Source organism: Flagellimonas sp. (genome assembly GCF_965222555.1).
GTDB lineage: Bacteria > Bacteroidota > Bacteroidia > Flavobacteriales > Flavobacteriaceae > Flagellimonas.
Genome location: NZ_CBDCUG010000004.1, coordinates 115,344 through 346,029 on the forward strand (window position 1 = coordinate 115,344; position 230,686 = coordinate 346,029).

Consider the following 230,686-nt stretch of genomic DNA (forward strand, 5'->3'; position numbering starts at 1 on the left):
AGTCAAAGGCTCCCATATCCTCGTCATCAATGACCACTGGAGGTTTCCCTCCTTTTGGGCTTGCAATATCCACCTCAAAGCCGTTGGCGGTAAAAATGTAATAGGCCCTGGCCAGCTCTGTAAGTTCATAACCTGTAGTTTTATCACTGTTTCCCATCATATCCACACTGGTCACCACCGCCAATATTTTGCCTCTCTGTGGAACAATGTTCTCAGATACGTACGGAAGGTCCTTTACCTGGGTCAGTTCCAGATTCTTATCAAATGGTGGAATCAAACTTTTGAGCCAAAACCAAAAGCATACCACAAAAACAATAACACTTACAATAAAAAGGGATGTCCATTTAAGCACCCGATATTTTTTAAACATGATCTATTTTTTAAAAGTTTGGGCTAAATAAGGGCTGGAAACCGACAAAAGCTGTCGAAATGATAATTCCGTCAGCATAAAAATCATTCAGTAATTAAAAAAACCTTCCATTAAAGGTTAATGGAAGGTTCAGAAGGTAATTTTTATATGTCGATTATTCTAAGCCCTCACCAAATTCTGTTGAATATTATCCGGAACCGCTTCAAAAGAAGAGAATACCGAATTAAAAGTGGCCTTGCCCTGAGTCAACGACCTCAGGTTTGTAGAATAACCATAAAGTTCAACCTCTGGGGTATTACATTTTAAAATCTGATAGCGGTCCGCATTGTCTATGCCAAGGATAACAGACCTTCGGGACTGTAGGTCGGTCATTACACTGCCTACCATTTCTTCGGGTACTTTTACCGTTAATTCTCGAATGGGTTCCAACAGTTTAGGTTTAGCATTTAGAAACGCCGCCTTAAAGGCATGCGCCCCTGCAATTTTAAAGGCAATATCATTCGAATCTACGGAATGCATCCTTCCATCGTAGACCATCACCCGCACATCCCGAATATATGAACCTGTGAGTGGACCCGATTCCATTACCTCTAAAATTCCCTTTTTAATGGAGGGCAAATAGCGAAGGTCAATTACCCCTCCCACTATACAGTTGTAGAAAACCAATTTACCGCCCCAGGGAAGCGCCACTTCTTCTTTACCCCTAATATTGAACCCCTCGGGTTCGGGCATTCCCTCATACCAGGGCTCTATTTTTAGGTGCACTTGGGCAAATTGCCCCGCCCCACCCGATTGTTTTTTATGACGATAATTGGCCGTTGAAGAACGTTTTATGGTTTCCCTGTACGCAATCTTTGGTTGTTCAAATTCTGCTTTTACCCCATAACCATTTTCAAGTATCCAACCAATGGTGGCCAAGTGCAGTTCACCCTGACAGCCCAAAATCTGTTGCTTCAGTTCTTTGGAATAGGTTACCACCACCGTTGGGTCCTGACTATGGATTTTCTTTAGGGCATCACTCAGTTTTTCTTCATCAGCTTGCTTTAACGCCACCACAGATTTACTGGTCCTGGGCTCAGGATAGGTTATAGGTCTTATGGTCACCTGATGCCCTTGTTGATAGAGTGTATCATTGGTTTCGGTATATTTTAATTTTAACGTAGCACCTATATCCCCTACCATAAGTTTTGAAACCGGTTCCCGTTTTTTTCCATCCATAATAAAGAGCTGGTGTAGGATTTCGGTCTCTCCGGTCCGAGAATTTACCAATTTGTCATTGGCAGTGACTACACCTGATTTCACTTTAAAGAACGTTAGCTGTCCCAGGTTGGGCATATGCACCGTTTTAAAAACGAACAAGGCCGTTGGAGCTTCTGTGGTACGCAAAACAGTTTTGTCCTCCACACTTTGTTCTGGTTTTAAATCTGCAGCAGCAGGAGCCACATTATCAATAAAGCCCATTAACCTGCCACTACCCATATCTTGAAGTGCCGATACACAGAAAACAGGGAAAAGCTCATGATTAAGCATACCCGCTTTAATACCCTGGCGCATTTCGTCCTCGCTCAGTGTTCCCTTCTCAAAAAACAGCTCCATCAAATCCTCATCGTTCTCCGCTGCCTTTTCTACCAGTTCATTGTGCAATTGGTCTGCAAGTACTTTTTGATCTTCTGGTATGGGTGATTTTTCGGGCTTTCCACCTTGTGGTGGAAATTTATAGAGTTTCATTTTCAACACATCAAGTATGCACTGGGCCCCATCAATCACCAGAGGGTATTGGATTTTAACCGCATTGTTCCCCACCAACTCCTTGATCTCCTTAAAGCTATCCTCAAAATTGGCATTCTTATGATCTATTTGGTTGACGACAAACAATGTGGGTTTGTTATAATGATCTATGTGGTTCCAGATAATCTGTGTACCTATTTCCACCCCATGCCGGGCGTTTATTACTGCAACTATGGTATCCGCCACCCTAATGGAAGAAAGCATTTCACCAATAAAATCATCTAGGCCCGGAGTATCAATGATGTTGATCTTGTAATTCCGCCATTCGGTGTGCAATGGGGTAGCAAAAACAGAAGCACCTCTTTGGTGCTCTATTTCATGATAATCCGATACTGTATTTTTACCTTCCACCGTACCCCGTCTGTTGAGCAGTCCTGCCTCAAAAAGCATGGTTTCAGCCAAGGTGGTCTTACCGCTGTTGTGGGCACCCACAAATACAATGTTCTTTATGTGTTTGTCATCATATACTTTCATAACCATAAGTGTTTAGCATATAAAAATCCCAATTTCTTTGTTTTTAAAACATGACATTTAGCACCTCTTTATCTGAAATAAAAGTGCTGCCGACTTAAACAGGAGTTAATGTGAAATTTGGGATTATTGGATTCATTATCAAGATAATAAATATCTGGTCATCGTGCAATCTGCATCATTTTATTAGCAGACCGTCTTAGTAGCTGAAAATAAAAATGATAAAATGCAACATCACAATTTACCCATAGCAATTATAGGTGCAGGTCCGATTGGTTTGGCCGCCGCTGCCCATTTGACCAAAAGAAAGATGCCGTTTATTCTCTTTGAAGCAGGTAGCTCCGTTGGGCGTAATTTCCAATCTTGGGGGCATGTTAGGGTGTTTTCACCTTGGAAATACAACATTGACAGTACCGCAGAGGAACTACTATCTGAAACGGATTGGATTTCTCCAGATAAAGAGCATCTACCTACTGGAAATGAACTTGTTGAAGAGTACTTTAAACCTTTATCGGAGCATCCGTTCATATCGCCCGGAATCCATTTAAATTCCAAAGTACTCTCTATTGGCAGAAAAGGGTTCGATAAAATGAAAACTTGGGGTCGTGAAGAAAAATCTTTTTCCATTAAAGTAGAAGAAAATGGAGAAATTAAATATTACGAAGCAAAGGCAGTAATAGACTCATCCGGTACATGGAACCAACCCAATCCCATTGGTTCCGGTGGTGTTTTTGCCGAAGGAGAACAAGAATTACAAAACCATATTTTTTATGGTATCCCCAATGTAAAGGGCGAAGCTCTTGAAAGATACAAAAACAAAAATGTGACGGTTGTTGGAGGGGGACATTCCGCTATTAATGCACTGTTGGATTTGGCAACTGTTCAAGAAGAATACCCGAAAACACAACTGAATTGGGTATTGCGAAAGGACAACATGCAAAAAGTCTACGGGGGAAAAGAAGATGACGCTTTGGAAGCCCGTGGAGCCCTTGGAATCCGTATCGAGAAATTGGTAGAGAGCGGAAAGTTGAATGTGTTCACTCCTTTCCAAATACTCAAATTGACCAAGAATGAAAAAGGGATTCAAATTGAAGGAGACCTAAATGGCAGCATGGAAACTATTGCCAATGTGGACGAAATCATAAGTAACACAGGGTCACGCCCAGATTTGGATATAATCAGGGAGGTTAGAATTGATTTGGATTCTTCGCTTGAATCCGTTTTTGATCTAGCAGAGCTTATCGACCCAAATATCCATAGTTGTGGAACGGTTAGGCCCCATGGCGAAAAGGAATTGCGTCACCCTGAAAAGGACTTCTACATAATTGGTTCCAAAAGTTATGGCCGCGCACCTACCTTTTTAATGGCCACCGGTTACGAACAGGTACGTTCCATTGTTGCCTATTTGGATGGAGATAAGGAAGCTGCCGAAAGAGTAGAATTGAATCTTCCACAAACGGGAGTATGTAGCTCCAATTTAGGTGAGGGAGTTGCCTGCTGTGGACCTGAAGAGGAAACTGCAGAAGTAGAAGGAAGCACATGCTGCAATTAATGCATCAATTTTTAAGTCATACGTCTTAAGTAATAGAAATCAAATACAATAACAGATAAATATAAAGTAATGAAAACAAGACAAGTAAAAGAAATCGTGGAAGTTCAAGATGGTGGATGCTGTGGTCCAGCTCCAAAAATGGAAACTACCGCTCCAACCTCATGTTGCGGTACCGACCAAGTACAGGAAGAAAAACCTGTAGCCAGCGGTGGATGTTGCGGATAGAAAATACCACATTAATCAATAAAACAAAAAGCTCCTCTTTTAGAGGGGCTTTAATTGGTAGTGGGGTAATGGCATTTGCAGGTCTTGGCGATGCAATATTGTACCCACTACTCCCAGTTTATGGCAAGGATATGGGATTCTCCGTATTTTTTATAGGGGTGCTATTGTCCATAAATAGATTTGTGCGGATACTGTCCAATACCTGGATTGCCACTATCATTATTAGATTGGGCATGAGAAAAGTACTGATTATTACCTCAATATTGGCAACTATCACCACATTCTTTTATGGGCTGAAACTTGGGGCAATCAGTTTTCTTATTGCCCGCATCCTATGGGGCTTGAGTTATTCGGGTTTAAAGATTTCCACACTAAATTATGCCGCCAACGCTAAAGAGAAATCGGGATTGGCCTTTGGGCTTTCAAAAAGCATTCAAACACTTGGGACATTTTTTGTTCTATGGTTTGGCCCGGTTCTTATTGCTCAACTTGGTGTTGGCAACGGTCTTATAACTGTTGCCTTTGTAAGTTCAATGGGTATTGGACTGGCCATTTTTCTGCCAAAAAATGAAAAGAAGCAAACGGAAAAGGTCCGTACAAGCAAAACCTTTTACCCGAGTACATTGAACCTACTTGTCTTTGTACTTTCCATTGCCATTGATGGTATTCTAGTGGTAGTTTTGGCCCAATTACTGGGGAATTCCTATTCCGAACCGGGAGGATTGTTGGCCGTGGTAGCTTTTTATTTATTGCTCAAACGCCTATTTGTGTTCTCCATATCCTTTCTTGGAGCTTATATTTCGCTTAAGATTTCTCCCAAGGTTCTTTTTAATGTTTCAGTGGTTCTTTGTGCCATGGCATTATTTCTAATAGCAATGGGTTTTGTGACCTTTGGAATCCTGCTCGCCTTTGTTTTCAATCCAATTATTGTAACATTTTCACCCATGGTAGCAATGCAACAGGAGCAAACAAAGGGCAATACCCTGCAAGCCATATCGAGCATAAGTACTTGGTGGGATTTTGGAGCCGCCCTGGGTGCGTTCATGGGACTCTTTTTAATAGAGACGATGAGCTCTGAGCCGCTATTTTTATTGCTTTCAGTATTTATTATAATTTTGTTTATCAATCATATTTTCAAAAATGCAAGGACAAATAGAACAGCTGTATAGACCTCTGTTTTTATATGTAAAAAAGAGAGTTAACAGTCAAGAGGATGCGGAGGATATCACCCAGGATGTTTTTTACAAGCTGTCCAAATCAAAAACGGATGCGGTCGATAATGTGAAGAGCTGGGTCTATACCATTGCAAAGAATACCATTACCGATTATTATAGAAAAAAAAGGCTGGCCACCAACGATTTGGAAGATACCGTGCCTGCAGAGGAATACAATGAGGAAAACGCAGCGGAGGAGCTGAGCAAGTGTGTCACCGTTTTTGTCCAAGAGCTTCCCGAAGAATACCGCTCTATCCTTACACTTTCAGAATTGGAGGAAATGTCCCAAAAAGAGATTGCCGAAAAGTTGGATATGAACTACGTTACGGTGAGGTCCAAAATCCAAAGAGGACGCAAAAAACTCAAAGAACTGTTCTCAAAGTGCTGTAGCATCAAACAGGGTGGAAAAGGGAGTATATTGGAATACCACCAAAACTCCACCTGTGATGAGGACAGTGGATGCTCCGGCTCATGACCTGATCTCATTGCCTACCTCCTTCCCTATCCATCTGCATCATTTATGATCTGATTCGTCTATTTGGGAAACAAAATCAGACTCTATGAAAGCGTCAAAATCCTATAGCAGCAGATACCAAAGAGAAAAAATCCAAGAGTATTTACAAAAGGGAGCCCTTGTCGTTGACGTGCGTTCCAAAAGAGAATGGGAGGCCGGTCATGTATCCGGCTCCCGTCATATCGAATTCTCTAAAATTCCCGGTCAATTGAAAGAACTTAAAAACCTGAATCTGCCAATCATCACGGTTTGCGTAAGTGGTATGAGGAGCGGTCAAGCCATGAACTATTTAAAGGAAAATGGATTGGACAGCATCAATGGTGGTAGCCGGCAAAACGTGGCTAATCTGGTGTCCTAAGATGATTCAATAAATCCCTTCAAAAAAAAATCGCCATTTGTGCATCATTTCCTTACCCCTTCGTCTATAACTGATGAACAAATTATTAATTAAAAAATTCCGAACATGAATTTAAGTTTTAAAAAAGTACTCTTTGGCACCATACTTTTGTTGATGGGTAACCTTGCTATTGCACAATCCACTTGCTCCACAGGAGATAAAGATGGAGAAAAATCCGCCAAAAGCTGTGAAAGTAAAGTGGCTGAGGCCGGTGAATCAACCTCAGGATGTTCCCCTACAGCTTGCAGGGGTGCAAAAACAAAGTTTGGTGAGGCAAAGGTGATCAGCAATTTAAGATTGGAATTGATTGATCTTAAAGCTGGGATGGAAAAGTCCGCTGTTTCTACTTTTGATTCAAGGTCTTATGATATTCACGGTATCATTGGGCAAACCGATGATGAAAGCCTGAACATCATTATCAAAGAGGTCAAGATTGTAGAAAAAGAAATTGCCCAAAAATTGAACAAAAGGCTCGCCGAGTTTCAATTACCTGATAGCAAGGCCAAGCAGATACAATACTTGAGCAACCGTATCAAAGGCCTAAGAGCGCTTCTATAGTATTATTTTTAATTTGTTTTGGACATAGAATCTCCAACATTCTTTTGTTGGGGGTTCATGTCTATGAACACCACCTTTCCTAAAAATGACTTTAAGAAAAATAATAAGCCTATCCATTGCCTTGAGCTTTTTGGTTTTATTGGTTACGGGCATATTGTCCTATTTTCAGGTGTACTCCCGTACCGTGGCAACCTTGCATACCGTTTTCGGAGGATTGTTCGTTATTGGGGTTGTAGCACATCTTAACAACAACTTTAGGTCCTTAAAACTGTACGGCAAGTTTAACCTTTTACTGCCCATTACTCTGGTTTTGGGTCTTTTGTTTTTTGCAGCCTTCTATCAACTAAAACCTTTTAAGTCCATGATGGATTTTGGGGCCAAACTAAAGGCAAGCTCCGGCAAGGAAGTCAATCTGTCCGAATATTTGGTGTTGGAAATGGGTCAAGAAAAAGATATTGGAATCACCATTGACCTTTTGCGGTCGGAACATTATTGGCATCCTCAAATGGCTGTTTGGACCGAAGATTCCGAAGGAAACTATCTGGAAACCATTTTTGTTTCAAAGGCTACCGCAAGAGGTCTGTTTTTTGGCGGCCGTAGCAAGGAAAACTTCAGGACTTTTGATGAAAAAAAAGATGCTGTCGGGGATTATAGAAGGGTAAATGCCCTACCGGTTTGGTCACATAAGAGAGGTGTGACCTATGCAGATGGAATGTATGTTCCAACAAACAAAAACCCTCTTCCTGATGCTATTACAGGTGAAACCTTGATTGATAACTTTAAGTTATTAACTTCGGTGAAACGTTCAGATTCCTTTGTTTTAAAGATGGAAATCAACGTGGCTTTCGATGACAACGAATACTATTCCGAATATGATTTTCCGGATGACGAAGTCTATCACAATGGAACAGGACAGTTAGGGCAGCCTTCCATAATTTTTGAGGCCCCAATCGATATGAACGATGGCAAAAAATACTACCTGATGGAATTGGTGGGACATGGACATCACTCCGGTCAAACCGGGGAAATATATTCGGATTTATCAACCTTGACCACGGCAAAACAAATAGTTGAGCGCATTGTGGTGGGTGTAAATCCAAACAAAGAACAGCAACAAATTGCTAGCACCAACAAATAACAACATGGATATTTTTGACAAATTACCAGAGAATTACCAACATAAATTCGCTCGAACCAATCCACATATGCTCAAAAATATGTTTGGGGCGACTGACCTTGCTCCTTTCTGGATCGCGGATATGGAATTTCCCATAGCAGAACCCATTTCACAAGAAATTAAGCGTATTGCCGACAGGGGAATCTATGCGTACGAATTTGATGCCCATAATGTATTTGCCTCCATTGTGGACTGGAATAAAAAACGAAACGATTTGGTTCTGGACCAAAAGAACTTTGTCCAAGTAACAGGGGTGCTTACTGGAATAGCGGTACTGATTCGGGAACTCACCCAAGCTGGGGATGGAATTCTTATTCAAACACCTGTTTTTCATCAATTCGCACAGCTTATTAAATCCGCAGGAAGGAAAATCGTTTCAAACCCTCTAAAAATAGTCGATGGCGCCTATAAAATGGACGTTGATGATATGGAGGAAAAGCTACAATCAGGAGCTGTAAAAATGATTTTGCTGTGCAATCCACATAATCCCGTAGGGCGTGTATGGACCAAGGACGAACTTAAAAAGATTTCTGACCTTGCCACAAAATATGGTGTCCCCTTGGTCAGCGATGAGATACATTCCGATATCATATTTGAAGGTCATAAGTTCCAGAGCATTGTTTCCATTGATCCAGAAAACCATATTGCTTTATTGGGTTCTCCAGCAAAAACCTTTGGCATGCAGAGCATTTCCAATGGCTATTTGTATATTCCCAATGAAACACTGAGGAAAAAAATCAAGGCCGTTGTGGGCTCCATGCATTTAAACCATGGCAATGCCGTGACCACCTTTGCCACCATTGCCGCTTTTAAGCATGGTGCGGAGTGGCTCGATGGCCTGATCGCATATCTGCAAAGTACTATAAATTGGATAGACCAGTTTTTAGCAGCAGAATTGCCGACAGTAAAAATGTCCCGGTGGAAGGAACGTATCAAATATGGCTCGATTTTAGGGAAACTGGCCTCACCCAAAAGGAACTGGACGGTCTTTTGACCCAAAAAGCGGGATTGGCCCTTACGCCCGGAATCTGGTTTGGAAGGGACGGTGAACTGTTTATGCGAATGAACATAGCTTCTCCCCTGTCCCGCATTCAAAAGGCCTTTAAAAGTTTAAAAACAAACCTCGATGAAGGTATATGATACCATAATCATCGGCGGTGGACAGGCGGGCCTTTCCGTGGCCTACTTCCTTAGAAGGCACAAGGTCGACTTTTTGATTCTGGACAACCAAAAAAGCTCCGGAGGTTCATGGTTACATACTTGGGACAGTCTACGGCTTTTCTCTCCAGTGCAATACAGTTCGTTATCTGGTTGGCCCATGCCACAAAGTGAGGATGAATATCCTCTAAAGGATGAACTGATACAATACCTTGAGGCCTACGAAAAACGATACGATTTTCCCATACACAGACCTGTGACGGTAAAAAGCGTGATCAAAGAAGGTGATTTGTTCAAAATTGAAACCGAAAATACAATTTATCATTCCAAAACCGTGGTCAGTGCCACAGGGACGCATGGAAATCCTTATGTGCCGGTTTATCCCGGACAAGATTTGTTCAAGGGCCAACAATTGCATTCGTCCCAATACGTAAATCCCGATGAGTTCTCCGGAAAGAAAGTCCTTGTTGTTGGAGGAGGAAATTCCGGGGCCCAAATTTTGGCAGAAGTCTCAAAGGTTGCAGAGACCGTTTGGGTAACCTTGGAAACCCCTTATTTTCTTCCTGAGGAAATTGATGGCAGATACCTGTTTGTTGAGGCCACGAACAAGTTTCTTGGTAAGAAGTCCACGGCGACGCCAAAAAAGGAAAACGGTAAAATCTCGTTGAGTAACATTGTACAGGTGGCGAGTGTGAAAGAAGCACTGCAAAGGGATGTGTACCAATCCAAAAAGCCCTTTTCTTCATTTTATGAACATGGTGTTACTTGGCCCGACGGAAGCAAGGAAGAATTTGACGCCGTAATCTGGTGTACGGGGTTCAAGGCCAATCTTAAACATTTGGATCCCTTGCAGCTTCCCCAAAACGGCCGGATTGCTGCAAAAAACACACGCTCCGTTCAAGAACCCAACCTATGGTTGGTGGGCTATGGCAGTTGGACAGGCTATGCCTCGGCCACCATCTACGGGGTTGGAAAAACAGCGCGACAAACCGGGTTGGAAATTGCCCAGACCTTGCAGATCGTATAGTACATCGCCCACTTAGAAGGAAAATGCATTTAAAGTAATAAAATCAATCTTTTCCGGGATTCTTTGGTAAAACCTCTTCAGGAAATGGGAAAAGAATAGTGGAATTTTTTTCTGAGGCGATATTGGAAAGCGTTTGATAGAGCCTCAGTTTAATGGCCGACGGAGACTGATCTATTTGCAGACCTGCCTCCAAAAGTTTGGCTGCGGCCTGTTCCTCCGCTTCTGCCAATATTATACGGGCCCTTCTGGAACGTTCTGCCTCAGCTTGGTTGGCCATCATTCGTTTCATGTTTTCGGGCAGTTGGATATCCTTTATTTTCACATCTATAATCTCAATGCCCCAATGATGGGTCTCGGTTTCCACGATGCTTTTGATGTTCTTACCCATTTCCTCCCTTTTGGACAAAATGGTATCCAACTCTACTTTACCACATACATCCCTAAGCGCTGCCTGAGAGAGTTGGGTAATCGCAAAATCATATTCCTCTACCTCCAAAACGGCTTTTTCAGGATTATTGATCTTAAAGAACACCACCCCATCAATGCTCGAAGGCACATTGTCCTCCGTCATGACCTCCTGGGATGAAATATTAATGGTAATAACACGAATATCCACCACTTGAATGGTCTCTACCAATGGAATGATCCATCGAAAACCCGGTTGAAGGGTTTTAACGTATTTTCCGAAACGGAACTTAAGCGCCCGCTTATACTCAAAAACGATTCGTATTCCCGCCAAGAGAATGACACCCAAGAAAATACCGAAGAACAATGGTGGGTTCATTTTTTTGTTTTTAGATTGTGAATACTGTTGGAAAATCCCTTATTAAGTTACGAAAAAAATGGGAGAATATTAGTTAAATAACTGTAAATCAATAGTACTGCAAGTTTAAAAAGGAACAAAGTTCAGTTGTGACCAGCCAGCTTTTGGAAACCAACGGAAACTTTGGCAGGTTATGAAGAGTGTTAAATCAAAAGAGCCTTTCCCTTTTTTACACCAAAATTTTTCGCATTTCCTCAATTAATAGTTCAATATCTGCCTCAGTGGTGCTCCAATTGCAAATTGCACACCTAATGGCATATCCACCACCATAGGTTGTTGGTGTCAGAAACACTTTTTTATTGGCATTGAGTTTTAGTAGAAAATGCTCTGTGCTTATATTTTGTGAGGCTGCGACCTTAAAACAAATTGTATTTAAATTGACCTTGGACAGCAATTCAAAATCATTGGATTCTTCTATAAAATCACCCAGCATTTTTGCCTGTCCACAATTCTGTTCTATAAATTTTTTGTGCCCGTTTTTTCCGTAGGTCAAAAGTGAGAACCATATGGGCAACGACCGCCATCTTCTACTGGCCTGTGGTGTTAAATTGATTAAACTGAAGTCCCCTAAGTCCTTAACATAGGGCGCATTGCCATTTTGAAAAACTTGCTGCTGTAGATCAATTCTCTTGGTGAACTGAAAAGCGGAATCATACGGAATATTCATCCATTTATGGGCATCTATGGTAATGGAATCGGCCAACTCCCAACCACTGACCAAATGCGAATAATTATCGGTACAAGCGGCCAACCCACCAAAAGCACCGTCCACATGATGCCAAAAATTATAATGTTCCTTCAGCTTTTCTATGGCCTTAAAATCGTCAAAAGCAGTAGTATTGACCGTGCCCGCGCTTGACAACACAATGGCCGGTTTCCCATTCAAGGATTCCAGTTTTTCTCCCAGGTCATTTACATCTGTACATTCAGAGTTGGGCAAGGTTTTTACTTTAATCAATGAATCTCTTCCTATTCCCAAAATTGAAAGTCCTTTGTACGAGCTGGAATGTGCATTTGCACTTAGCACATTTATTCTTTTGATGCCATACATACCATTTTTGGCAATATCAATACCCAATTGCAGACCGTACCATTGTCTTGCCACTGCCAAATTAAGCATGTTGGATACTGTAGCTCCGCTTACCAATGTCCCTGTAAAACTTTTGGGGAGTTTAAACAGTTCCAATAGCAATGCCATGGTGTTTTTTTCATGTTCGGAGGCTACCTGCGATGCCGGACTAACCTGATCATACACACTTGTGAGCCAATCCCCGGCTATTGCTGCAGGTGTGGCCCCACCAACAACGTAGCCAAAATATCTTGGCCCCGCTGTACCCGAAATATAGGGCTCATATTGATCTTTAAATAGTTTCAGGGCTTGGTCAAAACCCAACCCTTCTTCAGACAACCCTTGATCAACATCCTCTGTAAAAGGGATATTTGGAGGGATGGAATCTATCTTGTCAAGAAAAGAAAGGGCTTCTTTTAATGTGGTGTTCAATATCTGTTTGGTTGTCATTTGCCAGTTTTTTGCAAAAATATCCTATACCCATGACAAAGGTGTGTCATAGGTGTGTTGCCACTTAGTTTTTTGAAACCAACGGAAACATCCGCTGCAAACTGGGCATCCTGAGCCAAAGCGCCAGCCAGATCACTATTCCAAAAATTACGGGGAGCAACATGTTGAACATGGGATCCTGATTTATCATGTGGGTGGCAACTGCGCCGCCCAACCAGGCGGTGAGCAATACTGCTCCAATAATGGCCGTTCTGGGAATGGCATACAACAGTGTGCTCACAAACAGTGCTATGCCCAAACAGAGCACCGAAGATTCTGCGTAGCCCAATTTTACAGCTTCGGTGACCGCGTCTTCCGATTGGAAAATATTGCCAGCGGCCCCCATAAAAAACAATAGGACGATCAACCCCTGTAGAACGTACGAAGTCCATAAACGGGCCTTGGAAATTTTGTGGTCTGTTGTCATTTTTTGGTGTTTTAGAAGGTTGCGGTTCCCTACTAAAATACAAATAACCAGTCTATTACGCTCCAACTTTGTAAAGGCACGCCTACTTCTTTTCCCCCACGCGTTACATTCCCCACAAATTGTATATTTGGAGTATGAACGTCCGTCTTACCAAGGAACAGAAAATTAAGGTCTTAAATTCTGTTGATGTCTACTTTGTTATGCAGCAGATATTGCTGCGCGAAAACAAGATCCGCCGCAACCAAGAACATTTTTGGGTGGTGGGGCTCAATACCAAAAACAAGATCCTTTTTATAGAGCTGATCGGCCTTGGTGCGGTAAACCGGGTAAATGCCGACCCGCCCGATGTGTTCCGCATGGCCATTTACAAACTGGCCGTAAAGGTGATCTTGGTGCACAACCACCCCAGTGGCTCCGTGGATGCCTCGACAGGGGACCATGAGTTTACAGACCGTATGCTAAAGGTGGGCAAGCTGATCAATATTGAGGTTGTGGACCACCTGATCATTACCGAGGACGGTTATACCAGCTTTGCCGACAAGGGGATCATGGACGAACTACGAAAGTCTGGCCTGTTTGAGATCATGGGGCCCGAAAAAAAGGAGTTGGAACAATGGAAGATCGATACGGAAAAGAAAAGGGCCATTAAACAAAACAAACTGGAGATTGCCAAAAAGATGAAGGCCGACGGTGTTGATGCTGAAACTATTAAAAAGTATACGGGCTTGACGGATGCTGCGGTGAGGAGGTTGTAGAGGTTTGGTTCGCTTAGAAGGTACAGTTTGATTTGGAGGATGTGGATCATTGTTTTTTGTATTTTCTGTATAAGAACATGATTTCGGACTAGTGAGAATATTCAGCTCTAGTTATTGATACAAATACCATCATTTTTTAAACACAAGAGGTTTGACACCTAATAAACTCCTTATCACATTAACTTCTTTTAATATTTCCTCTTTATCTTCTGACCAGCTTTTATAGACCTTTTCGTACTCGATTCGTCCATCGGATTGCTTTGAAATCTTTGTTAATAGATCTTCTATATTCCTTGCGTTTGTAAATATGTCATAGGCTTGTTCAAGAGAGAAATCATAAAACCTTATTAAATCACGTATCATTTTGATTTTTTCGAATTCCTGCTGTTTGGTGAACTCCTCTATTCTTTTTGATTCTTCTAAAATTACTTCTTCCGCTTTGTCTCCCGAGACCTTCGAAATAATTTCCTCTAGATATCTTTTCAATGTTGTGTTTAAGTTTGAAAGCGTTTTTACCTGATTAGATAATGAACTTATTTGTTTTTTATCTTTTCTAGAATGTATCATGTCTCTAAATAACCCGGCCCATTGCTCTTTTAACCATGTTTCAATTTCATTATGATTCTCAAAATGAAATACTGGATTGTTTCTGGGTTGTTGTAATATTTCCTCAATTAAATAGAATACATTAATTGAATCTACATGGGCATATTCAACATCTGGGTTCTTCCGATTTCTTCTGAACGTTTCAAATTCTGCATTAACCGATTTTTCAACTAAAATATATGTGGGAATTTCTTTTTCAATAGCGGTTAAGTATTCTTTTTTTGTAATACTTTCATATCTGGTATGGAAGGTTTTAGGCAAGTCCTTTGGTTGATCACTTGATGGACTTCCATATCTTCCTCCAATTATAATTACAAAAATATCAGAGTTATTCACCTCATGATAACATGATTCATCTAATGGTGTATCAGGATTATATGCAATATTTCCTTTTTCGGACAAAATAGAATCATATCCCAACGATTGGACAAAATTCTCAATTGAGGCCCTAATATGTTTCATGTCATAGTACGTGGAGCTTACAAAAACTCTTGGCTTTGCCATGCGTAAACTTTTAAGTGTATTAGTAATTATAATTCATCCCGGAATTCTATATTGATAGAACCTTATCGCAAAGAATTAAGATTTATTTATAGCAATATACTTAATAAAATAATACAAAGTTTTCCTACTTTTAAGAAGCACGTTTTTTAATCTCCGCAAACAATTGTTGGTAGGTTGTTGCCTTAGCACTAAAGTGTTGTGCTGTGGCCCACCGAGGCCTTCACTTCTGTATTGGCTTTTTTAGCGGTAACATCAGAGTGCAATGATGAGGTTGCCGTAAAGGCGAATGTTATAAATTATGGTTTGGTAAATCAATTTATTGAATTATCCGTCTTTTTTTGGGCGGGAACAAAATTTCTTGTTTTTTAATGTACTTTTAGGCTAAATTCATCATCAAAAAAATGCCATGGTCATAAAACCATACCTGTTTATACTGGTTGCGTTTTTTACGCTGGCAAAATCTGCTGCACAAAACCCCGAAGACTATACTTTTTTTGATGACCTGATCGGACTAAAAACCACCAAATTACATAACGGCCTACATTATTATAATGCATTTAAAACTACGGAGGACAGGCATAATTTTTTTATGTCTCCCAGCTATATTGCAGGAAGCGTTGATTATGATGGTTCAAGCTTTTACAATGTAGACCTAAAGTATGATCTTTATAAAGATGTTCTGGTCAGTAAGGCCGAGGGCAACACCAATTTTGTGGATGTGCAACTGATCCCGGAAAAGGTTTCCAGTTTTACGGTACATGATCGGCATTTTATAAACACCCATTCCCTAAACCCAAAGAACAATGCCGTTGGCGGGTTTGTGGAGCTTGCGTTTTCGGGCAAACAGGTATCTTTCTTGATCAAAAGATGGAAAGATGCTTCCAAAACCATCGAGTATAGAACAGTGACCCATCTTTTCACGGAAAAATCCACTTATTATCTTTTTTATGATGGTATGATCCGTAAGGTCACATCGCCCAAATCGTTGGTAAAACACTTTCCAGAACATAAAAAGGCCATACGGTCATTTATCTCAAACCCCAGAAATAAATTGCCCAATGGTGCATCCAAGGAAGATGTTTTGATAAATATTATCGCGTATATAGATTCCCTATTGGCCACCAACATAAAATTGGACCAATAAATGAGAAAGCTATTCTTTATTTGGGCATTTGTGTTCGGTGCATCTTTTGTAAATGCTCAAAACACAGAGGGCATTACCATTTTCTTTGAGGACAAAACCCTTAAAGAGGTACTTCTTGAGCTCGAAGAAAAAACCAATTTGTCGTTCTTCTTTTCAGAGGAGTGGCTGGACAATACCAGAATCAACAAAAGATATACCAACAGATCATTGGAAGAAATTCTTACCGATCTGTTTGAAGGGCGCTCTCTTAACCATTTAATATTTGACCATAAAGTAATACTCACAAACAACAGTGTTATCCACAAAAAACTGCCCGCCAACTTTTTTGATGAAAACAAGACACAAGACGGAACGGAAAACGAAGCGGTCTTCTATAACCAGTACCAAAAAGAAAATGTGATTACCGTTGGCAAACAAGTTGAAGGTTCGTCAAAAGAAACGTATTCCCTTTCGGGCATTGTTACCAGTGATAACAATGGCGAGCCGCTTAAGGGGCTCAATGTTTTTGTGCAGGGACACAATGCGAGCACCACTACCGACAATAATGGGTATTATGAGCTTTTGGTACCATCTGGCCTGATTACCTTGAGGACCCATTTATTGGGGTTCAATGATGAGGTCAAGGACATATTGGTGTACGGGGATGGCTCCGTTGACATAAGTGTATCCGATTCGGCAGTGCAATTGGACGAAGTCGTTGTTGAATCCTCCATAAACGACAATGTAAGACAAGCCGAGGTAGGGGTTGTGGCGTTGGATGTTGCTGGTATAAAGAATATTCCGGTGGTCTTGGGAGAAAGGGATGTGCTCAAGGTCGCCATTTCGTTACCCGGAATCCAGACAACGGGAGAAGGCGCTGCCGGGTTCAATGTGCGTGGCGGACGGGCCGACCAAAACTTGTTTCTTTTGGATGATGCGGTCATTTATACCCCATCCCATTTTTTGGGCTTCTTTTCTGCGATCAATCCATTCGCTACAGGTTCGGTTGATATTTACAAAGCCAGCATTCCGGTAAAATATGGGGGTAGGTTATCCTCTGTTTTTGATATAAAAAGTAAAGAGCCCAATTATAAAAAGTTTTCGGGTGAAGGCTCCATTGGGCCCATAACAGGGAACCTAAGCTTGCAAATTCCACTGAAAAAAGAGAAATCTTCACTCACCGTAGCTGGTAGGGCAACATATTCCGATTGGATCTTGCGATCGTTGGATGAGGAAGACTTGAGCAATAGCCGTGCTTCTTTTTATGACGGGATCATAAAATACGACCATATCATAAATGATAAAAACAAACTGCAGGCGACTGGCTATTATAGCGATGATCGGTTCAGTATAACCTCAGACTCCATTTTTAGTTACAATAATGTGCTGGCATCCATAAAATGGTCCCATTTGTTCAACGATAAAAACAAGGGAGACCTTATTGTGACCAATAGTCAATATACCTACGGCATAGAATACGATGCCGAATCGAACGGAAATTTTGATTTCGATTACAAGATCAATGAGTCACAGGTTAAATTGAACATGAAGTACCTACACAGTAAAAAACACACGTTTGACTATGGTGTAAGCTCAAAATTATATCAAATTGAACCTGGAAACATTCAACCTCTGGGGTCTGAATCCATTGTTACACCCAGGCAGCTGGAAAAGGAAAAAGGACTTGAATCTGCCGTTTATTTTTCAGATCTGTTTGAGGTAAACGACAGACTTCTCTTAAATCTTGGGCTTCGATATTCCATTTTTTCCGCTTTAGGGCCAAGATTTCAAAATGTATATGCAGAAGGATTGCCCAAAAGTGAATCCTCATTGATCAACACTTTGGAATTTGACAACAATGAGGCCATCAAAACCTACGGAGGTCCAGAATTTAGATTGTCCATGCGATACTCCTTGGCTCAGGATATGTCCATTAAGGCCGGTTACAGCAGTACCATCCAATACATCCACCTATTGTCGAGCAACACTACCATTTCTCCTACCGATATATGGAAACTCTCTGATCTGAATACCAAACCACAGCGGGCAGGTCAGTTTTCGCTTGGATTGTTCAAAAACCTTGATGATGGTAATATTGAGCTTAGCCTGGAAGGATATTACAAAAGAATGGACGACATTTTGGACTATAAAGTTGGTGCAGAGCTGATATTGAATGAAAACATAGAACAACAATTGCTGCAAGGCGAAGGAAAGGCCTATGGAGCCGAGTTCCTGATCAAAAAGAAAAGGGGGAACCTGAGCGGATGGTTGGGGTACAGCTATTCAAGAGCCATGTTGAAGCTTAACAGTAATATTCCACAAGAACGCATTAACAATGGAGCGTTTTTCCCTGCAAATTATGACAAGCCCCACGATATAAGCCTGGTCATGAACTACAAACTCACCAAGCGTTACAGTCTTTCTACCAACTTTGTTTATCAAACAGGTAGGCCCATTACCTTTCCAGTGGGCAAATTTACCTTTGGAGGAAGCGAACAAGTGGCTTACAGCGATAGAAACCGATTTAGAATTCCCGATTATTACCGTTTGGATCTAGGTCTTAACATTGAAGGTAACCACAAGACCAAAAAACTTGCACATAGTTTTTGGAACATTTCGGTATACAATGTGTTGGGGAGAAATAACCCATACTCTGTGTTTTTTATCAATGATCAAGGAAACATAAAGGCCTATAAGACCTCAATATTTGCAATTCCTGTCCCAACAATAACCTATAATTTTAAATTTTGAGCTTACACAACACATATAGGATTATTGGAGCTGTTCTACTGCTTGTTTGCGGTAGTTGTAGAGAAGAGTTTGAAATAGACTCCGTAACGCAAGGTCTTGAACGCTCATTGGTGGTAGAGGCCACGATAACCAATGAGCTAAAACACCAGGAGATACGATTGTCACGTACCGTTGCATTGGATGCAACCGATCAGGAAATAGAGAACAATGCCACAGTAACGGTTGTTGGCAGTGATCAAAACAGCTTTACCTTTTCCCAAAATGAAGCGGGAATCTATGTATCGGATATTGCTTTCGGTGCCCAGCCCAATACCACATATAGTTTACAGGTGACAACGGCTAACGGTGAAAAATATAATTCTTCAGATGAAGGTCTATCCCCCTTTGTGGATATTGACAATCTTTATGCTGAATTAGTGGCGGGCGAAGATGGAAAGGAAAAGGTGCAAGTTTTTGTGGATGCGGATGGCTCAGAAAGCGGAGCAAAATATTTTAGATATGAGTACGAGGAAACCTATAAAATTGTAGCGCCATTTTATTCGGACAGTATTGCTACGCCCACATCCCCTACCGGTGACTTTTCAATACTGTTATCACCAAAAGATGAGCAACGTGAGGTTTGTTTCACCACTAGAAAATCGCTGGAGTTCATACAGACTGAGACAACGGGGTTGGAACAGAACATTATTTCGCGTTTCCCTATCAGGACCATTGAAACGGATGATAGCATTATAAGGACCCGATACAGTATTTTGGCCAGGCAGTTTACACAGAGCATAGAGGCATTTACATTTTATCAGATTTTGGACGAGTTGGGCAACAATGAAGATCTATTGTCTGAAAGACAACCTGGGTCTATTCCCGGAAACGTTGAAAGTGTTGATAGCAATACAAGTGTAATCGGCTTTTTTGAAGTGGCCTCCGTAGCTTCAAAAAGAATCTATTTTGACCATAAGGATTTTGGTATTGAATTTGTCCCATATTTCTTTGCTTGTGATCTACTTACCTTGGACAGTTCAAATTCATCGGATTGGGAGGAATTGAGGGCCAAACTTCTGTCATCAGAGTACATCTTTTTTACTCGAGATTTTATTGGCACGGATTGGTCAATTGCCAATCGGGAGTGCGGTGATTGTACAACTTTTTCTTCGAATACAAAACCAGATTTTTGGGAGGATTAGATATGAAGAAAATATATTTCATAGCAGTTTTTCTAATGTACAGCATTGCAAGTTTTGGTCAAGTGGTCAAAACTGAGGTAAATACAAGCGACTTTGCACTGGACAAAGAGAAGACAATTTTGCAGACCAATACCGACTTTTTGCTCGCTGGGGAATACCTCTACTATAAACTTTCTGTTTTTGCGGACAGTACATATAGCAACATCAGCAAGATTGGATATGTGGAGTTACTTGGCGCTGATTCAAAAGTTATTTTTCGACACAAGCTGAAAATAATAAACGGAAATGCTTCAGGTGATTTCTTTATTCCCAGTGAAATTAGAACCGGTCACTATAAGCTAATTGGTTATACGTACTGGACTCTGAACAATTTTCAAGGTCAATTTTATACCAAAGATGTTTTTATTGTAAACCCATTTTCTTCGGGCACTCAAAAGGTAAGGGATACCATTAATCCGATTGAAATTTTAAAAGGGGTTGCTTCCGATTCAATTACAAAGAGTGAAGGAGTTACCATTGCTACTTCAAAACACATTTTTGAAAGCAGAAAACCTGTCAATATCACCATAAAAGCTCCCGAAGACCTAAAGAATGTTGATTTTAGCCTATCTGTCAGAAAAGTGGATTCCATAAAAGTGGCTTACACAAACATGGAAAATGACGTTGCCATTGCACCCGATATGTTATTTATTCCTGAGCTAAGAGGAGAGCTGATAACAGGGAAAATTTCAAATGTAACAGGCAATGGCAAGCTGGAACGTAAAAGTGTTGCGCTTTCAATTCCAGGAAAGGACTATGTACTTAAGATTTCAGATACCGATAAAGAAGGCCGTTTTCTGTTTAATGTCAATGAAAACTATAGCAGTTCCATTGGCATTTTTCAAATATTGGACAGAAACAGGGATGAGTTTACCTTAGCATTGGATACAATCAATTACCTGAACTATGGTGCATTTAGCTTTAAAGAATTAAAAATTGACCCAGAATTAAGAACATACTTTGAGTACCGAAATATTCAAAATCAGGTCGACAATGCATATTACAAACAAAAACAGGATAGTGTAATTCCCCCTAATCCCAATACACCCTTCTACCATCCCATGGGCATAGAATATGTTTTAGATGATTATGCCAGATTTAAAACAGTCAGGGAAACATTTATTGAAATAATCTCTCATGCAGTTGTAAAAAAAGAAGGGGAAACATATCGTTTTCATATTCGTTATGGCAATGAATTGACACCTGACTACGACCTTATAAACTACACTCCCTTAATATTAATAGACGGTGTAATCATACAGAATCACAACGATTTGGCCAATTACGACCCCACTAACATTCGTAAAATAACACTTGTCACGGAGGAATATTTTTATGGGTCTAAATTGTATGGAGGAATCATAGATGTTACCACCCTTTTAGGAAATTACCTCCCAGAATATAAAGGAAAGTATTTATTGAACACCCCCCTTCAAAATCCTATATCCAAGAAAAAATATTATCAGCCAGATTATGGCAAACCAAATGTCAAAAAGCGAACACCAGATTATAGGAGGCAATTATTGTGGATTCCAAGCATAACATTTGCTAACGGAAAAACGAATTTCAGTACCTATACTTCTGACAATTTAGGCGTATACGAGATAAAACTACAAGGGTATACCCCTGGAGGGAAGTTAATTTCTACCACACACCATTTTAAAGTGGAATAATTACTGTCTTTATTTTTAGAAATCATAGATTCAAAATAACCTTCGCTTTTGGATTTCTGCGAACAACTTTTGGTACGTTGGAGCATCAACACTAAAGTGTTGTGCTGCACTTACCACATAGCCCACCAAAGCCTCTACTTCAGTATTGTTTTTTTTGGCTTTAACATCAGAGTGCAGTGAAGACGTTGCTTCGTACGGCAGACTTTCCAGTTTGGTCAATACCTGTTCGGTAATTTTATCAGAGATCGTAACCCCTTTTTGCTTTGCAATTTGGTCCACTTCGTGTACCAGGGCAATCACGGTGTTTCTTTTGTCGGTATCGGCAACTATAGCGCCTACGGGTTTGTCAAAATAGGTGGTTGCCGTGGCCGTTACCGATATAAAGACAAACTTTTCCCAGATCACCTTTTCAATCTGTGGGGTCAGGGTCACCTCTACCCCAGCCTCTTGGAACAGCTTTTCCAAGACCTCCAACCGGGCATCGGAAAGGCCTTCCACACCAAAAAACAGCTTTTTAATATTGCCCTGGTTTTCCACCACCCCCGGCCGTGACAATCGGGCAATAATGTATACACAGCCATCGCACACCAAATTGTTGGGCAACAGTTTTTGGATACGTTCCCTACAGTCCACCCCATTGAGGAGGGGCAAGATCACCGTTTGGGGGCCAATACAGGGTGCCAATTGTTGTATGGTCTGCTCCAGGTCATAACTTTTGGTAGCAACTATAATATAGTCTACCTCTCCAATTTGGGTTGCGTCGTCCGTGGCCAACTTGGGAATGGCCACAAACCGCTTATCACCCTCAATAATCTGTAATCCTGATTGTTGAATCTGCTTCAAATGTGCCCCACGGGCCAAAAAATGCACCTCCACAGCTTTGCTGCGTTCAAATTGTTTGGCGAGCAGGCCTCCAAAAAAGCCTCCCACCCCTCCTATTCCAGCAACAAGGATCTTGATGGCTGCCACGGTTACATTACCCTTGGGTTAGGGTAATTATCGGATTGGTCTTCCGTGGTGCGGTCCATGCAGATAAAATCTTTTTCCACCAGCAAGAACAGCTCATTGCCATTGTCCAAGGTCACTGTGTGCTCAAAACCTACCACTTCGTTCACGTTCCAATCTTTGCAGGTGGCTGCGGGCACAATCAAGGCAATGGTGTCGTCCACAAATTCGGCATCCATATGCGCCTTGGTATCCGATACCTTTACGGCATAGGTAAAGGTACGGCCGTTGAACTCGGTGGTTTCGGCAAAATGGCCTGTATTGCAAAAAGTTTCCACCTCGCTTCGTGTAAGTCGATATCGGACGGAATTCCCTTTGATTCTTATTTTCATAACGTCTTTCTAATTAAGCTGTTTCTGATTCCAGTACTTTCTTTTTCTTATAGCGTAACTTGCCCAGTTCTATACCAATGGAGGTTTTTGCCAACATGGTAAAAACGAAGGCCCCCATGGCCCAGATGCCCAAAGTTACCCAGATTTCAATCCAAGTGGGGGTATATTCCGCTATTTTTCCGTAGGGTCCAGGGATAAAGCCGGGAACGATTAGGCCGAATCCTTTTTCTATCCAAATGGCCACAAACAGAATAAAACAACAGAAATACAAGACCTTAAAGTTATTGCGAAGTTTATGGAATGTCAATAGTACGGTCGCCAAAATATTCAAGGGTATGGAGGTCCATATCCAAGGCAGCAGGGCCGATTTTCCTTCCAACCCAAAAAACAGGTAATAGGCACTTTCGCTGTGGTGCGTAGGGGCATAAAACTCCTTAAAGAGTTCTGAGATGAGCATTATCAAATTGATCTGCGCGGCCACGGTCACAATCATGGCTATTTTGCTAATGGTCTTGTCTTCTATTTTGAATTCTGAAAATTTTCGGATAGCGGCCAAAACTAAAATGATCAATGCGGGACCAGCGGCAAAGGCCGATGCCAAAAAGCGGGGACCTAAAAGGGCGTTGTTCCAAAACGGACGTGCCTGAAGTCCTTGGTACAAAAACGCGGTGACCAAGTGGATGGCCACTGCCCAAAGCACGGATATAATAGACCCGGGAATGTACACTTTGGATTTTGCCTCTTTTCCCTGATAATGTCGAAAGAGAATGTACAACGGAATGGTAATATTGATAAAGAGATAGCCATTGAGCACGATAACGTCCCAAGCCAACATGGAATTCGGGAAATTAAAGACCCCAATCCCCGGAATCATATGCCACAATACCGAAGGGCCTCCCATATCGGCCACCACAAAGGCCAAACACATGACAAGGGCAGCTACGGCCAATCCCTCCCCGATCAAGACCGCCTGTTTAAAATCGATGTCCTTTAGGACATAGGTGGGCATCACCAGCATTACGGCAGCGGCAGCCACCCCGACCAAAAAGGTAAAGTTGGAGATGTAGAGCCCCCAGCTTACACGATCGGTCATTCCGGTTACGCTCAGGCCTTCATCCAACTGAATGGAATAGCAATACATACCAATGAGCATGATCACGGTTAAAAATATCATCCAAATATGGTAGGTTTTGGATCCATGGGTGATGTAATCCAAACTATCTTTTACCATATGTCGAAATGCCCTAAATGTTCCCATTCATTTTGTTTTTGTTAAAGGTTGAAAACCTGTAAACTAGCCTAACGGCTGTCATGTCACGTAAAGTTTGTCATTCAGTACTTGATACGGAATCCACAATTTCCTATGGATTCCTGCTTTTGCAGGAATGACAAATAGTTATTATAAGCTTTATTCTTTTATTTAAAAATACATATTTAACATGCACATTATCAATCATTTAAACTTTATTCATTGCATTGTTAATCCATAAAATACCAGAACTTGGGTTCGGTTCCCAAGTCTTCCTTTAATCGAAATACCTGTTTGTTCTCCAACACCCATCGGATGGTGCTATCGGGGTCCAACAAGTTGCCAAAAATTCGGGCCCCGGTCGGACAAGCCTCTACACAAGCAGGGTCCTTCCCTGCCCTGGAACGCTGCACACAGAAGGTGCATTTTTCCATCACCCCTTTTTTACGCAATCGATTCCCCAAATAATGTTGGTTTTTGTTGATTTCATCCTCAGGCACTTCGGGTTTACTCCAGTTAAAGCGTCTGCCGTCGTATGGGCAGGCCGCCATGCAATATCTGCACCCAATGCACCAATCGTAATCCACCACCACTAGGCCATCTTCTTCACGCCACGTGGCCTGAACCGGGCAGACATTCACACAGGGAGGGTTGTCGCAATGAAAACACTGCGTTCCCATATAAAAATGCCCTTCCGCAGGTACTTCATGGTAATAATTGTCGTCCGCTTCGTTGAATTTAAAACCTTCACCATCCTTCATTTCATGAATGCGGATGTACTGCATCTGCGAATTGCGGTCCTGGTTGTTTTCCTCTACACAGGCACTCACACAATCCATATAGCCCTGGCATTTGGAAATATTGAAGGCATAACCAAAGAGCACATCTTTTGATGCATCCGTAGCGGACATTTTAATATTTTCCTTTTTCCGAAGTTGGTACGATCGTACCAAACGATCTACGGTAGCCTGTTTTTCTTCCTGGGTCATCAGTTTGTAGTTGCCCTTAAACTGTTCCTCCCAATCTATTTGTGCTTTCTCCTTGGTTTCTTCTCCAGCCGTTACGTTGCACGAAGTGTGTACGGCCCCTGCTCCCACCATCAGACTTGCGGTAAGCTTGCGAAAGGCGGTCCTTCTATCCATTTTCACATCGAACACCTGTTGAAAACCATCTTTACGGGTCTGCCCTACCATGGTTTCTTCCATGAGTTCTTGCTCCACAGCCGCATCAAACTCCTCGGCAGAAATAGTGTGTTCATCTTTTGGAGGTTCCACAGCATGGGAACCACAGCCGCCATTTGTTTTACCGCAGCCACAAGTTTGCTTTTTGTTGAGGCCTAAATCCAATTGAAACCATTTCTTTTTATCTCCCATGATATACTTTTTGAATGGCTATTTTCTTTCTTTTACTTTTTCCGTGTTGAACCTTGCTGGCCATTTTGAGGCGATCTGCGGTTCATGCGGATTATGGCAATTTACACAGGTAAATGCTGCCCTTGGTTTTGCCCAACCGCCAATATTCTTACCGTGGGCACCGCCTTTCCAATCTTCAAATTGGGCACTATGGCATTGTGCACATAATTGATAGCTCTGGTTAAAATCAACGGTATTTCCCGTTAAGCTATGCAGATTGTCCATATCACTGTTATTGTGACAGGTAGCACAGTTCATCGCATTTTCATTAGCGTGATTCACTTTGATATCCCAATGGGCCTTATGTTCCCAGAGGTCTTTTTGTTCCCAAGATTCCTTCTGTAACTGTTCCACGGATTTGGAATGGCATTCGGTACAGGTATACGACTTTATCTGACTTTTCCGCTCCGGAATCAAAAAAGTGTGTGCTCCCTCCGTTATTTCCACGGTTTTGATGTCACCCATATATGCTTCGGAAGAAATTCCAGGGTCCTGATAGTGTTTGCCCTCTTCCACTATTTTTTCTTTCAAACTATGGTATTCACCTTCTTTGTGCTTACATGAAAACATGCCACAGAGTATAACCAAACTAAAAACTATTCTAAGCATCTTCATTTTAAATTGGTGTTGGCCCTTACGAACAGTTCTACATTTTGTACTTCTTGCGCTTTAGGTACATGGCATTGTCTACAGTTGATACGTTCGGGATGGGTGGTCCAAAGTTCTTTTACCGCAGCTGGCCCTGCATGGCAAGAAAGACAGTTTTCCCGCATCTGCAATTGGTGAGGTATAGCAGGTGGACTGCCGGGCAAAGCATTGTTTACACCAACCTCGGGGGCAGGCTTTTTATAAAAATTGGTGGCCACAAAGGTTGATTGTGTCTGTTGCTCCACATGACATTGTTTGCAATTGACCATTTCAGGATGGGGCGTTACCGGCGCATAGGCACTGAACTTTTCCACAAAACCTCCATTTTGGTGGCACTGCAAACAAATATTGCCTCCCATACCCAGTTTTTCTTTCACCGGATGGGGAATACTGGGTGGTGCCCCGGGATATGCCCTGTTATCATAATAGGTATCAAGGGTCCTTTGATGGTCTTCATTCAAGGGCATGTTGAGATAATCCAAGGCATACCCAGACCGTTCAAAAACCTTTTTCTCCGAAGGAATAACGGGAATGTCGCTAGCCTCGTGAATAGGAATGTAAGCTTCCTCCAATCCTTGATAGTAGCTATAGGTCCAGTTTGCCAAAAACCCAATGAACAAAAGGGCAAAAACCAATAAGATTCCGACTCTTTTTTTCATTTTAGGCTTTTTCAACTTTTACGGCACATTTCTTATAGTCCGGTTCTTTGGAAATGGGACAGAAGGAATCCAAAGTGATGTCATTGATGAGCATGTTCTCATCAAAAAATGGCACAAACACCTGCATGGGTGCTGGTACTCCTCGTTCATTGACCGAAGCGGGCAAAGTAATTTCACCCCTTCGTGTTGTGAGTTTTACCTTGTCCCCAGTCCGAATCTGCATGCGTTTGGCATCATCAGGATGTAATTCCACATAGGCGTGAGGCATGGCTTGATGCAGCACCGGAATACGTCTTGTCATCGAGCCGGTGTGCCAGTGCTCCACTACCCTTCCGGTTCCCAGCCAATATGGGTATTCTGCATCTGGTTCTTCTGCTGCAGGCTCATAAGGGCGTTGCCAAATGATGGCCTTTCCATCCTTCTTTCCATAAAAATGGAAATCCTTTCCATTGGAACAAGCGGGGTCATATTTGGCATTGAAGCGCCACTTGGTCTCCTTCCCATCCACATACGGCCACATGGCACCTGATTGGGATTTTAGCACCTCAAGGGGAGCCATATTGTGTTTTTTGTTATCGTGATGTCTTCTGTATTCCGTATAGATTTCTTCAATATGGGTTTCGTCCTTATAATAGAACTGCTTTTCGTAACCCATACGTTTTGCCACTTCAATCAATTGCATGGTATCGCTCATAGCTTCCCCGGGTGGCTCCACCATTTGTTCAAAATATTGGGTACGGCGTTCAGAATTCCCATACATCCCTTCACGTTCCACCCACATCGCCGAAGGCAGAATCACATCTGCTATATCCGTTGTCGGGGTTGGATAAATGTCTGAAACCACGATAAAACGACCTTCCTTTTTTGCACCGTCCCGATATCTTTTCAGTTTAGGCATTGTCACCATGGGATTGGTAACCTGAATCCACATAAACCGAATATCACCTCGATCCAAAGCTCTGAACATTTCAACGGTATGATAGGTAGGTTTTGGGTCGATATTTTCAACTGGAACATCCCAAATTTCAGCAGCAAACTCCCGATGCTCTTTGTTCATGACCACACCATGGGGCAGTTTATGGGTCAATGTGCCCACTTCTCGTACTGTTCCACAGGCACTCGGTTGCCCAGTTAAGGAAAATGGACTGTTCCCAGGGCTTGAAATTTTCCCTGTAAGTAAGTGGATATTGTACACCAGATTGTTTATCCAAGTCCCTCGAGTGTGTTGATTCATTCCCATACACCAAAGCGACATCACTTTTTTATTGGGGTCGCCATAATGCGCTGCCATATATTTGATGTCCTTGACCGAAACTCCGGATAGTTTGGAAACTTTTTCAGGGGTATAATCCTCCAAAAATTTCTTGAAATCTTCTAGTGTTATGGGTTCTGGCTTATCCGTAAATTTATAGTTGTCTTCTAGGCCATATCCCATATTGGTCAGACCTTTTCTCAGATTACAATGCTCTTCCACAAAGGCCTTGTTCATCCACCCATTGTTGATAATCTCGTAGCAGATAGCATTTGCAACGGCCAAATCCGTCTGTGGATTAAAAATGATGGACTTGTCCGCGGCCATACTGGTTCTGGTGGTTCGGGTAGCAAAATCTATGATCTTTACACCTCTTTTTAATCGCTGATCCAATAGTCGAGAGAACAGGACCGGGTGCATCTCGGCCATATTATTGCCCCATAACACAAATGTATCTGCATAATCCATGTCCTCATAGCAACCCATGGGTTCATCAATGCCAAACGAGGTCAAAAACCCAGTAACCGCACTGGCCATGCATAAACGAGCGTTGGCTTCTACATTATTGGTGCCGATACATCCTTTAAAAAGTTTTGATGCGACATAACCATCGGGTATGGTCCACTGTCCAGAACCATAAATGGACACGGAGTCCTTGCCATGGTCTTTGATGGTTTCCTGCATTTTGGAAGCAACCAAATCCAAAGCTTCTTGCATAGAAGTTTCTACATATCTCCCATTTTTTTTGACTAATGGTTTTGTCAAGCGATCCTGTCCATACATCGCCATAATGGAATGGTAGCCTTTTACACAGCATAATCCTTTGTTCACAGGCGATTTTGGGTCACCTTTAACGGCAATGGCCTTTCCATTTTCAGTTCCGATAAGCACTCCACAGCCTACCCCACAAAAACGGCATGGAGCTTTCTTCCAATCCAGATTGGCGTCAGCTGGGATGCCTCGCTCCTGCTCCTCGGCAAAGATGATTCCCGGAAACATGCTGGCGGCAGCTGTCATAGCGGACAACATGGCCATTTTCTTAATAAAATCACGCCTGTTGGTGTGTACGGATTTATACATACTATGCTTTTTTTGGAGTGTCAAAGCCGGACACCATGGCCATTAGCTTTATATCACTTATTTGTTCTAGTTTTTGTTTTAATTCTTCTTCCTCTTGTTTTGAGGATGTTTCGGTGACCAATATCAGCACCTCTTCGTTTTCCGCAGGTACAACCTCACATTGTTCCATACTGGAGAGTTCATTCGCCAATGCTGTTTTCTTTCCTTCCGTTGGATGTACCAAATAACTTTTTATCGGCATGCTTACTGGTCTAGGTTGGTTTGAAACAATGTTGGTTTAATGGTAATCATAACCCAACCCCAATAATTGGAGTTGTCGTCAAAATTGTTCTTTAAGAATTCCATTCCTTCGGAAGCGAACAAATGGGAATACCCTGCTTTGATGTTGACATCCTTTTTAAAGTTATAATTGAGTACGAAATCTGCTTCTACTCCCAACTGTTTGGAATCGGTTGCTGCTAAATCCGCTGCAGCGGAAAAATTATGGATACGCCCACTGAGGGAGGTCTTTTCTCCCAATCCGATTACCGAGCCCACGTATACATCCAAAAGTCCCACATTGCTGGCGTGGTTGCCCACAAAAAAGTAGTCCATTAATCCGTTAAACTTATGGTTAGTGCCATAAAATGGTGTAAAAGCCTTGTTTTCACCATTGGAAGGTGCTCCATTATCATTACCACTCAATAGTTCACCCCCAAGAATCAAAGACCATTTGGGTTCCACTTTATAACTGGCTTCCAGGGCCAGCAAATATGCACTTAGATCATTATCGCCAATATCCTTCCCAAATTGATAATATAGGTTGGCCATCCACCCCAGTTTTTCTTCGGAACCCTTAAGATGTGTACCGACAGTCTGGCTAAATCGTGTCTCGTGGTTATCCGCATCAAAGGCATCAATAAATTGCAACCCATTGTTCAGGAAAAGAAAACTGGCGGATACCCCATCCCAATCCTGATGAAACCAGCCATATTGAAGACTCTTATAGGTATTGGTTGTAAGTATATTATTGAGGTTGGCTTCCCCATCTTGATTGAAGGCGGCCCCAACATGAAAACTTGATTTACCTTTTTTATATTTCATGACAGCCGCATCGTGACTACGGGCCTGTTGTGCCCATCCTACGCCGCCAAAAATGCGTTGGTCGTCATAACTTAGTAACTGTCTTCCCAATTTCAAGGAAAACTCAGGTGAAAACAACAATTCACCCCAAGCTTGATGAACGCCAAAACCATTACGGTCGGCTCGATTCAGTTGTGGAACATCTCCCCAAACCCTGATATCCTGAACACTCAAATAAAAATTTAAATATTCATTTTTATATGCAGCGTTCAATCGTGTACGCTGCGAGATGAATGCCGAAGGATCAGCATCATCAGGAAAAAGGGATTGAAAACCATGCCTGAACTCAAAACGAGGTCTAAGCTCTGCATCAACTTTAACCTGTGCATTAATTGCTATTGTACTAAGGAAAAAAAGGAACAGGTATATTCCGATAGGTTTCATTGGGTTGGAGGTTAGTTGTTGTGATGTGCTGTTTGAATTTACAACTTTTTTGTAGAAAAATTCCATCAAGGTCGAACTATTTAGGGTTTATAAATCGGATGGAAATTTCCGATTTAAAAGAGAGCCAAAACATGACAAACGTCATGTTTTATTGAATTGGTTTATGTATGTTTTGAATTAATCAACCATTTTGAGAGATTCAGGTTAGCTTTCAGAATACAATTAATCAAATCAAATGTTAGAGAAATTCCCGTTTGTGGGCATTCCTAAGAATATGCTTTTTATATTTATGAACTTTACTTCAAAACCAATGATCGTATGAGCAAGGCTGTTTATGTTGGTACCCTTGAACCGCACTCCGGAAAGTCGCTTTTCATTCTTGGGTTTATGAAATTGCTTTTGGGAAAGGTGCCAAAGGTGGGATATTTTAGGCCCATTATTGATGACACAAAAGATGGGGAAACAGACAATCATCTTGCTACCGTTCTGGACTATTTCCAATTGGATTCAACCCCTAAAGAAAGCTATGGGCTTTTAAAAAGTGAGGTCATCAATTTTTATAATTCGGATCAGGAAGGTGAAATTCTGGATGAAATCATCTCAAAGTACAAGCAAATTGAGGATTCACACGACTTTGTCTTGGTAGAAGGCAGTGATTTCACAAACGATGGAAAGGTCATAGAGTTCGACCTGAACATGGAAATCGCAAAAAACCTGAGTATTCCTGTTATTCTCGTTGATAATGCCCAAAGCAAAGGCCTAGAGGAATTTTGTGGAAATCTGGATGCAGCAGTCAAAGCCTATTCCCAAAAAGGAATTGACGTTATGGGGGTGATAGCAAACAAAGTACGACCTGAGAATTTAACTTTGGTCGAAACCACTTTGAAGAAAGGATTGGATGAAAGCGTCCAAATATTTACGGTGCCACGGGTTAAAAACCTATCGCACCCTACTTTAAAAGAAATTGTGGGAACCTTGAAGGGCAATGTTCTTTTTGGTCACGAACATCTCAATAACCAAACGGGCAGTTTTGGTGTGGGAGCTATGCAGCTGCATAATTACCTAAATCATTTAAAAGAGCGAAGTCTGGTTATAACACCCGGGGATAGATCTGATATCATACTTGGCGCCTTGCAAGCCCATAGATCAGAGAATTACCCCAATCTCTCAGGAATTATTCTTACCGCAGGGATAGTACCTGAACCTTCAATTTTGAAATTGTTGGAAGCTACGAGCGATCTACCCATTATTTCGGTACAGCAAGGAACTTTTGAAGCAACCAATCTGGTCGGGGGCATTAAATCCAGGATATATGCAGAAAGCAAACAGAAAATAGAAACATCCATTTCCCTTTTTGACCAATATGTAAAAGGTGAATCTTTATTGGAACGTCTGAGCGGGTTTGCCTCGAAAATCATGACTCCAAGAATGTTCCAGTACAATCTTGTACAACGAGCAAAAAAGCATAAAAAGCATATCGTTCTACCCGAAGGGGAAGATGAAAGAATCCTGAGAGCGGCGGTGGATTTGGTACATTCGGACATTGTGGAGATTACCCTGCTCGGAAATAAGAAGAAAATAGAATCCAAAGCATTCCGTATGGGGTTGGACCTTTCTTCAATCCATATTTTGGACCCTTTAGAAGCGGAAAATTTGGAAACATATGCGTCCACTTTTTACGAATTACGAAAACATAAAGGTGTCAATATGGATATGGCCAGGGATATGATGCACGATGTGTCCTATTTTGGGACCATGATGGTTCATTTGGGTGATGCAGATGGAATGGTCTCAGGAGCCGCCCATACTACCCAGCATACCATTAGGCCCGCCTTGCAATTTGTGAAGACCAAACCAGGTACCAATGTGGTTTCCTCGGTTTTCTTTATGTGTTTGGAGAACAGGGTCTGTGTTTTTGGTGACTGTGCCATAAATCCGAACCCTACTGCAGAACAATTGGCAGAAATAGCCCTTTCCTCGGCTGCATCCTCAGTAAATTTTGGCATAGAACCGAAGGTTGCCATGCTATCGTATTCTTCAGGCAGTTCGGGCAAAGGGGCTGATGTGGAAAAAGTGCGAGAAGCTACAGAATTGGTAAAAGCGCAAAATCCAGATTTGCAAATAGAAGGACCTATTCAATACGATGCCGCTGTGGATCCTTTGGTCGGACAGAGCAAAATGCCTGATTCAAAGGTAGCGGGACAGGCTTCTGTATTGATTTTCCCAGATCTCAATACGGGAAACAACACCTATAAGGCAGTACAACGAGAAACCGGGGCGCTGGCCATTGGTCCAATGCTTCAGGGTCTGAACAAACCTGTGAACGATCTGAGCAGAGGGTGCACGGTTGATGATGTCTTTAATACGGTGGTGGTCACTGCGATACAAGCACAAGAAAACTAAATCCTAGCATGAAAATCTTAGTCATCAATTCTGGCAGCTCTTCCATAAAATTTCAGGTGATACAAATGCCTGATGGAGAAACTTTATGCAAGGGACTTATCGAGCGTTTGGGGGAAGAAAATGGTAAAATCCACTATCAAAGTCAAAAAGATGACTTACATAAAACTGAACATTTCAAGGACCATTCGGCTGGATTGAATGCAGTTATTGAAATGCTGACCGACAAAGAAATCGGTGTTGTAGCGGACCATGCCGAGATTGATGCCGTGGGCCATCGGGTAGTCCATGGTGGTGATGCTTTTGATGCTCCGGTTCGAATAAGCTCCAACGTGCTCAGAACCATTAAACGTCTTTCTTCCTTAGCCCCACTTCATAACCCGGCAAATGCCATAGGTATTGAAACGGCCATGGAATTGTTTCCAAAGGCCGTGCAAGTCGCCGTTTTTGATACGGCCTTTCACCAAACGATTCCCCAAAAAGCCTATACCTATGCCATTCCCAAGGAGTTGACCGAAAAACACCATATCCGAGTTTATGGTTTCCATGGGACCAGTCATAAATATGTGTCGGAAAGAGCCATGGAATACTTAAATGGGAAGAGCACCAATATTATTAGTGTCCATCTTGGCAATGGTTGTAGCATTACGGCCATAAAGGATGGAAAAAGTATTGAACATTCCTTGGGTTTTGGACCATCCAATGGATTGATCATGGGTACACGAAGCGGAGATATTGATCAATCAGTTATTTTTTTCTTGATGGATACCTTTGGGATTAATTCAAAGGATATCAACGAGATTTTACAGAAAAAAAGTGGTCTTTTAGGATTGACGGGATATTCGGACCTTAGGGACATTCAGCGCGAAGCAGATTCTGGGAACCCCGATTGTATTCTCGCTTTGGAAATGACCGCACATCGCATAAAAAAATACATCGGCGCTTATGCCACCTTGCTCAATGGACTGGACGCCTTAATTTTTACTGCAGGTATTGGCGAAAATTCAGCAATGCTTCGGGAGATGGTATGTTCTGATTTAGATTTTCTGGGCATAAACATTGATTTGGAAAAGAACCTAGCTGTGGATATCAAAAAAGGGATCAACGAGTTTCAGAATGCCGAAAGCAAGGTGCCTCTCTTGGTTATTCCCACTAATGAAGAATTGGAAATCGCCAAGCAAAGTTACTCCCTGTTATCAGCAAAGCAAGGGCGCCGCAGTTTAAAAATTGGGTGAATTCATAATTCAATCAGAGCTAATGAAGATTAAAGAAGAAAAGATCAAAGAACTGATTGCCCAGATTGAAACCATTTTGGAGGCTATTCGGTTGGCTGAACCAGAATATAAAAACCTTTTGGAACAGGTTGACCCAGCTTATTCCAAAAGTGCCAGGAACCTTGTCCATTATAACACATTTAGAACATTCGATTTAAGAACCACCCAAAAGAGATTAAAGAACATTGGTCTAACTCGACTTTCAAAAGCTGGAGGGCACCTAAAATCCAGCTTGTTAAAAACAAGGTACATTTTATATAGCCTGCTTGGCAAGCCTCCCATTCCTGCTGATAAGGCCGGTCTATCCATAAAAAATGGAAAAAGGTTATTGACCCGAAATACAAAAGAACTTCTAGGGTATCGTTCCAAAGGACGACGAGTGCGTATCATGGTTACCCAACCGACCGAAGCGTCTTCTGATTATAAAATAGTCCATGATATGGTGGGCAATGGCATGAACTGTGCTCGAATCAATTGTGCCCATGATGATAAAGAGGTATGGACAAAAATCATCGCCAATATTAAAAAAGCCTCTAAAGCACATGGGAAACAGGTTAAAATTGCGATGGACCTTTCCGGTCCTAAAATCAGGACAGGGAGTATTACACCTGGACCAAAGGTTAGAAAGTTTACTCCTGATCGTGATGACTCCGGAAACATTATAAGTCCAGCTGAACTCATTTTTGTGCCAGAAGTTACGGAAGATTCGGAGCCCAATACCGTGCCTATTCCTTTGGAATGGTTAAAAAAATTAAACCTAGGCGACGAATTAAGATTGGCGGACACCCGGAACAAGTTAAGGCGGCTGAAGGTTGTAAGTGTTGAAGAGCAACAGGTCCAAGCCCATTGCTACGAAACTTCATACATTGGCACGGGAACCATCATCCAAAGTAAAGATGGTACACTTGAAAACATAGTGGTTGGTGAACTTCCTCCAATTGAACAATACATTCTACTAAGAACGGGTGATCTTCTTACCATAACCAAAGCGGATACTGCTGGCAACCCAGCTAAATTTGATGAGGATGGGAATCTTATGGAAAGTGCGAATATCTCCTGCCAGCTACCTGAGGTCTTCGAAAGAGTAAAAAAAGATGAAGAAGTTTTGTTTGATGACGGGAAGATTGAAGGCCGTATAGAAGCTGTTTTTAACGACCGTTTCGAAGTGCGTATCACTCGTGCAAAAGAAAAAGGGTCGAAACTCAAGGCTGAAAAAGGAATGAACTTTCCCAATACAGATTTAGGAATTAGTGGCTTGACTTCTAAGGATAAAGAGGATTTGGAATTTGTGGCAAAGCATGCCGATATTGTAAACTTTTCCTTTGTCAACTCTAAAAAGGATGTTGAAGAACTGTTAGCGGAATTGAAGAAATGGAAAGTTGCAAACAAACTGAGCATCATTCTAAAAATAGAGACCAAAGCTGCGTTTGACAATCTGGTGGAAATACTTTTAACCGCAATGCAAGTGAAATACATTGGTGTAATGATAGCAAGAGGGGATCTTGCCGTTGAAACCGGATGGGATTCCATAGGAAAAGTACAGGAAGAGATATTATCCATTTGCGAAGCAGCCCATATTCCCGTGGTATGGGCAACCCAAGTTTTAGAGAATTTTGCTAAAAAGGGACTTCCTTCTAGAGCAGAGATAACGGATGCCACAGCTTCCTTAAAAGCGGAGTGCGTAATGTTGAACAAGGGCTCTTACATTAATGAGGTTCTTCAATTACTCAACAATATCTTGTCCAACATGGAACGGTTTCACAATAAGAACGATGCAATGTTGCCTAAAATGGAAAAGGCATGAATTACATCTGTTCTAGAATTAACTTGTTGGAAAGATACATATAACGTGTATACGGCTTGGACCTTTCCCCTGCATGTTCATAAGCCTTTCCAAAGTGAAAAGTGGCCTTTTCTTGATTACCGTCTTTGATATAATATTCCCCCATGGCCAGGTTTGCAATCCAATTATCCGGTTCTTTTTTGAGCATTTCCGATAGAATTTCGAAAGTCTTTGATTTGTTTCCCTCCAGAAGCATAAAGCTCAAAGGGTAATAATAATGATATGGAAATCCTTTGCCCAGAGCCAATGCCTGTTCTCCGTTTTGTTCACTTTCCTTGACCATTCCCTTTTTGAGCAACAAATTGGATTTTAACATTACATTACGAAACTCCTTCCCAACGGCAATCGATTTTTCAACATACTGTAACGCTTCATCAATGTCAGTAGGATCTTTAGCTACAGTCAATTGCGCTATTTTGATATAATCATCAACCGTTTTTTCTTCTTTGGCTTTTAAATCCGCTAGTACATTTGATGTTACATCCACCTCTATTTTAATCCCACATTTTGTATTTGACCATTGCAGCTCCAAAAATGCCGATTCAGGCTTACGGGATACAAATTGGTAGTTGAGCCATTCCTGATATGGTCCCTGTTCAGGTATAGCTGTCACACGCAGTGCATCTTCCTCTTTTTTATAACTAAAACTGCCCCAACTATCTGATTTGTTGGAAAAGATAAATGTCCACTCCTTTTCTCTCACATAAATGTGCAATCCGTATTTGCCTTTGGCAAGCGGTTGCCCTTGCACCCTTACATCGTGGGTGAACTCTATGGTCGTATTCTCATTTGATCCAGCTCTCCAAGGATATTCAACACCATCGACCACAAAATCGTACGGCACGATTCCTCCAAAAATCTTCCTTTTCTTTGCAGATGGGCTATGGTATACTACCGTCACGTCCGTAGTTCCAATACGCTGCATAACAGAAGCCTTGGGGCTTACCTTGGTCGCTACAAGCATATCTTGTGCGTTTAAAGTGAAGCACGCAATTCCTATAAAATAGATGCAAAACAATAGGCTATTCTTTATCATGATTGTTCGTTTTGATTTTGTATTACTTTATTTTAAGACCCTCGGGGTTCGCAAATCTTCCCGTTACAAGCCAGCCGCCAAAATCCTCGGATACTGCAATAAGTAAGGTGTTCTTTCCCTTCTTTAGATCAAGATAAACGGCATCAAAAAGGCCAATGGTCCCTAGATATCTGTAATCCCTTGTTTGAAATCCGTTGGTTCCTTTGTAGATGGGCTTATTGTTCAAAAAGACCACTGCCCTATCACTATAACCAAAATCGAAAAGTTTTACCTGATCTTTGTCCGATGTTATGGTCAATCTTGCAAAAACAGTATTGCCAGGAACATCACCATCAATTTTTATTGCTCTTGCAATGTTTGAGGCCACCCCCTCCTCCACGTAGATTTTTTTGTTCCATTTAAGGCGGGACATCAAAGAACTTATCGTTTGTGGGCTCTCCAATTCTTTTTCCTCAAACTTGCTGGACACCGTCCACTCCCCTACGACATTCTCAATAGGTTCCCTAGTTCCTGGCTCAAAATTTTGGATGACCGGGGTCTGTTGGTCGATTTTAATATTGGCTATATGAAAACCACGAAATAGTCCTCCTGAAAAACTAATGCTTCCCGCTTTGGGCTCATGAAACAACTGCCAAGAAAGATGGGGTGTTTCGGAATAATCCAAAAACACTTGGGCCTGGCGACCATTTACAACAATTTTCACATGGGTCCAGCTATCAAAGTTATAGTTATGGGGAAAGGAATATTTGGAGCCAAAATAAAACTGCCAATTGGCAAGCCCATTGGTTACCGGGGTAGCTTGGTTGGCATCCGGATTCCCAGATTGATGCGGTCTAATATAAAATTGCTCTGCATCATCATCATTAATTCTAAAGTATACCCCAGGGAATCCGCGATCTTCGGTTATATAAATGTCATATTCGATGATCCCGTTCAAAAAGGATATATCTTTCAAACCTACCGTCCCTCCCTTAAAATAGATAGTCTTATATCCTTTGAAATCTTCAAAGATGTATGATGATGTATTCATTTTTAGATGAACCGTGTCTAAGGAAATGACTTCTTGACTGAAAGAGAAGAATAGATTGAAAAGAAAAAGAATGGATAAACTGATTGTTTTGTTCATGACTACATATTTTTTGATGCACCAAAGCTCCAACAGGGGGCGCAAAATCCAAAAACAAGTTCGTTCAAGTTGATTCATTCCGATTCAGGAACATATTTTTTTGTGATCTTTGTTTTACAAACCCAGAAGATGTATTCGGAACACCAATTGGTTAAAAAATGTTTGTTGCGCATTGAGGAAATCCTTGAATGGGGACCTTCAGATGAATGGCACAATGATATGTTTGTTGAATTGAGTGAGCATATCCAGCAGCAGACCAAAGTCCTTTTGAGTCCTGTAACCTTAAAAAGGGTTTGGGGCCGTATTGATTACAAAAGCGCCCCAAGCATTACCACTTTGAATACCCTTGCCCAATTTTCCGGTTTTGAAAACTGGAGGGACTTTAAGGGAAAAACATCCACAAAAAAGACATCTCGGCTTTCAAAAATGATAGGAGCTAATCTGGGGGTAATAATGTTGAGTGCCTCGGTGATGACGGTTATCTTTATTTCATTTTTCTCTCTAAAAGGCCCAACAGACGACGCTACCCAAATAGACATTTCCAAAGTCGTTTTTGAAAGTAGGCCTATTGTAAAAGGATTACCCAACTCTGTTGTTTTCAATTTGGATTTAGCAGGCATCAAATCGGACAGCATTCATATTCAACAGTATTGGGACCCCACTAAAACCATTGAATTAAGCCCTAATCAAAAACAGGCAACCGGTCAATACTATTTTCCAGGGTATTTTAGGGCCAAGCTTTTGGTCGATGGCAACGTCATCAAGCAACATGATCTATTTATTAAAACAGAAGGTTGGCTGGGCACCCTGGATTATAGGCCAATTCCAAAATACATTGAATCCAACACCATCTATAATGGAAAACTCTCTTTCCCTTCCAATATAGTAGCTGAAATTGCAGGTATTGAAGAACCCTTTTCTTCCACTTTCCATATGGTAAAGGACTTTGAACCAATTTCTGGAGATAATTTTGAGCTTCAATCCACCATTCAAAATACCTACAGGGATAAATGGGCGGTATGCCAAAAGGCCTACATTATCGTTTTGGGAACAAAGGGTGCCATGGTGGTGTCTTTTTCCATCCCTGGCTGCGCTTCGGATTTATATGTGATGATGAATGACACCTATTTAAATGGAAAGGAAACCGATTTATCTGGATTCGGAATTGATCTGACCCAAGCAAAGGACATCAAACTACGTGTCAAAAACAAGCAGCTCAATGTATCTGCTGGAGATCGTCAGCTTTTCTCCGGAAGTTATAATGAGAGTATTGGCAGAATTGCCGGGATTCGCTATCGATTTCTTGGAGCTGGAGAAGTTTCCCAAAGCATTCTTTCTGATTTGAACAGAGAAACTGTCATCGATTTTCTGGAAGAAAGCACTCTAGCTGAATAGTCAAGTATCCCTGTTATAAATATTACTTTATCCTTCATTTTTGAGGAGTTCTTAATTATTAGCCCAACAATTCATAATATTGAAGGACAATAACTCTAAGACAAACGACATGTACAAGGTTTTGGTTGTAGGATGCGGTAATATGGGCACCTCGCATGCAAGAGCTTATCATAAACTTGAGCAGTTTCAAATTGTAGGATTGGTAAGTCGTAGCCCAGGTAGTAGAAACAGCTTATCGGAAGAATTGGGAGGACTGCCTACCTATTCTGATTTTGATGAGGCGCTAAAAGCAACACAACCGGATGTAGTGTCCATTAACACCTATCCTGAAACCCATGCTGAGTACGTTAAAAAAAGTTTGAGAGCAAAGGCGCACGTGTTTGTTGAAAAACCTATTGCTACCAATGTTAAGGATTCGAAGGAACTAGTTCAATTGGCCAAGGATAACAACTTGAAATTGGTGGTGGGCTACATTTTAAGGGTGCATCCTGCATGGAAAAAATTTGTATCCCTTGCCCAGGATTTGGGCAAACCCCTGGTTATGCGAATGAATCTTAATCAGCAAAGTTGTGGTGTTCAATGGGAAACGCATAAGAATCTGATGAAATCTATGTCGCCCATTGTGGATTGCGGTGTGCATTATGTAGATATCATGTGCCTAATGACCCAGGCAAAGCCCATTAAAGTCAGTGGCATAGGCGCCAAATTATCCCATGAAATAGATGACCAGATGTACAATTACGGACAATTGCAAGTAACCTTTGATGATGGATCTGTAGGTTGGTACGAAGCCGGCTGGGGACCTATGATCAGCGAGACTGCTTTTTTTGTGAAAGATGTCATGGGACCAAAAGGAAGTGTGAGTATAGCGGAAAAGACAGATGCCGAATCACAAAATATTGACGAGCATACACAGACCGGGGCATTACATCTACATTACAGTGATGTGGATGGAACCGGTAACTTCCTTAAAAAAGATGAATTGATTCCCATTGAAAATGAGCCTTCACACGATGAGCTTTGCCAACTGGAACAAGAGTACTTGTTGAAAGCTATTGAAGAAGATTTCGATTTGTCACAGCATCTTGAAGATGCCATTAACAGCCTTAACATTGTTTTGGCCGCTGATGAATCGTTCCGAACAGGAAAAACGGTATATCTTGATTAAGCTAGTCCTCATCCATAATAAGACAATCAACGTTAGCGTGCAGCCATAAGAACGAAGCAGGGCACTGTGGGTCCACTTTTGAAGCTAAAAATTGTTGTTTTGCCTTTTCTTTTCCACTTCCTGAAATTAACAGAAGTATTCTTTTGGCACTGAGGATATCCCGGATTCCCAACGTCATCCCAAATTCCGGTTTTTCTGTTTGATTCAGTACCATATTATGTTGTTGTGATTGAGTGGTTAAACGGGCCACATGACATTTTTGGGTCAAGACGGCAGGTGGTTCATTAAACCCCAAATGCCCATTTTTTCCCAATCCCAGAATACACAGGTCTATTGGACCTTTTGCTTCCAAAAGGTTTTGTATCCGGGTACATTCTTCCTTGGGATTTTCTGTTTCTTCGTTGAAAGCAAAATAGTTTTCATCATCAATTTTCAAAGGGTCAAGAAGTTCATTTCGTAAATAGGTCTCACAACTTCCTTCCTTACTTTTCAAGCCTACCCATTCATCCAACTTAATCAATCGCAAGCTTTTATATCGGTCTGGGTTAAGTCTTGAATTGTCTACTAATTTCCTATAAATGGGTAACGGAGAACTTCCTGTGGCAGCACACAAAAGTAAATTGGGCTTTTTATCAATTTCTTCAATCACCAAATCAACCGCAGTGGATACAAAGTTTTCTTTGCTTTCAAATTGGAGAACATTCATGGTCTTATTGGGTTTTCACTTTTTCCACAAGTCGTAGGGTAAACCACCCACTTATCATTCCAACCACTAATAGAACTATTGCATATACATAACGTCCAAGGACAGCATGTCCCACACTGAAAAGAATACTATTTAAGAAGACCACTCCAAGCACAAAACCTATCCAACTTCTTTTTTCACCTTCTGTCTCTGTTTTATTTGGAGCTACTTGGGTAGCAATAGGCCCCCACCACCCTTTTGGCCTCACCTTCTGGTAGAAAGTAACCAATGTTTCGTTGGTGACGGGTTTGGTCATAAAAGTCACACACAGACTAATGGCGGTGCACAATAGTAAAATAATTGTAGCTCTGATCAACGCATGTTCATCATTGTACCAGATATTTACCGTATTGAAGAGCGACTCCCCGATCCATTCCATTTTGTAAAGGCCCTTTATTAGTAAATGTCCATTAGCCAGTACCAAGGCAGAAATCATTGCGGTTATTTCGGACCATGCATTTATTCGCCACCAAAACCATCGGAGCATTAGAATAATGGCAATACCAGAAACGATTTCAATAATATAGATCCATGCCCCAGCAATGCTATCCATTTGCCAGGCCGCTATTGCGGAGAGCAGCAACAAACCGGTAATTCCAATTCGAGAAACCATAAGGTAATGGGCCGGAGATGCCTTCTTTTTTATAAAGCGCTTGTAAATATCGTTCACAATGTATGACCCACCCCAGCAAAGGTGTGTATCCACCGTACTCATAAATGCGGCCATAAATGCGGCCACCAAAAGCCCTTTCAACCCAGTTGGCAATACTTCCAATATCATCATTGGGTAGGCCAATTCTGGATCTGCTATCAATGCCGATGAGGCTTCTGAAATAGGCAGGATAACAATAGACCCCAAACCAACCACAATCCACGGCCATGTAAGAATCACCACTCCGGCAACCGCAAACCAAAGTGATGCTTTTATCGCATGTTTTTCCGTTTTGGCTGAAAACAATCGTTGTACGATATAGCCATCTCCCTGAGCCTGCCCCAACCATAAAATTCCAATAAGGCAGACAAATGCGACCATCTCCGTGGGGCCGATATGCGAAAGGTTTGGCAACATATCAAGTACTCCCGGAGGGGCGTCTGCACGTGAAGCTATTTGGGAGGCCAATTCTGTAGGTCCTCCTATTTGTACCAAAATCAAAATGGCCAAAAGTATGGTACTGATGGTTCCTGCCGAAAAGTGAAGCATATCCAAAATGACCACACCTTTGATACCTGATGCCAATGTATGAATCAAAGCATAACCGCATGTTACAATCAATGCAAATTCAGCGCTCCATCCTAACATGATCTGGGAGAACTTCAACATAGCCAGCATTACCCAGCCCAAGGTGATACAATTCTTAAAAATCCCAAAAAAAGCTGCGGTAAACCCTCTAAGGACTGAGGCTGATTTGCCGCTGTACCGCATCTCAATAAGTTCGGCATCAGTCAAAATTTCGGCTCTTCGCCAATATTTGGCATAAAAAAACACCATCATCATTATACCAATTCCCAGATACCACCATAGCCAATTACCATAAATACCCTTACTCCTGACCAAAGCGGTAACCGCCAATGGCGCATCTGTGGCAAACCAAGTAGCAGCTATGGAAGTCCCTAATAACCACCAAGGCAGGCTACGCCCGGCCACAAAAAAGTCAGTAATATTCTTGGATTTGTGTTTGGCCACCAAAACACCAATTGCAATAGTGACCAGCATGTAGACTACGATGACAACCCAATCCAGTGTTTCAAGCCCCATAAATTGCCCTGTTTATTTTCTGATTTGGATGCATCATTATTTTAAGATCGGTAAAACATCTTTTTGTAATTCCAACATTTCATTGCACATGGAAACCGCATTTCTATAGGAATCAACCGTTGGTTCTATTAAGATGGCCTGCAATAGTTTGTCCTTGGATTTTTCAGCATAGGCCTCAACCAATAATTGGTGGATGCTTGCATGCAAACGTATGGTTGCAGCAATTGCCTCAGGCATGGGTTCAAGTTGAATTCCCTGGATTCCCGATGCATCGCAATAGGCCGGAACTTCCACCACAAGCTCATCTGGCAAGTTGGGTATACTGCCCTTATTTGGAATGTTGACGGCTTCGAGCCACTGTTTTTTACCGCTCACCATGGATTCCATGATAAGCGTGACGATTTCGCCTGAGCTTTTAAAACTACCATCTTCATTTTCAAGCTCTACTTCTTCAGTACTTCCTACCGGTAACAATTTTTTACTCCAATCCTTTACCCAAGGACGATCATACTTCACACGGTCCACCGTGTACACCCCTTCTGGAATCTGGTTATTTTCCCATGGATGTCCATCATAAGGGTCATAAAAAAACTGTAGTTGCGGAATTACAAACTCTTCCGCCCAACGAATGTATTCTCCGTAATGGTTGGAAGCCGGTGAAGGCCATTGTCCAAATCTTCTAAAGAGTATTCTGCCCAAAGCCAATTCATGCCATTGGGCCAACCAGTCGCCTTTTTGTTCAATTTCACGCAATTTTGGGTATAGATCCTCTCCTGTTGATTTATGTTTTATCTCCTGAAACCAAGTAAAGTGATTTATTCCACATGCTTTGGTCTGCAGTTCATCCAAAGGAACATTCAACAATTCTGACAATTGTTCACGTCCCATAAAAACCCCATGACAAAGCCCCACAGCTTTAATGTTGGTCAATCGGGTTATTGCTTCACATATTTTATGTTCAGGATTGGAAAAGTTCAATAACAGTGCATTTGGGCAAAGGTCTTCCATAGCCTTGGCCAAACCCATGATGACCTTAATGTTCCGCAGCGCATGAAATAGGGAACCCACTCCCCCATTTTCGCCATAAACCTGTTTAAACCCATACTTTCTGGGAACATGAAAATCTTGGGACCAATACACATTTCTGTCTTTTTCAAGAGCACAAATCACAAAATTTGCATCTTTTATAGCGTCATCCCTATTGGTTCCTGAGCTGATTTTTGCATTCCGTTTCAGTTTTTCATTAACATACTCCGCATGCTTTTGAACATGTTCCAAGTGTGATTTTTCAATATCCATGAGGTATATCTCCAATCCTTGGGAACATAATGTTTCACTCAGCAAAATATCTTGGACTATTATTGGACCAAATTGAAGACTTCCTGCACCGATGTAAGCTATTTTTATCATACCATTGGCTATTTAGTGGTTGTGCCAACCTTGTAAAGCACAATTTGACTTAAAGCTAGGGCCGTTCAATGGTATAAATAGAACACCTCTAAAAAAGACCCAATGCCCTGAAGATAAAGACATAAATTGGATAATCCATTTTTAGATGACTTGGATTTAAAGGAATTCCTTAATCAACTCAGAATATGTTAGAGGCTCTGAAAGACTTTTTGCAGCAGTTCGTTTACCAATTCATACCTTAAAAGAGGTCCGTTTTGGGATCTACTCTGATTATTGAGCATGGCTATGCTTACCTTGGTCGTTGGATCATAGAACATGTATGAACCGTACCCACGCATACCTCCGGTATGCCCCCACATGGACCTGGCTGCAAAAGTGACTTCTCTTACTCCCAGTCCGTACCCTGTAAAAATGGTATCGTCTATGGGAGTAAAATCCAACATTTTGTTCTTTGTTTCTTGAGTCAAAAGGGAACCGTTGAACAAATGCTGAGGCCACATGGAAAGGTCTGAAGCCGTAGAAAAGACGTCTGCCGCTGTATAGAACACGCTATGGTAGGCTGGTCCAAACTCACTGGATATGTTTTGTAAAGTGCCATCTCCATTACTATCCCTCCATGGGGTGGCAATTGGTCCCGTTATACTTTCGTTTGCTGGGAAATATGTACTGTTCAGTTGTAAAGGGCCGAACAGTTTTTCACGAAATACTTCACCAACCGTTTTTTGGGAAACGGCTTCAATAATCAATCCCAATATGAGATAATTGGAATTGGAATATTCATACCTATCCCCAGGAGCAAACAATGGTTCTCCAACATAATCTGCCAATTCTATTGGTGGAATGGCAGTTTCAAGGTTGCCTTCCACCCTAGGCCAGATATCCGGATGTCTAAAATAACCCAACAAACCTGTAAAATGCCCAAGCAATTGCCGTATAGTGATGGACTCATCTATGTTTGGCAGATTGAGAGTCAGCCATTTACTTATTGGATCATTCAAACTCAGTTGTCCTTCTTCTTCCAATTTAAGGACGGTGGCCGCTACAAAGGTTTTGGTAATACTGGCAATTCCAAATCGCATATCTTCAGCTATTGGAGTGTCACCGCTTGAGATCCCGCCCTGTAATTTCCAACGCTCTTCACCATCTATCCGAATAGAAATGGAAGCTCCTAAAAGTTTATCGGCACCTATTTTAGAGTCCACTATACTTTGTAACTCGCTTAAAAAAAGAGCATCTTCATCAATTGGGGTCTCTTCTTTGGATTCATCATTGGAACAGGCTGTCAACAACAAAATGCAGACAAAAACTTTAATTACCTTATTTAGATGTAACATAATAATTTTTTCTTTTTTTTAAATAGATATAAAAATTTGATTTACAGATATTTATATGTATTTATATGCTGTACCCATTTAATCAGCATACAAGAGGAGAACAACAGCAGTTACATTATTTTAACTTATTGTTTGTTCAAATACTTTTCCGGAATCTTACTTTCTTCTGTCTCCGTGGCCCAGGTAGTGCTTGCTATCCACCATCTGTTGTTTATCCAGACCAATTGATAGCTGTTAATTCCTTTTTTGTCATAGGTTCCCTTTAAATTTTTTGCATGGTACGATTGGAATACATTTGCAACTCCATTGAATTCATCGATGGTTACGCCAAGTACTTTTTCATTAAATCCATCCCTTCCATAGAGTGGGCCTATATAGCGAATGAATTCCTCAACGCTGAACGAACGAACACGATTGGCCGGATTTTTTGCTTTTGGATTCAAAAGGATTTTTTGGGCAGTTGGTAAGAAGAGGTTGCGGTATTCGGTCCAATTGGGTTCTTCCCCAACTTCCACAGATATGATTTCGAGCATTTTGTTCACCGTTTCCTCTACGGTTTGATATTTCTCACTTTGGGCAATAATCTTACCGGTTACTGCCACAAACAAGATCATTATCAACTTCTTATTCATTGTTGCTTTTTATAGGTTAAACTTTTCCAGGCCATTTCCAACGTCGTGGAAACCATCTCATCGGTCACCTCAAATTCATGGTTAAGCTTTATTTGGATTATGGTTGAGAGACTGCTGTACAACCATCTCATGATCAATACGGGATGTGCATCAATAAGGATACGCTGGTTTATTCCCTCATCCACCAAATCAAAAGCCGTTTGATAGAATACCCTTGCGTGCTCCCGAAGTTCATTAGGAATTAAAGGAGAATAACTGTAGGTATCATGAAACATAAACCGTTTGGGGTATTTGGAATAATACTGATACCCTTTCATCCATAACAGATCAAACCTTTCTTTAAATTCCAATCCGGTTTCATCTTCTTTAAAGGCAATATGCCTTCCCAAATCTTCCAGGATGAACAGATATACACCTTCAATAAGCTCTTCCTTACTTTTAAAATGATGATAAATGGTACCCACCGCTACACCTGATGTTTCAGAGATTTGCGCCATGGAGGTCTTTTGAATGCCCTGGTCTACGAATAGATTTAGGGAAGCTTCCAATAAATCCAATCTTTTATTTGCAATTTTTACCATGTTGACTGAATGTTCATTCGGTTAATGTACAAGATCTTTTTAAAAGACTGTTAACCCCTAATGTTTATTTGTTTCTTCAAGATTTAATTCTATCCTATAATAATCTGAAGCTCCAAGGAATGAAGTTAGTTTTCCAATCCCTCAACTGAAAACAGGCATTCGTCAATTGGGAGCACACCATAAGACAGTTTTAAGATATTTTGTTCTTAAAACGTAAAAAAATGACTACGCTTATCACTGTAATTCAACTACAATATATTGCAATGGCCATTGCTGCGGCCATTATCTATATGGCTGGGTTTGTACATGGCCTTCTCTGGAAGAAAAGAAATGAGTCATGAGAACTTCATTGGTGCCTATATACATCTGTGGCATGCTTTTAACCTGTTGCACAAAAGTCAAAATCAAACCGCAACCTATCCAATTAGAAAACAACCTGGTCAGTACCGAAACAGAAATGAAACAAATTCTTAATGAGAGTTCACAACATTTTATGGAAAAAAATGAAATGACAGCGTTTAATTCCGATGTAAAACAAAACCTGGTCCTATGTCATAATTTCAAATTCACCATTAGGATAGACCAACTGCATAACGGAGAATTAAGATATGCCTGTTGGGCAAAACCCAAAACCATTATGGAAAAACCGGATTTGATTCTGTTGGATGGATATGTTCAAGACAATGTCAATCAAGATAGGTTTGAATACTATTTCACCAATGGAGAATACACATACATTATAGAAAAAATCATCTCTGGAGAGTATGACCGAACCGTCCATATTTTTCTTGAGATTTTGGACAAACACAATGAAAACTCTGCATGGAAAATGACTGCTTTGAGTACTGTCAAAATCTAACGGTAACCCTATGTTTGTCCAAAACCAAGCTATTTACATCTTCAAAACAAAAACAGTTTTTTGATAATCTTTTTACGCATCTTATGATAAGTTTTTGCATAGTCTCCAGATGCAGAGCGCAATCCTGAATTACAAAATATGGCAACGGTCATATCTTGCTTAGGAAAATAATAAAGATCGGTGGTTATCCCGATACCCCTGCCAGAATGTCCCATTAAAAACTTATACGGAAAACTTTTATCTGCCATAAGGCCCAATCCATAATCAGGGTCTTTTTCATCGTTCCAAGTTGTCATTTCTTTTAGCGTCTGCTGGTTCAGAATCTTGCCCTTCATCAATCTTTCCAAAAACAGGCTTGCCTGCACAATGGGGGCGTAAACACCATCATCCCCACTATACCAATTTGTGGTCTCAATGGTTTCTTTTGAGAGGTTTTCCGTAATGTTGTTTTGGTCAATGTCTCCATAATGTTCCACCAATCTTTCCGGTGGGGTTTCTTTGTAATATGTATGCTTAAGACCGTATCTTTTGATGAGTCTTTCCCTCATGTAAGTTTCATGTCCTTCTGGAACAACTTTATCCATGATCATGGCCAAAAACAAATAGTTTGTACTGCTGTATTTATACTCGCCCAATGGTTTGGTGTGTTCAGTTTTACCATAGGCATACCTCCGCAATGCATTTATATGGGACAAGGTATCCAGTTTAAGATTACCGGTAAGATAAAGTTCGTTCAACTCGGGATTTCTATTGTAATTGTACAGCCCAGATGTATGTCCAAGCAAATGCCTTATGGTTACATCTTTTGCTGTAGGGAACCCAGCAATGATCTCTCCGGGCAGATACTTTTCTATTTTATCATCCAATCCAATCTTTCCTTCTTCCACTAGTTTTAGAACAGCTACTGCTATATAAGTTTTGCCAATACTGGCAAGACCAAAAATGTCGGTTTCTTTTAATGGTATTTTTTCTTCCAAATTGGAATAGCCAGAGGTTCCTATCCATTTGCCCAGCTTTGGGCTTTTGATGTAGATGGAAACCCCAACCAGATTATTGGAAGTAGCTTCGTCAAGATAATTCTGAATCTTGTCAAACTTTCGATGTTTGGTCTGTGCATATGCTGATATAAATACAGCACTAAAAACTAGAGATACGGTGACTAACGTCAATTTAGATAACTTCATGATATTACGTTTTTTGATTGAGGCAAAGAAATCTTGCAAACGCTTTACTCAAAAGAAAAACGAACCATAATTACATGAAATGCTATTTAATTCCGGTTGAAGTGCTATTGTACCATTTGCGAAACGAAGCCGCCTTAAGCCTACTGATTGTAATGGAAAAATTACCGTCCAATACATTTTTAAGATTCAGGCTGATTTTTCCATAGGTGGATGGTGAAATGGACAAAATCATATCCCGTCGGATAATGGAGTTTCTACTGGCATGAAAAAATAAATGCTTTGGGAGCAGTTCTGCTAGATTAAGAAGTGAACTTTGGGAAACAGCCTTATCCGTATCATAGTACACCCAAACAATTCCCAGTTCACTTTTCACAAAGTTTATGTCTTCTACATCCACCAGAAGGATATCATTGCCCTTTAGCAGCTCTATCTGTTGCTCTTTCTTCTGGAACTCGGATTTTAGTTCGGCCAATTGTTTGTTGGTGTTCTCCAGACTATACTCCGCATGCACCCAATTTTTATAAAAGTGTATGGACCATTTAAAAAAGGTAAGTATAAAGGCAACAACAAAAACACTTAGGTTAATGGTGATTAGCTCCCTTAACGAATAAAAGTCATCCCCTATTGACCAAATGTAAATGTTGCCCACAATATTGAGCAACAGCAAAAGGGTTATGGTCAAATAAATCAATTGAAGAAAAAACCGCTTTCCCAAATTATTGGCCCAGCCAACTTTTTTGTCCAGCTTTAGCTCAATCATCCGATTTACTTCGGTCAACATGGCAGCAAAAACAATTGCCACCAAAAATTCCTTTAGAATAAAATCGGGGTTGGCAGGATCAAAAATGAAATTGATCACAATATTGGCTATGGAACCCAACAACACAGGCTCCATTATTCTCCAGTGGTTTATATTGGTTGAACGATCCACAGTGTCTACCCTTATATGCAGATTTCAAGGCTGTTGAAATCAGGTGCCGCTATAAGAAACCCTATAAATTGCATCGGCTAAATCGTCTGAAATCAATAGGGATCCATCCTCTAAAAAGAGCACATCCACAGGCCTTCCAAAAGCTTCTTGTTTTTCCTCATCCAGCCATCCGTCCATAAAAGTTTCATAACCTACGGCTTGATTATCCTCTAATTTAACCAATGAAATCCTATACCCTACTTTAGAGGAGCGGTTCCAAGAACCGTGTTCAGCAATAAATGCCTGACCTTTATATTGTTCAGGAAACATACCTCCCGTATAGAATTTAACTCCCAATGGTGCAACATGTGCACCCATAGCCTGTACCGGAGGAACAAAATCCGAACATGGAAATTGGTCGCCAAACTCAGGGTCCTTTACAGTTCCACCATGACAATAAGGATACCCAAAATGCTGTCCGGCTTCTGCAATTCTGTTAAACTCGCATGGTGGAACATCATCTCCCATTAAGTCTCGTCCATTATCGGTAAACCACATTTCATTAGTATCGGGATGCCATGTAAACCCCACGGAGTTCCGAACTCCTTTTGCATAAATTTCCCTATTGCTCCCATCTGCATCCATACGTGTAATTGTGGCATATCTTTTATCCACAGTTGTGCTATCGCAAATATTACACGGAGCTCCAACGGGTACGTATAATTTGTCATCGGGTCCAAAAGCAATGTACTTCCACCCATGATGGAATTCCGTAGGATAATCGTCATAAACCACCTCGGGCTTAGGCGGATTGGCAAGTTGCTCTTCAATATTTGGGTATTTGAGCAATCTACCCACTTCGGCAACATACAATGCTCCGTCCTTAAAAGCCACCCCATTTGGCACCTCCAAAGTCGTATCCAAGGCCATTATTCTTTCAGCTCTATAATCCCCATCAAGATCTTGGATGGCATATACCGTTTTTTCGTTACGAGTACCCACAAAAAGAGTTCCGTTATCTCCCATTGCCATAGATCGGGCGCCATCAATTCCCTCGGCAAAAATGTCAATTTTAAAACCTTCGGGAAGATTGAGCTTTTCCAAAGGAAGATTTGTTTGCGGTTGTTTTACCTGATCTTCTTTGACCTCTTCTTTGGATTCCGTCTTTCCCTTACAGGAAAAAATCAGCGTGGCTAGGATAAATACAAAAGTGATTTTCTTTAACATCTCTATTTTTCTTATTTCTACTGTTCTATAAATATTTTTGAAGGTGCTTTTTAAAATAAGCTGCACTATCCGTAATGCTCTGCATGGAATTTACGGCAAAGTTACCTCCTTGCTCCAGATAGTAGAATTTCAACCCCGATTGATCAATATTGGTCAGCATGGAGTTATAATCAATAGAGCCATTACCCAACTCGGAATAATCCTTGGTCACTTTGTCCATATCCTTAATGTGCCACATGACGAACCTATCAGGTTGTTTGGCTATCAACTCTTCCGGACTTAACTTGGAAGAGTGTTTTACCCAATATAAATCCAACTGTAATTTTACCAAGTTGGGGTCTGTTTCATTAAGGATGATATCATATCCATTTTCTCCATTGTGATCAGTAAATTCAAAGTTATGGTTGTGGTATGCAAAGCCCAATCCAGCCTTGTTAACCTGTTCTCCTATACGATTTAACTTACCCGTAAGCTGTTTGAATTTTTCAATGGTCCGCTGTTCTGGGGCCAACCACGGCCAAGTAATATAACTTTTATCCAAGGCATGAGCACCCACAATACACTGATCCACATATTTTTTAAGTTGATCCTCAGGTTTGTCAAAATAATCCGAAAAACCATAATGACCACTGGATGCGCTGAGGCCCAAATCATCAATAATCGCTTTAAAGTCTGATGCCTTGTATCCATAATAAGTGCCCTTGTCCACATCATAACCATAAGTTTCCAAATCTTGGTATCCCAAAGACGCTACTTTTTTCAGGCTACCTACGGGGTCCTTTTCCATTGCATCTCGAATGGTAAATAATTGTAGCCCCATTTTAAACTTATATTTTTCTAAAATTGACATGGAATAGCCATTTAAAGGTAGTAATGCACCAGAGAGCAATAAACCTGATTGTTTTACAAAACTTCTTCGATCAACCATTTTTGATTTTTTATTGAATGATGAATTTTAAATCTCTTAATTTCCGAAAATACGGAAAAAAAAATGGTACAATTCAGGGTTCTCTTTATTACAGAAATGGTTGAATGTTAAATTCTTCTTAAGTTTTATTGGAGTTTTACCCCTAGACACCCAAACCTTGCTTTTCATGGCACAATAAGCCGTCAGTTTCAAGACAACTGAGAACAGTTTTAAGACAAAAAGCGGTATCCATAAACCATGTCTTCACAAATTCTATGTTTTTTGTGACCATATAATCAAATGTTATGGACAGGAAGAGTTTTCTAAAACAAAACATATTGTTGGGAGGTGTGGCTGCCATTGCACCCAATATGTTAATTGCAAGTAATGCTGTTGCAACGCAGGAAGAGGTTTTTGATCAGGACTTAATATTGGAATTTGTGTTTGCTGCCCACAAGAGTCTGGATGAGACACAAAAAATTCTTGAAAAACATCCTTTATTGCTCAATTGTACTAGCCAATTTAAAAAAGGGGATTTTGAAACCGCTGTGGGCGGAGCTTCACATATGGGTAGGAAGGACATAGTGGATTATTTGGTGGGCAAAGGTGCGCGTCTGGATATTTTCAACTATGCTTTTTTAGGTTTTGATGGGTTTATAAAAAAGATGGTCGCCACCTATCCCCAATTATTGAATTCATATGGTCCCCATGGCTTTACTTTATTGCACCATGCAGAAGTAGGTAAACATAAAGAACTGGCAGAATGGTTGCAGTCCAAAGGGTTGACCGATAAAATATTCAAAGGGGTTTTTGGGTAAGATACGCTGATAACTTTCACCCAAAACACGCTCAAAAAAGGTTATACTTATATTTGTAACACACCCTTTTCATTATTCTTTTGCAGCATGTGGACCATCCAGAGTGATAAACGATTCTATCTCCTATCCGTAGTTTTGCTTGTTGCAATATTTGCCATTACACTGATTCAAAATATCATTCGCTATAGTGGCCACTCCAGTTATAACATTTGGGTTTCTATCTTCTATCTGTGCGTATCGGTCCTTCTGTTCATCCCTTTTATTATTTTGATAGTTCAGATTGAAAAGTGGATTAAAAGTAACTATCCGAAATGGTATTGGGCATTATTCCTGCCGTTGGCAGCGGTAGGTCTGTTCACCTTTTACCTCATTTCCAATTTGGTTTTGCATTCTTTTGGATATTTCGATCATTATGTTGATTTGGAATATGCCAGATATTATTTTGGGAGGGAGGCATTGTACCATTTATTGTTGATACTTGGATCAGCGGTATACGTTTTCACTAGTAAAAAGAAAATACAAACCATTGAGGTAAACAAAGGGCGCAAGGTAATTACGCTAGCCGTGGAACAGGTCCATTGGATAGAAGCAGATGGTCATTATCTGAATTTCTATACTGATTCAGAAGTGTTCATAAAAAGGGAACGTTTAGGTGTACTCACAAAACAGCTAGAACCAGACTTCATTAGAATACATCGCAAATTTGCGGTCAATAAAAGTCAAATCCAATCCAAAGAAAAGGACAAACGGAATGAGTACGTGATTTTAAACTCTGGGAAAAAGCTAAAAATCGGGCAGTCTTTTAAACCTATAATTTGGTAAGGGTTTATTCGTTACTGTAGCTTTTCAGTTTGCCTTCAAACCCTATTGCCGTTCTGTGGGAGCTAATAATATTTATGGAGCTTGAATTGCTCGGGAACAATTTTGCAGAAACCTGAAAAGTCTCCGTGCCCTCTGTAATGGTAAAATTCATGGTGTAGCCTTTAGATTTGTCATTGGGAATGAGTTCAAAATCTCTTGGAATCCCTTCAAATTTAATTCCAGCTTCATTACTGTTGTATGGCCCTCCTCCCATTTGTCTTTCTCCAAAATAAGGCAAATCGGCAGCTACACTATCCCCTAATACTCTAAGGTAGCTCCCATTACCGGTAACATCAATTCTGTTTGCTGTGCTACCCAAAGGTATCAACCCAGCATTTGCAACCCTGTTTAAACTTCCTGTTGCCAATGGCCTTGCCCAATTTGCAATAATTTCAAAAGATTTTTCTGAGGTCAACTTTTGTAATGCATCAATTTCCGCAGTTGTAGCTACATTCTTTGAATGGGATGCACAGGCCAATAGGGATATTGTTAAAATAACGGCGGCGATTTTACTTAGTGTCTTCATATCCAATAAAATATAGTGATATTACAAATTACAGAATCCAGTTAAGATTTCCCATTTATACAGTATATTTAACGTTCAACCAGGTTTCATTTTATGAAAAGATTATTAAGCCAACCTTTCCTCCTATTTTTTGTTATAAACAGTGTTCAATTATTTTCCGCACAAACCCAACCCCAAGACTCAATTAAAACCACACCGCAATACACCGCCACTGAACTTGCCCAGAATCCTGTTATCGATGGAGAGGTTTTAAACGATCCTACTTGGCAAAATGTACCCAGTATTGAAGACTTGATTCAGATAAGACCCAATTATGGGCAGGCTGTTTCCGAAAAAACGGTCGTACGAATTGCCTATACCTCAAGTACATTTTATGTGTCCGTGGTCTGCTATGACAAGGATGCTCAGAATATTGTGGTTTCCGATTCTCGCCGTGATGCCGACTTAAACGATGAGGATAGTTTTCTTTTCATTATAGATACGTATCACGACCAGCAAAATGGATTCCTTTTTGGCACCAACGCTCAAGGAATGGAATATGATGCACAAATTGACAATGAAGGAAAGGGCAATTTCAACACTAACAGACAGCAAGGAGGCGTTATTGGGGGTACCAACTTGAATTGGGATGCCACCTGGAAAGTTAAATCACAACTGGGTGATTATGGTTGGAGCGCGGAATTTGCCATTCCCTTTAGATCTCTACGTTTTGCTTCGGGTAAAAACAAGACCTGGGGGTTAAATTTTAGGCGGAATATTAGTAAGAACACGGAAACCGCTTATTGGACCTCTCTTCCTTTGGGGTTTGATATGAAGCGATTATCACTGGCAGGAAAATTAGACGGTCTTAATCTCAGAAATCCCGGAAATCTGAAGCTTATTCCCTATGTACTTGGACAATTTGTCAATGACAGATCCGTATCGCCCAATGAAACCGACACTAATTTTGAAGTTGGGGCCGATATTAAGTACAGCGTCACTCCCAGCCTAACATTGGATTTGACTTATAATACTGATTTTGCGCAGGTTGAAGTAGATGACCAACAGGTAAACTTGGATCGTTTTAATCTCTTTTTTCCCGAGAAACGAGCCTTTTTTTTAGAGAATGCTGGTCAGTTCAGTGTGGGTAGTCCTGGCGAAGTGGATCTTTTCTTTAGCCGAAGAATCGGTATAGGAGATGATGGAAGTTTGGTGCCGATTATAGGTGGAGCAAGACTTTCCGGAAAAGTTGGCCAAACCAATGTAGGATTGTTAAGCATGTTTACCGATGACGTTAACGGAACTGGAATTGAGAAAAACAACTTTTCCGTTGCCCGTGTCAATCATGATTTTCAGGGGACCCGGTCCTCTTTAGGGGGCATCTTTATTAACCGAGCTGGCCTAGGTAGCATGGACGACGATTATAATCGGGTTTATGCCATGGACGGCAAGTGGGGAATTGGAAACAAGGCAGAAATCAACGGTTTTGTGTCCAAAAGTGTAACTCCAGGTATTGAGAGCAATGACCATGCTTTCAAAATTCTGGGAAACTATAACTGGAACGGTTGGGACCTGAGAGCTGGATATACAGAAGTGGGTGAAGGTTTTAACCCCGAAGTCGGTTTTTTACAACGTACCGCTTTTCGCAAGCCAGAGTTTTTAATTTGGAAAGCGCATCGGCTTAAAAATGGTCGGAAATTATTGGAAATGCGCCCACATGTATCCTACCGCGGATATTGGAATTTTGATGATGAGCTTATAACCAGTTTTTTACATGTGGACAACCATTGGGAGTTTAAAAGCGGGTTTGAAGTACATACCGGAATCAATTTCACAACGGAAAGGGTGCTACAAAATTTTAATATTTCCAATGTTACCGTACCCGAAGGAAATTACAAGAACGAAGAATTACAGCTGGTCATAATTACCAACCCCAACAATGCATTTTCGTTTGATACGAGGACTCTGATAGGCGGGTATTTTAACGGGCATCGCATTACCAATAGCGGTACAGCTAGATATAGGCTAGGCGACCGATTTAATACTTCGCTTACCTTCAGCCATAGTGATATTCAACTGGATACCGGAAATTTGACCGCTTTGGTGGGAGGTCTTCGGCTTTCTTATTCCTTTACCCCCAGAATATTTCTCCAAAGTCTGATCCAACGAAACAATGTTACCGAGGTAACTTCTGTAAATGCACGTTTTGGGTGGCTTCAAAATGCAAATACCGGATTATTTGTGGTATTTAACGTTGTAAGGGATGAAGATGTTCTGGATAATTTAAACAATCAAGTACTTACGATAAAGTACACCCACCGGTTTGATATTTTGAACTAAATAGGAATAAATAAGCGTTGGGTTATATCTTTTTGACCCGTACCGCGTTCATGCCTTTCATACCCTTTTCAAGTTCAAAAGATACTTTGTCGTTTTCGGCAATCTCATCGATCAGGCCACTCACATGGCAAAAGTGTTTTTCCTGTGTTTCGGTATCTATAATAAAACCGAAGCCTTTTGAGGTATCAAAAAAAGAAACCTTTCCATTTCTTACTGGATCAAATTCCTCTTCTTCAATGTCCTCTTTCTTAGGGATTCCAAGGGTAATACTTTCGGCCTCCACAGCCATTTTTTGGGAAGGATCTGGCGGAGTATCCGTTAAATTCCCATTATAATCCACATACGCAAATTGAATACCAGATTTACCGCTTTCTTTAGCTTCAGCTTTTCTGGCTTCTTTCTTTTTTTGTTTTTCCTCTCTTTTCTTTAAGCGTTTTTTTTCTCTTTCTGATTTGCTATACGTTTGTTGTGATTTAGCCATAAAGTACTTACCTGCTGAGTTAGTTTGTTAAGAATAGTTTGTTGAAATTCACCTAAAGATAGCAAATGACAATGTGGAATTGTACATTTTTTTAATTATTTGTCCTATTATTTCTTTCAAAAAGAAAAATGTAACCTATTCCAAGAAGCGCAAATATCGCACAATAATACATAACTAGCGGAATTCTTGATATAGTTTCGTGATAATACCAACCTGAAAACAAAGCTCCCAACCCAATTCCCGCCTCCAAGGCAATGTACATGGTGGCGATGGCCTTCCCTTTTTGTTCGGGCCTGCTCAGATCTATGGTCCATGCATTGATAGCAGGGGAAACAATGCCCATGGAAAGTCCATAAACCACCCCTCCCATTAACAAACCAGTTTGCGTTTTAAAAAACCCCATCAACAGCATGGCAATAAGCAATAAAAAAAGACCAACAACAATTATCTTGGTCCTTCCATATCTATCCGAGAGTTTTCCAGCCACAAAACGTACCAAGAGTGATGACACTGTAAACACCACAAAGAAAATACCCTTGTTTGCAAAGCCAACAGCCTCTGTCCAGTCCGGTATAAGGGTTAGAATCGCTCCAAGCGATATATAGGACAGAAAAGTGACAATGGCAGCAGGAAGTGCTTCTTTGGCAATAACTTCATTTTTTGAAATCCTTAATAGCTCCCATTTGAAGGGCTGTCTTTTAGGTAAGGTTTCCTTTAGATTTATAATCAGCAGTAAAGCCAACAAAGCCATTCCGGATGAACTATAGAACAATACGGAATACGAAAAATGAAGCTTGATCATACTTCCCAAAGCTGGTCCAAGTGCCAAACCCGTACTGAAGGCAATTCCCTGTATACCCATAGCCTCACCCAATCTTTGTGGTGGCACTACATCAGAAACAAAAGTAGCCGTAGCCGTTGGGGTAAACCCTGTTGAAAAGCCATGGAGCAATCGCAGTAACAAAAAGCCATAAACCGTTGTTAAAATGGGATAAAAACAACCACACACCAGACAAACCACAGCTCCAAAGATCATAACAGGTTTTCTGCCGATAGTATCTGTAAGTTTACCACTGAAAGGTCTGGAAATTCCTGCGGTTAGGGTGAACAAAGCGATAATAAGACCTATATATTGTGCACCGCCCAAACCAGATAGATAGGCTGGAAGTTCTGGGATAAGCATGTTGTAGCTTGCAGAAAAGAAAAGGGAACCCAAACAAATAAGAATGAATTTTGGAGTATACATACCATGTTTAGCATGAACGGTTCGTTTTTTTTCTGTTGTAATCGCCATTCCTATTCTGTAATTTTATAGGCAAAGGAATTGCTTCTTCATATCACTAAAAAGGACATTTGTCCCACTAAAAGAAATGATCAGAACCAACGTGGAATTAATTGCCTATACCGAAGTGCTTTTCAATACGGGAAAGCATGACATTTGGGAAGAAGCATTTGTTTCAAAACAAAAAATTATAGAGCAAGATCATAGGTATAACAAAATATATCTTATAAAAGATGGAATTGCCAAGTGCTATATCTCCGATGAGAATGGTAAGGAGTTCATTCAGGAATTTTTGGGTGAAGGAATGGAATTTGGTGAACTGGAAGTCTTTAGCAAAGGGTATACCATCTGCTCGGTAGAATCCATAACAGATTTAAAAGTCTTTGTGTTCAGCTATGCCAGTTTTAACAAGTTACTGGATACCGATAGACAGTTTAATCAGTTGATCATGAAAGCGCTTGCTGATAAAATACAGTATAAGGCCCCAAGGCATTCCTACCAGCACTCCTACCCTATTGAAGACAACCTCATCAGGTTGAAAGCGCTGTTTCCAGAATTTACGAAAGTCATATCCAAAAAGGATATTGCGAATTATATTGGTGTTACGCCAAGAAGTTTGAACCGTGCGTTAAAGGAGCTTAAGGAAAAGTCCGATCAATTCTAGGGCAATCCCTCAAACCACTTTTTAAAATCTGCCACCTTTTCACGACTAATAATCACCTCTTTATCCAATTTAGATCTTAAGGTGAGTTTTAACCTTCGGTTGGCGTAAACCGTAACATCAGTAATGGCATTGATGTTAACAATGAAAGTCCTGTTGACCCTGAAAAAATACTTAGGGTCCAGCAGTTCTTCCAAAGCCTCCAATTTATATTCAATAATATACTTTTTACCCTGGTCTGTTACCAAATAGGCATCCCTTCCCTCAGCATAAAATGTATTGATGGTATCACTGGGCACAGAATGGATGTGGTTTCCCATCCTTACCAAAAAACGATCTTTGTAAGTTCTCTTTTGTATCTGTTGCATTAAGGGAGCCAATGCTTCCGGATTTCCAAACTGCTGTTTTAAAGACTTTAGTTTTTGTAATGCTCTGGACAAATCAGTAAACATTATCGGTTTTAGTAAATAGTCTATACTGTTCACTTTAAAGGCATCAATGGCAAATTCATCAAAAGCCGTGGTGAAGATTACCGGTTTTTGAACGGGAACTTTGGAAAAAATCTCAAAACTAAGCCCATCCGCGAGTTGTATGTCCATGAAAAACAAATCTACTTTGGACTGGTTTTCGGTAATCCATGGCACAGCTTGTTCCAATGAAGGCAATGTGGCCATAACCTCCATAGTTTCACTGTACTTTAAAAGATAGCGTTCCAATTTTTCGGCCGCCAAAGGCTCATCTTCAACAATAACTATGTTCATGCTATTTGAAGTTTTGGCAAATAAATGTTCTTATAGGTTTCTTCATGCTCTACATGAATTGTTTGTTCAGTATAAAATCTATAATCCTCACAAATTGATTTCAACTCATTTAAATGTAGTGATTTATGAATCTTTTCTTCATGTATATATTTAAGTTTTATCTTATCATTGGACACTACAATATCAATAACTAATTCTTTTATTTCCGAAGGAATGGTTGTACGCATAATCTGCTCAATAATCCTAAGCAAGCTACCGGGCACAATAAAGGTTTCTGCAACAGCCATCTCTCCTAGCCGTATTCTCCGGTATGGCAATTCTGAAAACAGCGGTAGCAAATCCTCCAATACCTCTAATTCAGTCTCCAGAGGAACCAATTCATTTTTTTTCTGAGACAATAAATATCGGTAGACCATGGCAAAACGGTCGGTAACCTCCTCCGCCTTATCAGGATCAGACTTCATTGTGACCAAAATGGTTTCTAAACTTTCAAAAAGCAACTCAGGATTTAAACCTCTTTTAAAATTGGAAAAATCCTCTTCAATCTCTTTCCTGGCCCATTCTTCCTTTTCAAGTTTCTCGGTATTTACCATATACAGAAACTGATGACTCACATACAGCAAAATATAAATCAACGCAATTACCGAGAAAATGCTATTGAAAATCAATAACTCCCTACTGTTGGGCGTGTAGAACAGCACTTGGGTAAAGTACATATACATAGCCAACGATACCACTCCAATATTGACCCCCAATGTGCTGACAACCTGTAAAACTAGTTTTATCAAAAAGGAAGAAGGTTTTTTTAACCGACTGAAAATGATAATGGAGATTCTGGAATATTCTTGAATCAAATACGCCAAACCAATGCAAACATACAGTTCCTGCCCAAAGAAATTAAGACCTAGCTCATCAATAGTATTGTTGATCAACAGGATAAGCAAATACACCAAAGTACCACTGAAAAGAGGGCTCAGTAATCTAAATAACGGCTTATGTATGAAAAGTTTTTTCATGTAATAATAGGCAGTTGCACGGTAAAACCCTCATCATCAATTATATTGACCTGTTTATCGGCCAACAATTCGTATCGGGAAACAATGTTTTTAAGTCCAATTTTTAACGACTTCACTCCCTGTCTTTTCTTGGTTTTATTATTACTTACTTCTAGAAAGCCATTTTTAGGCCCAATACTGACCTTCAATTGGTTTTTATCATCAAACATATTGTGTTTAACCGCATTTTCCACCAACATCTGAAGCGTTAAAGGAGGTATTTTGCTATGTAACTCCTCATCGGATAACTGCAGGTCCAATGAAAAGTGGTTGCCAAATCGTGTTTGCACCATAAAGCAATATGATCGCACAAAATCCAATTCGTCTTCCAGGGGCACAAGTACTTCGGTATAGGTCTTAAGGGTATATTGGTACGATTTTGCCAAGGACCTTATAAACTGTTCTGCCTTCTTCGCATCTTTTCGAAACAAAGAAGAGAGTGTATTTAAAGAATTGAACAAAAAATGCGGACTGAGCTGGGATTTTAAAGCTTTTAATTGAAGCTCCGTCTGTTCACGTTTGTACCTAACCTCACTGATCTGCCCAACAGTGTATTGCCTATAAGAGTAAAAAACCAGATAGACGATGTTATAGATCAAGATTGTGCACAACAACAGAATTCCAATTTTTAATGAGGTCTTACTTCCAGCGATAGAAAAAAAAGCATAGTCCGGATAAAGTAGTTCGTATCCTTTCAATCCTAAAAAGACAATACCAAAACCAATTGCGGTATGACATATTATCCCTAACAAAAGGCGCATTCCTACCTGTTGCTTCCAGCGTACGACTTTATTCAAAAAAAGATTGCAGAAGTAAAATGCATAACTAACGGTTATTCCCATTAAACCATTGAGCAAAATCTCCAATAGGTTTGGTTGCCCGCTAAAATTGTGGAAACTATAGAACAAGACCCCAACTATAAAGCCCAATATGATCAGGAATAGGTTTCTTCCCATTTTTGGTTGGTTTTCAAAAAATCCAATAACCTTGTCCATAACACCAAAATACTCATTATTGTTTTAAGTCTTCTCGACTACACTTCGACTTCGCTCAGCACAGGCTACTCGAAGTGACAATTGGAGTATTTTGGTGGTTAAGGTATTGGCTGGTTATTCAATTGCGTTTGAGACTCTTCGGTAATGCGAGTTGGAAGAGATACTTTTACTTACTGCCCAATAAGCTTCCTTTGCCTTCTGGCCTTGGTTAGAAACGGCTCGCGAGTAGGCAATCAGGGATTCAGCTTTATGATAATCTGAACTTATACCCTTAATGGACATAAGAATCTTGGCAAGTTGCCCATCCGAATATCTGTTTCTTGCCATCTTTTTAAATACATCCGCCTTATGGTGGTCAGAATCCATATGGTTGAGCACATTGATCAAGGCATCAATGCTTTCATCGTTGAGCTCATGCCCCACCGCATTCTTTAACACATTGGCTTTGTGGCTGTCGGAGTCCATATTACTGGTTTGTTTTAAAACATGCGACAATGAAGAGGGACTTAACCGCTTCCTCAACACCTTGGTAAGCACGTTGTCCAAATGACTATCGGAATCCATACTGCTCAATGCATTCAATAGGGTGTGAAAAGTATCATCTGAAATTCCAGGGACATTCAGGGCTGCTCTAAACACTTCAGATTTGTGATGGTCCGAATCTATTTCCTTGGCTGTACTAAGGAGCAATTTTAAATTGGCATTATTCAAGGACGAATTCCTAAGCACGGTAGTCAACACATTTGCTTTATGGTAATCAGAATCGATATCCCTGGCAATAACAAAAAGTGCATTCATCTGATTTTCCTTTAACGAGCCATTTTTCACCAACCTTTTCAAGACTTCCGCCTTATGGTGGTCCGAATCTATTTCCGAAGTCGCATCAATAAAGGCAGAAATACCGGCCTCCGTGACCAAAAATTTAGCAGTATTGTTCTTAAGGATATCTGCCCTATGGTGATCGGAATCGATATCATCCCCCACCACATTAAGGACTGATATTAAATCGGCATTGTTGAGGTCCTTTTCCAATAAAAGTTTAATGTACCTGGACTTCACATGGTTGCCTCCCATATAACCAACTTCCTTAAGTACACCCCTGGCGCCTCCTTGGTTATATATTCGCTCTACCCGTTGCTCAGAACCTAACGTAGATGTACGCACTACTTCCAGCAGTATTTCTGCCATCCACTTTCTGCCTTCAGCATCAAAGCTTCTTTCAGAACCTCCTACATAGTATTTTTTAATAAGCTGTCCAGAATTATTGGACTCGATAAGGATACGTCTGCGATTGCCGAATGCAGACTTTTTAATTTCCATAAATCCACCATTGGAAATAGCAACAACGTCCGTATCATCTTTGGAAAGTGTAATGTCTCCTTTGAATTCCACATGGAAGCTGTTGCCAAAACCATTTTTTACTGAAATGGATGTTTTCCCATTATCGCTAACACTGATAGAGGTACTTCGTCTTTGTGCATCGACAGAACTACTGCTCAACAATAAAAAGAGGAGTAGAATTTTTAAGAATAGCGTTGCGAAGAGTTTGGATAACTGATTCATGATTGTTCGTTTTTTGATTGATGATTAAACTCCAACGGTGATTGATTTTTGATTGATGCAGCAAAGATGCACTACATTGCTTCCCGAAAAAAACAAAATGTAATGAACTGGACGATTAATGTATTGAACTGTACAATAGTGCCAGAGATGGAAAAACTACTGTTTAAACCGTTCAAAAATGGCCAAGGTCTTTTTGGTGTTGATAAAGTACACACCGGTAAGAAGGACGGCCGCCGCCAAGACCGATTGGAAGGTGATCTGTTCATTTAAGAAGTACCAACCCAAGATCAATGCAACAATGGGATTTACATAGGTAGAAGTTGCCACTTTTTCTGGTGAGACCGATTTTAAAAGATAATTAAAGGATGTAAATGCCAAGATACTGCCAAAAATGACCAATAACACCATAACAAGCTGCACCTTGCTGGTCCATACCAAGGGAGATGTCCAATTTTCCCCAAAAGACAAACTCATCAAAGCCAAAATAATACCTCCCATGAACATTTGATAACCCGTATTCACAAAATAATTGGTTGGCAGGTCGGCCTTGCCCACAAAAAGACTTCCGTAGCCCCAACTGAGCATGCAGGCAAAGATCATGATCATTCCCATAATGGACCCCTCTTTGGTGATAATCTGTTTTTGACTCACCAAAAGATAGATGCCCACAATCCCCAGGATTACCCCAACAACCGACATAGGCTGAATTTTCTTTCCTTGAATTATTCGCATCAACAAAAGAATGATCAGCGGTTGAGCGGATATCTCCAAAGCTGCAAAACCCGTGTCCACATATTTAAGGGCCCAGACCACTACCCCATTACCAAAGCTCAAAAAAAGAAAACCTGCAATGATCGTATTCAGCAATTGTTTTTTGGTAATGGAAATTGGAATTCCCATAAGTTTTGCAATAACAAAAATTAGAAAACCAGCTGTTGTAAATCGAAAAGAGGCCAACATAAAGGGAGGTAGTTCCAGTACCGCGATCTTGTTCAATAGATACGTGGATCCCCATATTACATATATGGCAAAAAAGGCAAGGATAACAAGTGTGGAATTGGAAGATCTTCCCATGCTCAAAAACCTGATTATTGCCTTGCAATATTACGGATGTTTAAAAGAGTAAAAAATATATTCCCATTGAAGTTATTTAGGCTTGAATATATTTTGCTGATAGGTGTTGCCCAACTAAGAATATTGGTTGGCATCCAAAAGATAGGCGGCGATTTCTTTTTCCAATTGTTTAAACCGATCCAAGTGCAGCTTAATATCCTCCTTTAATTTTTTGGAAGAGGCCCGCTTTTGTTTTATCAGGCTCATAATTTGATTTTGTTGGGCGGTGAACACCTTAAATCCACGTCTAAGCTCATATAATTTTTCAAAACAGGACGAATTATTGGGTTCACAGGTATAAGAATTGAGCTTTTTGGAAAGTCGTTGGATGATATTGTTATTTCGCTCCATTCAGATCAGTAATCCCTGAATCTGATCGGTACTATTTTCGGTTACATCTTTCATATCCTACCATATAAATATTGATTGAATCAAAACCTCCCATTAAGATACTAATTATCTTACATTTTCATCCGATATTAACTTCTTTTTTTAAAAGATTTAATATTCACTTAAAGTTATTGCCGATCCAAAGTTTCTAAGCGACAAAAAACATCTTTTTGATAATCAAAACTGTAAGTAGTATCTTTCCCAATAGACCTATTAGGCAGTTCAAATCATTTTTTAGATGACAAAAGCTTTTTCCTTTTTCTTTGTTTTGGCCATTGGCCTGTCTTTTCAATATGCAAAGGCGCAACAGGCAAGAATCGCTAAAGCTGAAGTCTCTTTTGAGTTTGTTTCAAAAAAAGTCAAGGGAACCATTGCGGGTTTTGAATCTACATCGAACATTGATTGGGAACATCCTGAAAATTCTGTTTTCCAGGGGTCCGTGCGCTCAAAGACCCTTGACACTAATAATGGGCTTCGCAACTGGTCTTTGCGCGGCGGAAAGTATTTTGATGTTGATGATCATCCAAAAATCATGTTTAAGAGCAGACAGGTAAGCCTAAAGGATGAAAAATGGATCGTGCAAGGAGATTTGACCATCAAAACAACCACCAAACCTATCACGATCACCTTTACCAGAAACCAAAATCAACTTATTGGTACAACTTCGCTGTATTCCATTGATTACGGAATTAAAATCAAAAAGAAAAGGGAAGACAACCTAGTGAAGGTAAAAATGGTGTTTGATCTACTGTAATTAAGCTCAGTAAATTTGAAGTTCCTTCCCTTTCATTCGACACTTCGGCCGCGCTCAGTACGGGCAAGCTCAGGATGACAACTAGAACTAATAACAATTGTCCCCTTAAGGGGACCTCAGGGATGTCATTTTGAGCAAAGCGAAAAATCTAAAAACAGTGCGTGGGATTCTTCATTCACTACGTTCATTCAGAATGACAAGTAAAAACTGGTGTCTGATGTCCAAAAATCCAACAATCCAATAATCCTGTCATCCCAAAATCCATTTCCATCAACCCAAAAAGGGCATTGGTCAATTGATAGGACATGGTGGTTCTTTCTCCCACTACCTTCCAGTTTTAATCACAAAAAATAAACTTATGAAAACAAGAAAACACATACTATTAGGCTGTATGGTCCTGATTATGGCAGTGGGCTTTATCTCATGTTCCGCAGAAGATGGCAAAGATGGCCTTCCCGGTGATGCGGGAGTCGATGGTATTGCCTGCTGGGATACCAATGGGGATGGAATTAATGATACCGTAGAAGATATAAACGGTGATGAAAAATGGAATGCTCTGGACTGTATTGGAACAACTGGGGATACCGGAGCAAATGGAGATAATGGCATTAGCTGTTGGGATTTAAACGCTAACGGCATTGGAGAAGTTGGCGAAGGGGTAAGCGAATATACCGAAGACATTAACGGTGACGGGGTGGTAGACGCCAAAGACTGCCAAGGAAAAAATGGAACAAATGGGCAACCGGGTAATGATGGCAATGCCAATGTGCAGAAAATTACCATTGATTTGGAGCCGATTCCCATGGGGGCCAATTCTCATACTTTTCAAGTATCTGAATTAACCGAAGAATTTTTAATCTCCCATACCTTGATTTTTCATTTAGAAGTCGAATTCAATAATTCTAGCTATTATCTGTCAATACCAGGATTTAATACAGGTATTGACAGGAACTATGGAGTGATTTTTGGCGAAGGGGAACTTCTCTTGAGCATTAGAAATATTGATGGAAGTATTGGTAATGGTTGGTTGGATTATTGGGAGATTCTTCGCATCACAGCTATAGAGATTGGCACTTTACAAAACAAAGCGGGCCATAGCGACCCCGTAAAAGCCTTAAAAGCAGCTGGAGTGGATGCCAACGACTACCATGCCGTAATGCAATATTTTGGCCTGGAAGATTAGTTTTTTCATATCGTGTTTTTTAAAGAAGAAGAGCCCTTAAGGGCTCTTTTTTGCAATCATTAGTGTCATTCTGACCCTGAGCAAGCTTGTACTGAGCCTGTCGAAGTATCGAAGGGGAAGAATCTATTACCCTAAATAATGAGCAAAGAAGGTTGGCATACCTATTACGTATATATTTTAACTAACAAAAACAGGACTGTTCTATACACTAGAATAACCAATTATTTACCAAGACGTTTGTTCGAGCACAAGGAAAATGTTCTTTTGGGCAGGAAAACTTTTGCCGCCAGATATAATTGTAAGCATCTAATTTATTACGAAAAGTTTACTTGGGTCCATGATGCCATTGCCCGTGAAAAGGAGATAAAAGGTTGGTTAAGAATAGAAAAGTTGGAATTGATTAAAACCATTAACCCAAACATGGAATTTTTGGATGATTTGTTCCTTATCGAATAATTAAAGGGAAGTGCGCTTCTGTGACATCTTCTTTTATTGTCATGCTGAGCAGCGCGAAGCATCTCAACTTTACGTGGGATTCTTCATTCACATCGAATAATAAGAAGGAAATAGGTTTCTTAGAGTATTTCTTTTATTGTCATGCTGAGCAAGGTGAAGCATCTCAACATTACGTGGGATTCTTCATTCGCTATGCTCATTCAGAATGACAAATAGGAATACGGTGTTTGGAAAAGAATCATTTCTTACCAAAAAGCAAAGTATAAATTTTCCCAACCAGCCAATTCCCCGCAGGGAAGTATAGTGCAAAAAACAGCGCCATGCCCAAGCTAAAATTCCGAATATTGAAAAACTGGTCCAAAATATTGTCAGGGTATGCATAGGATGTTTGAAGGGCATAGCCACCAAACTCCAATAATCCCATAGCAATAAGTCCGTAGGCGTACTGCATGTGAAATGGAAGTCCTCGCACCAACAAAGAAACAGGCACCATATAAAAAATGTAACAGGTAATCACCTGCCACCAAAAGTTGAATTTTGCAATTTCTGCCTGCGTGCCAAACCAGTCCATTCCCATTCCCCATAAAAAATAAACAACACAATAGATTGCAATCAGTCGTTTATCCACGTTCAGTTTTTGCTTGGCGTAGTTCCAAAATTCCTTCATAATACTGTGGTTTATTTGTTGGCTATTTTTGTATCAATGATTTTTAGGGCATCCGCTACCGTTTGCATGCCGTCCATATCTTCATTTTCAAGCATGATATCAAACGTATCTTCTACATCCAGTACAATGTCCACCAGATTGGCTGAATTTATATTCAACTCTTGGGTAAAATTGCTTTCTAGCTGTATGGCTTCCACAGAAACATCATCCGGCAGGTACGTCCGCACTATTTCTTTTAGTTTTTGATAGCGTTCTTCTTGCATATTAGTCGTTGTTGTAAGCTTTAAAAATGACACAGGCATTTACATCCCCAAAACCAAAACTGGCCTTGGCAATAATTTTAGGGGCAACATTCAATGCTGTTCGGGGAATTCGGGATTCATTCACAGTTTTGTTGATTTCAGGATGGATGTCCTCACAATTCACATTTCCAAAAATTTGATTTTCCCTAAACTGAAGTAGGGTTCCCACACATTCAATGCTCCCAGCTGCTGCCAAGCAGTGTCCAAACAGCCCCTTGAATGAGTTTACATAGGGAAAGTCAACTCCTCTTCTTCCCAGTGCTTCACTCCAGTTTTTGATTTCGGTGGGGTCCTTTGCTGTAGCCGTCAAGTGACCATTGATGGCATCTATTTGTTCTGCTTTTATCCCTGAATCCACAATGGAAGACTGTATGCAACGTACCACCGCTTCATTGTTTGGTGCCGTCATGGTGCCTTCTCCCCGTTGTCCTCCACTATTTATGCCCCCTCCCAGAATCTCCCCATAAATAGCTGCTCCACGCTCCAACGCACTGTCCAAGGATTCCAATACCAAAGCTCCTGCCCCACTACCAGGCACAAATCCGGTTGCGGAAGCGCTCATGGGCCTACTTGCAGCTTCAGGATTCTCATTATATTTTCTTGGTAATATGCGCATGGCATCAAACCCGCCCCAAACATAGGGTCCACTGTCACTGCAACTGCCTACAAGCATCTTTGTCGCTTTATTCGATTTTATACGCTCATACCCCATTAAAATTGCTTCGGTTCCTGTGGTGCAGGCAGATGAATTGGTGGTTACCTGATTTCCACAGCCTAACATTCCACCCAAATAAGCGCTTATTCCACTGGCCATGGTCTGGATCACCGAGGTACTGCCCAAACGCCTGACATTGCCCTCATCTACTTTGTAGATGGATTCCCGGAACTTATCCACTCCAAGGATTCCTGTTCCAAAAATCACCCCAGTGTCCCAATCCGGGTTTTCCTCGGTAGTAACCGTCAACCCAGCATCTTCCCATGCATCCTTACCTGCCATGACCCCATAAACGATTCCACTAGCATTGAGTCCTTTTAATTGAACATTTGTAAAGTATTTGTTTAAATTAACACTTTCAACATTCGGTTTACCAGCTATTTGACATCCAAAATTTAGTTGTTCTAATTCTAAATGAAAGTTTATTCCACTTGTTTGATTTTTTAAACTCTGTGCAAACTCAGACAAACCAATTCCATTTGGCGCACATATCCCCATTCCAGTAACCACCACCCTATTTTCCATCTTCATTTGTTTTAAGCATACCGGCCAAAACACCTTTACAAACCAATTTATTTGCCGCATTGAACATTTTCACTTCGCATTTTAATTTATTAAAGCGGAAATACACCTTGCTGGAAGTGACTTTTACCATTTCTCCCGGAAAAACGGGCAAATAAAATTCCATTTCAGAGCTGCTCATTGCAATATTCAATTTCTTTCCATCAAACGAATTTTCATCCCCTAGAAGGTAAATGCCCAAGCTCACCACTCCTATTTGCGCACAGCATTCCGTTAATATCACGCCCGGTGTGACCGGAAACCCTTTGAAATGGCCAGTATAGAAGTCCAACTCTTTATTGAAGGTATATGTGCCTTCCACTGAGTTTTCATCAATATGGTTTAGTGCATCCACAAATAAAAAGGGACGGGTATATGGAAGTTTAGTGATTATCCAGTCATTGTCAGTCTGAGCTTGTCGAAGACTATTCTCCGCTAATTTGGGTAGTAAATCGTAATCTCCATTTATCAAGGCCTGTTTCTTTTTCCTGCTCCATCCTTTTAGCTGTTTTTCTCGAGCTATCGCTTCTTCTGGATTCAAAAAGTCTTGATACCACACCAATTGTACAGGACGCCGGGTAAATGTATATGCTTTTGTATCCGTTCCCTGATTATGCTGTAGCTCTCTTTCAAAAACATCGTTTGTGATTCCTATGTAATAGGAGCTATCAGAACAGCTTAAAATATACACGTAATACTTTTTCACTACTTAATGATTATGCTTCTAAAACCCTTCGACGGGCTCAGGGTGACATTTCGGACACTATTTTATCGTAAACTCTCCCCTCCATCTACTTTAATTACCGTTCCCGTAATCCATTTGGCCTCATCCCTAGTTAGCAGATATACCACATTCGCAATATCTTCAGGTGTTGTCAACCTATGGTTGGGGTTTCTTTTTAGCGCTTCTTCCTTTAGCAAATTACTATTGGGAATCATTTTAAAGGATTTTGTTTCCGTCATCCCGGCTTGAATACAATTGGCCTTTATTCCTTCAGAAGCAAATTCAAGCGCAATACTTCTGGTCAATGACTCAAGGGTGGCCTTTGCTGCAGAAACCGCTGCATAATTTTCCCATGCCCTATAACTGCCCTCGCTTGTAAAGGATATGACCCTGGCATCATCTGCAAAGAGCTCTTCATTGACCAAAGTTTTCACCCAATCATACAAGTTAATTGCCATGGCATCGATTGTCAGGTGGAAATCCTGATTGCCAAGAGTCCTGTTTTCTTCTCCGCGCATAGGCTTCAGATTGCCTTTTGCAATGCTATGAACAAGGACATTTATTTTCCCACCTTTAAGATGTTCCTGAATCTTATAGAGCAACTCCGGTTTCTTTTCAGGATTAACGGCATCGGTATTGAAATGGTGCAGCACCGTTATACCAGCAATTTCATCAAACTCTTGGGTGATCAACGCCATATCTGCCTTTCTATCTCTGTGCAATACAATGATTCTGAAGTTGTGCTTGGCTAGTTTTTTAGCAGTTGCCAGACCCAAGCCGCTACTTCCTCCTAAAATCAATGCCCATTTTGATGTTTGATCCATTCTTTACCTAAATTACCACTCCAACAACACACGTTGTGCCGAAAACCCAGGACCAAAGCTGAGTATCAGCCCTTGTTCCTCTCTTGTTATTTCCTTTTCAAGGAATCGCTCCAGCACATAAAGCACGGTAACACTGCTCATATTCCCGTAATCTTTCAACACTTGCCGTGTATCGTCAATATCCTTCCCTAATTTACCAAACAATTCCTCAACCGTCTGTACAATTTTTTTCCCTCCAGGGTGAAAAATCAAATGGTCCACTTTCTCAATGTTTGAACCCAATCGTTTTAGAAAAGGGTGGACAATATTGGGAAAATGATTGGCGATAACCTCTGGGACCGCTGGATCCAGAATCATTTTCAATCCCGTATTGGTCAAATCAAAACCCATTAGATGGGTGGCATCCTTAAAGTGGTACATTTCCTCTCCTACAATCTCAGGCCCTTGGTCTTCCCCAACGGAAGACAGTAAAACGCAAGCGGCACCATCCCCAAAAATTGCGGCACTCACCATATTGGCCATGGAAAAATCATCCAATTGAAAAGTGGCCGTAGGACTTTCCACCGCAATTATTGCAGCACGTTTTCCTGGATTTGACCGAAGGAAATTTGCAGCATAGATCAATCCAGAAACTCCAGCTGCGCACCCCATTTCGGTTACGGGAAGCCTTACAATATCTTGTCTTAAGCTCAAGGAGTTTACCAAATAAGCATCCAAAGAAGGAATCATTATGCCCGTACAGCTTACCGTAATAATGTAATCCAAGGAGTCTGGTTGCCAATTTGCTTTTGTCAGCGATTTTCGCAATACCTGTTCTCCGAGGGATTTTACCTCCCTAACATATATGGTATTCTTTTCTTCAAATGAAGTTGCAGTAAACACCTCCTCAATATCCATGATCCCATATCGACAATCCACTCCCGCTCCTTCAAATATCTTTATCACCTTTCTTCTAAAACGATCTTCCTGACCTGAAAGCCATAGATCAACAAACGGAAGGATATCCGAGGTTTGCCTGCTGTGTTTTGGCAGTTGTTTTGAGACTTCAACAATACGTACTGTACTCATTGGCTGATTTGTCGGTTGAATTTCATGACCCATACATATCTAAAAGCCCATTTCCATTGAATTCTATGTGTAACGCTTGGTATTTTTTTTGATAGCTCCCTCAAATCCCTTCTTTTAAAGCCCTTGCTTATGGATACCAAACCATCGTATTTTGCAACGTGGGTCTTAATGAAGAAAAAGCCAAATAACTGAAAAAGATAATAGGCCATTTTACTTCGATGAAGGTCATTGATCACCACACCAATTTTGGCTAAGCTTATGAATTTATGCAGAAAGGCATCGATACGCTCTTCTCCAAAATGATGCATGGTCAAAGTATTGATAAGGATGTCGCAAGACAGGCTTGAACCTGCTTTTAGAATGTCTGTTTTTTGAAATTCTATGTTCTCAAAGGCCTGCGATTTCTCCCTTGCTATTCGCAAAACATCATCTCTTAGGTCAATTCCCACCATGGTATGCAAAATTCCCCTATCACTTAAAAACACTGATAGTTTCCTGAGCATTGTACCATCGCCGCAGCCCATATCCAAAATCGTATACGATTTTTTTGGGTTTTCTTTAATCAAATTCCATACAGCATTGATAGTGATGGACTCTCCACCCAACAATCTGTTACATTTATTAATGTCCTTGTATGCTTCTTTTAGAAGGGCAAACTCCATATTAGGATCATCCATGAGCTCCAAGGCTCTGCTTCTCACAGAAAAGTCCATCAATTTAAAATTGGTATTCCATGAGTGTTTCGAATTAAACTTCGAAGCAATATTTTAGAATGGGCAGCAGTGTTCATTCCAAAATTAAACCACTTGGTATGCAACATTAGCTGCTGTAATTTTCTACCCATCCAAATTCTTTTGTTAAAATTCGTTGTCCATAGTTTTTGATAGTTCTTTTCCATGTCCATTCTCGAAAAATTGGGCTCCTCCAAAAACCTAAACACTTGTTCCGATGCCAATTTTGCGCTGTGTATGGCCATAGCCATTCCATTGCCGCAAAGCGGATGAATCAATCCCGCGGTATCCCCACACATCAGGATATGATCATGGACCGCTCGCTTCTTTTGAAATGAAATCTGCGCAATGCTCAAATGTTTTTCAAATTTTGGTGTGGCGTTGGAGAGAAAATCCCTGAGAATTGGATTTTGTGAAACAACGTTCCCATTGAACGATACTATATTCTTTTCTCTTTTAAAGCTTTCATACTTTACCAAGCAACAAAAGTTGATATCTCCTTTTTCGGTCAACGATAAACCGCCATATCCACCAGGAAAGCCATGAAGCCCCACCACATTGGAAGGATGACTATTGTTTACATAATGACATTTGATGCCCAACCAAGGGGATTTTTGCTGAACAAAGTCACGCTTTAACAACATATCTATATTGGACCGCTTGCCAAACGCCCCAATGACTACCCTGGTCACAATTTCTTCTTTGGAAGATAGCTTAATCAAAAATCCATCGTCCTTATATTGTACATATTCCACGGTCTCAAAAAGAAAGTCCACCCCTTTTTCTTTTGCCTGCAGATAAAGCTGGTAGTCAAACGCGTATCTGCTGATACCAAAACCTCCAAGGGGAAGTTTGGCTGTTATTTGCTTTCCTTTTGGAGTGCTTAGGTGAAGTGTATCAATTTTGGGCAGTGCCAATTTATCCAATTGCACTCCAAGCTGTTTTAAATAGGGTTTCACCTCATTGGAGACATATTCGCCACAGACTTTGTGGTTGGGATATTGATTTTTTTCAACCACCAGAACCCGTTTTCCCTTTTGGTTTAAATCCAGTGCCGCGGTCAACCCTGCCAATCCACCGCCAATAATGAGTACTTCGGGACTATTCACTTCATGAAGATAGCTTTTTTACAAATAAAAATCCCGATACCTAGGTATCGGGATTCAAAAAAATACGTTGGGTTAATCTTTTACCCCTTTGTTTTTTCGTGAGCTTCTTGTTTTAACTCATCACTGGCTACAATGGCCAATTCCACACGTCTGTTTTTGGCTTTGCCCTCTGAAGTTTCATTGCTTTCACGAGGTTGGGTTTCACCGTACCATTTTGTGGTAAACCTACCACTTGAAATTCCTTTGGCAACCAAATATTTGGTTACGGACTCTGCTCTTTGCTGCGACAGTTTCCAATTGTATTCCTCACTTCCCGCACTATCCGTATGTCCTTCAACCAAAATATAAGAATCTGGATATTCTTTAAAGATTCCGGCCAACTTATCCAAGGTTGTGGCAGAAGTTCCCTTTACGTCAGATTTATTGGTATCAAAATACACTCCTGCATCTTCATTGAAGGTAACGTTAATACCCTCACCTACTCTTTTTACTTCTGCACCTGGGATTTCCTCTTCAATACGTTCCGCTTGTCTGTCCATTCTATTGCCAATATATCCACCGGCAGCTCCGCCAACCACAGCACCAATGATCGCTCCAAGTGCGGTATTGCCTTTTCCGACATTGTTCCCTATCACTCCACCAATAACTGCTCCTCCGGCAGCGCCTATGGCTGCACCTTTTTGCGTGTTATTCGCATTTTTGACTGCATTACAACTTACTATCAGGCTCAACGCCATAACAAAAGTCACACCTTTTATCATTACTTTTTTCATCTGGTTATTTTTTTGAGAATTCATAAACTATGGTCACTGGCTGACCATCTACGGAAACATTGGATTTAAGCGTCATGGACTGCTCTGTAAGATTTGCGATATTCAAACGATATCCAACCCCTCCAGAAATATCCTTTCGCTTTTCATCTATAAATTTAAATTGTAATTGGCTGCTATAATTTTGTGTCGGCTCAACCACAGACCATCTGAAGAAACGATCTCCGCCCTGACATAAACTGCTAGACGAAATGGTATATCTACCGGTGCTGTTATTATCCCTAAAAAACCAATCGCTTCCTTCAAAGCAAATATCCTCTGCGTCATTAAAGATTACCGATTTGAAATTACCTGAGTTATTTTCATAAGAAACGTTGTTCAACGTCCAAGAACCGCTAAATAGGTTTCGCTGGCTCCTTGCACTCTTGGAAACAGAACATGACACCAACAGCATTGCCGCTAATGTCACAAAAAAGAATGATTGTTTTACCATAAGAATTGGAATTTAAATTTTAGTATATACGATTGAGACACCAGATTTATCCATCGGTGTTGTTAAAAAATTGTTAAAACAAAAAACTAGTACTCAAAAAGCTCTGTCAGCGCTATTTCAAATCGTTCTTTGGGCAGGTAATTTTGCTCTAAGCCTTTGTCAAACGGAATTGGTGTTTCCAAACTCCCCACTCTTCTAATGGGAGCATCCAAATATTCAAAGCAATTTTCCATGACCATTGCGGAAATATCGCTGGCTATGCCACCGAACAGCGTATCTTCTTGTAATACGATTAGTTTTCCTGTTTTTTGGACTGAAACAAAAATTGTTTCTATGTCAAGAGGTTGAAGTGTACGCAAATCTATAACATCTGCTTCAATTTCTGGGTGTTTTTCCAAAATTTCCATGGCCCAATGTATTCCTGCGCCATAAGTGACTACCGACAAAGCATCCCCTTCCTTTAGAAAACTTGCTTTGCCAAAAGGGAGCGTATAATAATCTGTGGGCACATCACCATAAACACTCCTATAGAGCCCCTTGTGCTCGAAGAACAATACGGGATTAGGATCATTTATGGCAGTATTTAAGAGCCCTTTGGCATCATACGGGAATGCAGGGTATACCACTTTAAGTCCAGGGGTTTTTGTAAACCAGGCTTCATTGGTCTGTGAGTGAAATGGACCAGCTCCCACTCCACCACCACAAGGCATACGAACCACAACATCAGCATTTTGCCCCCATCGGTAATGGACTTTTGCCAAATAATTGACAATAGGGTTAAATCCAGTGCTAACGAAATCCGCAAATTGCATTTCCACAACAGCTTTCATACCATTTATCGCAAGGCCCATGGCCGCGGAGACAACGGCTGATTCGCAAATAGGCGTATTTCTGACACGGCTTTTTCCAAACTTGGAAGTGAAGCCTTCCGTAATCTTAAAGACCCCACCATAATCTGCAACATCCTGTCCCATGATAATCAACTCATTATAACGTTCCATGGATTGTTCCAAGCCTTGTGAAACTGCATCGACAAAACGAATATTCTTAGAGTTGTCTTTTGGTTCAATATTCTGATAATCAAATGAATGATAAACCTCTTTTAATTCTTTAGTTTCACATACTTCTACTACTGATTCATCAAAAGCCGTTTTTAAGTTTGAATTGATTTCCTCCGAAATGTCAGCTTTAAATTGTTCTATTTCTTCCTTCGAAATTATCTTTTCATCCACCAAAAAGCTTTCAAAATTGATCAAAGGGTCCTTCTTTGCCCATTTCTTCATCAACTTCTCAGGAACGTATTTGGTCCCACTGGCCTCTTCGTGCCCCCGCATCCGAAAGGTTTTGAATTCCAACAAAATAGGTCTTGGACGTTTCCGGATTGCTTTACAAAGCTCATTCACCTTCGAAAACACCTCCAGAATATTGTTCCCATCAATGATTCGGGATTCTATTCCATATCCCTTGGCCCTATCCGCCAGATGCTTGCAATTATATTGTTCGCTTGTTGGTGTGGAAAGTCCATAGCCATTGTTTTCTATGCAAAACAGCACCGGAAGATTCCATACGGATGCAATATTCAAAGCTTCATGAAAATCACCTTCGCTGGTTCCACCCTCTCCTGTAAAAACGGCCGTGACTCTTTTCTTCCTTCGGAGCATATCCGCTAAGGCGATTCCATCCGCAACACCTAATTGTGGACCCAAATGGGAAATCATCCCAACAATTTTATATTCCTGCGTCCCAAAATGGAAACTCCTGTCCCTTCCTTGGGTAAAACCACTCTTTTTTCCCTGCCATTGACTAAAAAGTCGATGCAATGGAATATTTCTGGAAGTAAACACCCCTAGGTTGCGGTGCATGGGTAAAATATATTCCTCATCATTCAAAGCTTGGGTTACCCCTACAGCTATCGCCTCTTGCCCTATCCCGCTAAACCATTTGGAAATTTTACCCTGCCTCAGCAGAATCAACATCTTTTCTTCAATCATTCTGGGTTTTAACATCCCCAAGTACAGCTCCAAAAGTTTTTGTTTGTCCAGACCGCCAGTATGGTATCTCATAAAGTAAAAATTCAACTGGGTTAAATGTAATGAAAATGCCTTCCATGTCCTTCCAAAATTTAGAAAGGTTTCCTATTATTCATTACTTTTGATTGTAAACTAAATTTGATGTTATGAGTGCAATTCCAAGTGTGGACTTAACGGATTTTACATCTGGCGACCCAGCAAGAAAGGAAAAGTTCACCAAAGAGATAGGGGCCGCTTTTGAAAACATAGGTTTTGTGGCCCTGAGCGGTCACTTTCTTTCTGATGAACTTGTTGAAAAGCTATATGCCGAGATTAAAAATTTCTTTCAACTACCCCAAGAAACCAAGGATAAGTACGAGATCGAAGGTATTGGTGGGCAACGCGGGTATACTTCTTTTGGAAAAGAACACGCCAAGGGAAGAAAAGAAGGAGATCTTAAGGAATTCTGGCACTTTGGACAGTATGTAGAGGACAACCCAAAGCTTGAAGCTGAGTACCCTGACAATGTTGATGTCGCGGAGCTCAAAAACTTCAATGAAGTGGGCAAGGAAACCTATAAAATGTTGGAAAAAACCGCACGGTATGTCCTTAGGGCATTGGCATTGCACCTGAATCTTGACGAGATGTACTTTGACAAGTGGATCAAGAACGGCAACTCCATTCTAAGGCCAATTCATTATCCACCAATAACTGAGGAGCCAAAGAACGCTGTAAGGGCTGCCGCACATGGCGATATTAATCTAATTACCCTTCTTATGGGCGCACATGGTAAAGGATTACAGGTGCAAAACCATCAAGGGGAATGGGTAGATGCCATTGCCAGGCCAGATCAATTGATGATCAATGTAGGTGATATGCTATCTAGGCTTAGCAACAATAAGCTTAAATCGACCATACACCAAGTAGTGAATCCGCCCAAGGAACTTTGGGGAACATCTCGATATTCCATTCCATTTTTTATGCACCCTGTGAGCGAGATGCCCTTAAATTGCCTTGAAAATTGTATTGATGATGCACATCCCAAGGGTTTTGAGGATATTACCGCAGGGGGCTACCTCCATGAGCGATTAATAGAATTGGGATTGGTAAAAAAATAACTGTGGACTTACAAGATCAACTAAAGAACCTTTTTCCAGACCATAAGCCGGAAGAAACTACAGAACCAAAAAACGAGAAGCCAGCATACTGGATGCAGGATGCCCCAATAATTTGCAAGTACGAGAAAAGGAAAGGCAAGCCCGTTACTATACTTGAAGGTTATACCGGTGCGGATAGTGATTTTAAAAAACTTGCAAGGGATATTAAATCCATGCTAAGTGTAGGTGGGAGTTTCAAGAAAGATACCATTATCATTCAAGGAGATTACAGGGATAAAATAATGACCTTTCTAAAAGACCAAGGTTTTTCAGTAAAAAGGGTTGGCGGATAGCGTATTATTCGCAAAGTTAATTGGCGCATTTTCCTACTTTGTTAAAATTACGTATTGAAAATCAATGTTTTACGAAAAAATTTTTATGTTCTTAGTTTAAATCTTACATTTAATCCTTCTAACCGACGAAATCTAAACTGAAAATGAAATCACTGTTGCATATTACCAACGGGGACAGTTTCACGTCAAAACTACAATCGCTAAATCTTAAGGGAGATATCATTACATGGAGAGAAATGCTTTGTGAAGGCAAAACTCTATGCACCGTGGGCAGTGAGTCTTTCTGGAAAACGCGCTTTGAATTTTTGAACAAAAACTACAAGGTTACCAAATCTTGGTTTGTTGAAAAGACCCTTAAGGAATATAGATCACTGTGCAACCATAAGCAACAAGATCAGATTGTGCTTTGGTTTGAATACGACCTCTTTTGTCAAATTAACATGCTTGCAGTTTTAAGTTGGCTAAAAACACACAGACGACATGCCGAGATATCTTTGGTGTGCAGTGGAAAAGAGGATGACAGCGAGAAGCTGTATGGGCTTAGCGAGCTAAGCAATGAACAACTTGCCGAATTGTACGAAAACAGAACCATTTTATCCCAGGATGATATTGAGTTTGCTGATTACGTATGGCAGTTGTACTGCAGTGATAATCCAATAAGATTGGAGAACCTCATACAACACAACCATTTTCAATTTGAATACCTCTCTGATGCCCTAAAGGCACATTTAAAACGCTTTCCAACCATTAAAAATGGACTTAACGAACTGGAGAATCGAATTTTGGAAACAGCCATGTCCAAAAAACCTAAAACCAGAAAGGAGTTGTTGGGCGAGGTATTGAACAATCAAGGATATTACGGTTTTGGTGATACACAATATGAGCGCATCATCACTTCTTTAAAGCCTTTGTTTGGTTCTTTTAATCCGGTCAAGCTTACCAGAAAAGGGAAGGAAGTTTTAGAAAACAGGTCCAATTATTATTCGCAAATACGTGATAATGAGCTTTATCTAGGAGGTTCTTTAAAGTATAACTTTCTATACAATTCATCTACAGACCGTATTTTAAAACTGTAAAATGGCCATAAGCGACTCAGAATTGATTCTGAATCCTGATGGCAGTATCTACCATCTTAACCTTCTACCTGAGGATATCGCCTCTACCATTATTACTGTGGGAGATCCCAATCGGGTTTCCATGGTCAGTAAATACTTCGATACTGTCGATATCAACAAGGAGAAGCGCGAATTCCTTACGCATACAGGTATTTATAAAGGAAAAAGAATAACGGTAATCTCCACCGGTATTGGAACAGACAATATTGACATCGTCTTCAACGAACTGGATGCGCTTGTCAACATAGATTTTGCCACACGAAAGGTAAAACAGCGTAAAACCCGCTTGGATTTCATACGGATTGGCACATCAGGTTCCATACAAGCAGATATCCCTGTTGATTCCTTCTTACTTAGCAGTAAAGCAATAGGTTTTGACGGGTTAATGCACTTTTACGAGGCTGGACAAGTCAGGAATAATGCTTTGGAACAGGAGCTCAACCAATTTTTGAGGTGGGAAGACCATAATATTGTGGCTTATGTGGTCGATGCAGATGAGGATTTGGCCAAAAAATTTGATTCAAATCGTATACGATTCGGTATAACAATAACCAATTCAGGGTTTTATGGCCCACAAGGAAGAAGCTTAAGATTGCCTCCTAAGCTCCATGACTTCAATACCAAACTAGCTGCATTTTCCTACCAAAATTTACCGCTTACCAATCATGAAATGGAAACGGCCGGTATGTATGGACTTGCAAAATTACATGGACACAGAGCGGTTTCCTTGAATGCCATTTTAGCCAACAGAGCAACAGGTGAATTTTCAAAACATGGCCGAAAAACCATTGATGATTTGATTAAATATACCTTGGAAAAAATTGTTTCTTGATCAATGCTTGGTATATTCATCCGCTAGCTATAAGTTTACCTTCCTATCCAATGCGATTAAATTAGAATTCAGCAAACTTCAGCAAAACTTAAATGAAAACCGTTAGAATAATTGGCGTTCCAGAGCATTTTAACCTTCCATGGCATTTGGCCATGGGAGAAGGTGCCTTTGAAGACCGTGGAATACAACTGGAATGGACGGATATTCCGGAAGGGACAGGGAAAATGTGTCAAATGCTTCAAAATGGTGAAACGGATTTGGCTATCATCTTAACAGAGGGGTTGGTCAAAAGCATTTCGCAAGGAAATCCAGCCAAAATTATTCAGCAATATGTCTCATCTCCCCTACTTTGGGGCATTCATGTTGCTGCCAACAGTCCCCGTTCATCAATTGAAGAGCTGAAGAACGACAAAGTAGCGATAAGTCGTATGGGAAGTGGCAGCCACTTAATGTCCTATGTACATGCACAGAACCAAAATTGGGACACCGAATCCTTGCAATTTGAAATCATCAATAATTTAGACGGTGCGGTAGAAAATCTTAGGTCAGGGTCAGGAGCGTACTTTATGTGGGAACATTTTACCACAAAACCATTGGTAGATGCCGGTATTTTTAAAAGATTGGGCGATTGCCCTACTCCATGGCCATGCTTTGTAATTGCTGCTACAGATACTTTTTTAAGTTCCCATGCCAATCTTTTGAACCACGTTCTTGAGGTCATCAATCTATATACAATGGAATTTAAAAATATTCCCAGTATTGATAGAACCCTGGCGAATAGGTATGGGCAAAAATTGGAAGATATTCAAGAGTGGCTTTCCAAAACAACCTGGGGACAGAAACAACTTTCAATCGATACATTGAACGAAGTCCAAAAAAGACTTTTAAGTCTTAACCTAATAAATGAAATCAAAAAACCGGAAAGGTTCCTCCATTCGCACTTTTAAGAAAAGTATTTATTGATCAACACCCTGAACTTTAGGTCGGACAAAGGTTTTTGGGCCGTATCGGTAACATTGGGGTTGGCCAATGCCAATGAAGTGGTCTCCTCCATATCCAAAGCGGTAAGCATCACCACAACTACATCTTTCTTAAAGCTTTCATCAAACTGTTTATCATAAACATCCAAAAACTCCCAACCGTTCATCACTGGCATATTGGTATCAAGAATAAGCAAACAAGGCATGTTTTCTTCGCTGGGAACGTTCTCTAAAAACTCAATGGCTTCTTTACCATTGCTAGCAGTATTCACCGTCAAACTATTGTCCAACTGTTTCACAAAAAACCTGTTCAAAAAATTGGTGGTATCGTCGTCATCAACAAGAAGTACCGATTTCAGTCTGCGCAAAATATAAGAATTTTCCTATACGGGGGTTATTATAATAAACGTACGAATTCTTATTATATTTTCAGAAATTACTTTCAAGAAGTAATTCACCAACTTATTAACGGCTTTCCCATACCCGCTAAAAGTGAGTTGGTCTTGCTAAAATGTTGGTTTCCAAACCAAAGTCCCCTGTTGGCACTTAATGGCGATGGATGCCCCGAGGTAAGAATGTGATGTTTGGCTTGGTCTATCAGTGCTGACTTTCTTTTCGCAAAGCCACCCCAAAGCAAAAAAACAACCCCTTCCAGTTCGGTGGAAATAATTCTTATGACCGAATCCGTAAACTGCTCCCAACCTTTCTTCTGATGACTCCCTGCCTGATGGGCCTTAACCGTCAAAGTTGCGTTTAAAAGCAATACTCCTTGTTCGGCCCATCGCTCCAGGTTACCACTTTTGGGATATGGTTGTTCCACATCTACTTTAATCTCCTTAAAGATGTTTACCAAAGAAGGTGGATGCGGTATTCCATCTTTCACAGAAAAACACAATCCATTTGCCTGATTGGGTCCATGGTATGGGTCTTGACCAATAATGACAACCTTGGTCTCTTGAAACGGACAATGGTCAAACGCAGCAAAAATATCTTTCCCTTTTGGGTAGCATGTACCACTCCGATACTCTTGTTTCACAAATTCAGTAAGTTGCTTAAAGTAATGTTTATCAAATTCTTGCTGTAAGTGATGCTTCCAACTAGGGTCAATGTTTACATTCATCAGATTCAGGTAGTTTTTCAGAATAAAACTAAAAATAAAATCTTTCCCACTTGACGAAGATTGTAAACTATCATGTTAATTATTCAAATCCAGTTCCAAAGTTCTAACTGAAAACACTTCCAACCAAACATTTAGAATGCTGTAATTCAATAGTGACAAGTTAGCAACCTTCAATTAACAATCTTTACATTGATTTCTTTGCAATGAATTGCGATATAGCTCAATAACGCATAATTGAAAAATGTAATTCCCAACATCTCTAAAAGTTCTTCAAGCGTGTAGAACATAGAATAGGTCAAATCCGAATTACCTCCATTTTGTTCATAATATCTTCCTCCAAAAAGTTCCATACCAATTGCACCTGATACAAAAACGAACCCCGATACTGCGAAAAGTAGTTTTATACGCTTGGGAAGTTTAAGAAAAAAAGGAAAGTAGATCAATAAAAAAACCAAAAGACCAATACCATATGGTATTACCCATGAAAAATAAAGTAGTCCCGAAAAGTTATATTTTTCACGAAAGATTTCTATAAAATTTTCATGGATGGACAAAATCTCGTCCAAGGATAAAAATAAAAATACAAAGGCCAGGCCTAACCATGGCAAGTATTCTCTAAATCTATCTTTAAATCTAATGCTTATTAAAAAAAGAAGACCTGCACTTAACAATAAATTGAGAAATGAAAACAGGGTTGGAATACTATTTTCCACATCAAAATCCACTATCCTTAACACCTGATAAATTCTTGCATCAATAGAACTTAATCTAAAAAACAGACCGGTGATATTGGCCAATAGAAGTATTAATATTATAAATAAAAAATTTCTAAGAAAATTAGCCGGTGTAATTTTAAATACCATAAATTCTGATGTAGGACTCTAGCAAACTACCAATAATACAATATTTTAGGTTAATGATTGAAGGTATAGCACTAAATCTAAAAATAATATCTTTCTTGTCCACTAAAGATTCTAACCGATCATGTCAATTTTCAAAAAAATCAAGTTTCCCACCGCCCATACCATTCTATTTATCATATCAGCGGTTGTATGCCTCTTAACCTGGATAATTCCGGCTGGGCAATACGATCGCTTATTCTACGATGGTGATTCAGGTACTTTTGAGATACAATCCGGAGAAGATAACCGTTCGCTTCCTGCTACACAGGATACTTTGGATGAGCTTACCATTCAAATTCCTATAGAAAAATTCAAGGAAGGAGCCATCTCCAAACCCATCAGTATTCCAAGTACATATCAAAAAACAGATGGGCAACCACAAGGAATTGTTGAGTTCATCCAAGCCCCTCTCAAGGGAATTATGCAATCCATGGATATTATCCTCCTTGTACTCATCATCGGTGGACTTATCAGCATTGTAAATGCCACAAAGGCTTTTGAAGCCGGAATTGCATGGTTGGCAGAAAAGCTGAGGGGGCGGGAATTTGTTCTTATCATTATGGTCACCACTTTAATTGCACTGGGTGGAACCACCTTTGGTCTTGAAGAAGAAACCATTGCCTTTTACCCCATATTGATTCCGATATTCTTAGCAGCGAGATATGATGCAATAACCTGTGTTGCCTCCATTTATATTGGCTCGTCCATTGGCACGTTGGCATCAACGGTAAATCCATTTAGCACCATAATCGCTTCAGATGCCGCTGGCATTAATTGGACAGAAGGCCTTAACAGTAGATTGGTCATGCTAACACTTGGACTCATCTTATGCATCACCTATATCATACGTTATGCCCAGCGGATAAAAAAGAACCCAGAGCGTTCCCTTATACAGGATCAAAAAGAGGAGATTGAAAAAATGTTTATGATATCTGGTCAATCGGCGGCAACAAAACTCAATGGAAAACTAAAATTGGTTCTCCTTGTTTTTGCAAGTTGTTTTCTTGTCATGGTATATGGCGTTTCCCAATTGGGTTGGTGGTTTCTAGAGATGACCTCGGTATTTTTCGCAGGTGCACTGATAATTGCATTAATAGCCCGAATCAATGAAAAACAATTTGTGACCGAATTCATGTTGGGAGCAAAAGATCTACTCAGCGTGGCCTTTATCATTGGTATTGCTCGTGGGATTACGGTTTTGATGGAAGATGGCCAAATTAGTGACAGTTTGCTGTTCTACGCTTCGGAATTAACCTCTGGAATGCATAAGGGATTATTCATAAATGTAACTTTCATTTTGTACAATGGATTGGCCTTCTTTATTCCCTCATCTTCCGGAATGGCAGTCCTCACCATGCCCATCATGTCCCCTTTGGCAGATAGCGTAGGTATTGGACGCGAAATTATGGTCAATGCTTATCAATTTGGGGTTGGTCTTTTTAAATTTATAAGTCCAACAGGGATTCTTTTGGCGTCTTTGGCCTTAGTGAACGTGGGTTATGACAAATGGTTGAAGTTTATCATGCCCTTGGTCCTATTATTGGCAGTTTTGGCCATGGCAATGCTCACTGTTGGAGTCTATTTTTAATAAATAATCAATGACCGCTTAAAGCATCATTCCCTTATCTTTATGCAACAATAGATTCAATTTTCACTTTGGAACACAGCTATCCCAAATTATTACTCTTGATTTTCATTCTGTCCGTGGGATGCAAGGGACCAAAATCAGAGGAAGCCAAGGTTGACCCAGAGCCAAAGATAATTGCCACTGTGGCGGCTTTGCCCAAAAAGGTAGTTGCTCCAAAAAATAACCCAACATCTGAATCCAAAGAAGCATTGGGCAAGCTATTATTTTACGATCCTATATTATCGGGCAACAAGGATATTTCTTGTGCCACATGCCATCACCCAGATATGGGATACGCAGAATTTTTGGATATTTCCATCGGAACCAATGCCAAAGGTCTGGGCAGCAAACGTGAATTCAATACTCCGAATGATATTCCATTTGTGAAACGCAATGCGCAAACGGTATTGAACACAGCTTTCAATGGATTGGTGAGCCACAAATCATATGACCCTGAAAATGCCCCTATGTTTTGGGATGACCGGGCAAAAAGCCTTGAAAAACAAGCTTTGGAACCCATTAAAGCTCTAGAGGAGATGCGCGGACGCAGTTTTACAGAAGATGAAATCCTACAGGTAGTAATTGAACGATTGCGCAACATTCCCGAATATCAGGATCTTTTTACCGAGGCTTTTAAAGAACAAGGATCCATTACCATTGAAAATCTGGGTAAGGCCATTGCCGCTTTTGAACGGACTCTGGTTACCAACAATTCCCGTTTTGATCAATACATGAGAGGAGATGGTGGTGCCATTTCAATTCGTGAAAAAGATGGTTTTGAACTGTTCAAAACAGTGGGGTGCATCAATTGCCATAATGGTCCTATGTTTTCTGATTACAAAATGCATGTTTTGGGAGTTCCAGAAAACTCCAAATTGACTGCGGTGGATATTGGTGCAGCCGATGTGGTCGACAAAGATAGTTTTGCCTTTAGAACCCCATCACTGCGAAACTTAAGATTCACGGCCCCATATATGCATAATGGAGAGTTTATGACATTGAGACGAGTGTTGGAGTTTTATGAAGACATTTCCAATAACATCCAACGTAATCCTAACGTGGCCCCTTCCCAATTTGACCCGTTTGTCCGGGAATTAAAATTATCGGTAAAGGAAATGGCATTGATCATTGCGTTCTTGAACAGCTTGAACGACGACGAATTTGACAAATCCATTCCACAAAGTGTACCGAGTGGTTTACCCGTGGGAGGGCTTATAAATTGATGGCTGACATTCCTTGTTTCGTGGATTGAATAACTATCTTTGCCCCGCTAGTTAAGAAAATGCAGAACATTCATCCCAAGACACTACAAGATTTAGAGTTTCCAACGGTTCTGGAACAGGTTTCCACCCGCTGCAATACAGAGCTGGGTAAGGAGAGGGCTTTGGAAATCCAGCCATTGTTGGACAGGGAAGAACTAGTAGGGATCTTAGGACAAACTTCGGAATACCTCTCGTCCTTTTCCAATGATAACCGAATTCCAAACCATGGTTTTGATAGCATCAATACAGAATTGAAGCTATTGAAGATTGAAAACACTACGTTGGAGATTTCTGGTTTTAGAAGAATTGGAAATATTTGTAAAACTGTTGCGCTACATCAAAAGTTCTTCAAAAAATTCAAGGAATACTACCCTTTACTCTTTTCAACAGCTGAACAACTTGAGGTAAATGCGGAGATTCCAAACTCCATAGATCATGTGATAGACAAGTTTGGCGAGATTAAGGATTCCGCCTCAGATGATCTTCGAAACATACGATTGCGCATCAACGAAGTGCGGGGAAAAATCAATCAAAGCTTTGGGATGGCATTGGCCCGCTGTCAATCTTCAGATTTCTTGGATGACATTCGGGAGTCCGTGGTAGAAAACAGAAGGGTCCTAGCGGTAAAAGCCATGCACAGAAAAAAGGTCAAGGGAACCGTAATGGGCAATTCCAAAACAGGAAGCATAGTTTATATCATTCCCGAGGCAACGCTATCGTATACTCGAGAACTCGGCAATCTGGAATTTGAGGAAAAAGAGGAGATTCAGCGTATCTTAAATCAGTTGACAGATGCCATCCGTCCTTTTGATTATCTGCTAAAGCAGTATCAAGAGTTTTTAACACACATTGACATCACTGCTGGTAAGGCCAAGTATGCTTTGGATATGAACGCATTGCTTCCAGAAATCAATGATGAAAAAGAATTGTTTCTTCGGGATGCTTATCACCCCCTCCTCTATTTGACCAACAAGTTCAAAAAAGAAAAGACCTGGCCGCAGACCATCCAACTGCACCAAGAAAACCGGATTATTGTAATCTCTGGTCCAAACGCAGGTGGAAAAAGTATTACATTGAAAACTATTGGATTACTTCAAGTAATGCTTCAATCTGGGCTTCTAATTCCCGTTCATGAAAGAAGTTCCGTTTGTTTGTTTGATAAGATATTAACGGATATTGGAGACAACCAATCCATAGAAAACCATTTGAGCACCTATAGCTATCGGCTGAAGAACATGAACCATTTCTTAAAGAAATGTAACAATAAAACCTTGTTCTTGATTGATGAATTCGGTACTGGAAGTGATCCAGAATTGGGAGGCGCCCTTGCCGAAGCATTTTTAGAGGTGTTTTATGAACGTGAAGCCTATGGAGTGATTACTACCCACTATGCCAATTTAAAAGCTCTGGCCGATGAGCTTCCACATGCTACCAATGCCAATATGCTTTTTAACTCAAAAACATTGGAACCAACATTCCAATTGATTTTGGGAGAAGCGGGTAGCTCATTCACATTTGAGGTGGCCCAAAAAAATGGGATTCCATATAATCTCATCAATAAGGCCAAGAAAAAGATAGAGCGAGGAAAGGTCCGGTTTGATGCCACTATTGCCAAACTGCAAAAAGAACGCTCTAAAATGGTACAGACCGGCTCTAGACTGCAAGATGAAGAGACAAAAGCGCGTGAAGAAGCAGAACGTTTGGAAAAGCTAAATGCTAAAATCAAGTCTAAGCTAGAGAACTATCAAGAGTTGTACGACCATAACCAACGTATGATCCAATTGGGGGATAAAATCAATACGGCTGCGGAAAAGTACTTCATCGACAACAAAAAACGGCCGTTGATCTCGGAACTCCTTCGCATTGTGGAAACCGAAAACAGTAAGCGAAGAAAAACCACTGCAAAGCAGGCCAAGGCCAAACAGGCGCAAAAGAAACAGGTGGCCCAAGAACTGGAAAAGAAGATTGTAAAAGTTCGACAGGAGAAAAAGATTGAAAAGAAAAAAGCCATCCAAAAGGAAAAGAACAAGCCAAGACCTGTGTTTAAGGTCGGTGACCGAGTCCGACTTCAAGACGGAAAAGCTGTTGGCAGCATCGACACTTTAGAAAAAAACAAAGCCGTGGTCAACTACGGCATGTTTACCACTAATGTAAGTGTAGATCAATTGGAACTTGTCGAAGCAAAAAAGTAGGTTCGATGTCATTCCGCACTTGATGCGGAATCCATAAAAAAGATTCCCACCTCCGTGGGAATAAAAGAACAGCCGGCATCAGGTTGTTGAACCCAACCTGAGCGGCCAGCTGCTTGCCAATTACAATTCTTCTATCTTATAATATACGGTTATACCATCCTCAAAATTATGGGCGTAGTAATACTCCCCTGTCCCTGGGGCAGTAAGGCCGGCGTCTGTAATTTCGCCACTGTCCAATGCATGCTCACCAAGGTCATTTAAGAATACTTGTCTGCTCAAGTCCCCTAAATCTTGCGACCCGACAAACTCCTTGTCGTAGAGATGTCCCCGTACTTCAAAATAGTCTTTAGCCTTATCCGGTCTGTAGGGCTCAATGGTATATACAAACCACTCTCCAGTTTTAGGTGTGTCATTAAAAGTATAGGTTTTATCGTTTTGTACCTTAATGAATTCGTCTTTACTGCGATTCCACCATATATTGTCCTTGCCCCCGTTTGCAGGGTCTTCGTCAACATAGTCTCCTTTTGCGGCAGAATACATCCGAATTTCAAGACTTCCATAAACTTCCCTGTCTGTGGCTTTAGAACCTGTCATTTTTACAAAGGAAAGCTTGTACTGTGGCCATGCCAAATCACAGCTGCGCACTGGATATTCTGAGGCCAAGACCACTCTGGCAATGGGAAAATCATCTTTGATATATCTTAAGGTATATGCTAAGGGTTTTCCTGGGGAGTCTTTGGAGTAATTACCTCCATTAATGATATAGCTATGCACTCCAGACGGGCCTTCAATTACCCCAACAGCATCTTCAGCCGACCCTCCAATGACCAAGGCTTCTACTTTGGACTCGCTTATAATCTTTTCGTAATCTACATTTATTCCTCCGTCGCCACTTGAACTTCCTTGACTAAAGGAAAGCGCAAAAGCAGATTTCACCTCTAAGGTGCTATAATTGGATTCCACCGTATATAAAACCATGCGGCCATACACAACTGATGAGACCATTACAGGGCTTGTATCATTTAAATTGGGTAGTTCGGTAAAAAGAGACCCGGGCTCGTCATTCTTTGGCAAAGTCATATCAATTGTATAGTATTCCTGAAAAAACTTGACCACGTATTTATGGTTCTTTTCCGTGCTATTAAAATCGAAGGAAGATGAGATATCTTTATTTCGACTTCGATAATTGGCTCGCAATGCAATATCCAATTGCTCCTCAGAATGTACTTCTTGAATGGTAAAATTCAAATCGGCAGGAGTAGCACCATCCACTCCCTGTGCCAATAAAGAATTCACCCCATTTCTTACACCGTCCAAGTCAGGGTCCTCAATTTCAACCGAAGCGGTACCATCAATATTCTCCAATGAAATGGACAGGGTAATTGGTGCTCGTCCCCCATTGATGCCAATATATTCTCCAGTAGGTATCGACTCTCCTTTGAGCATCGCCCCAGGATAAATCACTCCATTCGCGGGATCTAAAGAAAGCATTTCGTCATATCCCGGTGCGGCTTTGTATTTTTTTACCACACACTCATATTGATCATTTCGCTCTGTTGCATCACTGTCTTCCACAAGTTCAGGATTTGACAATTCCATAGGTTGTGAAAAGTTCTGAAGACCATTCAATTCAGCATTAAAATTTACTGGAGAAACATCATCATCATCGATGACCACTTCATCATCCGTAACCGGTGGTTCTGTACTGTCTTTACTACACGCAATAAAGACTGAAAGGGACATGCCCAACACAATGATCAGCATTCCTACTTTTAAAAGGGGGTGATTTGTTTTCATAATTATTTGGTTTTTAGGGTTCAACACCCCAAACCTAGAGGAGAAAATGCCCCAACCCTAATTTTGGACATGGACAAAGTATGGACACGAGGCATGGATTTCATTGAAAACCATCATGGACAGCAGGTTTTTTATAAAGTAAGTAACTTCCATTAAACCCTAATAAAATAGGGTGTTTCCAAAGATTTATGCAATCTTTAAAAGTGTAAATCCATGGACTTTTTATGGACAAGCCCTTTTTGTCTTCTGGAATAGAGCGTTTTAGCAACTGATATATTTGGTATCTTGGTTTTATAATCAACCTCCTATGAAAATCAAACTAATACTGATTCTCTTGATCAGTTTAAACACTGTATACACATTCGGTCAGGATAAAAAAAAGGTAGACAGCCTTGTGAGTTTGCTCAGCTGGCAAAAAGACGAACAGAGGTTATTCACACTTCGGGAACTTTTTATGGAGTACCTGTACATTGACTCTAAATTGGCCAAACCCTATTTGGATGAAGGTATCCAAATAGCGAAAAAACTAAATGATTCAAACCTTATTGCCCAGACTACTAACGAACATGGAGTTTACTTTTTGGTTAATTCAAAACCAAATGAAGCTATCTCCTTATTGCGCAAAGCACTAAAAATGTACGCTTCTTTGGGTAATAAGGAAAGGGAAAGCGCCATGTTGAACAATCTTGGGAATGCCTATCGCGGAATAGGAAATTATGTAGCATCCCTTGAAAGCCATATGAAATCATTAAAACTAAAGGAAGAAATAGGTGTAGACGACGAAAAATTAGCTGCAAGTTATTGGAATATTGGCAATGCCCAAGGTGATCTAAAAAATTACGAAGTATCCACCCAGTGGTATAAAAAAGCAGAAAATATCTACGACAACCTAAAACTTGAATCGGATTTGAATGGCATTCGTTACCTAATCGGATTGAATTTAAAAGATATTGGTAAAGATGAAGAGGCAATGGACTATTTTCTTGAAGCCATTAATTACTATAAAAAGAGTAACAGAAACAATGATTTAGCCGCTGCATATGACAATCTTGGGATAATTAAGATGCAAAATGGTTTTTATGAAGATGCTGTAGACTATTTCAATAAGTCACTTGCTATAAGTAAAAATCATGGAGAAGAAGCGCTGGTTGCTGTGACCATGCGAAACTTAGGTGTTACAAAACACCATCTGGGATACTACACCGAAGCATTACAATTACAATTGGCTGCTTTGGCTAAATTGGAAGCTGCGGGGACACGTAAATTAATGATTAAAAGCCATCTACATTTATCAAGAGTTTATCATAAACTTGGAAAACTTGAGAATGCTCTTGATTCTCATAAAAAATATGCCGAATTGAACAATGAGATTATGAGTAATGAGAACATTGAACGCATTAACGAGTTAGAAATAAAATATCAAACCGAAAAGAAAGAAGCTGCCCTAGCCCTACAGGAAGAAGAAATCAACACTTTAAATGAAAAAGCCAAAGTGGACAAGCTCACCAAAGGACTCTATGCCGGCGGATTGGCCTCTACCCTAGCCTTGTTTGGCTTATCTGTTTTTGGGTACAGGCAGCGCATCAAAAAGAATAAAATTGCCAGAGAAAAACAAGAGGAAATCTATAAACAGGAAATTGCGCACAAAAAGAAGGAACTGACCAGTCAAACTTTGCATTTGGTGCAAAAGAACACCTTTATCCAAGAGCTCAAAGAAAACCTGGAAAACCTTAAAAACTCCCCTGAAAAGTTCAAAGTGGAGTTCCGGCGGATAGTTATGCTGCTAAAAAAACAGAATGCCTCGGATAAAGATTGGGAAGTCTTTAAATCCTATTTCTCCGAGGTGCACAACGATTTTGACCAAAAGCTCAAAACGCTTTATCCTGATATTTCAGAAAAAGAAATCCGATTGGCTGCCTTTTTACGGATGAACTTGACCACCAAGGAAATTGCCGCTACACTCAATGTGCTACCTGATAGTATTCTAAAATCAAAGTATCGACTTAAAAAGAAATTAGAACTGGACAAAGAAACCGATTTGAACCAATTTTTAAATACCCTATGAGAAATTTTTATTTAATAATTCTGTTTTCAATTGGTTTCAACTTTTTGGGTTACTCTCAATCATTTAACAATATAGACAGTCTTTTAGCAGTCGTGAAGCTGTCCCGAAAGGATACCACCCAGATAGAAACACTCTCCAAAATTTGGAAATATTATCTAGATAACGATACCGATAAATCTATGAGTTATGCCAATCAAATATTGGACCTTTCGAACGAATTGAATTATCCCAAAGGTAAAGGACTTGGACATCTTTATCGTGGAGCCATTTATTCCCAACTTAGCGAGTTTGAAAAATCAGCGCACGAGTTAAAACATTCTTTTAAGATTTTTAGGGATAACAGGATGAAAAAAGAAGAAGTGCTTGCGACTAGTAATATTGTAAGGGACTATTTCTACCAATCCAAGTATGACAGTGCAGTGTACTATAACAAATTTGCTGAAGATGGTTTGATTGCTATTCGAGATTCATTAAGATTGGGGTCTACTTACCTATTAAATAGTTCCATTTATTTGGAACAAGGCTATTTTCAACTTTCTTTGAAATATGGGTTATTATCTTCTGAAATTTTCAAAAAATTTGGAGATGAGGTTGGATACGCCAAAGGATGTTATATTGTTGCCTGTGTTCATGAGTCTCTTGATAATCGTAAAGAGGCCTTGGAGTATTACTACGAGTGCATTCCCATTTTTGAAGAATACAATTCAAATTATACGCTTGCTTTGGCACATGAAGGGTTAAGTATTCTATACACCAAGGAACCATTAGTATTAGATAGCGCAGAAGTTAATATTAAAAAAGCCATAGTTTTGGCTAGGGATATGAAGGATTCTATCCTACTTTCAACAGCACTCAATGAACTAGGGAAAGTTCAATCTTTATCCAAAGATTATCAAGAAGCAAAGACAACCTATTTGAATAGTTTATCCATTGCTGATAAAATAAATTCTGGTTTTAGTCAACAAACTGTATTGCTTAATTTAAGTGAATTATACTATGAAGAAGGTAATTATGACGAAGCCATAGATAATTCAAAAAAGGCTCTGGAGGTAAGTGAAAGAATAGGTATTGAAGTGGGAGCCAATCGTAGTTATGAGTTACTCTATAAATCTTACAAAAAGAAAAACAATCCTTCGACGGCGCTAGGTTACCTGGAGCTTTTCAAATCTCAAAACGACAGTATTTATGGAAAAGAGGCGCGAAACAAGGTGAACGAGCTACAAACAATTTACGAAACCGAAAAAAAAGAATCCGAAATAGCATTGCAACAAGAGGAAATCAACACCTTGAATGAAAAGGCCAAAGTGGACAAACTCACCAAAGGACTGTACGCTGGAGGTATGGCCTCTGCCCTAGCCCTTTCAGGGCTCTTAGTGTTTGGATTTCGACAACGCATCAAAAAGAACCGTATTGCGAGAGAAAAACAAGAGGAAATCTATAAACAGGAAATTGCACACAAAAAGAAGGAACTGACCAGCCAAACTTTGCATTTGGTGCAAAAGAACACCTTTATCCAAGAGCTCAAAGAAAACCTGGAAAACCTCAAGAGCTCCCCTGAAAAGTTTAAAGTGGAGTTCCGGCGGATAGTTATGCTGCTAAAAAAACAGAATGCCTCGGATAAAGATTGGGAAGTGTTTAAATCCTATTTCTCCGAGGTGCACAACGACTTTGACCAAAAGCTCAAAACGCTTTATCCTGATATTTCAGAAAAAGAAATCCGTTTGGCTGCGTTTTTACGGATGAATTTGACCACCAAGGAAATTGCCGCTACATTAAATGTGCTACCAGATAGTATTCTAAAATCAAAGTATCGACTTAAAAAGAAATTGGAGCTGGACAAGGATATGGATTTGACCAGCTTTCTCAATACCTTATAGCCTTTACTCTTTATATTAGTCACTGGAAATAAATACCATGCGTTGCGCTACTTTCAATATTTTGGTCTGTTTAATCTTGTTCATCTCCTGCTCGGTAAAAGGCCAAGATTATATCAAAGTCAACATTCCTACTGCCGATGATGAATCGGCATACATTTGGACAACCCTCCAAGATATCCCCTTCTTTGAGAAAAACAACTACCAAGTAAATCTTCCAGCAGGTACATTGGTTGCTGATTTAAAATCAAAATCCAAAACCGGAGAGCTATCTGATGATGATTACGAGCGCCTCAAGATATTTATTAGAGACAGCATCTATAACAGAAGCGATTATTTAAAAGGGTACGAAAAAATAGGCGATGAAAAGGCGCTTATCAACACCATGATCAATAAAATTGACCGATCAAATTTCAATTGGGATTTTAAGCGGTTCGAAACGTATCAAATAAACCTGACACTCTATGGACCTGGAGGGAGCTATGACCCTGATGAAGGCTCTATTTTGATTTTCACCGCACCCGAAGGGCAGTTTAAGAATTACGACAACCCCGCCAATACTATCATCCATGAAATCGTTCATATGGGCGTTGAGGAATCCATCATCCAAAAGTACAAAGTCCCCCATCCTCTTAAAGAAAGGATTGTCGACAGTTTTGTATTTCTTAATTTCAGTGCAATTTTACCCGAATATCGTATTCAGGATATGGGGGAGTTCCGAATTGATCCTTATTTGAAGACAAAAGAAGATTTAAAAAAACTAGACAAATTTGTGGAGCAAATCATGGGAGAAAACAGATAACCCCATCTCTTTACTCTTTAAATCGAATCTCAGAAAATCTTGAGACTGGAAACACAGTTTCTTGGCCATAAAAGAAAAATCAACGAACTTCAATACCAACTTTGTCCAAAGTCAATTAACCATGAGAATAATTGCTTCCTACCTCTGCGCGAGCGTAATCTTAATATCGTGTCAATCCAAACCAACCTCAAAAGAAGAGTCGGATGCGTCAACTCCTGCTCCAACATCGCAAAAAAGAATAGTTGACCTCTCTCACTCCTACTCCGACAAAACTGTCTATTGGGTAACCGCCCAGGAGTTTGAATTGGACACTGTGTTCAACGGACAAACCGAAAAGGGATACTTCTACGCTGCCAACAATTTCAAGACCGCCGAACACGGAGGCACCCATATTGATGCTCCTATCCACTTTGCCGAAAACAAACAAACGGTGGATGAAATTCCATTGGAAAGATTGATTGGAAATGCCATCAAAATTGATGTATCGGCAAAAACAAGTGACAATCCCGATTATTTGGTCAGTATAACAGATTTTACAGATTGGGAGCAACGGCATGGAACCCAAATTCCCGAAGGGAGCATTGTATTGTTACAGACCAACTTTTCCAAATACTACCCAGACAAAATAAAGTACCTGGGCACAGATGAGCGTGGAGAAGAGGCCATTAAATTGTTGCACTTTCCAGGACTTTCACCCGAAGCTGCCCAGTGGCTGGTAGATAAGCGAAAGATTTCCTCTATTGGCATTGATACCCCAAGTATTGATTATGGCCAATCCCAATACTTTGAAAGTCATGTAATCTTATTGGGGCACAACATACCTGCCTTTGAAAACTTGACCAATTTGGACCAGCTGCCTTCTACAGGTTTTGAAATTATTGCATTGCCCATGAAAATTGAAGGCGGAAGTGGGGCGCCATTGCGCATTGTTGCTGTTGTTGAAGAAGGGAAATAGTCCTTATGAGAAGCACCAACCAGAGTCTAACCCAATCGTATTTCTCAAAGGCCATAAGATCGGAAAAGAGTTTCAACTTTGTATCAAATATACATTGATTACAAAGGAAATTTCAGCGAACTTAGCCAGGCACTTGTACATAATTTTATATAACGATCAAAAATGATTCAACGTAAAAATCCCCTTCTTTCTGCCCTTTTATTTGTTTTAATTACACTAGGAGGCTTTGCCCAAAATGAAAAAGAAACCCTTAAAGTGATGAGCTATAACATCTGGAATGGCTTTGAATGGGGAAAGGATACCGAAAGAAAGGCCAATTGCATTGAATGGATCAAAAGTAAAAAACCGGATGTGGTCGCATTGCAAGAATTATGTGGTTATGATGAGCAAATGCTCAAGGAAGATGCCCTAAAATGGGGCCACCAATACGTCCAATTGCTAAAAACCGAGGGGTACCCTACCGGATTGACCTCTAACCGACCCGTTGAGTTAGTGGAACGAAAACTAGATTCCTTTTGGCACGGCATGCTCCATTGCAAAACGTATGGAATTGACTTTTATGTGGTGCACCTATCCCCTGCCGATGCTAAATTTAGGTTGCGGGAAGCCAAAATGATCGTACAGGACATTCAGAAAAATCAAAGTGATAACTATGTTATCCTCGGTGATTTTAACGCCAACTCTCCTTTTGATGCCTATGCATTGGAAAAGAACAACGGATTGCGCGAAAAGTATAGACCTAAAAGTGATGCCAAACACTCCAATCTGCTCAACGGAAATTTTGATTACTCTGTAATCGGTCAGTTTTTGGCATGCCCGGCGGTGGATCTTGCTTTGAACAAGGTAGATATGGTCACCCAAGGTTATACCTATCCTACCCCAGGTTTGGTAGGCAAATACAACAATACAGATAAATCCATTGTGGCGAACCGGGTACGTATCGACTATATTTTTGCCAGCCCCAATTTGGCCAATACCTGCAAAGCCTTTAACATATTCAACCAGCAAGAAACGCACGGATTGTCTGACCATTATCCCGTAATGGCAGAATTTGGATTGTAATAGAAAATCAGCAAACTTCGTTTTTATGAGTTTAGAGGAAAATAAAAAGAACGCCATTGGTTTTTATCAAATGGCATACGATGGCGACCCAAGGAAAGCAGTGGAAAAATATGTTGGCGCAGAATACATTCAGCACAATCCTCTGGTTGGTGATGGAAAAGAACCCTTCATTGCATATTTTGAAAGAATGTTCAGAGAATATCCAAACAAGTCCATAAAGTTTGTACGTGCAGTTGCAGAAAAGGATTTAGTGGCCCTGCATACCCATCAGACCTGGCCGGGAAATGAAGAATACGTTACCATGGACTTCTTTAGGTTTGATGCCAATGGCAAAATTGTGGAGCATTGGGATGCTATGCAACAAATACCCGAAAGCTCTGCCAATGGAAATACCATGTATTGAGGTGAAAATTGCTCAGAAATGCTAACATCGTTTTGTAATTCCAACACCTCTCCTCCTATACTGTATTTGAAAACTCAGATTAGAAATTAACCTATTTTCCTATGAAGAGTATAAAGGCTGCGCATTTCAACATAAAATTTTACTTATAAGCAATATTTCACCTATTTTGTGGGAACCTAACAAATCAACCTCATGCAAAATCCCAAATTTTGTTTTCTGGCGCTTTCATTTTTTCTATTTATACAATGTTCCAAGGACAATTCTCCTGAGCCAGAAAGCGAGGCTCCCAAAGAAACTCCAAAAGAAACTCCAAAAGATCCAACCCCGCCTCCCGAACCTGAACCAATTGTCTATTTTACCTTTACAATTGATCAAAGTATAAATACTTCTGAACAAGATAATTGGATATTGATCCATGACGAAAATGGCAAACTTTTGGATTATAAATCCTACGAATCTGGAGAAACGTTGGAATTCGAAGATTTAGAGAACAACCTGACTGAAAATATACATATAAGTTTGTTTCATCACAGAATTATCACAACGCAAGATCAAAACAACCAACCCCAACAAACAGACCAGCACACTGGAACTACCTATACCTCGATTCCTATAAAAAACCATTGGACTCATAGTAAATATCCCACCAAACTTGAACAAAAAACGGAATTAACGGCCAATGGTGAGTTTTCTCTACACCTTTCAAATTTTCCAAATCCTGATAATGTATTGAACGGTTTTTTTTCCACTATGAGGCATGGTAACTTGTCTACCGTTGTCGCTCCATCTTTTGGGTCTTTTTCAATCTTTAACCCCAACACTAATACATTAGAGTTAAATGGTCTTGCAAGCTATAACGAAAACCCGAATTATTTAATGACCGTGCTAAATCAGGAGAATTATGAAATGAGGTACTCTTTTTTCAAAAAGACTGAGAACAGTGCAAATCTCAATTTAGACTACAACGAATTTGAAGTGTTGGACAATATCTACAACCTCCCCGTTCTTCCGGATAATCAAAGCTATCTTTTTCAACATGTGGGCTTTGAAACTGAAACAAGCTTTAAAAGTGATACTGGCTATTTTATCCTTGGACCGCAAGGAAGCCCGGACTTAAACGGAAATGGCATTCCGGTCGGCACCTTAGATCAGTTTGAATTCTATAGAACATGGTTAAGCTATTCTACAAATGAATATTCATATCACTTGAATCAAGACGGTCCAAACATGAGTATTGAATCATATCCAGAAGCACCTTCGGTATCGTCAAATGGAAATATAAACTCTTTTGATTTCTCAACAACAGCAGATTATCTCCGTCGTGAGGATTCATGGATAGGAAGTGACAACACGACCAATTGGAAAGTGGTATGTGATGCTAATACATATCCGAAACTTTCTGAATTTCCTGAGGAGTTAATAACACTATTTCCTTCTTTAGTACCGCTAAATGATTTACAGCATGTGTCCACTAGGATATTCTTGCAAGGAGATACTTACGATGAAAACTTGGATAGGCTTTTCAATCCTGATTTTGATCACATAATCACATACGGTTTTGTCAATGAATATTTTATAATTTCTATTTAGATTTCACGGAACTAAAAACCAACATGACAATAGATATTATTGGAGCCGGAATTGGAGGCCTTACCACGGCCATTGCCCTGGAAAAAAAAGGATTCATGGTTCGGGTTTTTGAACAATCCCCAGAACTGAAACCCATTGGCGCCGGAATCATACTGGCAAACAATGCCATGCAGGTGTACCAGAAACTCAATCTTAAGGAAGTGATCGAACAAAGAGGAAATCCAATTTCCTCTATAAATATTACCAAACCCAACTTAAGACCCATTTCCAAAGTAGATCTCACCTATTTTGAACGGAAACACAGCGTCAAGAACATTGCCATCCATAGAGGAAAGCTACAGCAGATTTTAGTAGACCAACTTAAGTCCACCAACATATATCTGAACCATAGGTTGACCGATATAAAACAGCAAAATGGACAATACCAACTCATTTTTGAGGACAAGGAAGTATCGTCTCAAATAGTTGTTGGGGCCGATGGATTGAACTCCAGGGTAAGACGAAAATTATTCCCCAATAACAGCACCCGCAATGCAGACCAATTGTGTTGGAGAGGAATCGCTGATCTTGATTTACCCGAAGCACATAAAAATGAACTTAACGAAGCCTGGGGCAAAGCGGACCGGTTTGGATTTGTTCAAATTGCACCCAAAAAAGTGTATTGGTACGCCTTAAAAACCAAAAAAGCATCCGTGAACGAGTTCGATAGCACAAAATTGGAAGCGTACTTCAACAGCTATACCCCTATAGTAAAAGATATTATTGCTGCTACTCCAAAAAAACAAATACATACCGCGGATATCATTGATCTAAAGCCCACAGCCATTTGGCATAAGGACAATGTGTGCTTATTGGGCGATGCCGCACATGCCGCTACCCCAAACATGGGGCAAGGTGCCTGCCAGGCCATTGAGGATGCCTACGTGCTGTCCGAATGTTTGGCCAATGGGTTGCCTGATCAAGCTTTTCAAAAATTTCAGGAAATTAGAATGCCCAAGGCGCACCAAGTGGTAAAAACAAGTTGGAGGTTGGGGAAATTGGCACATTTGTCCAACCCATTTTTAATAGGGCTTCGGAATTTTGCCATGAAAATGGCCCCAAAAGCCGCAAACCGAAAACAAACCGAACAACTTTTTACATTGGCCAACGTTTGACCTCCTTTCCTATTTACTGGGTTTTCTTTCGTATCACAAAGCGTTTCCATAGGCATTTCAAACGTCAGTTTGAGTGATTTTCTGTCAGATTGAGCTGTCATCCTGAGCTTGCCCGCACTGAGCATTGTCGAAGTGTCGAAGGAGCAGTCGAAATTAAAGGAAACTGTATAAGCCAACGTCAGTTCGAGTGATTTTCTGTCAGATTGAGCTGTCATCCTGAGCGCAGTCGAAGGAGCTGTCGAAATCAAAGAAAACTGTATAAACCAACGTCAGTTCGAGTGCGAAGCGTATCGAGAACCGTTATAAAGACCACAAGTTGATTCTCGATAAAAAAACTGTTTAAAAAATATGGTTTTCGTCAAACTGAACTCGTTTCAGTTTCTCATAAACATGGGTTATCAGATTGTTGGGATTCTGAAATAAATTCAGAATGACGTATTTTTTGCTTTTTAGACATTCGCTTCACTCGAATTGACGCATTTCAACCTTTTCACCTCAAAAAGACAAGTTTAAGTAACAAAGTTTAAACTCCAACAATCCAATTATCCAACAGTCCAACCGCCCATTACCCTATTTCCTCCAAATGCTCCCAAAGCCCTTTTACCCAATATAGGGCCACCTTTTCTGGGTCATCTATAAGGCCGTCTGAATGGTACAGCGCCATATTATGAACCAATTTTAAGGCCTTTACCAAATCTGGGGCGTCCACCGTATTGGCAAAATCTAAAAGTGCTGCCTGAGCTGGGGTAAGCAATTGGGAAATTCTTGATACGTATCGTGTATCCTCCGAAGCGTGGTCAGCACTACAGTGCGAACATGGCTTATGACCATCGAGAGTTTGCATAAGTAAATGGTTAAGTTAATAAAAAAGGAGGGGTCACCGCAAACTCCATCAAAGCGATGCTCTGAATAGGTCTCGGGACTCTCACCCGTTTGCCCCTCCAAGACTCTTGCTTAAACCAATTGTATAGGAATGGCATCGTAATGATGAAGTTTGCGTTTCAAATATACGGCTTATTTAAAATCCTTGGGGATGTTGTGTTGATAACTTCTTACAACCTAAAGGTTGTGTCTATTGATTTTGACAGAAAATTCGGTGAACTTCGTTACCAGTGATGAAACAGTTTCAGTAATCTGTCTGTATGTCCACTAAAACTAGAACATACCTTAGACGACGCCTAATTAGATTAAATGCAGCATATTACCTCAATTAAATACAAAAATTATAAAAGCTTTAAAGACTTCTCAGTTGCTCTTAATGAATTTAATATTTTGGTTGGTCCAAATAACGCAGGTAAATCCACTGTAATAGGATCTTTGAAAATTTTGTCCGAAGGTATAAGACGTGCTAAATCAAGAAAACCAATATTCATCGAAAGTCCTACTGGACATCAAATATTAGGATATGAATTGGATTTAAGCCAGATTCCTGTTGCAACGGAAAATGTGTTTCACAACTATGACGATTCCTCTTCCGCAATTATACGGTATAGACTCTCTGATGGTTCGCATTTACAAATCTTTTTCCCAGAAAGAGGGGCATGTTTTTTTAATATAGAATCTGATAGATTTGCAATTCGCTCTCCAAGTGATTTTAAAAAAAATGTGCAAGTTGATATTGGTTATGTCCCAATTTTAGGACCAGTTGAACACTTAGAGCGTCTATATCAAAAACAAGCCGCTAGATTAGCATTATTAAGTCACACCGCATCTAGAAACTTCAGAAATATTTGGTTTCATTACAGAGAAGACTTTGTCGACTTTAGAGAATTAATAAAAATGACATGGCCAGGTCTAGATATTTCACCTCCAGAGGTTAATTATTCAAGTAAAGACCCAACTCTCGATATGTTTTGTCCTGAAGAAAGAATTCCTAGAGAAATTTATTGGGCTGGTTTTGGTTTTCAGGTCTGGTGCCAAATGCTAACTTTCATAATCAAAAACAAAAATGCATCACTTTTCTTAATTGATGAACCAGATATATACTTACATTCAGATTTACAACGTCAATTACTTGGAATACTCAAAGGATTAGGTCCGGACATTGTAATTGCCACTCACTCAACAGAACTGATTAGTGAGGCGGATTTAAATGATATTCTATTAATAAATAAAGTCAATAAATCAGCTAAACGTATTAAAGACCCTTCTCAACTAAGGGAAATTTTCAAAGTATTAGGATCAAACCTAAACCCAATTTTAACCCAAATTGCAAAGTCAAAACGTGTGCTTTTTGTGGAAGGTAAAGATTTTTTGATTTTTTCTAGAATTGCAAGAAATCTGAGAAAAAATCAAGTAGCAAATCGAAGTGAATTTGCGGTCGTCCCTGTCGAAGGATTCAATCCAACTAAACTTAAAGCGTTTAAGGAAGGAATTGAAAAGACTATTGGTTCAAAAATTCTATCAGCCGTAATATTTGATCGAGATTACAAATCACAGGATGAGATAAATTTGGAACTAAAAGATTTAAGAAAAGGAAGTTCTTTTTGTCATATACATTCCAGAAAAGAAATAGAGAATTTTCTTTTAGTGCCAACTTCAATTGAAAAGGCTATCAAATCAAGAATTGTCGAGGTAAACAAAAGAGCTGGAAAAACAATAAAATTTGACGAAGATATTAATGAGGTGTTAAGCAATCTATCCTCAGAATTTAAGCACAAAACTTTTGCTCAATTGCAATCACATAGGTTTAAGTATGAAAAAAGTTTAAACCCCAAAATAGACGAATCAACAATAACTGAAAAAATACTAAAAGAATTTGATACTCTTTGGGAAGATATTAGACTTCGTCTCTCTGCAATTCCTGGTAAGGAAATGTTATCAAGTTTGAATTCGTATTTACAGGATAATTACTCCATTACAATTACTCACGCAAATATTATAAGTTCCATGAGCAGGAAAGATATCCCTGAAGAAATTGTTGAATTAATAGCTAAAATAGATCAATTTAGAAAAGAAAAGGTCAAATAACTACATACCTCCTGCTCCCACAAAATCACTTCGCCTGGCTCGGTACAGGTGTTTCTTGTGGCTCGCAATACAGAGTATGCCCTGGCCCATTGGCCACTATTGAACGAAACTAAACGGTTCTAAATGAAAGGTAAAATAAAATACGAATATGTAACCAAAATGTGGAAAAACGGTTCAACGGGAGGTTGGCATTTTGTTTCGTTGCCCCAAAATTTATCAAAAGAAATCAGGGATAATCTAAAATGGCAGGAAGAGGGCTGGGGAAGAATGAAAGCCTTAGCACAAATTGGAGAGTTGGTATGGGAGACTTCCATTTGGTTTGATACCAAAGTGAACACGTATATTCTTCCCATTAAAGCCGAGATCAGAAAAAAAAGAAACCTTACGATTGGTCAAACTATTGAAATAAACATCTGGATTTAACTAAAAAACAGAACAGCATGAGCTTTTTAAAAGCAGAATGGAGAAAACTGGCATTGGCCAATTATATCATTGACAAAGAACTGTTGACCAAATATGTACCCGCAGGTACGGAATTGGATCTGTGGAACGGGAACTGTTATGTGAGTTTGGTGGGGTTTATGTTCGTAAACACCAAATTGTTGGGCATAAAGATTCCGTACCACACCAACTTTGAAGAAGTGAATCTGCGGTTTTATGTAAAAAGGTTTGAAAATGGAGAATGGAAAAGAGGTGTTGTTTTCATCAAGGAAATTGTACCAAAACGAGCGTTGACCTTTGTTGCCAATACCGTTTATAACGAAAATTACGAGACGCTTCCCATGGAGCATTCATGGAGTTTGGAAAATGATCAACGAACTGTTCAATACAGATGGAAAAAGAACAACCAATGGAACTCCATCAAAGTAAAAGCTAGTATGGAACAGTTTAATATTGAACCCAACAGCGAAACAGAGTTCATTACCGAACATTATTGGGGGTACGCAAAGGTGAACGGGCAAAAATCTAACGAATACGAAGTAACCCATCCCAAATGGGAAGTATATAAAGTGAACGACCATGAAATCAACGTGGATTTTGGAGCTGTGTACGGGGAAGAATTTGAATTTCTGAATGCAATGGAACCAACTTCGGTAATGCTTGCCGAAGGTTCCGAAATAACTGTTGAGAACAAAACGACCATAAAAAATGACACCTCAACATCGTAGACTGCATTTGTTATCATAACTTACCGTTGCAAACAAACAGAAACACATCCATTCAAAAATAAACCGCTAGCTACCAAACCAATTTAAACTTTAATACCATGACCGATATTCAAGTAAATGCGCGACTAAAGATCAAGCCTGGAAAAATGGAAGAATTCAAAAAATTGGCTCATGATTGTGTGGAAAAAGTTAAAGAAAAAGACAAGGGAACAACCCAATATGATTGGTTTTTCAATGAATCACAATCCGAGTGCGTAGTCAGGGAACGCTACGTAGATTCTGGTGCCGTTCTAGATCATATGGCAAACGTTGGGCATTTGTTGGGAGGTTTGGTCGAGCTATCAACAATTTCCCTTGACCTTTACGGAAACCCTTCTGATAGTTTAAAAAATGCGCTCGAGGGGTTCGATGTCACCTATTACGAATTTGGTGTAGGTCTATAACAAGGCCTTTGCCAAACAATTTTTAATCTTAATTCATGGTGTAAGGCTCTAACAAGACTGTATCTTGTGTTTCACCAAGGTCACACCTTACCTATGAAAAAAATAACTCTTAATGGGTGATACATTGTATTTATTAACGAATTATACACCGTAATGCAAAAAAGTAATCGAACATATGTAATAATCAACATGCTACTGGTTTTAATTGCAGCGTTTTTATCTTTTGGTCACAAAATAAGCTGCTGTTTAACTTATGGTTACGGAATGGGAGATTTGGTCTACGTTTTTCCATTGTGGGTGCTTTCGTCAATCTATATAATTCTCATGATCATTTTAAGGAAGAGGTTTTTCGCAAATATGTATCCGGCATTAATATTCGGAGCTATTTTAACTTTCTTTATTTTAAACTTAATATTTAATAGAGGACCTGAATGTCCGTGTCATTTATAGTAGTGTTTGAGCATGAAAGAAGATTATGCCCATAAATCAATTTTACACACCTCCGATTTTATTTTAACCATTGTCATCGTTGTTGGGGGTTTGGTTGAATATTTTCTTCTTTGGCATTGGTCGATGCCGATACCTGAATACCTACGAATCATTTTGGGAATCACATTGCTCCTATTTAGTATTTCATTGATTGCAAAAAGCAAATCAGAACTGAATAAAGCGAAGCAGCCCTCCGAACCTGGGAAGCCTACCACACAAATCATACAATCGGGAATCTATGCCCAAACGCGCAATCCGACTTATTTAGGGTGCGCAATTTTGTTATTGGGATTGGGTATTACCTTCAATTTTTATTCATGGGTGGTCGGCTCGTTATTTGCTTTGGTTTTAATGCATGTACTCCTAGTGCTACCTGAGGAAAAATATCTATCCGCAAAATTTCCGAAAGAATTTTCCGAATACAAGAAAAAAGTTAGAAGGTGGATATGATCTAGTTCCGGTAGGTTGTATCTTGTGGTTCCCCCGCTGCCGCAAAGTACAACGGCCTCTTTATTTCTGCTAGGCTTTCATTTTAAGGCTCCGTACATTTGCAACTGCCTAATTTAAACATACACCAAAAAATCCATGAATAGTAAAAAAATCATACGTACCCTATGCCTAATCGGGTTGATTGCAAACAGCATATTGGCACTTACCCCCAACAGTGATTTTGAGGTGACACGCGTTGCTGAAAATGTCTATAGCATTGTTTCACCCTCCTTTGGTTTGCCTACCCCTGAGAACAAAGGCTGGAACTCCAACAGTCACTTTGTCGTCACTAAAACAGGGGTGCTACTTTTTGATACCGGTTCCTCAGAAGCCATAGGCAATAAAATTAAAAGTGCCATTAAAACGGTCACGGACCAACCGGTACGTTGGGTGATCAATTCGCACAGCCATGCAGATCATTGGTTGGGCAATGCGGCCTTTGCCGATACGGTAACCGAAATTATAACAAGCAACCAAGCCTTAGCTGTAATGAAAAAGTACGGAGAGGAAGATGTAAAGTTTTATTCCAAAGTGACCAAGGGCACAATTGGCCCTACCCGACTTGTGTACCCAACCTCATTATTGGGCCAAGGGCAAAAACGTAATTTTGGAGGAGTGGATGTTGAATTCATTTTTGCCAATGATGGGCATTCGCCCGGTGATGTTTTAATGTGGCTTCCCAAAGAGAAGATCATATTTGGCGGAGATGTGCTTAGTTCAGATTGGATGCCCGTGATCACGGGTCATGGAAATGTTCCAAATTTGATAAAGACCCTATACACCATAGCAGAACTAAATCCCACTATTGTTTTAACGGGCCATGGCGGCGCAACGACGGCAGAATCAGTAAAAAGGGATGCAGATCTATTATCCAGTGTTTGGAAGCAGGTACAAACGGATCATGGAAATGGTCAAACACCTGAGGAAACGCTATTAACTGTCAAAGCTAAGCTGGAACCAAAATATGGCTCTTTATATAAAGATTTTGTTCCGGAAATTGAGCGCCATGTTAAGCTGATGTATACATTGCAACGGGCATAAAAATATAGGGTAGCGAAAATCTCCTAATAGTGAAAGATTGTATCTTGCAGTCGTAACTATATCAAAACTTCCATTGCTTAGTGACGAGTAAATGAAAAAACCATTCGTAACCATAATCGGTTTGGTCTTTTGTGTGACCCTGTTGGCTCAAAATGCACATAGAACCGTTTGCGATGGCAATTTGGCGCGATTGGACAGCATGCTCACACATATTCCAATTGATATAAAGGATGACCGTGGCAGGTCTCTATTACACTGGGCAGTTGCCTGCAAGCAGCAAGAACTGTTTGACTATCTCATCAAAAAAGGGATAAAAGTCAATGAAACTGATAATCAAGATAAAACACCCTTGCATGTTGCCGCTCAACTCAATAATGAAACCTACGTAGATCATCTGATCAAATTACAGCCCAATAATGATTGGCAATCCAATTACGGAGCGTCTCTTTTGGAACTTGCATTGTTGAACAAGAGTAAAGAGCTTACAGAAAAATTGATCATAAGTGGAGTCAATGTAAACATCAAGAACAAAAGAGGAAGCACGCCCTTGGAAATTTCACGACGCATAGGTGCAAGCGATATTTCCGAATTGCTGATAACTCATGGAGCTGACGAAAGTCTTGTTCGAAAATTCAAAATGAGAGGAAAATATATGGGGTTGGAAAAACCTCAGGAAGCCCCGAAAATGTTCGCGCCCAATTTCATTTCGACCGAGGAGCAAGAATTCGGTTCGGTATTCAACAAAAAATGCACGGAATTTTATTACGGTGTGGATGTGGGCAAACGAAATGAAATACGCTATACCCAAATGAAAGGAGGAAAATGGAGCAAACCTATAACCATCCTTTCCCATGAACTATACAGTTACAATGATCCTTTTCTTTCCAATGATGAGAATAGATTGTATTTCATATCCACAAGGGCCTTGGACGGCTTAGGAGAAATCAAGGATGTAGATATTTGGTATGTTGAAAGAACTGACGACGGATGGTCAGAACCCATTAATGTGGGTTCGAATATCAATACCTCTGGGGATGAATACTATATTTCCTTCACAAATGCTGGAACCCTATATTTTGCCTCCAATGGCCAAACCAGAAAAGACACAACCCGAACAGACCATGACATTTACTACTCCAAGATGGTTGATAACGAATTCCAAGAACCTGTATTACTTGATTCAGCGGTAAATACAATAGGTTATGAAGGGGATGTTTTTGTCTCTCCAGATGAATCTTATTTAATATTCTGTTCCACGCGGGATGGTGGTTTTGGAAGAGGAGATTTATATATCAGTTTCAAAAACTCCGACGGAAATTGGACAAAAGCGGTCAATATGGGGAACGAAATAAACACAGAACATTATGAATACTGCCCAGTTGTAACCAAAGATGGAAAGTATCTGCTTTATACGAGTAACCAAGATATCTATTGGGCAAGTACGGAAATTATAAAGGAAATAAAGAAAAAAAGCAGGTGACTATGTATTTAAAATCTCTGTCTTAGTCACATCTTGTTATACCTAAATATTACTAAATGATACGTATCATCTATTCATGGAAAGTGCCACCCGAAAAATTGGACCTTTTTATTGAGACCTGGAAAAAAACCACCAATAAAATCCATGAGACAGTTAAAGGGGCCCGGGGTAGTTTTATGCTCCAGAGTGATAAAGACCCAACAGAAATAAAGACCATAGCTCGCTGGGATTCCCTTGCCGACTGGGAGGAATTTTGGCAGGACAGCAAACCTAGTCAAATGGGGTCCATGCATGATCTTGGAGAACGAACCTCTGTGGAGATTTTTACCGAAGTGGATGATTTTACAAAGTAAGATAGGCCTAACACATAATACGTTATAGTAATCTGATAAGCTACAAGATATAGTGACCAAACAAAACCAATACACTATGAACACATACTTTTTAGTTGCCGGAATTCTATGTATTCTCTTGGGATTGGTTCATTCCATTTTTGGAGAGATTTTAATATTCAACAGCAAAAGGAATAAAGGGAGTATAGTTCCCACTAAAAAAAATCCGGGATTGAGAACAAGGCATCTTCGGATAATATGGGCCAATTGGCATTTGTCCTCGGTTTTTGGTTGGTGTTTGGGAGCAATACTTATAAAAATCGCTTTAAGCCATAGTAATCTGAATCAAGAATTTGTGGTGATGATCATTCAAACCATAATTTTTACCATGTTTATCGGTTCTTTGCTGGTTTTGATCGGAACAAAGGGAAAACACCCGGGATGGATAGTGCTGTTCCTTATAGGAATACTATTGGTGATTGGAAGTCAATAGGGCGCTCGTTCTAAGCTCACCTTAATCTATTTAATTGGTTTTAAGTAACTTCAAACTTAGAAACTGGCAGTGTTAAACTGGTATGGTCTTTAAATATTTCAAGGTGCAATCAGTTTTGTCAATGTCACTTGAAGAAACATACTATCATCAATATTGAGCACTATGAAAGTCAACGTTAATATGTTGTTATCAAGTCTTGTGTTTTGGGGATGTGGCCAAAGCGAAAAAAAGGAGCATTACAGTGCTGTTGATGCCCATATAAAAGGTGTTGAATTGATAAAGACCGCCGCCAATAAGCATGGTGATTTTTATTCAGATTCAAAAAGTATAGCCTTTGAGGTTGTATGTGACAAATATTATCATCCTACACAATCACAGGTCCCTTTTCATCCCATGGTACCTGGATTTTGGAACCGACTGGTATGGGTAAGTCCCAATACCGAAGAGGAAATATTGAATTCAAAAATGAAGGCAGGTTCATATGTATTCCATGATGTGGCCGTACTTCAAAATAAAGAACGGATTTCATACAACGTAAACACCAAAACATATGAAGAAAATAGTTTTGAGTTTGTGAAAAACCTGGACATCGTTCCCCAAACTTATCTTCAAAAGACTTTGGAAAACCAAGCAAGTATAAGGGCAACTGGCGTTTCTGGTCAAGGGAACCTGCCCACTTTTATGGTAGAGGCGTTTTTTGATAACGCACAACACAAGATATGGCTAAATAAGGATACAACTCTGGTAAAAGTGGAAAATTTGAGGCACTCTTCGACCTATGGACTTCGCATACGCTCGTATACATTTAAGGAGAATAGAGAGATCAATGGTTATCTGCTCCCCTCTGAAATCTCCTATAGCTATACAAATAATGTGTCGGGAAATGTGGTAAGCACTTTCAGGCTAAATCCGGTAAAGGAAGAAACCGTCACAGAATTTCTGGAGGAAATTTCAAGTTATAGCGCTGGCGACCATTCGTATAGGAAGAAGGCGGAGGTGACAAAACTGGCAGATAAGATCCATTTGATTGAAAATGTAACCAGCTCTTCCCTATTTTGGTCGTACAACATCCTATTTGCCGAGTTCAATGATTATGTACTGGTCACGGAAGCGCCGGTGAGCGAAGACATTTCTAAACTGGTGATTGATAAGATTAGGGAAACCATTCCCAACAAACCCATTAGATTCATTGTTCAAAGTCATCATCACAGTGACCATATTGCCGGAATCAGACAATATATTGATAATGAAATTACCATTGTCACCACACCTGCTACTTCCAAGGTAATTGAAAAAATCAACAAGTCATACCAATATACCGATAGGGACCATCCTGAGCCACGTTTTCAAATTGTAGATCATCACTTAAATCTAAGTGATGATTCCTTGACTGCCAGGGTAATTGATTTAGGACCTACGCTCCACTCTGATGAAATGGTTATTACATATTTCCCGAGGGAGAAAATCATATTTCAAGCAGATTTGGTCAATTATGGTGAGTGGCCCATAAACAATGATATTAGTGTTGAGTTCGCAGAGAAGATTAAGGAGCTGAAAATACCTGTAAATATGATTGTGGGATTGCATGGTCAATCCATGAACAAGGATGAGGTGGAGCAGTTCCTGAACGGCACCTTAAAAAACAAATTTGGCAACCAATAAGAACCCATTTAACCAACTCCCAAATAGCTAGGGTTTCATTTTTGAGTGCCATATCTTTGCAGTGTGGAAAGCACTAAAAAAATTATTCTGTTTGACGGAGTCTGTAATCTTTGCAACGGAGCAGTACAATTTATAATTAAGAGGGACAAAAAAGATACGTTCCGCTATGCGGCCCTTCAAAGTGAAATTGGGCAACAATTGATTGCTGAACGGGCCATTGATACCTCCAAAGTGGATTCCATCATTTTAATAGAGCCCGGAGTAGCTTACTTTACCAAATCGGATGCCGCTTTGCACATAGGAAAAACGTTTGGAGGGTTATGGAATGCCCTGGGCATCTTCACATGGATACCCAAAGCCTTTAGGGATGTCCTATATGATGTTATTGCCAAGAATCGATATAAATGGTACGGTAAAAAAGATGCTTGTATGATTCCCACCCCAGAGTTGCAGGCCAAGTTTTTAGATTCATAACACATGGAAAAGCTATCACATAAAATCTATGATTTTTTAATCGATTCTGGGCTATCCGCAGAGTGGGCCTCCTATATCAATCTTGCCACTTTACTGATTGGTCTCTTGGTTGTACTGTTCTTAATCGATTTTGTGCTACGCAAAATATTGGTGGGGTTGTTTACACGACTGTCCGTAAACTCCAAAACCCACTTTGATGATCTTCTGGTCAAAAATAGGGCTCCGCGCAATATTGCACATGTTATACCTTTGGTTCTGCTCTATAAAGCCATCCCGTTTGTTTTTCGTGATTTTCCAGTTGCAGGACCTTTTTTGTTGAAAACAATTGAGGTCATTGGCATTTTTCTTTTTTTATGGATCGTTCGGAGCCTTCTCCATACCATTAAGGACTTTCTCAAAACCCTACCGATTTTAAAGGACAAGCCCATAGACAGCTATATTCAGGTGTTCATGATCTTTGCATGGGCCTTTGGACTGTTCTTCGCTATTTCAGTAATCACTGGAGTTGAGTTATGGAAATTCTTTACGGCCCTGGGAACTGCCTCTGCCGTCATTATTTTGGTGTTCAGGGATACTATTATGGGGTTTGTGGCCAGTATTCAGGTATCTATCAACGATATGGTCCGAATTGGCGATTGGATCACATTTGACAAATACGGAGCAGATGGTGATGTCATTGAAATAAATCTGGCAACGGTAAAAGTCCAGAATTTTGATAAGACTATTACCACCATTCCTACCTATGCGCTTATTTCGGATTCGTTCAAAAACTGGCGCGGCATGACCAATTCCGGAGGCAGACGAATTAAAAGAGCATTGCTGATCAAACAGGAAAGTGTTCGTTTTCTGGATAAAAATGACGTGGAATCCCTTCAAAAAATCCAGTTGATATCAGAATACCTAAAAACTCGAAATGCTGATATTGACAAATACAATGCCGAGCGTGAAATAGACAAATCCATACTCATCAATGGAAAAAATCTGACCAATCTAGGTGTTTTCAGAAAATACATAGACACTTATCTTAATAATCATTCCGGGGTGAACAAGGAAATGACCATTATGGTACGCCAACTGGACCCAACTCCCCAGGGTATCCCTATGGAAGTCTATGCCTTTAGCAATGACAAGCGTTGGGCCAACTACGAGTATATTATGGCTGATATTTTTGACCATCTTTTGGCCGCTATTTCCTATTTTGACCTTGAAGGTTTTGAATTGCCCAGCAGCACGAATTTTAAATAGGACAACTTTCTTCAAAATTTCTTGACCCCACTGACATAGGGTTGTCACTACCCCATCCTAGCTTTGCTTTCAAATAAAATAATTTATGATGAGAGTAAACAAATCAATACCAATTATCTGCCTGGCAATGGGCCATGTATTAACAGGAAATGCACAAAATTCAAAAGAAACCGGTCTTGTACCTTCGGCTTCGGATTTTGTTTCAAGTCCGCTACGAAATAGCATTACTTTAGAGTTGAACGCTACCGCTCCAAAAGTATGGGCTCTCCTAGGAAAACTGGAGCGCATGCCAGAATATAGCAGTGGTCTTAAAAAAGTAGAGGCGAAATATGATGATGCTAACTATTGTAAAGAATTTACCTGTACTTTTTTACCTATGGAAGAGGGTATGCCCGAAACTACCCACTCAGAAATCATAAAATGGTACGAGCCTAATGTGGGTCTAGCTTCAATTGCAGAAGAGCCAAATCTTCTTGGATTAAAAAACTCGTTGGGTATCCTTGTTCTGAAAAGCAAAGACAAAAAGACGATACTGCAATGGAGTCAACATTTTGATGGTGATAACACCGAATCCCTAAAAATGAACATTGAAGGTTTTAGATTGGCACTCAATGAGGATATTGCCAACAATCTTATCAAAACGTTTGGTGGGCAGATACTTGAAAGTTACGTTCAACAGCTTTGATCATTTGATCTATTTATTATAAAAATCCTTTACAGCATGGCCGAGCTTTTCAAAAACATCTACAATCCAACCTTTTTTAGTCGATTTACCGAGTGCATGGAAAAGGTATTTCCCAAGTTTGACACCAATTCTTTTTTAAAAGAAATTTACGATTACGAATGGGACAACAAGGAATTAAAACAGCGGATGCGACACATTACCCATGCGCTTAAAAACCATTTAACGGGCAGCTTCAATACCAATGTAGAGCTATTGCTTGAGCTTATTCCCGTTTTAAAACAAAACGATTTCAGGTCTGATAATCTGGAGTTTATTTTCCTTCCAGACTTTGTTGAAATTTATGGAGCTGATGATTATGACACTTCCATTTATGCATTTGAGGAGATTACCAAATTTGTGAGCTGCGAGTTTGCAGTAAGACCCTTTATTATCAATCACCAAAAAAAGATGATGCAACAAATGATGGATTGGTCCCATCATGAACATCCTATGGTTAGGAGGCTTGCATCCGAAGGATGTAGACCGCGATTGCCGTGGGCCATGGCTCTGCCCGATTTGAAAAAAGACCCAACGCCCATACTACCCATTCTTGAAAAATTGAAGGCAGATGCATCTGAATCCGTTAGAAGGAGCGTTGCCAATAACTTGAACGACATTTCTAAGGACAACCCCGACATTGTCATTCAACTGGCAAAAAAATGGAAAGGAAAAAGTAAGGAATTGGACTGGGTGGTAAAACATGCTTGTCGTACATTATTAAAACAGGGAATTCCAGAGGTCATGCGGTTGTTTGGTTTTGGAAAAGTGGATAACATCAGCATTGAAAAATTTCAAATCCAAACCCCAGTTGTACACATAGGTGGGGACTTAAAATTCTCATTTGTTCTTAAGAACACCAATGGTAAAAGTTCCAAAATCCGACTGGAATATGGGCTGTATTACCAAAAGGCCAATGGTAGTTTATCCAAAAAAGTGTTCAAGATCAGTGAGAAGGAATATGCGAGTGATTCATCCACAGAAATCCTCCGCAGGCAACCCTTTAAAATTATTACCACACGAAAGTTTCATGTAGGGCATCACCAAGTTTCGCTGATCATTAATGGAATAGAGCTGGATAAAAAGGATTTTCAGTTGATAAAAAAATAGCCGAACCCTAAATCGGATTCGGCCAATATTTCTAAGTATTGGATATTTTTATAAGACTTTTGATGATAGCCCTCCAGTACTATCGGAAAAGCTTTCTGTTTCAATACCCAATCTGTTGAGCATGTTCACAAACAGATTGGACATAGGTTTTTCATCAAATTTTTCATAGTTGCCATGTGTTAATCCCATATTGGCTCCTCCAGCCAATACTAAAGGGTAATTAACCGCATTGTGGGTGGTACTACAGGCACTACCATAGAGAATCATGGTATTGTCCAGTAAGGAACCATGCTCATCATGGGTATTTTTCATTCGCTCCAAGAAATAAGCAAACTGTTTGGCCAGCCACTGGTCATATCTACCCCACTCTTCCCAATGTCCAGCACTCAGGTCATGGCTAATGGTATGGTGTCCTTTACTTAGTCCCAAGGCCAGTTTAGGGAAGTTCTCTCCCAATCCCAGACCATCTTCACGGGCCATCATATAGGTCATTACCCTCGTAAGGTCCACTTCCATGGCCAGAACCATCAAATCAAAGGTGGTCTTAATATAGGCCTCTGGATCTACCTTCACATCAGCATTAAAGTCAATATGCCCTGCATCAAAGTCCTTCATGGGGATGTCCAGCCATTGCTCGTTACGTTTAACTTGTTCTTCCACTGAATTCAATGAATGCATATATTCATCCATTTTGGTCTGGTCGTGTTTGCCCAATCTCTTGTGCAGTCGCTTACTATCCTCTAGAATCAGGTCAACAATTTTCTTGTCCTGCTGAATGCTTTTTCGACGTGCTTGCGTAGTAGCTCCGCCTCCTGGTGCAAAATAGCGTTCAAATATTTCACGATGTCTATGCTCTGAAGGGATAGGTTTTCCAGATAAATCAAAAGAGAGGGTCGACACCCTGGACTTATACCCTATTCCGCCATCGGTGGACAATGCCAAATAAGGATACCGAGTGTGTTTGCTAAATTTTTGGGCCACCAATTGATCCAAAGAAATGCTGTTCATATACGCGCTTCCCCTTACATCACCCCCCGTTAACCAGGTATCACCTGCCAAGTGTCCCAGCAAGGCCCTACTTCGTGGATGGCTCAACCCACCAATTATGGACATGTTCTCACGATGGGCCGCCAATGGCTTTAGAGTTTGGGTGAATTCATAATCCTTCCCGATACCCATTGGGAACCAACTCCATTTTTTATGAAATGAACTCTCTACTGGAGGCAAGCCAACCCCATTGGGAAAATATACGCAGCAAAGTCTTTTCATGCCTTCACTTGGGGTATTTGCGCTTTTGAGCACACTTCCCATGCCCATTGCTTCCATATACGGAATCATACAAGTGACACCCAAGCCCTTAATGAAAGTTCTTCTATCTAAATGCCATGATTTTCGAGCCATAATTAAATTATTTAAAAATCACCAACGAATGATTTACTGGTTATGATATGTTCAAATACGGATTGAAAACGATATCCATCTTCCTTGATGGCACTTACTATCGATTCAATCTCCGGTTCATCAACAAAGGTCACATCGCGTCCCATTGCGTAGGTAAATAAATGTTTGACCAAAGAGCGAGTAAAGTCGTCTATTTTCTCATTTAAAATATACGCTTTTATTTCGTCAATTCCTTCAACTTCCTTACCATCAGGAAGTTCAGTCTTCACATCTATTGGGTTTCCATTATTGGAAACGGTCTGAAATAGTCCAACTGCATTATAATTTTCGAAAACAATACCAAAGGGATCAATCTTGGCATGGCAATCCATGCACGAAACCTTGTTGCGGTGCAAAAACAACTGTTCTTTTAAAGTCATTTGATCAAAACCCGGGGTTTCCGGATCCAACTCCGGAACATTTGGTGGAGGGTCTGGTGGCCTATCTCCTAAAATACGTGACCGTAACCAAACTGCGCGTTTAATTGGGTGTGCCTGAGTACCATCGGAATGTCCGCTCAAAAAGGAACCTTGTGATAATAGTCCTCCCCTTTTGGAATCCGGAGCCAAGGCTACCGGTCTAAAATGATTTCCCTTAACGCCTTCAATGCCATAAAATTCTGCCAAGTTTTGGTTCAACATGGCAAAGTCGGATTCTATCAAATTGCCAATATACATGTTGCAGTTGAGCACATGGTGTACAAATTGATAGGTTTCCTCTGCCATATCACGTTTTACGAACCTAGTATAAGCTTCATATTCGTCCACATTGGTGCTCATGGTTTCATGTCTGTCCAAACGAAGCCATTCTTTGGAAAAATTGCGTACCATTTCCCAAATCTTATCATCTTGCAACATACGTTGCACCTGTTTTTTCAGCTCTTTTTTACGGTGTAGTTTTCCTCGGTCAGCGAGAGTCAATAATTCTTGGTCAGGGGGAGAATCCCAAAGGAAATATGATAAACGTGATGCCAAGAAAAATTCCCTTTCATCATCTGATGTGCCTTCTTCAGGCTCTGCCAAATAGATAAAACTTGGAGAACAGAGAATTGCCACAAGTACTTCCTTTACCCCATCCTCATAACGCTGGTAATCATCCTTTACACCTCTCCAAAATGCCATATAGGGTTCAACTTCACCTTTATCCAGTGGACGCCTAAAAGCTCTTTCCATAAATCTGGACAGCACCTGTGCTGTATATTTTTCTTTGTCGTTTTTATCAGGAGAGTCAAAGAAAATGGCCGTATGACTTTCAGCTGGCCATTCGGAATAATAAGGCGCTTCAAATTCTATTTCATGCACCAACAATGGAGGTCCGGAATCCCTGTTATCTTTTACCAGGTAATCGTTCCATATTCCCATTCCCATAATATTGGCCAAGATCTCTGTTTCCAAGGTATCAATGACCGGAATGGGCAAATCCTCAAGCCTTCCCTTAAAAATGTATTGACGGGGAGTGTCTGAATTGATCACATTTCTGTAGTCGTCAAAGTTTTTATAGTCAATGCCATCATCAGTACGAGAACCAGCAAAAACACGCATAATAGGTGAAGCCAATTCATATTTCAACTTACTTTCATTCTCTTCATTGTCCAATTGTACAGCTACCGAGTGATCATCAGGGAATGGCGTGACAATGACCTCTCCAAAACCTACAAAAAATCGGCCACCAATTTCAAGCGTGTGTTCCCCTTCTTCCAAGTAAGCCATGGTCAATGGGGTGGTCATACCTTGTTCTTCTCCTTCAGGTTTTTTCAAATGCAATCGTTCTTGCAGGCGAAACTTGTCCAGTCGTATGTTAACCGAGGGCATACCATCTTGGGCAGCATATGGATGTGTGAAATCCAACTGATAATATCCTGTTTTGGGGGCAAAAAAGGCGGTTTTGGCGTAACTGTATTTGGTCAAATCCTCCGCAAGGGTATATTTCCCTTTGCTAACTAGATTGGTCTTATTTTTAAAAGCATTTGGGCGTAACGAAATGGTGCTTTCCATTTTTTCAGCAGGGACTTGTGTACGTAAGCTTATGAGTCCTTCTTTTCGTACATATTCCTGGTACCCCTTTGAAGCTTTTACCCGGAATTCAAAATCTCCTTCCATTGGAAAGTAATCCTTTACCAATAGTTTTAGGTTAGGTGATGGTCCCTGCCACGATTTTGGACTTACTTCTTTATGGGGCAATGCGGAATACAAAATGATACCATTTTCAACCACTTCATAACGATCGGCATGGGAGCCTCGCATCCCTACTCCTATGTTCTTTTTGACTTCGGTATAATATGCTTCTTCAACACTATCCTTGGGTTGAACCGGCAGTCCGTTTTCATCCAAAATGTCTACTACAATGTCATCAGAACTGATAGGTGCGCTTTGATAGCCCCCTACCATTGCCGAAGGCAAATCAACACCAATGCCTTTCCCAAACTTTATGCGGTAATGGGTCGATTTTGGTTTTTCAACAGGTGTTATGGCCTTATCCAGGGCATCTCTTGCAATCTGTTTGTAATATTCAATATGTAATGGCGATATCTGGAGCTCATGTCCATTGTTGCTGAAACCCATCTCGGATTTTTCATCATCCGGCAGTACATCACCAAAATCAACAGATACATTCAACAAGGTGTTTAGCGAATTGGTGTATTGCTTTTTTGTCAACCTTCTTATTACAGCTGTTTGACTGGACTTTTTGATTTTTATGGCGTTCTGCACCGAGGCCGTAATCCAATCTACCAACATTCTGCGTTCTTCATCGGTAAGCTGCTCTTCATCCTCTGGTGGCATTTCACCACTGTTGATCATATCCAACATTCCTCGCCAAGTGCCCGCATCTGGGCCATTCACCAAATCAGGGTTGATTTCATCCAGTCGAAGGCCAGCCTTTTGCTCCTCAGGACCGTGGCATTGCACACAGTATTTTTCCACAACGGGATTGATATCTGAGCCAAAATCGTATGCATTTAATGTTTTGTCCACCTTGGAATTGTCCATGGCCACCAATCCTTTCAACGCATAAGGATCATCCCCAAAAATTGAACGAATCCCATCAGGAAGGTTTTTGGTCAAATAGTCAGACCCGTGGGTCACAGAGCCGCCATAATGTCCCGCGATTGTAAGCAAGATTACATTAGTGAAAAGCGCCACTTGATATATTGAAAATCGTCCTATTTTTTTCGTTATCTCCCTTTTATGAATCACATAGAGCCATATGCTCAATAGAGCGGTGGCCACCCCAAACCACTTATGAAGTGTAAAAACATCGCTCCCATAGCTTCCGGAAGCTGCAAGTAGGGTCCCTGCAAATACAGCAGGTATTGCCGTAATTACCACAAATTTCAGAATCGTTCCACGTATGTGGGACATGTGTGGTTTTGGCACCACAATCTCCAGAATGAAAAGGCATAGCAAAGCTCCTATGGGAATATGTACTATAATAGGATGGAATTTTCCGAAGAAATCCAATAGCCAATGTATTTGACCTCCATTTATAGGTAATAAGGGAATAGCGATAAGTGCAATTGAGAGCACAATAGTATATACCAAGCTATTGCTTTTCATTGGGTTGTTAGATTATTATAATTATTTGAGTTTTAGTTTTCAAACTGTAAAAGATGATCGCTTGCTTCAAAATTAAATCATTAATACGCTGAATTTCACCAAAAAACTTGCATTATTCAATACATATATTGCATGAATAGCTTGAAAATGAGAAAAATGGGTAGAATATTAGGATAAAAACCTTAAATCCCAATCAATAGTCGTTTAACTAATCGATAGTTTTGTACAGAAAGCAACTATTTAAAAATTACTTATCTATTAAGAAAAATGACAGCATGAAAAGTTCCATAACCTCTCTTATTTTTATTTTGTTGTTCACAAAATGTTCCAACACCGATGACGTTATAAAACCAGACATTCTGAACGGTACATGGCAAGTAGAAAATATTAGCGGGGGATTTGCGGGAATAGATGATGATTATGAAACGGGTACCATTACCTGGACATTTACCACAGCTACCTCAAAATTACAGGTGATAAACAACAATGGCCTTGCCGGTATTATTTACGACGGATTGCCAACCGAGGAATATGGTTACTCCATTCTTAAAGTTGAAAATGATATGTTCCTGCACATAAACGGTCAAGAATTTGCCGGAATTACCATATTGAACGGACAATTGACCCTTGATCAAAACAAAACGACAACAGGTACAGGAGCCGATGGATTTGTTTTACGGTTCAAACAATAAGTCCGCTTGTAAAGGGTATATTACATGCCTTACTAACTCAAAATACCGCTTCACTATGTAAAGCGCATTGCTTGCACATTTTAAGTTTTAACCAAATTTCGTTGGATGTAAGTTTATCCAAACTTTAAATCCAACAGTCATGAAAAAACTATTATTCCTATTCGTTCTTTGTCCATTACTGGTCTTGGGAAACGATAACGAGGTCCCATCCAAAATAAAAGACGTTACCGTTTATTTAAGCGGAGCACAAATCTATCGAAAGGCCCAATGTCAACTCAAAGAAGGAAAAAATGAACTTGTTTTCACAGGGCTCTCATCAAAAGTTGAAGAAAGTAGCATCCAAATTTCTGGACTTGAGTCTGTTTCCATCTTATCAATGTCCTATGATTTGAATTATTTGGAAAAAACCCAAAACAATCCAGAGGTGAAGCAATGGGAAGATCAAATCACCAATATTCAACATAAAATAGCCTTACTACGAAATAAAATTGTTGGTTTGGAAGAAGAGGAAAAGGTAATCACTGCAAACAGATTGGTCAGCCCGGACAGTCAGGTATTGGATCTGGATTTGGTAAAGGAAACGGGGAAATATTACCGGGAACGTATTACAGCCATTCGAAATGAGGTTTTTAAAACAAACCTTACCATAAATGAATTAAAGCTTGATATAAGTAAATTCCAAAAACAATTGGCTGAAGTCAATAACGCTCCAGAGGAGGAACAAGGTGAGCTTATCATTACTTTTGATGCACCTATTGCTACAAATCTAGATCTATCCATATCGTATTTGGTCAGGGATGCAGGCTGGATTCCCAATTATGACATCAAGTCCAAAAAACTCAATGCCCCAATAGATTTGGCATACAAAGCTCATGTGTACCAAAAAACAGGAAAAGATTGGAACAATGTAAAAGTTACCCTGTCCACTGGCAATCCAAATGTAAATGTCAGCAAACCCAATCTGGGAACAAAATACCTCAACTTTGTAAGTAGATATGCCAAGAGACATAAAACCACTCCCAAAAAGAAAGGGTATACCTATAATCCCATGGTTCGTAAAATTACCGGAAGTGTGGTTGATGGGTCTGGTGAACCATTACCAGGAGTGAATGTTGTGGTCAAGGGCACGACACAAGGTGCTCAGACTGATTTTGATGGCAATTTTGTTTTAGATGTTACTTCTGGAGAAGAACTGTCCATTTCCTATTTAGGAATGGTAAGTCAAGAAGTTCCGATTTATTCATCTGTAATCAATGTACAAATGGAGGAAGATGTGTCTAGATTGGATGAAGTGGTGGTAGTTGGATATGGTTCACAAGTAAAAAAGTCATTAGCAGGTTCTGTCAGTTCAGTTTCTATTAGGGGCTATAACAGTGCTCCCAGAACTCAACCTCTATATATTGTAGACGGCGTTCCGATAAATGGATTTACCGAAGGTGACCTGGATGCAAGTGAAATCCAAAGTGTGGAAGTATTGAAAGGAGATGAAGCAACTGCCATTTATGGGAATCGTGGCGCCAGCGGAATCATTGTGATCACTACTAAGAAAAGTACTGTTCAAGACGATTTGACCAATACTAAATTTGCTATTAAAAAGCCTTATTCCATAGTTTCGGATGGAGACATTACAGCCATTGAGATAAACACTTTCCAATTACCTGCCGAATATGAGTATTTTGCCGCTCCGCTTGTGAATGAAAATGTATTTCTTACTGCTCAACTAAAAGACTGGGAGAAACTCCAACTGCTCCCCGGCGAAGCCAATGTGTATTATGAAGGAGGATATGCTGGCAAAACCAACATTGATCCTTTTACGGTAAAAAAGGAAATGACCCTTTCATTGGGCATTGATCCTAACATTACCATAAGTCGTAAGCAACAACGAAATTTTAAAAGTAAATCGTTCACTGGAAGCAATCGAATTTTGGATAGAGTCTATGATCTGGAAGTGAAAAACAATAAAAATTTAGCCGTTAGCCTAAAGTTGATGGATAGGATTCCCATCTCACAAAACAGAGAAATCAAAGTGGACGATGTTGATCCCCGAACCGCAGACTATGATAAAAAAACAGGCCTATTAACATGGAAACTGCAGTTGGCAAGTCAGGAAAGTAAAAAGGAAAGCTTCTCCTTTCAGGTTAAATATCCAAAAGGAAAGTACATATCGTTATAGTACTTTAGTGTCATTCTGAACTAAGTGAAGAGTATGATACGGTTACAATCGAGATTCTTCGTTTTACTCAGAATGACACCTATTTCAGGTTATTCAAAATAAAGTCCAATGTGGTGTTGGTGTTCAACTTTTGGTCAAATGAAAGTCCTTTATGGGTAATGGGTTGGGCCAGTTCAAGAGTTTTCAAATACCTGATGATTTCTTCGTCTTCCAAAGCCACTTTTCCGCTCAACAGCACATCCAAACTCTCTTCACTTTGGTAGCGTTTATAAATTTTACGTAGGCCGCTTAAATATAGTCGGTCTTTAGTGAATCCACCTCCTCGGTGAGCACGGAGGGTAATTCCAAAGGCTTCATGTTTGTTTAATTTGTATTGTCCGTGAATCAAATCAAATGTGTCGGCAAACGAATAGCCTTTGATCAAACTATCGGCCGCCAAAACGCGATAGGCCAGCTCCTTCAACCTTTTCAAAGTCAATGCTCCTCCCATATACTCGCTAAAAACTGCCAGACCTTCCTGAGTTTCTACATTTTTGGGTAATCCGTTGGAAAAAATCTTTAATGGTTGTAACAATCCATTGTAGGTAGTGACCAAATGAACCCCGATCTCATGATTGGCCAGTGTCAATAATTGGTTTTTACTGAACTTGATGTTCTTTTTGATTAACAACGCTTGTTCACTATTGCTCACCATGGCCTCAGCGGCCATATTTTTTGAGAACTTGACATTCAATGGAAAATTGTACTGTTTCGAAAAGCCTTCAAAGTATTCACAAGCCTCTTCAGGAGAAAATACCTTTTCCATATCCGAAGAAGTGGGTTCGTCTTCAAAATGGAGAATAAACCTGGCATTTTGAACATCCCGTTCCGTTGGCGTTCCATAAACACGCAAGGAGTTGTAATAAAACTTTTTCCCCTTTCCAATGGTTTCTATGCATTGGATCATGTTGGAATAGTGGTAAATCACTTCCTGATATAACCGTCGAATCCGGTCATCAGTAATTCGTTCCAACCGTTGCGAAAAGAACAGTCTATGCAGTTTATAAGGGTCGAATTTGAGTTTTGGGTACTTGAACTCGGGTTCCACAGTATACTTGGATGAAAAAAAACGTTGCTTTTCCTTTTCTATATTCAGGGGGTTCACATATTTAAGCAATTCTATTCGCCCTACCAATCGGTCTAGGTTGGCATCTATTTCAAAAAGATTGCCGTACTCTTTTTCCAAATCTTGCATTTCCTTTGTACCTATCATGTCATTGCTTCTTCAAACTCCCTTACCATCTCTGGAATCAAGATCTTCAGCTGATCTTCTACAGAACGAACTACTTCTGGAAATATGATTCCTGAGAGTTCATCACAGTATATTTTAGAGATTTCTGTCGCCAAAACCAAAGTGTTCTTAAAATTGCGGGTGATAAATTTTAAGAAATGACCGTTACCCTGAAACGTATCGTTGATTTTTGAAGTTGATGCTATCCCATTTGGTAATTTCATGTTTTCCAACATAGACCTCCAAATTTCCACCAAATCACCAAATCTGTCATTATCAATGTTTGTGGTTCCCAGATTCCAAGTTGGCACTTCCCTATCCCATCGTTTCCAATTGTAACTATGCATATCAAATACAATTGTGTTTTGAAACTTGGATTCCAGTTTAGAAATCAACGCTTGCACTACACGAAAAAAGTTTGAGTGCTTTTCTAGGCTGTGTTGTCTTTCCTTTTGAGGCAAAGGGTTTTTCCAGAGCTTTTTTCCCCAAGCCGTATCAAACACCGCTGTCTCGGGAGGCCGATTCAAATCATACTCAAACCGACTATCACATCCGGCAATAACTATGGGAAAACTTTGAACCATTTGTTTGGTACACGGGTCTTCTTCATACCATCTTTCGTACTCCGTATGCAGGCAATTGTCCCAAAGAGATTTTCTAAACTGATGTCCATCGTGCACGGCTCCACAAACAAAAGGAACATAGGAATCAATCTTTAAGGTGAACGAATAATCCTCGGAAACGACTTCAAAACAGGCTTCCTTTTCAATCAACCCGATTATGTCATCAATGCTACATCTACGCATTTTCAACTTCACTTCGCAGTCTGGACCTTCGGTCAAAGGCTTTTAGTTTATCCATCACCTTACTCTCTATAAAGTCGATGACCTTGCATTGGGCTTTTGTCTTATATGCCTTGTTAATGTAAGTAATTCCGCCAGGAGACATGACATTCACCTCAACCAACTTACCCCCAATTACATCAATGCCTACAAAATAAAGTCCATCATTGACCAATTTTGGGCCTATTTGTTTGCAAAGTGCCTTTTCTTCCTTGGTCAACGAATGTTTGGCAACAGAACCACCGGCAGATACATTGGATCGATGATCATCTGATCCAGGGATTCTGCGCATGGCGCCAATAGGTTCTCCGTTCAGCAATAAAATTCGGATATCTCCTTGATCAGCACCTTCAATGTATTCTTGAAGAATCACATAATTGGAAGAGCCATCAGCATTGGTTACATAAAAATCCAACAACGATTTAATATTGGACATGGCGGATTTTTCAATCAGAATAACCCCAGAGCCCCCAAAACCGTTCAGTGGTTTCAAAATCATTTTATCCGCAGTGGATTCTTTGATCTGCTGCACCAAGTACCTTTTATTTTTGGAAACATGGGTAACTGGAATGATATTACTGTGACTATCCCCAAAGGCCGCTGTGTACAATTTATTATTCGCCTCACGAAGCCCTTGTAGGGAATTGACAATGAACACATCGTCCTTTACCGAATCCAAAAAATTGAGCATTATGGGGTCCAATGGCGGATTGGCACGCATAAAAATCACATCGAAACCGGCCAATGGTAACATTTCTTCTCGTAAGGAAGCTTGTTTATAGAAGGTTTTAAGGCTACTGGAAACCTTGTCCATTCTATTGATTACTGTGCAGAAAGCACTGGTAACACTGTTCCGAATGGTCAAATTTGCAGGTGTGCAAAGTGCTACCCCATGATTTCGTTTTACGCATTCATGAATCAATGCCAGACTGGTATCATTTTCTGGCTGAATCTCTTCCCAAGGGTACATTAAAAAACAAATGTTCATAACGTATACTTTTTGATTGCTTATCTAACTTCGTCCAAATGGTCGTCCCATTCTTTTATGTTGGGTTCGCCCAGTTTACCCACAGATTTCGCCACAATCATGGATACTGTAGCATCGCCAGTAACGTTGACTACGGTTCTACACATATCCAAGGGTCTATCCACAGCAAAAATCAAGGCCAATCCAATCGCCAATTTATCCGCTGGAAAACCAATTGCCTCCAACACAATGACCAACATGACCATTCCAGCACCTGGTACGGCAGCAGACCCAATAGAAGCCAACAGAGCAGTTAAAACAATGGTCAACTGGTCGGCAAAAGACAAATCGAATCCCAATGCCTGCGATATAAAAACTGCAGCTACGCCTTGGTATAAACTTGTTCCATCCATATTTATGGTAGCTCCAACAGGTAGCACAAAACTTGAAACTTCTTTATCCACACCAATGTGCTCTTCCACTCTTTCCATGGTAACTGGAAGCGTAGCAGCACTGGAACTGGTTGAAAAAGCCAGTAATTGGGCAGGACTAATCTCCTTTAAAAACCAAAATGGGTTCTTTTTAGTAAACGTTGAAACAACAACGGTATAGAAAATTATCATTAACAATAATCCGCCAACAACAACTCCGGTATATTTCAGCAAAGCAAGCAGCAATTCAGGATCACTGGAAGAAACCACAACGCTGGCCAAAAGTGCAAAAACAGCATAAGGCGCAGTCAGCATTATCAAATCGACCATTTTGAGCACCACATCGTTTAAGGAATCGAAGAAATCCTTTAGGGGTTTTGCCCTCTTCTCACCAATAAGCAGCATTGAAATGCCTAAGAAAATGGTGAAAAATATTACTTGTAGCATCAACCCGTTGTTGCTCATTGCAGCCAGGGCATTGTCCGGCACCATATCCACCAAAAACTGAAGTGGACCGCTCTCCTTTTGGCTCATCGCTTCATCCATTTTGGAAGTGACCCCTTCGGAAGAAGCATAGGTTTCCGTTAGCTTGGCAACCGTATCTTCAGAAATTCCATCGCCTGGTCTCAAAATATTCACCAAAACCAATCCTATAGTAATGGCCACTACAGTAGTCAGAATGTAAATGCCAATGGTTCTGATTCCGATGTTCCTGAATTTGGAAATATCCTTTAAGTCGGATATGCCCTTGACCAAAGAAGCTATGATCAATGGAATTGCAATAAGTTTAAGAAGTTTAACAAAAATTGTACCGAGGGGTTGAATCCAATCCGAAACAAAACCTTTTCCCCAATCAACCTGGATCATGACAAATCCAAATATTATTCCCAACAGCATCCCAATAAGAATCTGCCAGTGCAGTTCGAGTTTACGCATACGTAGTTTTTAGGAAAGTAAGATACTATTTTGATCGGAAAAACCCGTATCCTAGTCTTAGATTTTATTGGAACGCGCCAAAAGGGTATGATCGGCCAATACCAATGCAGCCATTGCCTCAACTATGGGCACCGCTCTGGGAACAACGCATGGGTCGTGTCTTCCCTTGCCCTGAGTAGTTACTTTATTACCTTCTTTGTCGATAGTTTCGTAAGCCTGAATTATGGTTGCTACAGGTTTAAAGGCCACGTTGAAGTAGATATCCATTCCATTGCTGATTCCGCCTTGGATTCCACCACTTCGGTTTGTTGTTGTAGTCCCATCGCTATTATAAGAATCGTTATGCGCACTACCTTTCATCTTAACGCCTTCAAAACCGCTTCCATATTCAAAACCTTTCACAGCATTGATAGAAAGCATCGCCTTACCCAAATCGGCATGTAATTTATCAAAAACAGGCTCCCCCAAACCAATGGGCACATTTTGTATGACACAAGTGATCACTCCACCAATGGTATCTCCTTCTTTTTTAATGGCTTTGATATAGGTTTCCATTCTTTCCGCCATTTCTTGGTCTGGGCAGCGTACTGGGTTGGATTCAATTTTTGAAAAGTCCAAATCTTGATATGGCTTTTCCAATTTAAGATCACCCACTTGAGATACGAAAGCATTGATTTTCACCTCACCTAGAAATTGCTTTGCAATGGCACCTGCCACTACCCTACTGGCAGTTTCACGTGCTGAGCTCCTACCACCACCCCTATAATCTCTAAAACCATATTTTTTGTCATAGACATAATCGGCATGGGATGGCCTATATGAATCTTTGATATGGGAATAATCCTTAGATTTCTGATTGGTGTTATGTATGGCAAAACCAATTGGGGTACCAGTGGTCTTTCCTTCAAAAATTCCGGAATAAAACTCAACGGTATCCGGTTCTTTACGCTGGGTTACAATGGCAGACTGCCCTGGTTTCCTTCTATTTAGGTCCAGTTGGATTTTCTCCATGTCCAATTCCAATCCTGCCGGGCATCCATCTATAACACCACCCAATGCCCTACCATGCGATTCCCCAAAAGAAGTTAGCTTAAAAAGTTGTCCAAAAGTATTTCCTGCCATACCAAAATTCAATAAGCCTCAAAGGTAGATGTTATTAACCGTTTTCAAAAACCGATATGCCAGTTGAAGTTTATGTAACATTTAATACCTCCAATTGATATTTTTTTAACGATATCCTCAAAAATTAATGATCTCAATTTCATCATAAGTTCATAATCACAAGGTTAATTTGTATGTAAATCCAGCGTATTGAAAAAAAGGAAGATTGAGTTGTCGGTAATTTCAGATGTACACTTAGGGACTTATGGTTGCCATGCCGACGAACTCATTGCTTACCTCAACAGCATTCAACCAAAGAAGTTGATACTCAATGGCGACATTATTGATATTTGGCAATTTAGCAAACGGTATTTCCCTTCCTCACATCTTAAGGTCCTAAAAAAAATTATTGGAATGGCCTCAAAGGGCACTGAAGTCATCTACATTACTGGAAATCATGATGAAATGCTCCGTAAGTTCAGTGATACTTCAATGGGGAACTTTAAAGTGACCAACAAATTGGTTCTTAATCTTGATGGAAAAAAAGCGTGGATATTCCATGGTGATGTGTTTGATGTTTCCATACAAAATGCGAAGTGGCTTGCTAAATTGGGAGGTTACGGTTATAATTTTTTAATCCTAATCAATAGTTTTTTAAATTGGTGTTTGGACAAAATGGGACGGGAGCGTTATTCCCTTTCCAAGCGTATTAAAACCAGTGTTAAAAGTGCTATAAAATATGTCAATAATTTTGAAAAAACCGCTGCCGATCTAGCCATAGAAAATGGATATGATTATGTTATCTGCGGACATATACACCAACCTAAAAAAGAGCGTTACGAAAATAAAAATGGGAGTTGCGTTTATTTAAATTCTGGAGATTGGGTAGAAAACTTGACCGCATTGGAATATTCTTTTAAGCGTTGGAAAATCTATCATTACAATCATGATAGGTTATCTCCTTTCTTTGTTGACGAAGATCTAAAAGAAATGGATATGAACGAGTTGATTGCTTCCATAACGGACATCAACCTTGAACCTGAAACAGAAAGCATCATTGAAGAACATACAAGACTCCTTGAGGTTGAAGAAAAAAACTTAAACGATCAAGGCCTGGCGCAAAATTGAAACGGGATGTTGCGCACCTCTATCGGTTCCATCCTTAATTTGATGTCTACAACTGGTACCGTTCGCTGAAATTATTGTGTCCTCCGTACTCTTCCTAACTGCTGGGAATAATTTGAGTTCCCCTACTTGCATGCTTGTATGGTAATGCTCTTTTTCATAACCAAACGATCCCGCCATACCACAACATCCTGAAGAAATTATGGTCACTTTGTAGTTTTTGGGCAGATTCAATATATCAAAAGTCACTTTTTGATTGGACAACGCTTTTTGATGACAATGACTATGGATTTTAACTTCTTTTTCTTCTAGGGTGAAACCTTCAGAAGTGATATTTCCCTTTTTGATCTCGGAGGCCAAAAACTCTTCTATCAAAAATGATTTTGAAGCCACCTGGTCTGCTTTCCCCTTATCTGAACAAAGTCTTTTGTATTCGTCCCGAAAAGAAAGAATCGCAGAAGGTTCAAGACCCACTATTGGAATATCCTGTTTCAAGATTCCTTCTAGTTTGGAAATATTCTCTGTAACGAGCTTCTGTGCCTGTTTTAAATATCCTTTGGAGATATAGGTGCGTCCACTTTCAGCATAAAACAATTGTACATCATAACCCAGCTTGCATAGTAGCTCAATGGCGTCCTTACCTACTTCAACATCCAAATATTGCGTGAACTCATCAATATACAGAACAACTTGCTTAGAAGCATCCATGGATTCAGATTGGAACATTTTTAAATGCTTTCCAAAATTGAACCTATGTACTTTTGGAAAGTTTCGTTCTTTGGCAATGCCAGACATGGACTTTAACCATCCACCTAGAATCTTGGATTTATAAACTGTATTGGTAAGACCGGAAACCTTACTGCCCAATTTGTTGAACCTGGTATTATGGGCAAACAGCTTACTTCGTAAGGAATATCCATTAGACTCTTGGTATTGGTATAGAAACTCCGCCTTGAGCGCAGCGACATCAACATTACTGGGGCACTCACTGGCACAGGCTTTACAGCTTAAACAAAGGTCAAAGACCTCCTTCAATTCTTTTTGGTCAAATCTGTTTGGCTTTTCAGAATTGGTTAAAAATTCGCGAAGTGCATTGGCCCTACCCCTTGTGGTGTCCTTCTCGTTTTTGGTGGCATGATAACTCGGGCACATTCCGCCAGACATGGCATGGCTTTTTCTGCAATCGCCACTTCCATTACATTTTTCGGCAGCTTTCAGGATTCCCTCGCTATCCGAAAAATCCATCAAGGTTTTTACCTCTGGTTCTTCACGATCAATTTCATAGCGTAGGGATTCATCCATGGGAAAAGCATCCACAATCTTCCCGGGATTAAAAATATTATGGGGGTCAAAAACAGCTTTTACCCGTTTGAGCAGTTCATAATTGGTTTCACCAATCATTAAAGGAATAAATTCAGCCCGTACGATTCCATCTCCATGCTCCCCACTAAAACTTCCCTTGTATTTTTTTGTCAGTTTGGCCACATCGGTCGTAATTGAACGAAACAATGTGACATCCTCTGATTTTTTAAGGTTAAGAATGGGCCTCAAGTGTAGCTCTCCAGCACCCGCATGGGCATAGTACACAGCTTCTTGGTTATACCCTTTCATAATTTGGGAAAATTCCAGGATAAAATCCTTCAAATCCTCCAAGGCAACCGCGGTATCTTCAATACAGGCCACCGCTTTTCGGTCCCCCACCATATTACCCAATAATCCCAATCCAGCTTTTCGCAGTTCAATGGCTTTACTGATATCATCTCCTTTCAAAACAGGATTTGCATAGCTTAAACCGGATGATTTTATAGTATCAAGCAATCCTGCCAATTGCTTTTCAAGTTCTTCTTCAGAATGGGCCTTTACTTCCAGCATTAAGATTCCAGCAGGATCTCCGTCAACAAAAAAACGATTGGCCAATTGTGCCCTATTGTTCTTTGTACAGTCCAGAATCACCTTGTCCATCATCTCACAGGTATGCAAGCTGTGTTTCATCACCGGAGCTACATCACTCAAACAATCTTCCAAGGTTTTGTAGTGCGTAGCGACCATTGCGGATAAGGGCGGTGGCAGATCATCCAATTGCAGGGTAATTTCTGTGGTAAAGGCTAGGGTACCTTCGCTACCTGAAAGGAGTTTGCACAGATTAAAATCGTCTTCCGCTTCACCAAGGACATTGTTTTTTAAAAGCTCATCTACTGCGTAGCCCGTGTTTCTTCGGTGAATGCTAGTCTTTGGGAATTCCGCTGTAATATTTTCGACATTCTCTTTATGGGAGAGCTCTTTTTCCAAAGTGGAATAGATAGTTCCCTCTAAGGTGCTTTCATTTTTTTTGGATTGAAATGCTTCTTTGTTCAAATCACCAAAACAAGCTTCACTCCCATCCGAAAGAATGCAGTTCATTGCAACAACCTTATCCCTGGTAACCCCATATTGAATAGAGGTGGTGCCTGAAGAATTGTTTCCGACCATTCCCCCAATCATACACCGGTTGGATGTGGATGTGTTAGGGCCAAAAAAAAGACCAAAAGGTTTTAAATATTGGTTGAGTTCGTCCCGAACTACACCTGGCTGTACTCTGATTTGTTTTTTCGTTTCATCCAGTTCCAGGATTCGAGTAAAATATCTGGAAACATCCACTACAATACCTTCACCCACACATTGCCCGGCCAAAGAGGTCCCGGCCGTTCTTGGGATAAGTCCTACCCCATTTTCACTGGCAAATGCCACCAAAGTCTTGATATCTTCGCTATTTTTTGGATACGCGACAGCGGTCGGAATCTTGCGATATACAGATGCATCGGTAGCATAAAGTGCCTTGCTTAAATTGTCTGTCAGTATTTCGCCTTGTAATTGTTTGGAAAGATTTTTTAAAAGAGATTTATCCACAATGGAACAATTTTTGGTCGTCAAAATAGTTTATCATCAAGAAGCTTTGCAAAGCTATCTTTAATTTTTAACTAAACGAGAAACTTATGAGGATTACCACATTATTTAGTGTTGTTTTTTTGTTCGCAACAATTGCAATGAATGCCCAAGATATTTCTGAGCATGCATTGGGACTACGACTAGGCGATAGTGACGGTTTTGGCGCCGAAATTTCTTATCAAAAGTCCATTGGGCGATACAATAGAGCAGAATTTGATCTTGGCTGGCGTGATAGCCGCAATTTCGATGCATTTAAACTAGCCGGAATCTACCAATGGGTTCACCAATTGGACGGAAATTTCAATTGGTATTATGGTGTTGGCGGTGGATTGGGAAGTGTGGATTTTGAACCCGCACTTGGCCTTGAAGATGAAGACGGTCTTTTTGTATTTGCCGCAGGGGATATTGGGGTTGAGTACAATTTTGATATTCCATTGCTCCTTTCGTTGGATTTTAGACCGGAAATAGGGCTTTTGGGTTATGATGGCTTTGATAATGACTTTGATTTTGATATTGCCCTGGGCATACGATATCAATTCTAACTCCCCTATATAAAATAAAAGCCCTTTGTTTTTCAGAAAACCAAAGGGCTTTTTTATGCCATAAGGAATGAATACCTTAGCAGCTTAAACAATAAAAAATGAAAAAAATATTCATAATCGCTTCAGGAGTATTGTTTTTGGCATCATGCAATTCCAAATCTGAGGGGTTTACTTTAAATGGGACCGTAACAGGTGAATTGGAGAACGGTACCCAGGTATATCTTAAAACAACAGATTCCCTTAATCAGCTTATCGACATTGATACTACCACGGTTGAAAATGGGGTTTTTAACTTTAAAGGCGAACAGGCACAACCACAGCTCCACTATATTTTCTTGGAATCCAATAGAGGGAATGTTCCCTTTTTCCTTGAAAACGGGAAGATTAGTCTAAAATTCCAGAAGGACAGCTTGAACTATGCCAAACTCAAAGGCACACTTCAGAATGACCTGTTTATGAATTTTATGGATGAATCCAGAATATTGTCTGAACGCGCAGCATCAATGCAAAACGATATGCGTACTGCAGCTCAACAGCGGGATACCGCAACCGCAACTGCGCTTAGGGAAGAATTCATGGAGTTTCAGGAGGAAGCAAAAGCCTTTAATGTAACGTTTGCCAAGGAAAATCCAAATGCAATGATTTCTGTATTGATCATCGGTAATTTGATGATGAGCAAAGCACTTCCCAATGATGAGATTTTGGAAATGTTCGAAGCGCTTACTCCAGAAATGAAAGCAACAGTAGCAGGAGAAAAATTAAAAGAGCAGTTGGACAAAATGAAAACCACAGAAATAGGTGGAATAGCCCCTGAGTTTTCTGCTCCCACTCCCAATGGTGATTTATTGGCCCTAAGCGATGTAAAGGGAAAATTGACCCTAATTGATTTCTGGGCGGCATGGTGCAGGCCTTGTAGGGCCGAAAATCCAAATATCGTAGCGGTGTACAACAAATACCATGACAAGGGATTTAATGTTATTGGTGTTTCGTTGGACACAAGAGCTGAGGACTGGACCAATGCCATTGAAAAGGATAGTTTGACATGGAACCATATTTCAAACTTGAAACGGTTCCAAGACCCCATTGCACAGCTCTACAATATTAATGCTATACCTGCAGCCTTTCTGGTTGACGAGAACGGGGTTATTGTAGCTAAAGATTTGCGTGGCCCTGCATTAGAACAAAAAGTAGCAGAGCTACTTAACTAAGATATTCATACTTATCAAAAAGCCCGAGTTTCTATTCTCGGGCTTTTTTTATTTTATTTAACCTCCTATTATATTTTCCCCATTTTTTCCAAAATAAGAAGAAGGACAATGGGAATTGCCATCAATACAACAATCAAAGTATCCGTTACAAAAAGATCAGGTTTAAAAAGCAAGGTCGTAACATATCCTCCAATGGCACCGCCAAAATGAGCTGTATGGCCAATATTACCCAATCTGCTTTTCATACCATAAATAGAATACAATAAATAAGCTATACCTAAAACGTATGCAGGCAATGGTATAGGAATGAACATAATTCCAAGCTGCATATCTGGATGTAACAGAATGGCCGCATATAAAATTCCAGTGACAGCACCACTAGCTCCCACGGCACTATAATAAGGCTCATCTTTATGAAAGAAAAGTGCCAACAGACTACCGCCTACTAAACTTACAAAGTATATGATGACAAACTTAGGGGCACCAAACCAATTGATGACCACATTGGCAAAGAAATAGAGCGTGAACATGTTAAAAAAGAGGTGGGATATATCCACATGTAAAAAACCAGAGGTTACTGTTCTTTCACGCTGCCCCGCCCTTATTCCACCAATACTGAACTTATATCTTTCAAAAAAACTGGAATCGCTAAAACCGCGTAAGGAAACCAAAACATTGGCTGCAATTATAGCAATGGTTGCAGCATGCAAATTGAACATAGGCTATTAGATTTGGAACCAAATATAGCTATATTTGCGCACAAGAATTACGTATGCAGTTGGCAGTTTTTATACTTGTTTACCCCCTACTTTGGTTGATTTCCAGACTTCCCTTTAGACTTCTATATTTTATTTCGGATGGTGTGTACATTTTGATGTACCGTATTGTAGGCTACCGCAAAAAAGTAGTCCGAAGTAACCTTGCGCTAACTTTTCCTGAGAAATCGGATGAAGAGCGATTACAAATTGAAAAAAAATTCTACCGACATCTTTCAGATATGTTTCTGGAGATGGCCAAAACTCTGGGCATAAGTGATGAGCAAATAAAGAAAAGGTACGTTTTCACCAATGTTGAAGAGATAAAAAATCTTGAAGAAAGCGGCAAAAACGTAATGATAATGATGCCGCACTACGCAAGTTGGGAGTGGGTTTTCAATTTAAACTCGTACATCAAGGCAAAGGCGTATGCAATCTATCAGCCTATTCAAAATAAACATTTTGATAAATTGGTGAGGGACATACGAAGTAAATATGGAACAACACTTATCAGAACCTTTGAAAGTCGTCAAATTATAAAAGAGGCCAAGGCGGCTAATGAATTGATTACGGTTGGTATCATCAGCGACCAATCTCCTATGTTGAACAGGGCTAGGCACTGGGCCAAATTCATGAATGTTTTGGTACCTATTCATGTAGGAGGCGAGGAACTATGCAAAACGCATGACATCATTCCGGTTTATCTAAAAGTTCAAAAATTAAAACGAGGACACTATCAAGGAACCTTTAAAATTCTAACCGAGAAACCTGCTGAAGTAGAAGGATATAAGATTTCAGAAGCTTTTATACGAGAGACCGAAAAGTCCATCCGTGAAGCACCGGAATACTACTTTTGGACCCATAAAAGATGGAAACACAAAGACAAGGCTCCGAAGGAGTTTCAAAACACCTTAGTGGCGAACACCAACTGAAAAACGGGCATTTATACATTTTTTCATTGGGCTGCTTCATAGCACTTTTCCAAGTCCTAAAAGACAAGTTTTGCCTCAGGCCGCATTCATAAAAAGGTTGTGTGCTGTTTGTCCAAATAGTTTGGGATATTCTCTTTGGTAACAATTTCTATGGAAGATAATATCTCAGTTAGGGGCGGTTCATCGTATAGCAGAAACTTTGAAAGGCTGCTAACAGCCCTATACCCTTGTTGAAATGGTTTTTGCGAGATCAAAAAAGTAATTTTATCCTCATTGAGCGCCCGTAAATTATGCTCCGTTGTATCAAAACCGATCAAAAAAGGAATTTTTGCTCTAAATTCACTTACATGGTCTGCAATGATATGGGACCTACTGTTAGGAACAAAAATCCCTTTAATTCTGGGCTCTTTTTGCAATAGATTGGCAATGGTGGCCTTCACTTTTCCAGTATCCCAAAAATCCGCTATCTCAACAGAGTGGTTTTGATTACCAAGTTGCTTTTCTATGAAGTAGGCATCAAATCCCTTAATGCGCTGTTCAATATTATAGAAGTTGGAAAGGTCAGGTCGTGAATGAATAGTGAGAATGTGATCATCATCATTAAGGCACAATTGCATCAATTTTCCGGACAAATAACCACTCTTATATGAATCTTGGCCAATAAAAGAAAGGTTTTCGTACCCTTCAAGGGCAATATTCAAAAAGATAAATGGAATGTTCCTTTGTAACAGAACATTGGTTAGCTCTCGAGTTTCCTTCTTAAAGGTAGGAACCAAAACAACGCCTTCTGGGTTGGTTTTAAGCAATTCCCTAAAAGAATCTGTATAGGATTTTGGGGTTTTCTGATCAAAAGAAAAAGTTTCCACGGCAACACCGAAGCTCCCAACCTCTTCTTTGGCCTTTTGAATTCCCTCCAATGGGGATTTCCAAAATGAATTTTCTTCATCATAATCTGGTAAAAGCACAGCTATGGTGAACTTTTTCTTCATCGCCAATGATTGCGCGATTCTGTTCACCTTAAAATTGTGCTCCTTTAAAATAGCCCGTATCCGCTGAGCAGTTTTATCCGAAACTCCTTCCCTATTGTGAATTACCCTATCTACCGTTCCCGGCGACACTTTGGCAAGTTTTGCTATTTCTTTGATGGTGATCATGCTCAAATAAAGTTGTTAATATACAACCTTCATTCATTTTTTATCTTAAGAATTTGCATTCTGCACAACGAATTCATATTTTTATCGTGTGCGCACACGGAATGAATCAACAAGTAACAAAACCTAAATAGTGAAATCAAATTTCGACCTCACCGGGAAGGTGGCATTAATTACTGGCGGAACCGGCGTTCTTGGAAGTGCAGCAGCACTAAGTCTATCTACTGCTGGTGTGAAATTGGCGTTGCTCACAACTAAAAAAAGTAATGGAGATGCTATTAAAAAGGCAATAAAGACCAAAAAGGGAGAAGTCGTGATTTTAGAAGGCAACGTGCTTTCCAAGGTAGCAATGGAAAAAGTCCGCGACGTGGTTTTACAAAAATTCGAACGGTTGGACATTCTTCTAAATATAGCTGGTGGAAATATGCCCGGTGCAACCATTGGTCCAGACCAAACTATTTTTGATTTGGACATGGATGATTTCACCAAAGTGACCGAGTTAAACTTAAATGGTACAGTAATCCCCTCACTTGTTTTTGGCAAGGTGATGGCCGATCAAGGATCAGGAACCATTATTAACTATTCTTCTATGGCAGTGCCAAGGGTACTTACAAGGGTTGCAGGGTATTCCGCTTCCAAAGCTGCTATGGAGAATTTTACGCGTTGGATGGCTGTGGAAATGGCAACCAAGTTCAGTGATAACATCAGGGTCAATGCCATAGCTCCCGGTTTTTTTATCGGGAACCAAAATAGAAGCTTGCTCCTTAATGAAGATGGTTCGTATACCGAACGTGGTGCAGATATCATCAGAAATACACCCATGGGTAGATTTGGGGAAGCGAACGAACTTAATGGCGCCCTGCACTTTTTGTGCAGTGACGCTTCAAAATTTGTGACAGGAGCAGTAATCCCTGTAGATGGAGGATTCAATATTTTTAGTGGGGTATGAAAGAATTACGGATGAAACAAACATGGAGATGGTATGGTCTGGATGACCCCGTTTCTTTGCAGGACATTAAACAAACGGGAGCTACTGGAATTGTTACCGCACTTCACCATTTGGAAAATGGACAGGTTTGGTCCGTTCAAGAAATCACAAAAAGAAAAAACACCATTGAATCTGAAGGATTGGAATGGTCCGTGGTGGAATCCGTTCCTGTGCATGAAGATATCAAAACCCAAAAGGGGAACTTCAAACAATACATAGAAAATTACAAGGAGAGCATTCGAAATTTGGCAAACTGTGGCGTCCAAATAGTCTGCTATAACTTTATGCCTGTTTTGGATTGGACCCGTACTTCGTTGGATTATGAAATGCCAGATGGGTCCAAGGCCCTACTCTTTGAAAAGAATGTTTTTGCCGCTTTTGACCTCTTTATTTTAAAAAGACCAGGCGCGGAAACGGAGTATTCGGTCGAAGAAATATCAAAGGCAAAATCAGCCTGTGAGTTGATGTCCTTAAAAGATATCGCCAAACTTACCAGTAACATCATTGCGGGCTTGCCGGGTGCTGAAGAGGGCTACACTTTAGACAGTTTTCAACGAGTATTGGATACGTACAAAGAAATATCTAAAACCAAACTGCAAGAGCATTTGGTCTATTTTCTTACCGAGGTTGTCCCCGTAGCAGAAGAGGTTGGCGTACTGTTGTGCGCTCATCCGGATGATCCCCCCTTCCCTATTTTAGGGTTACCGCGAATCTTGAGTACGGCCAAAGATTACAAATATATTTTCGACAAGGTCCCTTCACTACATAATGGAATAACTTTTTGCACGGGTTCATTGGGAGTTAGAAAGGATAATGATTTGTCAGAAATCTTTAGACAATTTGCATATCGCGTTCATTTTCTGCATTTTAGAAATGTGACACGTACAGCAGATGGGGATTTTTACGAGGCAAACCATTTGGAAGGAGACACCGATATGTATGAAATGGTAGAACTGGTACTATTGGAGCAACAAAGAAGATTTAAAGATGGCCGAAAAGATGTTCAAATACCAATGCGACCCGATCATGGGCACCAAATGATAGATGACCTCCATAAAAAAACGAACCCTGGATATTCCTGTATAGGAAGATTACGAGGTTTGGCCGAACTGAGAGGATTAGAAATGGGTATAGCAAAATCCCTAATGGACTAACAATAATTCAAAAACTATGGGCATGGAAAAAACAGATAAAAACAATCCCTTAAAATCTTTGGAACATTGGGAAGATGATGTGTTGAAACGTTATCCAGACCCAGATACGCCCAAAAAGGAAAAAGAAGAATTTAGGGACTATGAAAATTCAGAGAGGGTCGATACCGTTCGGGAATTTTACAAACTCAACCACCAATATCAGACCTATGATTTTGTAAACAAGAAGGAAGAAGAGTTTTTGAAATTTGACAAAAGAGAAATGTCTTTGTGGGAAGCTGTGGACTTTCTGAATACTTTGGTTGATGACAGCGACCCTGACATCGATTTAGATCAACTCCAACATTTGTTGCAAACCAGTGAGGCCATTCGAGCCGATGGCCATCCAGATTGGTTTGTACTTACGGGTTTCCTGCATGATGTTGGAAAGGTTCTGTGCCTGTTTGGTGAACCGCAGTGGGCCGTTGTTGGGGACACCTTTCCTGTTGGGTGTAAATTCTCGGACAAAATTGTTTATCCAGAATATTTTGAAACCAATACAGATTCAAAAGATGAACGGTATAACCATAAATATGGGGTTTACGAAGAAAATTGTGGCTTGGACAATGTAAAAATGAGTTGGGGTCACGATGAATACCTCTATCAAATCATGAAGGACTATCTGCCCGAACCCGCTTTATATATGATCAGATACCACTCATTTTACGCACAACATCGTGAAAATGCATATGACCATTTGATGAGTGAGCATGACCATAAGATGTTCGAATGGGTTAAAAAATTCAATCCGTACGATTTGTATTCAAAGGCTCCCGTACCACCTGACACCAAAGCATTAAAACCTTACTATGAAGATTTGGTCGCTAAGTATTTACCCGAAAAATTGAAATTTTAAACCAATAACCTAACCATCCAACCAAATGCTGGCCACCTATTTAGGTTTTTTTGGATTTACCCTTTTCGTAATCATCTACACCACCTATAGATTACGAAAAGACAACTTTAAATCTGCCAAAGGATATTTTTTGGCCGGCAAAAGCCTTACGGGCCCCATTATAGCTGGATCTATGATTCTGACCAACATCTCAACAGAACATTTGATCGGGATGAATGGCAGTTCGTACAAAAATGGAATCATTGTAATTGCCTGGGAGGTGACATCGGCTATTGCATTGGTAATTGCAGCCATATTCTTTATTCCAAAGTTCATTAAAATGGGATTGGCCACCATCCCTCAATTTTTGGAAGAAAGGTATGACGGGCTTACACGTTCCATAGTTGCATTTCTGTTGATGCTGTCCTTTGTTATAACTCTTTTACCCATAGTACTGTATTCAGGCGCAATTAATATTGAAAGTGTTTTTGACTTTTCCACCATGTTTGGGATTGGAAAAGAAAGGGCTATGCTCTTTACGGTCTTTGTGATAGGACTTATTGGTTCTATGTATGCCATTTTTGGAGGACTTAAGGCAGTGGCATATTCAGATAGTTTAAACGGAATAGGACTTTTGCTCGGGGGATTGTTGATTCCTGCCATTGCCTTGTATCAAATTGGCGATGGAAATATTCTCAGTGGATTGGGAACGGTATATGATTTTGCACCTGACAAGTTTGATATTGTAGGAAGTGAGGATTCGGTGATGCCTTTTTCCGTGCTTTTTACAGGTTTAATGATTAACCAATTATACTTCTGGGGAATGAATCAGGCCATCATACAAAGAGCTTTCGGTGCTAAAAATTTGGTAGAAGCCCAAAAGGGATTGATTTATACCGGCATACTCAAACTGTTTGTTCCCTTGATTATCGTATTGCCCGGTTTGATTGCTTATTACTATTTCCAAGATCAATATATAGATACCCCAGATCTAATCTATCCACTTTTGGTCAAAAAGGTGTTGCCAACCTATCTCTTTGGATTCTTTGCCGCGGTGGTTTTGGGTGCGGTGTTGAGTACATTCAATAGTGTGCTCAATTCAGCAAGTACAATATTTTGCTATGATATTTATAAAAAACTGATCAACAAGGAGGTTTCCGATTCAAGATTGGTGTATTACGGAAAAATCACCTCGGTTATCTTGGCTGTTTTGGCTATTGGTATTGCTCCTTTGGTCGCGTATGCACCTGATGGGTTGTACTTTTTGCTTCAAGAGCTTAACGGCATCTTTTTTATTCCCATTTCATCGGTGATCATAGCGGGAATATTCTTTAAGAATATTAACAAGACAGGAGCTAAGACAGGCTTGTTCTTTGGTTTTGCCTTTTACATATTAACCACGTTCATTTTGGATGTGGATATCCATTTTGTGCATCTCTGGGGAATAGAATTTGTGTTGAATTTTATCATTATGTTTTTGGTATCAAGAATGTATCCTGAAGCGGCATATGTTGAAACAAAAGGAAAAGAAGAAAAGCCGTGGCGTTTTGTAAATGCCTTTGGAATAGCGCTGACGGTAGTGACCATATTGATTTATGTGCTACTGTCATGACGGAAACAATAATTAAAAAAGAATAGTCGAGAAGAAATAGATGGGAAAATCATTCATTCATAAAGATTTTTTATTGCAAAACAGTTTTGCTGAGGAACTCTATCACAACCAGGCAAAGGATTTACCCATAATAGACTACCACTGCCATCTTTCACCAGAAGACATAGCAACTGATCGTACTTTCAACAATATCACCGAAGCTTGGATTCATGGAGATCATTATAAATGGCGCGCCATGAGAACTGTTGGAATTGATGAACAGTACATCACAGGAAAGGCCACCGATGAAGAAAGATTCATGGCTTGGGCCAAAACAGTCCCACAAACCATCAGGAACCCATTGTACCATTGGACACATTTGGAACTGGCTCGGTATTTTGGGGAGTTTGATTTATTGAATGAAAATAATGCCCAAACCATTTATAGGTCAACCAGTGAGCAATTGAGATCAAATCATTTTTCATGTAGGTCCTTGCTTTCCAAAATGAAGGTGGAAGTGGTATGCACCACAGAAGACCCGACAGATTCTTTGGAGCACCATCAAAAAATGGCAAAAGAAAATCCAAGCTTGTTTATGGGAACTTCTTTTAGACCCGACAAAGCAATTCTGATAGGTTCCGAAGATTACAATATCTATGTAGATTCCCTATCAGAGGTGTCCAATTTGGAGATTAGCTCTTATAATGATTTATGCGAGGCATTAACCAAGCGAATTGCTTATTTTGATGTCAATGGATGTACTTTATCCGATCATGGATTGGAAAGTATTCCTTTTGAACTCGCAACACATACCCAAGTTTCGACCATTTTCGCCAAAAAGAGAAGTGGAAAACAACTAGATGAAAAAGAAATCAAGCAATTTGAAACAGCTTTGTTGTTATTTCTATCTCAGACCTATAGCGAATATGGATGGGTGCAACAATTTCATTTAGGGCCGTTGCGGAACAACAATTCACGAATGTTGAAGACTCTGGGACCAGATACTGGTTGGGATTCGATTGGTGATTTCTCACAAGCTAAGAACTTATCAAGTTTTTTGGATGCATTGGATTCCAAGAACAAACTGACAAAAACAATCTTATACAATTCCAACCCTGCGGATAATGAAGTTTTTGCTGCAATGATTGGTAATTTTAATGATGGCTCTGTCAAAGGAAAAGTCCAATATGGCTCGGGATGGTGGTTTTTGGATCAAAAAGATGGCATTACCCAACAATTGAATGCCCTTTCCAATGTAGGGCTCATCAGCTGTTTTATTGGAATGTTGACGGACTCTCGAAGTTTTCTATCGTTTCCAAGGCATGAATATTTCAGAAGAGTGCTGTGTAATCTTTTTGGAGAAGAAGTGCAAAAGGGAGAATTGCCAAATGATATGGACTTGATTGGAAAGACCATTCAAAATATCTGTTACTATAACGCAAAAGAATATTTCGATTTTAAAAACTAAAAAATATAATGAAAAAAGTAGTCACCTTTGGTGAGATCATGTTGCGGTTGTCCCCTCCGGGGTTCTTGAGGTTCTCACAGGCCAACAGTTTCGATGTGGTCTATGGCGGTGGGGAGTCCAACGTGGCCGTTTCCCTTGCCAATTATGCCATCCCCGTGGATTTTGTGACCCGTTTGCCAAAAAACGATTTGGGGGAATGTGCAAAAATGGAAATGAGAAAGCGCGGGGTCGGCACCGACAACATCATTTACGGCGGCGACAGGCTGGGCATCTACTTTCTGGAGACCGGGGCCGTTAGCCGCGGCAGCAAGGTGGTCTACGACAGGGCACATTCCGCCATGGCAGAGATAAAACCCGGAATGGTCAATTGGGAAAAGGCCTTCAACGGGGCACAGTGGTTCCATTGGACAGGGATCACCCCTGCCATCTCCCAAGGGGCCGCAGATGCCTGCCTTGAAGCCGTAAGGACTGCCAAAAAAATGGGAATCACCGTTTCCACCGATCTTAACTATCGCAAGAAACTGTGGAAGTACGGCGGGGACAGGGAAAAGATAATGACAGAGCTGACATCTTATTGTGATATCATCCTGGGCAACGAGGAAGATGCCGAGATGCACTTTGGCATTAAGCCAAAGGGATTGGACATCACCACCCAGGGCCACGAGGTAAAGGCCGAGGCGTTTCTGTCGGTGTGCAAACAGATGATGGAGAAGTTCCCCAATGCCAAAAAGGTGATCACCACCCTGAGGGGCTCCATCTCCGCGTCCCACAACACATGGGCCGGGGTGCTCTACGATGGCAGGAAAATGTACGATACCCGCCAATACCAGATCACACACATCGTGGACCGCGTGGGCGGCGGGGACTCCTTTATGGGAGGACTGATCTATGGCCTGCTGACCCACCCCAATGATGACCAAAGGGCCTTGGACTTTGCCGTGGCGGCATCCTGCCTGAAGCACACCATAAAGGGGGATGCGAACCTGGTCACGGTAGAGGAAGTTGAAAAATTAATGGGAGGGGACGCCTCGGGCAGGGTCTCCAGATAAAAAGGACAAAGATGGCACAGTATTCAAGGTTGGAGGTAGCTGCGGCAATGAAGGAAACGGGGATGGTCCCGCTCTTCTACCATTCCGATGTCTCCGTGGCAAAGAAGGTGGTCAAGGCATGCCATGACGGAGGGGCAAGGTTGATGGAGTTCACGGCACGTGGCGATTTTGCCTTCGAGATATTCGGACAGCTGGTCAAGTACGCACAGAGCGAACTGCCGGGGATGATACTCGGGGTGGGTTCCATCACCGATGCAGGGGCGGCTTCACTCTATATGCAGTCGGGGGCCAATTTTGTGGTCACCCCCGTTTTCAGGGAGGACATCGCAAGGGCCTGCAACCGGAGAAAGGTGCTCTGGTCCCCGGGCTGTGGTTCCCTGACAGAGATAGCCCAGGCCGAGGAGCTGGGATGTGAGGTGGTAAAGCTCTTTCCCGGTTCAACCTACGGCCCTGGATTTGTAAAAGCAATAAGAGGTCCCCAACCTTGGACCAATATTATGCCCACGGGAGGGGTAAGCACAGAGGAAGATAATCTTAGGGCCTGGTTCGATGCAGGGGTGACATGCGTGGGAATGGGCTCCAAGCTCATCTCAAAAGAGATCATTGCCAATGAGGATCACAAAGGCCTTCAAAAAAAGGTTAAAGAAACTTTGGAGGTTATAAAAAAACTGAGAGCTTAAAAATGATCAGGAAGAAAACCAAATATCTCTTTTTTGCCGCCATTGCTTTCATGCTCTTCGCATGTAATGAGGTTCAAAACACAAAGACCATTAAACTTGCTCATGGTTTGGATGTGAATCATTCAGTCCATCAAGCATTGGTAAAAATGGGAGAGGATTTGGCCCAACTATCCAATGGCAAACTGACCGTTGAGATTTACCCCAATCAACAATTGGGTACCGAACGGCAAATTATGGAATTGTTGCAAATTGGTAGTCTGGACATGACTAAAGTCTCAGCAGCCACTCTTGAAAACTTCGCGCCAAAGACCAAAGTCCTTGGACTCCCCTATCTCTTTAGGGATCGAGAACATTCTTTTAAAGTATTTGATGGTCCCATAGGCCAAGAATTGCTGAATGACGGTAAAAAATATTGGTTAAAAGGGCTTGGCTTTTACGATGCTGGTAGTCGAAGTTTCTACACCAAAGAAAAGGTGGTGGAACATCCTGATGATTTAAAAGGACAAAAAATACGGGTAATGCCCAGTGTGACAGCTATGGAAATGGTACGAGGATTTGGCGGTTCACCCACACCTATTTCATGGGGAGAACTGTATACCTCTTTACAACAAGGTGTTGTGGATGGGGCTGAGAACAATCCTCCAAGCTTTTATCTATCCAAACACTATGAAATATGTAAATACTACTCCCTCAACGAACATACTTTTTCTCCAGATGTGGTGATTGTAGGCACTCATTTTTGGGATAGACTTACTACAGAAGAACAGAATTGGCTCCAGCAGGCGGTGGATGCTTCGGTCATGTACCAAAGGAAATTATGGGCAAAAGCAGAGGCCGAAGCATTGGATGCCATCCAAAAATCAGGAGTGCAAATTGTAAGGCCCGATAAAGTTCCCTTTTCTGAAAGGACAGGAAAAATATATGACAAGTATCAAAGTGATGAGACTCTTTATCCTTTGATCCAACAAATAAGAGCTGTTAACTAACGAAAATGAGAAAAACCATAGATAAAGTTTTGGGTGGCACATTGATCATTATTATGTCTGTAATGGTCTTAAATGTATTGTGGCAGGTATTTACCCGATTTGTTATGGGCACTCCAAGCTCATTTACCGATGAATTGGCACGATACCTAATGATATGGGTTGGAATCCTTGGAGCCGCATATGCAGCTGGGAAGGATATGCATGTGGCCATTGATGTTTTTCCGCAACGATTCAGCAAGGAAACACAGAAAAAATTATCTGTCACGGTTAAGATTATCGTGATGCTTTTCGCACTTTCCGCAATGGTCATTGGAGGTAGTAGATTGGTTTATGTCACGTACGTTTTGGAGCAGTTGTCACCTGCCTTGCAGATACCATTGGCCTATGTGTATTTGGTAATTCCAATCAGCGGACTTTTGGTTATATACTATAAGATCATGGACATTTTAAACCCCACAGCTTAATGGAATATATCCCTGTCTTAGTATTGATTCTAAGTTTTATTGGTCTTTTGGCCATTGGCACCCCCGTTGCATGGAGCATTTCCATTTCCGCCTTGTTGACCATGCTGGTCAGTATTCCCTTTTTACCTGCAACAACCACGATTGCACAGAGAATGGGAGCTGGATTGGATAGTTTTGCCCTGCTGGCAATTCCTTTCTTTATCCTTGCAGGTAATCTCATGAACAAAGGAGGCATGGCGCATCGGTTGATAGCGTTTGCAAAAACCCTTGTTGGCGCACTACCGGGTGGCCTTGCCTTAATCAATATTGTAGCAGCTATGTTGATGGGTGCAATTGCAGGGTCGGCCATGGCATCGGCATCCGCCATGGGAAGTATTCTTGGTCCTGAAATGGAAAAAGAAGGCTATTCCAAAGAATTTGGTGCTGCGGTGAACATTACATCAGCTACAACAGGATTGGTAATTCCCCCTAGCAACATACTTATTGTATATTCTTTGGCCAGCGGAGGAGTTTCCATTGCCGCACTATTTCTTGCCGGATATATTCCTGGAATCTTGACGGGTCTATTTCTGATGATTGTGGCCATGATCTGGGCAAAAAGAAAGGGGTATGCAAGCAAAGTGGAAAAAGGAAGCGTTGGTATTTCCAAAGTAGTGAAAACATTTATAAGCGCTTTTCCAAGCTTGTTGTTGTTATTTGTTGTCATTGGTGGAATTGTTGCCGGAATATTTACTGCTACGGAAGCCTCGGCTATCGCCGTTTTGTACTCATTGATTTTAGGCGTTATCTATAAAGAAATCTCCCTTAAGAACCTTCCGAATATTCTGTTGGATTCGTCAATCACAACGGCCATTGTGATGTTACTTATTGCAGCATCCATTGGTATGTCATGGGCAATGTCTTACGAAAATATTCCCCAAGCCACTAGCGATGTCTTGTTGGGTATTAGTGACAATAAGTTCGTGGTGCTATTGATTATCAATATCATCTTGCTTTTTGTTGGAATTTTTATGGATATGACCCCTGCAGTGCTCATTTTCACTCCAATTTTCTTACCAGTGGTCACCAAACTTGGTATAGATCCCGTGCATTTTGGTATCATCATGGTACTTAATCTGTGTATTGGACTTTGTACACCTCCTGTAGGATCGGTACTGTTTGTTGGGGTCGGTGTGGCCAAAACCTCAATTCAGAAAGTAATAAGGCCGTTAGTACCACTGTTCCTAGCCATGGTCCTAGCCTTGTTTTTAATAACCTACATCCCACAGCTCACAATGTGGTTGCCCAATTTATTTGATTTATAATAAGAGAACATGAATTATTTAAACTATAGAAAAGTGAAGAACAAACAAAAGATTCCATTTTGGATGCCCCTGATTCTAGTTTTGGCCATAATGGTCAGTTGCGATAAAAAGCCAAAGGATAATACCCCCTGGGTATCCATTTTTGATGGAGAGACTCTTAATGGATGGACAGTAAAAGGTGGCACAGCCGAATATTCGATAGACAATGAGGCTATTGTGGGCAAAACAAAACATAACACCCCAAATACCTTTCTTACTTCGGATAAAATGTATGGTGATTTTATTTTGGATTTAGAGTATTTGGTAGATTCCACAATGAATTCAGGGATACAAATACGAAGTAACAGTATTCCTGGTTACAAAAACGGGCGCGTACACGGTTATCAAGTTGAGATAGATCCTTCGGACCGTGCATGGAGTGCAGGAATTTACGATGAAGGTCTTAGAGGCTGGTTGAACCCTTTGTCCAAAAATGAAGCAGCACAAAATGCTTTCAAACAAAATGAATGGAATCACTACCGGATAGAAGCTATTCGTGATACCATAAAAACATGGATAAATGGTGTTCCTGCAGCCTATCTAATTGATGATGCAACGGCATCTGGATTTATTGGACTGCAGGTGCACAGCATAGGAGAAAAACATAAAGCCGGAACTGAGATACGCTGGAAAAACATTCGAATTCTAACCAATGAACTGGATAAATACAGCACAAAATCTCCTTTGGAACCAGTGGTTACAAAAAACCAACTTACGGAACATGAAGAAAAAGCTGGATGGAAAATGCTTTGGGACGGTGAAACCACCAACGGATGGCGCGGCGCAAAATTGGATCATTTCCCAGAGGCTGGCTGGGTGATTGAAAATGGAGAATTGACCGTTTTAGCCTCTGGAGGTGGAGAATCTGAAGCAGGCGGCGATATAGTCACACAGGATCAATATGACAATTTTGAAGTGAAGTTGGAATTCAAAATCACAGAAGGAGCCAACAGCGGAATCAAATATTATGTAAACACCGATTTGAACAAAGGAGCGGGATCTTCTATAGGTCTTGAGTTCCAAATTTTGGATGATGAACGTCATCCCGATGCAAAACAAGGAAACCATGAAGGGAGCAGAACTTTGGCTTCACTTTATGACCTTATTCAGGCCGACACAACCAAATACGTAAAACCAATTGGTGAATGGAACACAGCCCATATCATTTCAAACAACAATCATGTAGAACATTGGTTGAATGGGACAAAAGTGTTGGAATATGAACGTAAGAGCGATGCCTACAGAAAGTTGGTATCAGAAAGCAAATATGTAACATGGCCACAATTTGGTGAAGCAGATAAAGGGAACATCTTGCTACAAGACCATGGAGATAGAGTGGCCTTTAGAAATATAAAAATCAAACAACTTTAAACCTGATATCATGGGTACAAGAAGAAATTTTATCAAAAAAACAACCGCAGGCACCACAGGGTTGGCCTTGGGAGGAATATTACTGCCCAATACGGGATTTTCTAATATTCTAGGTGCTAATGACCGTTTAAGGGTTGCAGTTATTGGGGTGCGAAGTAGAGCAAAAGCACATTGCATTGCCATACATCAAGATCTCAACGCTAAAATTTTATATAACTGCGATGTGGACGATATCATAATTGAAGAACACAATGCATGGTGTCAAAAGAATCTTGGGTATGTTCCAAAAGTTGAAAAAGATTTCCGGAAAATATTGGAAGATAAAGATGTGGATGCTGTTTTTATAGCCACCCCAGAGCACTGGCACGCCCCTATGTCCATTATGGCCATGCAGGCAGGAAAACACGTTTATGTTGAAAAGCCCTGTAGTCATAACCCGCATGAAAATGAATTGCTGGTGGCTGCCCAGAACAAGTATGGTAAAAAAGTACAGATGGGAAACCAGCAACGATCTGCAGCAACATCTGCTTCGGCAATAGCAGATATTCGAAGCGGGGCCATTGGCGAAGTTTACAAAGGCGAAGCCTATTATTCCAACAATAGGGGTTCCATAGGAAAAGGGAATGAAATTAGCATCCCCAAAACCTTGGATTGGGAGCTCTGGCAAGGACCTGCTCCAAGAGAAAGTTATCGGGATAATATTCACCCATACAATTGGCATTGGTTTCGCACTTGGGGAACGGGCGAGGTTCATAACAACGGTACCCATGAAATAGACATTTGCCGCTGGGCACTTGACGTAGATCTACCATCCTCAGTGACCTCTTTTGGTGGAAAGTATACTTATGATGACGATTGGGAATTTGTGGATAACCAACAAGTGACCTATTCCTTTCCAGGAAATAAATTCATTACTTGGACTGGTCATAGTCGAGGGATCATGAAACCTGAACGCCCTGGAAGAGGTGTTACCATTTATGGAAGTAAGGGAAGCATTGAGTTGAGCAGAAATTTTTATAAATTATATGATCTTGCTGGAAATCCAATTAAATTGGAATTTGAAAAAACACAAAGCGCAACTACCAATACCCAAGGGATTGGAGGGTTGGATGTGGATCATGTAGGCAACTTTTTTAATGCCATTAGAAAGGACGAATCATTGAAATCAGATATTAATGATGCCAGTATTTCTACCATGCTATGTCATTTAGGCAATATGGCGCAAGATGCCGGGCACTCATTGGAAATTGATTCAAAAACGGGAAAAGTGCTCAATGATGACGCCATTATGAAAAAGAGTTGGAAAAGGGAATATGCAAAAGGTTGGGAGCCTAAACTTTAAAAAATGAAACGAAGAGATTTTGTAACAAGCACTGGCATGGCCGTTGCAGGGATATCTGCCATAAATGCGGGGATACTATATCCATCAAAGAGTAATGTTATCAATATTGGTATCATAGGCACTGGCGATCGCGGAGGTGGGCTAATTCCCATTATCAATAAAATTGAAGGAATGAAAGTAACAGCCTGCTGCGATATACTACCCTTCAGATTGAAAAATGCAATGGGGAAAGTTGAAGGCAAGGCAAAGGCTTACTCCGATTACAAAACGCTCTTAAACGATAAAAATATCGATGCAGTTTTGGTAGCCACCCCATTTAGTGAGCATTCCCAAATAGCCCTTGATGCCTTGGATGCCGGAAAACATGTGTATTGCGAAAAAACGATGGTAAAGGGTTATGAAGCCATAAAAAGTTTAGTTGCCAAAGCTTCAAAATCAAAGCATATTTTCCAGACAGGACACCAATATCACAGCTCAAGGCTGTACTCTCATGTGGTTGATTTAATTCAGAATGGAAAAATTGGAAAAATAACTGCCATTGAATGCCAATGGAATCGAAATGGAAATTGGCGTAGACCTGTTCCAAGCCCTGAATTGGAAAGAGCTATTAACTGGCGCATGTACAAGGAATTCTCTGGGGGATTACTGGCTGAACTCTGCTCACACCAATTGGATTTTTGTAATTGGGTGTTGGATGCAGTGCCCTCCAAAGTAGTTGGAGATGGTGGTATTGATTATTGGAAAGATGGTCGGGAGACCTTTGATAATGTCCATATGATCTATACATATCCCAACGGGGTAAGGGCAAAATTTACTTGCTTGACCAGCAATTCAAAGGACGATTACCAAATAAAAGTTCTTGGAGATAAGGGCACAATAACCATAGATTACACAAAAGCATGGTTCTATCCGGAGAAAAAAGAAAAATCCAAGGAATTGGGAGAAGTTGATGGCGTTTCTGGTGCTACCATTAAATGGAACCAGGACAAAGGTGCTCCCATTGAGGTAGAACATTTGGACCCTAGCAAACAGGCATTACTAGATTTTAAGCAGAGTATTTTGAGTAATACCATGCCAAAATCCAATGTTATCAGTGGTGCAAAGGCTGCAATTTGTGTACAGATGGGATTGGATGCAGTTCACAATGGGAATGTGGTCCATTGGAAAAGTGGGTTACTTTAACGAAGACTTACTTGAAACATGCTAACTGGCCCAATTGCAGAATGTTAGTTGGGAAAAATGACTTATTGATAAGCCGTATAACGCTGTTTGTCTAAATTTTGCAAAGCTTAAGCACTAAATTCCATATACTTCAGGTATGGAAATCTTATCAACATTACTGGAAGAAATAACTGGGTTTTTAGGGATAACCCAAGCTTTGGAAATTCTAAAAAGCGGGGACTATGCTGCATTCAAAACTTATGATGGTATTGCGTCACTCATATATCCCATAATTCCATTGTTGCTTTTATTGGAATTTGTGGTGGGGTTGATTTATAAAAAACCACAAATCAAAGTCTACAAAGTAAATTTCCTTATTTACATCTTCAATCGGTTTGTTGGGCGTTTTATAGCCATAGCCATGGTAACATTTTGCATTGGGGTTTTTAGTTCCTACGCCATTTTGAAAACAAGTAACACATGGTATTGGTTTATCTATGCCTATGTTGTTTGGGAATTGGGTCATTTTGTATATCACTACCTAGGACATAAAGTGCGACTTTTTTGGTGTCTGCATTCCACACACCATGCTCCGGAGGAAATGAACCTCTCTGTTACGCATGCGCACTTTTTTTTGGAGGCCCCTTATGCCGATACCATCCGTACGACGGTATGCATCCTCTTGGGAGTACAACCAGAGCTTTTGTTTACCGTAATGTTTATTGATGGAACGTATGGTGCCTTTATCCATATTGGGGAAAACCTTATTAAAGATGCCAGGTTTGGATTTTTGAACAAAATCATGCTTACTCCATCCCATCATAGGGTACACCATGCCAGAAATCCGTTATATATGGACACCAATTTTTGTAACCTTCTCAATGTTTGGGACAAAGTTTTCGGGACATATCAGGAAGAACAAAAAAGTGTACAAATTGAATATGGAATCACACGAGAAATGGATTCCGGAAATTTTATTGATGTCTACTTCGGTGAAATCATAGCTTTGGCCAAGGATGTTGTTAACGCCCCAGGTCTAACAAATAAATTTCGTTATCTAATAATGCCTCCTGGGTGGAGTCATACCGGAGATCACAAAACAGCAAAAGTTGTACGAAGTGCCTATTTAGAAAGTAATTTGGACGCATAAACTTTTCTTAAAGTTGTTAGCTTCCAAGAGATTGTTTCATAAATTATCTCCAATTCAAAAATCAAAAAATGAAACATCTCTTTACTATCACACTATTTTTAATGGTAGGTTTTGCATCTGCCCAGCAAAATGAAGTTCCAAAAGAAATTATTGAATCCATCGAAACTGATGTCTGGATTCCTTTTATGGAGGCCTATGCCGATTTGGATTCGGATAAATTAAAATCCATTCACACCAAGGATATTGTTCGAATAACCATTGATCAGAACGAAATTAAGACGGGTGAGAGCTATTTGGAACACTTTGGAGGTTTTCTAGACAACGTAAAACAACGTGGAGGTCAATTGGGTATTGCATTTGCTATTCTTTCCACAGCTATGGATGAAAGCCAAGACCTAGCATACCAAACAGGCTACTATCGATTTAGCTCAAAACGAAAGGATGATGAAAATTTGGTGCCTCGCGGCTACGGTTATTTCAACGTAGGCCTAAGAAAGGAAAACGGTACATGGAAGTTATGGATGGATTCCGATAAAAGAACCGATATTTCCCATTCCGATTTCCACGATGTGGACATCATTTATGATCTGGATAAACAGCTTTAATCCAACCCGGCCACTTCTTTGATTTCACCAATAATTTTGTCTGCCAGACCATCTGCTTCCGCTTGGGATTTTGCTTCGGTATAAACCCTAATTATAGGCTCGGTATTTGACTTACGCAGATGTACCCAATTCTCAGGGAAATCAATTTTGACCCCATCTATGGTTGATACCTGCTCATTTTTGTATTTGTCATTCATGGCACTCAACAATGCATCAACATCAAGATCAGGAGTAAGCTGTATTTTCTTTTTGCTCATAAAGTAGCTGGGGTAGCTAGCTCTCAGCTCTGCCACCGTGCCTCCTTTTTCCGCCATCAACATTAAAAATAAGGCAGTTCCAACCAAGGCGTCCCTTCCATAATGACTCTCCGGATAAATGATTCCACCGTTGCCCTCTCCTCCTATTATGGCATTGTTAGACTTCATCTTGGTGACGACGTTGACCTCCCCAACAGCTGCAGCATCATAAGTTCCCCCGTGCTTTTCCGTAATATCGCGAAGTGCTCTGGTAGAGGATAAATTGGAAACTGTGTTTCCTTGGGTCTTGCTCAATACGTAATCCGCACAAGCCACCAAAGTGTATTCCTCACCAAACATTTCACCATCATTGCTGATAAATGCCAATCGATCCACATCCGGATCTACCACAATACCAAAATCGGCTTGTTCCTTTACCACCAAATCACAGATATCTTTCAAGTGCTCTTTTAGTGGCTCCGGGTTATGTGGAAAGTGACCGGTTGGGTCGCAATACAATTTTATTACCTCTACTCCCAATTCTTCCAATAGTTTTGGAATGGCAATTCCCCCTGTGGAGTTGACACCATCAACAACCACTTTAAAACCTGCTTTTTTGATTACTTCTTTATCAACAAGGGAAAGGTTCAATACTTCATCAATATGCACATCGATATAGGAATCATTTTTGGTGATTTTACCCAAATCATCCACCTCCGCAAAATTGAAGTCTTCTTTTTCAGCCAGTTCCAAAATCACTGCTCCCTGTTTTGCATCCAAAAACTCACCGCGCTCGTTCAACAGTTTAAGTGCGTTCCATTGTTTTGGATTATGACTTGCGGTTAGGATAATTCCGCCATCCGCTTTTTCCAAAGGAACGGCTATTTCAACGGTTGGAGTCGTAGAAAGGTCCAAATCAATCACATCAATCCCAAGTCCTACCAAGGTAGATACCACCAAATTCTGAATCATCTCACCGGACAAACGCGCATCACGGCCAATTACCACGGTCAAATCATCCTTTCCTGAATACTCTTTTAGCCAAGTACCATATGCAGCCGCAAATTTTACGGCATCTATTGGGGTTAAATTATCACTGGTTGTACCTCCGATGGTTCCTCGTATTCCAGAAATTGATTTGATCAGCGTCATAATTGTTAAAAAGTTTTTGCAAATATAAAAGCCTATCCCCTATTGAAGGTTTCTAATTTGTAAATTTCACAAAGAAATCAAAATTGTACCCGTGAACTTTCTTGCCCACATTTATCTGTCCTTTGGCGATAAGGAAATTACCTTGGGCAATTTCTTTGCAGACCATATCAGGGGGAATAAATTCAAACATTTCCCTGAAAAAATTCAAAAAGGAATTTTATTGCACCGGGAAATCGACACGTATACAGACTCCCATCCCATTGCAAAACAGAGCAGCAAAAGGCTTCATAAAAATTACAGTCATTACAGTAGGGTTATCGTGGATATTTTTTATGATCATTTTTTGGCCAAAAATTGGTTCAACTATTCAGATGTTCCCTTGGAAAAATATGTTGATGATTTTTATGACCTGTTGGAAGATAATTTCAATATGTTGCCTTTGGCTACCCAACGTATGATGCCCTATATGATCACGGACAATTGGTTGTTGAGCTATTCCAATCTTAAAGGGATTTCAAAGGTTCTTGACGGAATGAACCGAAGGACAAAAAATAAATCCAAAATGAATTTTGCCGTTTTGGACCTTGAAGAACATTATGAAGCTTTTGAAAACGAATTTGTGCTGTTTTTTGAAGAATTGATTACCTTTTCCCACCAAAAATTTATCTCTCTATGCGAAGACTGATACTTGTAGTCCCATTTCTACTATTATTCATAAACTGTAAAAAACAACCAGCCCAACCAACTGGATTGATTACTGAAAAAGCCATGGTGGTCTCAGCCCGTGAAGAAGCTTCCAGAATAGGCTCTGAAATTATGGAAAAAGGTGGTAACGCCTTTGATGCCATGGTAGCAACAGAACTGGCTTTGGCCGTTGCCTATCCCTTTGCAGGAAACCTTGGAGGAGGTGGATTTATGGTCTACCGGAAGAACAATGGAGATCTAGGGGCAATAGACTATAGGGAAAAAGCCCCTCTTTCTGCTCACAAGGACATGTATTTAGATTCTTTGGGCAATGTGATTCCAGATATGAGCACCGTAGGTGCCACTGCTGTTGGTGTACCGGGAACAGTGGCCGGAGTTATGGAGGTACACAAAAAATTCGGCTCCCTGCCCCTATCCGATATTATGACACCTGTCATCAAATTGGCCAAGAAAGGTCTAGTTGTTACCGAAAAACAAGCAAAAAGATTGGAAAGCTATCGAGAACGTATTATTGCCGTGAATGGTGACAGTACCAAATTTGCCGCTACCTATCAAGCTGGAGATACCATAAAATATCCTGCTCTTGCAAAGACGTTGGAAAAGGTTCTAGAAAAGGGAAGGGATGGATTTTACACAGGAGAGATTGCCGAAAAACTAGCAACATTTATACAAGAAAAAGGAGGGTTTGTTACGGAAGAAGATTTGGCAAAGTATGAAGCCAAATGGAGACAGCCCGTCGTCTTTAAATATAAGGACTTACGAATCATTTCCATGAGTCCACCTAGTAGTGGTGGAGTAACCATCAACCAAATATTCAAGATGCTGGAACCCTATAATATTTCTAAGTATGGGCATAACTCGGTCAAGTCCATTCAGTTATTTACCGAAGCCGCCAGACGTGCCTATGCCGACCGCAACTACTTTTTGGGTGACCCAGATTTTGTGGATATCCCCTTGGATGTGCTGTTGAGCAACTCCTACCTCGAAGAACGTATGCAGAATTTTTCCTTTGACAAGGCAACGCTATCCTCGGAAGTATCCCATGGTGAAGTTGAAATTATTGAAAGTTCTGAAACCACACATTACTCTATTGTGGATAGTGAAGGAAATGCAATTTCGGCTACCACAACATTGAATGGAGGTTATGGTTCAAAACTATATTCCGATGAGCTTGGCTTCTTTTTGAACAACGAAATGGATGATTTTAGTGCCAAACCGGGAATCCCCAATATGTTTGGACTCATTGGCGCAGAAGCAAACAGCATAGCTCCCGAAAAACGCATGTTGAGCAGCATGACTCCCACTATTGTGGAAAAAGATGGTAAACTTTACATGGTTGTGGGTACCCCAGGAGGTTCAACCATAATTACCGCTGTTGCCCAAACAATTCTCAACGTATATGAATTCGATTTGAGCATGCAAGAGGCGGTGAATGCACCTAGATTTCACCACCAATGGCTTCCAGATTTAATTTCGTTTGAAGAAGAAGGGTTTTCAGATAAGGTGAAAACTGGATTGACACAAAAAGGATACGAAATACATGAGGGCAGAAATAGAATCATTGGCAAAGTTGATGCGATAAGAGTTTTACCCGATGGCAGTTTGGAAGGTGGAGCAGATAAACGAGGTGATGATACTGCAGTAGGCTTCTAAATTATGGTATAGTGAACTACGATGTTGTAATCCTTACCGATCCAAGGTATGTAAATCCCCAAGAACGTAATCCAAGCATAGAAAATGTACTCTTAGAGGATCAACTTGTTCTTGATGCACTAAAGCAATTAGAGCTTAATGTTACAAGAAAGTCGTGGGACGACCCTGATTTTGATTGGACAACTACAAAATATGCAATTTTCAGAAGTACTTGGGACTGTTTCAATCGTTTTTCGGAGTTTTCCAACTGGTTGAATCATGTTTCCAGCAAAACAAAGCTCATCAACTCCAAAGAACTCATTAATTGGAATATAGATAAGCACTATATGAAAGATTTGGCTGCCAATGGTATTGCCATTCCCAAAACTTTGTTCATAGAACAAGGTCAAAAAACAACATTATCCGATACATATAGAGAGGCCATTGAAAATTATGGTTTCAACAAAACCGCCATGGTGCTAAAACCGTGTATTTCGGGTGGTGCAAGACACACTTATAAGATTCTTCCTTCGGAAACAACACAATACGAGGAGCTTTTTCAAGAATTAATCGCCAATGAAGCCATGATGCTGCAAGAGTTTCAACATAATATTGTAACCAAAGGGGAAATATCCATGATGGTCTTCAACGGTAAGTTCACTAATGCTGTTTTGAAGATTGCAAAGCAGGGAGATTTTAGGGTGCAGGACGATTTTGGTGGCAGTGTTCAAGAATATAACCCTACTCAGGAAGAAATTAGCTTTGCGGAAAAGACTGCAATGGCCGCCCCAGAAATCCCAATTTATGCCCGGGTGGATATTTTTAGGGATAACGACGGGAATCTAGCCTTGGCGGAACTGGAAATTTTTGAACCAGAGCTATGGTTTAGGCTTTTTCCAGAAGCAGCAAATATTTTGGCAACTAGTATAAAGAAAAGACTGTTTTAATTTGAATCCACTCAAAAAAGAACCAAAATCAGTCTCCATGATCTAGGTCATTGGAAAGATTGCACTTGGCTCCTACTTTAGTTCCTAATTAAAATATAGAAGTCATGGGTAATTTTAGCAAGTTTATGGTTTTGATCTGGGTAATGGTCTTTTGTACAACAGCATATTCCCAAAAAGGAATGGGAGAATCGGATGGCTTGGCAAGTCAAAAGGCAATCCCCGATTTTGTAACATTAAAGGGAACAGTGCAAGAAATTAAAAGAGGCCCCTGTACGTTCACCGTTGGTAAATCCATCTCAGGAACGCATTTGCTCATCAAATCTGATGAAGCTGTTTTTAATGTACACTTGGGACCAACCACAAAAATCTACAATTTTGTTTCTGATAGTAAGGATAGTGAAGTAGAAGTCACAGTTTTTAGAACAAAAAAACTACCAAACAACCACTACATTGCCAAAGAGCTTGTATATAATAAAGATACTTTGATGCTTCGTGATGGCTATCTTAAACCTTTTTGGGCCAATAGAAAAGGCAAGGAATTATAGAAATAATAAACCAAATAAAGAAGAGGCTATAAGGCGAAGATATCCCTGGTTCTTCTTTCTTGAATTGTTGCGGTTGCTATTATACCTGGGTTATATTTTTGACCCCAATAATTTTAGAAAAATACCAAGTGCCTCGTTGTTTGTTTTCTTTTTCCACACTGCAAAAAGTTCAGTTTTAAAAGGTTCATCCTCCAATTCAATGAACCGTACTTTATATTTAGTTGCCAGGGTAAGGGATTTTGGCACAACGGAAATACCCAATCCACTTTCCACCAGTTTAAAAATAGTAGGACCATGAATGGATTGGTGCGAAATTTTCGGCATAAAGCCATGACTGGCGCATAAACTTATAATTTGTTGGTAATATAACTGACTTTGTTGATTGGGAAAAAGAATAAAAGATTCTTGGGAAAACTGTTCTATACTCTTAAAGTTTGCATTGGTAATGGGATGTTCCTTGGGCAATACTACACAGAGATTCTCCACTGCCACCGACTTAAAATTCATGATTTCGGGTACTTCGTTAGATCTCATGAAACCAATATCCAATAGATTTTTTTCAAGCTGTTCCAATTGAATTTGATTACTTCCTTCTTGTAACACAAATTTGATTTTAGGATGCCGTTCACTCAATTCTTTAATTTTCTTTGGAAGGTATTCTTGCATCGCAGAACCCACAAAACCAATCTTCAACATGCCAGAATGCCCCTCCAGTGCAAGGTTCCAACGCTCCATGGAACTATTTAGCTGACCAATAACAATCTCGGCTTCCTTTTTGAACAACTGACCTGCTCGGTTTAATTCTACACTTCTGTTGCTCCTTTTAAAAAGTGGCTGCTTCACTATTACCTCAAGTCTTTGGATTTGTTGACTCAATGCTGATTGCGAAATCAACAAACGCTCCGCCGCATGCCCATAATGCAAAGTCTCCGCCAAAACAAGAAAATAGTGCAGGTGCCTAATTTCTAATTGATTATTTAAACTAATCATTTATTATAAAATAATAATTAAATGTGATTAAATATACAATTAGTTTTGTACACAAATAAATTCGTGCCATGCAATTCAATGACAATACTCCATTAGAAATCGTTCTAAAAGCCATTTTTGACCCATATAAAGAAAGTGTTTCAGATGTGGAAACCATCAGTGCTGCAATAATCAACAAGGGCTTGATCCATAAGGAAGAAGATATCATCAACGATCATATTGCGTTCCGAACGCTAGGTGTTCCCAACCTTGGTATTAAATCCTTGGAAAAAATCTTTCTTGCTTATGGTTACCAAAGAAAAGATGCATTTTACTTTGAAGAAAAGAAATTGGATGCCTATTGGTACGCACCACCAAGTCCAAAGTATCCAAGAATTTTTATAAGTGAGCTAAGGGTCAATGATTTAACCCAAAATGCACAATCCATCATTAAAAAACATACACAACATATTGTAAAAGACCCTGTTGATGCCCTCAATTTTGATAACCCAAACGAAGTTGGGCAGTTCTTTTATCAACCACTATGGGAAGCTCCTACCGTGGATGATTTTTTGGAATTGGGTAAGGAAAGTGAATACGCTGCCTGGGTAATTTATAACAGGTATTATTTGAATCATTATACCATAAGTGTACATGCCTTACCAGAGCCTTACAACAAACTTGAAAAGTTCAATGCCTTTTTAGAGGAGATTGGCATTGTGCTAAACACAGCTGGAGGCAAAACAAAAACCAGTAAAGATGGTCTTTTAAAACAAAGTAGTTCAGTTGCCAAAATGGTCAATGCCACATTTGCCAACGGTGAGCAAATGAAAATTGCCGGTAGTTACGTGGAATTTGCGGAGCGATTACCCTTACCTGAGTTCCAAACAATGGACAAAAGTCTTTTAAAGCGTGAACACTTGCGTGAAGGTTTTGAATCTGCCAATGCGGATAAGATATTTGAAAGCACCTATGACGAACAGGTAAAAAAGACGGTTACGTATCACTCTTAACCTGCCCTACCTGCTTTTTCAATTCCTCCATAGATTGTTGGAGCTGTCGTAGCAACCCAGTTTCCGTAGTGGCATCAACATTGAAAGTTAGCTTACTGCTTACCTCCCATATTTCCTGTATCTGAAAAGGTTTAATGTCATATGGAGGGTAGGTTTCGTTAAGGGACACCAAGGTAATATTATTGGAATTTGGCTTTCTTTCAATCTTTTTCACCATTACAGAATCCTGTAGGACAACTACATACATTTTATTTGAACTTACATGATCAATATGTTCTATCGCCCTGGCCAACACCCATTCTCCAGGTCTTAAATTGGGCAACATACTATCCCCTTCTACCTGAAATCCACGATAAGTCGCATTTCTAAACTCTGGAATGGGCATATCAAAGGCAGGTAATTGTTGGTACCAGCTTGTATCTTGAATATTCTGTGGATAGCCGGCAGCCGCCTTGGCGTTGACCAAGACCATATTATCTTGCTCTGCACTATCAACGGTTACTACTTTAGGAATCACACTGGTTTTTGAAGTTTCCAAATGTTTTTGGTCACTTTCTCCAAACAACCATAATGGATTGATTTTAAACTGTCGCAACAATTCGGCCACTACTTTACCAGATAACTTGGTTCTCCCCCGCTCTATATCGGCCGTGGTATTTTTAACACCCAACAACTGTGCAAACTCGGTTTGGGTACGGCCCAACTCCCTTCGTATCTCTATAAATCGTTTTAAGGTCAGTTCGTTCTCCATACTACAAAAATAGACTTTTTGGATTATTTCCAAAATATTTATTGGATTATTTCCATTATTTGGAATATTTCCATAATTTTGATTGGAATATTTCCAAGTAATGAATTTTAAACGCATTCAAGAAAAACTGAACATTCTAGCCGACGCTGCAAAATATGATGTGTCCTGTGCCAGTAGTGGCAGTGATCGCACCAACAAGGACAATGGGTTGGGGAATGCGTCCAGAATGGGCATCTGCCACAGTTATACGGAGGATGGTAGATGTATATCACTCTTGAAAATCCTGTTGACCAACCATTGCATTTATGATTGTGCCTATTGTGTTACCCGTAAAAGCAATGATGTACAAAGAGCCGCTTTTAAAATTCAAGAAGTTGTAGATCTCACCATCAATTTTTACCGAAGAAATTATATTGAAGGGCTCTTTCTGAGCTCAGGAATCTTCAAGAATCCAGATTACACCATGGAGCGTTTGGTTGCCGTTGCCAAAAAACTTCGAAAAGACGAAAATTTCAATGGCTACATCCATTTAAAGTCTATTCCCGGGGTGAGTGATGAATTGATGTATGAAGCTGGATTGTACGCGGATAGACTTTCTGTTAACATAGAGGTGCCCACCATTTCCGGTTTAAAGCTTTTGGCTCCAGATAAAAAACATGAAGACTTTACCAAGCCCATGTTAAAAGTTAAAAACGAATTGAACCGCTATAAAAATGAGCGAAAAGTCATTAAAAGCACTCCAAAATATGCCCCTGCAGGACAAAGCACCCAAATGATTGTTGGCGCTTCCGGTGAAACGGATAAAGACATTATGTATTCGGCAACCTACTATTATAAAATGTATCAAATGAAAAGGGTCTACTACTCTGGCTATGTTCCCGTTTCCAATGATAGCCGTTTGCCGTCCATTGGATCTCAAGTTCCCATGTTACGGGAGAATAGATTGTACCAAACGGATTGGCTTCTTAGATTTTATGGTTTTGCAGTCAATGAAATCCTGAATAAAGAACATCCCAATTTGGATGTTGATATAGACCCTAAACTGTCTTGGGCGCTAAGGAACCTACATCATTTTCCGGTGGACATCAACAAAGCGGACAGGCCATTATTGGCCAGGGTGCCAGGAATTGGTATGCTATCGGTTGATAAAATTATAAAGGCCAGGCAGTTTCGAAAATTAGGATGGGAACATCTTAAAAAGATAGGTGTGGCACTCAACCGGGCCAAATATTTTATTGTTTGTGATTCTAGAAACTGGGAACGTCGGGATTTGGATGCTGATAAAATCAAAGGACTGATTCTACAGAACTCACAAGGTAAATTTAGAAAGCAATACAGTCAACAATTGCAATTATTCAATTGATATAATGGAATTAAAAATAAGAAACATCAAAAACGAATAGATTATGAACCCATCTAAAACCCTCATTTACGACGGAAGCTTCAATGGCTTCCTTACTGCAATCTTCGTGTCCTTCGAAGAAAAAATTAATGTGGCCGACATTCAGCGGAACTCGCAAGGTCAAAACGGACTGTTTTCAGAAACGGAGACTATTTTCACCAATGTGGAAAAGGCCAAACGGGTATGGAACGGTATCCGAAACAAGAGCCATAATGCCATTACCAATGTCTATTTCGCTTTTTTGAGCGAAGCCGAAGGAGTAGAACTTACCCTTTACACCTATATCCAAAAACTAATGGCCTCCAAAAATGGTAAGCAATTGGATTATTCGGATGGCATTGTGCTGCGTATTTCCCAATTGGCCCGTTCTGTTGGGCGTGAAAAACATAGGATGGAAGCCTTTGTTCGGTTCCAGCTCACGAAGGATGATATTTACTTTGCCAACATTGAACCTGATTTTGATGTGCTTCCATTGATTTCAAAACATTTCAGAAATCGATATGCAGATCAACAATGGCTGATTTACGATGTGAAACGGAAATATGGTATTTTCTACAACTTGGAGCATGTAGAAATGGTATCCCTAAACTTAAAGCAGGTACATTTCAATAAAATCCATAAAAGTGATGCTTTCTTAAGCGAGGAATACGATTACCAAACCCTTTGGAATGATTATTTCAAAAGCACTCATATAAAATCAAGAATCAATAGGAAATTACATACCCAACATGTACCTAAACGGTATTGGAAGTATCTTTCGGAAAAGAAAGAAACTGCGTAGATTTTAAATTAAGGCTATTGATTACCTTACTTGCTCCGTTCTCCCACAAAATGGTCGCCCTTGTTTTTAAAGAGTACATTGAATGTGGTCAAACTTCCATAGATTCGGGTAATGTATTGCTGTAGATCAATTTTTTCCTGATCATCCAGGTTTTTACTACTATTAATTTTTTGTTCCATTACTCTGATACGGTCCCGGACCATAACAATCTTATGGAAAAAAGTATCAATGGGCATTTCCTTGTTGGCCAAATCATCTCCTGGCTCCAGAATCAATTTACCCCCTCGCCATTTATCTGCAATGGCCACTTTCTCATGGGTGTCGCTCCACTTTTCTAAAATACTTACCAGTGAGCGTTCCACATCAAAAAAGCTTACAGTGTCTACTTCATCCTCTACCCCATCAATAACTTCAAATTCTGAATCCAAGTCAATGGTTTCCAGACCATTTTCCAAAAAAGTTACCCAATAATGTTTGGAAGTAACGTTGGTCACAACACCTTTTCCATATTCCGAATGGTCAATTCTAGAGCCAATGCCCAATAATTTCATAGTAAAAAAAGCTTATAGGTCACTCCGAGCGTTGTCGAGAAGCAACACGTTTATCATGAACCCAAAAATACATCATCAATTAACAAAAACGAAAACAAACCTCACTTCCTTTTTAAGCTTCAAATGTGTACTTTAGCATCTTGTGCTATGATTAACTACGAAGAAAATATTGAGGTCAAGGGAGCAAGGGTCCACAACCTAAAAAACATAGATGTCACCATTCCACGGGAAAAACTGGTCGTTATTACCGGGCTCTCCGGGAGTGGAAAATCATCTTTGGCCTTTGACACCATTTATGCTGAAGGACAACGTCGATACATTGAAACCTTTTCTGCCTACGCAAGACAATTTTTAGGCGGTTTGGAACGCCCTGATGTTGATAAAATAGACGGTCTTTCTCCCGTTATTGCCATTGAGCAAAAAACCACCTCAAAATCCCCTCGTTCCACGGTGGGCACCATTACCGAGGTTTATGATTTTTTACGTTTGCTTTTTGCCCGTGCCGGAGATGCTTACAGCTATAATACCGGCGAAAAAATGGTCAGCTACAGCGATGAGCAGATTAAAAACCTGATCATTGACATTTACCGGGAGAAGAAAATAAACATCTTGGCCCCTGTGGTCAAATCCAGAAAAGGACATTACCGAGAGCTTTTTGAACAGATTGCAAAGCAAGGTTTTGTAAAAGTGCGTGTTGATGGTGAAATTTTGGATATCACCAAAGGCATGAAGGTGGATCGTTACAAAACCCATGATATTGAGATTGTCATTGACCGTTTGAAAGTAATGGAAAGCGAAGATTTCCATAAACGGTTGAATGAAACCATTAATACGGCCATGTATAGTGGCAATAACGTTCTCATGGTCTTGGAGGAAGGTGAAGAAACCCCGCGCTACTTTAGTAGAGATTTAATGTGTCCTTCATCTGGCATCTCCTATCCTACTCCGGAACCGAATACTTTTTCGTTCAATTCACCAAAGGGTATGTGCCCAAAGTGTAATGGTCTGGGCCATGTGTTTGAGGTCAACGAACAAAAGATATTTCCCAATAAAGATTTATCCATCAAAGCTGGTGGAATTGCCCCATTGGGTGAGTATAAAAAATCCTGGGCCTTCAAACAGTTGGAAACTATTGCTCAACGCTATAAGTTTGAACTGACGGATCCCATAAAAAAAATACCTTCAGATGCCATGGAGGTTATTCTGAACGGTGGTAAAGATAGTTTTGAGGTCGATTCCAAAACCTTGGGTGTAAAACGGCAATATAAAATTGATTACGAAGGAATTTCCAACTTCATCAAAACCCAGTTTGATGAAGCCAATTCCACCTCCATAAAACGATGGGCCAAAGAATATATGGACAAGGTCTCCTGCCCCAATTGTGAAGGTGCGCGATTACGAAAAGAATCCCTCTATTTTAAAATTGGAGAGAAAAACATAGCAGAATTGGCCCAACTGGATATTGCTGAGCTGGCCACATTCTTCAATGAGCTGCAGAACAATCTGGAAGGCAATCAAAAGAAAATTGCGGAGGAAATTGTCAAGGAAATCAAGACACGAATTCAATTTTTATTGGATGTGGGACTGGATTATCTATCACTGAACAGAAGCTCAAAATCATTGTCCGGAGGGGAAGCGCAACGTATTAGACTGGCCACACAAATTGGGTCTCAGTTGGTTGGAGTGCTTTATATTTTGGATGAACCGAGCATTGGATTGCATCAAAGAGATAATGAGCGCTTAATCAATTCCTTGGTATCACTTCGTGATATTGGAAATTCAGTAATTGTAGTGGAACATGATAGGGACATGATCGAACATGCCGACCATGTAATTGATATTGGTCCAAAAGCTGGACGACATGGTGGAGAGATAATTTCCGAAGGAAGACCTGAAGACTTAAAGCAACATCATACCCTCACTGCTGAGTATATTACCGGTGAAAGGGAAATTCCTGTTCCGCAAAATCGAAGAAAAGGAACTGGAAAGAAAATAATGATTACAGGTTGCACGGGAAATAATTTAAAAAACGTTACCGCAGAATTTCCGCTAGGGAAACTTATTGGGGTCACTGGGGTATCTGGTAGTGGAAAATCCACCTTGGTCAATGAAACCCTCTACCCTATCATGAATGCCCACTACTTCAATGGGGTCAAAAAACCTATGCCCTATAAAAAGATAACGGGATTACAACATATTGATAAGGTCATTGATATCAATCAATCACCCATTGGTAGAACTCCACGCTCCAATCCCGCAACCTATACTGGTACTTTTAGTGAGATTAGGGCCTTGTTCGCTAAAACCACGGAAGCTACCATAAGAGGTTATAAACCAGGAAGGTTCAGTTTTAATGTAGCCGGAGGAAGGTGTGAAACATGTCAAGGTGGTGGCCTTAAAGTCATTGAAATGAACTTTTTACCCGATGTTTATGTGGAATGCGAAACCTGTAACGGGAAGCGTTTCAATAGGGAGACTTTGGAAATAAGGTACAAAGGAAAATCCATTGCGGATGTCTTGGAAATGACCATTAATGAAGCTGTTGATTTCTTTGAAAATATTCCCAAAATCCATAGAAAACTTAAGACCATCAAAGATGTTGGTCTGGGTTATATTTCTCTTGGACAACAATCCACTACCCTATCTGGAGGTGAAGCACAACGGGTAAAGTTGGCTACTGAACTTTCCAAAAGGGACACTGGAAACACATTTTACATTCTAGATGAGCCTACTACAGGGCTACACTTTGAAGACATTAGGGTACTTATGGAAGTTTTGAACCAATTGGTAGACAAAGGAAATACTATTTTGGTCATAGAACATAATATGGACGTTATCAAAATGATGGACCATATCATTGATATTGGGTACGAAGGTGGCCGTGGTGGTGGAATGATCGTTGCCAAGGGAACTCCTGAAGAAGTAGCCAAGGACAATAAAAGTTATACAGCCAAGTTTTTGAAGAAGGAGTTGGACATTTCCAAGCGCAAGATGGCGCCTGCGGTTTAATATAAAATATACATATGCGAAAAGAACAGCATCACAAGGGATGGAATGAGATAAAGACAAACGATTCATGGGCCATATTCAAAATTATGGGTGAATTTGTCAACGGATTTGAAAAAATGAGTGCTATTGGACCCTGTGTTTCAATTTTTGGTTCCGCACGGACAAAGCCGGGAGACCCCTACTATGAACTTTCTGTTAAGGTTGCCCAAAAAGTTGCAGAAGCGGGCTATGGTATTATTACCGGAGGTGGCCCTGGGATTATGGAAGCGGGTAACAAAGGTGCTAATTTGGCCGGGGGCACATCGGTTGGACTCAACATTGACCTCCCTTTTGAACAACACGATAATCCATATATAGATGATGATAAGAGTTTAGATTTTGACTACTTTTTTGTCCGGAAAGTAATGTTTGTTAAGTACTCTCAAGGATTTGTAGTAATGCCTGGCGGCTTTGGAACTTTGGATGAACTGTTTGAAGCCATCACTTTGATTCAAACCAATAAGATACATACATTCCCGATTATTTTGGTAGGGTCAAAATTTTGGAGTGGACTTTTTGATTGGGTCAAGAATACGATGTTGGAGGCTGGGAACATAAGCCCAAAAGATCTTGACCTTATAAAAATTGTGGATACTGAAGAAGAAGTTGTCCAAATCATTGATGCATTCTATAAAGGACGCAACCTAAGCCCTAATTTCTAAACCGCAAACTTTGGTTATCAAGAATTTTATTCAACGTATTGTATTCCTTCTATGTTTCTTTCTCTGCTATTTGGCAGCAGGTCAACATAGAAATGAAATCAATGCTACTTTGGATGATACAACCAACGAAATTCAGATAACACAAAAGCTTACCTATCATAATGGCTCTGATAATGGTCTTTCCGTTCTTTATTTTAATGATTGGAACCATGCCTACTCAAATAAAAATACAGCATTGGCCAAACGCTTTGCAGAAGAGTTTAAACGTAGTCTGCACTTGGCAAAAGACAAGGAAAGAGGGTATACCAATATCATAAGCATAGTAGACGATAAATATACAGGCCTAAATTGGAACCGGCTTGGGAACAAGGACATTATCCAAGTTCAGTTGGCAAACATCCTGGAACCGGGCCAATCCGTTCAGCTTTTTTTGACTTACAAAATAAAACTTCCCCATAGCAAATTCACTTCCTATGGATTCAACCCCAATGGAGAATATTATTTAAAGGACTGGTACTTAACCCCAGCTGTTTATGATGGTGAGTGGAAGCTATATGATAATATGAATTTGGGTGATCTTTTCACGGATGTTACCAAAACGACCATTAACTTCACTTATCCAGAAAAACTCTTTTTATCCACCAATTTCAATGATTCTGGAAGTACGAGTTTTCCAGGTGGACAACATTTGCAATTAAAAGGAGACAACCAAAAAAGTTGTGAGATAATTTTAACCAGAACCAAGAGATTCACTAAGCATATTACCCAGTTTCTCACGGTTACCACGGACATGGAATCCAATAAGTATGATGTGGCGTCACAAGGCATCTCTATTAGCAAGATCATTCAGTTCTTGAACAAGAACCTTGGCCATTATCCGCACTATAATCTGTTGGTTAGTGAACTTGACTATAATAAAAGTCCTTTATATGGTATTAGTCAATTGCCATCTTTCATAAGGCCCTATGAAGCGCAATTTCAATTTGAAATGAAGTTTTTGAAAACGGCCCTGCATAGTTTTGTTAAAGAAACACTGTTTTTAGATTCCAGAAGAGAGCGTTGGGTCAAAGATGCCATTGAGAACTATCTTATGATCAAATATGTGGAGGAATACTATCCTAACCAAAAGCTTGCGGGTAAATTATCAAGACTCTGGGGGTTTAAAGGTTTTCATTTGGCCCAAATGGATTTTAATGAACAATATGCCCTGTTGAGCATGCTCTCCGCTCGAAAAAATATTGATCAAGCATTGACAACCCCAAACGATTCACTTATTAAATTCAATGAGAAAATCGCCAATCGATATAAAGCGGGATTGGGAATGTCCTATCTGTCAGAATATTTAGGTGGAAAAAAAATAGATAGTAGCATATTATCATTTTATAAAACCCATAGTTTAAACTCAAAAGTAAAGGCCTCGGATTTTAGGGAAACCATAGAGCAATTCGCTGAAAAAGATATTGATTGGTTTTTTGATGAATATGTTTCCACCAGAAAAAAAATTGATTACAAAGTAAAGAGAATTGACAAAACGGAGGATTCAATCACTTTTGTCATAAAAAATAAAAGAAGGACTAAAGTTCCTATTTCTTTATTTGGCCTTAAAAAAGATTCTGTTGTTTCAAAATATTGGTTTTCTGGGATTGATACTTCCAAAACCTTTACAATTCCCCGAAAAGGAGAGGATCGTTTGGTGTTGAATTACGACCAAAAAATTCCTGAATTCAACCAAAGGGATAACTGGAAAACCCTAAATGGCTTCTTTTCAAGCAATAAGAAGTTGAAATTTCAATTTTTCAAAGACACAGAGGATCCATATTACAATCAGGTTTTTTATGTTCCTGTAGCAAATTTCAACGTATATGATGGGATAACTCCAGGCCTAAGAATCTATAACAAGACGTTTTTAGAGCGACCTTTTCAATACGATTTAGCTCCCACCTATTCTTTTTTGGAAAGAACACTTGTAGGTAAGGCCAGTTTCAGATACCGAAAGTATCATGGTAAAAGTGGGCTCTACGTTTCCAACTATTCTTTTTCAGGGTCAACCTCTCATTTTCAGGTAAATTCACGTTTTACAACATTGACTCCGGCCGTCATCTTTGGATGGAGGCCCGATGATTTGATTTCCAACAGAAGGCAATCGTTACTTTTTAGGTATCGTAGTGTTTTTAGGGATATTGATCAAAATATCATGGACCAAATAGATACAGATCCTGATTATTCAGTATGGAACGTTAGGTTCAGGGATGTGGATAATAATATTTTAAATTACACCTCTTGGTTTTTAGATGCCCAACATTCAAGCGATTTTACCAAACTGGCATTTGAACTGGAGTACCGAAAACTTTTTGAAAGCAATAGGCAGCTCAACCTACGTTTTTATGCAGGTAAATTTTTAAGAAATAATACAGATTCCGATTTTTTCAGTTTTGCTTTGGACAGACCAACAGATTATTTGTTCGATTTAAATTATTTGGGACGCTCGGAGAACTCAGGACTTTACAGCCAGCAGATTATTATTGCAGAAGGCGGCTTTAAATCACAGCTGGAAAATCCATTTGCAAATGATTGGATTGCCACTACCAACGCCAGTACCAACATCTGGAGGTGGGTAGAGGCCTATGGCGACTTGGGCGTTATCAAAAACAAAGGACTGGACCCACGGTTTGTTTATGACTCCGGCATACGACTAAATCTCGTTACGGACTACTTCGAACTCTATTTCCCAGTCTACTCTAACAGAGGTTGGGAAATTGCACAACAAAACTATGGCGAACGAATACGCTTTATAGTGACCATAAGTCCAAGGACCCTCATCGGGCTCTTTACCCGAAAATGGTTCTAATTTGATATATCCTCAAAAAGACCCCCTCAAAAAGGACATATTTTAAATAATTCTATTTTAGAACTGCATTTTGTTGACAAATTATCACTATGTTAACATATTTTGTTATTGTAAGATTGAACGCGATTTAGTATTTTTGCAAAAATCTTTCATAGCCTATGAAGCCAGATTCCCAAACTAGCAATGACATTTCTTTTGATGATTTCCAATCACAAATTCTACAAGATTATGAGATTGCAGTGACCAGCAGGGAATGTAGTCTTTTGGGAAGACGGGAAGTTTTATCCGGAAAGGCCAAGTTTGGAATCTTTGGCGATGGGAAAGAACTTCCTCAATTGGCAATGGCCAGAGCATTTCAGGATGGAGATTTTAGAAGTGGTTATTACAGGGATCAGACTTTTATGATGGCCCTTGGGTATTTAAGTCCCAAAGAGTTTTTTCATGGCCTATACGCTACTACCGACCTAGAAAAAGAGCCTATGAGTGCAGGTCGGCAAATGGGTGGGCATTTTGTTACTCACAGCTTGAATGAAGATGGCACATGGAAAGATTTGACCAAACAAAAGAACAGTAGTGCTGATATTTCTTGTACTGCGGGCCAAATGCCTCGTCTACTGGGATTGGCTCAAGCTTCCAAAATATATCGAAACTTAAAGGATATTGATCAGACAAACTTTTCCAATAGCGGTAATGAAGTTGCTTGGGGAACTATTGGAAATGCTAGTACCAGCGAAGGCCATTTTTTTGAGACCTTAAATGCTGCTGGGGTAATGCAGGTGCCTCTGGTCATGTGTGTTTGGGATGATGCTTACGGAATCTCCGTTCCTGCTGAATTTCATACCACAAAAGGAGATATTTCCGAAATCTTGAAAGGATTACAACGAGATGAGAATGGTGAGGGTTTTGAAATCTTAAAGGTTAATGGTTGGGATTATACCGCTCTTATTCATGCTTTTGAAAATGCTTCGGATATTGCCAGGGATAATCATATCCCTGTCTTGGTCCATGTTACGGAACTGACTCAACCACAAGGACATTCAACTTCAGGTTCGCACGAACGTTATAAATCTGAAGAACGTTTGGAATGGGAAAGAGACAACGATTGCAACAAGCGATTCAAAGAATGGATTATTGAAAACAAAATTGCCACTGAACAGGAGTTAAAGGGCCTAGAAAGAGAAATAAAGCAAAAGGTACGTGCCTCAAAAAAAGAAGCTTGGGCAGAATTTTTGAGACCCCATTTAAATGCGAAGAAGCAACTTGTACAATTACTGGAAAATGCTGCTAACAAAAGTTCCAACCGTTCTTTCATCTCTAAGATTAAAAATGACCTTATAGCCATTGAGGAACCCCTTAAAAAAGATTTAGCATCCAAAGCTAGAAAGGCAATGCGATATCTTATAGGAGAAACCACACAGGAAAAAAAGTTGCTCCAACAATGGATTGAGGGCTTTATGGCTTCCTCACAACCAAAATATAGTTCTCATCTCTACAGCGAGCTTTCCAAGAATGCTACAAACATTGAAGCTTCAGCACCCATATACCCAGATAACGTAGAAGAAGTTGATGGCAGAATAATTCTTCGGGATAATTTTGATACAATTTTCAGTAAATACCCACAAACCATGGTTTTTGGAGAGGATACTGGAAATATCGGTGATGTTAACCAAGGGCTTGAAGGATTACAAAAGAAGTACGGGGAGCTGCGTGTGGCAGATACCGGAATTAGGGAAACAACAATTATTGGACAGGGAATTGGACTTGCCCTCAGAGGATTAAGGCCAATTGCAGAGATTCAATATCTGGATTACATTCTCTATGGGCTGCAAACGCTGAGTGATGATTTGGCAACATTGTTATATCGTACCGTAGGAAAGCAAAAAGCACCACTTATTATTAGAACCCGTGGACATCGGTTGGAAGGCATATGGCATTCAGGGTCCCCAATGGGTGGTCTTATACATTTATTAAGAGGAATGTATATTCTAGTACCACGGAACATGACCCAAGCCGCTGGTTTTTACAACACGCTTTTAAAAAGTGATGAACCAGCTTTGGTTATAGAAAGTCTTAATGGCTATCGACTTAAAGAGAAAAAACCTAATAACCTTGGCGAATTCTGTACACCAATAGGTAAAGTTGAAACATTAAAAGAAGGAACGGATATCACCTTACTGTCTTATGGGTCTACATTACGTATTGTGGAAAAGGTCGCACTTGAATTAATTGAGGTTGGTATTGATGCTGAAGTCATAGATGCGCAGTCATTACTTCCCTTTGACCTTAGTCACGATGTGGTAAAGAGCCTTAAGAAGACCAATAGACTATTAATTATTGATGAAGATGTTCCTGGTGGGTGCTCGGCATACCTTTTACAGGAAATTATAGAAAAGCAAGGTGGTTACCAATATCTTGACAGTGCACCACAAACACTTACAGCAAATGCACACCGTCCGGCTTATGCTTCGGATGGAGATTATTTTTCAAAGCCCAATGCTGAGGATATCTTTGAAAAGGTCTATGCAATAATGCATGAAAGCAATCCGGAAGAATATCCAAAATTATAGATAAAAGAAGGCCCGCTTAAAGCGGGCCTTCTTTTTTACTTAATTCTTTAGATCTACCTCTGGTTTTTTAACCGCTGGAACTACGGGGTTTCCATCGGCATCGATTTCAATAATATTATCAAAGCCCAACTCATCCAGTTTTGAGGCTATTTTGGCACGATCCCCTACCATAAACCAATTAACAGCTTCTGGCTTCACCACTTGTTTGCTCACTTCGCGTACGTCATCCAGGGAAAGTCCACGAACACTCTCATCATAGGTTTGGTAATAATTATCTGGCAAATCATATCTAAGCATGTTTCTAATAGATGTATTGACGGCACTATTGGTTTCCCATTGCCCAGGCAGGCTCAACACTTGATTGGTTTTTACCTTGTCCAGTTCCTGTTGTGTTGCAGGCCGTGTGGAAATAAATTCCGAAATCTCTTTTCGAATTTCAGTAACCGACTCCGAAGTCTTATCCGTTTGCACAGGAGCATATACAATAAACGGTCTAACCTCCTTAGATCCTAAAACAAAGCCCCCTGCTCCATACGACCAATGTTTATCTTCCCGTAGATTCATATTGATTCTAGAGGTAAAGTCTCCTCCAAGTATGCTCACCATCTGCTCCAAAGCAACTTCGGAAACGCCTCCATACTTTTCCGTTAAGTGACCTGCAATAATTACCGACTGCTGAGACTCAGGCCTGTTCATTAAATACAAAGTGTTCTTTGAATTCACCTTAGGTTCATTAAAGGTAATTGTAGGAACATCACCTTTTTTCCATTTACCAAGAGTCTTTTGCAATTTGGATTTTAACTCATCCATCTCAATATCTCCGGTTACAATTATGGTCGAATTGTTTGGTTTTACCCAAGTATCATAAAAATTGACGATATCATCCCTTGTCAATTTTTCCACCGTATGCTCGTAACCAGTTCCCGTATAAGGATTGCTATACGGATGGTCTTCTCCGTACATGTACTTGTTCATTACCCGTAATGCCATCGCCACTGGCTGAGATTTTTCATTTTTAATGTTATTGATTTGCTCATTTTTTAAACGATCAAATTCAGATTTTGGAAAAACAGGATTCAGCACTACATCCGAAAACAACTCCAAACTAGCACCAAAGCTTTGCTTTAAGGTTGTCATAAAGACATTGGACTGATCTTGATTTGAAAATGTGTTCAGGCTGACTCCCAACAATTCGGATTTTTCGCTGATTTGTAGTGAGTTCAGATTCTTTGTGCCTTCATCCATAAGATTCATAGCAAGTTGAGCTGTTCCGGGATTGCTTAAATAGTCTGTTTTATAACCGGCATTGACAACTAAGTTTACAACTACGGTGGGAACACCAGTGCGCTTTGCCAAAACAATATTCAACCCATTGGAAAGTTGTGCTTTTTCCAGTGTTGGGAATTTGGAACTCTTTTGAGTTCCCAATTCTGGTAGTTTGGAACGATCAACTGTAGATTTCTCTACACTATACTCAGGAAAGGGATTGCAAACCAACACATGTTTACCCTTGGACAGCCATTTATTGGCAGTTTTCTTCAAATCATCAACTGTGGCATCTTCAACGTACTTTAAAACCGTTTTGTAGTATGAAGCATCTCCAAAATAGGTTTGATTTGACGCAAGTATATCGGAAACACCTCCAAATCCCCCAATTCTTTCCAAACCTTTTATGAAATTGGCAAAATAGGCCGCCTTTACCCGTGTTAGCTCAGCTTCAGTGGGGCCTTCGGTCAAAAATTTCTGAATTTCCTCCTCAAACTGAACCTCTAGTTTATCTGCATCTTCACCTGGTTTTACATTCAGCCAAGTAATAAACCTGCTTGCAATTTCATTGGAAGCTTGAAAAGAAACTGCCGCACTGGCAGTTTGGTCTTCATAAACAAACCTCTTGTACAACCTAGAGTTTTTGCCACTGGTCAATATGGACGATATCAAATCAAAATAAACATCTTCTTTGTCCCCAAACTGTGGTGTGTTCCAACAAAATAAAACTCTGGTCTCTGGCACCCTATCCTCATAAACCTGGTAAGTGTCAAAATTGCGCTCAGGAATATTCACTTCTTGCCGCTCAATGGTAGGTCCAGCAGGAATATCTCCAAAGTATTTTAAAACCTTTTTATAGACTTCATCCGGATTTACATCTCCCGCCACGGCAACCACGGCATTGGCTGTTCCATAGTAGGATTTGAACCATTCGTGCACATCTTCCAAAGAAGCTGCGTTCAAATCTTCCATTTCACCAATTACCGTCCAAGAATAAGGGTGTCCTTTTGGGTACATAGCCTTGGTTAAGTAGTTCCATTGGTTACCATAAGGTTGATTTTCGCCTTGCCTTTTTTCATTCTGGACCACTCCTCGCTGCTCATCCAATTTTGCTTGATCAATGGCTCCCAACAAATGACCCATACGATCTGATTCTAGAAAAAGCACCTGATCCAAAGCAGAAACTGGAACATTTTGAAAATAGTTGGTGCGATCCGTATTGGTAGTTCCATTTAAATCGGTTCCGCCTATACTTTCCAATGCCTGAAAATAATCCTTGTTATAATTTTCACTTCCATTGAACATCAAATGCTCAAACAAATGTGCAAACCCGCTCTTTCCGGGTTTCTCATTTTTGGACCCTACATGATACCAAACGTTTACCGCTGCAATAGGTGCTTTATGGTCTTCATGTACCAATAAGGTAAGTCCATTGGGCAAGCTATAGTGTTTGTAGGGTATCTCTATTTCACTGGCTTTAAATTGAAAGTTTTGTCCTATTTGCGTATGTACGCAAAAAAGAACCATAATAGAAAAAATGAAGAATCTTTTCATGACTGTGATTTTATGTTGTTTGATTGAAATTAATAGTGCCAAACAAGGTAATAATAAGTTTTTAGTTTTCCCAAGCATTTGTATGTAACTGTTTATGAGAACTCTGCCTATTAAAATAGATAGTGAATTGAACCCAGTCCACATATCAAAATGGAATTGCCTTGAAAAAAATCAAGATTAATTTTAATAGTGGTTTTTCGAAATATTTAAGACATAATTTATACTTTCACGAAAACTAAATTCCCCCTGCATGAAAAATAATGCCCTCATTCACTTGGGACTGGCTCTTCTAAGAATTGTTCCATCCGCCTTTATGTTGACCCATGGCCTTCCAAAATTTCAGAAGCTGATCAGTGGCAATACCGAGTTTCCAAATCCTTTGGGAATAGGACAGGCCCCTTCTCTATTTTTGGCAACAATTGGTGAATTCATCTGTCCCATATTAATAATCATTGGTTTCAAAACACGGTTGGCCACAATTCCAACAGTTATAACCATGTTAGTGGCTGCTTTGTTTTTTCATAGTGAAGACCCATTTGGCAATAAAGAGCTGCCATTTCTTTACGCAACAGTTTTCATTGTTATTTTTCTATTAGGTCCCGGTAAGTATAGTGTGGACAAAAAATAGAGCTATTAGACTATTTTAGTAAGTAATTCTTTGAGCAAGTCTGCTTGGGCCATATTACTTGCCCCAACACCTTTACTTTTTAAATCTAGCTGTCTTAAACTGGAAATTATCGCACTGACCCTTTTCATAGGGTAGTTTTTAGCAGCAACCGTGAATTCATTCACAAAATATGGGTTTACCCCTAAAACTTTGGCAACATTGTTGGGCGAATGATCCTTAAGCCCGTGATATTGTAACAGCTGTGTAAAAAAGGTATTCAACAAGGTAATTGTCACCACAAAAGGATTATCCTTCGGGTTTTGGGAGAAATAATCTATTATACGGGTAGCTTTACGAACATTTTGCTCACCAATTGCTTTTTTTAGCTCAAAATTGTTGAAATCCTTACTTATCCCAATGTGTTGTTCTATAAGGTCAGGTGTAATTTCAGTGGCGGCAGGAATAACAAGTGTCAATTTGTCCAGCTCATTGCTTATTTTGCTTAAATCCGTTCCCAAAAATTCAACCAATAGCATGCAGGCTTTTGGGGAAATCTTGTATTTTTTACCGCTCAAGGTTCTTCGTATCCATTCAGAAACCTGATTTTCATACAACTTCTTGCTTTCAAAGATTTCTCCTGTTTTTTGAACAGACTTGTAGAGTTTCTTGCGTTTGTCCAGTTTTTTATACTTATAACAAATAACCAATATGGTCGACAATTGAGGATTTTCTACATATGAATTAAAATTTTCAATGCTTCGGGAAAGATGCTGTGCTTCCTTTACTATGACCACTTGATGCTGGGCCATCATTGGAAACCGCTTCGCATTGGCTATAACCTCATCAACGCTAGTGTCCTTTCCATACAAAACCATTTGGTTAAACCCCTTTTCATCTTCGGTCAGTACGTTATCTGCTATGTATTTTGAAATTTTATCAATATAATACGGCTCATCCCCCATTAAAAAATAAATGGGTTTTGGGGTCCCTTGATTTATGTTGGCCACAATTTCTTTTACCCTGTCCATTCAGAAAAAATCATCAAATTTGTCCAATGCAATCATTGAACTTCCCTAAGTATCCGTTTAGAATCAAAAATAGCGAAAATAGACTCCATATTTTTGATGTGATACGTAAAAAATTTGTGTTGCTTCAACCTGAGGAGTGGGTGCGTCAACATGTTGTCCACTTCTTGATCAACACCAAAAAATACCCAAAGAGTTTAATCAATGTAGAAAAGCAGTTGAATGTGAACGGTTTGAAAAAACGTTATGATGTTGTTGTGTTTAAATCCAATGGAACAATTGATATTTTGGTGGAATGTAAAGCCCCTGAAATAAAAATTGACCAAACAACATTTGACCAAATTGCACAATACAACCTCAGTTTAAGGTCAAATCACCTAATGGTAACCAATGGTTTGGAACATTATTACTGCAAAATGGACTTCGATCATGAAAAATATATGTTTTTGAAGGAAATTCCTGATTTTAGCCGTTAATTTGCTCCCGTTTTGAAAGTAGCCGTAGTCATATTAAACTGGAACGGGAGAGCGTTATTGGAAAGGTTTCTTCCATCCATAGTTGCTTATTCACAAGCAGCGGATATCTATGTTGTTGATAACGCAAGCTCCGATGATTCCGTAAGCTTCTTAAAAAGCGAATATCCCCTAATAGGTATTATACAGAACATAACCAATGGTGGATTTGCCAAAGGTTATAATGATGGACTACAAAGTATTGATGCAGATGTTTATTGCCTTTTAAATTCTGATGTTGAGGTCACACCAAACTGGCTGGATCCTATTTTGGATACTTTTAAAAGTATACCTGATGCGGCAATCATCCAACCCAAAATTCTTGATCTTAACCACAAGGAGTATTTTGAGTATGCTGGTGCTGCTGGAGGATTCATTGATAAGTTAGGATATCCCTTCTGCAGGGGAAGGATATTCCAAGCATTGGAAAAAGATGAAGGACAGTACGATGACACCAAAGAGGTGTTTTGGGCCACAGGGGCCTGTATGTTCATTAAACGTGATGTTTTTAAATTATTGAACGGATTTGATGAAGACTATTTTGCCCATCAAGAAGAAATTGACCTTTGCTGGAGGGCAAAAAATGCAGGCCATAAAGTTTTCTATGCTGGTAAAAGTCACGTTTATCACCTAGGGGGTTCCACACTTAAAAACATGGACCCCAAAAAGACTTTTCTAAATTTTAGGAATTCCCTCTATTCCATTACCAAAAACCTTCCCGGCAAAAGAGCTTTTGCAATAATCTTTTTGCGTTTGCTTTTGGATGGCATAGCGGCGTTACGTTTCATTTTTCAATTCAAGTTTAACCATTGTATAGCTATTTTGCGTGCACATCTAAGTTTTTATACTAACTTTAGAAAGCTTTATAAAAAGCGGGAAAAAGCTAATTTTATATTAAAGTACTATTCAACAACATCCATTGTTTGGTCACATTTCGTACATCAAGTAAAGAATTTTAACATTTTAGTAAAAGATTAACGATGCGGGAATACACCAATTTTGCTTTTTACCTAATTTTGGCTGACAATTTTAGCATTGATATCTAACAATCCATAATTTATAATCAGAACCATGAAAAAAGTTTTCCTAGGAACATTGACAATGGCAATTGTATTGTCCTCTTGTGTATCGCAAAAGAAATATGCTGATTTAGAAGCAAAACACAAAGAAACCCAAGATCTTTTGAATTCAGCAACAGTTAAATTAAATGACTGCTTGGAAGAAAAAGCTACGGCTTCATCTAAATTAAAGACCCTTGAAGATCAAAACGCTTTCTTGAAAGCCAATAACCAAGAATTGATCAACAACATGGGTAATTTGACCACACTTACCACCAAAGGAGCTGAAAATCTTGAAAAATCTTTGGAAAGCTTACGTGAAAAAGATCTTACCATTAGAAAATTGCAAGATGCAGTAACCCGAAGAGACTCTGTTAACCTTGCATTGGTACAAAGTCTTAAAGGAGTTCTTGGCAATTTGGACGATGAAGACATTGAAGTTAGTGTAGAAAAAGGTGTGGTATACGTATCTATATCTGACAAATTATTGTTCAGAAGCGGAAGCTACAATATTACAAGTGCAGCCAGAAACGTTTTGGGCAAAGTTGCCAAAGTAGTAAACAACAAGCCAGATTTTGAATTCTTGGTTGAAGGGCATACAGACAACGTTCCTTATAAAGGTAGTGGAGCACTGGTTGACAACTGGGATTTAAGTGCAAAACGTGCTACGTCCATTGTTAGAACATTACAGAACGATTTCAATGTGGATCCTAAGCGTATGACAGCTGCTGGAAGAAGCTATTACATTCCTGTGGCATCTAATGATACCGCGGCTGATAGAGCCAAAAACAGAAGAACAAGAATTGTTGTACTTCCAAAAATTGATCAGTTCTACAGCATGATCGAAGAAGGAATGAAAGATCCAGCTATTGGCGGATCTGGTAACTAAAAGTTATCGCTTTCAAAATATAGGAACGGCCCAAACGGGCCGTTTTTTTGTTTTAGAAAATATCCAAATCGCCTTTACCCTCTCTAACAACCTCTGGATATCCGGTAGATAAGTCCACCACGGTGGAAGCTATATTTCCACCATACCCACCATCAATGACCACATCTACCAAATTCTGCCACTTTTCATAAATAAGCTCAGGATCGGTGGTATACTCCAAAACATCATCTTCATCACGGATGGAAGTAGAGACAATGGGATTGCCCAATTCTGTAACCAAGGCCTTTGCAATGGCATTGTCCGGTACCCTTATCCCCACGGTCTTCTTTTTTTTGAAATCCTTTGGAAGGTTGTTGTTTCCAGGAAGAATAAAAGTATATGGGCCTGGTAAAGCTCTTTTTAGAATTTTGAAAGTAGATGAGTCTATCTGACGAACAAAATCGGAAAGGTTGCTCAAATCTGCACAAATAAAGGACCAATTGGCCTTTTCCAGTTTTACTCCTTTGATTCTGGCAATTTTTTGTAATGCCTTCGAATTGGTAATATCGCATCCCAGGCCATAAACCGTATCCGTTGGGTAAATGACCAATCCTCCCTTTCGCAATACATTCACGATTTTATCAATCTGTCCAGGATTTGGGTTTTCCTCAAAAAGTTTTATGAGCTCGGCCATCAACAATTCTCATTTTATACAAAGTAACAAAGATTATCGCCAATCCCATGATTCTGGACCAACCACGGGTACGGCTACCCTTCTAAAACTTCCAATTTGGCAAATCGGAGCAGTAATTTCTTAATATCCCCCCTTTCAAATTGAATCTCCGCCTTTTTATCATTCCCAACCCCTTCAATTTTAAGCACTTTCCCTTTTCCAAATCGAGTGTGGTTGACCAAAGAACCCTCCGCTAAATTGGGATCAACTGTATTTGTGTTGTTGACCGGAGATGAAATCTCTGGCTTCAACTTTCTAAGTTTGCGCAATTGGTTTTCATTGGGTCTTTGCACGCTGGGTGGTGTTCCATTTTTAGGCTTCGCTTGACGTAGTTTGCTCTTATCGACCTCCCCAAAAATATCCGCATTAATCATGGATTTATAGCGATACCCATCATTTACAGGAGTAAGATTCTCAACATATTGCTCTTCTATCTCTTCCAAAAATCGACTGGGCTCTGCATCAATGAGCTTACCCCAACGGTAACGATTTTGGGTATAGGTCAGATACGCTTGTTTTTCGGCCCGGGTCAGGGCCACATAAAACAATCTTCGCTCCTCTTCAAGCTCACTTCTAGTGTTCATGCTCATGGCAGAAGGAAACAAATCTTCTTCCATCCCCACAATGTACACGTATGGAAACTCCAGTCCCTTGGCCAAGTGAATGGTCATCAAAGCCACACGGTCGTCATCTCCAGTGTCCTTATCCATGTCTGTTGCCAAAGCCACATCTTCCAAAAATTCCGTAAGGCTTCCCGTGGCATCTGCCAGTTCTTTTTGCCCCTCGACAAAATCTTTGATACCGTTCAGCAGTTCCTCAATGTTCTCCATTCGGGCAATACCCTCCGGTGTACCATCTTTTTTGAACTCCAAAAGCAATCCTGTTTTCTTAGCTACATGTTCTGCTAAGGTAAACGCATCCGACCCTTCGTTCATGATCTGAAAACTCTTGATCATAGTCACAAAATCCTGCAACTTCCGTTTCGTTCCAGCGTTGATTTTTAAATCGAGCTTCTCCAAATGCTCCATCACCTCAAAAATGGAACGTCCGTAATGATTCGCGGCTACAACCAATTTATCAATGGTGGTCTGCCCAATACCTCGCGCAGGAAAATTGACGATTCGTTTTAACGCCTCCTCATCTTTTGGGTTGATGACCATGCGCAAATAAGCCAGTACATCTTTGATCTCCTTGCGTTGGTAAAAAGAAAGCCCTCCATAGATTCGATAAGGAATATCCCGTTTGCGCAGAGCATCTTCAATGGCCCTTGACTGCGAATTGGTCCGGTACAAAACCGCAAATTCTCCATTCTGTAACTGCTGCTGCATCTTGTTTTCAAAAATGGAACTGGCAACATACCTTCCCTCCTCAGCATCGGTAATACTTCGATGGATTTTTATCTTATTTCCCTCATCATTGGAAGTCCAAACCACTTTTTCCAGCTGGTTTTTGTTCTTTTCAATAATAGAATTGGCTGCATTTACGATATTTTTTGTGGAACGATAGTTCTGCTCCAATCGGTACATGCCCACATCATCATAGTCCTTTTGAAAGTTGAGAATATTGCTGATGTTGGCACCCCTGAATGAATAGATACTCTGGGCATCGTCTCCAACCACACAAATGTTCTGATAGCGGTCAGAAAGCGCTTTTACAATCAGATACTGTGAATGGTTGGTATCCTGGTACTCATCCACCAAAATATATCGAAACCTATCCTGATATTTTGCCAACACCTCCGGAAAACGGGTCAACAACTCATTAGTGCGCAACAAAAGATCATCAAAATCCATAGCACCAGCCTTAAAGCAACGATCTACATAGTTTTGATAAATCTCACCTAGTCGGGGTCTTTTGGCCATGGCATCAGCTTCTACAAGCTCAGGGTTCTGAAAGTAGGCCTTTACCGTAATCAAACTGTTTTTATAGGATGATATCCTGTTCTGAATCTGTTTGTATTTATAAATATCCTTGTCCAGTCCCATTTCCTTGATAATGGAAGCTATCAGACGTTGGGAATCTTGCGTGTCATAAATGGTAAAATTGCTTGGGTAACCCAATTTGTCCCCATCAAACCGCAATAACTTGGCAAAAACGGAATGAAAAGTTCCCATCCAAAGATTTTTCGCTTCGGAATTTCCAACAATGGTAGCAATACGCTTTTTCATTTCGCGGGCTGCCTTATTGGTAAAGGTCAACGCCAAAATATTAAAAGAATCCACCCCCTGCCCCATCAAATGGGCAATCCTGTATGTCAATACACGGGTCTTTCCAGAACCAGCACCTGCAATGACCATTAAAGGGCCATCTTTGTGCAGTACCGGTGCCCGCTGGGCATCATTCAATTCATCCAAAAAAGTACTCAAACCTTCGGGTATTTTAAAATAGATGTGAAATTAGCCAATAATGGTTTCATGCTAAAATGATGCTGTTAATACTTATAAACACTGGACAAGTTTTCATCTGAATTGAATATATTTAGGAAATCAAAAAAATATGGTTAGACCCCTACTCCCATTTCTATTTCTCTCCGCCTTCTTTTTTAGCAATTTGATGGTTTCTCAAACCCCGACAACCGGTCCTATTGTTCAAGATTTTGGCAAAGTCTACAAAATTGACAATCCAGATTTCAAAGTTCATCCTGATAGAGAATACAAGGTAGTTATTGATGTTACAGGCAAACCAAATTCACATACCACCAGAAATCCATTGATAGAAACTGCTGCCCGTTTTTTAAACATGCATGCGCAAAGCGGGGTCCCAGCCAAACAGCTTAAAGTGGCATTGGTAGTGCACGGAGATGCTTCAAAAGATGTCATTTCCGATGAAGCATACAACGAAAGGTATGGCAAGGACAATCCCAATACGGCTCTCATAAAATCTTTAATGAAAATCGATGTTCCTGTAATTATCTGTGGGCAATCTGCGACCTATCATGGGATTCATAGGTCCGAACTTATTGAAGGGGTACAATTATCATTATCCGCAATGACAGCTTTGGTCCATTTGCAGGGCGAGGGCTATCAACTCATTAAATTCTAAACTCAAACACAATATGTACAAAACGCTAACATTTACATTCTTGCTGTCCAGCTTATCCATTTGGGCCCAAGACCATAACTTGAAAAAGGATTATTCCGCAGTTGAAAATAAAGTGATCGAATGGCGAAGGGATATCCATCAAAACCCCGAACTCAGTAATCGGGAATTCAAAACCGCCGAAAAAATTGCGAAACATTTAAAATCCCTTGGTATTGAAGTACAGACCGGAGTAGCCAAAACCGGGGTTGTTGGATTATTAAAAGGAAATCAGCCCGGTAAGGTAGTCGCCCTTCGGGCAGATATTGATGCGCTGCCCGTAACAGAGCGCAATGAACTTCCTTTTAAATCTGAAGTGAAATCTACATTTTTAGGCAAAGAGGTTGGTGTAATGCATGCCTGCGGGCACGATACCCATACCGCCATTTTAATGGGCGTGGCCGAAGTGCTCTCCAAAAACAAGAATAAAATCAAAGGAACCGTAAAATTTATCTTTCAACCTGCTGAAGAGGGTGCGCCTCCTGGAGAAGAAGGTGGAGCTTTATTAATGGTAAAAGAAGGGGTGTTGAACAATCCGGATGTTGATGCCATTTTTGGCCTGCACATCAATTCACAAACTCCGGTTGGAACCATCAAATACAAACCCGGAGGCAGTATGGCCGCCGCACAACGATTTGTAATCAATGTTAAAGGAAAACAGACCCATGGCTCCCAACCTTGGGGAGGCGTTGATCCCATTTTGATCAGCGCTAAAATTATTGATGGCCTTCAAACCATCATCAGCAGAGAAACCGAATTGACCAATGAAGCAGCTGTAATCTCGGTGGGTAAAATTACTAGCGGGGTTCGTTTTAATATCATTCCTGAAAGCGCAGAATTGATTGGAACCATCCGCACACTTGATTATGATATGCAAAAACATATCAACAAGCGCATGGAGGAAATGGTACCTGCCATTGCCAAAGCTTATGGCGGCGATGCCACTATTGATATCAAAAGCTCTACTTCCATCACTTTTAATGACCTTGCGCTGACTCCTAAAATGGTTCCCACTCTTGAAAGGGTTGCCGGCAAGGAAAACGTGGTGGTCCACAAAGCCATAACCGGAGCTGAAGACTTTAGTTACTTTCAGGAAAAAGTTCCCGGTCTTTATTTCTTTTTGGGTGGAATGACCCCTGGAAATACAGAATCGTTTCCACACCATACCCCAGATTTTAAAATTGATGATAGTGGCTTGCTATTGGGTGTGAAAGCTATGACGGAACTTACCTTGGATTATTTGAATATGTAGATGGAAGTATTATTGGATTTTTTGGGTTCGATTTCTTGGTGGGCCTGGATTTTGATTTTTTTGGCCTTAGTGGCCATTCGGGATATATTCTTTCAAAAAGCCCATACCATCAGTCATAATTTTCCAGTAGTTGGACATTTGCGATATTGGCTGGAAAGTATCGGTCCGGAAATGCGACAGTATTTTGTGGCCAACAATCGAGAAGAGTTGCCTTTTAACCGAATCGAAAGAGGATGGATCTATGCCTCTGCCAAAAAGGAAAACAACTATGAAGGTTTTGGAACCGATCGCGATATTTATGCACATCAGCACATTTTTATCAAAAATGCAATGATCGGCTATCAAGTTCCTGAAAACCATCCCAATACTAAAAATCCGTATTTCTTGCCCTGTGCAAAGGTGATTGGTGCTTACAACAACCGGAAAAAGCCGTATCGACCTGCTTCTGTGATCAATGTGTCTGCCATGAGCTTTGGTTCCCTTTCCGCAGCGGCTGTAGAATCCATGAACAAAGGAGTTGAAAAGAGTCAAGCCTATCACAACACAGGCGAAGGAGGGCTTTCCCCTTATCACAAACAAGGAGGTGATGTTATTTTTCACTTTGGAACAGGATATTTTGGGGTGCGATCCAGAGAAGGCAACTTTTCCATGGAAAAAATGAAGATTTTAGTGGATGAGAATCCGTGCATCAAAGCCATCGAAATAAAACTTTCCCAAGGGGCAAAACCAGGAAAGGGCGGTGTGCTTCCGGGAGCCAAAATATCTCCTGAAATTGCAAAAATCAGAGGGGTTGAAGTGGGCAAGGATGTGCTTTCCCCTGCTACGCACAAGGCGTTCAACTCCATACCAGAACTTCTCCAACTTATTGAAAACATTGCTAACGAAACCGGGCTTCCTGTTGGAATAAAAGCGGCAATTGGTAAACTGACCCAATGGGAGGAACTGGCCGATTTGATGAAAAAATCAGGAAAAGGCCCCGACTTTATTACCATTGATGGTGGTGAAGGTGGAACAGGCGCAGCTCCACCGAGTTTTGCAGATCATGTTTCCTTGCCATGGGTTTATGGTTTTTCATCCGTTTATAAAATTTTTCAAGACAGGGGGCTCGCCGATCGTATCGTTTTCATCGGAAGTGGAAAATTAGGATTTCCTGCCAAGGCAGCCATGGCGTTTGCCATGGGAGTAGATTGTATCAATGTGGCCCGTGAGGCCATGATGAGCATTGGGTGCATTCAGGCCCAAGTATGTCATACAAACAGATGTCCGGCTGGTGTGGCCACCCAGAGCAAATGGTTACAGCAGGGAATCAATGTTCCCTTAAAGTCCAATAGATTGGCACAATATTTTAAAACATTTAGAAAGGAGTTTTTGGAAATTACCCATGCTGCTGGTTACGAACATCCCTGCCAATTTAGTATGAACGACATCCAAGTTAATGTAGATGATGATTACCTGAGCAGTGATCTAAAAGCTGTATATGGTTATGAAAAAAAAGAGGTGTCATTTACATCGATGCAGGAACTTTATGACTGTGTTTATTTAGGAGGAAAAACAACTTCCAAAAAAACATCCTAATTTTGACCTCGATAAATCGAACCAAATAATACTTACTTATGAAAAAACAATTACCCATCATTCTATGTTTGTTGCTCACAACTATCGGGTTCTCACAGAAAAAAAGTGAGCTGCTTGCCCAAATTGAGGAATTAAAAACCAATATTCAAAATGTTGAGCAGCAGTTGGCAGAAAAGAAACGTGAAGTCTCATCCAGCAAAGCCAAGGCGGAGACCCTTGAAGTGGAAAACGTAGGCTTACGTGATGCCAATGCAACATTGCTAAAAAATCTCAGTAGTTTTTCAGAGCTTTCCAAAAAGAACAGTGAAAATGTCAATAAGACCCTTGCTGCTCTGGAGCGAAAGGAAAAGCAATTGAGTGTTTTGAATGAAATGATATCTTCCAATGACTCTACTGCTATCGTGTTATTATCAAAGGTCAAACAAACCTTGGGCGAAAATGCGAATGCCGAAGTCAATGAGGGAGCAATTGTAATTTCCAATAGCATCACCAATTTATTTGGTTCCGATACTTCAACCGATTTAACCGATGAAGGTAAAACTTGGTTGGCCAATGTGGCCAAAGTGATTATTGCCAACCCAACGCTCAAAACTGAAATTGAGGGGTTGAACATCACAGGAGAGTTTGGTGTCACCTTGGACCAAACGGCATCTGTTTCCAAAGAACTGATAGGAACCTTGCAGGTTCCGGCTAATGCTATTGGGATTTCGGTAAAAGACGGAAACTTTAAGGAAGGGGTTGCCATTAGGCTACAACCGGACCATAAAGGATTTTATGACCGAGCCAAAGAGCGTTTAACGAAAGGTCAATAAAAGAATCGCCTTAGCACAACCAGGCAATGAAAGTGTGTTGGTTGTTACATCCAAGTTGTTGGTCGATTTAAATGGAAAAAGGAAAATGATTGCGCTATCTTGATTTCGTCTAAAAGAAAATCAAGACATCATGGCCTCTTTATTTAAAAAATCTCTTTTTGCTGGGACAATCATTATTTGTGCTTTGTCATGCTCTCAAGAGCAAAAAAGTCCCAAACAGCAGATTGATCACTTAAATTATGTTGACCCTTTTATTGGGACAGGTTTTCACGGCCATACCTTCCCTGGTCCTGTTTTGCCGCATGGAATGGTACAATTGGGCCCTGACACCCGTTTAAATGGTTGGGATGCTTCCAGCGGATACCACTATAGCGACAGTACTATTTATGGTTTTTCACATACCCATTTAAGCGGAACGGGTATTGGGGACATGGGAGATATTCTGGTATTGCCTTTCACTGAAGAAAAAGAGAACAAACCCATTGCTACTTTCAAAAAACCAAACGAACATGCTGAAGTCGGCCTTTATTCAGTGAAGTTTGATAATTATCAGGTCGAAGCTAAATTGACCGTTACAGAACGAGCTGGCATGCACCAATACAGTTATGACTCGTCCAATAAAAAAAGTTTGTTGTTGGATTTAGGGCACATACTGCAACGGACCTGGGGGCACAGCAATACTTTAAACCAACTTGAAATTGTAAATGATAGCACCATAAGAGGCCTAAAACAATCACAAGGTTGGGCCTATGATCATAAGATATATTTCTATGCCAAGTTTTCCAGTCCTTTTGCTGTGGAAGAAATTGTGGTAGATAGCATTGCGGCAAATACTAAATTAAAAGAGTACGAAGGAACAAATATTCATACCATTCTTAATTTTCCATCTCTCAAGAACGATCAGTCGTTGCTGTTAAAAGTAGGAATATCAGCAGTAGACCTTGCTGGCGCTGAAAATAATCTAAAAACTGAAATTCCTCATTGGGATTTTGACAAGGTAGTATCAGATGCTAAAGAAAAATGGAGAAAGGAATTAGGTCGAATCAAGGTAGAAACCAGCAATGAAGCAGTACTCACCACATTTTACACTTCGCTATACCACAGCATGATTGCTCCCATGTTATATCAAGATGTGGATGGTAGATATCGGGGAATTGATAAAAAAATACACCAAGCTAAAGAAGGAGAGGTTAACTATACGGTTTATTCGTTATGGGATACGTTTAGGGCGCTTCATCCTTTGATGACTATTATTGATGAACCTAAATCCATTGAATATGTCAATAATCTACTGTCCAAGTATGAACAGGGTGGCCTATTGCCCAAATGGCCTTTGGCATCAAACTATACCGGTACTATGGTGGGTTATCCTGCTGTGGCCAACATTGCCGATGCCATGGCAAAAAAACTACCTGGTATTGATTCCCAACTGGCACTGAAGGCTTCAATTACCAGCGGTTCTTACCTTCCAGAATTGATAGCGGATGATACTGAACCCCGAAAAAAAAGAGTGATGTCGGAACACAATAAATATATCAATGAGGGTACCCATATCCCCTCGGATAAAATTACCGGCTCTATTTCTTATGGTTTGGAAAACGCCTATTATGATTGGTGCATTTCGCAAATAGCATCATTGGCCAATAACGATTCCATTTCAAAGGAATTTCAGCAACGAGCATTGGCGTATCAGCAATATTTTGATTCAGAAACGGGTTTTATGCGGGGAAAAAATGCGGATGGCTCTTGGAGGGAGCCTTTCAATCCAAAACATTCGGATCATGAACATTCCGATTACATTGAGGGCAATGCCTGGCAATGGAATTGGTTTGTACCACATGACATTGAGGGTTTTGCCCAATTGTACGGAGGGTACGATTCTTTCACTATCAAAATGGACAGTCTTTTTTCAACTTCTTCCGAAATAGAAGGTGACAATGCTAGTGGAGATATCACTGGGCTCATAGGACAATATGCCCATGGCAACGAACCCAGTCATCATATTGCCCATATGTACACCTATGCAGGCCAAGCATGGAAAACGCAAAAGCTGGTAGATCAAATTCTAAAAGAATTCTACACTACAGAGCCTGATGGCATTATTGGAAATGAGGATTGTGGGCAGATGTCGGCCTGGTACATCCTAAACGCAATGGGCTTCTATCAGGTAACCCCAGGCAAGCCGGAGTACGTAATTGGGAGACCATTATTTGACAAAGTCGAGATTCCCTTGGGAAGCGGAAAGGTCTTCTCCATTATTACACATAATAACTCGTCAGAAAATAAATATGTGCAATCAGCACAACTAAACGGAAAAGAATTGGATGGACTGTTCTTTACCCATGATGACATTAAAAATGGCAGTACATTAGCAATTACAATGGGAAATCAACCTAAAAAACAGTGATGTTTAACTTAGGGATACTTTTTGCTCTTTTCGTCCGTTCTAGATTTTATAAAATCCAAAAACAAACCATCCTATGACCGGAGATCAGATTTTTCAGCTTTTTGCTTATTTGTTACCTGCTGTTGTTACCGGGGCCGTTGCCTTTTACTTTTTCAGATTACATACTAGAAATGAAGATGGACGAAGACGTTTTTTATTGCACAAAGACTCGCAAAAGGATACCCTTCCAATCCGTTTACAAGCTTACGAAAGAATGGTGCTCTTTCTAGAGCGAATTTCCATCAACAGTTTAGTGGTTAGGGTAGCTCCAAAAGGAAAGGATAAAAGTGCTTATGAAAATCTACTCATCAAACAAGTGGAAACTGAATTTGAACATAATCTTTCGCAGCAAATTTATATGTCCGAAGAATGTTGGAACATTATAAAAGCTGCCAAGAACGCTACCATCCAGATTATTCGTTCCGCAGGTATGAGCGAAACAGATTCTCCCGATAAATTAAGGGAAGACATTCTTAACCAAACCATGGAAAAACAATCCCCTTCCACTACTGCCCTTGCCTTTGTTAAAAAGGAAGTAAGTGAACTGTGGTAGTTCCTAATCCATATGGTCGGGGTCTATAGGACTGGTTTCCTCGTTTTTATTTTTGGCATATAAGTATCCCCTTTTCCACCATAAGGTCATTCGTTCTTTGTTGAAGACCAATGAATTTGTGGTCAAAATTGTTGGGGTATAATAAAAATTGATAATCGCGTCTTTTTGGTTGGCCACCAGCTTCCCAATTCTTATATTCTGATTTTCAATCCTGTCCAACATAAAACTAAATATGGTGGTAATCAATTCAAATGGGTTCCGTGCAGGCATTCTATTCAAGTAATTCACCTCTGTATGTAGTACAACCACATCCACTTCGGTTGCTCCTCGCCTAACTGCCTCCTCGATGGGTACCAGGGTTCCCAATCCCCCATCGGCATATTCGCAACCGTTGCGTCTGACCAAGCTCATAAACGGGGTGTAATTGGATGAAATCCATATCCAATCACAAAATTCCTCATAAGTACAATCATTTATGGACTTATACTCCACCTGATTCAAGGAAAGATTAGAAACTGTGACCACGACATCCTTATGGCCCAGTTTTAATTCGTTGAACTCTTCAGGTGTTATGGATCTTCGTATGAGTTTGCGGAGATTTTCACTTTCACCAAAGGTCTTTTTCCCTTTGATAAAGTTTTTGACCACATTCCAGTGATTAATCGCAATTACCTCCACTCCGTGCTTCTTCTTGATCAAAAAAGGGCAATTATTAAAAATACTGTTCTGATTGACATTGGAGTAGATTTCTTTAATTTTATCCAATTTATTCAGTGCCAGATGGGAAATAAGCAAACTACCGGTTGAGGTTCCCACAAACAAATCATAATCATGTTTTGCTTCCTGAATCAGGAATTGGGCAACCCCACCTGCAAAAGCTCCCTTACTCCCACCTCCAGAAATGACCAATGCCCTCATCTGCCCAACGTTTTATCGATATACTTTTGTTGCTCCAGACTCAGGGATGGATAGATATTCCAAACTCTTTCTTTATTTTCTTCTTCTTTCACAAATTCTTTGAGCATTTTTCGACACGACTTTTTAAAATGCCAAACATGATGATTACATGCTTTAATTAGATTTTTAACAGTCTCATCGTTAAAGGCCCCAATACTTTTGAGGTATTGAAAAGCTAACAAACGTACCTCAAAATGATGCTCGGAATTGGTATACTTGCTAAGTTCCTCAAAATATTTTGGTTTTGACTCAATATGGTATTCTGGTGTGATCAAGGCTAATGTTAACCACAACAATCTTACATTCTTGTTGGGCAATCCTATAATATTGGACGTTTTATCCAAATATAAATTTCGACGTTCAGGAAAATCGGTCCACAATCGGTACAAGGCAGATTCAATGGTTTTATAGCTTTCATCCGTCAATAGGCTTTCAAAATCCTTTTGAATGGCTACAGAAAATTTTTCCAGTGATAGGGGTACGGCCTGACGCACTTTTAGGCTTTCATTGTTCAATATTTCCTTGATGAATCCATCAGATAATTCATTTCCATAATCCAAAACCAATTGATGTTTTAATCTATCCGATGGCAACATGCTCCATTTTTCTTTTAATAAAGATTCTGCCAAGGTTGTCATATCCCCAATACTATCTTTTATTTCAAAATATTCATTGATGGATTCGTTTTTCTTTATTAAAAACTCCTTGACCAATTCAAATGGAAACTCGGATTCTTGCAACCATGTTTCTTCAAAATCCATAAGTTTCATGCCCGATGCCTTTTCCATTTCCCACATAAAATCTGAAATGGTGACATTTTGGTAAGCATATTTGGTAAGATAGTTTTGTATGCCCTGTTTAAAATTGGAGTCTCCCACCCTCTCCCTTAACATAACCAGTGCCCAAGCTCCTTTTTCATAAAAAGTAAGGCTTCCAGCGCTTGAGTCCGTTAGTGCCTCTCCATTACCAGTGCCAGAAAAATTATCCAATGCCCAAGCTGTTTCCAATAATCGCCAGTAAAAATAATCCTCTCCAAAAATGTCCTTTTCAGCTAAATACGCATAATAGGTGGCAAATCCTTCGTGGAGCCAATGGTGTTTACCACTTTCTTCGGTTACCAAGTTTCCAAACCATTGATGGGCCATTTCATGGGCATTTACGTTGACAAAATTCTTGTCTATAAATGCTGTTGAGTCCACCACAAAAGTGTTGGAGAAAATGGTGGCACCCGTATTTTCCATTCCAGCATATAAAAAATCATGAACCGGTACCTGTTTGTAGTTTTGCCAGGGATATGGCACTCCGATTTCATTTTCCAGAAAATCAAAGATTTCTTTGGAATAGCGATAGGTGGGTTCAACTTTTAAGCTGTCCTTGGGTTCAAAGTACAATTCAATAGAAATGCCAGACGTGGATTTTACTGTTTTTCTATCAAAATCTCCAATGGCAAAACCTACCAAGTAGCTACTCATGGGTTGTTGCATATTAAAATGCCAAACATTTTCACCGTCAAGCCCAAGGCTTTTTCTCTTCAATTTTCCATTTGACATAACTTGATAACTTTTATCGACCCTAAAATGCAGATCAAACTCCACTTTTTCAGTCATGTCATCAAAACTGGGTAGCCAATGGCTTGTGTATTTGCCTTGTCCCTGAGTCCAGATTTGTTCATTACCATGAATTTCATCGTCCCAACCCAAAAAATAGACCGTTTGTTTAGGCTTTGCTATATAAGTTAAACTTAAACTGTACTTCCCTGTCTTTTTGGGAGCTTTAAACCCAAACTTCCTTCCGTTATTTTTGAACTTTAGTGGTTTTCCATTGAGCCTGACATCAAAAAAAGTCATGTCATGCGCATCCAAAAAAATGGAATCTGTTTTTTTTAAAAGCTGGAACGAAAATGTACCACTTCCCCTTATCTCCTTTTCTTTTGAAACAGGAATAATTTCTGCTTTGATATGTGTGAAGTCCACATTACCTTGAATTTGAGCACCTAAAAGCCTTAATGAAAGGAAAAAAATAAGTGTGAGGCCAAGCTTCATATTGGGGATGTATCAAAAGTCCTTCCAAATTACATATTTTAGTTTGATGAATCCCAATTTTCTACAAACTCCCATTCCCTATTTAAAAGGTGTTGGTCCAAACCGGGCCGAAACGCTCCGTACGGAATTGGGCATAGAAACTTATCGGGATTTATTACATCTATTTCCCAATCGCTATCTGGACAAAACCCAGTACTATAAAATCAGCCAATTACAACCCAGTGGAGCCGATGTTCAAATCGTTGGCAAAATTGTTCACATTAAAACCGTGGAACAAAAAAGGGGAAAGCGTTTGGTTGCTTCTTTTATTGACAAAACAGGAAAAATGGAGTTGGTGTGGTTCAGAGGGCATAAATGGATCAGGGAAAACCTAAAATTGAACGAACCCTATGTCGTATTCGGGAGAACAGCCCGTTACGGAAGTACTTTCTCCATGCCGCATCCAGAAATGGAATTGCTGTCAGAACATCAGCAAGGCTTAAAAATTGCCATGCAGCCCATTTATCCTTCCACTGAAAAATTAAGCGCAAAGGGAATTACCAATCGAGTAATCAGCAAAATGGTTCAACAACTGTTTTTGGAATGCAAAGGGCAATTTCCTGAATCATTATCCTCGCCAATAATTGAGGAATTGCGCTTGATTTCAAAAAGTGAGGCTCTTTTCAATATCCATTTCCCAAAAAATCAGGAGTTATTGGCCAAAGCACGGTTTAGGCTAAAGTTTGAAGAATTGTTTTTTGTGCAATTACAGCTAATCTCCAAAAAGATACTTCGAAAACATAAAATCAAAGGACTTCGGTTTGATCAGGTGGGTGATAATTTCAACATCTTTTTTAGCCAACACCTTCCATTTGAATTGACCAATGCCCAAAAAAGAGTCATCAAGGAAATCAGAAAAGATATGGGCAGTAATGCCCAAATGAACAGGTTACTCCAAGGAGATGTAGGCTCTGGAAAGACCATTGTGGCCCTCTTATGCATGCTTTTGGCCATAGACAATGGGTTTCAAAGTTGTTTGGTGGCCCCAACCGAGATATTGGCACAGCAACATTACAATGGTTTAAAGGAACTATTGGGTAAAATGGAAGTGAAAATCGCCTTGTTGACCGGCTCCACAAAAAAATCAGAACGAACCTTATTGCACAACCAGCTGGAAAACGGAAACCTCAACATTTTAGTAGGAACACACGCGGTCCTTGAGGACAAGGTGCAGTTTAAAGACTTGGGATTGGCCATTATTGACGAACAACATCGGTTTGGGGTGGCCCAGCGTTCCAAACTATGGCACAAAAATGAGATTCCTCCACACATCCTGGTCATGACCGCTACACCTATTCCAAGAACTTTGGCCATGAGTCTGTACGGAGACTTGGATATTTCAGTGATTGACGAACTTCCTCCCGGACGCAAACCGATTAAAACCGTACATCGATTTGACAGTAACCGATTGAAGGTTTTCCAGTTCATCAAAGATGAAATCAAAAAAGGAAGGCAAATCTATATTGTTTATCCGTTGATCAAGGAATCCGAAGCCTTGGACTATAAAGATTTGATGGATGGCTATGAAAGCATTGCCCGTGATTTCCCAAAGCCAGATTATCAAATCTCCATTGTGCACGGGAAAATGAAACCGACCGACAAGGATTACGAAATGGAGCGTTTTGTAAAGGGTGAAACACAGATTATGGTTGCCACAACTGTTATTGAAGTGGGCGTAAACGTACCCAATGCTTCGGTAATGATCATAGAAAGCGCAGAACGTTTTGGGCTCTCCCAATTGCATCAGTTACGCGGACGCGTTGGACGGGGTGCAGAACAAAGTTTTTGCATTCTGATGACCAGTCATAAACTGTCTGAGGATGCCAAAACACGCTTGCAGACCATGGTCCGCACCAATGATGGCTTTGAAATTGCAGAAGTAGATTTAAAACTTCGTGGACCTGGGGATTTGATGGGAACGCAACAAAGCGGACTGCTCAACCTGAAGATCGCGGACATTGTAAAAGACAACCAAATATTAAAAACGGCACGCTATCATGCCATTCAACTGTTAAAAAATGACCCAAGGCTGGAAAAAGAAGAAAACAAATCCATTTTGATAGCCTACACCAATATGATGAAGCAGTCCAATATTTGGAATTACATTAGTTAATCATCGGACATCCATTAAAAATAAGAAACCCGGTAAAAACCGGGCTTCATAGAATTGGTATTAGTATTGGTTAATTGATTCCCTCTCCTTTTTCAGCTTTTGCTAAATTGGCGGCCACTCTGTCCTTATTAACTTGAGCCGGTGCATTCTCCATAGCAAGCTTTAAGTGCTTTACGGTAGATTTATTATCTCCTAAAGCAGAATAACCTCTCGCCAAGCCATAATGTACAGGCCATGTACCTTTATGATTTTTGGCATTCCACTTGAAGATTTCCAAGGCTTTAGAGACTTTTCCTTGCCCAATAAGTTGTCTGCCATAACCATGAACTTGGAAAACGGTTCCCAGGGGCAATGCTTCTTCCATCAAAGCATCCGCTTCAGCAGTTTTACCTTGTTTTGCCAAAATTTGGGATTTTATGCTCAGGTTGTTGAAGTTCTTTTGGCTAAAGAATTGTCCAGCAATTGCTGCATCTACCCAACCAAGGGCTTCATCTAGGTCCCCACCATTATTCAAGGCAAAGTTTGCTGCTTGCTCCCAACTCTGACGGTTAAATCCAGGGTTGGTCTGTAATTTTTGGCGAATTTCTGCCAACACATTATTCGTTACATCAACTTCTACTTTAAATGGAATCCGCTTTTTCTCCCAATTCAGGGAAGCCACCGCAGAGGTAGCATCAACATTATCAAAGTTAAAGGTAAGCTGCTCTACATGAGGAATCTCTTCGGTTTCAACATCCACACGCAGTGCATCCTCGCTAGGCTCATAAAAATAACTTCCCCATGCACCATGATTCTTTGAAAAAATCACAGTTGCAGTGTTATCTTCATTCACAATCATATGCAAACCATATTTTCCGGCTGGTAATGTTTTACCGCCAATGGTAAGGTCATGAGAGGTTTTAAATATTGTATTCTCATTGGCACCTGCTCGCCAAGGAGATTCCGTAGCTGTACCAAATCCAAGGTTGTTCATACCATACGGTACCAAAGCACCCCATACTTCTCTTTCATTTACACTGGGTCTAGAGTAAATAACGGAAACGTCCGTAGTTCCAATTCGTTGCGAAACTTTTGCCATTTGGCTGCCGCGGGGAAGGAAAGTAAGTTGTGCAAACGTACTGTTGGAAATACAAAAAATCGCGATTAGAATCATGGCCGAAAAGGCCGGGTAACTTTTTTTCATTTGTTCGTTTTTAGATGAGTTAATGAATAAACTTTCAGGTTGTACTCTAAAGTAGTTAGCATGCAGCTTTAATACCGTTACAGCAATGTTAAATTAAAATGGAGGGTGTTAAAATCAGGTTGAACGACCGTAATTAACTAGGAACCAACACATAAATACAGGTGAATGTAATTATACCATCATTTGCTCATTTAATGATTCTCAGAAGGGCTTTGTTTAAATCATTTTATGGTCTGGGTACTTTTATGCAATAGCTAACAATTGGATTATTTTTTGTTTTAAATCAATATTTATAGGAAAGTCAATGGATGTTTGATGGAAAACACGTCTTGAACATCGTAATTTTCCGCTGAAAATAAAAGCAGTTTTTATTTCATATTTTAAATTTACCAGCTTATAAATTATTGAACGTAACGATGAGTAAAACACTATTTGATAAGGTTTGGGATTCGCATGTGGTGCAGCACATAGAGAATGGTCCCGATGTACTTTTTATTGATAGACATTTAGTGCACGAAGTAACGAGTCCAGTAGCTTTTCTGGGGTTAAAAAATAGAGGTATAAAAGTATTGTATCCGGAGCGCACCTTTGCGACTGCCGATCACAATACACCCACCCGTAATCAGCATTTGCCTGTTAAGGACAAGCTTTCTGCCAACCAATTAAAAGCATTGGAGGAAAATTCCAATGCCCACAACATTCCCTATTGGGGTCTTGGGCATGAGAAAAATGGAATTGTACATGTTATTGGACCTGAAAACGGAATAACCGTTCCTGGAGCCACTATTGTATGTGGGGATTCGCACACATCCACTCATGGAGCCTTTGGAGCCATAGCCTTCGGGATTGGGACCAGTGAGGTAGAAATGGTGCTGTCTACCCAGTGCATCATGCAGCCAAAACCTAAAAGTATGCGCATCAATGTCAATGGACAGCTCAACAAGGCCGTAACCCCAAAAGACGTTGCGCTTTTTATAATTTCCAAACTGACAACCTCCGGGGCCACAGGTTATTTTGTAGAATATGCAGGTGAAGTTTTCAGGAATATGTCCATGGAAGGTCGAATGACCGTCTGCAACCTAAGTATTGAAATGGGTGCCCGTGGTGGTATGATTGCTCCGGATCAGAAAACCTTTGACTATGTAGAGGGAAGGGAATATGCACCTAAAGGTTCGGATTGGAGTAAAGCCATGGAGTACTGGCAGACACTATACTCTGATGATAATGCAACTTTTGACAAGGAAATCACTTTTGATGCTTCAGAAATTGAGCCTATGATCACCTACGGAACCAATCCAGGTATGGGTATGGGAATCAGTAATGATATTCCATTGGCTGAAGCAGTTGAAGGAGGTACCGCCACCTATAAAAAATCGTTGAACTATATGGCATTTGCAGAAGGTGATGCCATGATCGGAAAACCAATCGACTTTGTATTCTTAGGTAGTTGTACCAATGGTAGGATTGAAGATTTCAGGGCATTTGCTTCGATTATAAAAGGAAGGAAGAAAGCCGATAATGTTACTGCATGGTTGGTTCCTGGGTCGCACCGCGTAGAAGAAGCCATTAAGGAAGAAGGTATTTTGGACATTCTGAACACCGCTGGTTTTGAATTGAGAGAGCCCGGATGCTCCGCATGTTTGGCCATGAATGATGATAAGATTCCAGCAGGAAAATATGCGGTCAGCACCTCCAACCGAAACTTTGAAGGAAGGCAAGGTCCGGGAGCCCGTACATTGTTAGCCAGCCCACTAGTGGCCGCTGCAGCCGCGGTAACCGGAAAAGTGACTGATCCGCGGGAATTGATGGAAGAAGTTCTCGCATAATTTTTTAAACAGATTTCAGCTATCGGAGGTCAGAAAACTGGCTGCTGATAACTGATAACTTAAAACTGAATAACATGGCATACGATAAATTCAACATATTAAAAAGCTCTGCGGTTCCATTGCCCATTGAAAATGTGGATACCGATCAGATCATACCCGCTCGATTCTTGAAAGCTACGGAGCGTAAAGGTTTTGGTGATAATTTGTTCCGTGACTGGAGGTACAATTCAGATGATACCCCAAAAGAGCATTTTGTGCTCAACAATCCCATCTATAGTGGTAAAATATTGGTTGGTGGTAAAAATTTTGGCTCAGGTTCTTCTCGCGAGCATGCCGCTTGGGCAGTTTATGATTATGGTTTCCGATGTGTGGTTTCCAGCTTTTTTGCGGATATCTTCAGAAACAACTGTTTAAACATTGGCGTTCTTCCCGTACAAGTAAGTCCAGAGTTTTTGGATAAGATCTTTAAGGCCATAGAAAGTAACCCAGACACGGAATTGGAGGTTAATCTTCCTGAGCAGACCATTACCATTTTGGAATCTGGTGAAAGTGAAAGCTTTGCCATTAACGACTATAAAAAGGAGAACATGCTCAATGGATTTGATGATATCGACTATTTGTTGAACATCAAAAACAACATTGAAGAATTTGCTCAGAACACCCCTTTATAAAACCATTCAAGCTTCTCAACCCAGCATTTGAAAATGAAAAAAAGGACTGTTGAAATCATGGATACCACCCTTAGGGATGGTGAACAGACCTCTGGGGTGTCTTTCTCCGCTTCGGAAAAGCTCACCTTGGCCAAACTGCTGTTGGAGGAATTGAAGGTGGACCGTATAGAAGTAGCCTCGGCCAGGGTATCCGATGGAGAATTTGAAGCGGTTAAAAACATTACAGATTGGGCGGAAACCGAAGGTTTCATTTCCAATGTGGAGGTATTGACCTTTGTGGATGGTGGGGTTTCCCTCGATTGGATGCAGCAAGCAGGTGCGAAAGTGCAAAACTTGCTGACCAAGGGCTCCCTGAACCATTTGACCCATCAGTTAAAGAAAACTCCTGAACAACACTTCAAGGATATTGAAGCTGTGGTGACGAAAGCATCGGCTTTGGGAATCTCCACTAATGTTTATCTAGAAGATTGGAGCAATGGTATGCGAAATTCACCCGAATACGTGTTCCAATACTTGGATTTTCTGGTCACTTTGCCCATAAAACGGGTTTTATTGCCAGATACTCTTGGTGTGCTGACACATCAGGAAACTTTTGAGTTTCTGAAACAAACTGTTGAACGGTATCCAAATACCCATTTCGATTTTCATGGGCATAATGACTACGACCTAAGCGTTGCCAACGTTATGGAAGCTTTAAAAGCTGGGGTTCATGGATTACATTTGACCGTTAACGGTATGGGGGAACGCGCAGGAAATGCACCACTGGCTAGTGTGGTTGCTGTAGTCAATGATTTTTTACCAGAAATTACTGTTGGCGTAAAGGAATCTTCACTGTTTAAAGTGAGCAAATTAGTCTCAGCTTTTACTGGTTTTGGCATTCCGGCCAATAAACCCATTGTAGGGGACAATGTATTCACACAAACAGCTGGAATACACGCAGATGGGGATAGTAAGAAGAATCTTTACTTTAATGATTTATTACCCGAGCGTTTTGGCAGAAAACGCAAATATGCCCTTGGCAAAACTTCAGGCAAAGCCAACATTCAAAAGAATCTTCAGGAGTTAGGACTGACCCTGAATGACGAAGAGCTCAAAAAGGTAACGGAGCGTATCATCGAGCTTGGGGATAAAAAGGAAAGAGTGACCAAAGAGGACCTTCCCTATATCATTTCCGATGTACTGGATAGTGAACTGCACCAACAACGTGTATTTGTAAAATCATATGTGCTCACTCATTCCAAAGGATTAAAACCATCCACTACCCTTTCCATTGAGATTGACGGGAAATCATATGAGGAAAATGCCCAAGGTGATGGGCAATTTGATGCCTTTATCAATGCACTCAAAAAGGTGTATCAAAAAGAAAAAATGGATTTGCCCAAATTGGTGGATTATGCGGTACGAATCCCTCCAGGAAGTAACTCTGATGCTCTTTGTGAGACTATAATCACTTGGCAAACAGCAGATAAAGACTTCACCACCCGTGGACTGGATTCCGATCAGACCGTATCCGCTATAAAAGCAACCGAAAAAATGCTCAATCTTGTTTAAACTCAATACCCAATGACCAATAAACAATATACAATGTCAGTTCGAGCGCAGTCGAGAACTGTTTACGGTCGAGAATAATGAACAATTGAAAGTAAACCGTGAACAATCAACCATTAACCAAAATAGATAACTAAGATAAATGAAACTAAACATAGCCCTTTTAGCCGGAGACGGAATTGGACCAGAAGTAATAGATCAAGCCGTAAAAGTATCCGACGCTGTTGCAAAAAAGTTTAACCATGAAATTAACTGGACACCAGCTTTAACAGGTGCTGCCGCCATTGATGCCGTTGGAGAGCCTTACCCAGAAAAAACACACGAAGTGTGCGCCAATGCTGACGCCGTATTGTTTGGAGCCATTGGCCACCCGCGTTTTGATAATGACCCATCCGCCAAGGTACGTCCAGAACAAGGTCTGTTGAAAATGCGTCAAAAATTGGGGCTTTTTGCCAATGTCCGTCCAACCTTTACTTTTCCATCATTGATTGATAAGTCCCCTTTAAAACGTGACCGCATTGAAGGTACAGATTTAATCATTCTACGTGAGCTTACCGGAGGGGTTTACTTTGGGGAACGTGGTAGAAAGGATAATGGTGATACCGCATTTGACACCATGACCTACCAACGCTTTGAAATTGAACGCTTGGCCCGTAAAGGTTTTGAGATGGCCCTAAAGCGTGGTAAAAAATTATGCTGTGTGGACAAGGCCAATGTATTGGAAGCTTCTCGACTTTGGCGTGAGACCGTTCAGGCTATGGAAAAAGAATACCCAGAGGTAGAAGTGTCCTACGAATTTGTGGATGCCGTGGCCATGCGACTAATCCAATGGCCCAAAGGCTACGATGTAATCATCACCGCCAACCTTTTTGGAGACATTTTAACCGACGAAGCATCTGTAATTTCTGGCTCCATGGGGTTGATGCCTTCCTCTTCGCTTGGAAGCGATGTTTCTTTGTACGAACCTATACACGGATCCTATCCACAAGCAGCCGGAAAGGATATTGCCAATCCGCTGGCAACTGTATTATCTGCAGCAATGCTGTTTGAGGATTTCAACTTAAAAGAAGAGGCAGAAGCCATTAGAGCGGTAGTAAACAAATCGCTCGCGGAAGGTGTCGTCACCGAAGATCTTTCCGAAGGGGCCAAAGCCTACAAAACAAGTGAGGTTGGAGATTGGCTGGCCGCCAACATCTAATCAAAAAACATATTCATTAAAGACCCTGATGCATTAGCGTCGGGGTTCTTTGTTTAAAGCTTTAGCCAAAACATCAGATTCCAAGCACCAAATTCCATAAACCATCACCTGAAAACTGTCAACTTAGAACCTACAAGGCCCTTTATCCTTTCCCTAAAAACTATCATACTTTGACTGCCCATCGACAGGCTCAGGATGACATTGCAATGCATGACATGACTACTATCCCACCAACTAAAAACCTTAAATCCTAAATTCCAACAATCTAAAAATCGAACAATCCAACCTTGTACTTCGTACTTTCCTTTCACCTTTCACCTTTCACCTTTCACCTTTTACATCTCAACCCTCTTCCAAGTATGCCAAAAGCTTGGTTCCATTTACAAAGAGATACTCGTACATTTCCTCTTCTCCTGCTTCTTGCAAAATTTCGTTTTGCTCCACTTCACTAAAACTATCCCAATCGCTGGTATCCAACACTGGTGGTTTCAGCAAAGAAAAAACATGCCTTTTTTCCTCTTGCCTAAAAAATTTAGACTGCCCCGTGACCAAATCCTTATAAGGTTGCAAGCCAACATCTTCGGAAATGGCAAAATTTACTTGGGCATCCATTTCTCCATAGGAAAAAACCAAGGTGTCATGACCTCCAGTATACATGATATTTGAAACTTTTAGCTTGCCGGAAACAAAAAGTACAGTATTGGGAAGCAAATACAGGTTTTCACAATCCACATTCCCCATAATAACCACAAAAGAGGATTCTCCTTCCCCATCTTTTGGAAATAAAAACAAAGTTTTGGCACAGTTCACATCTCCTTTTAAACAGTAATTGCTGAAAGGCAAATAAAAATTATCCAGTGCATTGATTTCTCCTGTTTTGTAATGGAATCTCTGGTTGTTCATGAAGTTTTTTCCAAAAAAAATCAGGAACGCATCTCCCATACTTTTGTTATTGGTCTGTAAAAGACATTCTTGAAGGCTGTAACAATTTTTCATACGCTAAAAATTTATTGAATTCCAAGTATACAATGGAACATATATACTTTTAAAGACCAATTGACGAATCCCTCTTATGCATGTATACATGCCTGTTTTGGGTTTAAACTTTTACAACAGGCCATACCCTTTTTACCCCTACACATTTCACCCAATAACTAAATTCTAATAATTGAACGATTCAAAAATCCAACTCCTTACTTCAACTTCATAATGCACCTTCTCACCTTTCCATAGTGATTTTTTTCTTACGATAAACTTCATTCGTCAATTCAAAATGGGCATTCATCAATTCATCTCCCTAATGGGTCCATTTACATACAAAACACCTCGTATACCCAACTACTTTTGAGTCGATTTTCAGTGCATAAAAACTAAAACTCCGCACAGAAATCAGAAAAGAAATAACAAGACATAAAACAAGAATCATGAGAAAACCAAGTATTTTTCATAACCTCGTCATGATTACTATGCTTGCCGTATTGGCAGGTTGCAGCAAAGACGATGGCTGTGAACAGAAAACTTTTTATTTTGACGGCGATAACGATGGCTTTGGTGTAGAGACCAATACCAAATTATCATGTACCAAACCCACAAAGTACGTTGATAAAAAGGGCGACACAGACGATGGCAATAAATTCATATTTCCCGAATGTCCCCTTATAACTTATTATGAAGATAACGATGGTGACGAGTATGGTAATCCTGAGGTGACCACAACGGGCTGCAAAGATGCTCCACCAGATGGATTTGTTGCCAATATGGATGATTGTAATGATCAAGACCCCGATATTAACCCAAGCGTAAAGGTTACTTATTATCTAGATTCAGATGATGACGGGTACGGTGACCCGGACAAACCCAAAGAATTCTTTATTTGCCCGGACCCGCCCAGCACCCATGTTGCCAACAACACAGATTGCAATGACAATGACCCTACCATAAACCCTGAGGAAATTGAAATTCCTGGTGATGGCAAGGACAGTAATTGTGATGGTAGCCCAGGCACCATTTGGAACGGCCCCGAAATAACCTTTAGCAAAGAGGATAATGTGGATTGGACCGATCCAGCCAACCAAGACCGGATTACGGACAAGGTTTGGTTTACCCGACAGAATGATGAAAATGCACCCCTGTATAATTACAAATGGTGGCAAGACACTTTTCAGGAAGATGCCGTACATGTAAACAATGGCAATTCAGATTTATGGGTGGATTTCAACAATGCTGGTATGTCTGCTCATCTTCCTATTGATATTGCCCCCACTGGAGGAACCAAAGGTGTACGCTGGGCCATATTGGATGATACTGGATTTAACAGCCCTAGATGGAGTGATTTTCAGTTCTACGGTACCTTGGGTGATCCCACACACTTTTACAGCTTCCACAATATATTGAGCGCGATGTATAGCCTAGAAAACGCTGATTATCAGGTCTCAAGTATCGACAATGATTTTGAAGTCTATTCGGATGAGGATGATCACAGTATCTCCCTAGTAAATGAGACACTGTTAATTGGGAAAAAACTAGGGGTTTGGCTGGTAGAAGAGGACATTTACCTTACCCTGACCTTCACCGAATATGGTGTGATTAATCTTGGTGACAGTGCTTTTTCCTATACAAGATCTACACCACCATCAACAAATTAATAACCATTAATTCATTTCAGCGATTGTTCTTTTCTTTTTCAAGACCTTGGGGTTCTCCCAAGGTCTTTTTATGCCATTGGTCAACTGGGAAAGGGCATTCCTCAAATGGCACCCTATTCCATCGCTGCCTTTGGATAATTTCAGAATCCTAAAACTTTAACCATGAAAAAAATAATAGTAGTGCTACTGGCCAGTATTCCCATTATCTGCTTGGCACAAAAAAAGGTCAAAATTAAAAAAGAGCCTGTGGCCTGGTCTTATGAAATAAGTCCGGAGAATCCGTTGAACGAAAATCTAAAAACCTATAAGGTGGTTGTGGACACCAAGTTAGATCCTATGGATTATTGGGATGAAATAAACTGGTCGCTCAAGGTAAAAGAACAGGATGTGCTTAAACGCAGAAAGCTGTATGACGAAGCCGTAAGGGATACCATTAACAAATGGGCCAACAAATACCTCGATTTAAACGAACGTCCCTACGTTCGCAGTTCTCCGTCAGATTTTACCATTAAGTTGAGTACCAATCAATTTAGCGTGGAGATGATACAGACCAATATAGACTATGATGATCCTGAAAGTGTTTTGGGGCAAGTGAACGTAGCTGCCAGACTTGTTGTTCTTACTTCCGAAGGGAATATACTCCTTGACAAGGAAATTAGATTTTATATTGATGACCCTGACGGCCCTACCACACATTTTAAACTGAAACATTTGGTGGTCAACCCTACATTCAAACTAAAATTAAGAATGACCAAAAAGCCTGAAAAACGCAAAAAACTATTGGAAAAACGTATTAAACGATTTGAAGCGGACATTTTGGAGTTTTTTATGGAAGAAGCCAGTGCCATACTTAAAGACCAATACCTACCCCAGTATATAGATAGTTATGCCGGTATTTTCAGTGTAAAAAACAAAGGACATGAGGCCCTAAATGAAGCTAACATTACAGCGAGGATGGCCATCAACTCCCTTTCAGCTTTGAGCAAAAAGAAAAGAAAAACCATGGAACAGGTAAAACCTGATTTAGAATATGCAAGAGACTATTATACCGATAAGCTAACAAGGACCACCGACCCGACCATACAAAATGCACTCAACGCCAATTTGGCAACGGTACTTTTAATTCTGGGTGATGTTGAATCAGCCAAATTTCAAATAAAGAACATTCCTGAATTTGAAGAATTGGACAAAAAAACCATATGGGAAGGCAGTTTCACCTATTATCTAAGAGGGTTGGCAGATGCCATTTCCATAAAGGAAAAATATGGAGAGCGTGCCCAGTTATATCAATTCTGAAATTAATTTGATATTACACCCAAAATAGAAATTAGAGGTTCTGAGAACCTATAAAATATAATCAGTACTCAAAAAGTTGCTCACCTTGGCCTCCAGCAATTGTTCAATGGTTTCATTATTCAAGTCATTGTCTTTAAAGGCCACAAAAGTCCGGATAGAAAACGAGCGTAAGGCATCATGAACACTTAAAGTGGACTGCGCCGAATCCTTTCGTCCAGTAAATGGGTATACATCCGGTCCACGCTGGCAAGAACTGTTCAAATTCACCCTACACACCAAATTGGCAAGCGTATCAATAAGCGGTGACAAGGTATAAACATCCTTACCAAACAAGCTCACCTGTTGTCCGTAGTTGGATGCCGCCATATCATCCAAAGGCTCCTCAATATCTGTAAAGGAAACTACTGGGATAATGGGTCCAAACTGTTCTTCTTCATACACTCGCATATCTTTGGAAACCGGATACAGAACGGCAGGCCAGATAAAATTTTCGGAATGTTGCCCGCCTTTTTTATTTAGCACTTTTGCTCCTTTGGTCTTTGAATCGTCCAACAATTCCTGAATGTAAGCCGGTTTTCCAAGCTCTGGAAGTGGGGTCAGCTGGGCTCCATCATCCCAAGGGTTACCAAATTTTAAGGCATCCACAGCAGAAGAGAATCTTTTCAAAAACTCATCTTTCACATCTTCATGGACATAGATTACTTTTAGTGCTGTACAACGCTGCCCATTAAAGGACAATGTTCCAGCAATGCATTCCTTTATCGTCAAATCCAAATCAGCATCAGGAAGAATAATCGCGGGGTTCTTAGCTTCCAACCCCAACACCAATCGCAGTCTATTGCTTTTTGGGTGTTGGTCCTGTAAAGCGTTGGCCGATTTACTGTTACCGATCAACGCAAGAACATCCACTTTTCCGGTTTGCATAATGGGTGCGGCCACTGCCCTGCCCCTTCCAAAAAGAATGTTCACCACACCTTTGGGAAAACTGCTCTGGAATGCCTCTAAAAGTGGAGTAATCAATAACACACCATGCTTAGCTGGTTTAAAAATAGCCGTGTTCCCCATGATCAATGCGGGAATCAGTAAGGCAAAAGTCTCATTTAAAGGATAATTATAGGGTCCCAAACAAAGTACCACTCCCAAAGGTCCTCTTCGGATATGGGCATAAACGCCGTCGTGCTTCTGAAACTTGGCAGAATTACGGTCCAACTGTTTGTAGTCCTCAATAGTATCGTAAATGTATTCAACGGTACGATCAAACTCCTTTCTGGAATCTGGCAACGATTTTCCAATCTCCCACATCAACAACTTCACCACTTCCTCACGCTTATCCTCCATCTTTTTCACAAAAGACTCCATACACTCTATACGGTCTTTGACTTTCATGGTTGGCCAAACTCCTTGTCCTTGGGCATAGGCCTGAGTAGCAGCATCCAAAGCTTCCATAGCTTCTGGTTCGCCCATATCTGGAATGCTTCCGAGTACAGTATGCTTATATTCATCGGTGGATGATATAGTGGATATAACTTCTGAATTTTCACCTTTCCATTCTTTCAGTTCCCCATTGACCAAATATGTGGTCTGGTGAATCTGCTCGGTTATCTGAAACTCTTCAGGTATTGCAATTGCGGTTTCCATGAGTTTATTTTTTTGGATTGATACTTTGCCAACAATGACATTAAAGCGCAAAACTAACACAAAAAAGACCAAAAACCCCTTTGTTTACAAAGGTTTAGCAACGCAAACGTTTTAGTACGGCCTTTATAAAAAATGTGACCGAAATTGTTACAGCAATTACATCCCTATCTTCCTTATAACTCCATTTTCATTCCCTTTCATCCAATGACACGAAACATGCATTAGGGCAGCCAATCCTGACCAACATTATAACGCTTTAGCATAAATCTGTTTTCTTTTATACTAAAGCATCATGAAGAAGCATATTTTTATTATTTTTTCGGCTTAAACCAAACCACCGACCAAAACTTAATTTATGCAAAAGCAAAATCTTGGAATTTTATCCAACACACCCCTATTGCCGTTCATTTTAGTAACGGTTTTATTTTTTGCCTGGGGCGTTCCCAACAACATGACCGAGCCTCTTATCGCGGCTTTTAAAGATATTTTTAAGGACATGTCCACCTTTCAGGCCTCTTTGGTTCAGTCAGCTTTTTATGGATCCTATTTTGTCTGGGCAATTCCTGCAGCATTGCTGGTAAAAAAAACCAGCTATAAGACCACGCTGCTTTTGGGCATATTGTTATTTGCAGCGGGTTCATTTTTGTTTTATCCGGCTAGTGTTAAACAAGAGTATTGGTTTTTTCTAACTGCTTTGTTCACCCTTGCTGCCGGCCTTTCATTTTTAGAAACGGCCGCAAACCCATATATCATTGCGATGGGTGATGAAGAAACTTCCGTTCGTCGGTTGAATTTGGCCCAATCTTTTAATCCCATTGGTCAACTTACCGGGACTTTTATTGCGACAAATTTTATATTGAAAAACTTAAGGAGTGATGCTGAAAAAGCCAACCTTAGCACGCAAGAACTTGTTGATCTGCAAACCCATGAATTAGGCGTGCTTGCCAAACCCTATATCTATATTGCCATTATAGCGGCCATCTTCTTTGTTATTTTCCTGTTCAACAAAATGCCTCGTTTTCAGGCGGGAGGCAATGAAATTAAAGAAGGCTTTTTTGTTATTTACAAACGAATTTTGAAGAAAAAAAGATATGTTCTGTCGGTTATGGCACTGTTTGCTGCAATGTGTGCCCAATTTGGCACGTTTGCCTTTACTATTCCCTATTTAAAGGAAAATTATAAGTTGCCCGACGGAACTCTGATCGGTACAGGGGACGCCGGTGATATTTTATTTTATGGGGTCATCGTCTTCGCGATAATGCGTTTTGTTTGCACAGGTTTGATGAAGATTATCAGACCTTCCCGTCTTTTGGCAATTTTAACTGGTATTGCCACTGTAGCTACTATTATTGCCATTGTCTTTCCAGGGAATTTTGGAGGCTATATGCTGATTGTAATGTGTGGGTGTGCCGGTCTACTTTTCCCAACCATTTATGGTCTTGGCCTGGAAGGTCTATCTGAGGAAGAAGCAAAAGTTGGTGCTTCGGGATTAATAATGGCCATTATCGCCATTGGTATTATGAACCCCATTCAGGGTCTTATTGTGGATTTGGCTAGCGTGAACATATCCTATATATGTGTTGCGGTTGCCTTTGCCCTCCTTGTTGGTTATGGGGCTATCATCAGCAAACACTCCAACAAAACAAATTAGGGGCAATAACCTAAGTTATACCAAATATTGAAAAAGGTCCGGCTTGTCGTTTAGATAATCTCCAAAGAAGTTATTGGCCTTCATTCGTTGAATCAGTGGTTCTAAATCCTCTGAAGATTTTAATTCAATGCCAATAACAGCCGGGGCGTTTTCCCTGCTGGATTTCTTGGAGTACTCAAAATGGGTAATGTCATCATTTGGACCTAAAATATCGGCCACGAACTCCTTTAAGGCCCCTGGGCGTTGCGGAAAACGAACAATGAAATAATGTTTCAAATTTCCGTAAAGCAATGCACGCTCCTTGATTTCCGCCGTTCGAGTAATATCGTTGTTGCTACCGCTTACAATACAGACCACGTTTTTACCTTTGATTTCCTGGGTAAAATCATCCAATGCCGCTATGGTCAAAGCACCGGCGGGTTCCACCACAATGGCATCTCTATTGTACAGCTCTAAAATAGTTTGACAAACCTTCCCTTCGGGAACGGTCTCCATTCGATATAGATAATCTCTACAAATGGGAAAGGTATATTTTCCAACTTTCTGTACCGCAGCTCCATCAATAAACTTATCAATCCGTGGGAGTTGCACCAACTCCCCTTTTTCCATGGAAGTCTTCATTGAAGGAGCCCCTGCGGGTTCAATTCCTATAATTCTTGTATTGGGCGATAATGCTTTAAAGGTGGCGCAAAGACCTGAGGCCAGTCCCCCTCCTCCTACCGCAACAAAAATATAGTCAATAGGTTCTTTGGTCTGTTCCAACAGCTCCAAACCAATAGTAGCTTGCCCTTCAATGGTCTTAGGGTCATCAAAAGGGTGCACAAAGATTTTTCCTTTCTCTTTACAAAGAATTTCCGCTGCTTTTTGGGAATCATCAAACGTATCGCCCTGAAGCACTACTTCTACCCAATCCCCTCCAAACATTTTGGTTTGATCGATTTTCTGCTTGGGCGTAACCACTGGCATGAAAATGGTGCCTCGCACTTTTAAATGATTGCAAGCAAAGGCTACACCTTGTGCGTGGTTGCCTGCACTGGCACAAATCACCCCTTTTTGCAGTTCTTCTTTGGTAAGTGAACTGATTTTATTGAATGCCCCTCGAATCTTATAGCTGCGGACACGGTGCAGGTCTTCCCTTTTTAGAAAAACATTGGCACCATATTGTTTAGAATAGCGGATATTCTGCTGCATGGGTGTTTGGTCGGCTATTAGTTTAATAGTCTGCGCAGCGTTATGAATATCCGCTATTTCTGGAAAATATGTAATCGCTGTTCCTTTCATAAAGATGGTATCAGCGTAGGTATTAAAATTTAGACGATAGGCTTCATGGCCGTCATTGATTCACGCAATCTTGTTCCAACAATTTCTACGTCATGGTCACGTAAGGCTTTGTTTACTGCAATCAATTTTACATTGTCCACTCCATTGTCCTTTCCTTCACCATAGTGCTTACCAATGACATCCGTATCGATGGTTTTCATGAAATCCGTCAACAAAGGTTTACAGGCATGGTCAAACAAGTAACATCCATATTCCGCAGTATCGGAAATCACACGGTTCATTTCAAAAAGTTTCTTTCTGGCAATGGTGTTCGCAATCAATGGTGTTTCGTGCAAAGATTCATAGTAAGCAGATTCGCCAATGATTCCAGATTCGGTCATGGTCTCGTAGGCCAATTCAACCCCAGATTTCACCATGGCTACCATCAATACACCATTGTCATAGTACTCTTGTTCAGAGATTTCTACGTCTCCCGCTGGTGTTTTTTCAAAAGCAGTCTCTCCTGTGGCCGCTCTCCAATCCAATAAGTTTTTATCACCATTGGCCCAGTCCTCCATCATGGTTTTGGAGAAATGACCGCTCATAATATCATCTTGATGTTTTTGGAACAACGGACGCATGATGTCTTTCAATTCTTCTGCGAGGTCAAATGCCTTGATCTTGGCAGGGTTGGACAATCTATCCATCATATTGGTAACTCCTCCATATTTTAATCCTTCCGTGATAGTTTCCCATCCGTACTGAATCAATTTTGAAGCATACCCAGCATCAATCCCCTTCTCGATCATCTTGTCAAAACATAAAATGGAACCTGTTTGCAACAACCCACACAATATGGTCTGCTCGCCCATTAAATCAGATTTTACCTCGGCAACAAAAGACGATTCCAAAACGCCTGCCTTATGCCCCCCAGTACCAGCGGCATATGCCTTGGCCTGTTCCAAACCTTTACCTTCTGGGTCATTTTCTGGGTGAACAGCAATTAGGGTTGGAACCCCAAAGCCTCTTTTGTACTCTTCCCTCACTTCGGAACCAGGGCTCTTTGGAGCTACCATGATCACAGTAAGGTCTTCACGTACCTGCATACCTTCTTCCACAATGTTGAATCCATGGGAATAGGATAGCGTGGCTCCTTTTTTCATTAAAGGCATCACAGTGCTCACCACATTAGTGTGTTGTTTATCCGGAGTTAAGTTGATCACCAAATCGGCAGTTGGAATCAACTCCTCATAGGTTCCCACGTTAAAATTATTCTCCTTGGCATTTTTGTAGGATTGTCTTTCTTCCTTAATAGCAGCTTCACGAAGGGCGTACGAAATATCCAAGCCTGAATCCCTCATGTTCAGTCCCTGGTTGAGCCCTTGCGCACCGCAACCTACGATTACAATTTTCTTTCCTTTTAAGGCAGTTACACCATCGGTAAATTCGCTGGCATCCATAAACCTGCATTTTCCCAATTGTTCCAGCTGATCACGCAGTGATAGCGTATTAAAATAATTTGTCATTTTCAGTCTTTGATTTTGTGCTATTTATTTTATTGATTTTGAAATTCTTCTAAAATTCTAGTGATTGGCATAGTGGCCTTGCTCACCGCTATTCTTCCTGAGCGAACAAACTGCATGATCCCATACGGTTCCAGAGCGTCGTGCATTTCATCAATCTCATGCCTGCGCCCTGTTTTGGCCAAAACAAAAAAGTCCCGCGCCACGGTCACTATCTGTGAATTACTTTCTTTAATGATGTTTTGAATCTGACGTTCATCAAAAAGAAGGTCCGACGCAATTTTGAACAGAGCGGATTCTTGATAAATGGTTTCATCATCTGTGTGATAATACGCTTTGATCACCTCGATTTGTTTCTCTATCTGACCAACAATTTTGCGCACCCACTCTTCCGGGGCATAAACAACTATTGTGAATTTAGAAACATGCTCTATTTCTGATTTAGAGACATTTAAACTCTCAATATTAATGTGACGCTTTAAGAATATCCCAGATATTCTATTTAGTAACCCAACACTGTTTTCTGAATAAACCGATATGGTATACCACTGTTTTTCCATGCTATTTTATTTTAACTGCAACTATTACTCCTGTTGACCAGTCCATTTTTGTAATTGTAAAATCTTTTCTTTTTTCCAAGGCTTCAATCAATTGGATCGCATTAACTTCATGACCTTCTGGCCAATTTGGTTGTTTGCTCATGTCATCAACAACATAAAACCCTCCTATTTTCAGCATTGCCAATGTTTGGTCCAAAAGGCTATATTTCCCTGGCCAAGCATCTGCAAAAATTAAATCAAATTTATCTTCTTCATAGGCTGCCAACCAGCCATCTCCATCGGCACATATCAATTGAAGTCTTTTTTCTCCATCAAAAACTTCTTTTGCTATTTGAATAAGTTCCGGATCATTATCAATGCTTATAATCCTGGAATTTTCATCCATTCCTTCCAACATCCAGGATAAAGACAAGCTCATCCCAGTTCCCAACTCCAAAAAATTACCTTTGGGTTTTGAGGCAACAAGTGTTTTCAGCAAGGTTCCAATATATAGGTCAGAAGGCATGGTAAATCCAATTTCTTCAGACCTGGAACATAATTGCCCATACACCTTTGGCATGTCTAATATAGTGGACTGGTCCATGCTTACTTTAGTCTAATATCAGAAACAGAAGCTCCTGAGGGAATCATTGGAAATACGTTATCTTCTTTCTCAACCCTAACTTCCAGGAAATATGGATCTTTGGAAGCCATCATTTCGTTTACCGCATCCGCCAAGTCAGAACGTTCCACAACTCTCCTTGATTTGATATGGTAACCTTCAGCGATTTTTACAAAATCTGGGTTGGTCATTACCGTGGAAGCATATCTTCTCTCAAAGAAAAGCTCTTGCCATTGGCGTACCATCCCCAAGAAATCGTTGTTGAGTACCACGATCTTAACGGGAATGTTATGCTGAAAGATCACACCTAGTTCTTGGATGGTCATCTGGTAGCCCCCATCTCCGATGATGGCAACAACTTCCCTTTCCATGGCACCCATTTTGGCTCCAATGGCCGCTGGCAATGCAAAGCCCATGGTTCCCAAACCACCTGAGGTGATATTACTTTTGGATTGTTTAAACTTGGCATACCTACATGCCATCATTTGGTGCTGACCTACATCACTAACAATTACGGCCCTGTGCCCTGAGGCAATATTGATCTGTTCAATCACCTCTGGCATGGTAAGTCCTTCTTTTGAAGGTTGCAAGCTGTTCTTTATGACAGTTTCGTATTCAACTTTATATTTTTTGTCAAATTCAGCCCTCCATTCCTTGTGCTCATTTTTATTGATCAAAGGCAGCAATAATTCCAGAGTCTCTTTGGAATTGCCTAAAACAGCTATATCTGCCTTTACATTTTTGTTGATTTCCGCTGGGTCAATTTCAAAATGAATGACTTTTGCCTGTTTAGCATAAGTATCCAAATTACCTGTCACACGGTCATCAAAGCGCATTCCAATGGCAATGAGGACATCACATTCATTGGTCAGTACGTTGGGGCCATAATTTCCGTGCATCCCCACCATTCCAACATTTAAAGGGTGGTCGGTATCCATTGCCGAAAGACCCAAAATGGTCCATGCAGCAGGTATTCCAGCTTTTTCCACTAAGGCTTTAAGTTCTGCCTCGGCTTGACCCAAAATTACACCCTGTCCAAAAACAATGTACGGTCGTTTCGCATTGTTAATCAATTCCGCAGCAGCTTCAATTGCCTTTACATCCGGCTCAGGAACCGGTTTGTAACTTCTAACTCCTGTACATTTTTCGTAAACAAAATCCAATTCATCAAATTGGGCGTTTTTGGTGATATCGACCAAGACGGGGCCCGGTCTCCCTGATCTGGCAATATAAAAGGCTTTTGCCATGATTTCAGGTATCTCACTGGCCTTGGTTATTTGATAGTTCCACTTAGTGACAGGGGTGGAAATTCCAACAATATCCGTTTCCTGAAAGGCATCTGACCCCAACAAGTGTCTGGGAACCTGTCCAGTAATACAGACCATTGGAGTAGAATCTATTTGAGCATCGGCTATCCCTGTAACCAAGTTTGTGGCTCCAGGTCCAGAAGTTGCCATGGCCACACCTACTTTACCAGTTACTCTTGCGTAACCTTGGGCAGCATGTGTTGCGCCTTGCTCGTGTCTGGTAAGGATGTGTGTCAACCTATCCTGAAATTTATAAAGCTCATCATAAACGGGCATTATAGCTCCTCCGGGGTAGCCATAAATCAAGTCCACCCCTTCGGCCAACAAGCAATGTATTATAGCTTCTGCACCACTTATTCGAATGGCCTTGGCCGTTTTGTTTTCTTCCTTTTTTAAAGTTTCTGTATTCATAATCTCAACTTTAGTTGATGAGATTCCTGCATGAGCAGAAATGACAAAATTTTTTAATATTTATCGGTTACACATCCCTCTGAAGCCGATGCGACAGATCTTGCGTACTTATACAATATTCCTTTGGTAAATTTTAATGGTGGAGCTTGCCATTTGGACCTTCTTCTTTCCATTTCCTCATCTGAAATATTCAAGATAATTGAATTGTCCAGAGCACTAATGGTAATAATATCACCGGTCTCTACAAGGGCAATGGTTCCGCCTACTTGGGCCTCTGGGGTTACGTGACCTACCACGAAACCATGAGTGCCACCAGAAAAACGACCATCCGTAATCAATGCAACCGATTTTCCCAAACCAGCTCCCATAATCATGGATGTAGGTTTTAGCATTTCGGGCATACCAGGACCTCCTTTTGGCCCCACATATCGAATGACCACAACATCACCTTTTTCCACCTCTCCCTTGGATATACCTTCATTGGCCTCAGGTTCGCTATTATACACTACAGCCTTGCCTTCAAACTTTAAGCCTTCTTTGCCAGATATTTTTGCCACCGCACCTTCTTCTGCCAAATTTCCTTTTAGTATCTGTAAATTACCTGAAGATTTTAAAGCCTTGTCAACGCTGTACAACAAATCTTGCTCCTCAAATTCCATTGCCTCAACGTCCTTAAGATTTTCAGCCAAGGTTTTTCCTGTTACGGTTATACAGTCTCCATGCAAAAAGCCTTGCTCCAACAAATACTTCATTATTTTTGGAGTTCCACCAATTCCATGGACATCTTCCATCAGGTATTTTCCAGAAGGTTTTAAATCGCCAATAAGAGGCGTTCTATCACTTATCCTTTGAAAATCTTCCAGTGTAAAATCAATATCCGCGGCATATGCAATGGCCAAATAATGCAATACCGCATTAGTGGAGCCGCCAAGGGCATTGACCAAAGTGATTGCATTTTCAATTGATTTTTTTGTTACGATGTCTTTTGGTTTTAAGTCCAGCTCCAAAAGATTTTTTATGGCCTGAGCAGTACGTTCAGCCTCTGAAAGTTTGTTAGGGTTGACAGCCGGAATAGATGAATTGTAAGGCAAAGCCATACCCATACATTCTATGGATGATGCCATGGTATTTGCCGTGTACATACCCCCACAAGCACCCGCCCCAGGGATTGCTTTCTTGATAATTTCCTTATATTCAGCTTCATCAATTTCTCCAGCTATTTTTTGCCCCAAAGCTTCAAACGCAGATACAATGTTTAGCTTTCGCCCATTGTGGTTTCCTGAAGCCACACTACCTCCATAAACCATAATGGAAGGTCTGTTCAGACGAAGCATTGCGATAATGGCACCAGGCATATTTTTATCACATCCAACGACGCCTATCAGTGCATCATAGGACATCCCGTTCATCACAGTTTCCATGGAGTCTGCAATAATATCCCTTGAAGCCAATGAATATTTCATCCCTGGAGTTCCCATTGAAATACCATCGGATACTCCAATGGTACCAAATGTAAGTCCAACCTGTCCAGTTTCATTAACATGCTTTTTAATTTCTTGCGCTATACTATTTAAGTGCATATTGCAAGGATTACCGTCGTAACCCGTGCTCCCAATAGCAACTTGCGCTTTTTTCATATCCTCTTCTTTCAAACCTGTGGCATACAACATGGCCTGTGATGCCGGTTGCGAAGGGTTTTGGGTAACATTTTTGCTGTGTTTGTTCAATTCCATTAATAGTTTTATCTCAATTCTAAAATTCTATTGAATTTACTACGGTATCCAAAGATAGATGTTTCAAAAACCGAATAATTTTAACAGTTAACACTGTTCTAAATTCATTTAAAATATTATACACTTATCATACTGTATATCAAATGATTATATCATTTTAAAATCCCATATCCATTTATTCCCACAACTGCATAAAAAAAGCCTGTATCTTTTTTTGATACAGGCTTTTTCATATAACAATAGCGTCTGTATCATTCCTGTTTTGGAATAATAATGACCACGCTATTAATTAGGTTTTGTGCTTTCACAGTTCAATGGTACAAAAAAATATTTTAATAGCAAACAGGTTTGAATATCTTTAACTCCATGGAGAAAAAAGTTACCGAGGCAATACAGCATAGACGTTCTGTTCGAATTTACAAAGTAGATGTCCCAATTGAAGCCCAGAAAGTGGAGCAATGTATCAAAAATGCTGTTTTGGCACCTACCAGCAGTAATCTGCAACTGTGGGAGTTTTACCATATTACCCAAAAAGATATTTTAAACAAAATGACCGATGCGTGTTTGGGGCAAAAAGCAGCCAAAACTGCCCAACAAATGGTTGTTGTGGTAACCAGAAAGGATTTGTGGAAAAGTAGAGCAAAATCCAATCTTGAGTTTTTGAATACAACCTTTGGAAATAAGTCTAAAGAAGAATATAGTGCGGCGGAAAAGTTTGCGTTGGATTATTATAAGAAGCTCATCCCAACAATTTACTCCGACTTTCTTGGCGTTTTGGGGTGGTTGAAATATTTTGTTTTTCAAATTATTGGAATTTTTAAACCAACCTACCGTCAAGTTAGACAATCAGATATGCGTATTGTTGCGCATAAAAGTGCAGCACTTGCGGCCCAAAACTTCATGATAAGTATGGCAGCCATTGGGTATGACACATGTCCAATGGAAGGGCACGACTCTTTGAGGGTGAAGAAAGCCCTTGGTTTGCCTCGTCGTTCAGAAATCAACATGGTCATTGGTTGTGGCATCCGGGAAGAACAGGGTGTTTACGGTCCCCGCTTTAGGGTTCCCTTTGAAGAGGTTTACAAAAGATTATAATAGTTTAAAGGTCAAGGAGTCCCCAAACTTTTTTTGTGCCAACGTACAGATTGAGGCTTTGGAAAGCTGTAATATTCTGGGATATCCTCCTGTGGTCTGTCCATCTTTCATTAAGATGATCAATCTTCCTGCTGGTGTCAACTGTATTGTTCCAGGTATTGTTCCTGAGGTAAACATGGAATGCTTATGTCCGGCTATCAGTTCCGAAAGTTGATAAGCCATACGGTTGTTTGCCTTTGAAACGGTAAAGGTTTTGGAAAACAATTGGGCTAGTTGCCTATCTGACAAAAGTGAATACTCGGGACCTTTGTACACTTCTAAAAAATCCTGTTCAAAATGGTTTTCCATCTTAATTTCGGAAAGTAGTGAATCAAAAGAGCTGGTTTCGTCGTATTCAATTTCATCCCCATCCTTAAGGCACTTCTCCTTGGTGACAGGAGAATATTGAGAATGACTTCCTAAAACTTTTGGGGTCTTAAAACCTCCTTTGATGGCCAAATAGCTTCTGAACCCATTTTCCAGTCGACCATAGGATAAGATATCTCCTTTTTCAACTTTGATTACCTGATAATTTTCAATGGGCTTATTGTTCAGTGTTGGCGAAAGATATGCGCCAGATAAACAGATATATGTTGATGAATCAAATTGTATGGTGGGTCCGGTCATTGTGATCTCCATTACGGAGGCATTCCTCTCATTCTCTAAAAGTTTGTTCGCATTTCGTACCGAAACTTCATCCATAACACCAGAAATGGGAACTCCGATATCTCTGTACCCAAAACGTCCCAAATCTTGGATAGTCACAAAAAAACCAGATTTGAGAAGCTTAAGCATTCAGTTCTATTTTTTCTAGTTTGTATATGCCCACTTCACATTCAATTTTGCGCAAATCGTACTCAGCACGAGATATTTTATGGAACTGTATCTTATCACCTACATTCACAAAACATGGCTTTTCCAAACTTGGATTAAAAATTGGGATTGGACAGCTTCCAATAATGTTCCATCCACCAGGCGAATCTTGTGGATAAATTCCGGTTTGTTTCCCAGCAAGTCCTACAGAACCTTTGGCTACGGACAACCGTGGTTCCTTTCGTCTGGGAATTTCCAACGCTTCAGGTAGTCCTCCTAAATACATGAACCCTGGCAAAAAACCTATTCCATACACCACATATTCAAATGAAGTATGTAGTTCAATCAATTTTTCAATGGATAAATTCAGAGTGCTACATGTTTCCTCTAGGTCAATTCCAAAATCCAAATCATAACAAACCGGTATACGCCACAAATGTTGCTCAGGTTTCTTTTTAAATTGTTTATTAGAGGAATAAAGGTCAGTGATTATTTTTTTTATCGCTTCTTGGTCAATTTCTTCTTGATAATTGACCATTGTTAATGAATTGTACGCAGCGGACATTTCCCAACCGGGTAGATTCAACTCCTTGAAACTATCAATAAATTGAAGGATATCTTCTAATATGGATTCGTCCACGGCATTAGGCCATTCCACTAGAACAGCGTTCTGACCATATGGTTTGATACTGATGGGGTAGCTTTTCACTTTTCTAGTTGAACCTTATGGTTAGGTAATTCCTTTGAAAGATACATCAATATTTCCAATGCCGAAGATGTGTCGCCATGAATGCATATCGTTTCGGCCTGAATTGCTATCCTTTTGTTTTTGACCGAAACTACATTGCCCTCTTGAATTATTGGCAAAATATGATCCAGTACCTTTTCGGGCTGTTTGATCAAGGAGTTATCCATTTTCCGAGACACCAAACTTAAATCATCATTGTAGTTTCTATCCCCAAATGCCTCAAACATGATTCTAAAACCTAAATCGGTAGCTTTTTCGGCAACAACCGATTTATAGGGAACATATATTGGAACTGTGTCTTTGTACTCTCCGATGGCATCCAAATAAATCATGGCCAACACTTCGTCTTTTGCAGTTTGATTATATAGCGCACCGTGTGCTTTTATATGGTGGAACTGTCCCTCCTCTCTTTCAAGGATTTTTTTAAAGGTTGATACTTGGTGAATGATGCTTTGTTTAAGTTCTGAATTAGAAATATTCATTACCTCCCTGCCAAAATTGGCTTTATCCGGATATGAGGGGTGTGCCCCTATTTTCACATTGTGGATTTTTGCCAGTTTGATTATTTCAGAAATACTATCAACATCACCGGCATGGCCGCCACATGCAATATTGCACGAGCTGATCAGTGGGAAAAGGTCAGCTTCGTTACCTATACCCTCCCCTACATCACAATTGATATCGATAGTCCAATTTTCCATTTAAAACAGGCCTATTACTTTCAGGATACTTTTTGTTCCCAAAAAAATGGTGAATCCAACAATTAGAAACCCTAGCACATTTTGAAAAAGTGTATTCCTATGGGTGCCCATTACCGTCTTTTTATTCACTATCCAAAGTAATAATATAGCCATTACCGGAAGGAGTATTCCATTGGCCACCTGGGCAAATTGAATCACCTCAATAGGTTTAATATTAAAGGACAGCGATAGCACTCCAAAAAACAACACTATAAACCACACCAATCTAAATTTCTTGTTTTTCATATCATCATTCCAGCCAAAACAACTGCTGGCAACATAAGCTGCAGCCAAAGGTGCTGTTATGGCGGAAGTGATTCCGGCAGCTAAAAGTCCTATGCCCATAAAATAAATAGCTGCTTTTCCAAATAAAGGTTCCAAGCCTTTAGCCATATCCATAGCATTGGTAATACTTTCAATGGGTGCTGCAGATGCTGTAATCAGAATAGCCACAGAAACCAATCCACCCAAAGCTATAGAGATTATGGTATCCCATTTGACATTGGCAAGCTCGTCTTTTGATTTCCATTTTTCTTTGGCAAGTGAGGCATGTAAGAATAGATTATAAGGTACCACGGTGGTACCTATAAGTGCAACCACAGTTAATAAGCCTCCTTCTGGTAAACTTGGAATAAACATGCCCTTGGCAATTTCGCCCCATGAAGGTTTTGTGATAATGGCACTAACAACAAAACAAACACCCATGATCGCAACTAGCCCAACAAACACTTTTTCCAAGGTCTTGTAACTGCTAAACCAAAGCAACAAAAAGGCAAAACATCCTATTAGTATAGGATAGAAGGACGCTAAGGTCCCTTGACCAAATAAACCCTCAAGTCCTAAGGTGGCCCCTCCAATGTTACCAGCTTCATAAGCGGCATTGCCAACTAAAATTGCTCCTAAAACAATTATAATGACCAGTTTTTTTATCCAATCGACCCTAAGCTCTTTCTTAATGACATCAACAAGTCCGCTTTGAGAAACAACCCCAATTCTCCCGGCCATTTCCTGAAGTATGATGGTGGCCAAAATAGACAGCAAAACGGCCCAAATTAGTGCGTATCCAAAATGAACTCCTGCAAGAGTGCAGACCGTTATTGTTCCGGGTCCTACGAACGCCGCGGCCACCAACACTCCCGGGCCAATTTTTTTAAACATGTTTAAGACTATTTTCTGAGCCTCAAATTAAAAGTATTTCCATTAAATAATGCATTTCATCTAAAAAAATGCATTTCATCTAAAAATGGGATGTTATACATCGACATTTTATACGAATATTAAAAAGTGGTAGTTATAATAATCCCAAATCGTATAATTGACCAAACTTGACCAAGACTTATGACATGTAAGGACTGTGAAAAAAGTATCGGGTATAAACAGCACAAAGAATCTATGGATTCTTTGGGTGTTGAGCTCTGCGAGCGGCATACCCGACTCATTAAGAAGATTATCCTAAACAACAATACGCCCGTAGAAGCGGTACAACTGTTCTATGCGCTAAAGGAAGCAGGCGCCCACCCCATGTTGGAATGGTGGGATGGAAAAAAATCTGTGGATATTGCCATCTCTAGGGTAAAACTAAATATTGAAATTGACAAGGATTACAATATGATTACCCATGAACAGGCTATAAATGACCTGGAAGAAGCAATGCATTCCTTCAAAAATGGATTTACAACCATAAGAATACCTCACTTGGCAGTGAAGTACTATTTGGATGATACAGTTCAGAATATTTTAGGGATAGTTTCCGGGTTAAAAGCGAATATCAAAGCTATCTAATCCGAAAACAAAAGCTGCTTACCCACTTGACTCTCTTTGTACTCCAGTATATTGATTATAATGGGATCCTCTCCAATATTTTCTAGGTCATTGGTGTAGTTTTTCCCTTTAAACTCGCAATACTGGGTATCTCCTGGGTCCAGCTTTATCATATTTATTTTACCATTCCCATGACGGGTCAATGCTAGACCTCCTGTGGTACAAACCCAGCTGTAGTTGGTGTTAAGATGTCTGAATGGAATTCGTTCTCCTGGATCAAGGTGTAAATCCCAGAGTTTTACACTTTCGTTTTCAAATATCAACTTTCCCCCAAGGGACAGGGTTATTTCTTGGTGAAGCAACTCATCTATCTTATCTTGTTCCCATGGATCAAAATTCCCAACAGGATTCAATTCAACACATTGCATACAGTAAGCTTTTTCTGAAAATGGGCGCAAAATTAAGACATATCCATCATGAAAAATATGACAGATGTAGGATTTAACTTATTTTTTGACGGATTATAAAGTTTTTAGCCTTTTTTTTAGGATATTGATTACCAGCAATTTAAAAATATAGGCATTGGTAAGTTTCTTACCACCTAATCTTTCTTATCTCCAATTAAATTCATATCGGTTTTCCTAAGTCATTGTTTGGGTTGTAGTTTTAGAATAACCAATTCTAAATGTCTTGGTAAAAAATCTTCCAATTTGTTGAAAAGGCCTATTAAGAACTAATATTATAAGCATTATGGTGCTTCTTTTAGTCGAGTATGCTGTAGGAAGAAATTTTATCGTCTTTTTTGCGGTACTGGCATAAACTGGATCGTTAAGCCTGTAAAAGGCAGGCAAATGTGAACCAAAAAAGAGCTTGGCAGAGAAACCAAGTTCCTTTATGTTAAAATATTTAGGTCTACAACCTACAAGTTTGGACATATCATTCATATAGTCATGGTAATTGACCAATGATTTTATGTTCACGCTGTCCGAAAAGAATTTTTCATTGAAACGTCGATCCCTTTCAATGCTCGCATGCATCTCTTTGGTAGCTGGAAGTTTTTTATTACCAGATAGTAGTAATGCTATGTAACGGGCTTGTATTTCTGAGCATGCCGGAAGTCCTCCCTGAGTCGGTCTTGCCCATCCTATCAGACTGATCAGCAGTCCATGTTTAGGATGTATCATATGTTTGTAGAGGTTCCTGGGGTTTTCAAAGTCTTTGCCCTGAGTCACATATTCAAACTTTGTTTCATAACCTGTATTTAAAACAAGCACATCCGTTTCAATGGTTTCGCCTCCTTTGGTGATTATCGAGTTCTCCGTTAAATAATCGATTTCGTCTCTTTTAATTTCCAATCGTCCGTCGATAATATCCTGAAGAAAAACATCACTCTTGGTCAAAAATTTGCCCATGAAGGATTTTCTGTCGTATATCCATTGCTGAACCAGTTTTTCAGTGGAACCAACATTTTTGCCAAAGTTCAAATATTTCCAGGCCATGAACTTCATAAAATGGTCCACTCCTTTCTTTCCCATTGAATTGAGGCTGTGCGATGTATAGGAATCACTTGTATAACCTGCGGACCATCTTGGGACAATGTTCGGAAAATCCCGAACCAACACCTTGCAGGTGGCTGATTGCGAAATTTCATGAATGATATCCGCACCGGATTCGCCAATGCCGATACATACTACTTTTTTATCCTTGAACTTCTCATCATTTTTATATTCGCTAGAGTGAACAATTTCACCCTTAAAATCAGACTGCCCTTTAAAAACTGGCGAATAGGGAATGAAATTACTGCCCGTACAAATTATTAAATAATCGAACTTCTCTTTCCTGACCCTATTTTGATGAGTAACTTCTACGATAACCGAATCTTCTTGGATATCCGCACCCAACACCTTATGGGAGTAGCAAATATGGCTGTTTAAATCAAAATGGTCTATATAATCTTTTAAATATTCCCGATACTCGGATACCGTCCAAAATCTTCTCTCTTCTTTTACGTCTGGCATAAAATCTGAGTATGCCATGAAATAATTAGAAACTGTCAGTTCAAGAGAATCATATGACCTACCTCCTTTTTCAATTGATCTAAATGCCCCTCCATAACTATCTTCTGATTCGTAACAGACTACTTGTATATTTTGATTTAAAAGCTCTTTTACTGCTACCAACCCGGATGGGCCAGCTCCAATAACACAAACCTTGGTGCTCATTTCAGTGAAGTTTTCTTAAAATACTATGGTTGATTAAGGCTGAAAGTAACAATGAAGGTGTTGCCTAGGCGCAGATGATCGTTGAAAATCAATAATTTACGTTGAAAGATATCAAATAGTTCTAAAAATAGGGTTAGTCTTAAAAAATTGGTTTTTACAATGGTATAATCCAGTATGTGAAAACATCAAGAAAAAACATGTCCAAGGAATTCAAAAATACCACTCCTTATCTTTAAGTACTTGACTACAAGTCACTTTCATTGACCTTCAAAAAACTGGAACAAAATACCGAATAAAGTATCAACTGCTTGTTGATATTTTTTTAAAAAGAAACCACACCCCAAACTATGGAATAACTACATTAGCCATGAGAATACTAATTGCCCCAATGATTACATTTCTGTCCATGAAATTACCTATTATGCTGTTAAATTCCTTAAACATATATAAGGTACAAATTTCTGTAGGCAATCATAAAGGTTAACAAGTATTGTAATATAAATGTTAGCATAAACACCTATATGATACCAAAAATAATCCACTTTTGTTGGTTAAGTGGAGAGGAATACCCAGAGAGCATAAGAAAAAATATTGAAGATTGGAAAATCAAAATGCCCGATTATGAATTCATTCTTTGGGATAAAGAAAAGTACGATCTAGCAAACAGTAGTTGGGTGAAGCAAGCTTTTGAAAGCAAAAAGTTTGCGTTTGCTTCAGATTTAATTCGATTATATGCTGTTTACACTTATGGTGGTATTTATTTGGACACCGATGTAGAAGTCTTAAAAAGCTTTGATGACCTTCTGGACTTACCTTATTTTATAGGCTCACAGCATAATAACTTAATCGAGGCTGCCATTTTTGGTTCTGAAAAAAAATCAGATTGGATTCTCCGATGTTTACAATATTATGACAACAGAGCCTTCATAAAAGATGATGGAAATTTTGATATGCTGGTACTGCCCAGGGTTATGAAACGGCAATTGGAGGGTGTAAGAAAAATAAACATTATGGAACCCCATGAAATAGCCAGAGTTGACACTCTCTTAAAAAATGACAGTTGCCTCTACTTGTACCCATTTGATTTTTTCTGTTCCAAAAATTATGAAAGTGGCAAAATTTCAAAAACCAAAAACACATACACCGTTCATCATTTTCAAAGTTCTTGGTTACCCGTTTTTTCTAAGTTAAGACGAAGGTTGATACGATTTATTGGTGTTAGCAAAACGGAAAAAATAATTACATCCATGGGTTTAAGAAGATTCCACAAGGTTTTGACCATTCCCATGGTGAAATCTAGGTTAATCAAGTAACAAAAAAGGTTTTCGGGCTTTTAATCTATCCACTACCCCAACCAACCCTCCCTGTCCAAACTACGGTACTGAATGGCTTCAGAAATATGGTTGCTAGATATATTTTCAGCGTCCTCCAAATCAGCAATGGATCTTGCAACCTTTAAAATCCTATCGTAAGCTCTGGCGGATAAGTTTAACCGTTCCATTGCGTTTTTGATTAATTTTTTTGAAAAGTCGTCCAAGATGCAGAACTCCCTTATCTGCTTGGTGTTCATTTGTGCATTATAATGTACGTTTTCCAGTGAGGTAAATCTTTTGGTCTGGATTTCTCTGGCGGCGGCGACTCTCTTTCTGATTGCCAGACTATTTTCTCCCTTTCTCTCCTCTGACAATTTTTCAAAAGGTACTGGAGTTACTTCGACATGAATATCTATTCTATCCAATAGAGGCCCTGAAATTTTGCTTAAATAACGCTGCATCTCATTGGGTGAAGAGGTCACTGGGGCATCCGGATCATTAAAGTACCCTCCTGGACTTGGGTTCATGCTGGCCACCAACATAAAACTACTGGGGTAGGTAACCGTAAACTTTGCCCTTGCAATTGTCACTTCCCTATCTTCCATGGGTTGTCGCATCACTTCCAATACCCTACGTTCAAATTCTGGGAGTTCATCCAAAAAAAGTACTCCATTGTGCGCAAGGGATATTTCGCCTGGTTGGGGATAGCTCCCACCACCTACAAGCGCCGCAGAGCTTATGGTGTGGTGAGGATTTCTAAAAGGTCGCTGGTTCATTAAGCCCATGTTCTTTATAGTTCCAACCACACTATGAATCTTTGTGGTTTCCAAGGCTTCATACAACGTCATTGGCGGTAAAATGGAGGGTAATCGTTTCGCCAACATGGTCTTTCCGGCCCCCGGTGGGCCAATCAATATAATATTATGCCCTCCCGCTGCTGCAATTTCCATACAACGTTTTATGCTTTCCTGACCTTTCACATCTGCAAAATCAAACTCTGGAAAGTCCAATTCGTGGTAGAATTCCTCTCTTGTATTTACTACAGTTTGTTCCAAAGGTTTTCCTTTATCAAAAAATTCTATGACCTCTTCAATGTTTTCTACACCATAAACTTCCAAATTTGATACTACCGCCGCCTCTTTAGCATTTTCTTTGGGCAGGATAAATCCTTTAAAACCTTCTTCCTGTGCTTTTATGGCTATGGGCAATGCTCCCTTTATAGGTTGTAGGCTTCCGTCCAGCGATAGTTCTCCCATAATCATATAACTTTCAATACTTTCTGATTTAATTTGGTTGGATGCAGACAATATCCCTAATGCCAGCGTAAGGTCATAAGCCGAGCCTTCTTTCCGAAGGTCGGCCGGAGCCATATTTATGGTAATTTTCTTCCCTGGAATTTTGTAGCTGTTGTTTTGTAGTGCTGCTGCAATACGGTAGTTGCTTTCCTTAATGGCATTGTCCGGCAATCCTACCAGGTGATAACCTATTCCTTTGTCCACATTGACTTCAACTACAATGGTTTGGGCTTCAACCCCAAATACAGCACTGCCATAGATTTTTATAAGCATAGCGCAAATCGAAAAATTAAATAAAATTTGAAAGTAGGCTTATTTGGTACAGCAGCGAACCCCATATTGATGAATACCGGGTTTTAAATTGACGTAAGCAGTTATTGAATTAATGGATTTAATACTGACGTTTGTTTTGTACCATCTTTAGTCTATCCAAAAATTCGGTTTTTGATTACTCCCCAAAGCAGTACAGTCTCCACATTCCCTTGGAATGGAACTCAATGGGGGGACATCCGAAGGATTTGGCTCTATATAATGTATAAGGTCCAATCTAACCTGTTCCATAAGGGTCAGCGATTTTTGCGGACGACATGCATTGATATACGGTGGGAGTCTTTCGTTTGGATAATGATCTCTATAGTTGAAAAAAATACGTTTTTCCGACACTGAAGACACATCAAAAATACCAATGACCTTTTCATCTTGGTCGTCGCTAGCACTAATATTGCCAACTATAAATCCTGTTTGATTCTCAGAAAGTAGGCTTTCAGAACTTGCAATATCCCTAAGTGTTTTGTAATAGATGTAAGCTTTAAATGTAGTCGCAAATTGTCTTACCAAGATACTATACCTATGTGAGAGGACATAATTATTACTTTCAATAAAGTGGACCTGAAAGTTTGTAAGTCTACTTCTGTCCAAATCCTCTGTATTGGCCAGAACAATCTTTTTCGAAATATTTGTTCCATAACAAATAAGTTCCTCCTCTTCTTTGGGTGCCAATATTACGCTCTCAAACCCGTTGGTTATGAAGACCATATCTGTTTCATTAACCAATCCATTGTTAACTATCTTATAATCGTAGGATAACCAGTATGGGGCAATTATCTTAAAGGTTTCCTCATACTCGTATCTAAAGTATCTTGCCAAACCTGTTGGAGCAGTATTATCAATAGATATTGCCATTCCATTTTTTCCAAAATCATCATCAATCCTATTTGCATAAAGACTGTCTATTAGCACAGGTTCAGGTAATTGTTCTGGTGTTGACTTGTATGACTTATCAGAATCTGTAATAATTGAGAGGAAATAGCTTTTTCCTTTTTCTGCTTTAAAAGCGATTTTCGAAACATACCTCCCAGCTTCGGTCTCCTTAAAGTAGAATTTGTTGCCTAAATTGTCCTCAATCTTAACAGTTGCCGCTTGTTCCATCGTTGGAACATCAGCTTCCAATTGGTACGATCTGGTCAATATAACTTCTTGGTGCTTTAGCTCGTCTGTAAGAATGGCTTCAACAACCAAAACATCCTCAAATATTCTAGTAGATGGCTCGTAGGGCTCAACACAACTTAATTGAAAAAGTACCAATACCCAGATAAAAATATGACGTTCCATATTTAGTTCTCTGATTTGTAGAACTAAAATATACGATTCTATCTAACAAAAAACGTCCGATTGACGGATACCGGCTTTCCAGTTGACGTAAACCCCTCTAAGACCAACTCATAGGTTCCACCAAGGTCTGAGGTGTAAAAAACAATTTCTTTGGAGCCTTTGGATAGATCCAAGTTTGGTTCCCATAACAATTGATTCCTAAAGTCAGGGACGCGTTCTCGACTTTTGTCACCCGAATAGCTTTGGGTAAAATATTCTTTTTGAGCTTCTGGTTTAAACAGTTCCAGACTTGTAGTATGGGGGGTATAAAAATCTTGGTAAAAACCTCCTTCAATTGTCTTAAAAGAAATTACTCCTTGGAATGTTTTTGCACCTACGATAATCTTATCTCTTGAGAAACTTATGGTCTTTATTTTTTTGGCACTGAAATCCATAAAATCTTCATGTCTCTTTATAAAAAGACCATCAACAAACACCATAGGCAACAGACTGTGACTGGTAAACCCTTCTTCCGGTCTTACCTCGAAAACACGTTCCCCGTTATTGAGCTTTCTAATAGAGACTTGATCAACCACTTCTACAATGGTTTCATCCAGACGATTAAATCTGGTATAATCATCCAAATCATACACCGTTGCAAACTTCCGGTAAAATGGTTCAACATGATCAGCAACAAGTATTGAATCCGACTTTATTTCTTGATAAGCATTTTCTATTTGGTTTTGAATACTTTTTTCCAGGATATATTCCTTCATCCTTTTGGAAAGCACAAAGTCCTCAAACTCCGTTTGCTCCACGTCAATTTTTTCGGCATCCATCTTCAGCTCATATGATTCCCAGTCATCAGACAATACCTCCAAAGCAGCCCTATTGTTATCATATTCCCTATCCACAATGAACCAGAACCTACCCTTGTCGTCAGATGTGGCCACCTTAAGCAAAAAGTCTTCTCCAGGCAAGGAAAGTGATATTCTTTGGCCTTGCACGGGAAGTTTGGTCTCTTTATTCACAATAGTACCTGAAATCACCTCTCCCCTAATCTCAGGAATATTTGTTTCATCCTTATTTAGCGCTACCCTACCTCGTTCTTCTTTGAGAAAATTCTTAAAAAAGGCTTCAGAGGATATTTGAGTGGGTGATGGTACAGAATCTACTCTCCGAACGGAAATAGCATAACTACCTGCATTTACAGATTCATCCTTTCCAACAATATCTAAGGTAATTTTTTCGCGTTGCCCCGCTACAGATTTGTCCAAACCAACACTCACATATGCGCTCTCGGTATCTTCCACTGCCATTGTGCTATTGGATTTCCTGATTTTAGAAACAATGGGTTGTGATGAGTCCAAAGGCTGCTCCAAATACGTTTCCGAGGTACTCTGATAAGGATTTATGATATGAATGTTCGCCTGAAAAAAATTATCGGACCCAAAATTTTTCATCCACTCAGAATATCCAAGTAATTTATAGCTTCCTGTAGGTATGGATGTAGGAACAAAAAAGTCACCATAACCTGTACCTGAAGTCAGTCTCACCTTATGGGTAAAAACAGCTTCGCCTTCTTTATTTATTAAGGACACATAGCCTATCTTGCTGATGTTGGTCAATGCTCTATTAATTTTATCCAGACAATAGAACTTATACAGTAAGCGATCTCCAGAAAATACGAGTGATTCATTATACTGAAGAAACACGCTCTCCTGGGGAATTCCTGTTAAAGCTCCTGTATCCGATCTACTTGGGTTAAATGATTGTCCCAAAAGCACCACAGCGTTCAACAGTAGTGCGATTAACGTTATAATGTTAGTTCTCATATTCTATTATTTTATTCAATCCAAAAATCTGGAACTTCAGAAGTTCCTAATATTGTACAATCACCACAAACTGCAGGCACTGTGACATGTGGCCCTCCAGGGTTAAATTCACCATCATTTTCCCTTACATATTTTACCAAGTTCGAACGTATCAAATCCACAAGTCCTATTGCTGGGGCATTTTCAACACAAGGTTCAACATAAGGAGGCAAGCGCTCTCCTGGAAAAAAATCAACATAGTTGAAAAAAATGCGTTTTTCATCCACTGCCGATACATCAAAATAGCCCAATATCCTCTCATTTGCA

The 230,686-nt window shown here is 40.2% G+C and carries 202 protein-coding genes (2 of these 202 only partly in view); 110 read left to right on the forward strand and 92 right to left on the reverse strand.

The genetic code is table 11. From position 1 onward, the window contains the following. Nucleotides 1-370, reverse strand: partial view of a type 1 glutamine amidotransferase domain-containing protein gene (locus tag ACOQO1_RS04965; RefSeq protein ID WP_420601757.1) — the 5' end (the start) only. The gene continues 734 nt to the left of window position 1, outside the view; the window shows 370 of its 1,104 coding nt (coding positions 1-370); its start codon is at nucleotides 368-370; the stop codon falls past the left edge of the window. A 159-nt stretch (nucleotides 371-529) separates the two neighbouring features. Next, complete coding sequence (locus tag ACOQO1_RS04970; protein WP_420601758.1) at nucleotides 530-2,632, reverse strand: elongation factor G; 2,103 nt, start codon at nucleotides 2,630-2,632, stop codon at nucleotides 530-532. Nucleotides 2,633-2,855: 223 nt separating this feature from the next. Between ACOQO1_RS04970 and ACOQO1_RS04975 the strand changes: the two genes are divergently transcribed. The 9 genes from ACOQO1_RS04975 (at nucleotide 2,856) to ACOQO1_RS05015 (ending at nucleotide 10,451) form a co-directional block, all read left to right on the forward strand. Next, a complete protein-coding gene (locus ACOQO1_RS04975) occupies nucleotides 2,856-4,181 on the forward strand; it encodes an NAD(P)-binding domain-containing protein (protein ID WP_420601759.1) in 1,326 nt (441 codons plus the stop codon). 69 nt (nucleotides 4,182-4,250) lie between these two features. Continuing rightward, nucleotides 4,251-4,406, forward strand: coding sequence for a hypothetical protein (locus ACOQO1_RS04980; RefSeq protein ID WP_420601760.1), 156 nt, complete (start codon nucleotides 4,251-4,253; stop codon nucleotides 4,404-4,406). Beyond that, nucleotides 4,394-5,575, forward strand: a complete 1,182-nt coding sequence (locus ACOQO1_RS04985; RefSeq protein ID WP_420601761.1) for an MFS transporter — start codon at nucleotides 4,394-4,396, stop codon at nucleotides 5,573-5,575. Before ACOQO1_RS04980 ends, ACOQO1_RS04985 begins: the two co-directional genes overlap by 13 nt. Then, on the forward strand, nucleotides 5,547-6,095 hold the full coding sequence (locus tag ACOQO1_RS04990; protein ID WP_420601762.1) for a sigma-70 family RNA polymerase sigma factor: 549 nt from the start codon (nucleotides 5,547-5,549) through the stop codon (nucleotides 6,093-6,095). Before ACOQO1_RS04985 ends, ACOQO1_RS04990 begins: the two co-directional genes overlap by 29 nt. 85 nt (nucleotides 6,096-6,180) lie before the next feature. Beyond that, nucleotides 6,181-6,492, forward strand: a complete 312-nt coding sequence (locus tag ACOQO1_RS04995) for a rhodanese-like domain-containing protein (protein ID WP_420601763.1) — start codon at nucleotides 6,181-6,183, stop codon at nucleotides 6,490-6,492. A 105-nt stretch (nucleotides 6,493-6,597) separates the two neighbouring features. Next, entirely contained in the window at nucleotides 6,598-7,089 is a 492-nt protein-coding gene (locus ACOQO1_RS05000; protein ID WP_420601764.1) for a hypothetical protein, read from the forward strand. Between the two features lie 85 nt (nucleotides 7,090-7,174). Further along, on the forward strand, nucleotides 7,175-8,227 hold the full coding sequence (locus ACOQO1_RS05005) for a DUF4405 domain-containing protein (protein ID WP_420601765.1): 1,053 nt from the start codon (nucleotides 7,175-7,177) through the stop codon (nucleotides 8,225-8,227). 4 nt (nucleotides 8,228-8,231) lie between these two features. Continuing rightward, nucleotides 8,232-9,260: a MalY/PatB family protein gene (locus ACOQO1_RS05010; protein WP_420601766.1), complete on the forward strand. Its 1,029-nt coding sequence runs from the start codon at nucleotides 8,232-8,234 to the stop codon at nucleotides 9,258-9,260. Nucleotides 9,261-9,392: 132 nt separating this feature from the next. Beyond that, nucleotides 9,393-10,451: an ArsO family NAD(P)H-dependent flavin-containing monooxygenase gene (locus ACOQO1_RS05015; protein WP_420601767.1), complete on the forward strand. Its 1,059-nt coding sequence runs from the start codon at nucleotides 9,393-9,395 to the stop codon at nucleotides 10,449-10,451. 43 nt (nucleotides 10,452-10,494) lie between these two features. Here the strand turns inward: ACOQO1_RS05015 and ACOQO1_RS05020 are convergent, their stop codons facing one another. From ACOQO1_RS05020 to ACOQO1_RS05030, 3 genes are all read right to left on the reverse strand, one after another. After that, nucleotides 10,495-11,235, reverse strand: coding sequence for a slipin family protein (locus ACOQO1_RS05020; protein ID WP_420601768.1), 741 nt, complete (start codon nucleotides 11,233-11,235; stop codon nucleotides 10,495-10,497). A gap of 208 nt (nucleotides 11,236-11,443) precedes the next feature. Beyond that, a complete protein-coding gene (locus ACOQO1_RS05025; protein WP_420601769.1) occupies nucleotides 11,444-12,793 on the reverse strand; it encodes a pyridoxal phosphate-dependent decarboxylase family protein in 1,350 nt (449 codons plus the stop codon). A gap of 64 nt (nucleotides 12,794-12,857) precedes the next feature. Continuing rightward, a complete protein-coding gene (locus tag ACOQO1_RS05030; RefSeq protein WP_420601770.1) occupies nucleotides 12,858-13,259 on the reverse strand; it encodes a DoxX family protein in 402 nt (133 codons plus the stop codon). A gap of 134 nt (nucleotides 13,260-13,393) precedes the next feature. Here ACOQO1_RS05030 and ACOQO1_RS05035 point away from each other — a divergent pair, with 134 nt between their 5' ends. Then, complete coding sequence (locus tag ACOQO1_RS05035; protein ID WP_420601771.1) at nucleotides 13,394-14,014, forward strand: JAB domain-containing protein; 621 nt, start codon at nucleotides 13,394-13,396, stop codon at nucleotides 14,012-14,014. A gap of 129 nt (nucleotides 14,015-14,143) precedes the next feature. Here ACOQO1_RS05035 and ACOQO1_RS05040 read toward each other — a convergent pair whose 3' ends face one another. Beyond that, nucleotides 14,144-15,124, reverse strand: a complete 981-nt coding sequence (locus ACOQO1_RS05040) for a DUF4062 domain-containing protein (RefSeq protein ID WP_420601772.1) — start codon at nucleotides 15,122-15,124, stop codon at nucleotides 14,144-14,146. Between the two features lie 406 nt (nucleotides 15,125-15,530). Here ACOQO1_RS05040 and ACOQO1_RS05045 point away from each other — a divergent pair, with 406 nt between their 5' ends. From ACOQO1_RS05045 to ACOQO1_RS05060, 4 genes are read left to right on the forward strand one after another with little or no spacing between them, the layout of a single operon-like run. Beyond that, complete coding sequence (locus tag ACOQO1_RS05045) at nucleotides 15,531-16,268, forward strand: hypothetical protein (RefSeq protein ID WP_420601773.1); 738 nt, start codon at nucleotides 15,531-15,533, stop codon at nucleotides 16,266-16,268. Next, a complete protein-coding gene (locus tag ACOQO1_RS05050) occupies nucleotides 16,269-18,998 on the forward strand; it encodes a TonB-dependent receptor (RefSeq protein WP_420601774.1) in 2,730 nt (909 codons plus the stop codon). After that, on the forward strand, nucleotides 18,995-20,179 hold the full coding sequence (locus ACOQO1_RS05055; RefSeq protein ID WP_420601775.1) for a DUF4249 domain-containing protein: 1,185 nt from the start codon (nucleotides 18,995-18,997) through the stop codon (nucleotides 20,177-20,179). The genes ACOQO1_RS05050 and ACOQO1_RS05055 overlap by 4 nt, the downstream gene beginning before the upstream one ends. Next, nucleotides 20,167-21,891 (forward strand): hypothetical protein, encoded by a 1,725-nt coding sequence (locus ACOQO1_RS05060; RefSeq protein ID WP_420601776.1) that lies wholly within the window; start codon nucleotides 20,167-20,169, stop codon nucleotides 21,889-21,891. The genes ACOQO1_RS05055 and ACOQO1_RS05060 overlap by 13 nt, the downstream gene beginning before the upstream one ends. Nucleotides 21,892-21,921: 30 nt before the next feature. Here ACOQO1_RS05060 and ACOQO1_RS05065 read toward each other — a convergent pair whose 3' ends face one another. The 9 genes from ACOQO1_RS05065 to ACOQO1_RS05105 all read right to left on the reverse strand — a co-directional run bounded on the left by ACOQO1_RS05065 (nucleotide 21,922) and on the right by ACOQO1_RS05105 (nucleotide 31,100). Beyond that, nucleotides 21,922-22,860, reverse strand: coding sequence for a ketopantoate reductase family protein (locus ACOQO1_RS05065; protein WP_420601777.1), 939 nt, complete (start codon nucleotides 22,858-22,860; stop codon nucleotides 21,922-21,924). A 2-nt stretch (nucleotides 22,861-22,862) separates the two neighbouring features. Then, nucleotides 22,863-23,228, reverse strand: coding sequence for a DUF7009 family protein (locus ACOQO1_RS05070; protein WP_420601778.1), 366 nt, complete (start codon nucleotides 23,226-23,228; stop codon nucleotides 22,863-22,865). A 13-nt stretch (nucleotides 23,229-23,241) separates the two neighbouring features. Beyond that, the gene (dsrP, locus tag ACOQO1_RS05075; protein WP_420601779.1) at nucleotides 23,242-24,486 is read right to left on the reverse strand and encodes a sulfate reduction electron transfer complex DsrMKJOP subunit DsrP; all 1,245 of its coding nucleotides are present in this window, start codon (nucleotides 24,484-24,486) and stop codon (nucleotides 23,242-23,244) included. Between the two features lie 221 nt (nucleotides 24,487-24,707). Beyond that, on the reverse strand, nucleotides 24,708-25,850 hold the full coding sequence (locus tag ACOQO1_RS05080; protein ID WP_420601780.1) for a 4Fe-4S dicluster domain-containing protein: 1,143 nt from the start codon (nucleotides 25,848-25,850) through the stop codon (nucleotides 24,708-24,710). Between the two features lie 18 nt (nucleotides 25,851-25,868). After that, on the reverse strand, nucleotides 25,869-26,498 hold the full coding sequence (locus ACOQO1_RS05085; RefSeq protein ID WP_420601781.1) for a cytochrome C: 630 nt from the start codon (nucleotides 26,496-26,498) through the stop codon (nucleotides 25,869-25,871). 2 nt (nucleotides 26,499-26,500) lie between these two features. Continuing rightward, nucleotides 26,501-27,196, reverse strand: coding sequence for a nitrate reductase cytochrome c-type subunit (locus ACOQO1_RS05090; RefSeq protein ID WP_420601782.1), 696 nt, complete (start codon nucleotides 27,194-27,196; stop codon nucleotides 26,501-26,503). A 1-nt stretch (nucleotide 27,197) separates the two neighbouring features. Continuing rightward, entirely contained in the window at nucleotides 27,198-29,528 is a 2,331-nt protein-coding gene (locus ACOQO1_RS05095; protein ID WP_420601783.1) for a molybdopterin-dependent oxidoreductase, read from the reverse strand. 1 nt (nucleotide 29,529) lies between these two features. Continuing rightward, a complete protein-coding gene (locus ACOQO1_RS05100) occupies nucleotides 29,530-29,769 on the reverse strand; it encodes a chaperone NapD (RefSeq protein WP_420601784.1) in 240 nt (79 codons plus the stop codon). Between the two features lie 2 nt (nucleotides 29,770-29,771). Continuing rightward, the gene (locus tag ACOQO1_RS05105) at nucleotides 29,772-31,100 is read right to left on the reverse strand and encodes an alginate export family protein (RefSeq protein WP_420601785.1); all 1,329 of its coding nucleotides are present in this window, start codon (nucleotides 31,098-31,100) and stop codon (nucleotides 29,772-29,774) included. 252 nt (nucleotides 31,101-31,352) lie between these two features. On the opposite strand from ACOQO1_RS05105, the gene pta reads away from it, so the two are divergent. The 3 genes from pta to ACOQO1_RS05120 are packed head-to-tail and all read left to right on the forward strand — an operon-like array spanning nucleotide 31,353 to nucleotide 36,512. After that, nucleotides 31,353-33,437 (forward strand): phosphate acetyltransferase, encoded by a 2,085-nt coding sequence (pta, locus tag ACOQO1_RS05110; protein WP_420601786.1) that lies wholly within the window; start codon nucleotides 31,353-31,355, stop codon nucleotides 33,435-33,437. 8 nt (nucleotides 33,438-33,445) lie between these two features. Beyond that, a complete protein-coding gene (locus ACOQO1_RS05115; protein ID WP_420601787.1) occupies nucleotides 33,446-34,669 on the forward strand; it encodes an acetate/propionate family kinase in 1,224 nt (407 codons plus the stop codon). 22 nt (nucleotides 34,670-34,691) lie between these two features. Then, a complete protein-coding gene (locus ACOQO1_RS05120; protein WP_420601788.1) occupies nucleotides 34,692-36,512 on the forward strand; it encodes a pyruvate kinase in 1,821 nt (606 codons plus the stop codon). 1 nt (nucleotide 36,513) lies between these two features. Here ACOQO1_RS05120 and ACOQO1_RS05125 read toward each other — a convergent pair whose 3' ends face one another. Beyond that, a complete protein-coding gene (locus ACOQO1_RS05125) occupies nucleotides 36,514-37,587 on the reverse strand; it encodes a DUF2911 domain-containing protein (protein WP_420601789.1) in 1,074 nt (357 codons plus the stop codon). Nucleotides 37,588-37,609: 22 nt separating this feature from the next. After that, nucleotides 37,610-38,713: a hypothetical protein gene (locus ACOQO1_RS05130; protein ID WP_420601790.1), complete on the reverse strand. Its 1,104-nt coding sequence runs from the start codon at nucleotides 38,711-38,713 to the stop codon at nucleotides 37,610-37,612. A gap of 129 nt (nucleotides 38,714-38,842) precedes the next feature. On the opposite strand from ACOQO1_RS05130, the gene ACOQO1_RS05135 reads away from it, so the two are divergent. Both ACOQO1_RS05135 and ACOQO1_RS05140 read left to right on the forward strand, forming a co-directional pair. Continuing rightward, the gene (locus ACOQO1_RS05135) at nucleotides 38,843-40,108 is read left to right on the forward strand and encodes a hypothetical protein (RefSeq protein ID WP_420601791.1); all 1,266 of its coding nucleotides are present in this window, start codon (nucleotides 38,843-38,845) and stop codon (nucleotides 40,106-40,108) included. Nucleotides 40,109-40,217: 109 nt separating this feature from the next. Further along, nucleotides 40,218-41,276: a Gfo/Idh/MocA family protein gene (locus ACOQO1_RS05140; RefSeq protein WP_420601792.1), complete on the forward strand. Its 1,059-nt coding sequence runs from the start codon at nucleotides 40,218-40,220 to the stop codon at nucleotides 41,274-41,276. Nucleotide 41,277: 1 nt separating this feature from the next. Here ACOQO1_RS05140 and ACOQO1_RS05145 read toward each other — a convergent pair whose 3' ends face one another. From ACOQO1_RS05145 to ACOQO1_RS05170, 6 genes are all read right to left on the reverse strand, one after another. Further along, a complete protein-coding gene (locus ACOQO1_RS05145; protein ID WP_420601793.1) occupies nucleotides 41,278-41,982 on the reverse strand; it encodes a galactosamine-6-phosphate isomerase in 705 nt (234 codons plus the stop codon). 4 nt (nucleotides 41,983-41,986) lie between these two features. Beyond that, a complete protein-coding gene (locus tag ACOQO1_RS05150) occupies nucleotides 41,987-43,777 on the reverse strand; it encodes a sodium:solute symporter family protein (protein WP_420601794.1) in 1,791 nt (596 codons plus the stop codon). A gap of 36 nt (nucleotides 43,778-43,813) precedes the next feature. Next, on the reverse strand, nucleotides 43,814-45,187 hold the full coding sequence (locus ACOQO1_RS05155) for a hypothetical protein (protein ID WP_420601795.1): 1,374 nt from the start codon (nucleotides 45,185-45,187) through the stop codon (nucleotides 43,814-43,816). A 188-nt stretch (nucleotides 45,188-45,375) separates the two neighbouring features. After that, complete coding sequence (locus tag ACOQO1_RS05160) at nucleotides 45,376-46,521, reverse strand: serine hydrolase domain-containing protein (protein ID WP_420601796.1); 1,146 nt, start codon at nucleotides 46,519-46,521, stop codon at nucleotides 45,376-45,378. A gap of 125 nt (nucleotides 46,522-46,646) precedes the next feature. Next, the gene (locus ACOQO1_RS05165; RefSeq protein WP_420601797.1) at nucleotides 46,647-47,153 is read right to left on the reverse strand and encodes a hypothetical protein; all 507 of its coding nucleotides are present in this window, start codon (nucleotides 47,151-47,153) and stop codon (nucleotides 46,647-46,649) included. Beyond that, nucleotides 47,150-47,734, reverse strand: a complete 585-nt coding sequence (locus ACOQO1_RS05170; RefSeq protein WP_420601798.1) for a TetR/AcrR family transcriptional regulator — start codon at nucleotides 47,732-47,734, stop codon at nucleotides 47,150-47,152. The genes ACOQO1_RS05165 and ACOQO1_RS05170 overlap by 4 nt, the downstream gene beginning before the upstream one ends. A 457-nt stretch (nucleotides 47,735-48,191) precedes the next feature. On the opposite strand from ACOQO1_RS05170, the gene ACOQO1_RS05175 reads away from it, so the two are divergent. Next, the gene (locus ACOQO1_RS05175; RefSeq protein WP_420601799.1) at nucleotides 48,192-48,593 is read left to right on the forward strand and encodes a hypothetical protein; all 402 of its coding nucleotides are present in this window, start codon (nucleotides 48,192-48,194) and stop codon (nucleotides 48,591-48,593) included. 41 nt (nucleotides 48,594-48,634) lie between these two features. Here the strand turns inward: ACOQO1_RS05175 and ACOQO1_RS05180 are convergent, their stop codons facing one another. The 4 genes from ACOQO1_RS05180 to ACOQO1_RS05195 all read right to left on the reverse strand — a co-directional run bounded on the left by ACOQO1_RS05180 (nucleotide 48,635) and on the right by ACOQO1_RS05195 (nucleotide 52,842). Next, nucleotides 48,635-49,777 carry a serine hydrolase domain-containing protein gene (locus ACOQO1_RS05180; protein WP_420601800.1) on the reverse strand — a complete coding sequence of 381 codons (1,143 nt, stop codon included), beginning with the start codon at nucleotides 49,775-49,777 and terminating at the stop codon, nucleotides 48,635-48,637. A gap of 82 nt (nucleotides 49,778-49,859) precedes the next feature. Further along, nucleotides 49,860-50,672, reverse strand: coding sequence for a LytTR family transcriptional regulator DNA-binding domain-containing protein (locus ACOQO1_RS05185; protein ID WP_420601801.1), 813 nt, complete (start codon nucleotides 50,670-50,672; stop codon nucleotides 49,860-49,862). A 75-nt stretch (nucleotides 50,673-50,747) separates the two neighbouring features. Continuing rightward, nucleotides 50,748-51,914, reverse strand: coding sequence for a PQQ-dependent sugar dehydrogenase (locus tag ACOQO1_RS05190; RefSeq protein WP_420601802.1), 1,167 nt, complete (start codon nucleotides 51,912-51,914; stop codon nucleotides 50,748-50,750). Nucleotides 51,915-51,939: 25 nt separating this feature from the next. Further along, a complete protein-coding gene (locus tag ACOQO1_RS05195) occupies nucleotides 51,940-52,842 on the reverse strand; it encodes a sugar phosphate isomerase/epimerase family protein (protein WP_420601803.1) in 903 nt (300 codons plus the stop codon). 284 nt (nucleotides 52,843-53,126) lie between these two features. On the opposite strand from ACOQO1_RS05195, the gene ACOQO1_RS05200 reads away from it, so the two are divergent. Both ACOQO1_RS05200 and ACOQO1_RS05205 read left to right on the forward strand, forming a co-directional pair. Further along, the gene (locus tag ACOQO1_RS05200) at nucleotides 53,127-53,639 is read left to right on the forward strand and encodes a hypothetical protein (RefSeq protein WP_420601804.1); all 513 of its coding nucleotides are present in this window, start codon (nucleotides 53,127-53,129) and stop codon (nucleotides 53,637-53,639) included. An 87-nt stretch (nucleotides 53,640-53,726) separates the two neighbouring features. Then, nucleotides 53,727-54,461, forward strand: coding sequence for a LytR/AlgR family response regulator transcription factor (locus tag ACOQO1_RS05205; protein WP_420601805.1), 735 nt, complete (start codon nucleotides 53,727-53,729; stop codon nucleotides 54,459-54,461). Nucleotides 54,462-54,465: 4 nt separating this feature from the next. Here ACOQO1_RS05205 and ACOQO1_RS05210 read toward each other — a convergent pair whose 3' ends face one another. Then, complete coding sequence (locus ACOQO1_RS05210) at nucleotides 54,466-55,026, reverse strand: DUF4251 domain-containing protein (RefSeq protein WP_420601806.1); 561 nt, start codon at nucleotides 55,024-55,026, stop codon at nucleotides 54,466-54,468. A 93-nt stretch (nucleotides 55,027-55,119) separates the two neighbouring features. On the opposite strand from ACOQO1_RS05210, the gene ACOQO1_RS05215 reads away from it, so the two are divergent. After that, nucleotides 55,120-57,345 carry a DUF5916 domain-containing protein gene (locus ACOQO1_RS05215; RefSeq protein WP_420601807.1) on the forward strand — a complete coding sequence of 742 codons (2,226 nt, stop codon included), beginning with the start codon at nucleotides 55,120-55,122 and terminating at the stop codon, nucleotides 57,343-57,345. A 22-nt stretch (nucleotides 57,346-57,367) separates the two neighbouring features. Here ACOQO1_RS05215 and ACOQO1_RS05220 read toward each other — a convergent pair whose 3' ends face one another. Beyond that, nucleotides 57,368-57,826, reverse strand: a complete 459-nt coding sequence (locus tag ACOQO1_RS05220) for a cold-shock protein (protein ID WP_420601808.1) — start codon at nucleotides 57,824-57,826, stop codon at nucleotides 57,368-57,370. Between the two features lie 91 nt (nucleotides 57,827-57,917). Continuing rightward, on the reverse strand, nucleotides 57,918-59,120 hold the full coding sequence (locus ACOQO1_RS05225; protein ID WP_420601809.1) for an MFS transporter: 1,203 nt from the start codon (nucleotides 59,118-59,120) through the stop codon (nucleotides 57,918-57,920). A gap of 76 nt (nucleotides 59,121-59,196) precedes the next feature. Between ACOQO1_RS05225 and ACOQO1_RS05230 the strand changes: the two genes are divergently transcribed. Then, nucleotides 59,197-59,772 (forward strand): Crp/Fnr family transcriptional regulator, encoded by a 576-nt coding sequence (locus tag ACOQO1_RS05230; RefSeq protein ID WP_420601810.1) that lies wholly within the window; start codon nucleotides 59,197-59,199, stop codon nucleotides 59,770-59,772. On the opposite strand, the gene ACOQO1_RS05235 is transcribed toward ACOQO1_RS05230, so the two are convergent. From ACOQO1_RS05235 to ACOQO1_RS05260, 6 genes are all read right to left on the reverse strand, one after another. Beyond that, nucleotides 59,769-60,530, reverse strand: coding sequence for a LytR/AlgR family response regulator transcription factor (locus ACOQO1_RS05235; protein ID WP_420601811.1), 762 nt, complete (start codon nucleotides 60,528-60,530; stop codon nucleotides 59,769-59,771). The two genes, ACOQO1_RS05230 and ACOQO1_RS05235, sit on opposite strands and share 4 nt — an antisense overlap. After that, nucleotides 60,527-61,546 carry a histidine kinase gene (locus tag ACOQO1_RS05240; RefSeq protein ID WP_420601812.1) on the reverse strand — a complete coding sequence of 340 codons (1,020 nt, stop codon included), beginning with the start codon at nucleotides 61,544-61,546 and terminating at the stop codon, nucleotides 60,527-60,529. Before ACOQO1_RS05240 ends, ACOQO1_RS05235 begins: the two co-directional genes overlap by 4 nt. Further along, nucleotides 61,543-62,541 (reverse strand): sensor histidine kinase, encoded by a 999-nt coding sequence (locus ACOQO1_RS05245; protein ID WP_420601813.1) that lies wholly within the window; start codon nucleotides 62,539-62,541, stop codon nucleotides 61,543-61,545. The genes ACOQO1_RS05240 and ACOQO1_RS05245 overlap by 4 nt, the downstream gene beginning before the upstream one ends. A 153-nt stretch (nucleotides 62,542-62,694) precedes the next feature. After that, complete coding sequence (locus ACOQO1_RS05250) at nucleotides 62,695-64,143, reverse strand: hypothetical protein (protein WP_420601814.1); 1,449 nt, start codon at nucleotides 64,141-64,143, stop codon at nucleotides 62,695-62,697. A gap of 156 nt (nucleotides 64,144-64,299) precedes the next feature. Beyond that, a complete protein-coding gene (locus ACOQO1_RS05255) occupies nucleotides 64,300-65,217 on the reverse strand; it encodes an EamA family transporter (RefSeq protein WP_420601815.1) in 918 nt (305 codons plus the stop codon). Nucleotides 65,218-65,331: 114 nt separating this feature from the next. Beyond that, nucleotides 65,332-65,607: a hypothetical protein gene (locus tag ACOQO1_RS05260; protein ID WP_420601816.1), complete on the reverse strand. Its 276-nt coding sequence runs from the start codon at nucleotides 65,605-65,607 to the stop codon at nucleotides 65,332-65,334. Nucleotides 65,608-65,884: 277 nt separating this feature from the next. Here ACOQO1_RS05260 and ACOQO1_RS05265 point away from each other — a divergent pair, with 277 nt between their 5' ends. Continuing rightward, the gene (locus tag ACOQO1_RS05265; protein ID WP_420601817.1) at nucleotides 65,885-66,400 is read left to right on the forward strand and encodes a YceI family protein; all 516 of its coding nucleotides are present in this window, start codon (nucleotides 65,885-65,887) and stop codon (nucleotides 66,398-66,400) included. A 184-nt stretch (nucleotides 66,401-66,584) separates the two neighbouring features. On the opposite strand, the gene ACOQO1_RS05270 is transcribed toward ACOQO1_RS05265, so the two are convergent. Beyond that, complete coding sequence (locus ACOQO1_RS05270; protein WP_420601818.1) at nucleotides 66,585-66,725, reverse strand: hypothetical protein; 141 nt, start codon at nucleotides 66,723-66,725, stop codon at nucleotides 66,585-66,587. A gap of 33 nt (nucleotides 66,726-66,758) precedes the next feature. On the opposite strand from ACOQO1_RS05270, the gene ACOQO1_RS05275 reads away from it, so the two are divergent. Then, nucleotides 66,759-67,583: a hypothetical protein gene (locus ACOQO1_RS05275; RefSeq protein WP_420601819.1), complete on the forward strand. Its 825-nt coding sequence runs from the start codon at nucleotides 66,759-66,761 to the stop codon at nucleotides 67,581-67,583. A gap of 138 nt (nucleotides 67,584-67,721) precedes the next feature. Next, a complete protein-coding gene (locus ACOQO1_RS05280; protein ID WP_420601820.1) occupies nucleotides 67,722-68,039 on the forward strand; it encodes a GIY-YIG nuclease family protein in 318 nt (105 codons plus the stop codon). Nucleotides 68,040-68,277: 238 nt separating this feature from the next. On the opposite strand, the gene ACOQO1_RS05285 is transcribed toward ACOQO1_RS05280, so the two are convergent. The 11 genes from ACOQO1_RS05285 to ACOQO1_RS05335 all read right to left on the reverse strand — a co-directional run bounded on the left by ACOQO1_RS05285 (nucleotide 68,278) and on the right by ACOQO1_RS05335 (nucleotide 78,066). Then, entirely contained in the window at nucleotides 68,278-68,706 is a 429-nt protein-coding gene (locus tag ACOQO1_RS05285; RefSeq protein ID WP_420601821.1) for a hypothetical protein, read from the reverse strand. An 11-nt stretch (nucleotides 68,707-68,717) separates the two neighbouring features. After that, nucleotides 68,718-68,969 carry an acyl carrier protein gene (locus tag ACOQO1_RS05290; RefSeq protein ID WP_420601822.1) on the reverse strand — a complete coding sequence of 84 codons (252 nt, stop codon included), beginning with the start codon at nucleotides 68,967-68,969 and terminating at the stop codon, nucleotides 68,718-68,720. Nucleotide 68,970: 1 nt separating this feature from the next. Then, nucleotides 68,971-70,248 carry a beta-ketoacyl-[acyl-carrier-protein] synthase family protein gene (locus ACOQO1_RS05295; RefSeq protein WP_420601823.1) on the reverse strand — a complete coding sequence of 426 codons (1,278 nt, stop codon included), beginning with the start codon at nucleotides 70,246-70,248 and terminating at the stop codon, nucleotides 68,971-68,973. Further along, on the reverse strand, nucleotides 70,238-70,990 hold the full coding sequence (locus tag ACOQO1_RS05300) for a GIY-YIG nuclease family protein (RefSeq protein WP_420601824.1): 753 nt from the start codon (nucleotides 70,988-70,990) through the stop codon (nucleotides 70,238-70,240). Before ACOQO1_RS05300 ends, ACOQO1_RS05295 begins: the two co-directional genes overlap by 11 nt. A gap of 62 nt (nucleotides 70,991-71,052) precedes the next feature. After that, a complete protein-coding gene (locus tag ACOQO1_RS05305; protein ID WP_420601825.1) occupies nucleotides 71,053-71,832 on the reverse strand; it encodes an SDR family oxidoreductase in 780 nt (259 codons plus the stop codon). A 12-nt stretch (nucleotides 71,833-71,844) separates the two neighbouring features. Next, nucleotides 71,845-72,900, reverse strand: coding sequence for a type III polyketide synthase (locus ACOQO1_RS05310; protein WP_420601826.1), 1,056 nt, complete (start codon nucleotides 72,898-72,900; stop codon nucleotides 71,845-71,847). After that, entirely contained in the window at nucleotides 72,897-73,613 is a 717-nt protein-coding gene (locus ACOQO1_RS05315; protein WP_420601827.1) for a methyltransferase domain-containing protein, read from the reverse strand. Before ACOQO1_RS05315 ends, ACOQO1_RS05310 begins: the two co-directional genes overlap by 4 nt. After that, on the reverse strand, nucleotides 73,613-74,740 hold the full coding sequence (locus ACOQO1_RS05320) for an NAD(P)/FAD-dependent oxidoreductase (protein ID WP_420601828.1): 1,128 nt from the start codon (nucleotides 74,738-74,740) through the stop codon (nucleotides 73,613-73,615). Before ACOQO1_RS05320 ends, ACOQO1_RS05315 begins: the two co-directional genes overlap by 1 nt. Nucleotides 74,741-74,820: 80 nt before the next feature. Next, entirely contained in the window at nucleotides 74,821-75,513 is a 693-nt protein-coding gene (locus ACOQO1_RS05325; protein WP_420601829.1) for an OmpA family protein, read from the reverse strand. A gap of 4 nt (nucleotides 75,514-75,517) precedes the next feature. Beyond that, nucleotides 75,518-76,003, reverse strand: a complete 486-nt coding sequence (locus ACOQO1_RS05330) for a lipocalin family protein (RefSeq protein WP_420601830.1) — start codon at nucleotides 76,001-76,003, stop codon at nucleotides 75,518-75,520. Nucleotides 76,004-76,089: 86 nt separating this feature from the next. Continuing rightward, the gene (locus ACOQO1_RS05335) at nucleotides 76,090-78,066 is read right to left on the reverse strand and encodes an alpha-ketoacid dehydrogenase subunit alpha/beta (protein ID WP_420601831.1); all 1,977 of its coding nucleotides are present in this window, start codon (nucleotides 78,064-78,066) and stop codon (nucleotides 76,090-76,092) included. A 113-nt stretch (nucleotides 78,067-78,179) separates the two neighbouring features. On the opposite strand from ACOQO1_RS05335, the gene ACOQO1_RS05340 reads away from it, so the two are divergent. The 5 genes from ACOQO1_RS05340 to ACOQO1_RS05360 all read left to right on the forward strand — a co-directional run bounded on the left by ACOQO1_RS05340 (nucleotide 78,180) and on the right by ACOQO1_RS05360 (nucleotide 82,356). Continuing rightward, nucleotides 78,180-79,130 (forward strand): isopenicillin N synthase family dioxygenase, encoded by a 951-nt coding sequence (locus tag ACOQO1_RS05340; RefSeq protein WP_420601832.1) that lies wholly within the window; start codon nucleotides 78,180-78,182, stop codon nucleotides 79,128-79,130. A gap of 2 nt (nucleotides 79,131-79,132) precedes the next feature. Next, a complete protein-coding gene (locus ACOQO1_RS05345) occupies nucleotides 79,133-79,462 on the forward strand; it encodes a translation initiation factor (RefSeq protein ID WP_420601833.1) in 330 nt (109 codons plus the stop codon). Between the two features lie 143 nt (nucleotides 79,463-79,605). Beyond that, nucleotides 79,606-80,538: a DUF1835 domain-containing protein gene (locus ACOQO1_RS05350; RefSeq protein ID WP_420601834.1), complete on the forward strand. Its 933-nt coding sequence runs from the start codon at nucleotides 79,606-79,608 to the stop codon at nucleotides 80,536-80,538. 1 nt (nucleotide 80,539) lies between these two features. After that, a complete protein-coding gene (locus ACOQO1_RS05355) occupies nucleotides 80,540-81,409 on the forward strand; it encodes a nucleoside phosphorylase (protein ID WP_420601835.1) in 870 nt (289 codons plus the stop codon). A gap of 92 nt (nucleotides 81,410-81,501) precedes the next feature. Continuing rightward, nucleotides 81,502-82,356 (forward strand): substrate-binding domain-containing protein, encoded by an 855-nt coding sequence (locus ACOQO1_RS05360; RefSeq protein WP_420601836.1) that lies wholly within the window; start codon nucleotides 81,502-81,504, stop codon nucleotides 82,354-82,356. Here the strand turns inward: ACOQO1_RS05360 and ACOQO1_RS05365 are convergent. From ACOQO1_RS05365 to ACOQO1_RS05375, 3 genes are all read right to left on the reverse strand, one after another. After that, the gene (locus tag ACOQO1_RS05365; protein ID WP_420601837.1) at nucleotides 82,353-82,757 is read right to left on the reverse strand and encodes a response regulator; all 405 of its coding nucleotides are present in this window, start codon (nucleotides 82,755-82,757) and stop codon (nucleotides 82,353-82,355) included. The two genes, ACOQO1_RS05360 and ACOQO1_RS05365, sit on opposite strands and share 4 nt — an antisense overlap. A gap of 86 nt (nucleotides 82,758-82,843) precedes the next feature. Further along, on the reverse strand, nucleotides 82,844-83,509 hold the full coding sequence (locus ACOQO1_RS05370) for a uracil-DNA glycosylase (RefSeq protein ID WP_420601838.1): 666 nt from the start codon (nucleotides 83,507-83,509) through the stop codon (nucleotides 82,844-82,846). Nucleotides 83,510-83,679: 170 nt separating this feature from the next. Continuing rightward, entirely contained in the window at nucleotides 83,680-84,306 is a 627-nt protein-coding gene (locus tag ACOQO1_RS05375) for a hypothetical protein (protein WP_420601839.1), read from the reverse strand. Nucleotides 84,307-84,493: 187 nt separating this feature from the next. Here ACOQO1_RS05375 and ACOQO1_RS05380 point away from each other — a divergent pair, with 187 nt between their 5' ends. The 3 genes from ACOQO1_RS05380 to ACOQO1_RS05390 all read left to right on the forward strand — a co-directional run bounded on the left by ACOQO1_RS05380 (nucleotide 84,494) and on the right by ACOQO1_RS05390 (nucleotide 89,492). Then, nucleotides 84,494-85,999, forward strand: a complete 1,506-nt coding sequence (locus ACOQO1_RS05380; RefSeq protein WP_420601840.1) for a YfcC family protein — start codon at nucleotides 84,494-84,496, stop codon at nucleotides 85,997-85,999. A gap of 98 nt (nucleotides 86,000-86,097) precedes the next feature. Next, nucleotides 86,098-87,261, forward strand: a complete 1,164-nt coding sequence (locus ACOQO1_RS05385; RefSeq protein WP_420601841.1) for a cytochrome-c peroxidase — start codon at nucleotides 86,098-86,100, stop codon at nucleotides 87,259-87,261. Nucleotides 87,262-87,320: 59 nt separating this feature from the next. Continuing rightward, the gene (locus tag ACOQO1_RS05390) at nucleotides 87,321-89,492 is read left to right on the forward strand and encodes an endonuclease MutS2 (RefSeq protein ID WP_420601842.1); all 2,172 of its coding nucleotides are present in this window, start codon (nucleotides 87,321-87,323) and stop codon (nucleotides 89,490-89,492) included. Between the two features lie 120 nt (nucleotides 89,493-89,612). Here ACOQO1_RS05390 and ACOQO1_RS05395 read toward each other — a convergent pair whose 3' ends face one another. Then, entirely contained in the window at nucleotides 89,613-91,289 is a 1,677-nt protein-coding gene (locus ACOQO1_RS05395) for a thiol-activated cytolysin family protein (RefSeq protein ID WP_420601843.1), read from the reverse strand. Between the two features lie 307 nt (nucleotides 91,290-91,596). Between ACOQO1_RS05395 and ACOQO1_RS05400 the strand changes: the two genes are divergently transcribed. The 8 genes from ACOQO1_RS05400 to ACOQO1_RS05435 all read left to right on the forward strand — a co-directional run bounded on the left by ACOQO1_RS05400 (nucleotide 91,597) and on the right by ACOQO1_RS05435 (nucleotide 101,194). Next, on the forward strand, nucleotides 91,597-93,354 hold the full coding sequence (locus ACOQO1_RS05400) for a tetratricopeptide repeat protein (RefSeq protein WP_420601844.1): 1,758 nt from the start codon (nucleotides 91,597-91,599) through the stop codon (nucleotides 93,352-93,354). Beyond that, nucleotides 93,351-95,231: a transcriptional regulator gene (locus tag ACOQO1_RS05405; protein WP_420601845.1), complete on the forward strand. Its 1,881-nt coding sequence runs from the start codon at nucleotides 93,351-93,353 to the stop codon at nucleotides 95,229-95,231. Before ACOQO1_RS05400 ends, ACOQO1_RS05405 begins: the two co-directional genes overlap by 4 nt. Nucleotides 95,232-95,268: 37 nt before the next feature. After that, on the forward strand, nucleotides 95,269-96,030 hold the full coding sequence (locus ACOQO1_RS05410) for a hypothetical protein (RefSeq protein ID WP_420601846.1): 762 nt from the start codon (nucleotides 95,269-95,271) through the stop codon (nucleotides 96,028-96,030). A gap of 121 nt (nucleotides 96,031-96,151) precedes the next feature. Further along, on the forward strand, nucleotides 96,152-96,985 hold the full coding sequence (locus ACOQO1_RS05415; protein ID WP_420601847.1) for a cyclase family protein: 834 nt from the start codon (nucleotides 96,152-96,154) through the stop codon (nucleotides 96,983-96,985). Nucleotides 96,986-97,147: 162 nt separating this feature from the next. Beyond that, nucleotides 97,148-98,047, forward strand: coding sequence for an endonuclease/exonuclease/phosphatase family protein (locus ACOQO1_RS05420; RefSeq protein ID WP_420601848.1), 900 nt, complete (start codon nucleotides 97,148-97,150; stop codon nucleotides 98,045-98,047). Nucleotides 98,048-98,072: 25 nt separating this feature from the next. Next, the gene (locus ACOQO1_RS05425) at nucleotides 98,073-98,450 is read left to right on the forward strand and encodes a nuclear transport factor 2 family protein (RefSeq protein WP_420601849.1); all 378 of its coding nucleotides are present in this window, start codon (nucleotides 98,073-98,075) and stop codon (nucleotides 98,448-98,450) included. Nucleotides 98,451-98,642: 192 nt separating this feature from the next. After that, the gene (locus tag ACOQO1_RS05430; protein ID WP_420601850.1) at nucleotides 98,643-100,040 is read left to right on the forward strand and encodes a hypothetical protein; all 1,398 of its coding nucleotides are present in this window, start codon (nucleotides 98,643-98,645) and stop codon (nucleotides 100,038-100,040) included. Between the two features lie 23 nt (nucleotides 100,041-100,063). After that, nucleotides 100,064-101,194: an FAD-dependent monooxygenase gene (locus tag ACOQO1_RS05435; protein ID WP_420601851.1), complete on the forward strand. Its 1,131-nt coding sequence runs from the start codon at nucleotides 100,064-100,066 to the stop codon at nucleotides 101,192-101,194. A 565-nt stretch (nucleotides 101,195-101,759) separates the two neighbouring features. Here ACOQO1_RS05435 and ACOQO1_RS05440 read toward each other — a convergent pair. Beyond that, nucleotides 101,760-102,038: a hypothetical protein gene (locus tag ACOQO1_RS05440; RefSeq protein WP_420601852.1), complete on the reverse strand. Its 279-nt coding sequence runs from the start codon at nucleotides 102,036-102,038 to the stop codon at nucleotides 101,760-101,762. Between the two features lie 347 nt (nucleotides 102,039-102,385). Between ACOQO1_RS05440 and ACOQO1_RS05445 the strand changes: the two genes are divergently transcribed. From ACOQO1_RS05445 to ACOQO1_RS05510, 14 genes are all read left to right on the forward strand, one after another. Continuing rightward, the gene (locus ACOQO1_RS05445) at nucleotides 102,386-104,164 is read left to right on the forward strand and encodes an ATP-dependent nuclease (protein WP_420601853.1); all 1,779 of its coding nucleotides are present in this window, start codon (nucleotides 102,386-102,388) and stop codon (nucleotides 104,162-104,164) included. Between the two features lie 123 nt (nucleotides 104,165-104,287). Beyond that, nucleotides 104,288-104,587, forward strand: coding sequence for a DUF1905 domain-containing protein (locus ACOQO1_RS05450; protein ID WP_420601854.1), 300 nt, complete (start codon nucleotides 104,288-104,290; stop codon nucleotides 104,585-104,587). A 17-nt stretch (nucleotides 104,588-104,604) separates the two neighbouring features. Continuing rightward, nucleotides 104,605-105,333, forward strand: coding sequence for a YqjF family protein (locus tag ACOQO1_RS05455; protein ID WP_420601855.1), 729 nt, complete (start codon nucleotides 104,605-104,607; stop codon nucleotides 105,331-105,333). Nucleotides 105,334-105,431: 98 nt separating this feature from the next. After that, the gene (locus tag ACOQO1_RS05460; RefSeq protein WP_420601856.1) at nucleotides 105,432-105,776 is read left to right on the forward strand and encodes a putative quinol monooxygenase; all 345 of its coding nucleotides are present in this window, start codon (nucleotides 105,432-105,434) and stop codon (nucleotides 105,774-105,776) included. 462 nt (nucleotides 105,777-106,238) lie between these two features. Continuing rightward, a complete protein-coding gene (locus tag ACOQO1_RS05465) occupies nucleotides 106,239-106,715 on the forward strand; it encodes a methyltransferase family protein (RefSeq protein WP_420601857.1) in 477 nt (158 codons plus the stop codon). Between the two features lie 135 nt (nucleotides 106,716-106,850). After that, a complete protein-coding gene (locus ACOQO1_RS05470) occupies nucleotides 106,851-107,795 on the forward strand; it encodes an MBL fold metallo-hydrolase (protein WP_420601858.1) in 945 nt (314 codons plus the stop codon). A gap of 91 nt (nucleotides 107,796-107,886) precedes the next feature. Then, a complete protein-coding gene (locus ACOQO1_RS05475; RefSeq protein ID WP_420601859.1) occupies nucleotides 107,887-109,275 on the forward strand; it encodes an ankyrin repeat domain-containing protein in 1,389 nt (462 codons plus the stop codon). 56 nt (nucleotides 109,276-109,331) lie between these two features. Continuing rightward, nucleotides 109,332-109,628 carry an antibiotic biosynthesis monooxygenase family protein gene (locus tag ACOQO1_RS05480; RefSeq protein WP_420601860.1) on the forward strand — a complete coding sequence of 99 codons (297 nt, stop codon included), beginning with the start codon at nucleotides 109,332-109,334 and terminating at the stop codon, nucleotides 109,626-109,628. Nucleotides 109,629-109,704: 76 nt separating this feature from the next. Beyond that, entirely contained in the window at nucleotides 109,705-110,100 is a 396-nt protein-coding gene (locus tag ACOQO1_RS05485) for a hypothetical protein (protein ID WP_420601861.1), read from the forward strand. A 162-nt stretch (nucleotides 110,101-110,262) separates the two neighbouring features. Then, on the forward strand, nucleotides 110,263-111,762 hold the full coding sequence (locus tag ACOQO1_RS05490) for an MBL fold metallo-hydrolase (protein ID WP_420601862.1): 1,500 nt from the start codon (nucleotides 110,263-110,265) through the stop codon (nucleotides 111,760-111,762). Nucleotides 111,763-111,825: 63 nt separating this feature from the next. After that, a complete protein-coding gene (locus tag ACOQO1_RS05495; protein ID WP_420601863.1) occupies nucleotides 111,826-112,236 on the forward strand; it encodes a thiol-disulfide oxidoreductase DCC family protein in 411 nt (136 codons plus the stop codon). A gap of 3 nt (nucleotides 112,237-112,239) precedes the next feature. Beyond that, nucleotides 112,240-113,481, forward strand: coding sequence for a mechanosensitive ion channel family protein (locus ACOQO1_RS05500; protein WP_420601864.1), 1,242 nt, complete (start codon nucleotides 112,240-112,242; stop codon nucleotides 113,479-113,481). Between the two features lie 85 nt (nucleotides 113,482-113,566). After that, on the forward strand, nucleotides 113,567-114,166 hold the full coding sequence (locus ACOQO1_RS05505) for an SRPBCC family protein (protein WP_420601865.1): 600 nt from the start codon (nucleotides 113,567-113,569) through the stop codon (nucleotides 114,164-114,166). 36 nt (nucleotides 114,167-114,202) lie between these two features. Further along, nucleotides 114,203-115,312: a DNA alkylation repair protein gene (locus ACOQO1_RS05510; protein ID WP_420601866.1), complete on the forward strand. Its 1,110-nt coding sequence runs from the start codon at nucleotides 114,203-114,205 to the stop codon at nucleotides 115,310-115,312. A gap of 48 nt (nucleotides 115,313-115,360) precedes the next feature. Here the strand turns inward: ACOQO1_RS05510 and ACOQO1_RS05515 are convergent, their stop codons facing one another. Beyond that, on the reverse strand, nucleotides 115,361-116,713 hold the full coding sequence (locus ACOQO1_RS05515) for a DUF1552 domain-containing protein (protein WP_420601867.1): 1,353 nt from the start codon (nucleotides 116,711-116,713) through the stop codon (nucleotides 115,361-115,363). 11 nt (nucleotides 116,714-116,724) lie between these two features. Continuing rightward, on the reverse strand, nucleotides 116,725-120,306 hold the full coding sequence (locus ACOQO1_RS05520; RefSeq protein WP_420601868.1) for a DUF1592 domain-containing protein: 3,582 nt from the start codon (nucleotides 120,304-120,306) through the stop codon (nucleotides 116,725-116,727). 275 nt (nucleotides 120,307-120,581) lie between these two features. Between ACOQO1_RS05520 and ACOQO1_RS05525 the strand changes: the two genes are divergently transcribed. Further along, nucleotides 120,582-120,998 (forward strand): hypothetical protein, encoded by a 417-nt coding sequence (locus ACOQO1_RS05525; RefSeq protein ID WP_420601869.1) that lies wholly within the window; start codon nucleotides 120,582-120,584, stop codon nucleotides 120,996-120,998. Nucleotides 120,999-121,137: 139 nt separating this feature from the next. Then, the gene (locus ACOQO1_RS05530; RefSeq protein ID WP_420601870.1) at nucleotides 121,138-123,171 is read left to right on the forward strand and encodes a mucoidy inhibitor MuiA family protein; all 2,034 of its coding nucleotides are present in this window, start codon (nucleotides 121,138-121,140) and stop codon (nucleotides 123,169-123,171) included. Nucleotides 123,172-123,250: 79 nt separating this feature from the next. Here the strand turns inward: ACOQO1_RS05530 and ACOQO1_RS05535 are convergent, their stop codons facing one another. Genes ACOQO1_RS05535 through aroC form a run of 5 tightly spaced genes read right to left on the reverse strand, consistent with a single transcriptional unit; the run spans nucleotide 123,251 to nucleotide 128,739 of the window. Next, the gene (locus ACOQO1_RS05535; RefSeq protein ID WP_420601871.1) at nucleotides 123,251-124,423 is read right to left on the reverse strand and encodes a flavohemoglobin expression-modulating QEGLA motif protein; all 1,173 of its coding nucleotides are present in this window, start codon (nucleotides 124,421-124,423) and stop codon (nucleotides 123,251-123,253) included. Next, the gene (locus ACOQO1_RS05540) at nucleotides 124,420-125,247 is read right to left on the reverse strand and encodes an N-formylglutamate amidohydrolase (RefSeq protein ID WP_420602462.1); all 828 of its coding nucleotides are present in this window, start codon (nucleotides 125,245-125,247) and stop codon (nucleotides 124,420-124,422) included. The genes ACOQO1_RS05535 and ACOQO1_RS05540 overlap by 4 nt, the downstream gene beginning before the upstream one ends. After that, nucleotides 125,240-126,271, reverse strand: coding sequence for a glutathione synthase (gene gshB, locus ACOQO1_RS05545; RefSeq protein WP_420601872.1), 1,032 nt, complete (start codon nucleotides 126,269-126,271; stop codon nucleotides 125,240-125,242). Before gshB ends, ACOQO1_RS05540 begins: the two co-directional genes overlap by 8 nt. 20 nt (nucleotides 126,272-126,291) lie before the next feature. After that, nucleotides 126,292-127,617: a dicarboxylate/amino acid:cation symporter gene (locus ACOQO1_RS05550; protein WP_420601873.1), complete on the reverse strand. Its 1,326-nt coding sequence runs from the start codon at nucleotides 127,615-127,617 to the stop codon at nucleotides 126,292-126,294. Between the two features lie 57 nt (nucleotides 127,618-127,674). Then, the gene (aroC, locus tag ACOQO1_RS05555; RefSeq protein ID WP_420601874.1) at nucleotides 127,675-128,739 is read right to left on the reverse strand and encodes a chorismate synthase; all 1,065 of its coding nucleotides are present in this window, start codon (nucleotides 128,737-128,739) and stop codon (nucleotides 127,675-127,677) included. 189 nt (nucleotides 128,740-128,928) lie between these two features. Here aroC and ACOQO1_RS05560 point away from each other — a divergent pair, with 189 nt between their 5' ends. After that, nucleotides 128,929-129,846, forward strand: coding sequence for a UDP-2,3-diacylglucosamine diphosphatase (locus ACOQO1_RS05560; RefSeq protein ID WP_420601875.1), 918 nt, complete (start codon nucleotides 128,929-128,931; stop codon nucleotides 129,844-129,846). Here the strand turns inward: ACOQO1_RS05560 and ACOQO1_RS05565 are convergent. Further along, entirely contained in the window at nucleotides 129,817-132,729 is a 2,913-nt protein-coding gene (locus ACOQO1_RS05565) for an FAD-binding and (Fe-S)-binding domain-containing protein (RefSeq protein WP_420601876.1), read from the reverse strand. The genes ACOQO1_RS05560 and ACOQO1_RS05565 overlap by 30 nt on opposite strands. Before the next feature lie 86 nt (nucleotides 132,730-132,815). Here ACOQO1_RS05565 and ACOQO1_RS05570 point away from each other — a divergent pair, with 86 nt between their 5' ends. Further along, a complete protein-coding gene (locus tag ACOQO1_RS05570) occupies nucleotides 132,816-133,310 on the forward strand; it encodes a hypothetical protein (RefSeq protein WP_420601877.1) in 495 nt (164 codons plus the stop codon). Nucleotides 133,311-133,408: 98 nt separating this feature from the next. Next, a complete protein-coding gene (locus tag ACOQO1_RS05575) occupies nucleotides 133,409-134,518 on the forward strand; it encodes a redoxin domain-containing protein (protein ID WP_420601878.1) in 1,110 nt (369 codons plus the stop codon). Nucleotides 134,519-134,586: 68 nt separating this feature from the next. On the opposite strand, the gene ACOQO1_RS05580 is transcribed toward ACOQO1_RS05575, so the two are convergent. Beyond that, nucleotides 134,587-135,237, reverse strand: coding sequence for a rhomboid family intramembrane serine protease (locus ACOQO1_RS05580; protein WP_420601879.1), 651 nt, complete (start codon nucleotides 135,235-135,237; stop codon nucleotides 134,587-134,589). Nucleotides 135,238-135,290: 53 nt separating this feature from the next. Between ACOQO1_RS05580 and ACOQO1_RS05585 the strand changes: the two genes are divergently transcribed. After that, nucleotides 135,291-136,205: a lysophospholipid acyltransferase family protein gene (locus ACOQO1_RS05585; RefSeq protein WP_420601880.1), complete on the forward strand. Its 915-nt coding sequence runs from the start codon at nucleotides 135,291-135,293 to the stop codon at nucleotides 136,203-136,205. A gap of 86 nt (nucleotides 136,206-136,291) precedes the next feature. Here ACOQO1_RS05585 and ACOQO1_RS05590 read toward each other — a convergent pair whose 3' ends face one another. Beyond that, a complete protein-coding gene (locus ACOQO1_RS05590) occupies nucleotides 136,292-137,359 on the reverse strand; it encodes a LacI family DNA-binding transcriptional regulator (RefSeq protein ID WP_420601881.1) in 1,068 nt (355 codons plus the stop codon). Nucleotides 137,360-137,489: 130 nt separating this feature from the next. Here ACOQO1_RS05590 and ACOQO1_RS05595 point away from each other — a divergent pair, with 130 nt between their 5' ends. From ACOQO1_RS05595 to ACOQO1_RS05665, 15 genes are all read left to right on the forward strand, one after another. Further along, nucleotides 137,490-138,305 (forward strand): SDR family oxidoreductase, encoded by an 816-nt coding sequence (locus tag ACOQO1_RS05595; protein WP_420601882.1) that lies wholly within the window; start codon nucleotides 137,490-137,492, stop codon nucleotides 138,303-138,305. An 11-nt stretch (nucleotides 138,306-138,316) separates the two neighbouring features. Further along, on the forward strand, nucleotides 138,317-139,498 hold the full coding sequence (gene uxuA / locus ACOQO1_RS05600) for a mannonate dehydratase (RefSeq protein ID WP_420602463.1): 1,182 nt from the start codon (nucleotides 138,317-138,319) through the stop codon (nucleotides 139,496-139,498). 22 nt (nucleotides 139,499-139,520) lie between these two features. Further along, nucleotides 139,521-140,390, forward strand: coding sequence for an inositol oxygenase family protein (locus ACOQO1_RS05605; RefSeq protein ID WP_420601883.1), 870 nt, complete (start codon nucleotides 139,521-139,523; stop codon nucleotides 140,388-140,390). Between the two features lie 25 nt (nucleotides 140,391-140,415). Beyond that, nucleotides 140,416-141,981 (forward strand): solute:sodium symporter family transporter, encoded by a 1,566-nt coding sequence (locus ACOQO1_RS05610; RefSeq protein WP_420601884.1) that lies wholly within the window; start codon nucleotides 140,416-140,418, stop codon nucleotides 141,979-141,981. Between the two features lie 40 nt (nucleotides 141,982-142,021). Beyond that, nucleotides 142,022-143,428 carry a glucuronate isomerase gene (gene uxaC / locus ACOQO1_RS05615; RefSeq protein WP_420601885.1) on the forward strand — a complete coding sequence of 469 codons (1,407 nt, stop codon included), beginning with the start codon at nucleotides 142,022-142,024 and terminating at the stop codon, nucleotides 143,426-143,428. Nucleotides 143,429-143,436: 8 nt separating this feature from the next. Continuing rightward, nucleotides 143,437-144,477 carry a PfkB family carbohydrate kinase gene (locus ACOQO1_RS05620; protein ID WP_420601886.1) on the forward strand — a complete coding sequence of 347 codons (1,041 nt, stop codon included), beginning with the start codon at nucleotides 143,437-143,439 and terminating at the stop codon, nucleotides 144,475-144,477. An 11-nt stretch (nucleotides 144,478-144,488) separates the two neighbouring features. Then, entirely contained in the window at nucleotides 144,489-145,157 is a 669-nt protein-coding gene (locus ACOQO1_RS05625; protein ID WP_420601887.1) for a bifunctional 4-hydroxy-2-oxoglutarate aldolase/2-dehydro-3-deoxy-phosphogluconate aldolase, read from the forward strand. 2 nt (nucleotides 145,158-145,159) lie between these two features. Then, nucleotides 145,160-146,143: a TRAP transporter substrate-binding protein gene (locus ACOQO1_RS05630; RefSeq protein WP_420601888.1), complete on the forward strand. Its 984-nt coding sequence runs from the start codon at nucleotides 145,160-145,162 to the stop codon at nucleotides 146,141-146,143. Between the two features lie 5 nt (nucleotides 146,144-146,148). Further along, nucleotides 146,149-146,607: a TRAP transporter small permease gene (locus ACOQO1_RS05635; protein ID WP_420601889.1), complete on the forward strand. Its 459-nt coding sequence runs from the start codon at nucleotides 146,149-146,151 to the stop codon at nucleotides 146,605-146,607. Further along, a complete protein-coding gene (locus tag ACOQO1_RS05640; RefSeq protein WP_420601890.1) occupies nucleotides 146,607-147,911 on the forward strand; it encodes a TRAP transporter large permease in 1,305 nt (434 codons plus the stop codon). The genes ACOQO1_RS05635 and ACOQO1_RS05640 overlap by 1 nt, the downstream gene beginning before the upstream one ends. 90 nt (nucleotides 147,912-148,001) lie before the next feature. Next, the gene (locus ACOQO1_RS05645; protein ID WP_420602464.1) at nucleotides 148,002-149,321 is read left to right on the forward strand and encodes a 3-keto-disaccharide hydrolase; all 1,320 of its coding nucleotides are present in this window, start codon (nucleotides 148,002-148,004) and stop codon (nucleotides 149,319-149,321) included. Nucleotides 149,322-149,331: 10 nt separating this feature from the next. After that, nucleotides 149,332-150,663, forward strand: a complete 1,332-nt coding sequence (locus tag ACOQO1_RS05650) for a Gfo/Idh/MocA family protein (protein WP_420601891.1) — start codon at nucleotides 149,332-149,334, stop codon at nucleotides 150,661-150,663. A gap of 3 nt (nucleotides 150,664-150,666) precedes the next feature. Then, nucleotides 150,667-151,845 (forward strand): Gfo/Idh/MocA family protein, encoded by a 1,179-nt coding sequence (locus ACOQO1_RS05655; RefSeq protein ID WP_420601892.1) that lies wholly within the window; start codon nucleotides 150,667-150,669, stop codon nucleotides 151,843-151,845. 136 nt (nucleotides 151,846-151,981) lie between these two features. Next, nucleotides 151,982-152,974 carry a sterol desaturase family protein gene (locus ACOQO1_RS05660; protein WP_420601893.1) on the forward strand — a complete coding sequence of 331 codons (993 nt, stop codon included), beginning with the start codon at nucleotides 151,982-151,984 and terminating at the stop codon, nucleotides 152,972-152,974. Between the two features lie 68 nt (nucleotides 152,975-153,042). Next, a complete protein-coding gene (locus ACOQO1_RS05665) occupies nucleotides 153,043-153,579 on the forward strand; it encodes a YybH family protein (RefSeq protein ID WP_420601894.1) in 537 nt (178 codons plus the stop codon). Here ACOQO1_RS05665 and glmM read toward each other — a convergent pair. Further along, nucleotides 153,576-154,967: a phosphoglucosamine mutase gene (glmM, locus tag ACOQO1_RS05670; protein ID WP_420601895.1), complete on the reverse strand. Its 1,392-nt coding sequence runs from the start codon at nucleotides 154,965-154,967 to the stop codon at nucleotides 153,576-153,578. The two genes, ACOQO1_RS05665 and glmM, sit on opposite strands and share 4 nt — an antisense overlap. A 91-nt stretch (nucleotides 154,968-155,058) precedes the next feature. Between glmM and ACOQO1_RS05675 the strand changes: the two genes are divergently transcribed. From ACOQO1_RS05675 to ACOQO1_RS05690, 4 genes are all read left to right on the forward strand, one after another. Then, nucleotides 155,059-155,652, forward strand: coding sequence for an ACP phosphodiesterase (locus tag ACOQO1_RS05675; protein WP_420601896.1), 594 nt, complete (start codon nucleotides 155,059-155,061; stop codon nucleotides 155,650-155,652). Next, complete coding sequence (gene ggt, locus ACOQO1_RS05680) at nucleotides 155,640-157,325, forward strand: gamma-glutamyltransferase (protein WP_420601897.1); 1,686 nt, start codon at nucleotides 155,640-155,642, stop codon at nucleotides 157,323-157,325. The genes ACOQO1_RS05675 and ggt overlap by 13 nt, the downstream gene beginning before the upstream one ends. Before the next feature lie 11 nt (nucleotides 157,326-157,336). Further along, the gene (locus ACOQO1_RS05685; protein WP_420601898.1) at nucleotides 157,337-158,251 is read left to right on the forward strand and encodes an ATP-grasp domain-containing protein; all 915 of its coding nucleotides are present in this window, start codon (nucleotides 157,337-157,339) and stop codon (nucleotides 158,249-158,251) included. 104 nt (nucleotides 158,252-158,355) lie between these two features. Next, on the forward strand, nucleotides 158,356-158,796 hold the full coding sequence (locus ACOQO1_RS05690) for a hypothetical protein (protein WP_420601899.1): 441 nt from the start codon (nucleotides 158,356-158,358) through the stop codon (nucleotides 158,794-158,796). Between the two features lie 90 nt (nucleotides 158,797-158,886). Here the strand turns inward: ACOQO1_RS05690 and ACOQO1_RS05695 are convergent, their stop codons facing one another. Then, the gene (locus tag ACOQO1_RS05695; protein ID WP_420601900.1) at nucleotides 158,887-159,786 is read right to left on the reverse strand and encodes a LysR family transcriptional regulator; all 900 of its coding nucleotides are present in this window, start codon (nucleotides 159,784-159,786) and stop codon (nucleotides 158,887-158,889) included. 68 nt (nucleotides 159,787-159,854) lie between these two features. Here ACOQO1_RS05695 and ACOQO1_RS05700 point away from each other — a divergent pair, with 68 nt between their 5' ends. Further along, nucleotides 159,855-160,778, forward strand: coding sequence for a DUF1338 domain-containing protein (locus tag ACOQO1_RS05700; protein ID WP_420601901.1), 924 nt, complete (start codon nucleotides 159,855-159,857; stop codon nucleotides 160,776-160,778). On the opposite strand, the gene ACOQO1_RS05705 is transcribed toward ACOQO1_RS05700, so the two are convergent. Then, entirely contained in the window at nucleotides 160,762-161,529 is a 768-nt protein-coding gene (locus tag ACOQO1_RS05705; protein WP_420602465.1) for an XRE family transcriptional regulator, read from the reverse strand. The genes ACOQO1_RS05700 and ACOQO1_RS05705 overlap by 17 nt on opposite strands. Before the next feature lie 100 nt (nucleotides 161,530-161,629). On the opposite strand from ACOQO1_RS05705, the gene ACOQO1_RS05710 reads away from it, so the two are divergent. Together ACOQO1_RS05710 and ACOQO1_RS05715 are read left to right on the forward strand one after the other, a co-directional pair. Next, nucleotides 161,630-162,892 (forward strand): putative DNA modification/repair radical SAM protein, encoded by a 1,263-nt coding sequence (locus ACOQO1_RS05710; RefSeq protein WP_420601902.1) that lies wholly within the window; start codon nucleotides 161,630-161,632, stop codon nucleotides 162,890-162,892. 43 nt (nucleotides 162,893-162,935) lie between these two features. Next, nucleotides 162,936-163,712, forward strand: coding sequence for a TIGR03915 family putative DNA repair protein (locus ACOQO1_RS05715; protein WP_420601903.1), 777 nt, complete (start codon nucleotides 162,936-162,938; stop codon nucleotides 163,710-163,712). A 26-nt stretch (nucleotides 163,713-163,738) separates the two neighbouring features. Here ACOQO1_RS05715 and ACOQO1_RS05720 read toward each other — a convergent pair whose 3' ends face one another. Then, nucleotides 163,739-164,263, reverse strand: coding sequence for a hypothetical protein (locus ACOQO1_RS05720; RefSeq protein ID WP_420601904.1), 525 nt, complete (start codon nucleotides 164,261-164,263; stop codon nucleotides 163,739-163,741). A 147-nt stretch (nucleotides 164,264-164,410) separates the two neighbouring features. On the opposite strand from ACOQO1_RS05720, the gene uvrA reads away from it, so the two are divergent. From uvrA to ACOQO1_RS05740, 4 genes are all read left to right on the forward strand, one after another. Then, nucleotides 164,411-167,272 (forward strand): excinuclease ABC subunit UvrA, encoded by a 2,862-nt coding sequence (gene uvrA, locus ACOQO1_RS05725; protein ID WP_420601905.1) that lies wholly within the window; start codon nucleotides 164,411-164,413, stop codon nucleotides 167,270-167,272. Between the two features lie 14 nt (nucleotides 167,273-167,286). Further along, entirely contained in the window at nucleotides 167,287-167,973 is a 687-nt protein-coding gene (locus ACOQO1_RS05730) for a TIGR00730 family Rossman fold protein (RefSeq protein ID WP_420601906.1), read from the forward strand. A gap of 16 nt (nucleotides 167,974-167,989) precedes the next feature. Next, on the forward strand, nucleotides 167,990-170,821 hold the full coding sequence (locus tag ACOQO1_RS05735; RefSeq protein ID WP_420602466.1) for a metalloprotease: 2,832 nt from the start codon (nucleotides 167,990-167,992) through the stop codon (nucleotides 170,819-170,821). Between the two features lie 158 nt (nucleotides 170,822-170,979). Beyond that, nucleotides 170,980-173,388, forward strand: a complete 2,409-nt coding sequence (locus ACOQO1_RS05740; RefSeq protein WP_420601907.1) for an alpha-ketoacid dehydrogenase subunit alpha/beta — start codon at nucleotides 170,980-170,982, stop codon at nucleotides 173,386-173,388. A gap of 39 nt (nucleotides 173,389-173,427) precedes the next feature. Here ACOQO1_RS05740 and ACOQO1_RS05745 read toward each other — a convergent pair whose 3' ends face one another. Then, the gene (locus ACOQO1_RS05745; RefSeq protein WP_420601908.1) at nucleotides 173,428-176,208 is read right to left on the reverse strand and encodes a M16 family metallopeptidase; all 2,781 of its coding nucleotides are present in this window, start codon (nucleotides 176,206-176,208) and stop codon (nucleotides 173,428-173,430) included. A 250-nt stretch (nucleotides 176,209-176,458) separates the two neighbouring features. Here ACOQO1_RS05745 and ACOQO1_RS05750 point away from each other — a divergent pair, with 250 nt between their 5' ends. Then, a complete protein-coding gene (locus tag ACOQO1_RS05750; protein ID WP_420601909.1) occupies nucleotides 176,459-176,836 on the forward strand; it encodes a DoxX family protein in 378 nt (125 codons plus the stop codon). Between the two features lie 5 nt (nucleotides 176,837-176,841). On the opposite strand, the gene holA is transcribed toward ACOQO1_RS05750, so the two are convergent. Further along, nucleotides 176,842-177,843, reverse strand: a complete 1,002-nt coding sequence (gene holA / locus ACOQO1_RS05755; protein WP_420601910.1) for a DNA polymerase III subunit delta — start codon at nucleotides 177,841-177,843, stop codon at nucleotides 176,842-176,844. 26 nt (nucleotides 177,844-177,869) lie between these two features. On the opposite strand from holA, the gene ACOQO1_RS05760 reads away from it, so the two are divergent. The 3 genes from ACOQO1_RS05760 to ACOQO1_RS05770 all read left to right on the forward strand — a co-directional run bounded on the left by ACOQO1_RS05760 (nucleotide 177,870) and on the right by ACOQO1_RS05770 (nucleotide 180,299). Further along, nucleotides 177,870-178,316, forward strand: a complete 447-nt coding sequence (locus ACOQO1_RS05760; protein WP_420601911.1) for a type I restriction enzyme HsdR N-terminal domain-containing protein — start codon at nucleotides 177,870-177,872, stop codon at nucleotides 178,314-178,316. Between the two features lie 12 nt (nucleotides 178,317-178,328). Continuing rightward, nucleotides 178,329-179,330, forward strand: a complete 1,002-nt coding sequence (locus ACOQO1_RS05765; RefSeq protein ID WP_420601912.1) for a glycosyltransferase family 2 protein — start codon at nucleotides 178,329-178,331, stop codon at nucleotides 179,328-179,330. Between the two features lie 93 nt (nucleotides 179,331-179,423). Beyond that, nucleotides 179,424-180,299, forward strand: a complete 876-nt coding sequence (locus tag ACOQO1_RS05770; RefSeq protein WP_420601913.1) for an OmpA/MotB family protein — start codon at nucleotides 179,424-179,426, stop codon at nucleotides 180,297-180,299. 52 nt (nucleotides 180,300-180,351) lie between these two features. On the opposite strand, the gene ACOQO1_RS05775 is transcribed toward ACOQO1_RS05770, so the two are convergent. Continuing rightward, nucleotides 180,352-180,972: an L-threonylcarbamoyladenylate synthase gene (locus ACOQO1_RS05775; RefSeq protein WP_420601914.1), complete on the reverse strand. Its 621-nt coding sequence runs from the start codon at nucleotides 180,970-180,972 to the stop codon at nucleotides 180,352-180,354. A gap of 74 nt (nucleotides 180,973-181,046) precedes the next feature. Further along, nucleotides 181,047-183,377, reverse strand: a complete 2,331-nt coding sequence (locus tag ACOQO1_RS05780; protein ID WP_420601915.1) for an ATP-dependent helicase — start codon at nucleotides 183,375-183,377, stop codon at nucleotides 181,047-181,049. Nucleotides 183,378-183,507: 130 nt separating this feature from the next. On the opposite strand from ACOQO1_RS05780, the gene ACOQO1_RS05785 reads away from it, so the two are divergent. From ACOQO1_RS05785 to ACOQO1_RS05810, 6 genes are all read left to right on the forward strand, one after another. After that, on the forward strand, nucleotides 183,508-184,053 hold the full coding sequence (locus ACOQO1_RS05785) for a DsrE family protein (protein WP_420601916.1): 546 nt from the start codon (nucleotides 183,508-183,510) through the stop codon (nucleotides 184,051-184,053). A gap of 13 nt (nucleotides 184,054-184,066) precedes the next feature. Next, on the forward strand, nucleotides 184,067-185,341 hold the full coding sequence (locus ACOQO1_RS05790; RefSeq protein WP_420601917.1) for an amidohydrolase: 1,275 nt from the start codon (nucleotides 184,067-184,069) through the stop codon (nucleotides 185,339-185,341). Then, on the forward strand, nucleotides 185,342-186,916 hold the full coding sequence (locus tag ACOQO1_RS05795; protein WP_420601918.1) for an FMN-binding glutamate synthase family protein: 1,575 nt from the start codon (nucleotides 185,342-185,344) through the stop codon (nucleotides 186,914-186,916). A gap of 38 nt (nucleotides 186,917-186,954) precedes the next feature. Next, nucleotides 186,955-187,728 (forward strand): hypothetical protein, encoded by a 774-nt coding sequence (locus ACOQO1_RS05800; RefSeq protein WP_420601919.1) that lies wholly within the window; start codon nucleotides 186,955-186,957, stop codon nucleotides 187,726-187,728. 130 nt (nucleotides 187,729-187,858) lie between these two features. Further along, entirely contained in the window at nucleotides 187,859-190,135 is a 2,277-nt protein-coding gene (locus tag ACOQO1_RS05805) for a GH92 family glycosyl hydrolase (RefSeq protein WP_420601920.1), read from the forward strand. A gap of 73 nt (nucleotides 190,136-190,208) precedes the next feature. Continuing rightward, complete coding sequence (locus ACOQO1_RS05810; protein ID WP_420601921.1) at nucleotides 190,209-190,727, forward strand: hypothetical protein; 519 nt, start codon at nucleotides 190,209-190,211, stop codon at nucleotides 190,725-190,727. Nucleotides 190,728-190,730: 3 nt separating this feature from the next. On the opposite strand, the gene ACOQO1_RS05815 is transcribed toward ACOQO1_RS05810, so the two are convergent. After that, a complete protein-coding gene (locus tag ACOQO1_RS05815; protein WP_420601922.1) occupies nucleotides 190,731-191,645 on the reverse strand; it encodes a patatin-like phospholipase family protein in 915 nt (304 codons plus the stop codon). Then, a complete protein-coding gene (locus ACOQO1_RS05820) occupies nucleotides 191,642-193,657 on the reverse strand; it encodes a M1 family metallopeptidase (RefSeq protein ID WP_420601923.1) in 2,016 nt (671 codons plus the stop codon). Before ACOQO1_RS05820 ends, ACOQO1_RS05815 begins: the two co-directional genes overlap by 4 nt. 115 nt (nucleotides 193,658-193,772) lie before the next feature. On the opposite strand from ACOQO1_RS05820, the gene recG reads away from it, so the two are divergent. After that, complete coding sequence (recG, locus tag ACOQO1_RS05825) at nucleotides 193,773-195,878, forward strand: ATP-dependent DNA helicase RecG (protein WP_420601924.1); 2,106 nt, start codon at nucleotides 193,773-193,775, stop codon at nucleotides 195,876-195,878. 70 nt (nucleotides 195,879-195,948) lie between these two features. Here the strand turns inward: recG and ACOQO1_RS05830 are convergent, their stop codons facing one another. Continuing rightward, nucleotides 195,949-197,061 carry a DUF2911 domain-containing protein gene (locus tag ACOQO1_RS05830; RefSeq protein ID WP_420601925.1) on the reverse strand — a complete coding sequence of 371 codons (1,113 nt, stop codon included), beginning with the start codon at nucleotides 197,059-197,061 and terminating at the stop codon, nucleotides 195,949-195,951. Nucleotides 197,062-197,477: 416 nt separating this feature from the next. Here ACOQO1_RS05830 and leuC point away from each other — a divergent pair, with 416 nt between their 5' ends. The 4 genes from leuC to leuB all read left to right on the forward strand — a co-directional run bounded on the left by leuC (nucleotide 197,478) and on the right by leuB (nucleotide 202,304). Next, nucleotides 197,478-198,887 carry a 3-isopropylmalate dehydratase large subunit gene (gene leuC / locus ACOQO1_RS05835; protein WP_420601926.1) on the forward strand — a complete coding sequence of 470 codons (1,410 nt, stop codon included), beginning with the start codon at nucleotides 197,478-197,480 and terminating at the stop codon, nucleotides 198,885-198,887. A gap of 74 nt (nucleotides 198,888-198,961) precedes the next feature. Next, nucleotides 198,962-199,558 (forward strand): 3-isopropylmalate dehydratase small subunit, encoded by a 597-nt coding sequence (gene leuD / locus ACOQO1_RS05840; protein WP_420601927.1) that lies wholly within the window; start codon nucleotides 198,962-198,964, stop codon nucleotides 199,556-199,558. 33 nt (nucleotides 199,559-199,591) lie between these two features. Then, entirely contained in the window at nucleotides 199,592-201,109 is a 1,518-nt protein-coding gene (locus ACOQO1_RS05845; protein ID WP_420601928.1) for an alpha-isopropylmalate synthase regulatory domain-containing protein, read from the forward strand. 139 nt (nucleotides 201,110-201,248) lie between these two features. Continuing rightward, entirely contained in the window at nucleotides 201,249-202,304 is a 1,056-nt protein-coding gene (gene leuB / locus ACOQO1_RS05850; protein ID WP_420601929.1) for a 3-isopropylmalate dehydrogenase, read from the forward strand. A 342-nt stretch (nucleotides 202,305-202,646) separates the two neighbouring features. On the opposite strand, the gene ACOQO1_RS05855 is transcribed toward leuB, so the two are convergent. Next, on the reverse strand, nucleotides 202,647-203,300 hold the full coding sequence (locus ACOQO1_RS05855) for a hypothetical protein (protein ID WP_420601930.1): 654 nt from the start codon (nucleotides 203,298-203,300) through the stop codon (nucleotides 202,647-202,649). Nucleotides 203,301-203,728: 428 nt separating this feature from the next. On the opposite strand from ACOQO1_RS05855, the gene ACOQO1_RS05860 reads away from it, so the two are divergent. Both ACOQO1_RS05860 and ACOQO1_RS05865 read left to right on the forward strand, forming a co-directional pair. Further along, on the forward strand, nucleotides 203,729-204,949 hold the full coding sequence (locus ACOQO1_RS05860) for a putative metal-binding motif-containing protein (RefSeq protein ID WP_420601931.1): 1,221 nt from the start codon (nucleotides 203,729-203,731) through the stop codon (nucleotides 204,947-204,949). Between the two features lie 162 nt (nucleotides 204,950-205,111). Then, nucleotides 205,112-206,245: a hypothetical protein gene (locus ACOQO1_RS05865; RefSeq protein ID WP_420601932.1), complete on the forward strand. Its 1,134-nt coding sequence runs from the start codon at nucleotides 205,112-205,114 to the stop codon at nucleotides 206,243-206,245. A 48-nt stretch (nucleotides 206,246-206,293) separates the two neighbouring features. On the opposite strand, the gene ACOQO1_RS05870 is transcribed toward ACOQO1_RS05865, so the two are convergent. After that, nucleotides 206,294-207,883 (reverse strand): NADP-dependent glyceraldehyde-3-phosphate dehydrogenase, encoded by a 1,590-nt coding sequence (locus tag ACOQO1_RS05870; protein ID WP_420601933.1) that lies wholly within the window; start codon nucleotides 207,881-207,883, stop codon nucleotides 206,294-206,296. 355 nt (nucleotides 207,884-208,238) lie between these two features. Here ACOQO1_RS05870 and fucP point away from each other — a divergent pair, with 355 nt between their 5' ends. Then, entirely contained in the window at nucleotides 208,239-209,534 is a 1,296-nt protein-coding gene (gene fucP, locus ACOQO1_RS05875; RefSeq protein WP_420601934.1) for an L-fucose:H+ symporter permease, read from the forward strand. 15 nt (nucleotides 209,535-209,549) lie between these two features. On the opposite strand, the gene ilvA is transcribed toward fucP, so the two are convergent. Genes ilvA through ilvD form a run of 6 tightly spaced genes read right to left on the reverse strand, consistent with a single transcriptional unit; the run spans nucleotide 209,550 to nucleotide 216,929 of the window. Next, nucleotides 209,550-210,815, reverse strand: a complete 1,266-nt coding sequence (gene ilvA / locus ACOQO1_RS05880) for a threonine ammonia-lyase IlvA (RefSeq protein WP_420601935.1) — start codon at nucleotides 210,813-210,815, stop codon at nucleotides 209,550-209,552. Between the two features lie 29 nt (nucleotides 210,816-210,844). Further along, nucleotides 210,845-212,320, reverse strand: a complete 1,476-nt coding sequence (gene ilvC, locus ACOQO1_RS05885) for a ketol-acid reductoisomerase (RefSeq protein WP_420601936.1) — start codon at nucleotides 212,318-212,320, stop codon at nucleotides 210,845-210,847. Between the two features lie 29 nt (nucleotides 212,321-212,349). Next, entirely contained in the window at nucleotides 212,350-212,877 is a 528-nt protein-coding gene (gene ilvN / locus ACOQO1_RS05890; protein WP_420601937.1) for an acetolactate synthase small subunit, read from the reverse strand. Between the two features lies 1 nt (nucleotide 212,878). Beyond that, nucleotides 212,879-213,460, reverse strand: coding sequence for an O-methyltransferase (locus tag ACOQO1_RS05895; RefSeq protein WP_420601938.1), 582 nt, complete (start codon nucleotides 213,458-213,460; stop codon nucleotides 212,879-212,881). A gap of 2 nt (nucleotides 213,461-213,462) precedes the next feature. After that, entirely contained in the window at nucleotides 213,463-215,196 is a 1,734-nt protein-coding gene (ilvB, locus tag ACOQO1_RS05900) for a biosynthetic-type acetolactate synthase large subunit (RefSeq protein ID WP_420601939.1), read from the reverse strand. Nucleotides 215,197-215,249: 53 nt separating this feature from the next. Then, complete coding sequence (gene ilvD, locus ACOQO1_RS05905) at nucleotides 215,250-216,929, reverse strand: dihydroxy-acid dehydratase (protein ID WP_420601940.1); 1,680 nt, start codon at nucleotides 216,927-216,929, stop codon at nucleotides 215,250-215,252. Between the two features lie 366 nt (nucleotides 216,930-217,295). On the opposite strand from ilvD, the gene ACOQO1_RS05910 reads away from it, so the two are divergent. Then, nucleotides 217,296-218,024 carry a nitroreductase family protein gene (locus tag ACOQO1_RS05910; RefSeq protein ID WP_420601941.1) on the forward strand — a complete coding sequence of 243 codons (729 nt, stop codon included), beginning with the start codon at nucleotides 217,296-217,298 and terminating at the stop codon, nucleotides 218,022-218,024. Here the strand turns inward: ACOQO1_RS05910 and ACOQO1_RS05915 are convergent. The 4 genes from ACOQO1_RS05915 to ACOQO1_RS05930 are packed head-to-tail and all read right to left on the reverse strand — an operon-like array spanning nucleotide 218,019 to nucleotide 221,522. Next, a complete protein-coding gene (locus tag ACOQO1_RS05915) occupies nucleotides 218,019-218,858 on the reverse strand; it encodes a biotin-dependent carboxyltransferase family protein (protein WP_420601942.1) in 840 nt (279 codons plus the stop codon). The genes ACOQO1_RS05910 and ACOQO1_RS05915 overlap by 6 nt on opposite strands. Then, on the reverse strand, nucleotides 218,851-219,585 hold the full coding sequence (gene pxpB / locus ACOQO1_RS05920) for a 5-oxoprolinase subunit PxpB (protein WP_420601943.1): 735 nt from the start codon (nucleotides 219,583-219,585) through the stop codon (nucleotides 218,851-218,853). Before pxpB ends, ACOQO1_RS05915 begins: the two co-directional genes overlap by 8 nt. Then, on the reverse strand, nucleotides 219,582-220,325 hold the full coding sequence (gene pxpA, locus ACOQO1_RS05925) for a 5-oxoprolinase subunit PxpA (protein ID WP_420601944.1): 744 nt from the start codon (nucleotides 220,323-220,325) through the stop codon (nucleotides 219,582-219,584). The genes pxpB and pxpA overlap by 4 nt, the downstream gene beginning before the upstream one ends. Further along, complete coding sequence (locus ACOQO1_RS05930) at nucleotides 220,326-221,522, reverse strand: Nramp family divalent metal transporter (protein WP_420601945.1); 1,197 nt, start codon at nucleotides 221,520-221,522, stop codon at nucleotides 220,326-220,328. Between the two features lie 180 nt (nucleotides 221,523-221,702). On the opposite strand from ACOQO1_RS05930, the gene ACOQO1_RS05935 reads away from it, so the two are divergent. Continuing rightward, entirely contained in the window at nucleotides 221,703-222,146 is a 444-nt protein-coding gene (locus ACOQO1_RS05935; protein WP_420601946.1) for a hypothetical protein, read from the forward strand. Here the strand turns inward: ACOQO1_RS05935 and ACOQO1_RS05940 are convergent. Together ACOQO1_RS05940 and ACOQO1_RS05945 are read right to left on the reverse strand one after the other, a co-directional pair. Continuing rightward, complete coding sequence (locus tag ACOQO1_RS05940; RefSeq protein WP_420601947.1) at nucleotides 222,143-222,553, reverse strand: hypothetical protein; 411 nt, start codon at nucleotides 222,551-222,553, stop codon at nucleotides 222,143-222,145. The genes ACOQO1_RS05935 and ACOQO1_RS05940 overlap by 4 nt on opposite strands. Before the next feature lie 213 nt (nucleotides 222,554-222,766). Continuing rightward, nucleotides 222,767-224,347: a flavin-containing monooxygenase gene (locus tag ACOQO1_RS05945; RefSeq protein WP_420601948.1), complete on the reverse strand. Its 1,581-nt coding sequence runs from the start codon at nucleotides 224,345-224,347 to the stop codon at nucleotides 222,767-222,769. 521 nt (nucleotides 224,348-224,868) lie between these two features. Here ACOQO1_RS05945 and ACOQO1_RS05950 point away from each other — a divergent pair. Then, the gene (locus tag ACOQO1_RS05950) at nucleotides 224,869-225,660 is read left to right on the forward strand and encodes a glycosyltransferase family 32 protein (protein WP_420601949.1); all 792 of its coding nucleotides are present in this window, start codon (nucleotides 224,869-224,871) and stop codon (nucleotides 225,658-225,660) included. Nucleotides 225,661-225,692: 32 nt separating this feature from the next. Here ACOQO1_RS05950 and ACOQO1_RS05955 read toward each other — a convergent pair whose 3' ends face one another. The 4 genes from ACOQO1_RS05955 to ACOQO1_RS05970 all read right to left on the reverse strand — a co-directional run. Next, the gene (locus ACOQO1_RS05955) at nucleotides 225,693-227,228 is read right to left on the reverse strand and encodes a YifB family Mg chelatase-like AAA ATPase (protein WP_420601950.1); all 1,536 of its coding nucleotides are present in this window, start codon (nucleotides 227,226-227,228) and stop codon (nucleotides 225,693-225,695) included. Between the two features lie 147 nt (nucleotides 227,229-227,375). After that, complete coding sequence (locus ACOQO1_RS05960; RefSeq protein WP_420601951.1) at nucleotides 227,376-228,566, reverse strand: DUF4249 domain-containing protein; 1,191 nt, start codon at nucleotides 228,564-228,566, stop codon at nucleotides 227,376-227,378. Between the two features lie 38 nt (nucleotides 228,567-228,604). Beyond that, a complete protein-coding gene (locus ACOQO1_RS05965; protein ID WP_420601952.1) occupies nucleotides 228,605-230,380 on the reverse strand; it encodes a hypothetical protein in 1,776 nt (591 codons plus the stop codon). Nucleotides 230,381-230,391: 11 nt separating this feature from the next. Next, nucleotides 230,392-230,686 carry the 3' end of a DUF4249 domain-containing protein gene (locus ACOQO1_RS05970; RefSeq protein ID WP_420601953.1) on the reverse strand. It continues 890 nt past the right edge of the window, so only the last 295 of its 1,185 coding nucleotides appear in the window; the start codon falls outside the window, past its right edge — the gene reads right to left on this strand; its stop codon occupies nucleotides 230,392-230,394.

What these genes read in the sequence shown, in the direction of transcription:
- ACOQO1_RS04970 (WP_420601758.1), bottom strand. Translation starts at nt 2,632, where the DNA reads ATGAAAGTATATGATGACAAACACATAAAGAACATTGTATTTGTGGGT.
- ACOQO1_RS04975 (WP_420601759.1), top strand. Translation starts at nt 2,856, where the DNA reads ATGCAACATCACAATTTACCCATAGCAATTATAGGTGCAGGTCCGATT.
- ACOQO1_RS04980 (WP_420601760.1), top strand. Translation starts at nt 4,251, where the DNA reads ATGAAAACAAGACAAGTAAAAGAAATCGTGGAAGTTCAAGATGGTGGA.
- ACOQO1_RS04985 (WP_420601761.1), top strand. Translation starts at nt 4,394, where the DNA reads ATGTTGCGGATAGAAAATACCACATTAATCAATAAAACAAAAAGCTCC.
- ACOQO1_RS04990 (WP_420601762.1), top strand. Translation starts at nt 5,547, where the DNA reads ATGCAAGGACAAATAGAACAGCTGTATAGACCTCTGTTTTTATATGTA.
- ACOQO1_RS04995 (WP_420601763.1), top strand. Translation starts at nt 6,181, where the DNA reads ATGAAAGCGTCAAAATCCTATAGCAGCAGATACCAAAGAGAAAAAATC.
- ACOQO1_RS05000 (WP_420601764.1), top strand. Translation starts at nt 6,598, where the DNA reads ATGAATTTAAGTTTTAAAAAAGTACTCTTTGGCACCATACTTTTGTTG.
- ACOQO1_RS05005 (WP_420601765.1), top strand. Translation starts at nt 7,175, where the DNA reads ATGACTTTAAGAAAAATAATAAGCCTATCCATTGCCTTGAGCTTTTTG.
- ACOQO1_RS05010 (WP_420601766.1), top strand. Translation starts at nt 8,232, where the DNA reads ATGGATATTTTTGACAAATTACCAGAGAATTACCAACATAAATTCGCT.
- ACOQO1_RS05015 (WP_420601767.1), top strand. Translation starts at nt 9,393, where the DNA reads ATGAAGGTATATGATACCATAATCATCGGCGGTGGACAGGCGGGCCTT.
- ACOQO1_RS05020 (WP_420601768.1), bottom strand. Translation starts at nt 11,235, where the DNA reads ATGAACCCACCATTGTTCTTCGGTATTTTCTTGGGTGTCATTCTCTTG.
- ACOQO1_RS05025 (WP_420601769.1), bottom strand. Translation starts at nt 12,793, where the DNA reads ATGACAACCAAACAGATATTGAACACCACATTAAAAGAAGCCCTTTCT.
- ACOQO1_RS05030 (WP_420601770.1), bottom strand. Translation starts at nt 13,259, where the DNA reads ATGACAACAGACCACAAAATTTCCAAGGCCCGTTTATGGACTTCGTAC.
- ACOQO1_RS05035 (WP_420601771.1), top strand. Translation starts at nt 13,394, where the DNA reads ATGAACGTCCGTCTTACCAAGGAACAGAAAATTAAGGTCTTAAATTCT.
- ACOQO1_RS05040 (WP_420601772.1), bottom strand. Translation starts at nt 15,124, where the DNA reads ATGGCAAAGCCAAGAGTTTTTGTAAGCTCCACGTACTATGACATGAAA.
- ACOQO1_RS05045 (WP_420601773.1), top strand. Translation starts at nt 15,531, where the DNA reads ATGGTCATAAAACCATACCTGTTTATACTGGTTGCGTTTTTTACGCTG.
- ACOQO1_RS05050 (WP_420601774.1), top strand. Translation starts at nt 16,269, where the DNA reads ATGAGAAAGCTATTCTTTATTTGGGCATTTGTGTTCGGTGCATCTTTT.
- ACOQO1_RS05070 (WP_420601778.1), bottom strand. Translation starts at nt 23,228, where the DNA reads ATGAAAATAAGAATCAAAGGGAATTCCGTCCGATATCGACTTACACGA.
- dsrP (WP_420601779.1), bottom strand. Translation starts at nt 24,486, where the DNA reads ATGGGAACATTTAGGGCATTTCGACATATGGTAAAAGATAGTTTGGAT.
- ACOQO1_RS05080 (WP_420601780.1), bottom strand. Translation starts at nt 25,850, where the DNA reads ATGGGAGATAAAAAGAAATGGTTTCAATTGGATTTAGGCCTCAACAAA.
- ACOQO1_RS05085 (WP_420601781.1), bottom strand. Translation starts at nt 26,498, where the DNA reads ATGCTTAGAATAGTTTTTAGTTTGGTTATACTCTGTGGCATGTTTTCA.
- ACOQO1_RS05090 (WP_420601782.1), bottom strand. Translation starts at nt 27,196, where the DNA reads ATGAAAAAAAGAGTCGGAATCTTATTGGTTTTTGCCCTTTTGTTCATT.
- ACOQO1_RS05095 (WP_420601783.1), bottom strand. Translation starts at nt 29,528, where the DNA reads ATGTATAAATCCGTACACACCAACAGGCGTGATTTTATTAAGAAAATG.
- ACOQO1_RS05100 (WP_420601784.1), bottom strand. Translation starts at nt 29,769, where the DNA reads ATGCCGATAAAAAGTTATTTGGTACATCCAACGGAAGGAAAGAAAACA.
- ACOQO1_RS05105 (WP_420601785.1), bottom strand. Translation starts at nt 31,100, where the DNA reads ATGGAATTTTTCTACAAAAAAGTTGTAAATTCAAACAGCACATCACAA.
- pta (WP_420601786.1), top strand. Translation starts at nt 31,353, where the DNA reads ATGAGCAAGGCTGTTTATGTTGGTACCCTTGAACCGCACTCCGGAAAG.
- ACOQO1_RS05115 (WP_420601787.1), top strand. Translation starts at nt 33,446, where the DNA reads ATGAAAATCTTAGTCATCAATTCTGGCAGCTCTTCCATAAAATTTCAG.
- ACOQO1_RS05120 (WP_420601788.1), top strand. Translation starts at nt 34,692, where the DNA reads ATGAAGATTAAAGAAGAAAAGATCAAAGAACTGATTGCCCAGATTGAA.
- ACOQO1_RS05125 (WP_420601789.1), bottom strand. Translation starts at nt 37,587, where the DNA reads ATGATAAAGAATAGCCTATTGTTTTGCATCTATTTTATAGGAATTGCG.
- ACOQO1_RS05130 (WP_420601790.1), bottom strand. Translation starts at nt 38,713, where the DNA reads ATGAACAAAACAATCAGTTTATCCATTCTTTTTCTTTTCAATCTATTC.
- ACOQO1_RS05135 (WP_420601791.1), top strand. Translation starts at nt 38,843, where the DNA reads ATGTATTCGGAACACCAATTGGTTAAAAAATGTTTGTTGCGCATTGAG.
- ACOQO1_RS05140 (WP_420601792.1), top strand. Translation starts at nt 40,218, where the DNA reads ATGTACAAGGTTTTGGTTGTAGGATGCGGTAATATGGGCACCTCGCAT.
- ACOQO1_RS05145 (WP_420601793.1), bottom strand. Translation starts at nt 41,982, where the DNA reads ATGAATGTTCTCCAATTTGAAAGCAAAGAAAACTTTGTATCCACTGCG.
- ACOQO1_RS05150 (WP_420601794.1), bottom strand. Translation starts at nt 43,777, where the DNA reads ATGGGGCTTGAAACACTGGATTGGGTTGTCATCGTAGTCTACATGCTG.
- ACOQO1_RS05155 (WP_420601795.1), bottom strand. Translation starts at nt 45,187, where the DNA reads ATGATAAAAATAGCTTACATCGGTGCAGGAAGTCTTCAATTTGGTCCA.
- ACOQO1_RS05160 (WP_420601796.1), bottom strand. Translation starts at nt 46,521, where the DNA reads ATGTTACATCTAAATAAGGTAATTAAAGTTTTTGTCTGCATTTTGTTG.
- ACOQO1_RS05165 (WP_420601797.1), bottom strand. Translation starts at nt 47,153, where the DNA reads ATGAATAAGAAGTTGATAATGATCTTGTTTGTGGCAGTAACCGGTAAG.
- ACOQO1_RS05170 (WP_420601798.1), bottom strand. Translation starts at nt 47,734, where the DNA reads ATGGTAAAAATTGCAAATAAAAGATTGGATTTATTGGAAGCTTCCCTA.
- ACOQO1_RS05175 (WP_420601799.1), top strand. Translation starts at nt 48,192, where the DNA reads ATGAAACAAATTCTTAATGAGAGTTCACAACATTTTATGGAAAAAAAT.
- ACOQO1_RS05180 (WP_420601800.1), bottom strand. Translation starts at nt 49,777, where the DNA reads ATGAAGTTATCTAAATTGACGTTAGTCACCGTATCTCTAGTTTTTAGT.
- ACOQO1_RS05185 (WP_420601801.1), bottom strand. Translation starts at nt 50,672, where the DNA reads ATGGAGCCTGTGTTGTTGGGTTCCATAGCCAATATTGTGATCAATTTC.
- ACOQO1_RS05190 (WP_420601802.1), bottom strand. Translation starts at nt 51,914, where the DNA reads ATGTTAAAGAAAATCACTTTTGTATTTATCCTAGCCACGCTGATTTTT.
- ACOQO1_RS05195 (WP_420601803.1), bottom strand. Translation starts at nt 52,842, where the DNA reads ATGGTTGATCGAAGAAGTTTTGTAAAACAATCAGGTTTATTGCTCTCT.
- ACOQO1_RS05200 (WP_420601804.1), top strand. Translation starts at nt 53,127, where the DNA reads ATGGACAGGAAGAGTTTTCTAAAACAAAACATATTGTTGGGAGGTGTG.
- ACOQO1_RS05205 (WP_420601805.1), top strand. Translation starts at nt 53,727, where the DNA reads ATGTGGACCATCCAGAGTGATAAACGATTCTATCTCCTATCCGTAGTT.
- ACOQO1_RS05210 (WP_420601806.1), bottom strand. Translation starts at nt 55,026, where the DNA reads ATGAAGACACTAAGTAAAATCGCCGCCGTTATTTTAACAATATCCCTA.
- ACOQO1_RS05215 (WP_420601807.1), top strand. Translation starts at nt 55,120, where the DNA reads ATGAAAAGATTATTAAGCCAACCTTTCCTCCTATTTTTTGTTATAAAC.
- ACOQO1_RS05220 (WP_420601808.1), bottom strand. Translation starts at nt 57,826, where the DNA reads ATGGCTAAATCACAACAAACGTATAGCAAATCAGAAAGAGAAAAAAAA.
- ACOQO1_RS05225 (WP_420601809.1), bottom strand. Translation starts at nt 59,120, where the DNA reads ATGGCGATTACAACAGAAAAAAAACGAACCGTTCATGCTAAACATGGT.
- ACOQO1_RS05230 (WP_420601810.1), top strand. Translation starts at nt 59,197, where the DNA reads ATGATCAGAACCAACGTGGAATTAATTGCCTATACCGAAGTGCTTTTC.
- ACOQO1_RS05235 (WP_420601811.1), bottom strand. Translation starts at nt 60,530, where the DNA reads ATGAACATAGTTATTGTTGAAGATGAGCCTTTGGCGGCCGAAAAATTG.
- ACOQO1_RS05240 (WP_420601812.1), bottom strand. Translation starts at nt 61,546, where the DNA reads ATGAAAAAACTTTTCATACATAAGCCGTTATTTAGATTACTGAGCCCT.
- ACOQO1_RS05245 (WP_420601813.1), bottom strand. Translation starts at nt 62,541, where the DNA reads ATGGGAAGAAACCTATTCCTGATCATATTGGGCTTTATAGTTGGGGTC.
- ACOQO1_RS05250 (WP_420601814.1), bottom strand. Translation starts at nt 64,143, where the DNA reads ATGAATCAGTTATCCAAACTCTTCGCAACGCTATTCTTAAAAATTCTA.
- ACOQO1_RS05255 (WP_420601815.1), bottom strand. Translation starts at nt 65,217, where the DNA reads ATGGGAAGATCTTCCAATTCCACACTTGTTATCCTTGCCTTTTTTGCC.
- ACOQO1_RS05260 (WP_420601816.1), bottom strand. Translation starts at nt 65,607, where the DNA reads ATGGAGCGAAATAACAATATCATCCAACGACTTTCCAAAAAGCTCAAT.
- ACOQO1_RS05265 (WP_420601817.1), top strand. Translation starts at nt 65,885, where the DNA reads ATGACAAAAGCTTTTTCCTTTTTCTTTGTTTTGGCCATTGGCCTGTCT.
- ACOQO1_RS05275 (WP_420601819.1), top strand. Translation starts at nt 66,759, where the DNA reads ATGAAAACAAGAAAACACATACTATTAGGCTGTATGGTCCTGATTATG.
- ACOQO1_RS05280 (WP_420601820.1), top strand. Translation starts at nt 67,722, where the DNA reads ATGAGCAAAGAAGGTTGGCATACCTATTACGTATATATTTTAACTAAC.
- ACOQO1_RS05285 (WP_420601821.1), bottom strand. Translation starts at nt 68,706, where the DNA reads ATGAAGGAATTTTGGAACTACGCCAAGCAAAAACTGAACGTGGATAAA.
- ACOQO1_RS05290 (WP_420601822.1), bottom strand. Translation starts at nt 68,969, where the DNA reads ATGCAAGAAGAACGCTATCAAAAACTAAAAGAAATAGTGCGGACGTAC.
- ACOQO1_RS05295 (WP_420601823.1), bottom strand. Translation starts at nt 70,248, where the DNA reads ATGGAAAATAGGGTGGTGGTTACTGGAATGGGGATATGTGCGCCAAAT.
- ACOQO1_RS05305 (WP_420601825.1), bottom strand. Translation starts at nt 71,832, where the DNA reads ATGGATCAAACATCAAAATGGGCATTGATTTTAGGAGGAAGTAGCGGC.
- ACOQO1_RS05310 (WP_420601826.1), bottom strand. Translation starts at nt 72,900, where the DNA reads ATGAGTACAGTACGTATTGTTGAAGTCTCAAAACAACTGCCAAAACAC.
- ACOQO1_RS05315 (WP_420601827.1), bottom strand. Translation starts at nt 73,613, where the DNA reads ATGGACTTTTCTGTGAGAAGCAGAGCCTTGGAGCTCATGGATGATCCT.
- ACOQO1_RS05325 (WP_420601829.1), bottom strand. Translation starts at nt 75,513, where the DNA reads ATGAAAAAAGTAATGATAAAAGGTGTGACTTTTGTTATGGCGTTGAGC.
- ACOQO1_RS05330 (WP_420601830.1), bottom strand. Translation starts at nt 76,003, where the DNA reads ATGGTAAAACAATCATTCTTTTTTGTGACATTAGCGGCAATGCTGTTG.
- ACOQO1_RS05335 (WP_420601831.1), bottom strand. Translation starts at nt 78,066, where the DNA reads ATGAGATACCATACTGGCGGTCTGGACAAACAAAAACTTTTGGAGCTG.
- ACOQO1_RS05340 (WP_420601832.1), top strand. Translation starts at nt 78,180, where the DNA reads ATGAGTGCAATTCCAAGTGTGGACTTAACGGATTTTACATCTGGCGAC.
- ACOQO1_RS05350 (WP_420601834.1), top strand. Translation starts at nt 79,606, where the DNA reads ATGAAATCACTGTTGCATATTACCAACGGGGACAGTTTCACGTCAAAA.
- ACOQO1_RS05355 (WP_420601835.1), top strand. Translation starts at nt 80,540, where the DNA reads ATGGCCATAAGCGACTCAGAATTGATTCTGAATCCTGATGGCAGTATC.
- ACOQO1_RS05360 (WP_420601836.1), top strand. Translation starts at nt 81,502, where the DNA reads ATGAAAACCGTTAGAATAATTGGCGTTCCAGAGCATTTTAACCTTCCA.
- ACOQO1_RS05370 (WP_420601838.1), bottom strand. Translation starts at nt 83,509, where the DNA reads ATGAATGTAAACATTGACCCTAGTTGGAAGCATCACTTACAGCAAGAA.
- ACOQO1_RS05380 (WP_420601840.1), top strand. Translation starts at nt 84,494, where the DNA reads ATGTCAATTTTCAAAAAAATCAAGTTTCCCACCGCCCATACCATTCTA.
- ACOQO1_RS05390 (WP_420601842.1), top strand. Translation starts at nt 87,321, where the DNA reads ATGCAGAACATTCATCCCAAGACACTACAAGATTTAGAGTTTCCAACG.
- ACOQO1_RS05395 (WP_420601843.1), bottom strand. Translation starts at nt 91,289, where the DNA reads ATGAAAACAAATCACCCCCTTTTAAAAGTAGGAATGCTGATCATTGTG.
- ACOQO1_RS05400 (WP_420601844.1), top strand. Translation starts at nt 91,597, where the DNA reads ATGAAAATCAAACTAATACTGATTCTCTTGATCAGTTTAAACACTGTA.
- ACOQO1_RS05405 (WP_420601845.1), top strand. Translation starts at nt 93,351, where the DNA reads ATGAGAAATTTTTATTTAATAATTCTGTTTTCAATTGGTTTCAACTTT.
- ACOQO1_RS05410 (WP_420601846.1), top strand. Translation starts at nt 95,269, where the DNA reads ATGCGTTGCGCTACTTTCAATATTTTGGTCTGTTTAATCTTGTTCATC.
- ACOQO1_RS05415 (WP_420601847.1), top strand. Translation starts at nt 96,152, where the DNA reads ATGAGAATAATTGCTTCCTACCTCTGCGCGAGCGTAATCTTAATATCG.
- ACOQO1_RS05420 (WP_420601848.1), top strand. Translation starts at nt 97,148, where the DNA reads ATGATTCAACGTAAAAATCCCCTTCTTTCTGCCCTTTTATTTGTTTTA.
- ACOQO1_RS05425 (WP_420601849.1), top strand. Translation starts at nt 98,073, where the DNA reads ATGAGTTTAGAGGAAAATAAAAAGAACGCCATTGGTTTTTATCAAATG.
- ACOQO1_RS05430 (WP_420601850.1), top strand. Translation starts at nt 98,643, where the DNA reads ATGCAAAATCCCAAATTTTGTTTTCTGGCGCTTTCATTTTTTCTATTT.
- ACOQO1_RS05435 (WP_420601851.1), top strand. Translation starts at nt 100,064, where the DNA reads ATGACAATAGATATTATTGGAGCCGGAATTGGAGGCCTTACCACGGCC.
- ACOQO1_RS05440 (WP_420601852.1), bottom strand. Translation starts at nt 102,038, where the DNA reads ATGCAAACTCTCGATGGTCATAAGCCATGTTCGCACTGTAGTGCTGAC.
- ACOQO1_RS05445 (WP_420601853.1), top strand. Translation starts at nt 102,386, where the DNA reads ATGCAGCATATTACCTCAATTAAATACAAAAATTATAAAAGCTTTAAA.
- ACOQO1_RS05450 (WP_420601854.1), top strand. Translation starts at nt 104,288, where the DNA reads ATGAAAGGTAAAATAAAATACGAATATGTAACCAAAATGTGGAAAAAC.
- ACOQO1_RS05455 (WP_420601855.1), top strand. Translation starts at nt 104,605, where the DNA reads ATGAGCTTTTTAAAAGCAGAATGGAGAAAACTGGCATTGGCCAATTAT.
- ACOQO1_RS05460 (WP_420601856.1), top strand. Translation starts at nt 105,432, where the DNA reads ATGACCGATATTCAAGTAAATGCGCGACTAAAGATCAAGCCTGGAAAA.
- ACOQO1_RS05465 (WP_420601857.1), top strand. Translation starts at nt 106,239, where the DNA reads ATGAAAGAAGATTATGCCCATAAATCAATTTTACACACCTCCGATTTT.
- ACOQO1_RS05470 (WP_420601858.1), top strand. Translation starts at nt 106,851, where the DNA reads ATGAATAGTAAAAAAATCATACGTACCCTATGCCTAATCGGGTTGATT.
- ACOQO1_RS05475 (WP_420601859.1), top strand. Translation starts at nt 107,887, where the DNA reads ATGAAAAAACCATTCGTAACCATAATCGGTTTGGTCTTTTGTGTGACC.
- ACOQO1_RS05480 (WP_420601860.1), top strand. Translation starts at nt 109,332, where the DNA reads ATGATACGTATCATCTATTCATGGAAAGTGCCACCCGAAAAATTGGAC.
- ACOQO1_RS05485 (WP_420601861.1), top strand. Translation starts at nt 109,705, where the DNA reads ATGAACACATACTTTTTAGTTGCCGGAATTCTATGTATTCTCTTGGGA.
- ACOQO1_RS05490 (WP_420601862.1), top strand. Translation starts at nt 110,263, where the DNA reads ATGAAAGTCAACGTTAATATGTTGTTATCAAGTCTTGTGTTTTGGGGA.
- ACOQO1_RS05500 (WP_420601864.1), top strand. Translation starts at nt 112,240, where the DNA reads ATGGAAAAGCTATCACATAAAATCTATGATTTTTTAATCGATTCTGGG.
- ACOQO1_RS05505 (WP_420601865.1), top strand. Translation starts at nt 113,567, where the DNA reads ATGATGAGAGTAAACAAATCAATACCAATTATCTGCCTGGCAATGGGC.
- ACOQO1_RS05510 (WP_420601866.1), top strand. Translation starts at nt 114,203, where the DNA reads ATGGCCGAGCTTTTCAAAAACATCTACAATCCAACCTTTTTTAGTCGA.
- ACOQO1_RS05515 (WP_420601867.1), bottom strand. Translation starts at nt 116,713, where the DNA reads ATGGCTCGAAAATCATGGCATTTAGATAGAAGAACTTTCATTAAGGGC.
- ACOQO1_RS05520 (WP_420601868.1), bottom strand. Translation starts at nt 120,306, where the DNA reads ATGAAAAGCAATAGCTTGGTATATACTATTGTGCTCTCAATTGCACTT.
- ACOQO1_RS05525 (WP_420601869.1), top strand. Translation starts at nt 120,582, where the DNA reads ATGAAAAGTTCCATAACCTCTCTTATTTTTATTTTGTTGTTCACAAAA.
- ACOQO1_RS05530 (WP_420601870.1), top strand. Translation starts at nt 121,138, where the DNA reads ATGAAAAAACTATTATTCCTATTCGTTCTTTGTCCATTACTGGTCTTG.
- ACOQO1_RS05535 (WP_420601871.1), bottom strand. Translation starts at nt 124,423, where the DNA reads ATGATAGGTACAAAGGAAATGCAAGATTTGGAAAAAGAGTACGGCAAT.
- ACOQO1_RS05540 (WP_420602462.1), bottom strand. Translation starts at nt 125,247, where the DNA reads ATGCGTAGATGTAGCATTGATGACATAATCGGGTTGATTGAAAAGGAA.
- gshB (WP_420601872.1), bottom strand. Translation starts at nt 126,271, where the DNA reads ATGAACATTTGTTTTTTAATGTACCCTTGGGAAGAGATTCAGCCAGAA.
- ACOQO1_RS05550 (WP_420601873.1), bottom strand. Translation starts at nt 127,617, where the DNA reads ATGCGTAAACTCGAACTGCACTGGCAGATTCTTATTGGGATGCTGTTG.
- aroC (WP_420601874.1), bottom strand. Translation starts at nt 128,739, where the DNA reads ATGGCAGGAAATACTTTTGGACAACTTTTTAAGCTAACTTCTTTTGGG.
- ACOQO1_RS05570 (WP_420601877.1), top strand. Translation starts at nt 132,816, where the DNA reads ATGAGGATTACCACATTATTTAGTGTTGTTTTTTTGTTCGCAACAATT.
- ACOQO1_RS05575 (WP_420601878.1), top strand. Translation starts at nt 133,409, where the DNA reads ATGAAAAAAATATTCATAATCGCTTCAGGAGTATTGTTTTTGGCATCA.
- ACOQO1_RS05580 (WP_420601879.1), bottom strand. Translation starts at nt 135,237, where the DNA reads ATGTTCAATTTGCATGCTGCAACCATTGCTATAATTGCAGCCAATGTT.
- ACOQO1_RS05585 (WP_420601880.1), top strand. Translation starts at nt 135,291, where the DNA reads ATGCAGTTGGCAGTTTTTATACTTGTTTACCCCCTACTTTGGTTGATT.
- ACOQO1_RS05590 (WP_420601881.1), bottom strand. Translation starts at nt 137,359, where the DNA reads ATGATCACCATCAAAGAAATAGCAAAACTTGCCAAAGTGTCGCCGGGA.
- uxuA (WP_420602463.1), top strand. Translation starts at nt 138,317, where the DNA reads ATGAAACAAACATGGAGATGGTATGGTCTGGATGACCCCGTTTCTTTG.
- ACOQO1_RS05605 (WP_420601883.1), top strand. Translation starts at nt 139,521, where the DNA reads ATGGAAAAAACAGATAAAAACAATCCCTTAAAATCTTTGGAACATTGG.
- ACOQO1_RS05610 (WP_420601884.1), top strand. Translation starts at nt 140,416, where the DNA reads ATGCTGGCCACCTATTTAGGTTTTTTTGGATTTACCCTTTTCGTAATC.
- uxaC (WP_420601885.1), top strand. Translation starts at nt 142,022, where the DNA reads ATGGGAAAATCATTCATTCATAAAGATTTTTTATTGCAAAACAGTTTT.
- ACOQO1_RS05620 (WP_420601886.1), top strand. Translation starts at nt 143,437, where the DNA reads ATGAAAAAAGTAGTCACCTTTGGTGAGATCATGTTGCGGTTGTCCCCT.
- ACOQO1_RS05625 (WP_420601887.1), top strand. Translation starts at nt 144,489, where the DNA reads ATGGCACAGTATTCAAGGTTGGAGGTAGCTGCGGCAATGAAGGAAACG.
- ACOQO1_RS05630 (WP_420601888.1), top strand. Translation starts at nt 145,160, where the DNA reads ATGATCAGGAAGAAAACCAAATATCTCTTTTTTGCCGCCATTGCTTTC.
- ACOQO1_RS05635 (WP_420601889.1), top strand. Translation starts at nt 146,149, where the DNA reads ATGAGAAAAACCATAGATAAAGTTTTGGGTGGCACATTGATCATTATT.
- ACOQO1_RS05640 (WP_420601890.1), top strand. Translation starts at nt 146,607, where the DNA reads ATGGAATATATCCCTGTCTTAGTATTGATTCTAAGTTTTATTGGTCTT.
- ACOQO1_RS05645 (WP_420602464.1), top strand. Translation starts at nt 148,002, where the DNA reads ATGGTCAGTTGCGATAAAAAGCCAAAGGATAATACCCCCTGGGTATCC.
- ACOQO1_RS05650 (WP_420601891.1), top strand. Translation starts at nt 149,332, where the DNA reads ATGGGTACAAGAAGAAATTTTATCAAAAAAACAACCGCAGGCACCACA.
- ACOQO1_RS05655 (WP_420601892.1), top strand. Translation starts at nt 150,667, where the DNA reads ATGAAACGAAGAGATTTTGTAACAAGCACTGGCATGGCCGTTGCAGGG.
- ACOQO1_RS05660 (WP_420601893.1), top strand. Translation starts at nt 151,982, where the DNA reads ATGGAAATCTTATCAACATTACTGGAAGAAATAACTGGGTTTTTAGGG.
- ACOQO1_RS05665 (WP_420601894.1), top strand. Translation starts at nt 153,043, where the DNA reads ATGAAACATCTCTTTACTATCACACTATTTTTAATGGTAGGTTTTGCA.
- glmM (WP_420601895.1), bottom strand. Translation starts at nt 154,967, where the DNA reads ATGACGCTGATCAAATCAATTTCTGGAATACGAGGAACCATCGGAGGT.
- ggt (WP_420601897.1), top strand. Translation starts at nt 155,640, where the DNA reads ATGCGAAGACTGATACTTGTAGTCCCATTTCTACTATTATTCATAAAC.
- ACOQO1_RS05690 (WP_420601899.1), top strand. Translation starts at nt 158,356, where the DNA reads ATGGGTAATTTTAGCAAGTTTATGGTTTTGATCTGGGTAATGGTCTTT.
- ACOQO1_RS05695 (WP_420601900.1), bottom strand. Translation starts at nt 159,786, where the DNA reads ATGATTAGTTTAAATAATCAATTAGAAATTAGGCACCTGCACTATTTT.
- ACOQO1_RS05700 (WP_420601901.1), top strand. Translation starts at nt 159,855, where the DNA reads ATGCAATTCAATGACAATACTCCATTAGAAATCGTTCTAAAAGCCATT.
- ACOQO1_RS05705 (WP_420602465.1), bottom strand. Translation starts at nt 161,529, where the DNA reads ATGGAGAACGAACTGACCTTAAAACGATTTATAGAGATACGAAGGGAG.
- ACOQO1_RS05710 (WP_420601902.1), top strand. Translation starts at nt 161,630, where the DNA reads ATGAATTTTAAACGCATTCAAGAAAAACTGAACATTCTAGCCGACGCT.
- ACOQO1_RS05715 (WP_420601903.1), top strand. Translation starts at nt 162,936, where the DNA reads ATGAACCCATCTAAAACCCTCATTTACGACGGAAGCTTCAATGGCTTC.
- ACOQO1_RS05720 (WP_420601904.1), bottom strand. Translation starts at nt 164,263, where the DNA reads ATGAAATTATTGGGCATTGGCTCTAGAATTGACCATTCGGAATATGGA.
- uvrA (WP_420601905.1), top strand. Translation starts at nt 164,411, where the DNA reads ATGATTAACTACGAAGAAAATATTGAGGTCAAGGGAGCAAGGGTCCAC.
- ACOQO1_RS05730 (WP_420601906.1), top strand. Translation starts at nt 167,287, where the DNA reads ATGCGAAAAGAACAGCATCACAAGGGATGGAATGAGATAAAGACAAAC.
- ACOQO1_RS05740 (WP_420601907.1), top strand. Translation starts at nt 170,980, where the DNA reads ATGAAGCCAGATTCCCAAACTAGCAATGACATTTCTTTTGATGATTTC.
- ACOQO1_RS05745 (WP_420601908.1), bottom strand. Translation starts at nt 176,208, where the DNA reads ATGAAAAGATTCTTCATTTTTTCTATTATGGTTCTTTTTTGCGTACAT.
- ACOQO1_RS05750 (WP_420601909.1), top strand. Translation starts at nt 176,459, where the DNA reads ATGAAAAATAATGCCCTCATTCACTTGGGACTGGCTCTTCTAAGAATT.
- holA (WP_420601910.1), bottom strand. Translation starts at nt 177,843, where the DNA reads ATGGACAGGGTAAAAGAAATTGTGGCCAACATAAATCAAGGGACCCCA.
- ACOQO1_RS05760 (WP_420601911.1), top strand. Translation starts at nt 177,870, where the DNA reads ATGCAATCATTGAACTTCCCTAAGTATCCGTTTAGAATCAAAAATAGC.
- ACOQO1_RS05770 (WP_420601913.1), top strand. Translation starts at nt 179,424, where the DNA reads ATGAAAAAAGTTTTCCTAGGAACATTGACAATGGCAATTGTATTGTCC.
- ACOQO1_RS05775 (WP_420601914.1), bottom strand. Translation starts at nt 180,972, where the DNA reads ATGGCCGAGCTCATAAAACTTTTTGAGGAAAACCCAAATCCTGGACAG.
- ACOQO1_RS05785 (WP_420601916.1), top strand. Translation starts at nt 183,508, where the DNA reads ATGGTTAGACCCCTACTCCCATTTCTATTTCTCTCCGCCTTCTTTTTT.
- ACOQO1_RS05790 (WP_420601917.1), top strand. Translation starts at nt 184,067, where the DNA reads ATGTACAAAACGCTAACATTTACATTCTTGCTGTCCAGCTTATCCATT.
- ACOQO1_RS05795 (WP_420601918.1), top strand. Translation starts at nt 185,342, where the DNA reads ATGGAAGTATTATTGGATTTTTTGGGTTCGATTTCTTGGTGGGCCTGG.
- ACOQO1_RS05800 (WP_420601919.1), top strand. Translation starts at nt 186,955, where the DNA reads ATGAAAAAACAATTACCCATCATTCTATGTTTGTTGCTCACAACTATC.
- ACOQO1_RS05805 (WP_420601920.1), top strand. Translation starts at nt 187,859, where the DNA reads ATGGCCTCTTTATTTAAAAAATCTCTTTTTGCTGGGACAATCATTATT.
- ACOQO1_RS05810 (WP_420601921.1), top strand. Translation starts at nt 190,209, where the DNA reads ATGACCGGAGATCAGATTTTTCAGCTTTTTGCTTATTTGTTACCTGCT.
- ACOQO1_RS05815 (WP_420601922.1), bottom strand. Translation starts at nt 191,645, where the DNA reads ATGAGGGCATTGGTCATTTCTGGAGGTGGGAGTAAGGGAGCTTTTGCA.
- recG (WP_420601924.1), top strand. Translation starts at nt 193,773, where the DNA reads ATGAATCCCAATTTTCTACAAACTCCCATTCCCTATTTAAAAGGTGTT.
- ACOQO1_RS05830 (WP_420601925.1), bottom strand. Translation starts at nt 197,061, where the DNA reads ATGAAAAAAAGTTACCCGGCCTTTTCGGCCATGATTCTAATCGCGATT.
- leuC (WP_420601926.1), top strand. Translation starts at nt 197,478, where the DNA reads ATGAGTAAAACACTATTTGATAAGGTTTGGGATTCGCATGTGGTGCAG.
- leuD (WP_420601927.1), top strand. Translation starts at nt 198,962, where the DNA reads ATGGCATACGATAAATTCAACATATTAAAAAGCTCTGCGGTTCCATTG.
- ACOQO1_RS05845 (WP_420601928.1), top strand. Translation starts at nt 199,592, where the DNA reads ATGAAAAAAAGGACTGTTGAAATCATGGATACCACCCTTAGGGATGGT.
- leuB (WP_420601929.1), top strand. Translation starts at nt 201,249, where the DNA reads ATGAAACTAAACATAGCCCTTTTAGCCGGAGACGGAATTGGACCAGAA.
- ACOQO1_RS05855 (WP_420601930.1), bottom strand. Translation starts at nt 203,300, where the DNA reads ATGAAAAATTGTTACAGCCTTCAAGAATGTCTTTTACAGACCAATAAC.
- ACOQO1_RS05860 (WP_420601931.1), top strand. Translation starts at nt 203,729, where the DNA reads ATGAGAAAACCAAGTATTTTTCATAACCTCGTCATGATTACTATGCTT.
- ACOQO1_RS05865 (WP_420601932.1), top strand. Translation starts at nt 205,112, where the DNA reads ATGAAAAAAATAATAGTAGTGCTACTGGCCAGTATTCCCATTATCTGC.
- ACOQO1_RS05870 (WP_420601933.1), bottom strand. Translation starts at nt 207,883, where the DNA reads ATGGAAACCGCAATTGCAATACCTGAAGAGTTTCAGATAACCGAGCAG.
- fucP (WP_420601934.1), top strand. Translation starts at nt 208,239, where the DNA reads ATGCAAAAGCAAAATCTTGGAATTTTATCCAACACACCCCTATTGCCG.
- ilvA (WP_420601935.1), bottom strand. Translation starts at nt 210,815, where the DNA reads ATGAAAGGAACAGCGATTACATATTTTCCAGAAATAGCGGATATTCAT.
- ilvC (WP_420601936.1), bottom strand. Translation starts at nt 212,320, where the DNA reads ATGACAAATTATTTTAATACGCTATCACTGCGTGATCAGCTGGAACAA.
- ilvN (WP_420601937.1), bottom strand. Translation starts at nt 212,877, where the DNA reads ATGGAAAAACAGTGGTATACCATATCGGTTTATTCAGAAAACAGTGTT.
- ACOQO1_RS05895 (WP_420601938.1), bottom strand. Translation starts at nt 213,460, where the DNA reads ATGGACCAGTCCACTATATTAGACATGCCAAAGGTGTATGGGCAATTA.
- ilvB (WP_420601939.1), bottom strand. Translation starts at nt 215,196, where the DNA reads ATGAATACAGAAACTTTAAAAAAGGAAGAAAACAAAACGGCCAAGGCC.
- ilvD (WP_420601940.1), bottom strand. Translation starts at nt 216,929, where the DNA reads ATGGAATTGAACAAACACAGCAAAAATGTTACCCAAAACCCTTCGCAA.
- ACOQO1_RS05910 (WP_420601941.1), top strand. Translation starts at nt 217,296, where the DNA reads ATGGAGAAAAAAGTTACCGAGGCAATACAGCATAGACGTTCTGTTCGA.
- ACOQO1_RS05915 (WP_420601942.1), bottom strand. Translation starts at nt 218,858, where the DNA reads ATGCTTAAGCTTCTCAAATCTGGTTTTTTTGTGACTATCCAAGATTTG.
- pxpA (WP_420601944.1), bottom strand. Translation starts at nt 220,325, where the DNA reads ATGGAAAATTGGACTATCGATATCAATTGTGATGTAGGGGAGGGTATA.
- ACOQO1_RS05930 (WP_420601945.1), bottom strand. Translation starts at nt 221,522, where the DNA reads ATGTTTAAAAAAATTGGCCCGGGAGTGTTGGTGGCCGCGGCGTTCGTA.
- ACOQO1_RS05935 (WP_420601946.1), top strand. Translation starts at nt 221,703, where the DNA reads ATGACATGTAAGGACTGTGAAAAAAGTATCGGGTATAAACAGCACAAA.
- ACOQO1_RS05940 (WP_420601947.1), bottom strand. Translation starts at nt 222,553, where the DNA reads ATGCAATGTGTTGAATTGAATCCTGTTGGGAATTTTGATCCATGGGAA.
- ACOQO1_RS05945 (WP_420601948.1), bottom strand. Translation starts at nt 224,347, where the DNA reads ATGAGCACCAAGGTTTGTGTTATTGGAGCTGGCCCATCCGGGTTGGTA.
- ACOQO1_RS05950 (WP_420601949.1), top strand. Translation starts at nt 224,869, where the DNA reads ATGATACCAAAAATAATCCACTTTTGTTGGTTAAGTGGAGAGGAATAC.
- ACOQO1_RS05955 (WP_420601950.1), bottom strand. Translation starts at nt 227,228, where the DNA reads ATGCTTATAAAAATCTATGGCAGTGCTGTATTTGGGGTTGAAGCCCAA.
- ACOQO1_RS05960 (WP_420601951.1), bottom strand. Translation starts at nt 228,566, where the DNA reads ATGGAACGTCATATTTTTATCTGGGTATTGGTACTTTTTCAATTAAGT.
- ACOQO1_RS05965 (WP_420601952.1), bottom strand. Translation starts at nt 230,380, where the DNA reads ATGAGAACTAACATTATAACGTTAATCGCACTACTGTTGAACGCTGTG.